This window comes from Acidobacteriota bacterium (assembly GCA_033549365.1).
GTDB lineage: Bacteria > Acidobacteriota > Aminicenantia > Aminicenantales > Saccharicenantaceae > JAWSUF01.
This window is the reverse complement of record JAWSUF010000001.1, coordinates 401,709-622,850: the sequence shown is the minus strand read 5'-3', so window position 1 is coordinate 622,850 and position 221,142 is coordinate 401,709. Positions and strand designations below refer to the sequence as shown.

General features: G+C 59.8%; 185 protein-coding genes, 3 tRNA genes and 1 pseudogene (1 of these 189 cut by a window edge). 84 read left to right on the top strand and 105 right to left on the bottom strand.

What is annotated here, in order from left to right; genetic code table 11:
• Window positions 1-126 precede the first annotated feature (126 nt).
• Window positions 127-1,365, bottom strand: a complete 1,239-nt coding sequence (locus SCM96_02760) for an ATP-binding protein (GenBank protein ID MDW7759541.1) — start codon at window positions 1,363-1,365, stop codon at window positions 127-129.
• 374 nt (window positions 1,366-1,739) lie between these two features.
• Between SCM96_02760 and SCM96_02755 the strand changes: the two genes are divergently transcribed.
• Window positions 1,740-3,404 (top strand): WG repeat-containing protein, encoded by a 1,665-nt coding sequence (locus SCM96_02755; protein MDW7759540.1) that lies wholly within the window; start codon window positions 1,740-1,742, stop codon window positions 3,402-3,404.
• Window positions 3,405-3,449: 45 nt separating this feature from the next.
• Here SCM96_02755 and SCM96_02750 read toward each other — a convergent pair whose 3' ends face one another.
• From SCM96_02750 to SCM96_02730, 5 genes are all read right to left on the bottom strand, one after another.
• Window positions 3,450-3,971, bottom strand: coding sequence for a type VI secretion system tube protein Hcp (locus tag SCM96_02750; protein ID MDW7759539.1), 522 nt, complete (start codon window positions 3,969-3,971; stop codon window positions 3,450-3,452).
• A 93-nt stretch (window positions 3,972-4,064) separates the two neighbouring features.
• Entirely contained in the window at window positions 4,065-5,093 is a 1,029-nt protein-coding gene (locus tag SCM96_02745) for a proline racemase family protein (protein ID MDW7759538.1), read from the bottom strand.
• A gap of 219 nt (window positions 5,094-5,312) precedes the next feature.
• On the bottom strand, window positions 5,313-5,729 hold the full coding sequence (locus SCM96_02740) for a helix-turn-helix domain-containing protein (protein ID MDW7759537.1): 417 nt from the start codon (window positions 5,727-5,729) through the stop codon (window positions 5,313-5,315).
• Entirely contained in the window at window positions 5,726-5,905 is a 180-nt protein-coding gene (locus SCM96_02735) for a type II toxin-antitoxin system HicA family toxin (protein ID MDW7759536.1), read from the bottom strand. The genes SCM96_02740 and SCM96_02735 overlap by 4 nt, the downstream gene beginning before the upstream one ends.
• Window positions 5,906-6,038: 133 nt before the next feature.
• Window positions 6,039-7,859 carry a sodium transporter gene (locus SCM96_02730; GenBank protein MDW7759535.1) on the bottom strand — a complete coding sequence of 607 codons (1,821 nt, stop codon included), beginning with the start codon at window positions 7,857-7,859 and terminating at the stop codon, window positions 6,039-6,041.
• A gap of 191 nt (window positions 7,860-8,050) precedes the next feature.
• Between SCM96_02730 and SCM96_02725 the strand changes: the two genes are divergently transcribed.
• The 3 genes from SCM96_02725 to SCM96_02715 all read left to right on the top strand — a co-directional run bounded on the left by SCM96_02725 (window position 8,051) and on the right by SCM96_02715 (window position 13,372).
• On the top strand, window positions 8,051-10,441 hold the full coding sequence (locus SCM96_02725) for a glycosyltransferase family 39 protein (GenBank protein ID MDW7759534.1): 2,391 nt from the start codon (window positions 8,051-8,053) through the stop codon (window positions 10,439-10,441).
• Window positions 10,442-10,665: 224 nt separating this feature from the next.
• Window positions 10,666-11,238, top strand: a complete 573-nt coding sequence (locus tag SCM96_02720; GenBank protein MDW7759533.1) for a nitroreductase family protein — start codon at window positions 10,666-10,668, stop codon at window positions 11,236-11,238.
• A 91-nt stretch (window positions 11,239-11,329) separates the two neighbouring features.
• Window positions 11,330-13,372 carry an oligopeptide transporter, OPT family gene (locus SCM96_02715; GenBank protein MDW7759532.1) on the top strand — a complete coding sequence of 681 codons (2,043 nt, stop codon included), beginning with the start codon at window positions 11,330-11,332 and terminating at the stop codon, window positions 13,370-13,372.
• Window positions 13,373-13,482: 110 nt separating this feature from the next.
• On the opposite strand, the gene SCM96_02710 is transcribed toward SCM96_02715, so the two are convergent.
• Complete coding sequence (locus SCM96_02710; GenBank protein ID MDW7759531.1) at window positions 13,483-15,777, bottom strand: S41 family peptidase; 2,295 nt, start codon at window positions 15,775-15,777, stop codon at window positions 13,483-13,485.
• Window positions 15,778-15,920: 143 nt separating this feature from the next.
• Between SCM96_02710 and SCM96_02705 the strand changes: the two genes are divergently transcribed.
• Window positions 15,921-16,175, top strand: coding sequence for a hypothetical protein (locus tag SCM96_02705; GenBank protein ID MDW7759530.1), 255 nt, complete (start codon window positions 15,921-15,923; stop codon window positions 16,173-16,175).
• Window positions 16,176-16,213: 38 nt separating this feature from the next.
• Here the strand turns inward: SCM96_02705 and SCM96_02700 are convergent, their stop codons facing one another.
• The gene (locus SCM96_02700) at window positions 16,214-17,848 is read right to left on the bottom strand and encodes a protein-arginine deiminase family protein (GenBank protein MDW7759529.1); all 1,635 of its coding nucleotides are present in this window, start codon (window positions 17,846-17,848) and stop codon (window positions 16,214-16,216) included.
• 125 nt (window positions 17,849-17,973) lie between these two features.
• On the opposite strand from SCM96_02700, the gene SCM96_02695 reads away from it, so the two are divergent.
• The 5 genes from SCM96_02695 (at window position 17,974) to SCM96_02675 (ending at window position 26,069) form a co-directional block, all read left to right on the top strand.
• Window positions 17,974-20,718, top strand: coding sequence for a DEAD/DEAH box helicase (locus SCM96_02695; GenBank protein MDW7759528.1), 2,745 nt, complete (start codon window positions 17,974-17,976; stop codon window positions 20,716-20,718).
• Window positions 20,719-20,721: 3 nt separating this feature from the next.
• Window positions 20,722-21,630, top strand: a complete 909-nt coding sequence (locus tag SCM96_02690) for an SWIM zinc finger family protein (GenBank protein ID MDW7759527.1) — start codon at window positions 20,722-20,724, stop codon at window positions 21,628-21,630.
• Between the two features lie 103 nt (window positions 21,631-21,733).
• Window positions 21,734-23,437, top strand: a complete 1,704-nt coding sequence (locus SCM96_02685) for a serine hydrolase (GenBank protein ID MDW7759526.1) — start codon at window positions 21,734-21,736, stop codon at window positions 23,435-23,437.
• Between the two features lie 224 nt (window positions 23,438-23,661).
• The gene (locus SCM96_02680; GenBank protein MDW7759525.1) at window positions 23,662-24,924 is read left to right on the top strand and encodes an XRE family transcriptional regulator; all 1,263 of its coding nucleotides are present in this window, start codon (window positions 23,662-23,664) and stop codon (window positions 24,922-24,924) included.
• A 101-nt stretch (window positions 24,925-25,025) separates the two neighbouring features.
• Window positions 25,026-26,069, top strand: a complete 1,044-nt coding sequence (locus SCM96_02675) for a DUF6569 family protein (GenBank protein MDW7759524.1) — start codon at window positions 25,026-25,028, stop codon at window positions 26,067-26,069.
• 21 nt (window positions 26,070-26,090) lie between these two features.
• Here the strand turns inward: SCM96_02675 and SCM96_02670 are convergent, their stop codons facing one another.
• Both SCM96_02670 and SCM96_02665 read right to left on the bottom strand, forming a co-directional pair.
• On the bottom strand, window positions 26,091-27,635 hold the full coding sequence (locus tag SCM96_02670; protein MDW7759523.1) for a M20/M25/M40 family metallo-hydrolase: 1,545 nt from the start codon (window positions 27,633-27,635) through the stop codon (window positions 26,091-26,093).
• Between the two features lie 40 nt (window positions 27,636-27,675).
• Window positions 27,676-29,955 carry a protein kinase gene (locus SCM96_02665; GenBank protein MDW7759522.1) on the bottom strand — a complete coding sequence of 760 codons (2,280 nt, stop codon included), beginning with the start codon at window positions 29,953-29,955 and terminating at the stop codon, window positions 27,676-27,678.
• A 262-nt stretch (window positions 29,956-30,217) separates the two neighbouring features.
• On the opposite strand from SCM96_02665, the gene SCM96_02660 reads away from it, so the two are divergent.
• The 5 genes from SCM96_02660 (at window position 30,218) to SCM96_02640 (ending at window position 35,977) form a co-directional block, all read left to right on the top strand.
• The gene (locus tag SCM96_02660; GenBank protein MDW7759521.1) at window positions 30,218-31,573 is read left to right on the top strand and encodes a hypothetical protein; all 1,356 of its coding nucleotides are present in this window, start codon (window positions 30,218-30,220) and stop codon (window positions 31,571-31,573) included.
• Between the two features lie 125 nt (window positions 31,574-31,698).
• Window positions 31,699-32,268, top strand: coding sequence for a hypothetical protein (locus SCM96_02655; GenBank protein MDW7759520.1), 570 nt, complete (start codon window positions 31,699-31,701; stop codon window positions 32,266-32,268).
• Between the two features lie 33 nt (window positions 32,269-32,301).
• Window positions 32,302-32,544 (top strand): hypothetical protein, encoded by a 243-nt coding sequence (locus SCM96_02650; GenBank protein MDW7759519.1) that lies wholly within the window; start codon window positions 32,302-32,304, stop codon window positions 32,542-32,544.
• Window positions 32,516-33,757, top strand: coding sequence for an ArgE/DapE family deacylase (locus SCM96_02645; GenBank protein ID MDW7759518.1), 1,242 nt, complete (start codon window positions 32,516-32,518; stop codon window positions 33,755-33,757). Before SCM96_02650 ends, SCM96_02645 begins: the two co-directional genes overlap by 29 nt.
• Before the next feature lie 96 nt (window positions 33,758-33,853).
• The gene (locus tag SCM96_02640; protein MDW7759517.1) at window positions 33,854-35,977 is read left to right on the top strand and encodes a prolyl oligopeptidase family serine peptidase; all 2,124 of its coding nucleotides are present in this window, start codon (window positions 33,854-33,856) and stop codon (window positions 35,975-35,977) included.
• On the opposite strand, the gene SCM96_02635 is transcribed toward SCM96_02640, so the two are convergent.
• From SCM96_02635 to SCM96_02625, 3 genes are read right to left on the bottom strand one after another with little or no spacing between them, the layout of a single operon-like run.
• Window positions 35,978-36,157 (bottom strand): DUF5989 family protein, encoded by a 180-nt coding sequence (locus SCM96_02635; protein ID MDW7759516.1) that lies wholly within the window; start codon window positions 36,155-36,157, stop codon window positions 35,978-35,980. It lies immediately after the preceding gene.
• 27 nt (window positions 36,158-36,184) lie between these two features.
• Window positions 36,185-37,960: a carbamoyltransferase gene (locus SCM96_02630; protein MDW7759515.1), complete on the bottom strand. Its 1,776-nt coding sequence runs from the start codon at window positions 37,958-37,960 to the stop codon at window positions 36,185-36,187.
• Complete coding sequence (locus tag SCM96_02625; GenBank protein ID MDW7759514.1) at window positions 37,960-38,487, bottom strand: hypothetical protein; 528 nt, start codon at window positions 38,485-38,487, stop codon at window positions 37,960-37,962. Before SCM96_02625 ends, SCM96_02630 begins: the two co-directional genes overlap by 1 nt.
• A gap of 133 nt (window positions 38,488-38,620) precedes the next feature.
• Here SCM96_02625 and SCM96_02620 point away from each other — a divergent pair, with 133 nt between their 5' ends.
• Window positions 38,621-39,772, top strand: a complete 1,152-nt coding sequence (locus tag SCM96_02620; protein ID MDW7759513.1) for a hypothetical protein — start codon at window positions 38,621-38,623, stop codon at window positions 39,770-39,772.
• Between the two features lie 38 nt (window positions 39,773-39,810).
• On the opposite strand, the gene SCM96_02615 is transcribed toward SCM96_02620, so the two are convergent.
• Genes SCM96_02615 through SCM96_02600 form a run of 4 tightly spaced genes read right to left on the bottom strand, consistent with a single transcriptional unit; the run spans window position 39,811 to window position 45,315 of the window.
• Entirely contained in the window at window positions 39,811-41,352 is a 1,542-nt protein-coding gene (locus tag SCM96_02615) for an amidohydrolase (GenBank protein MDW7759512.1), read from the bottom strand.
• A complete protein-coding gene (locus tag SCM96_02610) occupies window positions 41,349-42,644 on the bottom strand; it encodes an amidohydrolase family protein (protein MDW7759511.1) in 1,296 nt (431 codons plus the stop codon). Before SCM96_02610 ends, SCM96_02615 begins: the two co-directional genes overlap by 4 nt.
• Entirely contained in the window at window positions 42,641-43,975 is a 1,335-nt protein-coding gene (locus SCM96_02605) for an amidohydrolase family protein (GenBank protein ID MDW7759510.1), read from the bottom strand. Before SCM96_02605 ends, SCM96_02610 begins: the two co-directional genes overlap by 4 nt.
• Window positions 43,972-45,315 carry an amidohydrolase family protein gene (locus SCM96_02600; protein MDW7759509.1) on the bottom strand — a complete coding sequence of 448 codons (1,344 nt, stop codon included), beginning with the start codon at window positions 45,313-45,315 and terminating at the stop codon, window positions 43,972-43,974. Before SCM96_02600 ends, SCM96_02605 begins: the two co-directional genes overlap by 4 nt.
• Window positions 45,316-45,455: 140 nt before the next feature.
• On the opposite strand from SCM96_02600, the gene SCM96_02595 reads away from it, so the two are divergent.
• The 3 genes from SCM96_02595 to SCM96_02585 all read left to right on the top strand — a co-directional run bounded on the left by SCM96_02595 (window position 45,456) and on the right by SCM96_02585 (window position 49,049).
• The gene (locus SCM96_02595) at window positions 45,456-45,926 is read left to right on the top strand and encodes a hypothetical protein (GenBank protein ID MDW7759508.1); all 471 of its coding nucleotides are present in this window, start codon (window positions 45,456-45,458) and stop codon (window positions 45,924-45,926) included.
• 145 nt (window positions 45,927-46,071) lie between these two features.
• Complete coding sequence (gltX, locus tag SCM96_02590; GenBank protein ID MDW7759507.1) at window positions 46,072-47,352, top strand: glutamate--tRNA ligase; 1,281 nt, start codon at window positions 46,072-46,074, stop codon at window positions 47,350-47,352.
• Complete coding sequence (locus SCM96_02585) at window positions 47,349-49,049, top strand: glutamine--tRNA ligase/YqeY domain fusion protein (protein ID MDW7759506.1); 1,701 nt, start codon at window positions 47,349-47,351, stop codon at window positions 49,047-49,049. The genes gltX and SCM96_02585 overlap by 4 nt, the downstream gene beginning before the upstream one ends.
• 181 nt (window positions 49,050-49,230) lie before the next feature.
• Here the strand turns inward: SCM96_02585 and SCM96_02580 are convergent, their stop codons facing one another.
• Window positions 49,231-50,454 (bottom strand): ATP-binding protein, encoded by a 1,224-nt coding sequence (locus SCM96_02580; GenBank protein MDW7759505.1) that lies wholly within the window; start codon window positions 50,452-50,454, stop codon window positions 49,231-49,233.
• Window positions 50,455-50,508: 54 nt separating this feature from the next.
• Window positions 50,509-50,661: a hypothetical protein gene (locus tag SCM96_02575; GenBank protein ID MDW7759504.1), complete on the bottom strand. Its 153-nt coding sequence runs from the start codon at window positions 50,659-50,661 to the stop codon at window positions 50,509-50,511.
• Window positions 50,662-50,684: 23 nt separating this feature from the next.
• On the opposite strand from SCM96_02575, the gene SCM96_02570 reads away from it, so the two are divergent.
• Complete coding sequence (locus SCM96_02570; protein ID MDW7759503.1) at window positions 50,685-50,912, top strand: type II toxin-antitoxin system PemK/MazF family toxin; 228 nt, start codon at window positions 50,685-50,687, stop codon at window positions 50,910-50,912.
• An 18-nt stretch (window positions 50,913-50,930) separates the two neighbouring features.
• Here the strand turns inward: SCM96_02570 and SCM96_02565 are convergent, their stop codons facing one another.
• The 9 genes from SCM96_02565 to SCM96_02525 form a co-directional block, all read right to left on the bottom strand.
• On the bottom strand, window positions 50,931-51,383 hold the full coding sequence (locus tag SCM96_02565; GenBank protein MDW7759502.1) for a DUF3597 domain-containing protein: 453 nt from the start codon (window positions 51,381-51,383) through the stop codon (window positions 50,931-50,933).
• A gap of 156 nt (window positions 51,384-51,539) precedes the next feature.
• On the bottom strand, window positions 51,540-53,768 hold the full coding sequence (locus SCM96_02560; protein MDW7759501.1) for an NADP-dependent isocitrate dehydrogenase: 2,229 nt from the start codon (window positions 53,766-53,768) through the stop codon (window positions 51,540-51,542).
• A 78-nt stretch (window positions 53,769-53,846) separates the two neighbouring features.
• On the bottom strand, window positions 53,847-54,644 hold the full coding sequence (locus tag SCM96_02555) for a hypothetical protein (protein MDW7759500.1): 798 nt from the start codon (window positions 54,642-54,644) through the stop codon (window positions 53,847-53,849).
• A gap of 3 nt (window positions 54,645-54,647) precedes the next feature.
• The gene (locus tag SCM96_02550; GenBank protein ID MDW7759499.1) at window positions 54,648-55,343 is read right to left on the bottom strand and encodes a DUF5668 domain-containing protein; all 696 of its coding nucleotides are present in this window, start codon (window positions 55,341-55,343) and stop codon (window positions 54,648-54,650) included.
• Between the two features lie 15 nt (window positions 55,344-55,358).
• The gene (locus SCM96_02545; GenBank protein ID MDW7759498.1) at window positions 55,359-56,150 is read right to left on the bottom strand and encodes a 3-ketoacyl-ACP reductase; all 792 of its coding nucleotides are present in this window, start codon (window positions 56,148-56,150) and stop codon (window positions 55,359-55,361) included.
• Window positions 56,151-56,159: 9 nt separating this feature from the next.
• Window positions 56,160-58,178, bottom strand: a complete 2,019-nt coding sequence (locus SCM96_02540; GenBank protein MDW7759497.1) for an FAD-binding protein — start codon at window positions 58,176-58,178, stop codon at window positions 56,160-56,162.
• A 113-nt stretch (window positions 58,179-58,291) separates the two neighbouring features.
• Entirely contained in the window at window positions 58,292-58,768 is a 477-nt protein-coding gene (locus SCM96_02535; protein ID MDW7759496.1) for an arsenate reductase ArsC, read from the bottom strand.
• A gap of 70 nt (window positions 58,769-58,838) precedes the next feature.
• Entirely contained in the window at window positions 58,839-60,143 is a 1,305-nt protein-coding gene (locus tag SCM96_02530) for a hypothetical protein (protein ID MDW7759495.1), read from the bottom strand.
• A gap of 5 nt (window positions 60,144-60,148) precedes the next feature.
• Window positions 60,149-61,135, bottom strand: a complete 987-nt coding sequence (locus tag SCM96_02525; GenBank protein ID MDW7759494.1) for a TIM barrel protein — start codon at window positions 61,133-61,135, stop codon at window positions 60,149-60,151.
• Window positions 61,136-61,258: 123 nt separating this feature from the next.
• Between SCM96_02525 and SCM96_02520 the strand changes: the two genes are divergently transcribed.
• Both SCM96_02520 and SCM96_02515 read left to right on the top strand, forming a co-directional pair.
• Complete coding sequence (locus SCM96_02520; GenBank protein MDW7759493.1) at window positions 61,259-61,888, top strand: corrinoid protein; 630 nt, start codon at window positions 61,259-61,261, stop codon at window positions 61,886-61,888.
• A 101-nt stretch (window positions 61,889-61,989) separates the two neighbouring features.
• The gene (locus SCM96_02515; protein MDW7759492.1) at window positions 61,990-62,829 is read left to right on the top strand and encodes a hypothetical protein; all 840 of its coding nucleotides are present in this window, start codon (window positions 61,990-61,992) and stop codon (window positions 62,827-62,829) included.
• 22 nt (window positions 62,830-62,851) lie between these two features.
• Here the strand turns inward: SCM96_02515 and SCM96_02510 are convergent, their stop codons facing one another.
• Window positions 62,852-63,769, bottom strand: coding sequence for a DMT family transporter (locus tag SCM96_02510; GenBank protein ID MDW7759491.1), 918 nt, complete (start codon window positions 63,767-63,769; stop codon window positions 62,852-62,854).
• 161 nt (window positions 63,770-63,930) lie between these two features.
• Here SCM96_02510 and SCM96_02505 point away from each other — a divergent pair, with 161 nt between their 5' ends.
• Window positions 63,931-66,036: a sodium:solute symporter family protein gene (locus tag SCM96_02505; protein ID MDW7759490.1), complete on the top strand. Its 2,106-nt coding sequence runs from the start codon at window positions 63,931-63,933 to the stop codon at window positions 66,034-66,036.
• Between the two features lie 13 nt (window positions 66,037-66,049).
• The gene (gene rlmN / locus SCM96_02500) at window positions 66,050-67,072 is read left to right on the top strand and encodes a 23S rRNA (adenine(2503)-C(2))-methyltransferase RlmN (protein MDW7759489.1); all 1,023 of its coding nucleotides are present in this window, start codon (window positions 66,050-66,052) and stop codon (window positions 67,070-67,072) included.
• Window positions 67,073-67,164: 92 nt separating this feature from the next.
• Here rlmN and SCM96_02495 read toward each other — a convergent pair whose 3' ends face one another.
• The 9 genes from SCM96_02495 to SCM96_02455 form a co-directional block, all read right to left on the bottom strand.
• Window positions 67,165-68,370 carry a Gfo/Idh/MocA family oxidoreductase gene (locus SCM96_02495; protein MDW7759488.1) on the bottom strand — a complete coding sequence of 402 codons (1,206 nt, stop codon included), beginning with the start codon at window positions 68,368-68,370 and terminating at the stop codon, window positions 67,165-67,167.
• Complete coding sequence (locus SCM96_02490; GenBank protein MDW7759487.1) at window positions 68,367-69,509, bottom strand: uroporphyrinogen decarboxylase family protein; 1,143 nt, start codon at window positions 69,507-69,509, stop codon at window positions 68,367-68,369. The genes SCM96_02495 and SCM96_02490 overlap by 4 nt, the downstream gene beginning before the upstream one ends.
• Window positions 69,510-69,511: 2 nt before the next feature.
• Window positions 69,512-72,016 (bottom strand): glycoside hydrolase family 38 C-terminal domain-containing protein, encoded by a 2,505-nt coding sequence (locus tag SCM96_02485; protein ID MDW7759486.1) that lies wholly within the window; start codon window positions 72,014-72,016, stop codon window positions 69,512-69,514.
• Between the two features lie 16 nt (window positions 72,017-72,032).
• Window positions 72,033-72,236 carry a hypothetical protein gene (locus tag SCM96_02480; GenBank protein ID MDW7759485.1) on the bottom strand — a complete coding sequence of 68 codons (204 nt, stop codon included), beginning with the start codon at window positions 72,234-72,236 and terminating at the stop codon, window positions 72,033-72,035.
• Complete coding sequence (locus tag SCM96_02475; GenBank protein ID MDW7759484.1) at window positions 72,233-73,264, bottom strand: uroporphyrinogen decarboxylase family protein; 1,032 nt, start codon at window positions 73,262-73,264, stop codon at window positions 72,233-72,235. Before SCM96_02475 ends, SCM96_02480 begins: the two co-directional genes overlap by 4 nt.
• 50 nt (window positions 73,265-73,314) lie before the next feature.
• Window positions 73,315-73,935: a LysE family transporter gene (locus SCM96_02470; GenBank protein MDW7759483.1), complete on the bottom strand. Its 621-nt coding sequence runs from the start codon at window positions 73,933-73,935 to the stop codon at window positions 73,315-73,317.
• A gap of 69 nt (window positions 73,936-74,004) precedes the next feature.
• Window positions 74,005-74,250 carry a hypothetical protein gene (locus tag SCM96_02465; protein MDW7759482.1) on the bottom strand — a complete coding sequence of 82 codons (246 nt, stop codon included), beginning with the start codon at window positions 74,248-74,250 and terminating at the stop codon, window positions 74,005-74,007.
• A 47-nt stretch (window positions 74,251-74,297) separates the two neighbouring features.
• Entirely contained in the window at window positions 74,298-75,851 is a 1,554-nt protein-coding gene (locus SCM96_02460; protein MDW7759481.1) for a TonB family protein, read from the bottom strand.
• Between the two features lie 134 nt (window positions 75,852-75,985).
• Complete coding sequence (locus SCM96_02455; GenBank protein MDW7759480.1) at window positions 75,986-77,683, bottom strand: zinc metalloprotease HtpX; 1,698 nt, start codon at window positions 77,681-77,683, stop codon at window positions 75,986-75,988.
• Between the two features lie 160 nt (window positions 77,684-77,843).
• On the opposite strand from SCM96_02455, the gene SCM96_02450 reads away from it, so the two are divergent.
• The 6 genes from SCM96_02450 (at window position 77,844) to SCM96_02425 (ending at window position 86,435) form a co-directional block, all read left to right on the top strand.
• Complete coding sequence (locus SCM96_02450) at window positions 77,844-80,630, top strand: prolyl oligopeptidase family serine peptidase (GenBank protein MDW7759479.1); 2,787 nt, start codon at window positions 77,844-77,846, stop codon at window positions 80,628-80,630.
• On the top strand, window positions 80,627-84,583 hold the full coding sequence (gene hrpA, locus SCM96_02445; GenBank protein ID MDW7759478.1) for an ATP-dependent RNA helicase HrpA: 3,957 nt from the start codon (window positions 80,627-80,629) through the stop codon (window positions 84,581-84,583). Before SCM96_02450 ends, hrpA begins: the two co-directional genes overlap by 4 nt.
• Complete coding sequence (locus tag SCM96_02440) at window positions 84,580-85,086, top strand: hypothetical protein (protein MDW7759477.1); 507 nt, start codon at window positions 84,580-84,582, stop codon at window positions 85,084-85,086. The genes hrpA and SCM96_02440 overlap by 4 nt, the downstream gene beginning before the upstream one ends.
• Window positions 85,083-85,838 (top strand): radical SAM protein, encoded by a 756-nt coding sequence (locus tag SCM96_02435; GenBank protein ID MDW7759476.1) that lies wholly within the window; start codon window positions 85,083-85,085, stop codon window positions 85,836-85,838. Before SCM96_02440 ends, SCM96_02435 begins: the two co-directional genes overlap by 4 nt.
• Before the next feature lie 140 nt (window positions 85,839-85,978).
• Window positions 85,979-86,224, top strand: a complete 246-nt coding sequence (locus SCM96_02430) for a DUF4160 domain-containing protein (GenBank protein ID MDW7759475.1) — start codon at window positions 85,979-85,981, stop codon at window positions 86,222-86,224.
• A gap of 4 nt (window positions 86,225-86,228) precedes the next feature.
• A complete protein-coding gene (locus tag SCM96_02425; protein ID MDW7759474.1) occupies window positions 86,229-86,435 on the top strand; it encodes a DUF2442 domain-containing protein in 207 nt (68 codons plus the stop codon).
• A gap of 1 nt (window position 86,436) precedes the next feature.
• Here the strand turns inward: SCM96_02425 and alr are convergent, their stop codons facing one another.
• A complete protein-coding gene (alr, locus tag SCM96_02420) occupies window positions 86,437-87,681 on the bottom strand; it encodes an alanine racemase (protein MDW7759473.1) in 1,245 nt (414 codons plus the stop codon).
• 284 nt (window positions 87,682-87,965) lie between these two features.
• Here alr and SCM96_02415 point away from each other — a divergent pair.
• The 3 genes and pseudogenes from SCM96_02415 to SCM96_02405 all read left to right on the top strand — a co-directional run bounded on the left by SCM96_02415 (window position 87,966) and on the right by SCM96_02405 (window position 92,541).
• Window positions 87,966-89,097, top strand: a pseudogene (locus tag SCM96_02415) (MgtC/SapB family protein).
• Window positions 89,098-89,146: 49 nt separating this feature from the next.
• Window positions 89,147-89,572, top strand: a complete 426-nt coding sequence (locus tag SCM96_02410) for a hypothetical protein (GenBank protein ID MDW7759472.1) — start codon at window positions 89,147-89,149, stop codon at window positions 89,570-89,572.
• Window positions 89,573-89,655: 83 nt separating this feature from the next.
• Complete coding sequence (locus SCM96_02405; protein ID MDW7759471.1) at window positions 89,656-92,541, top strand: protein kinase; 2,886 nt, start codon at window positions 89,656-89,658, stop codon at window positions 92,539-92,541.
• 213 nt (window positions 92,542-92,754) lie between these two features.
• On the opposite strand, the gene SCM96_02400 is transcribed toward SCM96_02405, so the two are convergent.
• Window positions 92,755-93,942 (bottom strand): sialidase family protein, encoded by a 1,188-nt coding sequence (locus SCM96_02400; GenBank protein ID MDW7759470.1) that lies wholly within the window; start codon window positions 93,940-93,942, stop codon window positions 92,755-92,757.
• Between the two features lie 63 nt (window positions 93,943-94,005).
• Complete coding sequence (locus SCM96_02395; protein ID MDW7759469.1) at window positions 94,006-94,917, bottom strand: creatininase family protein; 912 nt, start codon at window positions 94,915-94,917, stop codon at window positions 94,006-94,008.
• A gap of 166 nt (window positions 94,918-95,083) precedes the next feature.
• On the opposite strand from SCM96_02395, the gene trkA reads away from it, so the two are divergent.
• From trkA to SCM96_02375, 4 genes are all read left to right on the top strand, one after another.
• On the top strand, window positions 95,084-96,439 hold the full coding sequence (gene trkA, locus SCM96_02390; protein MDW7759468.1) for a Trk system potassium transporter TrkA: 1,356 nt from the start codon (window positions 95,084-95,086) through the stop codon (window positions 96,437-96,439).
• 9 nt (window positions 96,440-96,448) lie between these two features.
• The gene (locus tag SCM96_02385; GenBank protein ID MDW7759467.1) at window positions 96,449-97,888 is read left to right on the top strand and encodes a TrkH family potassium uptake protein; all 1,440 of its coding nucleotides are present in this window, start codon (window positions 96,449-96,451) and stop codon (window positions 97,886-97,888) included.
• 2 nt (window positions 97,889-97,890) lie between these two features.
• Window positions 97,891-99,180, top strand: coding sequence for an aldo/keto reductase (locus SCM96_02380; protein MDW7759466.1), 1,290 nt, complete (start codon window positions 97,891-97,893; stop codon window positions 99,178-99,180).
• 284 nt (window positions 99,181-99,464) lie between these two features.
• Entirely contained in the window at window positions 99,465-100,148 is a 684-nt protein-coding gene (locus SCM96_02375; protein MDW7759465.1) for a metal-dependent hydrolase, read from the top strand.
• Between the two features lie 72 nt (window positions 100,149-100,220).
• Here the strand turns inward: SCM96_02375 and SCM96_02370 are convergent, their stop codons facing one another.
• Together SCM96_02370 and SCM96_02365 are read right to left on the bottom strand one after the other, a co-directional pair.
• Window positions 100,221-102,803, bottom strand: coding sequence for a M14 family metallopeptidase (locus SCM96_02370; protein MDW7759464.1), 2,583 nt, complete (start codon window positions 102,801-102,803; stop codon window positions 100,221-100,223).
• A gap of 29 nt (window positions 102,804-102,832) precedes the next feature.
• Entirely contained in the window at window positions 102,833-106,117 is a 3,285-nt protein-coding gene (locus SCM96_02365) for a glycosyl hydrolase (protein MDW7759463.1), read from the bottom strand.
• 439 nt (window positions 106,118-106,556) lie between these two features.
• On the opposite strand from SCM96_02365, the gene SCM96_02360 reads away from it, so the two are divergent.
• Complete coding sequence (locus tag SCM96_02360) at window positions 106,557-106,766, top strand: dodecin family protein (protein MDW7759462.1); 210 nt, start codon at window positions 106,557-106,559, stop codon at window positions 106,764-106,766.
• Window positions 106,767-106,882: 116 nt separating this feature from the next.
• On the opposite strand, the gene SCM96_02355 is transcribed toward SCM96_02360, so the two are convergent.
• The 7 genes from SCM96_02355 to SCM96_02325 all read right to left on the bottom strand — a co-directional run bounded on the left by SCM96_02355 (window position 106,883) and on the right by SCM96_02325 (window position 113,369).
• Complete coding sequence (locus tag SCM96_02355) at window positions 106,883-108,328, bottom strand: NifB/NifX family molybdenum-iron cluster-binding protein (protein ID MDW7759461.1); 1,446 nt, start codon at window positions 108,326-108,328, stop codon at window positions 106,883-106,885.
• Complete coding sequence (locus SCM96_02350) at window positions 108,325-108,711, bottom strand: DUF5320 domain-containing protein (protein MDW7759460.1); 387 nt, start codon at window positions 108,709-108,711, stop codon at window positions 108,325-108,327. Before SCM96_02350 ends, SCM96_02355 begins: the two co-directional genes overlap by 4 nt.
• A 21-nt stretch (window positions 108,712-108,732) precedes the next feature.
• Window positions 108,733-109,179, bottom strand: coding sequence for a Fur family transcriptional regulator (locus tag SCM96_02345; GenBank protein ID MDW7759459.1), 447 nt, complete (start codon window positions 109,177-109,179; stop codon window positions 108,733-108,735).
• A 218-nt stretch (window positions 109,180-109,397) separates the two neighbouring features.
• On the bottom strand, window positions 109,398-111,518 hold the full coding sequence (locus SCM96_02340) for a PAS domain S-box protein (GenBank protein MDW7759458.1): 2,121 nt from the start codon (window positions 111,516-111,518) through the stop codon (window positions 109,398-109,400).
• 306 nt (window positions 111,519-111,824) lie between these two features.
• Window positions 111,825-112,049, bottom strand: coding sequence for a type II toxin-antitoxin system HicA family toxin (locus tag SCM96_02335; protein ID MDW7759457.1), 225 nt, complete (start codon window positions 112,047-112,049; stop codon window positions 111,825-111,827).
• Window positions 112,037-112,366: a type II toxin-antitoxin system HicB family antitoxin gene (locus tag SCM96_02330; GenBank protein ID MDW7759456.1), complete on the bottom strand. Its 330-nt coding sequence runs from the start codon at window positions 112,364-112,366 to the stop codon at window positions 112,037-112,039. Before SCM96_02330 ends, SCM96_02335 begins: the two co-directional genes overlap by 13 nt.
• 40 nt (window positions 112,367-112,406) lie before the next feature.
• On the bottom strand, window positions 112,407-113,369 hold the full coding sequence (locus SCM96_02325) for a hypothetical protein (GenBank protein MDW7759455.1): 963 nt from the start codon (window positions 113,367-113,369) through the stop codon (window positions 112,407-112,409).
• Between the two features lie 253 nt (window positions 113,370-113,622).
• Between SCM96_02325 and SCM96_02320 the strand changes: the two genes are divergently transcribed.
• From SCM96_02320 to SCM96_02275, 10 genes are all read left to right on the top strand, one after another.
• Window positions 113,623-114,975: an AAA family ATPase gene (locus tag SCM96_02320; protein MDW7759454.1), complete on the top strand. Its 1,353-nt coding sequence runs from the start codon at window positions 113,623-113,625 to the stop codon at window positions 114,973-114,975.
• A 387-nt stretch (window positions 114,976-115,362) separates the two neighbouring features.
• Window positions 115,363-115,899, top strand: a complete 537-nt coding sequence (locus SCM96_02315; GenBank protein ID MDW7759453.1) for a hypothetical protein — start codon at window positions 115,363-115,365, stop codon at window positions 115,897-115,899.
• Window positions 115,896-117,380: a hypothetical protein gene (locus SCM96_02310; GenBank protein MDW7759452.1), complete on the top strand. Its 1,485-nt coding sequence runs from the start codon at window positions 115,896-115,898 to the stop codon at window positions 117,378-117,380. The genes SCM96_02315 and SCM96_02310 overlap by 4 nt, the downstream gene beginning before the upstream one ends.
• Before the next feature lie 51 nt (window positions 117,381-117,431).
• A complete protein-coding gene (locus tag SCM96_02305) occupies window positions 117,432-118,082 on the top strand; it encodes a hypothetical protein (protein ID MDW7759451.1) in 651 nt (216 codons plus the stop codon).
• Window positions 118,083-118,093: 11 nt separating this feature from the next.
• A complete protein-coding gene (locus tag SCM96_02300) occupies window positions 118,094-118,492 on the top strand; it encodes a hypothetical protein (protein MDW7759450.1) in 399 nt (132 codons plus the stop codon).
• 16 nt (window positions 118,493-118,508) lie between these two features.
• On the top strand, window positions 118,509-120,974 hold the full coding sequence (locus SCM96_02295) for a phage tail tape measure protein (protein MDW7759449.1): 2,466 nt from the start codon (window positions 118,509-118,511) through the stop codon (window positions 120,972-120,974).
• Complete coding sequence (locus SCM96_02290) at window positions 120,971-121,492, top strand: hypothetical protein (GenBank protein ID MDW7759448.1); 522 nt, start codon at window positions 120,971-120,973, stop codon at window positions 121,490-121,492. Before SCM96_02295 ends, SCM96_02290 begins: the two co-directional genes overlap by 4 nt.
• On the top strand, window positions 121,489-121,959 hold the full coding sequence (locus SCM96_02285; GenBank protein MDW7759447.1) for an HK97 gp10 family phage protein: 471 nt from the start codon (window positions 121,489-121,491) through the stop codon (window positions 121,957-121,959). Before SCM96_02290 ends, SCM96_02285 begins: the two co-directional genes overlap by 4 nt.
• 27 nt (window positions 121,960-121,986) lie before the next feature.
• The gene (locus tag SCM96_02280; protein ID MDW7759446.1) at window positions 121,987-122,226 is read left to right on the top strand and encodes a hypothetical protein; all 240 of its coding nucleotides are present in this window, start codon (window positions 121,987-121,989) and stop codon (window positions 122,224-122,226) included.
• Window positions 122,227-122,230: 4 nt separating this feature from the next.
• Complete coding sequence (locus tag SCM96_02275; protein MDW7759445.1) at window positions 122,231-122,494, top strand: transcriptional coactivator p15/PC4 family protein; 264 nt, start codon at window positions 122,231-122,233, stop codon at window positions 122,492-122,494.
• A 26-nt stretch (window positions 122,495-122,520) separates the two neighbouring features.
• Here SCM96_02275 and SCM96_02270 read toward each other — a convergent pair whose 3' ends face one another.
• The gene (locus SCM96_02270; GenBank protein MDW7759444.1) at window positions 122,521-122,694 is read right to left on the bottom strand and encodes a helix-turn-helix domain-containing protein; all 174 of its coding nucleotides are present in this window, start codon (window positions 122,692-122,694) and stop codon (window positions 122,521-122,523) included.
• A gap of 17 nt (window positions 122,695-122,711) precedes the next feature.
• Between SCM96_02270 and SCM96_02265 the strand changes: the two genes are divergently transcribed.
• The 5 genes from SCM96_02265 (at window position 122,712) to SCM96_02245 (ending at window position 125,353) form a co-directional block, all read left to right on the top strand.
• Entirely contained in the window at window positions 122,712-123,095 is a 384-nt protein-coding gene (locus SCM96_02265) for a hypothetical protein (GenBank protein MDW7759443.1), read from the top strand.
• Window positions 123,096-123,140: 45 nt separating this feature from the next.
• Complete coding sequence (locus SCM96_02260; protein MDW7759442.1) at window positions 123,141-123,308, top strand: helix-turn-helix domain-containing protein; 168 nt, start codon at window positions 123,141-123,143, stop codon at window positions 123,306-123,308.
• A gap of 3 nt (window positions 123,309-123,311) precedes the next feature.
• Window positions 123,312-123,794 carry a hypothetical protein gene (locus SCM96_02255; GenBank protein MDW7759441.1) on the top strand — a complete coding sequence of 161 codons (483 nt, stop codon included), beginning with the start codon at window positions 123,312-123,314 and terminating at the stop codon, window positions 123,792-123,794.
• 321 nt (window positions 123,795-124,115) lie between these two features.
• Entirely contained in the window at window positions 124,116-125,267 is a 1,152-nt protein-coding gene (locus tag SCM96_02250; protein MDW7759440.1) for a tyrosine-type recombinase/integrase, read from the top strand.
• 12 nt (window positions 125,268-125,279) lie between these two features.
• Window positions 125,280-125,353: transfer RNA gene (locus tag SCM96_02245), tRNA-Arg, on the top strand.
• Between the two features lie 42 nt (window positions 125,354-125,395).
• On the opposite strand, the gene SCM96_02240 is transcribed toward SCM96_02245, so the two are convergent.
• Window positions 125,396-126,790, bottom strand: a complete 1,395-nt coding sequence (locus tag SCM96_02240; GenBank protein MDW7759439.1) for a Gfo/Idh/MocA family oxidoreductase — start codon at window positions 126,788-126,790, stop codon at window positions 125,396-125,398.
• A 29-nt stretch (window positions 126,791-126,819) separates the two neighbouring features.
• Entirely contained in the window at window positions 126,820-128,649 is a 1,830-nt protein-coding gene (locus tag SCM96_02235) for a tetratricopeptide repeat protein (protein MDW7759438.1), read from the bottom strand.
• A gap of 119 nt (window positions 128,650-128,768) precedes the next feature.
• Between SCM96_02235 and rfbA the strand changes: the two genes are divergently transcribed.
• The 6 genes from rfbA (at window position 128,769) to SCM96_02205 (ending at window position 136,055) form a co-directional block, all read left to right on the top strand.
• A complete protein-coding gene (gene rfbA / locus SCM96_02230; GenBank protein ID MDW7759437.1) occupies window positions 128,769-129,650 on the top strand; it encodes a glucose-1-phosphate thymidylyltransferase RfbA in 882 nt (293 codons plus the stop codon).
• On the top strand, window positions 129,647-130,201 hold the full coding sequence (gene rfbC / locus SCM96_02225; protein ID MDW7759436.1) for a dTDP-4-dehydrorhamnose 3,5-epimerase: 555 nt from the start codon (window positions 129,647-129,649) through the stop codon (window positions 130,199-130,201). Before rfbA ends, rfbC begins: the two co-directional genes overlap by 4 nt.
• A 132-nt stretch (window positions 130,202-130,333) precedes the next feature.
• Window positions 130,334-131,443, top strand: coding sequence for an NAD/NADP octopine/nopaline dehydrogenase family protein (locus SCM96_02220; protein MDW7759435.1), 1,110 nt, complete (start codon window positions 130,334-130,336; stop codon window positions 131,441-131,443).
• Window positions 131,440-133,083 (top strand): cobalamin-dependent protein, encoded by a 1,644-nt coding sequence (locus SCM96_02215; protein MDW7759434.1) that lies wholly within the window; start codon window positions 131,440-131,442, stop codon window positions 133,081-133,083. Before SCM96_02220 ends, SCM96_02215 begins: the two co-directional genes overlap by 4 nt.
• Window positions 133,084-133,130: 47 nt before the next feature.
• On the top strand, window positions 133,131-134,594 hold the full coding sequence (locus tag SCM96_02210; GenBank protein ID MDW7759433.1) for an asparagine synthase-related protein: 1,464 nt from the start codon (window positions 133,131-133,133) through the stop codon (window positions 134,592-134,594).
• Between the two features lie 63 nt (window positions 134,595-134,657).
• Complete coding sequence (locus SCM96_02205) at window positions 134,658-136,055, top strand: hypothetical protein (GenBank protein MDW7759432.1); 1,398 nt, start codon at window positions 134,658-134,660, stop codon at window positions 136,053-136,055.
• Here SCM96_02205 and SCM96_02200 read toward each other — a convergent pair.
• Entirely contained in the window at window positions 136,033-136,632 is a 600-nt protein-coding gene (locus SCM96_02200) for a DUF2179 domain-containing protein (protein ID MDW7759431.1), read from the bottom strand. The two genes, SCM96_02205 and SCM96_02200, sit on opposite strands and share 23 nt — an antisense overlap.
• Window positions 136,633-136,755: 123 nt before the next feature.
• Here SCM96_02200 and SCM96_02195 point away from each other — a divergent pair, with 123 nt between their 5' ends.
• The gene (locus SCM96_02195; GenBank protein ID MDW7759430.1) at window positions 136,756-139,560 is read left to right on the top strand and encodes a glycosyl hydrolase; all 2,805 of its coding nucleotides are present in this window, start codon (window positions 136,756-136,758) and stop codon (window positions 139,558-139,560) included.
• A 268-nt stretch (window positions 139,561-139,828) separates the two neighbouring features.
• Here SCM96_02195 and SCM96_02190 read toward each other — a convergent pair whose 3' ends face one another.
• Together SCM96_02190 and metG are read right to left on the bottom strand one after the other, a co-directional pair.
• Window positions 139,829-140,611, bottom strand: a complete 783-nt coding sequence (locus SCM96_02190) for a class I SAM-dependent methyltransferase (protein MDW7759429.1) — start codon at window positions 140,609-140,611, stop codon at window positions 139,829-139,831.
• Window positions 140,612-140,625: 14 nt separating this feature from the next.
• Window positions 140,626-142,272: a methionine--tRNA ligase gene (gene metG, locus SCM96_02185; protein ID MDW7759428.1), complete on the bottom strand. Its 1,647-nt coding sequence runs from the start codon at window positions 142,270-142,272 to the stop codon at window positions 140,626-140,628.
• A gap of 138 nt (window positions 142,273-142,410) precedes the next feature.
• Between metG and hemW the strand changes: the two genes are divergently transcribed.
• The 4 genes from hemW (at window position 142,411) to SCM96_02165 (ending at window position 145,878) form a co-directional block, all read left to right on the top strand.
• On the top strand, window positions 142,411-143,541 hold the full coding sequence (gene hemW, locus SCM96_02180; GenBank protein MDW7759427.1) for a radical SAM family heme chaperone HemW: 1,131 nt from the start codon (window positions 142,411-142,413) through the stop codon (window positions 143,539-143,541).
• Between the two features lie 127 nt (window positions 143,542-143,668).
• Entirely contained in the window at window positions 143,669-144,475 is an 807-nt protein-coding gene (locus SCM96_02175; protein ID MDW7759426.1) for a DNA alkylation repair protein, read from the top strand.
• 66 nt (window positions 144,476-144,541) lie between these two features.
• A complete protein-coding gene (locus tag SCM96_02170; protein ID MDW7759425.1) occupies window positions 144,542-144,982 on the top strand; it encodes a thioredoxin family protein in 441 nt (146 codons plus the stop codon).
• Window positions 144,979-145,878, top strand: coding sequence for a class I SAM-dependent methyltransferase (locus tag SCM96_02165; GenBank protein ID MDW7759424.1), 900 nt, complete (start codon window positions 144,979-144,981; stop codon window positions 145,876-145,878). Before SCM96_02170 ends, SCM96_02165 begins: the two co-directional genes overlap by 4 nt.
• Window positions 145,879-145,890: 12 nt before the next feature.
• Here SCM96_02165 and SCM96_02160 read toward each other — a convergent pair whose 3' ends face one another.
• The 6 genes from SCM96_02160 to gap all read right to left on the bottom strand — a co-directional run bounded on the left by SCM96_02160 (window position 145,891) and on the right by gap (window position 150,776).
• Complete coding sequence (locus SCM96_02160) at window positions 145,891-147,084, bottom strand: VWA domain-containing protein (GenBank protein ID MDW7759423.1); 1,194 nt, start codon at window positions 147,082-147,084, stop codon at window positions 145,891-145,893.
• A gap of 215 nt (window positions 147,085-147,299) precedes the next feature.
• A tRNA-Leu gene (locus tag SCM96_02155) sits at window positions 147,300-147,387 on the bottom strand.
• 24 nt (window positions 147,388-147,411) lie between these two features.
• A complete protein-coding gene (secG, locus tag SCM96_02150) occupies window positions 147,412-147,804 on the bottom strand; it encodes a preprotein translocase subunit SecG (GenBank protein ID MDW7759422.1) in 393 nt (130 codons plus the stop codon).
• Window positions 147,801-148,580: a triose-phosphate isomerase gene (gene tpiA, locus SCM96_02145; GenBank protein ID MDW7759421.1), complete on the bottom strand. Its 780-nt coding sequence runs from the start codon at window positions 148,578-148,580 to the stop codon at window positions 147,801-147,803. The genes secG and tpiA overlap by 4 nt, the downstream gene beginning before the upstream one ends.
• On the bottom strand, window positions 148,577-149,767 hold the full coding sequence (locus SCM96_02140) for a phosphoglycerate kinase (GenBank protein MDW7759420.1): 1,191 nt from the start codon (window positions 149,765-149,767) through the stop codon (window positions 148,577-148,579). The genes tpiA and SCM96_02140 overlap by 4 nt, the downstream gene beginning before the upstream one ends.
• Window positions 149,768-149,774: 7 nt before the next feature.
• A complete protein-coding gene (gap, locus tag SCM96_02135; protein ID MDW7759419.1) occupies window positions 149,775-150,776 on the bottom strand; it encodes a type I glyceraldehyde-3-phosphate dehydrogenase in 1,002 nt (333 codons plus the stop codon).
• Window positions 150,777-150,887: 111 nt separating this feature from the next.
• On the opposite strand from gap, the gene SCM96_02130 reads away from it, so the two are divergent.
• Window positions 150,888-152,441 (top strand): NAD(P)H-hydrate dehydratase, encoded by a 1,554-nt coding sequence (locus tag SCM96_02130; GenBank protein ID MDW7759418.1) that lies wholly within the window; start codon window positions 150,888-150,890, stop codon window positions 152,439-152,441.
• Complete coding sequence (tsaE, locus tag SCM96_02125; protein ID MDW7759417.1) at window positions 152,438-152,854, top strand: tRNA (adenosine(37)-N6)-threonylcarbamoyltransferase complex ATPase subunit type 1 TsaE; 417 nt, start codon at window positions 152,438-152,440, stop codon at window positions 152,852-152,854. Before SCM96_02130 ends, tsaE begins: the two co-directional genes overlap by 4 nt.
• Window position 152,855: 1 nt before the next feature.
• On the opposite strand, the gene thiE is transcribed toward tsaE, so the two are convergent.
• Window positions 152,856-153,491, bottom strand: a complete 636-nt coding sequence (gene thiE / locus SCM96_02120; GenBank protein MDW7759416.1) for a thiamine phosphate synthase — start codon at window positions 153,489-153,491, stop codon at window positions 152,856-152,858.
• Window positions 153,492-153,596: 105 nt separating this feature from the next.
• On the opposite strand from thiE, the gene SCM96_02115 reads away from it, so the two are divergent.
• On the top strand, window positions 153,597-154,922 hold the full coding sequence (locus tag SCM96_02115) for an NCS2 family permease (protein MDW7759415.1): 1,326 nt from the start codon (window positions 153,597-153,599) through the stop codon (window positions 154,920-154,922).
• A gap of 164 nt (window positions 154,923-155,086) precedes the next feature.
• Here SCM96_02115 and SCM96_02110 read toward each other — a convergent pair whose 3' ends face one another.
• The 5 genes from SCM96_02110 to SCM96_02090 all read right to left on the bottom strand — a co-directional run bounded on the left by SCM96_02110 (window position 155,087) and on the right by SCM96_02090 (window position 159,602).
• The gene (locus SCM96_02110) at window positions 155,087-156,856 is read right to left on the bottom strand and encodes an SLC13 family permease (protein ID MDW7759414.1); all 1,770 of its coding nucleotides are present in this window, start codon (window positions 156,854-156,856) and stop codon (window positions 155,087-155,089) included.
• Window positions 156,857-156,868: 12 nt separating this feature from the next.
• A tRNA-His gene (locus SCM96_02105) sits at window positions 156,869-156,945 on the bottom strand.
• Between the two features lie 188 nt (window positions 156,946-157,133).
• A complete protein-coding gene (locus SCM96_02100; protein MDW7759413.1) occupies window positions 157,134-157,391 on the bottom strand; it encodes a hypothetical protein in 258 nt (85 codons plus the stop codon).
• Entirely contained in the window at window positions 157,388-158,554 is a 1,167-nt protein-coding gene (locus SCM96_02095) for a TonB-dependent receptor plug domain-containing protein (GenBank protein MDW7759412.1), read from the bottom strand. Before SCM96_02095 ends, SCM96_02100 begins: the two co-directional genes overlap by 4 nt.
• A gap of 136 nt (window positions 158,555-158,690) precedes the next feature.
• On the bottom strand, window positions 158,691-159,602 hold the full coding sequence (locus SCM96_02090; protein ID MDW7759411.1) for a cysteine synthase family protein: 912 nt from the start codon (window positions 159,600-159,602) through the stop codon (window positions 158,691-158,693).
• A gap of 411 nt (window positions 159,603-160,013) precedes the next feature.
• Here SCM96_02090 and asnA point away from each other — a divergent pair, with 411 nt between their 5' ends.
• A complete protein-coding gene (gene asnA, locus SCM96_02085) occupies window positions 160,014-161,051 on the top strand; it encodes an aspartate--ammonia ligase (protein MDW7759410.1) in 1,038 nt (345 codons plus the stop codon).
• A 147-nt stretch (window positions 161,052-161,198) separates the two neighbouring features.
• On the opposite strand, the gene SCM96_02080 is transcribed toward asnA, so the two are convergent.
• The 20 genes from SCM96_02080 to SCM96_01985 form a co-directional block, all read right to left on the bottom strand.
• Window positions 161,199-162,431 carry an AAA family ATPase gene (locus SCM96_02080; GenBank protein ID MDW7759409.1) on the bottom strand — a complete coding sequence of 411 codons (1,233 nt, stop codon included), beginning with the start codon at window positions 162,429-162,431 and terminating at the stop codon, window positions 161,199-161,201.
• Window positions 162,432-162,571: 140 nt separating this feature from the next.
• On the bottom strand, window positions 162,572-163,366 hold the full coding sequence (gene trpA, locus SCM96_02075; protein ID MDW7759408.1) for a tryptophan synthase subunit alpha: 795 nt from the start codon (window positions 163,364-163,366) through the stop codon (window positions 162,572-162,574).
• Window positions 163,356-164,597: a tryptophan synthase subunit beta gene (gene trpB, locus SCM96_02070; protein ID MDW7759407.1), complete on the bottom strand. Its 1,242-nt coding sequence runs from the start codon at window positions 164,595-164,597 to the stop codon at window positions 163,356-163,358. Before trpB ends, trpA begins: the two co-directional genes overlap by 11 nt.
• Window positions 164,598-164,601: 4 nt before the next feature.
• Window positions 164,602-165,300 (bottom strand): phosphoribosylanthranilate isomerase, encoded by a 699-nt coding sequence (locus tag SCM96_02065; protein ID MDW7759406.1) that lies wholly within the window; start codon window positions 165,298-165,300, stop codon window positions 164,602-164,604.
• Window positions 165,293-166,084 (bottom strand): indole-3-glycerol phosphate synthase TrpC, encoded by a 792-nt coding sequence (trpC, locus tag SCM96_02060; GenBank protein MDW7759405.1) that lies wholly within the window; start codon window positions 166,082-166,084, stop codon window positions 165,293-165,295. The genes SCM96_02065 and trpC overlap by 8 nt, the downstream gene beginning before the upstream one ends.
• A complete protein-coding gene (locus SCM96_02055; protein MDW7759404.1) occupies window positions 166,065-167,657 on the bottom strand; it encodes a bifunctional anthranilate synthase component II/anthranilate phosphoribosyltransferase in 1,593 nt (530 codons plus the stop codon). Before SCM96_02055 ends, trpC begins: the two co-directional genes overlap by 20 nt.
• Window position 167,658: 1 nt before the next feature.
• Window positions 167,659-169,122: an anthranilate synthase component I family protein gene (locus tag SCM96_02050; GenBank protein MDW7759403.1), complete on the bottom strand. Its 1,464-nt coding sequence runs from the start codon at window positions 169,120-169,122 to the stop codon at window positions 167,659-167,661.
• Window positions 169,119-170,138: a chorismate synthase gene (locus SCM96_02045; GenBank protein ID MDW7759402.1), complete on the bottom strand. Its 1,020-nt coding sequence runs from the start codon at window positions 170,136-170,138 to the stop codon at window positions 169,119-169,121. The genes SCM96_02050 and SCM96_02045 overlap by 4 nt, the downstream gene beginning before the upstream one ends.
• The gene (aroA, locus tag SCM96_02040; GenBank protein MDW7759401.1) at window positions 170,131-171,582 is read right to left on the bottom strand and encodes a 3-phosphoshikimate 1-carboxyvinyltransferase; all 1,452 of its coding nucleotides are present in this window, start codon (window positions 171,580-171,582) and stop codon (window positions 170,131-170,133) included. Before aroA ends, SCM96_02045 begins: the two co-directional genes overlap by 8 nt.
• Window positions 171,551-172,855, bottom strand: a complete 1,305-nt coding sequence (locus tag SCM96_02035; GenBank protein ID MDW7759400.1) for a shikimate kinase — start codon at window positions 172,853-172,855, stop codon at window positions 171,551-171,553. Before SCM96_02035 ends, aroA begins: the two co-directional genes overlap by 32 nt.
• The gene (locus SCM96_02030; protein MDW7759399.1) at window positions 172,852-173,511 is read right to left on the bottom strand and encodes a type I 3-dehydroquinate dehydratase; all 660 of its coding nucleotides are present in this window, start codon (window positions 173,509-173,511) and stop codon (window positions 172,852-172,854) included. Before SCM96_02030 ends, SCM96_02035 begins: the two co-directional genes overlap by 4 nt.
• Window positions 173,498-174,538 (bottom strand): 3-dehydroquinate synthase, encoded by a 1,041-nt coding sequence (gene aroB, locus SCM96_02025; protein MDW7759398.1) that lies wholly within the window; start codon window positions 174,536-174,538, stop codon window positions 173,498-173,500. Before aroB ends, SCM96_02030 begins: the two co-directional genes overlap by 14 nt.
• Window positions 174,531-175,358: a 3-deoxy-7-phosphoheptulonate synthase gene (aroF, locus tag SCM96_02020; GenBank protein ID MDW7759397.1), complete on the bottom strand. Its 828-nt coding sequence runs from the start codon at window positions 175,356-175,358 to the stop codon at window positions 174,531-174,533. Before aroF ends, aroB begins: the two co-directional genes overlap by 8 nt.
• Window positions 175,359-175,666: 308 nt before the next feature.
• The gene (locus SCM96_02015; GenBank protein MDW7759396.1) at window positions 175,667-176,440 is read right to left on the bottom strand and encodes a hypothetical protein; all 774 of its coding nucleotides are present in this window, start codon (window positions 176,438-176,440) and stop codon (window positions 175,667-175,669) included.
• A gap of 1 nt (window position 176,441) precedes the next feature.
• Window positions 176,442-177,602 (bottom strand): prephenate dehydratase, encoded by a 1,161-nt coding sequence (gene pheA / locus SCM96_02010; GenBank protein ID MDW7759395.1) that lies wholly within the window; start codon window positions 177,600-177,602, stop codon window positions 176,442-176,444.
• A gap of 224 nt (window positions 177,603-177,826) precedes the next feature.
• Window positions 177,827-178,789, bottom strand: coding sequence for a GTPase Era (gene era, locus SCM96_02005; protein MDW7759394.1), 963 nt, complete (start codon window positions 178,787-178,789; stop codon window positions 177,827-177,829).
• The gene (locus SCM96_02000) at window positions 178,786-180,033 is read right to left on the bottom strand and encodes a hemolysin family protein (protein MDW7759393.1); all 1,248 of its coding nucleotides are present in this window, start codon (window positions 180,031-180,033) and stop codon (window positions 178,786-178,788) included. Before SCM96_02000 ends, era begins: the two co-directional genes overlap by 4 nt.
• A complete protein-coding gene (ybeY, locus tag SCM96_01995) occupies window positions 180,030-180,455 on the bottom strand; it encodes an rRNA maturation RNase YbeY (GenBank protein MDW7759392.1) in 426 nt (141 codons plus the stop codon). The genes SCM96_02000 and ybeY overlap by 4 nt, the downstream gene beginning before the upstream one ends.
• On the bottom strand, window positions 180,427-182,751 hold the full coding sequence (locus SCM96_01990) for an HDIG domain-containing protein (GenBank protein MDW7759391.1): 2,325 nt from the start codon (window positions 182,749-182,751) through the stop codon (window positions 180,427-180,429). Before SCM96_01990 ends, ybeY begins: the two co-directional genes overlap by 29 nt.
• A gap of 2 nt (window positions 182,752-182,753) precedes the next feature.
• Window positions 182,754-183,701, bottom strand: coding sequence for a PhoH family protein (locus SCM96_01985; GenBank protein ID MDW7759390.1), 948 nt, complete (start codon window positions 183,699-183,701; stop codon window positions 182,754-182,756).
• Window positions 183,702-183,883: 182 nt separating this feature from the next.
• Here SCM96_01985 and SCM96_01980 point away from each other — a divergent pair, with 182 nt between their 5' ends.
• From SCM96_01980 to SCM96_01960, 5 genes are read left to right on the top strand one after another with little or no spacing between them, the layout of a single operon-like run.
• Complete coding sequence (locus SCM96_01980; protein MDW7759389.1) at window positions 183,884-184,099, top strand: CopG family transcriptional regulator; 216 nt, start codon at window positions 183,884-183,886, stop codon at window positions 184,097-184,099.
• Between the two features lie 40 nt (window positions 184,100-184,139).
• Complete coding sequence (locus tag SCM96_01975; protein ID MDW7759388.1) at window positions 184,140-185,513, top strand: alkaline phosphatase family protein; 1,374 nt, start codon at window positions 184,140-184,142, stop codon at window positions 185,511-185,513.
• 23 nt (window positions 185,514-185,536) lie between these two features.
• Window positions 185,537-186,472 carry an SDR family oxidoreductase gene (locus tag SCM96_01970; protein ID MDW7759387.1) on the top strand — a complete coding sequence of 312 codons (936 nt, stop codon included), beginning with the start codon at window positions 185,537-185,539 and terminating at the stop codon, window positions 186,470-186,472.
• Window positions 186,469-187,788 carry a nucleotide sugar dehydrogenase gene (locus tag SCM96_01965; protein MDW7759386.1) on the top strand — a complete coding sequence of 440 codons (1,320 nt, stop codon included), beginning with the start codon at window positions 186,469-186,471 and terminating at the stop codon, window positions 187,786-187,788. Before SCM96_01970 ends, SCM96_01965 begins: the two co-directional genes overlap by 4 nt.
• Window positions 187,789-187,819: 31 nt before the next feature.
• A complete protein-coding gene (locus SCM96_01960) occupies window positions 187,820-189,124 on the top strand; it encodes a UDP-glucose/GDP-mannose dehydrogenase family protein (protein ID MDW7759385.1) in 1,305 nt (434 codons plus the stop codon).
• Between the two features lie 4 nt (window positions 189,125-189,128).
• Here SCM96_01960 and SCM96_01955 read toward each other — a convergent pair whose 3' ends face one another.
• The 7 genes from SCM96_01955 to SCM96_01925 form a co-directional block, all read right to left on the bottom strand.
• Window positions 189,129-191,165 (bottom strand): hypothetical protein, encoded by a 2,037-nt coding sequence (locus SCM96_01955; GenBank protein MDW7759384.1) that lies wholly within the window; start codon window positions 191,163-191,165, stop codon window positions 189,129-189,131.
• A 164-nt stretch (window positions 191,166-191,329) separates the two neighbouring features.
• Window positions 191,330-194,716, bottom strand: coding sequence for an IscS subfamily cysteine desulfurase (locus tag SCM96_01950; protein MDW7759383.1), 3,387 nt, complete (start codon window positions 194,714-194,716; stop codon window positions 191,330-191,332).
• Between the two features lies 1 nt (window position 194,717).
• A complete protein-coding gene (gene egtD / locus SCM96_01945) occupies window positions 194,718-195,701 on the bottom strand; it encodes an L-histidine N(alpha)-methyltransferase (GenBank protein ID MDW7759382.1) in 984 nt (327 codons plus the stop codon).
• A gap of 121 nt (window positions 195,702-195,822) precedes the next feature.
• Window positions 195,823-197,151, bottom strand: a complete 1,329-nt coding sequence (locus tag SCM96_01940) for a hypothetical protein (protein MDW7759381.1) — start codon at window positions 197,149-197,151, stop codon at window positions 195,823-195,825.
• Between the two features lie 500 nt (window positions 197,152-197,651).
• The gene (gene hypE, locus SCM96_01935; protein MDW7759380.1) at window positions 197,652-198,641 is read right to left on the bottom strand and encodes a hydrogenase expression/formation protein HypE; all 990 of its coding nucleotides are present in this window, start codon (window positions 198,639-198,641) and stop codon (window positions 197,652-197,654) included.
• Entirely contained in the window at window positions 198,634-199,764 is a 1,131-nt protein-coding gene (gene hypD / locus SCM96_01930) for a hydrogenase formation protein HypD (GenBank protein MDW7759379.1), read from the bottom strand. The genes hypE and hypD overlap by 8 nt, the downstream gene beginning before the upstream one ends.
• A 48-nt stretch (window positions 199,765-199,812) precedes the next feature.
• The gene (locus SCM96_01925; protein ID MDW7759378.1) at window positions 199,813-200,040 is read right to left on the bottom strand and encodes a HypC/HybG/HupF family hydrogenase formation chaperone; all 228 of its coding nucleotides are present in this window, start codon (window positions 200,038-200,040) and stop codon (window positions 199,813-199,815) included.
• 121 nt (window positions 200,041-200,161) lie between these two features.
• Between SCM96_01925 and uppS the strand changes: the two genes are divergently transcribed.
• The 5 genes from uppS to ispG are packed head-to-tail and all read left to right on the top strand — an operon-like array spanning window position 200,162 to window position 205,350.
• Window positions 200,162-200,938, top strand: coding sequence for a polyprenyl diphosphate synthase (gene uppS / locus SCM96_01920; protein ID MDW7759377.1), 777 nt, complete (start codon window positions 200,162-200,164; stop codon window positions 200,936-200,938).
• Window positions 200,935-201,741 (top strand): phosphatidate cytidylyltransferase, encoded by an 807-nt coding sequence (locus tag SCM96_01915; protein ID MDW7759376.1) that lies wholly within the window; start codon window positions 200,935-200,937, stop codon window positions 201,739-201,741. Before uppS ends, SCM96_01915 begins: the two co-directional genes overlap by 4 nt.
• Before the next feature lies 1 nt (window position 201,742).
• Window positions 201,743-202,903: a 1-deoxy-D-xylulose-5-phosphate reductoisomerase gene (gene dxr, locus SCM96_01910; protein MDW7759375.1), complete on the top strand. Its 1,161-nt coding sequence runs from the start codon at window positions 201,743-201,745 to the stop codon at window positions 202,901-202,903.
• Window positions 202,903-204,234 carry an RIP metalloprotease RseP gene (gene rseP / locus SCM96_01905; protein ID MDW7759374.1) on the top strand — a complete coding sequence of 444 codons (1,332 nt, stop codon included), beginning with the start codon at window positions 202,903-202,905 and terminating at the stop codon, window positions 204,232-204,234. The genes dxr and rseP overlap by 1 nt, the downstream gene beginning before the upstream one ends.
• A gap of 9 nt (window positions 204,235-204,243) precedes the next feature.
• Entirely contained in the window at window positions 204,244-205,350 is a 1,107-nt protein-coding gene (gene ispG, locus SCM96_01900; GenBank protein MDW7759373.1) for a flavodoxin-dependent (E)-4-hydroxy-3-methylbut-2-enyl-diphosphate synthase, read from the top strand.
• 6 nt (window positions 205,351-205,356) lie between these two features.
• Here the strand turns inward: ispG and SCM96_01895 are convergent, their stop codons facing one another.
• From SCM96_01895 to SCM96_01855, 9 genes are all read right to left on the bottom strand, one after another.
• Window positions 205,357-206,319: a D-glycerate dehydrogenase gene (locus SCM96_01895; protein ID MDW7759372.1), complete on the bottom strand. Its 963-nt coding sequence runs from the start codon at window positions 206,317-206,319 to the stop codon at window positions 205,357-205,359.
• 98 nt (window positions 206,320-206,417) lie between these two features.
• The gene (locus SCM96_01890) at window positions 206,418-206,840 is read right to left on the bottom strand and encodes a biopolymer transporter ExbD (GenBank protein MDW7759371.1); all 423 of its coding nucleotides are present in this window, start codon (window positions 206,838-206,840) and stop codon (window positions 206,418-206,420) included.
• A 36-nt stretch (window positions 206,841-206,876) separates the two neighbouring features.
• Window positions 206,877-207,554 (bottom strand): MotA/TolQ/ExbB proton channel family protein, encoded by a 678-nt coding sequence (locus SCM96_01885; GenBank protein MDW7759370.1) that lies wholly within the window; start codon window positions 207,552-207,554, stop codon window positions 206,877-206,879.
• A 59-nt stretch (window positions 207,555-207,613) separates the two neighbouring features.
• A complete protein-coding gene (locus SCM96_01880) occupies window positions 207,614-208,390 on the bottom strand; it encodes a TonB family protein (protein MDW7759369.1) in 777 nt (258 codons plus the stop codon).
• A 78-nt stretch (window positions 208,391-208,468) separates the two neighbouring features.
• Window positions 208,469-209,626, bottom strand: a complete 1,158-nt coding sequence (secF, locus tag SCM96_01875; protein ID MDW7759368.1) for a protein translocase subunit SecF — start codon at window positions 209,624-209,626, stop codon at window positions 208,469-208,471.
• 2 nt (window positions 209,627-209,628) lie between these two features.
• The gene (gene secD, locus SCM96_01870) at window positions 209,629-211,176 is read right to left on the bottom strand and encodes a protein translocase subunit SecD (GenBank protein MDW7759367.1); all 1,548 of its coding nucleotides are present in this window, start codon (window positions 211,174-211,176) and stop codon (window positions 209,629-209,631) included.
• Window positions 211,177-211,224: 48 nt separating this feature from the next.
• On the bottom strand, window positions 211,225-211,566 hold the full coding sequence (gene yajC, locus SCM96_01865; GenBank protein ID MDW7759366.1) for a preprotein translocase subunit YajC: 342 nt from the start codon (window positions 211,564-211,566) through the stop codon (window positions 211,225-211,227).
• Window positions 211,563-212,693, bottom strand: coding sequence for a tRNA guanosine(34) transglycosylase Tgt (gene tgt, locus SCM96_01860; protein ID MDW7759365.1), 1,131 nt, complete (start codon window positions 212,691-212,693; stop codon window positions 211,563-211,565). The genes yajC and tgt overlap by 4 nt, the downstream gene beginning before the upstream one ends.
• Window positions 212,690-213,763, bottom strand: coding sequence for a DUF933 domain-containing protein (locus SCM96_01855; protein ID MDW7759364.1), 1,074 nt, complete (start codon window positions 213,761-213,763; stop codon window positions 212,690-212,692). The genes tgt and SCM96_01855 overlap by 4 nt, the downstream gene beginning before the upstream one ends.
• Window positions 213,764-213,994: 231 nt before the next feature.
• On the opposite strand from SCM96_01855, the gene lepB reads away from it, so the two are divergent.
• Window positions 213,995-214,696, top strand: coding sequence for a signal peptidase I (lepB, locus tag SCM96_01850; GenBank protein ID MDW7759363.1), 702 nt, complete (start codon window positions 213,995-213,997; stop codon window positions 214,694-214,696).
• Window positions 214,697-214,728: 32 nt separating this feature from the next.
• Here lepB and SCM96_01845 read toward each other — a convergent pair whose 3' ends face one another.
• Window positions 214,729-216,375, bottom strand: a complete 1,647-nt coding sequence (locus tag SCM96_01845) for a hypothetical protein (GenBank protein MDW7759362.1) — start codon at window positions 216,373-216,375, stop codon at window positions 214,729-214,731.
• Window positions 216,376-216,484: 109 nt separating this feature from the next.
• On the opposite strand from SCM96_01845, the gene SCM96_01840 reads away from it, so the two are divergent.
• The 5 genes from SCM96_01840 to SCM96_01820 form a co-directional block, all read left to right on the top strand.
• On the top strand, window positions 216,485-218,779 hold the full coding sequence (locus SCM96_01840; GenBank protein ID MDW7759361.1) for an ATP-dependent RecD-like DNA helicase: 2,295 nt from the start codon (window positions 216,485-216,487) through the stop codon (window positions 218,777-218,779).
• A gap of 97 nt (window positions 218,780-218,876) precedes the next feature.
• Window positions 218,877-219,323, top strand: a complete 447-nt coding sequence (locus tag SCM96_01835) for a ferritin family protein (GenBank protein MDW7759360.1) — start codon at window positions 218,877-218,879, stop codon at window positions 219,321-219,323.
• Between the two features lie 39 nt (window positions 219,324-219,362).
• Window positions 219,363-219,524 carry a rubredoxin gene (locus SCM96_01830; GenBank protein MDW7759359.1) on the top strand — a complete coding sequence of 54 codons (162 nt, stop codon included), beginning with the start codon at window positions 219,363-219,365 and terminating at the stop codon, window positions 219,522-219,524.
• 49 nt (window positions 219,525-219,573) lie between these two features.
• Window positions 219,574-220,776, top strand: coding sequence for an FAD-dependent oxidoreductase (locus SCM96_01825; GenBank protein MDW7759358.1), 1,203 nt, complete (start codon window positions 219,574-219,576; stop codon window positions 220,774-220,776).
• A protein-coding gene (locus SCM96_01820) for a hypothetical protein (protein ID MDW7759357.1) crosses the window boundary here: on the top strand, window positions 220,728-221,142 show its 5' end (the start). It continues 653 nt past the right edge of the window; 415 of the gene's 1,068 nt are visible here — the first part of the coding sequence; its start codon is at window positions 220,728-220,730; the stop codon falls past the right edge of the window. The genes SCM96_01825 and SCM96_01820 overlap by 49 nt, the downstream gene beginning before the upstream one ends.

Sequence of the window (221,142 nt, the reverse complement as noted above, 5' to 3'; positions counted from 1 at the left end):
GTGATCAGCGAAAAAACCCATAGTCAGATTATGCCACAGGGCCGAAACCCCGGGCTTCAGCCCGGGGAGTTTTCATTATCAGCATATTCCAGCAGCCAGAGCAGGATAGCAGTCATGATGAGACGGCTATGGACTTCCGGCGAAAGCGTTGACCTCCACGGATTCCTGTTCCATTAGAAATTCAATGAGATTTTTGTGAATGATCCCTTCGCGGCTGAAATCGAACTTGTCAAGACTCAACACCATTTTGGGAAAATTGTCCTGAATGCCGGCCAGCGCTGAAAATTCCCGTTCGGCAACGGCCGGATCCGTTATCAGGTAGGCAACCTGGATATAAATCTTTTGAGATGTTCTTTCCGCAATGAAGTCGATTTCTCTTCCATTCGATTTCCCGATATGAACGTCGTATCCTCTCCGCCGGAGCTCAAGAAAAACAATGTTTTCAAGGATCTGGTTGATATCTCTTTGGTTGTTTCCATAAACGGCCTCACGGATGCCCGGATCGGCCAAAAAAATCTTTTCCTGGAATTTCAGCAATTTTTTTCCCTGAACGTCTTTGCGCGGAACCAGGTAAAGAAGACATGCCTCCCGGGCATGAGAGATATAGTTATACAAAGTCTCCAGAGACAACGTCCTTTTTTCGTTCTTGAGATATTTCATGACATTGGCGCCGGAAAATGAATTGGCGACATTCGCGAGAGGATAAGAGATGACGCGTTCAAACAGCTCGATATCTCGAATGGAATGTCTGGCGATAATATCTTTCAGCAGGATCGAGTTATAGATGTCCCTCAAATAATCGAGGGCGGCGGTTTGATCGAGATCATTTTCGTAAAGAAAGGGCATGCCGCCGAACCGGAGAAAGATTTGAAATTCTTCTTCCGGAGATAGGGTCGATCGCTTTTCTTTCTTCATTTTCATCATTTCCTTGAAAGAAAAGGGATAGACGGCAATCTCAATATAACGGCCGGCAAGATAAGTGGCCAGCTCTCCGGACAGCAGTTTTGAGTTTGACCCGGTAATGTATAAATCACAATTCAGATCGACTCTCAGAGAGTTCACCATTTTTTCCCAACCGGTCAACTCCTGGATTTCATCGAGAAACACATAGGTTTTTTTATTGTGGCTTTCACTGAAACGTTTCAGTTCCTGATAAATGCTCAGCATGTCCCGGTTTGCATACGCCAGGCTCTCGAAGTTGATCGTACAGATTTGATTTTCCAAAACACCTGCGGCGATCATTTCCTGTTGAACAAGTTTCAGAAGAGTCGACTTGCCTGAACGGCGAATTCCGGTAAAGACCTTCACCAAATCTTTATCGATAAAAGGCCGAATCCTGTCCATGTAGGCTTCTCTTTTAATCATGTCAGCCACCTCGTATGCCAATGATATCAAGCTATAGCGTAAACTGCAACGAATAATATCATTAGTTTACGGTATGACGAATATTATAAAGATGACGAACGATCACAAACGGCTGGAACGGGATAATGTGCTCTGGCTGCTGGATATTACTGATAACAAAAGAATTAGAGCTAAAAAGGCCGTTTTTTCGGCTGAAATAAATATAAGTTGTTTATTATCAGCAAAATCCAGCAGCCAGAGCAGGATAGCAGTCAGCCAGGCTTGACATCTCGCTCTAACGCCGGATAGATTCGGCTTTGTTGTGGAAGAACGAATCCGGTATTACAATGTCCCTAGGCCACCGAGCGGCTGAACCCAACCGTTGGCGAAACAGAATGGGTATCGAAACAAAGTCTTGGGCTGCAGACGAGTTCATTTTCCGGCCACATGGCGCCGGACGATTTGGCAGCGCGGCGTTTCTGTTGCTGTGGTTGTGCGGATGGGCTTTAGGCGAAGCATTTGCGTTGTTCGTCCTCGGTCAGGGGATTTGGGCCTTGCTGACGGGCCGTCCGGTCGCCGGCGCCGATGAACCTCTTCGGATGGCCACGGCGCTGGGCGCCGGAGCATTCCTTCTGGTTTGGCTTGCCGTCTGGACGGTCGGCGGCGTGATGGCGATCCGGGAACTGTTGCGTTTGGTTTGGGCGAAGGACCGACTGGTGCTTGATCGGGATGCGCTGTGGCGCGTGCGCCGGCTCGGTCCGTTTACGTCCACCCGCGCTCTGGCGCGGAACGAGATCCGGCGCGTGTTCGTTCAGCCCGCCGACACGACCTTGATGGTGCAACTGAGCTCGAACCTTCTGGAGCTGTCCGACCTCGGCACGCCCGCGGAACGAGCCGAAGCCGCGCGGCGACTGAGCGCCGCATTGGGGTTGCCGGACGAAGGCACGTCAGTTGAACCGGCGGCGTTGCCCGAGGATTGGCAGGAAGCCGCCGGAGCGCTCGGCGAACGATTGCTCGTACCTAACCTGCAAACCCGCCGCCGGCAAGCCGTCACCGTCGCGATCGTCACCGGCGTCGTCTGGACCGCCCTGGTGCTGCTGGCGCGTGAAAGCCTGAGCGAACCGAATTTGTGGGGGGTGACGCTGATGCTGACCGTGTTGGGCGCCTGGCTCGCCCGGCAAACGCTCTGGATGTTTCGAGACCGGAAAGAATGGCGGATCGAACGCGGCAGGCTGGTTCACCAACGCCGGTTCGCCGGCGCAGTGACGGAACTCCGCCAAGCCGGGGCGCTGGAATTGACGGAGTCTCGCGACAGCGACAACGACGCATGGTTTCATCTCCATGCGATCGAGCTTTCGCCGTCGCTCCACACGCGTGCCGGCAAGACGCCCGAGAAAATCAGGATTACGCACTCGATCCATGACCCGACCGAGTCGCGCTGTTTGGGCCGGTGGCTGTCGCAGCAGGCTGGTATTCCGCTTCACGACCGCGTCCCTACAGACGCCGACAAACAGGCAGAACTCGCCCGGATCAAAGACCAACTCGCCCGCTCCGGCAAATTTGGCCGCTTCGTGTCGCGCCTTATGGACCGCACCCGCCGCACACGCAAGGTCCTCGTTTTGCTGATGGCCGGCGCACTGGCCGGCGGCTGCGCGCGGGATTACATCATGCCGCCGGCCGAGGTGCGGTTGCCGGAATACCAGGCGGAGAGCCTCTTCTCCGAAGGACTCTGCGTCATCTCGGAACGGCGGGAGTTGCGCCGGGGATACATGGACCTTGAAGGCCGCATCGTCATTGCGCCGGAGTTTTTCGCGGCCGGCCCGTTCAACGGCGGTCTCGCGCCGGCCCAGCGCGCGGCATGGGACCGCTACGGCTACATCGACCGGCAAGGGCGCACGGTCATCGAGCCGCGCTTCGATGCGGCGTTGACGTTTGCGGGCGAACCGGCCCCGGTGCGTGTCGGCGGCCGGTGGGGGTTCATTGACCGGCAGGGGCGCGACGTCGTGCCGCCGCGGTTCGATCTCGCGTTCGGCCATGAGCCTGCCCCGTGCCGTCAGTGACCGCGCGGCCCGGCGTGTTTGGGTTTTTGCCGAGAAAATGAAAATTTACCGCCCGTCTCCGGTTCTCCACTGCACCTTGGTCGGTTGCAGGTAGATGATCTCAATGTCCTTGTTCGGGTCTAAGTCCTTCAGCATCCCCGAGCGGTCACCGGAGCCCGGCTTGATGATCTCGCGGTGGACGATCTGGATCTCCTCGAAGTCCAGGGATATGAGCAGCTTCACATCTCCCCACGACTCAAGGCTGCACAGATTAAGCTTCATCGATGGGAAGCCGGTCCTCCCTTGCTTGACTTCGTACATGAGTTGGGGCGTAGATTTATCAATCATCTTTGCCAGAGCCACGCCGGTCCAGTTGCTCCCCATCTCGAAGGGGCGGCTCGCCGCCGGATAGGTGAAGGCGCCTGTGGGCCGGCCGGGCTGGGCGCCGCTGAGCAGCGCCAGGGGCTTGGGCAAGCCTGGGATGTTATGCTCGAATGCGGCGACCTCAATCCACTGGATGTACTCCCCGGCGTAGAACTCCCCCTTGATCCCCGGCAGGCTGAGCAGAATATGCTCCCGTATTGTCATCCTTTCTTAGGGATAAAAAAAGGCATAACGATAGTAAATTCTCCCTCGGGACGATGTCAAGAACGGTCGTGAGTGCTTGAGATGGAAGCAGACTTAGAAATGAGGCCAGGTATCGGCTACCCGGTAGCCCTCCGGCCATGGATCCATCGGATCCAACAGGTGTTGATGGGTGCCTGTGATCCAGGCTTGTCCTGAAATGAGCGGAACAACAGCCTGCTTTTCACCTACCCGGGTCAGCGAGTCGATCCGGCAGTGGAAACGCGAACCGATGATGGACTCACCGATAAAATGGTCTCCGGTCTGCAACAGCCCCTGATCATGCAGGAGGGCCATGCGGGCGGAACAACCGGTTCCCGTAGGGCAGCGATCCAGTTTTCCCGGCTGGATGACGACGGTATTGCGTCCGAGCCAGCTGTCGTTTTCCTTTTTCAGGGGGGCTGCAATCTGACAGAATGAAATGTGTTTCAAGTCGGGATTTTCCGGATGATGGAAGCCAAGCTGTTCATTGGCGGCATGGGTTATTCTCATTCCCGTTTCAACAAGATCCCGCGCTTCATCGGCGACAAGTCTAAAACCCAGTGCGGTTGCATCAACGATGACGAAACTGTCACCGCCATAAGCCGTGTCGACGGTCAGGGTGCCGATTCCTTCGACTTCCAGACCGACATTCGCTTTATCAACAAAGGAAGGAACATTCCGGACCGTGACCCTGGTAACCTTTCCCGACTCGCAGCGGGCGACCACCTCAATCAGGCCTCCCGGCGGCTCAAGAATCATCTTTGTTTCCGGTTCTTTCATTGGGATGATTCCTGTTTCAAGCAGGACTGTTGAAACACAGATGGAATTTGAGCCTGACATCGGAGGCGTGTGTTCGGGTTCCATGATAATCCAACCCATCTGAGCTTTGGGATGCTTGGGAGGAACGAGGAGATTGACATGGCGAAAAACACCCCCGCGCGGTTCATTGAGCAGGAATTTCCGCAATTGCTGATCCCGGGCTATCCAGCGGGATTGTTCCCAGATCGTATCTCCGGGCGGCGGAGCGACTCCGCCGACAATCACGTCTCCGACTTCGCCTTCAGCATGACAGCTGACCACATGAATAACCCGGCTTGCACGCATCAATCTTTCTCCTTTCCACTCGGCACCTTTGAGAGTCCGATATCGAGCATAAATCGCATCCCTGTCGTGCAAATCATCCTAAATCGTCTTTCGTGGGACGTCAAGAACGGTCGAGAGTGCTGACAACAAATCCGAAGACCGGAAAAAAGGGAAAGCAATACGCGATCGAGCCTGACGAGAAGGGTACGAGGTCGTCTGAGCTTTGTCATTGAATGAGAATTAAACCCGGCTTTCCGTGAGCACAAAGTCAACTTCATCCGAAAGGGCGGTCAATAACCGATTAAAGGTTTCGATCGTTGGGATCGCCCGGCCTTGCTCGTAGCGGGCGTATGAATTATAGGACTTAGCACCCAACCGTCGGGCCACTTCTTTTAATGTGAGACCATGAATCATCCTGCGGCGGCGAAGGAGAAACGAAGCAAGAACCGGAAAATCTGAGGACCCGATCTCAAAGTAGTCCCCTCTTCCCTTAAAGACATCGATTTGAAATCCTTCTTCATTCACGAGGGATTCGATAGCATCAGCGATCATCTCGCAAGCATCCTCTTTGGTCCTGCCTTGAGTTGTGACGGCAAGCAGAGGGACTTCGATGATCCAATATTTTCCGTTTTTTAAAATCCTACCTGGCAATCTCATTCCTTTTCTCCGTCAACGAGTTTAAGAATAGCCCTTGCCGTATATTCATGGATCTCTCGATGTCGCGGCACGGCCACATCCAAGGTGCCATTCGACCAAATGTCATGTTTTCTTCCATGTCGAACGAGTGCCCAGCCCATGTTCTTAAGATTTTTTTCCAACTCCTTCCGTTTCATGATATTTTACACTTATAAGTGTAATTATTCAATCATAAAAGTTCCTTTAAAGGATAAGACGTATAAGAAAGGAGATTGATCTCAACAGGTTGGCCGGCGGGCCCGTCTCTTAGGCTGCTTTGGCTGCTGCAAGTTAAAGCAGGCTTTTTGACCGCCACAGGGGGATCAGAGCAAAAGCCGCCGCTATCGAAACCCAGCCAGCAGCCGGGGAGATCCCGGGCACCGGGATGAGCAGCCGCACGAGCCCGGTGAGAGCCAGGAGCAGGGACGCGGCCATGAACAGGGCCGTTTTGGTTCGCTTCCACAGCCCCGCCTCGGGCCGCACGCCCTCGCCGGCGACAGCCTTCCAGGCTCCGGGCGGCCGCACCCGCTCGAAGAACCTTGTCACGGTCCCCCCGTCGGTTCGCGGCCCGAAAAGCGCTGCTGCCACGGCCGCGCCCATCGAGACGAGGACCATAAGCCCCAGCCGCACCCACTCTTCCCCGACGGCGATCAGCAGGATTGGGGCGGCCGTGAGCGAAACCCCGAGGGCCGCCACCTCCGACCAGAGATTGATGCGGTGCCAGAGCCAGCGGAGCATCAGCACCCCGCCGACCCCGGCGCCGAAAAGCAGAGACACGAACCAGGTGGCCTGGATGGAGCCCAGAGCGCCCATGATGACCAGCGCCAGACCCAGGATGACGAAGTTCGAAAGACGTGCGGCCACGACCAGCTCACGGTCCCGGGGCGTACGCTTCAGCCAGGCCCGGCAGACGAGCCGGGCGTAGATGTCGTTGGTCCAGTAGGACGCCCCCCAGTTCAGGTGGGTGTCGATCGTCGAGGCCAGGGCGGCCAGCAGGCCGGCGAGCATGAGGCCCTTGAGGCCGGCGGGCATCAGGTCGTTGATCCCGGTGACGAAGGTCATCTCCCGGGCGGCGGCGAACCCGGCGGCACCGGCCTCGGCCTCGGTGAACGGATAGAGGACAAGCAGGCCCAGCCCGATGACCAGCCAGACCAGGCTCCGGAGAAAGACCTGGACCCAGGTGAAAACGACGCCGGCCGCCCGGGCGTCGCGGTCGCTGCGGCAGGCCATGGCCCTCTGCGCGAGGTAGCCCGTGCCGTCGCTCCCGATCCAGAAGAGGCCCTGGAGCCCGATGACCGCCAGGAACGGGAAAAGAGCCCCATGACGGGACGGCAGGAACCCCAGGAACTCGCGGCCCCGGGTTTCTCCGTAGATCTCGACGATTCGGGCTCCGAGCCCGCCCAGCCCCCCGGCCGCGTCAACGATCAGCACGGCGTAGACCAGCGTGCCGACCATGGCGAAGCCGAACTGCAGGATGTCGGTGACCACGACCCCGCGCAGTCCTCCGAGAGTCGAATAAAGGAGCACGAAGGCCAGGACGAGGACGATGCTGAGGAAGGCCCCGGAGTCGCCCAGGCCCAGGGCCCGCAGAAAGCCGGCCAGACTTTGGTAAAGCGACGGCGGCAGCCAGCGATGCCAGGGGAGGAAGACTTCGGTGATGCGCACGGCCGCCGTCAGGATCATGGCCAGGAAAAAGCTGTTGACCACGGTCCCGAAATAGACGGCCTTCAGGATGCGCAGGGCCAGCACCCCCCGGCCGCTGTAGCGGATCTCGGTCAGCTCGGCGTCGGTGAGAACACCCGCCCGGCGCCACAGCTCTCCGAAGACGAAGGCCAGGAGAAGGAACCCGAATCCATAGATCCAGAAACGCCAGAGAAGAAAGAGTCCCCCGGTGGCCACCAGTCCTGTGGCCAGCAGGGGGGTGTCGGCGGCGTACTGGGTGGCGGCCATGCTCAGCCCCGACTTCCAACCGGCCACGTCCCGTCCGGCCAGGAAATACTCCTCGAGGTTCCTCGAGGCCCGGCGGCGGGCCCGCATTCCGTTCCAGAGGGCCAGGGCGACGAAAGCCGCGACGACGGCCAGGTCGATCATCTCGGGCCTAGAAGACGACATTCCGTCTCTCTTGTCAACCCCGGCCCGCAGTCGACGTTCATCGCGGAGAATCCGCCGCCGGCTTCCCGGTTCTGGACTCTTGCCCGCGGTCTGATTTATAATCCTTAAATAAAAAAAGTAGGGTAATGGGTTCAAAGACGGCAATTTCCGGGCGGGCGCAATCAGGAAATTCACATGAGCAAAACGCTTGCGTGAAAGATTTCCGCAAGCGGAAAGCCCTCGCGATCGCCGCCCTCCTCATTATTATGGCGGCGGCGGTCTTTCTCCGTTTTCACCGGTTGGGGGACCGGGCCCTCTACGGCGACGAGCCCTATTTCACCGTCGTGCCGGCGACCCAGCCGCTGCCGGAGATCCTCGGCGTTAACTACGGCAGCATTCTTTACCCCGCCATCCTTCATTTCCTTCTGCCTCTGGGACAACTTGAATTCATGGCCCGGCTGCCCTCGGCCGTTTTCGGCATTCTCGCCGTTTGGATCCTTTACCGCGTCGGCCGACTGGTTTTCCCGAGGAGAAAGGAAGCCCTCATGGCCGCGGTTTTCGGCGCGACTTCGGGGTGGCTCATCTTTTTCTCCCAGCAGGCGCGTGGCTATTCGGGCATGGTGCTTTTTTCCCTTCTGGCGCTGTATTGCTTTCTTCGAGCCGTCAAGGAGGACCGTGCGATATTTTGGGCGGGTTATGCCCTGTCGCTTTCGATCGGGATCTATATGCATTTGTTCATGCTGATCATCTTGCCCGTTCATGCCGCCTACGTCGGCGTTCTGTCGGCCGTGAGTTGGTGGAAGACGAAGCGCCTGCGATGGGATCACCCGGCCGTGTGTCTCGCCGTGCGGTTTGCGGCGGCCTCGGTTGCGGCCATGATTGCCGTCTATTTCCTCTATCTCCCCACCCGAAGCAACGGAATCGAGCAGGGCGATTTGTTCATCTTTCTCAAGCAGGCCTCCGAGGGTCTGATGAACGGCCGGACCGAACTCGCCCTGCTTCCCTATTCCAAGGAAGTCATCTCCCGTCTGCTGGATCATGCAACCTGGCCCTTGCTTTTTTTCTTCAAGATGTTGCTTGCGGCCCTGGGCTTGGCCGCCTTTATGAAAAATAAAACCCGGGAGTGGATCCTCTGGATCCTGTACCTCACGCTTCCCTTGGTTTTATTTGTTTTCTCGAACCCGGCGGCTCCTTACCAGACCATCCAGACCAACAAGTTCAGTTTCCTGGCGCCCATCTTATATCTGCTGATGGCCGGGGGGTTCGGCGCATGGGATTCCGTTATCGCCGGCCGCCGGCTCGAAATCCGCCGGGGATCTTGGTATCCGGCGGGGCGGACCATCCTGCGGATTGCGTTGGTCGCCGCAATTCTTTCCGGGGAACTCCTGGGCCTCCTGGAGTTCAGGAGCACGATCTGGAAGTCGCGCGCGTTTCCCCGGAACGCGGGCATCGTCGATCACATGAAGGATCGAATCGACAATGAGGAGTTGGTCCTTTCCGACAGCCCTATCAATTCCCTGGCCTTTGTCTTTGCCAAACCGATCGCCATGCCGCGGACAGGCCGCCCGCGCGCTACATTTTTCGAAGCTCCGGATTTCTATTTTCAGTGGAATGCCAACGTCCCCGCGAGACTTTGGATGGTATTGGGCGACGCCCCGTTCCACGACGATGACGCCCGGCGCCTCCGAGACCTGTCCGCGAACATTGAAATTCACAGTTTTTCCCTCTATACGCTCATCTTGTATCCGGACAGGGACCGGACTCTCATGGACAAAGTCAGCCATCTCATGCGGTTCTTCAAAACACTGCCGATAGGGGAGACGAAGCGCCTGGAAACCGATCTTTTTCTTGCTTATACGTTCCTGCTCGCCGGAGCAAATGGGGAAGCTCTGGCGATTCTGGATGCCCTGGGAAAGGACGACCCGGCGGGATGGGCGCCGCAGCCGGGGGATTGGCGGCTCGATATCCCTAACTACGTCTTCGGTTTCCTGAGCGGGCAGATCGACAAGTATCTTCTTCACAATGCCGACGTTGCTGTAGGGATGGACGGTGCGGAGGAAGCCCAGGCACTTCTGCGGAGAATCAGGCCCCTGGACGATCAAACCCCGTCGTTTCGATCCTCGGTGCACACCATACGCGGCGATGTGCTCCGGCTCAAGGGCATGAATGACGCCGCGGAAAAGGAGTACCTGAAGGCGCTGGAATCGCCCGAATCGCCTTTGAAGGAAGCGGACCTGATTCGGAAGATCGGACGTCTCCGCGGCATGCCCTCGGCCTTCATGATAAGCCAGGACGGCCGGACATGCCGCATCCGCTGGTGGAGCGAAGAGAGACGGGAATTTTCCGGCCGAATCGAAATTTCCGAGAAGATAAGCCGGATCCGCGGGTTCCGGTTGACGAAGGCCGATTCCCATCTCAAGGATGGACGGAACATCGGTTTCCGAGGTGTTTCTCAGAAAGGCATGGTCAAGGGCCTGACCATCGAGACGCGCCGTCACGCCCGCATCGAAATGGTGCTCCGGATCGAAGGGATCCGTTCACTCGAGGACCATATGATTGTGTTTCCGGACGGGGACAACCCCCGGGGCTTGGTAATCAGATAGCTTGAGCCATACGCTCACCAAGCCTGTCCAAACAGGTTATGATAAAACGAGTCGTTTCCGTTCGATCATCCGATGTCGTCCAGAAGTCATATGGCTTGCTTGGCTATCACACACGAACGGCGGGACGTTGACAAAACCCGGGCGGAACTTTATTTTATCGGCGGATATTTAAGGAGTTAGGCAACTCATCGGCATTCTTATGAATAGATCAGGATAGAAAGGGGATGACCATGGATGTTCGGGAAGCCATCGACCGCCGCCGCGCCTTCCGATCGCTGAAACCGATTGTCGTCGACGACGATCTTGTGTCCGATCTGGCACGATGTGCCGGGCTCGCTCCCTCCTGCTTTAACAGTCAGCCCTGGCGGTTTGTCTTTGTCGATGACGCGGAGCAGATCGCGCGGATGAGGGACGTCCTCACCGACGGGAATAAGTGGGCTCACCGCGCCTCCCTGATCGTCGCCGTGTTCAGCCGCGAGGAGGACGATTGCGTCATCCACACCCGAAAATACCATCAGTTCGACTGCGGCCTGGCTTCCGGCTTTCTCATCCTGCGGGCCGTCGAGCTGGGGTTTGTCGCCCATCCCATCGCCGGCTTCAGCCCGAAAAAGACGCGGGCCGTCCTAGGCATCCCGGATGAGTTCGAGGTCATCACCCTGATCATGATCGGCGCGAAGGATGACGAATTGAACCCCGTTCTCAACGACAAGCAGATCGCGCTGGAAAAAGCGCGGCCGCCCCGCCTGCCGCTGCCCGAGTTCGCCTACCGCAACCGCTATCCGGCATCGTCGGCATAGAGTCGAAATCGACTTGACTTCAACCCGAATTTTTTAAGAGAATAGGCAAAATCAAGCAAAGAACGGCTTGAGGTTGGGAAAGGAGAGAAAAATGGCGGAAAAGAAAGATTACGTTCCCGTTGTTCCCCCCTCGGACACGAAGATGAGGGAATTCACCCTGCGGGCGTTGCTCATCGGCCTTTTCATGTCGGTGATCCTGGGCGCGGCCAATGCCTATCTCGGGCTCAAGGCCGGGATGACCATCGCCGCGGTCTACCCGGCGGCGGTTGTCGGCATGGCCCTGCTGCGCATCGTCAAAGGCAGCATCCTGGAAGAAAACCTGGCAAGGACTGTGGGGGCGATCGGAGAATCCGTGGCCGCCGGGGCCATCTTCACCCTGCCGGCCTTTTTCATCGCCGGCTTCTGGGATCCTTTCTTCACCGCAGGGAATTACTTGACCTCGACCATCATCATGATCGTCGGCGGCATCCTGGGCATCATGTTCGTGGCCCTGCTGCGGCGGGTCATGGTCCGGGATCCGGAACTGGCGTTCCCCGAAAGCGTGGCCGCGGCCGAAATCCATAAGGCCGGCCGGGCCGAGGGCGGAGGCTCGAAATTCCTCTTCCGGGCCATGGGCGTGGGCGCGGTCATCAAGCTGTTGGCCGAAGTCAAGCTGTTTGCCGTTGCCTGGGAAAAATTCGTCATCTGGGGCAAGCAGACCATCGCCGGAACGAAATTCACCGGTCAGGGCGGCATGTTTCTGGGATCTTTCGGCGTCAAGCCGGCCTACATCGGTGTCGGCTACATCATCGGTCCGATGCTCGGGTCGCTGGCCTTCGCCGGAGGACTGCTGGCCTGGGGTTTGCTGACCCCGATCATCCTTTATTTCATGGGACCCAGCCTGGTCGCTGAAACCGGCGTCAATCCCACCAATGCCGCGGAATGGCTGGCTCTGGCCAAACAGGTCTGGATGAGCGTCGTCCGGCCGATCGCCATCGGCGGCATGCTGGTCGGCGCGACCTACACTTTGTTCAAAATGCGCAAGAGCCTGACCGAGGGCATCGCCCGTTCGGTCGCCGATGTCAAGAAAGCGGCCTCCGGAACCGGTGAAGAAGTGGAACGGACCGAGCAGGATATCCGTTTCCCGCTGGTTCTCGCCGGAATCTTCGGGGTGTCTCTGGCCACCTTCGCCATCATGTTGTTTATCTTCAAGGCGCCCGTTCTGACATCCTTGGTCGCCTCGGCGTTGATGACGATTCTGGCCTTTTTCTTCGCCGCCGTTTCCGGCTACCTGGTCGGCGTCATCGGTTCGTCGAACAACCCGATCAGCGGCCTGACCCTGACGGCCCTTCTGGTCACCGCGCTGGTGCTGGTGATCCTGGGCATCGGCAAGGGCGACGCCGCCATCATGGCCGTTCTGGGGGTGGCCGCCATCGTCTGTGTCTCGGCGGCCGTGGCCGGCGAAATGCTGCAGGACCTCAAGTCCGGGCATATTCTCGGCGGGACGCCCTGGAAGATGGAAGTCGGCAATATCATCGGAGTCATCGCCTCCGGCGCCGTGCTTTTCGGCGTGTTGGCCGTTTTGCATTCGGGAGACGTGGCGCGCGGTGAAGTCGCGGGCTACCAGGGTGGATTCGGCACGGAAGAGCTGCCGGCGCCCCAGGCCAGCCTGATGGCCATCCTCGCGAGGGGGATTGTCGGCGGCGACATGGCCTGGCCTTTGATTATCGTCGGCATCTTCATGGGCATCGGTTTCGTTCTGGCCAACGTCAAGAGCCCGATGCTGGTCAGCGTGGGCATGTATCTGCCGTTCACGACGACGTTTGCCATTTTTATCGGCGGCATGATCAAGGGTTTGCTGGATGTCTTCAGAAAACGCTACAAACACAACGAAGCCCAGAAAGCCCGGTCGGAAAACGTAGGGATTCTGCTGGCCTCAGGATTGATCGCCGGAGAAGCGTTGATGGGCCTGTTGATCGCGTTCCTGGCCATCGGCGGGATCTTCATCTTCAAATACTTTGTTTTCTTCGAGAATCCGTCCTTCCTGATCAGTCTCCCGGTGATCTTCCTTGTGGCCTGGATTCTGATCCGGATTCCGCTGAAAAACGCCGGCAGCCCCGACGAGCCCGCGCCTCCGAGCGCCGCCGGCCACTAAAAACAAACCCTATCGGAACCCGGGGCATGTTCACATGCCCCGGGTTCTTTTTTTGCTTTATCAACTAACCAAGGAAGCCAAGTATAAGTTGTTGAGTTGTGAGTGGCTCGTCAGGTTGTCGGGTTCTTGGCGATCTCCAGCGCTTTTTCCAGGAGTTCGTCACGACCCTGCCGGACGCCGTCCACGGTCCGCTCCATCGGGACATCTGGGAGGATCCCCACACCGTGAAGTTGTGATCCGTCGTGCTTCACGACGCGCATGCCCGTCCAGGTCACCGTGTATCCGCCGGGAAGCTCGAAGGGGTTGATATTGCCGTTGGTTCCGGCCGTGGGTTGTCCCACGATCACGCCCAGGTCGAATCCCTCGATATATCCCATGTAGGATTCCGCGTAGCTGATGGCCCGGCCGTCGGTGATGAAGACGACCTTGGCCGTCAAGGAGGGTTCCTTGGGTTGCATGTTCCAACCCGACCAGTGATAGTCGACCTGTTCGTAGTCCGGGTAAACGATCCGGGGCACTCCCATCCACCGGGAGTTTTCCTTGTCCCGGAGAAGATGCGCGATCAAGCCGTGGTTGCCGTTGGGGTAGCCCCGCATATCGCAGATCATGGCCTTGGCTTTTGCCAGATCCGGCAGGAGCTTTTCGATGTCCTCCATGGAGATCACGCTCAGGTTCAGGTAATGGATGCCGGGTTCCAGCATGCGGGACGCGGACTCGGCGGCTTCAACCCGGGCATTGTATTCCTGTGCGGTGAGGCGGGCGGTCAGTGTTTTCTCGAAAACATCTCCGTCCCGTTCGATCTTCAGGCTGAAGGTCTTGTCCTTTTCTCCGAGCTTGAGTTCGGAAAGCGCCCGGTAGCGCTTCCAGCCCGCCGTGGCCGCGGAGATATATCGCTCTTTGTTTTCCAGAGCCTCCCGGGCTGCGGTCCCGTTGATTTCCGCGACGATATCGCCCGCCCGGACATGAGTCAGGGCCTCGTCAAAGATGCGAGTGATCACCAGCCGGTCCTCGATCCATTCCCAGTCGATGGGCGGATAGTGGTTCGGCGAGGGGACGCCCCTCAATGTGACCCGTCCGTGTCCGTCATTCAGTCCGGCGACCAGGGCTTTCAGGGTGAGAAGAAAATCGTTTTCCGTTTCGTTCCGGTAGCTCGCCTGAAGCGCTTCCCGAAGCTTACCCGGCCAGTCGGTTTTAACGACGTCGAAATAGGGATAGAAGTGCCTAAAGACGTTCCAGGCGATGGCCGTTCCGGCCAGCCGGACGTAACGGTCGATACCGGACAGTGTTTCCGGAACCTCCCGGTCCATGGCCGCAATCAGGTTTTCGAGCTCCGGGCGGGGGGCGGGAGGATAGGTCTGATCTTCAGATCCCATAAGGACGAGGGGCATCGAACAGGAGAGTCCGGACCCCAGGTCCTTGGTGATGGATTCTCCGAAGGCCGGGATATGCTCGAACTTCACACGAGGCGCCGTGACGATGATGGGGCGGCTTTCGATCGAGACGCTCTTGGCGCCGGATGCGGCGGTCGCAGCCGTGACCCGGAACAGGTAGTTACCGCTCATCGCACCCGCGGTGTTCCATTCCTTGGGGGCTCTTCCCTCGTCATCCTCTTCGAACCCCGGATTGCCGATGGGAAGCGGCTCCCAGGCCCCATCTTCCGCGCCTTCCCAGACCGCAAGCTCGAAGTCGTCGGCCCAAATGCGGCCGGAGCCGACCAGGAAGCAGCCGAAAGTCAGTCTCTCCGCGTCATCGTCCACGCGTCCCGTGATTTCGTAATAGCCCCACCGGTCGGACCGGATGGGACGGTCGCCCATGTTGTCGAAGAGACCGGGGATTTGTCCGGCCCGGTCAACCCTGAGCCAAAGCTGAGCCTGGGAGTCCTCCGTCTTGACGGCCGCCTTGAGTCGGATGCGTTTTCCCCGAAGCGGCGTTGCGTCCATGGATCGAAGAAGGTTGCCGAAAGCCGTGGGCGGGGCGTCGAGGACGGTTTTCCGGTTGGAGCGGAGACTCTGGTAAAGGCCGGTCGTTTTGCCGAATCCCGCGCCGTAGTGGAGCCAACTTACGGGTTTCATGCCCTCCGGATCGGGCGGAGTCGCGTCGCCGGCTGGAAACTTCGTTTGCCGCCCTGTCTTGTTGATGATCAGGGCCGGGGCCACGGGCCCGAACAGCTCCTCCAAGGCCGCTTTGAGTTCCGCCGGGCTCCGGGAATTTTCCACACGCATCGCACCCAGGACCGCGAAGCGGTTCCAGTCCAGGGCTGCGGCCTCGTCTCCGGGATAGAAAAACCTGACATACCCGTAAAGCCTTGTGAACGCCTCGAGGTTTTCGATCTCCCTTCCGCCGGTATCGCCATGACACGACGAGGACAGACCGAGTGTTGCGATCAGGACAAGAACCCATATCATGTTTCACCCCTTTGATTCAGATGTCGTATTAACGGGGAATTCTCTTGACTCCCGCCGGTTTTTCGACGTCCAGCTTAATGAACGGCAAGAGCGATGTCAAGGCGGCGGGCGTTATCCATCGAGGCGGTTAACGCCACGAGGCGTTGACGCTTGCTCGGCAGGCTTGCTTTCCGGGTTATTTGGGCAAAGGTGTCGGTCAGCGAATAGCGGGGGTTGGAGACGCGCAGAAGAAGAACGTGGTTTTGACGATGATCGCCGCATTGGTTTGCCTGGCGATGGTTGCGCTGAACGGACTTCTTATCGACGATTTTTCCCGCGACGGCGTGTCTTCGATCGGCACGTTGTCGCCGCCAAAAAGGCGTTTTCCGCCGATGTGGCCGTGGCGAGGATCGAGCTAAATCCCACTTTTTCAAATAGCCTTTGAGGCGGGCGTTTATCAGCGGACAGTCATTCGGGTCCGGAAACCTCCAGCGGGCGGTTCCCGCAGGGTATTCGTGGCGCAGTGAACGTTGCCCCAGCGGTCATGGTAAATCCGGTCGTCGATGAAGACGACGTCCCGGATGCCGGCGGCGCGGAGCTTGGCGGCGATTTCCGATTGAACATCGGCGGGCATAGACGCGTTCCCGATGAGCATGTTTCCGTTGAGAAAGACCGAGTTCACCGGGTTGGACCACCGGCTGTGAGCGCCGGGGCGGGCCGAGGCCTTGTCGACCGAGACGGGAGAAAACAGGACGGGCAGGCGGATGAACCGGCTTTCGTCCATCCCCAAAAGTGCGATGATCCCCGGATAATCCACGTGTTTGCCGGCGATCTCGTAGGCGCCGCCGCGCAGCATCCGGTTCAGGCTGTCCTGAATGCCGCGGTTGAAGTCGTCCAGCGGTCGGCCGGTCAGAGCGGAGGCGGCTTCGGGGCTTCCCATGATCACCATGCCTCGGCCGTCCTTTCCGGGAATCACGTTGAAAATCTCGTCGACGTGCTTGATCCCCAGCCAGGAGGTGTCCACCCAGAAGGGCTTTTGGAGCACCTGGGCCTCGAGAAACGCCACAATCTCGGGATGCAGGCCGATCCCGGATATTGTGTTGATTCCGTAATAGATGCGGCCCATAGGGAACTGATCGGTGGGGTGGCTGACCTCGAGGTTTCCGAACCAGTCCGCCCAGGCGTCGTGGCCTTTGAGATCGCGGACGGAACCCACGGTGATGACGCCGATATCCGGACCGAGCAGGGTGGGGCCGAACGAGTCGGCGCCCCGGATTCCGTTCAGAACGACGTGCATCCGGCCGCCGCCCGGGATTTCTGTATAACCGATCTCCACGGTGTCCTGCACCCACATTTCGCGCCAGTTGGCGACGGGGTGAGGCGGCGGGAACGCGACACCCCAGCGGGGAAGGATGCCGCTCATCTCCCGGATCATGGCGGAGTTGTCGTAATCCCCGGTTGCGATGTAGAGAGTCCGGGTCGGGGCGGAATTGGGAAGCATGAGCCAGGGGGCGACCCGGGCTTCGGCGAAGTCCTCGGCGATCGTCGTATCGCCGGTTCTCACGGATACCCACAATCGCAGCCTGCCGTCCCAGCCGCCGACTCCGGCGAATGTTTTCGCCTCAACGCCGAGAACGAGGGGCGCTGTGCCGGACAGAGACAAGGGGGTGTCCGCGTCGATGAAGATCCAGCCGTCGCCGGATTGCTGAAAAATGTTGAAGCGGCCCGGCCGCAGCCGGCGTTGGCCGGAGGCTTCCACGAAGATTTCGGTTTTTCCGGATATCAGGGAAGGGTCGATCAGGACCCGAAATTTCGCCAGGTCGGCCTCGTCCGCCCGGCCGTTGACGATTTGATCGTGGGCGTCGGGCAACCCGCTGCGGTCGTCGTCGTCGAGATTGGCCATGATGAAGGGCCCGGATTCCCAGGACCAGGCGTGGCGGCCGGTGATGTCGGTGTCGTCCAGTCGGCCGTCCCGGTTGGTGTCGCCGTGGATGACCACGGCCGTCGCGGACGACGGTGCCGTTTGCGGAGCGGCCGCTGCAAGGCCTAAAAGAAGGAGAGCGCCGATAGAGAGAAGGCTTTTGAGCGTCATTTGATTTTCCTCTTAAGCCAATATACCTGCGCCGCCTTTCGAGATCAATGCGCTTTGTGTTTCCAAAGCCAAGCAAGACGGATTGACTTTTTTCCCATGTTGCATAGGATATCCTTTCCGAGACAATGACAGACACATCTCCTGAATATTCTTCCGGCCCGGGGTTTCCCGAGGTCGCACTCTCTCCGGGAGGCTTGCTTTATCTCGAACCGCCCGACATCCCCGGCGCATCGCCTCAGGTTCGGCGCCTTTGCGGCCTTTGGAGACAAGATCACGCCCTCGGCCTTCTGGAACTTGCGGGTGAGAAGTGGGAGGCGCCTCCTTCGGCCCTCCTCGGTTTCTGGAGGAGCTTTGCCCGAAGTTTTTTAACCGCCTTGTGCCAGACTCCGGGAATTGAGACCGATCCCACAACCGTCATCGCTCCCCCCGGCACGGAGTCCTTGAGGGCCGTGACGGATCGCGTGCCCCCGATGAAAGGCCTCGAATATCTCACGCCCAAGGTCCTGAGCCGGATGTGGAAACTGATGGATGCCTATGCCCATCTTCAGGCCGCCGCCCACCCGGAAGGGCCCGCCGGATGGCTGAGGGAACACGATCCCAACTGGCGTCTCGTCGGCCGGGTCACCTTCCATCTCGCCGAGAACAAACGCAATCCCGAATTTCCTTTCGCCTTCATGGCGACCTACACCGGGCGGCTGTCGGATCGGTCCAAGCCGCAATATCTCCCTCTCGACCGGGCGCTCCAGGAATATGCAGGACGAAAAAACCGCAACGCCCTCCTTAAGCTTCTCTCGCCGGTCCAGGCCGCCGCCGAAAAGAGCCCTCTCATCAGGAGCATGGTGGAATCCGGAGAGATCTACAAGCCGCAGACATGGACGCCGCGCGACGCCTACAATTTCCTCAGAGAGATCCCGGTTTTCGAAGAAAGCGGGATCATCGTTCGAGTGCCCGATTGGTGGAACGGCGGCCGCCCGCCCCGGCCCCGGGTCAGCGTGACGATCGGCGAAAAAAGAGGCGTCGTCCTGGGTCTCGACACCCTGCTCGATTTCAACATCGAGGCCTCGCTCGATGGGACGTCCCTGACCGAAGACGAGTGGCGCGCGATTGCCGGCGCTTCTCCCGGGCTGGTCTCGCTCCGGGGACAATGGATTGAAGTCGATCCCGAACGGCTTTCCCAACTCATGGCTCACTGGAAAAACGTCCGAAAGGGCGCCGGAAAGGACGGCCTGAGCTTTCTTCAAGCGATGCGTCTGCTCGCCGGAGTGGAAGGGCCGGAACCGAAAGCCGGCCGCGAGGCCGATACCGCCGAATGGTTCGGAGTTCGCGCCGGAACCGGTCTGGCGGCCTTGCTTGAGGCTTTGCGGAATCCCGAACGCCTGAAAGCGACGGACGCCGATCCCGGCAAGGACTTTCGAGCGGTTCTGCGGCCCTACCAACGCGAAGGCGTCGGCTGGCTTCACTTTCTGTCCAAGCTCGGTCTTGGAGCCTGCCTGGCCGATGACATGGGTCTGGGCAAGACGATCCAGTTTCTGGCCCTCCTCCTTCTTCTGCGGAGGGATGCCCCGGCCGACTCTCCGCCCGCTCTCCTTGTCGTTCCCGCCTCGCTCGTGGCCAACTGGAAGGCGGAGATCGAACGCTTCGCCCCCGGCTTGAAAGTTCTCTATGCTCATCCCTCCGAAACCCCCGTCCCGGAGTGGGCCTCCCGGCTGGAGGGGGAGAGCGGCGTCGACAAGGCCGGCCCGGAACTGGTCATCACGACCTACGGCATTCTTCACAGGACGCCGCTCTTCCGCAAACGATCCTGGAGCCTGATCGGTCTCGATGAGGCCCAGGCCGTGAAAAATCCGGCGACCCGTCAAGCTCGGGCCGTCAAAGAAGTCACGGCCCCGCGGCGGATCGTCCTGACCGGGACCCCGATCGAAAACAGGCTGTCCGACCTGTGGTCGATCTTCGACTTCCTGAATCCCGGGCTTCTCGGTTCCGAACGGACCTTCGGACAATATGCCAAGTCGATCGTCGCCGGCGGTCCGGACGCATACGGGCCGTTACGGGCCCTGGTTCGCCCCTATATCTTGAGGCGTTTGAAGACCGACAAGAGCATCATCGACGATCTTCCCGATAAAACGGAAGTCAAGGCCTTCTGCCACCTCACTCCGGTCCAGGCGGCGCTTTACCGGGATATGGTCAGGGATCTGATGGAACATCTTGAGGAGAGGACGGGGATCGAGCGCCGAGGCGCCGTCCTTGCCGCCATCCTGCGTTTCAAGCAGATCTGCAACCACCCGGCCCACGCCTCCGGCGACGGCGACTACGATCCCGGCCGAAGCGGGAAGTTCGCCCGGTTGCGGGATATTTGCGAGGAACTGGCCGCGCGGCAGGAAAAGGCCCTGGTCTTCACCCAGTTCCGGGAGATCGCCGACCCCCTGGCCGACTTCCTGTCCGGGGTGTTTGGCCGGCCGGGCCTCGTCCTCCACGGCGGGACGCCCATCCGGAAGAGACGAAGTCTGGTCGAGGAATTCCAGCGCGAAGATGGTCCGCCCTTTTTCATCCTGTCGCTCAAAGCCGGGGGAATCGGACTCAACCTGACGGCGGCGGGCCACGTCATTCACTTCGACCGCTGGTGGAACCCGGCCGTGGAAAACCAGGCCACCGACAGGGCTTTCCGGATCGGCCAGTCCAAGAACGTCATGGTTCACAAGTTCGTCTGCAAAGGGACGATCGAGGAGAAGATCGACGCCCTCATCTCCGAAAAGACGGACCTGGCCCGGGGGCTGATCGAGGAAGGGGTTGAGAAGCGACTGACGGAGATGTCCGACCGCGAACTTTTGGAATTTGTGGCCCTTGACATCCACCGGGCCGCGGGAGAGTGAGCCATGAGACGAAGACGGCGCCGGAGTTGGAGCGATGACCGGTTCTGGCCGCGTTATGTGACGGTCGCGGAACGGAAGGCGACGGCGGCGCGGCGAATGGAAAAGCTCATCAAGAAGGGCGAGAAGCTCGATCCCGTCATTCTTGAAGGCCGGACGATCGCCCGGACATTCTGGGGTAAAGGCTGGTGCACCCACCTGGAAAACCACTGCGATTTCTGGAACAGACTGGGGCGGGGACGATCCTACATCCGCAGCGGAGCCGTCTGCGACCTGGCCGTCGAACCGGGCCGTGTGACGGCCAGGGTCCTCGGTACGGACCTCTACCGTGTGGATATTGCTTTCAGAAAACTTCCCGCGTCCCGCTGGAAGTCCATTCGGGAGGCGTCGACGGGGCAAATCTCCTCGGTGGTCGAACTGCTCTGCGGGCGGTTGTCCGATGCCGTGATGAAGGTCATGACCGATCCGGAGAACGGATTGTTTCCGAGGGAGAACGAGATCGAACTGAAGTGTTCCTGTCCCGACTATGCGGTGATGTGCAAACATGTCGCGGCCGTCCTCTACGGCGTGGGCGCACGGCTCGACCGCCGGCCGGAGCTTCTTTTTGTTTTGAGAGGGGTGGACACGGCCGAGCTGTTCGATGAGGCCGTCGAGTCCGGCGTTGTGACGAAGGCGGCTGCGGGGCCGTCCGCTCTCGATGAAAAGGAACTGTCCGAGATCTTCGGCGTTGAGATTGACATTGGGGCGCCGGTCCCAGCGGATGCTCCTCAAGCGAGAAAAAGAAAGACGGAACCGACACGGCCGAAAGGAAAGGCCGTCAAAGCCGGGTCGGAGAAAAAGAGGGGGCGACCGGGTAAGACGCCTGCAGGACGCACGGCGGGTCAGAATAAAAAAAAGAGCCGGACCCGGAAATGATCTTCCGAAGCGGTTACCAAGCAGTGTGGGTGGGCTTAGAAGAGGGAACCTTCGGCCCTTTCGTTGCGTCATACCATATGAATTCCTCATGGAGAAGAATGAAATGACGAAAAAAACCGCGGCGGCCGCATTTGCTTTGCTGTTCACCGGCCTTTCAGCCGGTGCGCTCGATGCGCGTTTAGAAAACCTCGAACGGACGGTCGACGCCCTGGTCGCGGAACAGCATGCCGCCGGACAACCGGGCGGTGCCGTCGCCGTCTTGTCGGGCGACGGGATTCTTTTGAAAAAATGTTACGGACTCATGAACGTCGAGAAAAAAACGGAAATCACCGGAAAGACGATCTTCGACATCGCATCTCTCGCCAAACAATTCACGGCCTTCGCCGTTTTGGTGCTCGAAGAGGACGGTCTTCTGAAATTGGATGACGACATTCGGGTCCGTCTCTCCGGGCTTCCGGACTATGAGCACGCGATCACCGTCCGCCATCTCCTTCAGCACACGAGCGGAATTCCATCAACCGATGTCCTGCGGCTTTTCGGGGGGCTTTCTCTCGACGAACAATGGACTCATCAGGACGAAATCGCGCTCATCAAGCGCTACCCGCACCTGAACTTCGAGCCCAACACGAAGCATGTCTATTCCAATGCGGGGTATTCATTGCTGGCAAGCCTGGTTGAGAATGTCGGCGGGGTCGGTTTTACCGAGTTCATGGATTCCCGTATCTTCAAACCCCTGGGAATGACCTCGTCCTTTTTCATGGATGAGGCGTTCGGGGACTTCGACAAAATCGCCCGGGGTTATGCAAAAAAGGATGATGGTTTCGCGGAGGTCGGAAGTTTCAGCGATTTCAGCCTCGGCGGCGGCAACATGTTCACAAGCCTCGATGATATGATTCTCTGGGCAAAGAACATTCTTTCGCCGGCCGTCGGTCCCCGGGATTACCTCACAAAAATATCCCGCATCGATAACTCCCTTGAAAACGGCAACCCCCTGATTTACACCTACGGCTTCTACGTCCGCGATCACAAGGGGGTCCCCATGGCGGAGCACAGCGGGGGGCTGCCCGGATTCAGAAGCCAAGTCCTGATTTTTCCCGAAGACGAGGTGATCATCATTCTGATGTTCAACAACGAAAGCATCAATACCCGCCGGCTGGCGGCGGGCATCGCCGATGCCGTCTTTGCGGACAAACTGAAGGAAGAGGCGCCCCGAACGCGCGTGGCCGTCGATTTGGATGTCGAGCGCGTCAAAGCGTTCGAAGGCCGCTATCTCCTGCCCGACGGCATGGAAATGGATTTTGTCCTGGAGAAAGACGTCTTTCGGCTGTCTCTTCCCGGCAATCAAAAATTCCAGCTCTTTGCGGAGAGCGAAAACTCCTTCTTTCTCAAGGAATTCGACGCCCAGTGCACATTTGTCGCGGCGGAGGATGGAACGGTGAGCGAAATGATCTGGCATCAACGAGGGGAGGATCATGCGGCCCGCCGGGTTGAAGAGATCCGATCCTTGAGCCCTGAGGAGATTCCCGCGTATGCGGGCCGGTACCATCAACCCGAATTGGAGGTCGAATATCCGATTGTTTTCGAAGACGGCCGGCTTGAACTCCGCCTGCCCGCGACCTTCAAGAAGTACCTGGGATTCGAAAGCGCCGTTCTCGAACATGTCAACGGCGACAAGTTTCATTCCGGCTGGCTGGGAATGCTCGAATTCACGCGCGGCGCGGACGGCCGGATCGACGGATTCATTTTGCTCAACGTGGGCCGACTGCAGAATCTGAGATTTGTGTCCGGCGGACTTTCCCGCTTTTGACGGTCATCGGCTGCCCAAAGAATCTCTCGATGGCTTTCTATGATGCCGGATAGGCATCATCAACAAATGAAAAATGACAAATATAACATTGAATCGTTTTTTTAAATATTTGTACAAAAAATTATAATTACTTTAATAACAATAATATCCAGCAGCCAAAGCAGCAAGAAAAAGGTTGACAAGCGTCAAATATTATATTAATATGTCTACATCCGGAGGGAAGCATGAAGAAGGCGAAGGAAGACACACTGTTCGATGCGGAATTCGGTGTGCGCCTTCGGGCGACCCGAAAAATGGCCGGCATGAGCATGGAAGACCTGGCCTCCAAAATGGGTGGAATGGTCACGAAGCAGGCCATCAGCAAGTACGAAAGAGGGCTGATGATGCCCTCGCCGGAGGTCCTCGAACGCCTGGGACAAGTTCTCGATGAGGCGACTCAAGGCGTATCGCCGCTCGGAGACGCTGTTCTGGGCCTTACGCCCGAGAAAAGCCATGAGCCGTCTGCCGTCTATTGTTACATTTCTGAGGCCGGAAGAGACGAAATTCCGAATCGGATTCGGGACGCGGCGCCCGTTCGGCGTTCCGAGCGTTTTCCTTCGCTCGCGGAAAGGCGGGCCCGCTATCTTGAAGCCTGGGAGGCCGGGGCCGGCGCGGGCCGAATCCGCTTCCGGGAAGGGCAGAAGCTTCCGGCCAGATCGGCCTCCATGCTCAAGCACCGGCTGGCCGATTATCTTCAGAGGTGTCTCGGGCTCGAAGCGCTTCTGGGAACGACCTCCCGATTCGAAAACCCCATCCGGAATCTTCCGGTTGGATCGCCCACAGAGGTCGAAACGGCGGCGGTCGAGGTCCGGCGCCGCTGGGATCTCGGTTCGGGGCCGATCGTCAATCTGCTCGGTCTTCTCGAAGACCGGGGTATCCGGGTTTTCGAGACACGCGGCATCGAGGGCTTCGAGGGATTGTCGGGGACCTTCGGCGCCGATCCGGCCGTGCCCTTCATCGCCGTGAGCCGGGATTTTCCGGACGACCGGGTCAGGTTCACGGCCGCCCATGAGCTGGCCCACATCCTGTGCGGATTTCCGGAGAGCGAGGGCGAGGAGGATTTGTGCCACCGCTTCGCGGGCGCTTTCCTGTTGCCCGAATCGGCGGCCGAAAAGGCTTTCTCCGGCGGGCCGCGGCGGCGCGTCACGCTGGGGGAGCTTGCGGAAATCAAGACGGCCTTCGGAATATCGCTCCAGGCCGTCATGTATCGGGCCCGGGCTTTGGGTCTCATCAGCGGCCGGCGGCTCCGGGCCTTCCGGGAAACCGTGAAAGCGCGCGGCTGGTCGGTCGTCGAACCCGTGGACTTTTCTGGCGCGGAGCGTGCGTCGCGTTTCCGGAACCTGGTGCGGCGTGCGGTGGCCTCGGGTGTCCTGGACGTCGATCGGGCCTCGAAGCTGGCCGGAATTCCGGCGGAGGAAATCCGGGACGAGATCGGAGAGCTGTTTTGAAAAACGGCGTGTCGAATCGATCGGGCTAGCTCGCCGGCCTCCGGGGGGAGGCCGGAAAACGAGCCGGCGATATCATAAAAAATCAAAAAAGGAGAAAAACAATGGGGAGAACTATCGAAAAATTCGTTGGGGAGATGGAGATCGGAGAGGTCCAGGTCTTCGAAAACATGGCCGTCTATCCTCTGCGCCGGGCCGGGAACGGCGGGCCGCGGTATCTGACGCTCGGAGAGGCGATCGAGGCGGGTGTTTTCTCGGTGACCGAGATCAGCGAGGGCGGCTCGGTGCCGGATCTTCAGGTCGAAAACCGGGGCGATGTTGCGGTTCTGCTCCTTGACGGCGAGGAGCTTGCGGGCGCCAAGCAGAACCGGATCATCAATGCGACGATCCTGGTCGCCGCGAAGTCCAACCTCAGGATTCCGGTGAGCTGCACCGAGCAGGGCCGCTGGAGCTATGTGTCGAGGCAGTTTGATGAATCGGGCCATCAGATGGACCGGAAGCTTCGAAGCGTCAACATGAAAGCCGTGCACGACAACCTTTCGGTCCATAAGGAATTCCGGTCGGACCAAAACATGATTTGGGACTGTGTCCGAAGTATAGTCGATGAATCCGATGTCCCGACCTCGACCGGCGCCATGAAGGACGTCTACGACGCCAAGGGGGCGGATCTTGACGCCTACATGAAGCCGTTCACGGCCGGGGACAACCAGCAGGGGATGCTGGTTTTTCTCGAAGGCCGTCCCGTCGGATTCGATTTCCTCTCGAGCCCCGTCGCCTTCAAGCGGCTCTTCGCCAAGCTCATCAAAAGCTATGCCATGGAGGCCATGATGACCGCCGAGATCAAGAAGAAGCGGCGGGGTCGGGGAAAAGCGGCGAAAGCCGGCGGAAGCGCTGATGAGGGCAAGGCCCCCAAGGTCCCGTCGGCCGATGACGCCCGCGCCTTTCTGGCCGCGTCCGGCGCCTGCGATGAACAGCCGGAAAAATCGGTCGGCTTCGGGGCCTATTATCGCTATGCCGGAAAGGGGATGGTCGGGTCGGCTCTGACCGCGGATGAGGCGGTCGTCCACACGGCCTTCTTCAGTCTCGACGAAGCCGAAGCCGCCGGTCCCATGGCCGGAATGAAATCCCGCCGCAACTTCCGGTTATAGTCGCCGGGCGCCCGGGCGGATTTATTTCACCGTCTTGCGCGGAAGCTTCTCGTCCGCCATGGCCGCATGATAGGCGAAGGCGGCCATGATGACGGCGTTCTTCATCAGGTCCTCGGCGGACAGGGTGTCGAAGAAATCGAGGTTCGTGTGTCCGGCCGTTCCGGCGATGCGGTCCTGGATGAACTGAAAACCGGGAAGACCGGCGTCGTCGAACGGCGCATGGTCGGTGCTGCCCACGCTCTGAATGGAAACGGCCGTCATGCCGAAGTCGTGGAACGGTTCCATCCAGGCCGTAAAGATCCGCCGGACATGTTCGTTTCCCTGCAGGTAGATCCCCCGGTATTGCCCGGCGCCGTAATCCTGGTTGAAATAGGCTGAGAGCTTTTTGTAATTCGAAGTCGGCGGGTTGTCCGGATCCTTGGGATTTCCGAAATGCCGTAACACATAGGCCTTCGACCCGAAAATCCCCTGTTCTTCGCCGCTCCAAAGGGCGACGCGGATCGTCCGGCGCGGCACGGCGCCGACGGCTTTCAGGATGCGGGCGGCTTCGAGAACCACGGCGCAGCCCGAAGCGTTGTCGCTGGCGTTGGGGCTGGCGTGCCAGCTGTCGAAATGGGCGCCGATCATCACGATCTCGTCCTTGAGATCGGTCCCCGGAATTTCCCCGATGAGGTTTGCGGCCGGCATGACCTCTTCTCCGTGCCGGTTGCGGATTTCGATCTCGATGTTGACGGGTATGCCGCGCTTCAAAATCCGGACCATCCGATTGTAGTGTTCCGGCGTCACGGCGACGATGGGCAGGGAATCGAGACTCTTTTCGCGCGACCACATGTCGTCCTTGGTGCCGGGCCGGGCGAAGCCGATGACGACACCCGGCCGGCCTCCGTCGCACTGGAAAACGGCGGCGGCGCCCTCGGACTTGAAGAAGGCGATTTTGTCTTCCGGCTTGAGGACGTCGGGATTGGGCGGCGGCGGGGCCGGCCGTGCGGGCGGAGGCACGACGTTCTCTTCGAGTTTTCGGAGATCTTCGTCCGTCAGGCGCCGGACACCCTGGGCGAGTGCCGCCTGACTGATCGGAAGCGGCGGAGAGGCCAGGACCGCTGCACCCCGGAGTTTGCCTTTCAGAGGTTCGAGATCGGCCTGTGTCCGGACATCGGCGACGACCACCGGGCAAACGAGACGTCCCGGAGTGCCCGGGGTATGCGTCAGCGGAAAGCCGGTCATGGGTGTATAGTCGGGTTCGATCATGTGGAGAGAAAAATACTCGTTGTCCCAGGTGACGCCGTAGTCCATGAAGGGCTCGGCAACAACGTTCGCGAGGCCGAGACTCGACATTTTTTCCGCGGCCCAGTCCTGAGCCCGTTTCATGGCCTCGGAGTTCGTGAGGCGGGCGCCGAGAACATCGGTGATATAGCCGGCGATGTCCATGACCTGGGAGCGCTGAAGCCCCTCCTCGCGGATCTTGGCGACGGCGTCCCAGCGGACCGGACTCTGGGCGGTCGAGGACAGGGTTATCAGAACGAGTGCGGCGATGATCGCCGGAACGGCTTTTCGTGATTTTGACATTCGGTCCTCCCTGCAAAAATGAGAGTTGCTTGGCTGAGGTTTAAAAATCCAGTTTCAACCCGGCCAGAAGGGCTTTAAAGCGCGGGTCGACGGTCATCGCGGGAGAGAACCACCCGGTATAAATGTGAATGAAAGGCATTAACGTATCGCGTTCTTCATAAGCCCTGTTCAGAAATTCGAAGGCCAGGTCGAGTTTTCCCAGAGCTCCCGACAGCCAGGCGGTGCTTACGGATGAAAGGTTTTCAATTTTTTTCTTGTTTTCGATCATCCCCTCCAGGATTCGAGCCGCTTTTTCGCGATTCCCTTTCATCACGTGGATCAACCCGAGATTTCCCTCGATCCATCCGGGGAAGATGGCTAGCCTTTTCCCTTTTTCAAAGGTGTCCAGGGCCTCGTCCAGAAGTCCTTTGCGCAGATAAGCCATTCCGGCATGAAAATGGGCCAGGCCGTTGTTCGGCTCGATGTCCAGGGCCCTCGTGAATTCCCGGAGGGCCTCGTCAGGGTTTCCCACGGCCACATGAAGACCTATGGACCAGGCATAAAAGAGGGGCATCAAGGGGTCGATCTCCAGGGCCTTATTGATTTCCCGGATCGCATCGTCGAACCGTCTTCGATTTAAGCCATACCAGCCGTAGGCTCCATGGGACATGGCGTGTCCCGGATTCAGCGAGACGGCTTTATCCAGGCTCCGGCCGGCCGCATCCCAATCCCACTCAAACCAGAGCGACATCATGGCGGCGACGGCGTGGGCTTCGGCCAGGTTTTCATCCAGAGACAGGGCTTTCGCAACCGCGGCTTTGGCTTTCGGCCACATCTCGGCCGGTGAGGCCATGTTCATGTTGCCCCGCCCGCCATGGACCATCGCCACTCCCGTGTAGGCCTGAGCAAAACCGGGGTCTTTATCAATGGCGGCGCGGAAAAGATTCAGAGCCTTTTCAAAGGATTCAGGACTCGGTCTGGAGCAGAAATAGAGCCCCTTCAAGTAGAGGCTGTAGGCCTCCGGGTCTTCCGTTGAACGCTTCCGGAGGGCGGTCTTTTCTCCGATTTTCAAGGTCACTTTCAGACTGTCCACGATGGCCGCCGTGATCTCATCCTGAATGGCGAAGATGTCGGCCATATCCCGGTCGTAGCGCTCCGACCACAGATGAAAGCCGTCCTCGACGTTGATGAGCTGGGCGGTGATGCGCAGGCGGTTTCCGGCTTTCCGGACGCTGCCTTCGAGAACGGCCTTGACGTCGAGCTTCCGGCCGATCTCCCGGATGTCGAGATTCATGCCCTTGAGTATGAAGGCCGAGGTTCGGGCCACGACCCGCAGGTCCTGAATGTGGGCCAGGGCGTTGATCAGCTCGTCGGCGATCCCCTCGGCGAAATAGTCCTGGTCCTTGGCGGGGCTCATGTCGGCGAAGGGCAGGACGGCGATGGACGGAGAAGGTTTTTTGGTAGAGGGCGCGGGCGCATCGGCCATGCCATGAAGGTTGACGTCTTTGAGGTCATGGATCAGGGCCTGGAAACCCGGATAGCGGTTGAGGGCGTTTTTCCGGAGGCATTGCTCCAGGATCCCGGCGAGGCCGGCCGGGATATCCTGCCGCAGAGCCGCAATTGGATCGGGCTCGCCGTGGATAATGGCCTGAAAAACCGCCTGTTCATGGCCGCCCTGGAAGGGGCCGCGACCGGCCAGCATCTCGTACAGCAGGCTGCCGAACGACCAGATATCCGTTCGGTGGTCGACCTTTTGACCGAGGGCCTGCTCGGGAGACATGTAGGCGACCGTGCCCATAACCGCATCCGTCCGCGTCAGGTCTCCGGCGCCCTCCATACGGGCCAGCCCGAAATCCATGATCTTGACCGCGCCTCCGGCGGCGAGCATGATGTTGGCCGGTTTGATGTCCCGGTGAATGACCCCTTTGCGATGAGCTTCCCCCAGGCCTTCTGCGACCTGGAGGGCGATGTCCAAGACTTCTGCGATCTTGAGCGGCTTCCGGTTGATTCTCTCCTTGAGGCTCATCCCATCAATGTAGGCCATGGCGATATACATTTGGCCGTCTTGCTCCTCGACCTCGTAGACTGTACATATGTTGGCATGGTCGAGGGCGGCCGCGGCCTGGGCCTCGCGCATGAACCGCTCCTTGGCCTCGGGAGACTGCGATTGTTCGAGAGGGAGAAGCTTCAGGGCGACGGGGCGCTTGAGCTTCGTGTCCTCGGCTTTAAATACGACGCCCATGCCGCCGCGTCCGATCTCGCTTCCAATTCGATACTTGTTTGCGAAGAGCATCCCTTTTTTAAGCTCGGGAGCGGGCGAGTCGAGGGTTTTTGTGACCATGTCTGAGAGCAGGGATCCGCACTCGCTGCAAAACCGGGATGTCTCGGGATTATCGGAATGACATCGGGAGCATTTCATGACCAATCTCTCAATATTTCTCTGTCTTCCGGCAACAGAGAATCACTATATGTCGCGTCCGGCGGGATGTCAACCTGAGTTGTTTGGCTTTGAGACTCGCTTTCCGGCTCAAAAAGCCAAGAGCGGAAATCCGTGGTTTGCCAAAGCCCGGCAACGGAGTATAATCTCTGCAGGGAGGTGGCAAATGAAAAAAGCCCTGATTTTCATCTTGATCGGAGTTCTGCTGGGTGCCGCCGCGGGTTGGGCCTTTATCCGATACGTCCTCCCGCTCTGGCAGCCCTCTCATGTGGACAACACGTTCTACGAAACGACATCCAAGTTGGACAAGGGCGGCGAAGTCTTCGTCTACCTGCACGCCGAACAAGTCATGCGGGCTGTCGTGGATGCCCTGGACGGGTTCGACAAGGCCCTCGAGCTTATGCCCGAAGAGCATAAGGTCAAGGCCCGTCCGGGCCTTGACATGGCCCGAATCATGTTCGAAAGCTACGGACTGGACGAGATCAGCGGTGTCGGTATCAGTTCCTTCTCCTTCAAGCCGGGTCTCCGTCGCGTACGCCTCGTCCTCCACCACCGTCCAGGAAAAGATCAAGGCCTGATCTGGAATGCCGCAGGCGCGGCCGCGCGGTCTCTTGATGAACTGAACCTGCTGCCGGCCGATACGGCCCTGGCCGTCTCCCAGGATGCCGACATCGCCGGGCTGATCGAATGGGCAAGCCGATTCGGTTCCCGCATCGGCGATGCGGAAGGGAAAAACCAGGCGGGCCCGAGCCCGGATCAAGCCATGGCCTTGATGAAAGGCGCGCTTCAAATGGCGGGCATCGATTTCGACCGGCTCATGGCCTCATACGGCGGCCGCTTTGGCTACCTAATCACGCTGGATACGGAAAAGAGAGTGGCTATTCCGGCGAAAGACAAGCCCGTTTTGATCCCCGAACCCGCCTTTGCCCTGTTCATTCATGTCAAGGACGACTACATCTTCGACACGATCAAGGCCAAGGCGCCCGAATCCGGGAAACCGCCGGCCGGCGCCGACCAGGACGTGCGGAAGATCGTCTTCCCGCCGATTTTGGCGCCCTTTCCTGTCGAGCCCGCGATCGCCCAGAAGGGCGGCTGGCTGGTGGCCGCATCGCGGCCCTCACTCCTGGACGCGGTTCTTTCCGGAATGGGGCCGCGCCTGTCCGCCGACAAGGACTTTAAGGAGATCGCCGCCCGCCTGCCCCGCAAGGGGAATGGTTTCAGTTATGTCAGCCCGCGCCTGATGCGGGCCGCCGCCCAGGCGATGCGTGAGAACCTGACCGGATTCCCGGCCTCGTCCGCGCTGGCCCGGATCGCCGGGATCCTCGATCAATCGAAGGGATTATGCCAGGTCCGGGAAGTCTCCGAACGGGGCATCGTCGCCACGATCCACCATGGTTTTGACGTTGCCTCCCTTCCTGAACTTGTCGACGCTCTGGCCGAGATCGCCCGGAAGTCGGCCCAAGTCCGAAAGACGGCTGCTCCCGCGCCGCCGGACGAAGAGCCGCCGCGGCGCTTCGATTGACATTTCCAAGAGCCGACATTATATTGCCCGTAAGTCGCAGGTGTTCAAGCTTACGGTTTGAATCCGACCGGGGTTATCCGCCGATAAGGAGGAGGATTCCGGCGATCTCTACAAGGAGGAGAATCATGAGAACGCGGTTTGTTTTGGTCGTGGGTTTTCTGCTGGCTCTCGGGCTTGTCTTCGGGGCTTGCAAAGGGCCGATGGGGCCGGCCGGTCCCGCCGGACCCGCAGGCCCGGCCGGTCCCGCGGGTCCCACCGGTCCGACAGGGGCAACCGGCAATGCCAATGTCACACTCTACATCTTCGATGGGCATGATTTTGCCGCAAGCTCAACAACGCAAAGACAAATTACTATTCCCAGAGCAACGGCTGAGAAATGCTTGTGGATGATCTATCTGGTCTGGGGGAGTCCCACGAATCCTCTTTACTACTTTATACCGGGTCCAGGGTATACCAATTACTCCGAATATCGATCTTGGCACCAACTTCTCCCGACCTATGCTCTCTTTCAATTCAGAAAAGTCTCGGGACCGGGTGAAACATATTTCGAAATCAGGATCTTCAGGGTCGATGCGAACAACATCGAAGACAAGAAGACACCGGCCTCGCAGTCTCTTGATTTCAAAGCCCTGATCCCGGAATGGCTCGATATCCGAGACTATCATGCCGTCGCCAGACATTTCGGGTTGGAGTAGATTCTTCGATCATATCTTCGTCTTTAAAAATTCGTGATCTTCGGGCCCGGCGAGATCCGGTCCGCCCACGCTCCGGACGAGTTCGTGCCCATCGCCGAACTGGCGACGGCCGTCCTGCGATTCTGCCGCTCCCGCGCCGCCGGACGAAGAGCCTCCGCGGCGCTTCGATTGAGTTTATTTGCGCGCCTTTTTTCCCAGAGCGGCGATATCGTCGGCCGCGCGATCCCATTTCTCGAGGAGGCGCTGCGTGGAAAAGAAAGTGCTGCAGGAAGTTGACCTCGACGGGCTGGTCGGGACGCTTTGCGATCTGATCGCCTTTGAAAGTCTGGGCAACCGGGAAGTTCCCATTCAGGAACACATGGCCGGGCTTTTCGAAGCGGCCGGCATGGATACGGATCTCTGGGAGATCGATCTGGCGGCCCTCGAGCGCCACCCGTCCTGCCACGCGGAAATCAGGCGGGACCGGGCTCTCGGATTGGCCGGCAAGTGGGGCGCCGGGCGGGGCCCGAGTCTGATCCTCAACGGGCATGTCGACGTCGTGCCGGCCGGCGAACCGGACCGTTGGACCGTGCCGCCGTTTGAAGGCACGGTGCGGGACGGCCGCGTCTACGGCCGCGGCGCGGCGGACACGAAAGGCGGATTGTGCTGCGCCCTTTACGCCGTCAAGGCCCTGCGCCAAGCGGGTGTGGAGATCGACGGCGAGGTCGTTCTCCAGTCCGTGGTCGGCGAGGAAGACGGAGGCATCGGCACCCTGGCTGCGGAGGAACGCGGCTATCGTGCCGACGGCGCCGTCGTTCTGGAACCGACCGGCCTTGCGGTGGCTCCGGCCCAGGCCGGAGCGCTCAGCTTCCGCATCACCATTCCCGGGAAGGCCGCCCATGGAGCGCTTCGTACGGAAGGGGAGGATCCGCTGGAAAGTTTCGCGGGCGTTTTCGGCGCCCTCCGTGAACTGGAGCGCCGGCGCAACGCCCGGCTTTTCCATCCGCTGTTCGCCGACACCGAAATCCCCTTCGCCATCTGCATCGGCAAGGTCCGGGCCGGAGTCTGGGCCTCCACCGTCGCTGAAACCATGGTGCTGGAGGGCCGTTACGGCCTCGGTATCGGCGAGGATGCCGGGGCCGCCCGCAAAGAGCTGGAGGAGGCGGTGTGCGGGGCCGCCTCTTCCGAGGCCCGGCTTCGGAGACGGCCGCCGTTCGTGGAATGGTGGGGTGCCGTCTACATGCCCGCCGAAATCCCTGTGAACCACCGGCTGGTGACGACCCTGACCGGGGCCTTCGAGGCGGTCTCCGGTCACCCGCCCCGGTTGCGCGGCATGCCTTTCGGTGCGGACATGCACCTTCTGGTTCACCAGGGTCGGACACCCGCCGTGATCTTCGGGCCCGGCGACATCCGCTCCGCCCACGCTCCGGACGAGTTCGTGCCCATCGCCGAACTGGAGATGGCCGTCAAGGTTCTGGCGACGGCCATCCTGCGATTCTGCCGCTCCTGAATCTCCGTTCGTTGGAGCCGGAATGGGAAACCCAGCCACGTTGATCGGGCTGTGGGAGTATGATACAAATGACCTATTCCCCTTGAGGAGTTTCTCATGCGCAAAGATCTGATCATCCTTGGGCTTTTTATCCTGGCCGTACTGCTTCCGGCCTGCCGGCCGCCGGCCGCCGAAGCTCCGGCCTACCCGGAGACACGGAAATCCGACGTCGTCGACGATTATTTCGGAACGCTCGTCGCCGATCCCTACCGCTGGCTCGAAGACGACCGGTCGGCCGAAACCGAAGCCTGGGTCGAGGCCCAGAATGCCGTGACCTTCGGCTATCTGGATCAAATCCCCTTCCGGGAACACATCCGGTCCCGGCTTCTCGAAATCTGGAACTATCCCCGCTACGGCTCCCCGTTCCGGGCCGGCGATTATTATTTCTTTTACAAAAACGACGGCCTGCAAAACCAGTCCGTCATTTACATCCAGAAGGGACTCGACGGCGAGCCCGAAGTCTTCATCGATCCCAACGAACTTTCGCCGGACGGCACGATCCGGATCGGCATCACCGGGTTTTCGACCGACAAGAAATATGTCGCGATCTCCCGCGGCGAGGCCGGGTCCGACTGGTCCGAGATCCGGGTCATGGAGATCGCTACAAAAACCGAACTTCCCGACCGCATCCGCTGGGTCAAGTTTTCCGGGGCGGCCTGGCACGGCGACGGATTTTTCTACAGCGGATACGACGCCCCCGAACCGGGCCAGGAGATGACGGCCCGCAACGAATACCAGAAAGTTTTCTTCCACAAGCTGGGTGACCCGCAGGAGAAGGATGTCCTCGTCTATGAGGACAGGGACCATCCGCTGCGTTATGTCAGCGCCGGCATCACCGAAGACGAGCGGTTTCTCATCCTGAATATTTCCGAGGGCACGAGCGGCAACGAACTCCGTTACCGGGATCTCGCCTCCCGCGACCGATCCTTCAAACCCCTGATCCGGGGCTTCGAAAACGACAGTTACGTCGTCGACAGCCGCGGCGGCAAGTTTCTGATCCAGACGAACATCGGCGCCCCGAACTATCGCGTCGTTCTCATCGATCCCAAGGCTCCCACCGCGGAGAACTGGACGACCGTCATTCCGGAGGGCCCCGAGGTTTTGAGCTGGGCGCGCACCGCGGCCGGTCAGATCTTCTGCGGCCGGTTGAAGGACGCTTCGTCCAGGATCACCCAGTACGAACTCGACGGCACACGAGTCCGCGAGATCGAACTTCCGGCTCTGGGCACGGCCGGAGGTTTCGGCGGATGGAAAGACGACACCATCCTCTTCTATACCTTCACGTCCTATACTTATCCGCCCGTGATCTTCAAGTACGATCCGGTCTCCGGCGCCTCGGAAATCTTCCGCGAGGCCGAAGTCCAATTCCGGCCGGAGGACTACGAAACAAAACAGGTTTTCGTCACGAGCAGGGACGGGACGGCGGTTCCGATGTTCATCGTCCACAAAAAAGGCCTGGCCCTCGACGGCAAAGCCCCGACCTATTTGACGGCTTACGGAGGATTCAACATCAGCGTCCTGCCGTCGTTCAACACCTCGATCATCGCCCTTCTCGAAAACGGCGGCGTCTTCGCCCAGCCCAACCTCCGCGGAGGCGGGGAGTACGGAGAGGCCTGGCACAAGGCGGGGATGCTGGAGAACAAGCAGAACGTCTTCGACGACTTCATCGCCGCCGCCGAATACCTGATCCGGGAGAAATACACGTCGCCCGAACGCCTGGCCATCGCCGGAGGCTCGAACGGCGGACTCCTCGTCGGAGCGGCCATGGCCCAGCGTCCCGAGCTGTTCGGCGTCTGCTTCCCGGCCGTCGGCGTCATGGACATGCTCCGTTATCACAAGTTCACCGTCGGCTGGGGCTGGGTCGTGGAGTACGGTTCGAGCGACGACCCCGACGCTTTCAAATACCTTTATGCTTACTCACCGCTCCACAACATCCGGGAGGGCGTCTGTTATCCGGCGACCCTGGTCACGACGGCCGACCACGACGACCGGGTCGTTCCGGCCCACTCCTTCAAGTTCATTGCCGAGCTTCAGGACAAGCAGGCCTGCCCGAATCCCGTCCTCATCCGGATCGAGACGCGCTCCGGCCACGGCGCAAGCAACGTGACCAAGGCCATCGACGAGACGACGGACAGGTGGGCCTTCATGTTCCACGTCATGGGGCTGAAACCGAAATACTGATTAGAAAATTGTATAGATGAACGGCGCGATAACCGAGCTCTGGCTGAAAACCAGGAGAAGGCCGAAAAGCACAAGAATCAAAACCATGGGCATCATCCACCATAGCTTTCGTTTCCACAGGAACACCATGAGCTCGTGAATCACGCCGAACCTCGAGAAAAACCTGCGTACGGAACCCATCAGGCCATCCTTCCGGAGGAATTCGAATTACTTGCCGACAAGAAAATTCTCCATGACGAGATAATCGATGCCGCTCTGGCTGAATGTATTGAAGGCGTTGGCCGGAGTCGTGACGATCGGTTCGCCCCTCAGGTTGAAGGAGGTATTCAAGAGAACGGGGACTCCCGTGGCGGCTCCGAATTTTTCAACGATTTGATAATACCGGGGATTCCATTCCTTACGGACGGACTGAAGCCGTCCCGTTCCCATGTGGTTCACGGCGCTGACGGACTCGGCCTTGTCCTCCTTGAGCGGTAAAACAAGCAGCATGTATCGGGCGGGGTACTGTCCGGCGATGTTTTCGCCCTGGAAATAATCCCCGATGTGATCTTCAAGGATAACGGGGGCGAAGGGCCGGAAAGGCTCCCGGAATTTGATTTTGATATTGACCAGATCCTTCATGTCCTCGCTTCGAGGATCGGCCAGGATGCTTCGGTTGCCGAGAGCCCGCGGTCCCCATTCAAATCTTCCCTGAAACAGCCCAATGACCTTTCCGTTTTGAATGTGCTCGGCGACCCTGTCCGTCAGCTTGTCCTCGTCATCGTAATGCTCATAGGGAATCCCGCGGCCGTCCAGAAAACTCCGGATATCTCCGTTGGAGTAGGCCTTTCCCCAATAAGCATGTTCCAGGATGAAATGTCGAGGTTGCCCCAGGACGCCATGCTGCATATGAAGAGCGGCCCCCAGCGCGGCGCCGCCGTCTCCCGCGGCGGGCTGAATGAAGATCTCTTCAAAGGGGGTCTCACGCAGGATTCGCCCGTTGGCCACGGAATTCAGGGCCACGCCTCCGGCCAGACAGAGCTTTTTCAATCCTGTCTTTTGATGCAGCGAATTTGCCAGCTTCAGGATCACCTCTTCCGTCGCCTTCTGGATGCTGGCGGCGATGTCGGCATAGTGTTCATTTTCCCGGCAGAGTTCCGCGAAATTCGACGGCTTTTCCCCGAAATAGGACGGATACCGGGTCGTGGACGTGAAAAAAAAGCTTTCGGGTTTTCGCGGCGGGCCGAACAACTTTTCGAATTTCGCGGTGAAAGCCCGATGATCCGAATAATGGAAGCAAAAATAATCCATGTTCAACCGGAACGAGCCGTCCGGCGCCACGTGCATCAGATGGTCGAAGATTTTGTCCAAATACCGGGGTTTTCCGTAGGGAGCCATCCCCATGACTTTGTATTCGCCCTCGTTGACCTTGAACCCCAGAAAAGCCGTGAAAGCACTGTACAGGAGGCCCAGGGAATGGGGGAAGCGGATCTCATTCAGGAGCGTGATGGCGTTGCCCTTTCCGGTTCCCATGGAAGCCGTCGTCCATTCCCCGACGCCGTCCACGGTGAGAATCGCGGCCTCTTCGAACGGCGAGGGATAAAACGCGCTTGCGGCATGGGACAGATGGTGTTCGCTGAACAGGATCTTGCCGTCGTCGATTTTTAACTGATCCCGAATGATGTTCTTCAGCCAGAGTTTGTCGCCCAGCCATGTGATCATGGACTCGCGGAAAACCTTCCAGGATTTCGGAAATGTCTGCATGGACGACATGAGAATGCGTTCGAATTTATGAAACGGCTTCTCGTAAAACACGACATAATCCACGTCATGAATCGACAGCCCGGCCTCGTCCAGGCAGAACCGGACGGCTTCTTTGGGAAAATCGAAGTCATGTTTGATCCGTGTGAACCGTTCCTCCTCCGCCGCCGCCACAAGCCGGCCGTCCCGAACAAGCGCAGCGGCCGCATCGTGATAGAAACAGGAGATTCCCAACACCACCATCAGAATTGTCTCCTCATCGATCCCATATCGACACCGGAATCTTCCCGCTTATTCCAGAACGAGGGGCTCGTGCGGGGCTTGAGCTGAAGAGGATCGCCCAGCAGACGGATTCCCACCGCAAAAGGTGCCACGACCAGAAAATAGAGGAAGGACAGGAGCATTCGGCCCTGGAAAGATCCCAGCCGTTTCGAAAACGCCGCCCATCGAGCCATCAACCTTTTCAGGGAAGAAGGATGGAGTTCGTTCCCGCCTTTTATGGGAGGGACCGGCGCTGCATCCGGCCTTCCGGCCCATACCGCCATGATTCCGACCAGGCATGCCGCGGCCATCCAGATCAGAACAATCAGCCAAGGATTCAATTCCAGCAGGTTCCTGGAATAAAGGGCACCGCCCCAAAGAACAAGAACCAGGAATAGATCCAGAAATCTCGGTCTCAGCTCGACGGATTTCCCGGCTTTGCCGACGGCGCCGCCGCTATAGGAAACCAATGTGAGCAGAATCAGAATAAGGGTTGAAAGAAAATCCATTTTGGTCTCAGCTAATTTCGACGCCACATTCTACTGGAAAACCCCCTCTCTGTCAAAAAACATTCGTCAGGGGGAAACGCCGCTGCGCCATGATTCCGGCGGTGAAATGTGTTATAATTCCCGCCCGTCTAACATGAAAAAGTGGCTGGAAAAATCGGCCTTGCTGCTTGTGGGCATCCTTCTGGCTTTAGCCGGGACGGAAATGATCTCCCGTGTTTTCTGGGAACGCATCACCGGGCTGCCGAAGGGGAATCCGATATCTTTCGTGACTTCCGGCGATTACGAGAATATTCCGCCCGGAGCCTTTGTTTGGTCCGGCCCCCTCGGTGCAGTAAAGGAATTCCATAATGTATCCTCGAGAAATCGGCTGGGATTCCACGATTATGACTATGGTGTTCACAAACCTGATGGAACATTCCGGATTGTTGTTGTCGGAGATTCCTTTGTCGAGGCCAAGGAAGTTCCCATTTCTAAGAACTTTGCTAAAATCCTGGAACGAAAGCTCAACGAATTCCATGACTCCCGCGTGGAAGTCCTCGCCTTCGGCAGGTCGGGGAACGGAGCCGTCAAAAACCTGGAGGTCCTCAGGGATATCGGATTATGTTTTCAGCCGGATCTGGTCCTTATGCAGTTCTTGAGCAATGATCCTATCGACGACGATCCTCATGGAGCCGCCGACCAGAAGCGTCAAAATGCGCTTCGGAAAGAACATGTCGAAGATCTGAGCGTCTTGTATCCACGCTATCTGCTGCTCGAAAAATCCCGATTCAACCAAATCCTTGCTTTGAAAACGGCCCGCTGGGTTCAGGGAATTCAAACGCGAAAACACGCTGATCTTGACGAAAACAGGTTTGTTCATGCGAGCATGCTCATCTTCTCTCATCAACATGCCGGACGATGGAAGGATGCCTGGAATAACTCCCAAAAACACATTCTGCAGGCCCGGGATATCTCCCTAGAGGCGGGATCGGAGTTTCTCCTTGTGTCTTTTCCTGAGTTTTGGAGAATGGGGGATGAGAAGAGCCGATGGAGATATGTCAGGACCATAAGCCCGGATTCTCATCAGGACGACTGGGATTTCGACATGACCGATCGAAGGCTCGAAAGATTCTGTCAAAAAGCGGATGTCCCCTTTTTATCCCTGGTCCATGAATTCCGACGTGAATACTCAAAGTCCAAGAAACCTTTTCATTTCACTTACGATATGCATTTGAATGAAAGGGGCCATGAGCTTGCGGCTTCAATTCTTTTCGAATACATCGTTCAATCCCCGCTTCTCCAATGAGGGATTGCTGCGCTTTGACTTAACGCGAATCGTTCGGGCTATTTTTTAACGGCGTGTTTCTCCAGGAGCGGGCGGAACTTGTTCATGAGTTCCTCGTTGATGTCGAGAGGCGGAACGGCGTCGGCCGGGAGAAAGGACTTGTAGGGGTTCTTCGCCGTATAGGCCTCGAATTCCGTCCGTAGCTTTTTCAATTCGGCCGGAGAGGTCAGAAGATCGACGGCCGAGGCGGCCATGGCCTTGGCCCCGGCGTTCAGCCCTTTCCAGGTCGCCGTTCCGTAATTCGAGGCGACCGACGACCAGTGGTGGCCGATCGAGCCCGGGACCTGGCCCGGAAAAACGATGGTCGCCGTTGGGGCGATCAGGGTGACGTCGCCGACGTCGGACGATCCGCCCCCCATGGCGTCCCCGCGCGGTTCCCTGAGTTGACCGACCTCGGAAGGCATCCCGATTTCCGGGGCTCCGAGTTCTTTCTGGAGCGCCTTGGCGAAAGCATGCTCTTCCTCGGACCATTCCGGCATGCCGACGAGTTCGATGTTTTTCTGAAAGAGCTCGGCCGCGGCCTTGTTGGCGTGCCGCTGGTGGACGGCGCTGATGACCCGGACGGATTCGAGCTCCGTGCCTGAGGCCAGGGCGCCGGCTCGGGCGCAGTCCATGACCCGGGTGTACATGTCCCCGAGCCGTTCATCGGTGTTGCGGACGTAATACCAGACCGAGGCCTTGTCCGGCACGACGTTGGGCGCCTCTCCGCCCTGGAGAATCACATAATGCAGGCGCTGGGAGAGATGAAGATGTTCGCGGAGGTAATTGGCGGCCACGTTCATGATCTCGACGGCGTCGAGGGCGCTCCGGCCCGCCCAGGGCGCCCCGGCGCTGTGAGCCGTCTTGCCGCGGAACGTGAACACGGAGGAAAACAGAGCGTTCCCGCCGCGGCCGTAGCCCGTGCCGAAGCCGCTCGAGCTGTGGTTGTCGATCACGGCGTCCACCCCGTCGAACAGGCCGGCCCGGATCATGTAGGGGCGGCTGACGACGATCTCCTCGGCCGGCGAGCCGAAGAACTTGATCGTCCCCTTGATGCCGTGAGCCTCCATGGCCCGCTTCACGGCGATGGCCGCGGCGATTCCCGCCGTGCCCATGGCGTTGTGCCCGCAGCCGTGGCCCGGCGCTCCCGCGACGATGGGATCCTGGTAGGGGACCCCGCCCTTCTGTGAGAGCATGGGCAGGGCGTCATATTCGCCGAGGATGCCGATCACGGGTTTTCCCGAGCCGTAGCTTGCCGTGAAGCAGGTCGGCATGCCGGCCAAACCGCGGTCGACGGTGAAACCCTCGCTTTCGAGGGTGTCGGCCAGCAGCCGGGCCGATTTGAATTCCTGGAGACCGAGCTCGGCATAAGACCAGATGGCGTCCGAAATCCGTCCGAAGCGTTCGACGACTCCGGGATCGCTCAGCCAGTCGAGGACGGCGGCCTTTTCCTTGGAGATTTTGACCTTGGGAGCGGCTTCGATGTCCGTGGACGGAAGCCATCCGATCACAAGAACGGCGGCCAGGACCGCCGAGGCAAAAAATCGAGGCTTTATGTTCATTTGTCCCTCCGGAATTTATCGAGGAGTTCGGTGTAGCGGTTGGACAGGTCGGCCTCTTTTCCGGCGATGAAGACCCGTTCGATCTTCGTTCCGAGTTCGAGGATGTCGCCGTCAGCCAGGACGATATCGGCCCTCTTGCCGGGATCCAGGCTGCCGAGAGAATCGCCCAGGCCCAGAATCTCGGCCGTGTTCAGCGTGACGGCCCGGAGAGCCTCCGTCCGGTCGAGCCCGAAAGCGGCCGCCTTGGCGGCATGATAGGGAAGATCCTTGGCGACGCCGGCGCTCGAGGACGAAAAAGCGATCTTGACCCCGGCTTCGTGAAGAATCGCGGGATTTCTGTAGAGAGAGTCGTAGCCGTCTTCCCAGACCGGGGACATTTCGTAGAGCGATCCGAAAACGACGGGAATGCCCGATTCCTTGACGGCCGCGGCCGCCTTCCAGGCCTGGTGGGCGCCGTAAAAGACGGCCCTGACGTTTTGCTCCTTGACGAACTTGATCGCGGCCAGAATGTCCTTTTCGGCCTGGACGGAGATCATGAGAGGCAGCGCGCCGTCGATGACGGGAAGAAGCGCCTCGGACGTTTCGTCGAACTGCGGATGGGGGAGGGTAAGGTTCGCGGCTGCGGCCTCCCGCATTTTCTTGTAATGGCGGGCTCCGTCGAAAAGTGCCTTGAGCTCCTTGAGGATTTGATCCGCGGTTTCGCGGGGTTGTCCTGCGAACAGGGCCGCGAAACCGCCCCGCCGGGGGATACCCGGAAGCTCGACGTGAAGGAATGCCGGACTCTTGATGGCCATGTCTCGATGAGTCCAGCCGTCGAGTCCGAGCAGGCAGCTCTGACCCGCAATGACGCCGCCCGAAGGGGCGACCAGGGCGGCCGTTATGCCGTTCGACCGGGCGATGGGGATGTGCATGGAGTCGTAGCGGATGGCTTCGAGGGAGCGGGCCTGGGGGTTGATCCGGCCCGTCTCCCGGTTGTCGACGGTCGCGGCCACACCGCTGATCTCGACGAGTCCCAGGGAAGAATAGGCATCGATCATCCCGGGATAAGCCGTAAGGCCCGAGGCGTTGATGATCTCGGCGCCATCGGGGATGGCAATGTCGGCGCCGACGGCTTCGATCCGGCCGTTCCGGACGAGAAGGGTTCCCTTGGCGATCTCCGGCCCCGACACGGTGACGATCCGGGCGCCCGTGACGGCCAGGACCTTGTCTTCGGCCGGCGCGGCGGACAGGCTTGTGAAAGTTGAAACGACCAGACCGGCCAACAAAATCGCCGTGATGCGATGTTTTCTCATCGGGTGCCTCCCGTCACGCTTTCGGCCCCGCCTTTTTCGACCGCGGCCTCCCGGTCCTTGAGATATTGTTCGCGGTCGAAGTAGATTTCGCCTTCGATCACGGTCATGTCGCAGCGGGCGTAGGCGCTCATCGGGTGTTCGTTGAAGACGGCGATGTCGCCGTGCTTGCCGACTTCGAGGCTGCCTGCGATTTTTTCGACGCCCATCTGAATGGCCGGATTGATGGTGATGAGCTTGAGAGCTTCTTCAGGAGACAGGCCGGATTTCACGGCTTTCCCGGCGTCGTTGAACAGGCGCCGGATGCGCTCTCCGCTGTCGGAGTTGATGGAGACGAGAACGCCGCGCTGTGCGCAATAGGCCGCTGTGGGTGCAATGCCCTCGGCCGCTTCCATCTTATAGGCCCAGCTGTCGGCGAAAATGGAGATGCCGATCCCGGCTTCGGCCAGTTCGTCGGCGATCTTGTAGGCCTCCCAGGCGTGTTCGAAGGCGCCGATCTTGAACCCGAATTCCCGGGAGAGTTCCAGAAATTCCAGGGTTTCCGTGGCCTGGTAGGTATGGCAGCGGGCGACAATCTCGCCGCGAAGCATCGCGGCCAGAACCTCCAGGGCCAGGTCTTTTCGGGGCGGGAGCAGGTTTTTCGGCGGATTTTTCGAGGCCTTCAGTCGCTCATACCGCTCCCAGCGGGCCATGTAGTCCCGGGCTTTCTGGAATTCACGCCGGATGATGGCGTTGGCGCCCATCCGTGTCGCGGGGTAGCGGCGCGGGACATTGAAGGCGATTTGCCGGTTGGACTGTTTGACGTTTTCACCGAGGGCGAATTTCAGAGTCGGCGTCGCCTCGCGGACGACGAGCTCTTCAGAGGGGCGCCCCCACTTCGTCTTGAGGGTCACGTTTTGCCCGCCGATCGGATTGGCGCTGCCGTGCATGGTGTGGACCATCGTCACGCCGCCGCTGAGGGCGGTCAGAATGGATACGTCGTCGGCGTGGACGACATCGGCCATGTCGACCTCGGGAACGATGGCTTCGGTTCCCTCGTTCGTTCCGGAGAGCGCGATGTGTGTGTGGGAGTCGATGATCCCCGGCATGACATATTTCCCCGAGGCGTCGACGATGCGGATGCCCGGAGGGGCGGGGATGTTCTCTCCGATCCTGCGGATGATCCCGCCCTGGATCAGAATGTCGCCGCGGGGAATCACGCCTCCGGTGACGGTCAGGAGCGTGCCGTTCTTGATGAGCAGGTCACCTCCGCCGTCCGCGGCCGCCGGGGAGACGAGGGCGGCGAACACCGTCGCCAGGACAAGGGCGCGGAAAGACAGGCGCACGTTTTTCATCGGGATTTCTCCTCGGGTTTTTTTGGCTTTTCCGGGGGTTTGGGCGTGAAGGACAGGCCGTCGACAAAGACCCGCTCGACCAGGGCCTTTTCATCGAAGATGTCCCCCCGGACGAGAATCACATTGGCGATCTTTCCGGTCTCCAGGCTGCCGATCCGGTCGGCGGCGCCGAGGAACCGGGCCGGGACGATGGTCAGGGCCTTGAGGGCCTCATCGGCGGAGAGTCCCGCCTTGATCGCAGTCCGGACGTTCCTGAGCGCCGTGGCTCCGTCCGGGAGTCCCAGGGCGGTCAGGGCGAAGGGGATGCCGGCCTCGGCCAGCTTGGCGGCGTTTGCCGGGTAGATCTCGCTTTGGGCCTTCTTCTGCAGATCCTCGCCCTGATGGGTATAAGCGCTTCGGGGAGGCGGCGCGAAATTCAGGCTGACGAACAGAGGCCGACCGGATTTCTTCAGATCGGCGGCGACGCGCCAAGCCTCGTTGGCCCCTCCGATCATGGCGTTCAGCCGGAATTCGTCGGCCAGACGAAGGGCCCGCTTGATGTCCTCCTGGTCGTTGCACTGGAAGACGACGGGGCGACGGTCTTTGACGAAGGGGATGAGCGCTTCCAGGAGCGGATCGTAGGTCGGCCGCTTCATTCCCCGTCCGGCCTTTTCGTAGCGTGACAGGTGTTCGGCATAATGGAGCGCGTTATGAAAATGCTGGCGCAGGAAGGCCATCGTCCCCATGGGACTCGACGGGTAGGTGCCGCGTTCGACGGCGAAATTGATATGCAGGGCGGCGCCGTTTTTAAGGACCATGGGTTCGGCCTTGTCCCCGTTGAGGTTGAGAAGGACGCTCAGTCCCTGGAAGATTCCCGGTGCCGGTGCGACCAGGATCGTCGTTACGCCGCTCCGGTGCAGGTTCTCCAGAACCTGGGTTTGGGGCTTGATCCGGTCGAAGGCCCAGGTCAGAGGCTGGGATTTCGGCGTCTCTTCCGCTTGCCGCCCGGCTGTCGCCGCAGCGGCGGCGAGAGCGGCCGCCCGGCCTTCGGGCGCCTCCTCGCGGGGCCGTTCGATAAGGAACCCCGTGTGTGCGAGAATGAGGCCGGGATAGGCCGTCAGGCCTTCGGCGGCGACGACCTCGGCGTCGGGCGGGATCTTGATTTTTCCGGATTCGCCGACGGCCTCGATGAGTCCGTCGCGGATGACGACGACGCCTTTCTCCAGGATGGGGCCGGCGGCGGTGACGACACGGCAGCCTTCGAGGGCATAGGCCGGCCGTGTCTCTTCAGCAAAAACGCCGGCCGCCGCAATCAGGGAGACAAGGCACCAGGCGGCGGGAAGGATTCGGGTGGGATGCATGATCCTCCTTTCGGTCATGGCTCGGTCTGCAAGGATTTTTAATGATAAACGAATTCCGGCCGATTGAAAAGTAAAACCGAAAAGGTCCGGGCGGATCGGTCGGAACCGATATGGTATAATGAATCCACAGGGAGGGCGACATGATCAGAAAACCATTTTTGTCTTTGACGGTTTCAGCCGCAGCCGTGATTATCCTGTCCGCCGGCTCGGCCTTCGCCGACCGCGGCGATTTCGGGGTCGGGATTATCCTGGGAGAACCCACGGGCATCACCATCAAGCAATGGACGGGAAGAACAACGGCCATCGATGCCGCGGCCGCCTGGTCCTTGGAAAGGGACGGGGCGTTCCATGTCCACGCGGATTATCTGATCCACAGTTTCCGGGTCTTCAGCCCGCGGAGAGGCTCTCTGCCGGTCTATTATGGAATCGGGGGTCGGATTCTGTCGCAGAAAAAAAACCGGGCCGGCATCCGCTTCCCCGTGGGGTTGGCCTATCTTTTCGACAAAACACCCCTTGAGCTGTTTTTCGAAATCGGTCCGGTTCTCGACCTCATTCCGTCGACGGATATTAGTATTGGAGCCGGTCTCGGAGTGCGGTACTATTTCCGCTGATCCCGGCCTGCATCCGGGAACCGGCAGTTCCCTTTACCCGCCCGGAAGCCCCGACCCCATTTTTCGGGAGCATGTCCACCGACACTGAAGGACGCGTTTGACCCCCCGGACGGTCGTATGATATAAAATCCGGGATAAAAGCGCCATGATAACCGTCAGATTCGCACCCAGTCCCACGGGATGGCTCCACATCGGGAGCGCCCGGACTGCCATCTTCAACTGGCTCTTCGCCCGGCGGCACGGGGGACGGCTTCTGCTCCGGGTCGAGGACACGGATCTCAAGCGCTCCGATCCCAAATTTCTCGAAGAGATCCTGTCCTCTCTGCGATGGTTGGGGATCGACTGGGACGGAGATCCGATTTTCCAGAGCCGCCGTTTTCCTCTTTACCGGGAACGTGCCGAACAGCTCGTCGCCGCGGGCAAGGCCCGCCGGGACGGCGAGGCCATTCTCTTTCCCGTGGAGGCGGGCCGGACGATCGAGGTCCGAGACATGATCCACGGTCCGATCGCCTTCGACGCCGGGACGTTCAAGGAGCAGGTCCTGATCAAGTCCGACGGTTCCCCGGCCTACAATTTCTCCTGTGTCGTCGACGACGCCGACATGGGCGTTACCGACATCCTGCGCGGCGACGACCACATCTCGAACACCCCCAAACAGATCCTCTTTTACGAGGCCCTCGGCCTCGAACCACCCCGCTTCGGTCATATGCCTCTCATCCTCGGACAGGATGGGGCGAAACTGTCCAAGCGCCACGGCGGCACAGCCGTCGGCGAATACCGGAGCGAAGGGTTCCTTCCTGAGGCCCTGGCCAACTATCTCATCCTTCTCGGATGGTATCCGGGCGAGGACCGTGAGATTCTGTCCATGGCCGAGGCGGGCGGCATGTTCTCACTCGAGGCCATGAACGACGTTCAGGCCAAGTTCGATCTGACGAAGCTCAAGTGGCTGAACGGCGAATACATCATGAAGCGGGAAACGGCCGATCTTCTGCCGGATCTCCGCGACCGCCTGGCTGCGGCCGGGTTCGCCCTGCCGGAAGGCCGCGGGGACGATTATCTCGCCTCCATCATCGATCTCTACAAGATCCGCATCAAGACCCTGGGGGAATTCGCCGGCATGACGGATTTCTTCTTTACCGGCGCCTTCGCCATGGAGGACGATGCGGCAGCCCAGCTGGCCAAGCCCGGGGCCAAAGACCGGGTCCGCGAATTGGCCGAAGCCGTCGCCGGAGTTGAACCCTTTACCCATGAAACCATCGAAACCGCCTGCCGAGCCACGGCCGAAGCCGCGGGCGTCAAGGCCGCCGCCGTCATCCATCCGGCCCGGGCCGCCCTGAGCGGCAAGACCAAGGGGGCCGGCCTTTTCGAAATTATGGAAGTCCTCGGGCGAGAGAAAGTCCTCGAACGGCTGCGGAGGGCGTCATGAACGACAAGCCCGCGGCCCCCCGCCATTTCGTCAAGGACATCATCGACGATCACAACGCGACCGGACGATTCCAGGGCCGGGTTCTCACCCGGTTCCCGCCCGAACCCAACGGCTACCTCCATATCGGCCACGCCAAGTCCATCTGCCTGAATTTCGGTCTGGCCGCCGAGTACGGCGGGGTGTGCAACCTGCGGTTCGACGACACCAACCCCGAGACCGAAGAGATCGAATACGTCGAATCCATCAAGACGGATATCCGCTGGCTGGGGTTCGATTGGGAGGACCGCGAATACTACGCCTCGGACTATTTTGAAAAACTCTACGAGTTCGCCGAACGTCTGGTCGAAAAGGGACGGGCCTTTGTCTGTGACTTGAGCGCCGAAGAGGTTTCGGCCCAGCGCGGAACGCTCACCGAGCCCGGCAAGGACAGCCCTTTCCGGACGCGGCCCGCCGAGGAGAATCTCGACCTTCTCCGGCGCATGAAGGCCGGAGAGTTTCCGGACGGATCGCGGACGCTGCGGGCCAAGATCGATATGTCCCATCCCAATCTTTTGATGCGCGATCCGGTTCTCTACCGGATCCGGCGGGCCCACCATTACCGGAGAGGGGACGCCTGGTGCATCTACCCGACTTATGACTGGGCTCATGGCCAGTCGGACTCGATCGAAGGCATCACTCATTCGATCTGCACGCTCGAATTCGAGGTCCACCGGCCTCTCTACGACTGGTGTCTGGACGCGCTGGAGATCCACCACCCGCAGCAGATCGAGTTCGCCCGCCTCAACCTCAGCCACACCGTTCTCAGCAAGCGGCGGCTTCTCGAACTCGTTCGTGAAGGCCGCGTCTCCGGCTGGAATGACCCGCGGATGCCCACGCTCTCCGGAATCCGCCGTCGCGGCTACACGCCCGAGGCTGTCCGCCGCTTCTGCGACATCGTGGGCGTGGCCAAGGCCAATAGCATCATCGACATGCCGCTTCTTGAAAACTGCGTCCGCGAGGACCTGAACCGCCGTGCGCCGCGGACGATGGCCGTCCTCCGCCCACTCAAGGTCGTCATCCTGAATTATCCCGAGGGAAAGACCGAGGATCTTGAGGCAGTCAACAACCCCGAGGATCCGTCGGCCGGAACGCGGATGATTCCCTTTTCCCGCGTCCTCTACATCGAGCGCGAGGACTTCATGGAGGACCCGCCGAAGAAGTTTTTCCGCCTGTCTCCCGGCCGGGAGGTCCGTCTCCGCTATGCCTATTTCATCCGCTGCGAAGAGGTCGTCAAGGATCCGGCGACGGGTGAGGTTGTCGAGGTCCGCTGCACCTACGATCCGGCGACGCGGGGAGGGGACTCGCCCGACGGCCGGAAAGTCAAGGCCACCCTTCACTGGGTTTCGGCCGAACACGCCTTCGAAACCGAGGTCCGGCTTTATGAGACGCTCTTCAGCGTCCGGGATCCCAACGACGTCGGAGAGGGCGAGGATTACAAGATCCATCTCAACCCGAAGTCGCTGGAAATTCTTTCCGGATGCCGCCTCGAACCCGGACTGAAAGATGCGGCGCCGGGCGACTTTTTCCAGTTCGAGCGGATGGGGTATTTCTGCGCCGACAGCGAGGATTCCAAGCCGGGGCGGCCGGTTTTTAACAGGACGGTGACGCTGAGGGATGCTTGGGTTAATATCCTCAAAGGCGGCCGCGAAAACCTCTAGCCGGGACTGTGCGTCATAACGCCGGGTTTTGATTCTTTTTTCTATTTGGCGTTATGACCCTTCGGGCGTGCCGATCTCACCGCATCGATTTCGGTGCGGCCTGCTCGACGTAGCTCAACTACGCCTGCGCAGTCTGCTTCTCATCGCTGCGGCAACCTCGACCCGCGCACAGCCCCGGCCGTCAAATCGCCGAAACCGGAATGGCCTGCACGCCGGCCGCCAGGGGAATATGGTCGTGAACCAGGCAGACCACGCCGCCGGGGCCGACGCGAAGACCCGCGTTCTTGAGAGCCGCGAAATGACCGGCCGTGTCCCGCCCGGGAGAGGCCGTTTTTTTGACTTCCAGAGGGAAATGCGTGCCGTCCTGCTCGATCAGAAGATCGATCTCTTTCTGATCCTTGTCGCGGTAATAGTGAAATGGGGCTCTCCGGCCGGAGTGATGGTAGCTCTTGAGCAGCTCCGCAACAACCCAGGTCTCCAGGATAGCGCCGGACATGGCGCCGGCCTCAAGAGTTTGGGGGCTGGACCACTCCGTGAGGTAGGCGCACAATCCCGTATCGAGAAAATAGAGCTTGGGCGTTTTCACCAGGCGTTTAGTGATGTTGGTGAAATACGGCTCGAGAAGATAAACAATCCCCGAGGCCTGAAGGATGGAAAGCCAGCTTTTTACGGTGTTCACGACGACATCCGAGTCCCGCGCAAGATCGGTCATGTTGAGCATGCGGCCGGTCCGGGCCGCGGCGGCCCGCAGAAAACGGACAAAGGCGGTTTCGCTCCCGACACGGGCCAGGTCGCGAACATCCCGCTGCAGGTAAGTCTGCAAATACGAAGAGAAAAAAAGCTCCCTGTCCACGTCATCATGGGCGGCGAGGGCCGGATAGGAGCCGCGCCAGATCAGGCGATAGAGCGAATCAAGATCCAGGACGCCGCCGGTCCGCAGCCGGAGCTCGATGTCATCCGCCGTCGGGAGGAAAGGTTCCGATTCACGGCCGGCACCCAACAACTCCCGGCGCGACAACCCCAGAAGGGAAACAACAGCCACCCGTCCGGCCAGGGATTCAGATACGCCTTTCATCAGGTGAAAAGGTTGAGAGCCGGTCAGCCAGAAGCCGCCTTTGCCGGGATTCCTGTCCACCGCCATCTTGATGTGGGGCAAGAGTTCAGGGGCATACTGAATTTCGTCGATCAAGACGGGAGGTCGATACTTCTGGAGAAAAAGCGCCGGATCTTCGCGGGCCAGGGTCAAGATCAAGGGATCGTCAAGAGTTACAAAGGTCCGATCGGATCGGCTTAAACGATTAAGAAGCGTGGTTTTTCCGACTTGTCGGGCTCCCGTAACAAGAAGCACGGGGAACTGGCGGTCGGCTTCGATCACGAATTTTTCCATGGTCCGATGAATGTACATATCCTTTCCCCCCGTATAGTCCATAATGCAGTGCTAATGCATAATGGACGATCGCTATTGTTTTGTCAAGTACTTGGTTCGCAACATCGGAAGAACGCTGAAAAACATTTGGTTTTCGTCCCGCGATTCCTTTCCGATGGAAAACAGGTCTTGAAAGACGACTCTGCCTGCGGGAACGGCCGATTGTCCCCGCGTCTTGTTTTTCACGACGATATGGTCGTTTTCCTTAAATCTACAATCGACGGACGGGACTGGCCGTATTTTGCCCGGTCACATCCCAAGTCATGGGCTACCCCTTCGAGGTGTTGATCCCGCCCGGGCTTCCTGTTTCAGGGGCCGTCCTCTCCGACCAGGTCAAAAACCTGGATTGGCGGGCCCGCCGGGTCGAGCCGATCTGCGCCTTGCCCCCGGGCACGGTCGATGAAATTCTGGGTAAGCTCGGAACGCTTCTTTTCTGAGTGTCCGACGGTTTCTGGTCAGCCCAGAAGCTCCTTGGGAATGTTGCCGCCGTTTTCCGCGATTTTCTGAAGGACGGTCTTGTGAAGCCACATGTTCATCTGGGCGGAATCCTGCATCTTTTCCGGCGGGCACTGGAGTTCGGTTGCGAGCTCCTTGCGGGCGGCGAAGCTGCTGTCGATATTCAAGAGCTTCAGCAGGTCGACGATGGACGTCTTCCAGTTGAGCTTCTGGGGATTGGCCTTGGCGAGTTCTTCGAGCTTGGCCATGACATCCACGACGGGGACGGCCTTCGGAGCCGCAGCCGGCATCGGAGTCGGAAACGGGAACCATCCTTTGGCGGCGGAAGGCGGTTGGGAAGATGCGCCTGCGGGAGGCGGAGGGGGAACCGGAGCGCCCGCTTTGGGCGGAGCAGGGGGCGGCTGTAAAGGCGTCCCTGCCCGCGGCGGCGCCGGAGGGGGCTGGAAAGACACGCCTGCCGGAGGGGGAGGAGGAACCGGTGTGCTTGCCCGGGGTGGGGCGGGAGGCGGCTGGAGTGTTTGGGCTCCGGCCGGCTTTGAAGGCTCGGTTTGTTTGACGCCCAGCTTTTCAAGAATTTTTCCGAACATACTCATGGGACCTCCTTCTTCTTAAAGCGCGTCGATAATCGCGTTCAGGATCGGATTCGGCCTCATGGCCGCATCGACCTTTTTCTTGTCCGGGTGATAGTAGCCGCCCATATCCACCGGAACGCCCTGGACCGCGATCAATTCGGCGTCGATCTTGTCTGCGTTTTCTCCAAGCGCCTTGGCCACCGCTGTAAAGCGGGCCTTGAGTTCCAGATCCTTGTCCTGGGCGGCGAGGAATTCGGCCCAGTAAAGCGCCAGGTAGAAATGGCTGCCCCGGATATCGATCTGTCCGACCTTGCGGGCCGGCGATTTTTCGTTGTCCAGGAACTTGCCGATGGCCGCATCGAGGGTTTCGGCCAAAATCTTGGCCTTATCGTTGTTGAACGCGGCGCTCAAATGCTCCAGCGAGGCGGCGAAGGCCGAGAACTCGCCGAGGGAATCCCAGCGGAGATAGTTGACCTTCTCGAACTGCTGGACATGCTTGGGGGCCGATCCGCCGGCGCCCGTCTCGAACAATCCGCCTCCGGCGAGAAGTGGGACTATGGACAGCATGTAGGCGCTCGTGCCGATTTCGAGAATCGGGAAAAGGTCCGTCAGATAGTCACGAAGGACGTTTCCGGTCACTGATATCGTATCCAGGCCCTTGCGGGTTCGCTCCAGGGAATAATTTACGGCGTCGACGGGAGGCATGATCTTGATGGTCAGCCCGTTCGTGTCGTGGTCCTTGAGATAGCGTTCGATCTTGGCGATGAGCTGGGCGTCGTGGGCCCGGTTCTTGTCGAGCCAGAACACGGCGTGGGAGCCCGTCGCCCGGGCTCTCTTGACGGCCAGCTTGACCCAGTCCCGGATCGGGATGTCCTTGACCCGCGACAACCGCCAGACGTCCCCGATCTCGACCTTGTGCTCCATGAGGGTTTGCCCGTCGGCCGCGACGACCCGAATCGTCCCGTCGGCCGGGATCTCGTATGTCGTCGGGTGGGATCCGTATTCCTCGGCCTGCTGGGCCATCAGCCCGACATTGGGCACGCTGCCCATGGTCGCCCGGTCGTATGCGCCGTGCTTTTTGCAGTCCTCGATCATGGCCTTGTAAACCCTTGAGTAGCAGCGGTCGGGGATCATGGCCTTGGTTTCATGGAGGTTGCCGTCCGGGCCCCACATCTGCCCCGACTCGCGGACGACGACGGGCATGGAGGCGTCGACGATGATGTCGCTCGGAACGTGAAGATTGGTGATGCCTTCGTCGGAGTTGACCATGGCCAGGGCCGGCCTTTCAGCGTATACGGCCTGGATGTCGGCCTCGATCTCCGCCCGCTTGGCTTCGGGGAGGCCCTTTATCTTGGCATAGAGGTCACCGATGCCGTTGTTGGGATTGAACCCGACTTCCTTGAGAACGGCGGCATGCTTGGTCAGGGCTTTTTCATAGAAGACGGAAACGGCGTGCCCGAAGAGGATCGGGTCGGAAACCTTCATCATGGTCGCCTTGAGGTGAAGAGAAAGAAGCAAGCCCTGGGCTTTGGCGTCCTCGATCTGCTCGGCGTAGAAAGCCCTCAGGGCCTTGCGGCTCATGAAGGTCCCGGATACAACCTCTCCGGGAAGCACGGGCAGCTTGTCCTTGAGGACTTTGACCGCGCCGCCCGCTCCCTGGAACTCGATCCGGACATCCCCGCCTTTGTCCACGGTCACGGACTTCTCGTTTCCATAAAAGTCGCCTTCGGTCATGTGGGCGACATGGGTCTTGGAGTCGGGGGACCAAGGTTTAAGGGGCAATTTTTTGGGATGCTTCTGGGCGTATTTTTTCACCGAGACCGGCGCCCGGCGGTCGGAGTTTCCCTGACGGAGAACCGGGTTGACGGCGCTGCCCAGGACCTTGGCGTAGCGGGTCTGGATCTCTTTTTCCGCGTCTGTTTTTGGGTTTTCGGGGTAGTCGGGAAACTTGTAGCCTTGGGACTGAAGCTCTGCGATGGCTTCCTGAAGCTGGGGGATCGAGGCGCTGATGTTCGGCAGCTTGATGATGTTGGCCTCGGGCGTCAGGGCCAGCTCGCCGAGCATGGCCAGGTTGTCGGGGATGCGCTGGGCTTCGGTCAGAAAGTCGGGAAAGTTGGCAAGGATGCGGCCGGCCAGGGAGATATCGCTCAGGACGACATCGACGCCGGTGCCTTTGGTGAAACCCTTGATGATCGGGTAAAAGGAAAACGTGGCCAGATAGGGGGCCTCGTCGGTCTCTGTCCAGTAGATTTTGCGGTCGGTCATGACTTCTCCTCCGTTTTGGTGGGATCGGGCCGCTTCTTTAAGAAGGGACGGTCATCATATCGAAAACGCCGGATGGTGTCAATCGAGATGGGAGTAATCGAGTTCGGATCCGAGCAGGCTGTGGGGGATCAGATAGACCAGCAGCGTAACGACCGATGCCGCCAGCACCCAGGGTCTTGCAGGCCGGTTTTTTCGTCCCGCAATCAGGGCTGCGATCCAGGCGACGAGAGCCAGCGCCGTCTTGTTGTCTGTCAGGTCGGTGCCGAAGGGAAAGCCGCTCCAGTATACGCCGAAGGCGTATTTCTGGACGAGCGGGCCGAAAATGAAACCTCCTACGATGATCAGGGCCGCGGCCCATATCGCGAACCGCCTCGGATTGGAACGTTTGTCCAGGGCCGCAATCCCGGCCCGGGTGGAGACCAGCATGGCCAGAAACATGATGATGATGTGGGGGATCAGCGCGGCGTTCGGCACGGGATTCTTGAAGCGGAAGATGAGGGGGTCTTGACCGGTCAGGATGTGGTCCGCCCCGTCCACGTTGACAATCACCTTGTAGGCCAGTTTTCCGGCCGCCGGCTGCCGAGGAAGATAAGCGAAAAGCCTTTCACCTTCCCTGGTCATGGGGACCGATGTCCAGGGGTCCTCCGTTGGATATCTCTTATAAAGAAGACGGCCCTCCACCCCGGGATCGGAAACGCGAATGCCCACGCGGCAGTCCTCCGTTGTCTCCGCGCTTCGTAAGAGGCGATAGGCGACTTCGACGCCTGATATCTCGGCTTGTCCACGGAGAGGATGCGTCGGGCCCGTCATTCTCTGGTAGACGGCCGAAACCAGGGTGATGACGAGAGCCAGGATCCATAAAAGGACGTTTCTCATGTTTCAGTCCTTGATTTCGATGCCGCCCAGAACGGCTGTCGCTTTGATATAAAGCGTGCCTTTCTTGTCCTGTTCGGACACGGCCCGGGTTTTATCTTCGATGCCTCCGAGAATCGGAGTGCCTTCGAGAACGATCTGCCAGTCTCGGGGCACCCGGATTTCGATGCCGCCCAGGATGGCCGTCAAGGCGAGTGTCGCTTTCCCTTCGGCGAGCGAGGCGCCGGAAAAATCGATCTCGACACCGCCCAGCACGGCTTCCGCCGTTCCTCCCTTGAAATTGAGGGATTCGACGCGCCTCTTCATTCCGGCCAGAACGGCCGAGATTTTGAGGTCGTCGGCGGTGATTTTGGGAAACCCGCTGTTTCTGCCTGAAAAGACAGGTCTCAGGAGAATCCACAGTCCCGCGGCGATAATGGCCAGGGGCCAGATGTAATGCCACAGGGAGCGGTCGAGAATTCTCATCCGCATGAGAAGCAACAGGCCGCCGATCACGATGAAGATATATCCGTCGGCGGCATTCCTGAATTCCTTATTGATCAGGATGGACAGACCGATGACGATGAATACGGCCGGCCAGTACTGCCTGAAAAGACCCCAGATATCCAGGCGGTTCATTCTGTCCAGCAGGAACAGGAATCCGATCAGGATGAGAAAAAGACCCCAGAAAATGCGTCCTTGCGAACCCGATTTCGATGACATGGTGTCCTCCTTGAGTTAGAGTCGCCGGATGTTCAGACCGCCGCTGACCTCGATCACGGCGCCCGTCGAAAACGCGAACGCCCCGCCGGCCAGCGCGGCCACGGCCCGCCCGATGTCGCCGGGTTCGCCCCAACGCCCCTGAGGGACGAGTCCGTCCGCGATCCTCCGGTCGTAGGCGTCTTTGACCGGCGCGGTCATGTCGGTGCGAATGATGCCCGGCCGGATCTCGTAAACCGGAATGCCGCATCCGGCCAGGGCGTCGGCGAACAGGGTGGCCGTCATGCTGAGGGCCGCCTTGGAAATGCAGTACTCCGGCCTCGAGGTCGAAGACATTGCGGCCGAAACCGAGGTGATGAAGACGATACAGCGGAATGGCTCGGGATGGGACTCCGCCTGACGGATCATCTCCCGGGCGAATCGCTGGGTCAGGAAAAACGCCCCTCGGGCATTGATCGCCATCAGACGATCATAGCTCTCCGGCCCGGTCTCGAGAATGCCCTTGCGCTCGAGCGGCGCCACTCCGGCGTTATTGACCAGGACATCGACACGGCCGAACTTCCGGAGAACGGCCTGGAGCACGTCCTCGTGCCCGTCAAGGGCGGCAACATCCCCCTCAAGGGCGAGGAAATCCCGTCCGAGGGCGAGAATGCGTTCCCGGACCTCGAACAGACCCGAATCCGTGCGGTTCGGATCGAAGTCGTTGTCGATGCCGCAGATGTCGAACCCCGCCGCCGCAAGCTCCAGAGTGATGCCGCGCCCGATGCCTCGCCCTGCGCCCGTGACGACCGCCGTTGGAGTCATGGTCATGGCCTCTCCTTATTCTTCCTCGCGGATGATGCCGTCTTTCATGAAATCGTTCCAGACGTTTTCGAACCATTTGTCCTCGCGGGGGACGGGCCGGACGGGAACCCAGCGCTTGCGGACCGTCCCGTCGTCATCGATGAAAACCTCGAGGATCTTCCGGTTGACGAAGGCATCGGCCGGGGTGTCGGCGAATTTCCAAGCGGCTTCGAGCCCGGGGCAGGGAAGATGCCCGTCCCGGTCCAGAACGAGATAGGACCCCCGGCTTTTCCCGCCGCGGGCATGGTATTCCTCCATGGCTTCCAGGTAAATGGCATGGGACAGGCAGAGATCCTGGACACGGAAGGCTTCGGGCAGAAGCCGGGCCGAGGGAACGCGAAGCTGGGTTTCGGCCTTGCGACGAAGGCTCCAGGCCGCCCGGACCTGTCGCGGGATGTCTTCGACCCTGCGGATATGGGCGCCGTGGGAGGACATGCGATCCTTCAATTCGCCGTCGATCTGCCGGAGAAGCCCGGTCTCGCGGGATGCGGGATCGATCATGCGCAGAGCCTGTTCGTAATGGGCCTGAACCTGGCTTCTTGCCGCGGCCTGAAAAGCACGGTCGGCCCGCGGCGCCTTTCTGGATTTTCTGGCGATGAAGAGCGCGGCCCGAAGTCCGCCGACCTGGCCGGAATTCAGGGCCGAACCGCCCGGACGATAAATGCCGTGCGTGCCGTTCGCTTCACCCACGGGAAAGAGCCGGTGAATGTTGGATTCCCACCAGATATTCCCCCGGAAGCCGCCGTTGTTGTGCTGGGCGCAGACGGCGATTTCGAGCGGCTGTCGACCCAGGTCGATGCCGTGGCTCTTGTAGATCTCGAAGGCGGGGTGATTCATGTGTTTGAGGCGAAGGATGGGCGTGGCCAGGAGCGCGTCGGATTTTTCCAGGTAGGCCCGGGCTTCTTCGGACAGCAGGCGGAAGGAAAAGTCCTCCAGGCGCCCTCCTCCCGAAAGATTCCGCCGAAAATCCAGAAAAACCCGACGTCCCCGTTCGACGGTCTCACGGTAGACAAGGAGGTCGATCAGTGAGGACCCGTAATTCGAAATCTTCCGGGGATCAAAGGGCCACTGGTATCCCTTCAGAAAAATCGCCGTGGCCAGCCGACCCATGTCCGGGAAGACCTCGGTCAGAAACTCTTTTTCGTCACCGCCCTCCCGATCCGTCGAGAAATACCGCGGCAAAACCTGCTGATAGGTGCCCGAGAGATTCCAGCGGAATTTCAGAGAGGCCAGCCCGAACTGGGACTCGGTCAGGTTTTGAGCCACGGCCCCGGCGGCGAAGGCCAGGCCGTGAGATCCGGTCTGGCTTTCGGGATAGACGGAATACCGGTACAGGCCTCCAGGGCCCCCTGTCCCCAGAACGACATTGACGGCGTTGAACAGGACGAAGCCCAGTTCCGGCGGGCGGAGCCGTTTTTTATCCAGGGCGACGGCGCCGATCACGGCTTTTCCCGCGCCTTTGCCCTCGGTCAGCAGGGCGATCGCGTTGTGGCGGTCGAAAACCTTGATGCGCCGCCTCCGGACTTCCCGGGCCAGGGCTTCGAACATCAGCCGGGAGGTCAGCGGTCCGGCCGATGTCGCTCTCTGGCGCGGATCGTGGTCGGTCTTGTAGCCGACGTAGGCTCCATATTCGTCAAAAGGGAAGGGCACTCCCAGACCGACGAGATCGAAAAACGCCCGCGGCGAGTTCTGGGCCTCACAGAGAGCGATGTCGCCGTGCATACAGCCTCCGGCAAAGAGGTCCTCGGCCATCTTCAAAGGGGAGTCGGGCTCGGATCCGGCCAGGGACAGCTTGTAATAAGTCTGTTTGTCGGATCCGGAATTGAATGATGTCCCTCCGTCCCAGGCGTCCGTGATAATGGCGATGTCGGTCTGCCCGTAATCGTGAAGCCGGACGGCGGCGTTGAGCGCGGCGGCTCCGCTTCCAATGATGAGGGTGTTTACGGCGTGGACGGGAAAATCGACACGTCCGATGCGCAACGTCCCCTTCCTCATGGCGCAGGCTCTCCTTCCGGTTGGTTTCCTGGCGGGATTATATCAGAGTTCCGGACGGTGTTGAAGCTTTCGGCTTCCGGAAAAATCGGGGTATCCGGCGTCCCGGCGCGGTCTCAGTCTTTTTTTTGATCGAGGGAAAAGTCGAGAAGCTCGCGATCCTTTGGGCCGTGTTCGAGGATGAATTCCTCCACCCGGGACCGGATGGCGTCCCGGACGCGGCGCGTTTTCTCCAGACGCTCCTCCCAGGTTCCCTCAAAAGAGGACGGGTCCTCGAAGCTCCAGTTCAGGGTTGTCGTGATTCCGGGGAAAATGGGGCATTTTTCGGCCGCCTCGGCGTCGCAGACAGTGATGACAAAGGAAAAAAGCTCACCCCGGCGGAAAATATCGAAGACGCTTTTAGTCGGGTTCTTGGAGATGTCGAATCCGGCCTCGGCCATGGCCTGAACGGCCAGCGGGTTGAGCTGCCCGGGCTCCAGACCGGCGCTCTTGGCTTCAAAATGATCCCGTCCCAGGGCATTGAGAAAGGTCTCGGCCATTTGGCTTCTGGCGCTGTTGTGGACACAAACGAAAAGGACGCGTTTTTTATTCATGGCGGCAGCCTCCTCACGGCTTTTCTTTCTCACCATAATACAGGATTGTTAAGTTTTGATGAATCTCGACTCAAATTGAATAAAAGGGGCCGTCCCGAACGACGCATCCCGAGGGCCGCCCTTCTCTCAGGAGTTTGGAGCAAAGCGAACAGGTCGTGCAGGTTTTTGCCGGATCCATCTTGCCTGTTTCGAATAAATCCCGGGCGAAATCCGGATAGGCCAGGGCGCCGCGTCCCTGGCCGATGAACGTCGATTGTCGCGACTCGATCATGGCCGCTCCGACGTTGGGGAAAAAACGGCGCAGCCACGTGAGGCCGGCGGCGACAACGGCGATGTCGGGAAATGCTTGCCGGACCCGCGCGGCCGCCCTCAAGTGGCGGGCGACACCTTCAAGAGGATGTTCGGAGGGCGTTGAGCCGCCGGGAATGGGCGTGTCGAAGGGCCGCCCGTATTGGGGGTTCAGAAAAGGAATCCCCAGGGACAGGCCGAGAAGGGAAACGCCCCGGCGTCTCAGTTCCGCGGTCAGGGCCAGGACTTCTTCGGCGTTCTCGATGCCTGGATTGTTCACATCGACCCCGAAGCCGTGGGGATAGGGAACGGCGTCATAGGCGTTCAGGCGGCAAGCGACGAGAAGTCCGGGCGCGGCCGTTCGGATTTTTTCGATGGTTTGGAGAAGAAACCGGGAGCGATCGGCCAAGGATCCTCCGTAGCGGCTGTTGAGTCGCAGCCTCGCGGTCAGAAGTTCGGCTACGAGGTATCCGTGGCAGGCCTTGACGTCGACGCCGTCGAATCCGGCCTCAGCGGCCAGGACGCCGGCCTCCGCGAATCTCTCCTGAAGCCGGTCGAGTTCCGAGTCGGTGATCAGCGGATGGTCGTTCGGAAGCCCCTGAAGATGATCGAGATGGGGGTTTTTTACAGCGATCGTCGGTCGAAGTTTCCCTTCCGGCTTGGAAAAGCGTCCGGAATGGGTCAGTTGGAGAATGACGGCGATCGCATTCCGGCCGGCCGCTTTGCGAACGGCCTCGACAAGCCTTGCAAAGCCGTCCCGCGTTGCGGCGTTCAGCATGAGCTGGCGGGGATTGGATCGACCCTCCGGGACGACGGCCGTGGCTTCGAACCAGATGAGAGAGCTTCCGCCGCCGGCGAATCTTTGATATCTGCGGAATGTCGTTTCCGAAGGCGAACCGTCGGGCTTGCTGTCCGCCCCCTCCATGGGAAGAACGGCCAACCTGTTGGACAGAACCTTCCCGTACAGGACCTCCGGTTGAAGAAGGGCGCCGATGTCGTCGATCCAGGGGAGGGGGTGTCCGAGGGTGCGGGCTTTTTCGAGGAGCGTCTCCTTGCTCTGGAAATTGAAATGTTCGTGGACGGCCATGGGGGCTATCCGTTCGCGATGCGCCGGATGTTGCGTAAACCCCGTTTGAGGCGGGCTTCGCCCACCCGGGGCCAGAGTTTCCTGTCGAGAACACCGATTTGGCCGGTCCGAACGGCTTCGGCGCTCAGGAGGGCGAGCTTCAAGAGGGATGTCAATTCACCGGCCGTCAGGTTGGGAAATCCGGACAGGAAAACGGGATCGAAGATCGGAATCGGGAAATCCCCGCCGTGGTCTTCGAGAGAAAGGTTGATTCGTCGTGGCTGTGCGGCCAGGAGATCGAAAATTGCGGCGAAATCGATGATGCCTTCTCCGGCCTCGGCCGGAAAAGAAACGAGGCCCTCGTCCCGAAGAAGGATGCCGCCGTCCTTGATATGCGTCGCGACGACCCAGGGCAGGACGCGGCGCGTCGCCGGGACGGGGTCTTCGAGCATGGTCAGAAGATTCATGGTGTCCAGGCAAATGCCCAGCCCCTCTCCGGGGGCGACATCGCACATGTCGAATAACCTGAGAATCTCGAACGTCGTGAACTCGAAATGAGTTTCGAGGGCCAGTGTGACGCCATGGTCGCGGAGCATGGAAAGCTGGGCCTTGAGGCTTTCGGCGCTCAACCGGAGATAGGTCTCGGTCGGCAAGGCGTCCGGGGTCCAGCGCATGAGCCCGCCCGAGCAGGAGCGGATCACGGAAACGCCAAGGATGCGGGCCTCCTCGGCCGCCTTTCTGTTGACGGCCCGGATATCGAGGGGTTTTCCGGAAGCGAGATCGAGGGGAATGTGCTGGCCGCCGCCCCATTCGAGATACAGATTGTTTTCGGCGGCGTAGGCGCCCAATTCTTCGAGAAAGGGCTTATCCACCTCGAGACCCAGGGCCGGATCGATGCCGGAGAACTGGACGCCGTCGGCGTCGTTCATAAGCGCCCAGTCCAGGAGTTCAAAGGGCGTCAACCGGCGGAATTCGAGACCGTAGCTGTCGATTCCGACATTGAAGCGTTTCATGTCCGGATGCTGTGCCGTCCGCGGTCATGGTAGCAAAAAGGGACGGTCTTGAAAAGCGATGTATCGGGCGATCCATCTTGACATGATATCGGCATCTTGGGATATTAGGGGGCACACAAGGAGATGGACATGTTCAAAGACATCCAGGAAGCCCTGCTGGCCGGAAACAAAGACAAGGTCACGGAACTCGTCGAACAAGCGCTGGCGTCGGGTCAACCCGCAGCCCGAATTCTGAATGAAGGCCTGATCCCCGGCATGGAGCGTCTGGGCGTCATGTTCAAGAACAATGAGGTTTTCATCCCGGAAGTGCTGGTGGCCGCCCGGGCGATGAACGCCGGGTTGGCCCGGCTTGAGCCCCATCTCGTCCGGGACAAGGTCGCGCCCCGGGGGATTGTCGTCATTGGGACCGTTAAAGGAGATCTCCACGATATCGGGAAAAATCTTGTGGCCATGATGCTCCGCGGGTCGGGATACAAGATCGTCGATCTCGGAATCGACGTCGCTCCCGAGGCCTTCGTCGAGGCGGCCCGGACGAACGGCGCCGGCGTCATCGCCCTGTCGGCGCTTCTGACGACGACCATGGTCAACATGAAAAACGTCGTGGATTCCCTGCGCTCCGCCGGCCTGTCCGTCCCCGTTATCATCGGCGGGGCGCCCGTCACCCGCGCCTATGCCGACCAGATCCGGGCCGAGGGCTATGCCCCGGATGCGGCCAGCGCCGTCGAGGAAATCGGGCGGTTGCTTTCAGCCTGAGACCGGACCCGGACGAAGTTTGAATCCGTCGTGGAATCCATTATAATAGTGATGTCACTTTATTTGATTGAGGGTCGCACATCAGGCCCGAGGAGGTTGGAATGAAACGAATGAGATTAATGGGAGTTGCGGCGTTCGTTATTGCCGGAATGATCAGCGGCGGCGCGATGGCGGCTGACGATACCGTTCTCAGCGGTTGGGCCTCTGCGCCGGTGAGGATCGACGGGGCCGTCGAAGACTGGGCCGATGCGGATTTTTACACTGAGGAAAAATACGGTGTCGATTACGCGTTCAAGAACGACGATAAAAACCTGTATATCTTTTTCATCTTCCGGGATCCCCAGTTTCTGTCGTCGATCGATATGACCGGCATGAAGGTCTTTTACAACCTGGACGGTAAAAAGAGAAAAAACATCGGTCTGCATTTCAGCCGCAAGCAGGTGCCGGCCGAGGAGATCGTTGCCCGGATGGAAAAGGAAGGCGATGTCCTGACCGAACAGCAGAAAGCCGAAATGATGGCGAAAAAGATGTTCATGCTTTATGACGCCGAGGTCATCAGCGCCAAGAGACAGGTTGCGACCGGCGGGCAGGACGATTCCCAGCCGCCGAATTTCCGCTATGCCCGTGGCCAGGACAAGAGCGTTGCCTACGAGTTCCGCATTCCCCTGAGCCAGGCGGAGCATGCGGGAGGCCTCGGTGTTCAGCCCGGACAGGCCCTGACCCTGGGCTTCGAATGGGGCGGCACGACGCCGGAGATCCAGAAGGCCATGATGGCCCGAAGGGCCGAAGCCAGCTCCCGAGCCTCTGGCGCCGCGACTTCCATGGAAGGGACTATGCGTGACGGCGAAGCCCGCGCCGGTGACTCCAGCGCCGGCGGTTTCCAGGCGGGACCCAAGCGCTACAACTTCTTCGTCGATATCAAGCTCGCCGCAAAACAATAACCAATTTTCTGAATGGATCAGGTCAAAAGGGGTGGGAGGCTAGGTAGGCGCCGATGAAGGCGCCGGCGATGGCCGCCACCCTGAGAGCGGTCACCTTTTCCTTGAGGAAAATTGCCGCCAGGATGACGATGAAGATGGTGTTGAGCTGGTTGAGGGCGGCTGCAACGGAGGCAAAGGCGAGTTTCATCCCCCCCATCCAGAAAATCAGGGAAAGATAGCCCCCGAAAAACGAAGCGGGAATGAGAGCCTTCCAGTTGGCGATTTGAACCAGAGGCGCCAGAATGGTGCGGCGGCGGGGGTGAAAAAACATGAAAATTCCCAGCGATCCGGCTCCGCCCAGAAGGCGGAAAAGAACCGCCCAGAGGAAGGGCACCCGGGCCAGGGCCGGCTTGACCATCACGATCCCGGCCGCAACGGTCAACATGGCCAGGGCCCCCAGAAAGACGCCGAAAACGAGATTCCGCCGCGATTGGGGTTCGTCGCCGCCGTTCCGGGTTACGGTCAGGACCGCGGAAATGATGAGCACGACGCCGAATATCTGCGAGGCCGTCATGCTTTCCGCCAGGAACAGGAAGGACAGCCCGATGACAAACGGGCTGTACAGGCAGTCGACGATGGCCGTACGGCTTGCCCCCAGGATGTTGAGGCTCTTTAAAAACAACGTATCGGAAATTCCGATTCCGATAATCCCGCTCAACAGGAAGAGCCCGTAATCCGCCGGGACGAGTTTCGGAAGGAGGGGCAAACCCCATGCCGTCATCGTCAGGATAACAAGCGCTCCGGCGAAGATGTTCTTGAAGAGATTGAGCGCCAGGGGATGAACCGTGCGCCCGATGACCCGGAACAGGATCACGGAGACGGCCCAGACCAGGCCGGATGTGAGAGCCAGAATCTCTCCCATGCGGGGGGCGGCTTCGATCTGAGCGAAAAGCGCGGACATGTTGGGTTTCCTCCTGATTCCCGCCTCCGGCGTCCGGAACGGGAATCCGGGCCGCGGGCGAGTCCTCACTTGTAACAGAATTCCTCCGGTTGCGTCAATGACCACGCGCCGCCGGTTTCGCTGCCTTGCAGGAGCGGGCGGGGCATGATATAAACCTTCCGATGACGTTTCTGGGGTTGCACTGGCTCGACGTCCTGGTCGTCCTGACCTTTCTCGGCATTGTCCTCTGGCTGGGCGTCCGCGCTTCCCGCGTGACGAAAACCACGGAGGATTTTTATGTGGCCGGGCGCCGTTTGGGAAAGACCGTCCAGTTTTTTCTCAATTTCGGAACCTCCACAAATGCCGATCAGGCCATCGTCATCTCCCGCGAGGTCTACCGCCAGGGAATCGGCGGGATGTGGATCCAGTATCTTGTTCTCTTCCTGACTCCGTTTTACTGGTTTACGGTCGGGTTTTTCCGGCGCGTCCGCCTGGTAACGATCGGCGATTTCTTTGCCGAGCGCTACCGGAGCCGGTTCCTGGCCGCGGCCTTTGCCGTCTTCACGCTGTTCATGGCCTTTCTTGGAAACGGCGTGGCCTTCATGATCGCCGCGAAAACCGTCATGGCGCTGACCCCCAAGCCCGTAGAAAAATACACGGTGGAGGAAACCCGGAGCGTTGATCTGTTTCAAGAATACCGGCGTCTCCAGGAACGGATCCCTGAAGGCCTGACGGACGAAGAATCGGCCCGCTACGACGAACTCGGCGAACGCCATAAAAAAGGCGAGTTGAAGTCCTTCATCTCCTATACGCGGCCCATCGAGCTCTATGCTCTCTATGTCGTCATCGTCGGGTTTTACACCATCATGGGGGGCTTTCTGGCCGCGGCCATTACGGACGTCATCCAGGGAGTCTTGATCACTATCTTTTCCATCATGCTTGTGCCTCTGGGTATGGCCAAAGTCGGCGGTTTCGCCGGCCTCCACGCCTCCGTGCCGGATTTCATGTTCCGGCTTTTCGGTTCAGCGGCGACGAGCGAATACGCCTGGTACACGATCATGGCCATGGCGTTGGCCAACCTGGTGTCCATCATCGCCGTCGCCACGGGGATGCAGACGGCCGGTTCGGCGAAAAACGAAACGACGGCTCGAATCGGCATGATCGGCGGCATGTTTTTCAAACGGTTCATCATGATCTTCTGGGCCCTGACGGGTCTGCTGGCCCTGGCCCTTTACAGGGGCCAGCTCCACGATCCCGACCTCATCTGGGGGCGGATGACCCTCGATCTTCTGTTTCCGGGAGCCGTCGGTCTGATGGTCGCCGGCATCCTGTCGGCCGAAATGTCCACGCTTTCGGCTTCGAGCGTTTCCCACTCCGCGCTGTTTATCCGCAATATCTACCAGCCGTTTTTCAAACCGAAATCCGAGGCCCAGCTTGTCGCCATCGGCCGCGTCGCCGTCGCCGTCACACTTCTAGGCGGAGTGGGAGCGGCCCTGTACATCGGCAACCTCCTCGACCTTTTCAAATATTTCATATCCCTGCCGGCCGTATTCGGCGCCTCGATCTGGCTGGGGTTTGTCTGGCGGCGTGTCACGCGTCCGGCCGTCATCGTCCAGGTCGTTCTCTGTTTCACGATCTATGCCGTCGTACCGAACCTTTTTCAGACCCTGGATTGGGCCCGGACGCGGGAAGGATTTCTCCGGGAAACGGCTCCCCGGGTGATGACCATCGCCACCAAATCCGTCCTGGAAGATGTCGCGGCCGGGCGCGCCTCTCACACCGGCGAGGCCATTCTGAAAACTCACCTGCGCGAGCCGGCCGGCATCTTTTTCGAAAAGGTCGCCCTTCAGGACCCGTCCGATCCCGAGTCGCCTAAGATCGGCATCGGACGTTTCCATGCCGAGATCTGGGTTCTGAGCTGGTTCGGCATCGATTTCACGCATTGGTCCAAAGCCCGGTTGACGGCGGCCCGATTCGGATTCGACGCGCTGTTCCCGTTCGTTCTGTTGTTTCTCTTGAGTTTTGTGACCCGACCGGTATCCAGGACGGACCTCGACCGTTTTTTCGCCAAACTTCACACGCCCGTCCAACCCACGCCCGAAGAGGATGCCCGGGCCGTGGCCGAAGCCGCCGCCGATCCGGAAAAGGTTTTCAAGCAGAAAATCCGCCCGGGCTCGAATTGGGAGTTGCTCAAACCGACCAAGGCCGACCTGATCGGTTTTGGGGGGAGCTGGCTTCTGGTCGGCGTGATTCTTCTGCTGCTCTGGCTGGTTGTGACCGTCAAGTGATGTGGGAGTCGGGATGGGCAAACCTGATCTTCGCGACCTGACGCCGGCCGAACTCCGGACGGAGATGCGTGCGCTCGATGAACCCGTTTTTCGTACCGGACAGGTTTTTTTCTGGCTCTACCGGAAGGCCGCCTCGTCGTTCGAGTCGATGACGAATGTGCCCGAAACCCTCAAGATCCGGCTTAGGGAGAGGTTCGAACTCAAAAATCTCGAACCGGTCGAAACCCGCCGATCGTCCGACGGAACGGAAAAGCATCTTTTTGTTTTCTTTGACGGCCGGGCCGTCGAAGCCGTCCGCATTCCATCCGGGCGAAGATCCACGATCTGTCTTTCCACCCAGGCCGGGTGCCGATTCGGCTGTGCGTTCTGCGCCAGCGGGCGCCACGGCTTCCAGAGAAATTTGTCCCCCTCGGAAATCCTCGGCCAAGCCCTGTTTTTTGCCCGCGGTCCCGGCCCGGCCCCGACGAATTATGTTTTCATGGGCATGGGTGAGCCGCTCGACAATTTCAAGAGCCTGGAAAAGGTCCTCCGGATCATGAATTCTCCCGAAGGCATGGGGATTGCTGCAAGAAGGATGACAATCTCGACGGCGGGGCTTGTTCCAGGAATTCAAAAGCTGGCCGGACTCAACCTCCAAGTCAATCTTTCCGTCTCGATCCATGCCGCAAACGACGCCCTGCGGAGCCGTCTCATGCCCATCAACCGGAAATATCCTCTCGAGGACCTGGTCGCCGCCTGCGAGGACTATATCCGGGAGGGCGGACGGATGCTGACCCTTGAATATGTCTTGCTCCGGGGCGTCAATGATGCCCAGTCCGACGTCGAAGGCCTGGCCGGGATCGCCCGGACTCTCAAGGCGAAAGTCAACCTCATCGCCTTCAGCCCCGTTCCGGGATTGGACTTTGAAAGGCCGACGGACGGAGAGATCGTTCGGTTCCGCCGCCGTCTCGAGGAGCGCAAAGTGTCCGTGACGCTCCGCCTCTCCAAGGGCGGAGATATCCAGGCCGCCTGCGGCCAGCTCGCCGGCTGCCTATAGCCCTGGCTTTGCCCCTTCATTTCTCCTGCACTGAGGCTTCCGCTTTACGGGCTCGGGGGAATCCCTTCACAAGACGCCCAAATCTTTGGGTTTTAGGCTGGGAAAGAGGGATAGAAGGTGTAGGTGTCGAGGGGGATTTTGCGGCCTTTGCGGGCCCAGGGCGCGCCGAGTTCGGAAGGCAGGAGAAAGCGTTCGAAACAGGCCTTGAAGGCCTCATCGAGTCCTTCTGCAACAAGCCTGTACCCGAAACCGTCCTCGACCCGGCGGATGTCCGTCTTGGGGAAGTCAATGATCCAAGGCATGGACTCCTGGGCGCCGTTGAGGCACAGGACCTGGCTTGACGCGGCCTGCAATCCGCAGACCGGGCGTCCGCCGTTCCGCAAGGCCTCGAGGCTTTGCCAAAGCTTGGCCATGGGCTCGACGTCCGGGTCGCCGTAGTCCCGGCGCGAGCCGTCGGGGAGATCGGCCCGCACGCCGGCCCCCCGGCCGTCACAGGCGACGACGGCCTTTTCGAACTCATAGCGGAAAATCGGCCCCCGGTCCTCAAGAGACGCGTGGGAGACCAGGAACAGGATTTCGACGCCGTCCGTCGTCAGGCATCGCATTGCGGCCGTGTCGAAATTTTCGATGGGATAGATCCGAAAAAGCTCGGCCTCGACTTGGGCGAGGGAAGCGCTTGCCTCGATGTTTTGTCCCAGAAGATAAAACATATTGTGCAGGTCGTGGGCCATGGCGTTTTGGGCCGGGCTGTCGAGAATCCAGTTTCCCCGGCCGTCATGTTGTTTCCCCGCCCAATCGCTTCTCCGGAAGTAGGCGTCATCGCGGGGCCAGAGATAGAGGCATTTCAGCCGGCGGGGGCGTCCGAAATCGCCGGACAGGATGTCTTTCTTCAGCGCCTGAATCGCCGGACTGAACGACCACTGGAATCCGACGGCCGTCCAGTTCTCCGTTTCGGCTTCGGCGGCCTGCATGGCCCGGACATCCTGAATGGTTGCGGCGGCGGGCTTTTCGCAGAGAACGAAACTGCCCCGGGACAGGGCCAGCCGGGTCTGGGCGGCGTGGAAGTGAATGGGCGAGGAGACGACGGCCAGGTCGGCCCGACGATCCAGATAAAGCGCCTCGAGCGAAGGATAGAGGGGGATGCCCCGCGCTCTGAGCTCGTTAAGCCGCGGACAGCGTTCGGGTTGGGGATCAACCGCCCCGACAAGCCGGGCCTCGTGCTCATCTCCGGCGTCGAGCAAAGCCGAAACATAGACCGCCCCCATGCCGCCGATTCCGGAAAGCAAAACGTCGATCATGCGTAATCCCGCCTTTTCCGATGCTCGTCGAGAAGAGCCAGGAAATTTTCGTATCGTGTTCCGACGGCGATGCTGTGGCTCGATCCCAGAATGAAGCGGCCGCCGGGTTTGGCGCAGGCTATGGATCGGCGGATGTCGGATCGGACGTCTTCGGGGCTTCCGCTGACGAGGTTCTCGACGGCCACGCCGCCCCACAGCGTGATTCTGTCTCCGTGTGTTTTTTTCAGACGGCAGATGTCCATCCCGGCCGTCGGCTGGATGGCCTGGTAGGCGTCGCAGCCGATGGCGATAAAGTCGTCCACCAGCGCTTCGACATTGCCGCAGCAGTGATTCAGGATCTTTTTGCCGTATCCGTCGCGGATGTTTTTTGCCCGGGCCGCGTTGGCTTCGAGAAAGAACGACCGGAACATCTCCGGACGGATGAGCGGTCCGGACCTGTAGCCGAGATCGTCGGCCCAGAGAACGGCGTCCGCATCGGGATGAATCATCACGGCATCGGCCAGATTCTGCCGGCGGAGGGTGTCAGCCGTCGCCGCCCGAACGACGTCGGGGTTGTCGATGAGCTCCATCAATCCGCGCTCCATGCCGCCGAGCAGGAGGATGCCGATGGAGCCGCCCGACGGCCCGCAGATGAATTTTTCGTCCTTGAGTTCCTGAATGACGGTGTCGAGGATCTTCCAGGACCTCTCGTCCCGAACGGGGGGATCGGGATCGCGAAGAAATTCCTCGACGGTGTACCGCCGGGCGTCTCTCACGGGATCCCGGACACAGGTGATGTCATGGGTGATATCGGACATCCGGAAGACGCGGCCGTGTTTGTCTTCCCAGGTCGCCTCGTCGATGCGCCGGGGCGGCGGGTCGTCGCTTTCGGGAGGGATCTCCCAAGTGGCCATGGGGAATGTGACGATGTCCAGTTCGATCCTGCGGTGGAGTTCGATGTGATCCTTGACCCAGCTTTCGGCAACCTCGGCGTGACGACCCTCCCAGAAGGCGATCTGGGAGCGGGCCTTGGCCCGGAGATAGGTTTCCCGCCCGAGGATTTTTTCGACCGTGTCGAAGTCCACGGCGAATTCGGCGTAGGGGACCCGGTCCGGAATGAGCCCTTCGAGAACGGCCCGGACTCGCTCTTTGGAGGTCACGCTTACGGGGCGTCTCCAAGAGGATTTTCCAGGAGATCGGCCTCCCGGAATGTTTTCGATTTCATATCGAAAAGCAGGGTTTTAATTTCGAACCCGCCGAGCCGCAGACGCGTTTTTACCCCCGAAAAAGGCAGCGAGAGCGTCGTTTTCCTGGGCCGGCCGGTCGGTTCGAAAAGCCGGATGACCAAAAAGCGGCCGTTATCCGCTTTTTTCAAGGCCGCGATTTGGACGACGTCGTCGCTCAGGACCGGTCCGGAGAGGGACCGGCGTCCTGTTCCCGGCGGAAAACAAGACAAGACAAAAGGCTTTTCGTTTCGGACCAGGGCTTCGCGGTCGACGGCGTCCAGCCGCTCCCGCAGCGGACCGGCATTCAGCCAGAACCGGAAGGTTCTCATGCCCTGGTCCTGCCGGGGTGAATGGCGGTCGTCGGCCGGTGGATTTTTTCCGGGCATGGGATCGGCGGCGTAGGCCGGGGACCGGAGCAGAGAAACCCGAAGCTCGCCGTTGTGGAAGTCGCCGCCGTAAATGCCGTCGTTGATGACGGTCGCCGCCCAATCGTCATTTTCCGAAAGGACGGCCGCCCATTTCTGGAAAACCGCCTCGTCACCGTCCGAAGGCAGGCGATCCCATCCGTAGGCGACCTGTCCGGCGAAAAAACTTCGACTCGGAACGAACGGCAGGCTCAGCTTGAGCATCCGGTCTTTTTCGGCCCAGAAAACCCGGATTTCGGCTTCGAACTCCGTTCCTTCCCTTGGGATTTTGTAGCGGACAGCCAGGCGCGAACACCCCCGGCCGAAAAGGGCTTCGACGACCGTCCTGACGGGGCCGTCTTCGATCACCCGGACGGGGAGAAACGGCGCTTTTCCGGAGACGCCGGCGAAGGCGCGGGCCTCCTTTTCCGAAAGGAGTTTGAAACGTCCCTCGACATCCCGGAACCGGCGGACTTTCATCCCCCAGGAATCCAGGTTGTCGCTTATGACGAGCGGTTGAAACGCTTTTCCGGCGATCAGGTTTCGGCCGCGGACGGTCCATGTTTCGATGAGGCCGCTTCGGGCACTGACGGCGAGCGACCTCTCCGCGTTTTGAAAAGAGAAAAGACCATTCCGGGCTTTCACCCGGGACTTCGGCCGTTCCGGCAGGCGTTCGAGACGGCAGGAGAAGCGGTTCAGCCGGGCCGGCTCGAGGACGGCCGTAAAAACCGCCTTTTTTCGCCATTCGACGGACAGGTTGCTCTCCTCCCTTTCGGGTTGAGATGGGATCCGACCGGCTCGCCCGGAGACCACGGGAGCCAGATAGCCGGATTGGAAATCCGGCTCGTGGGGTTCGAATTCACATTCGACGACGGTCCGGATGCGAAAGGGATGTGGATTGAGGATGAAGATGGGGATTTCGTTGCGGCGGGCCGGCTTCTGTCCGGAACACAGGGCGAAAAAGGCCCGGGCTCGGACCCGGGACAAGATCTCCAGGCCGTGATCCATGATCCGGAGACACCCCTCCTCGCCGGCCGGGATGGAGGAACCCGGCAGTAGATCGTGGAACTGGGCGAAGGCCAGGTCTTCGGAGGCCGCCTTGAGCTCGGTCTCCGGATAAGGGATCAGTCCCTGCGCCCAGGCCGGGGAGACAATCTTTTCGGTCGCGAAGAGTTCGCTTTCGAGAAGACGGTGTTTTCTTTTGACCGCGGCCATCGAGGTGTAACACCCCACGGCCCAGGGATTGAGGTCTTTTTCGAGGCGGGGCAGGGCCGTCCTTTCCTTTTCGACTTCGCGGAAATAGGACTGGGGAGTCGAATGACGGATGGTCCATCCGGTCTTGCGTTTGATGAGCTTATTGATTTCCGAGAGATCCCGCCGGGATGCTCCGCCGCCGTGATTTCCGACGCCCCAGAGAAGTAAGCTCAGTTTCCGGTCCGGATGGGCGGCCGTCCAGGCCTCGATCTTGGCGGCCGCGCGCCCCCGTTCCGAATTGTAGTGGGCCGAGGCTCTTTCGGCCAGAACTTCCGATCCGTCGTAGCCGACCCAGACGAAGGTGTCCGATTCCAGCGGAAGTTCGTCTTTTCCCGGCCGGCAGAACAGATAGGCTCGGAAGCCGCTCTTGGCCAGGATCTGGACGAGACCGCGGGTGTGGCCGAACGGGTCGAGGTTGCAGGCCGTGTCGACATCGACGCCGAAACGTTCCGCGAAGTAGGTTTTGCCGAGAAGAATCTGCCGGACGAAGGACTCGCCGCTCGGAAGGTTGCAGTCGGGTTGGAGATACCAGCCGCCCATGATGTGCCAGCGGCCCCTGCGGACCAATCGGCGGATGCGCGCGAACAGGGCCGGTTCATACTCCTCGACCCATCGGTAGAGGACGGCCTCGTTGTGACAGAAGACGTACCTCTTTTCCGTCTCGCAGAAACCGGCCGCCGTTCGGAAGGTCGAGAGGGCTTCGCCGGCGCCCTCTTCCCATTCCCAGAGCCAGACGGGGTCGAGGTGGGCGTTGCAGACGAGGTGAAGACGGCGGTGTTTCATGTCAAGGGCCGCCGATTCAGGGCATTTGGGACGGACCCCGGAGCAGCCGGGCGGGCAGGGTGATCAGGGCTTTGAACAGATCGAGAACAGCGCTCACCGTGATGCCGATCAATCGGAACGGAAGCAGCAAAATCCAGACGATGGGATAGAGAATCAGGCCGAGAAGCGCCAGGGGCCAGCAGAGGATAAAGAGAATCAGCCAGAGAAGAAATTTGGTCATGTCATAACTCCTTGCTCGAGGATGTCCCGGATGGCCAGGACATGATCCGGTTCGCAGTCGTAGGCGACGACGCCGCATCCCAAAAGGAATCCCGGCTGAGTGCCTGCCGTCCGCAGGACCTCCGTCGTTTGACGCCGGATGGCTTCGATGGGACCCTGGTGGACGAGGCGAGCGTCGACGTTGGCCCGGAAGGCGAGGCCGGATTTGCGGCAGGCCGCGGCGAAGGCCGGGATGTTCGTTCCGGCGTCGCAGAGCAGTTGTGTGGCGCCTGTGGCCGGAAGATCGCTCATGATGGAGGTCGTGTCGCCGCCGATGATCAGGGCGATATTCCGTGCCCCCGCCGATCGAAGGCCCGGCATCACCAGGTCCCGATAGACGGGGAGAACGAAGTCGTGGAAAATACGGGGAGAAGAAGCTCCGGGGCAGGCCTTGGAGTCGAAAATGACCACACCGGCGCCCCGGTCCAGGAACGCGCTTCCAAAAGCGACGCAGACGCGGCCGCAGAATTCGAGAAGACTGCGGGTAAAAGCCGGTTCTTCGAGGCAGGCCACCAACAGGGTTTCGTGGCCGGTCAGGGCGGAGGCCATGGAGAAGGGGCCGGACAGTGCGCCCCGAATGATCATCTCATGTCCCATGTCGGCATGCAGGCGGGAAGCCGTATCCACCATCATCGGCATTCGCCCCGAGGATGAGGGGTCGGGAATTCCGATTTTATCCAGATCGGACGGTGCCCGAAGAATGGGTTCGACAATTGCCGGAAGCCCGCAGGGATCGCTTCCGGTCCGGACGGTACAGCCGAGAGCCTCGGCCTCGACGTTGTAGACATCGACGCCCACGGCCAGCATATCCGGGTCGTAGATTTCTAATTCCCGGCGGAGTGCCGATTCGAGCAGTTCGGGACTGCGGCAGACTTCCGCCGGGCTTTTTCCGATCAGCCGGGCTTTGTGTTCATAGACGGCCGGGACAAAGGGGGGGCGGTCGGCTTTTTCGAGCCGCCAGGTCTTCTCGACGCGTTCGCGTTTGGTCATCCCGGTCGTCCGCTATTCTATCGGCTCGGCCGGGGATTGGCAAGTTGCGGTTAGAAAAACAGGGTCCCGATTGTGAACAGGGCGAAACCGGCCAGGAATAGGGCCAAAACGACGAAGAGTTTCCGGATCGTGTCCTGCTTGATCTTGTGCTTGTGATTGGAAATATACTTGACGATCATAAGATACCAGAGGGTTGACCCGATGCCGCAGGCGAGGGAAAACAGCGCCGCCCAACCCAGACCCTGGCGAACCAGACCATGGGCGGTCATGGTCCCGGCCACGGCGAACCAGAAGAAATACAGAGAGGGGTTAGAAACATAGAGCAGCAGCGCTCCGACAGCCGGTCGCGCTGTGGCCGCCCACGGTTTCTGGGGGCCGGTTGACAGCGTAAACGTCCGGGATTGGATGAACAGCCTGAGTCCGATGGCGAAAAGAAGGCCGGCGGCGACGACTTTCAGATAGGGGAGGGCGGGCGAAAGATTGAACTTGATATGGAAAAACCCGGCCAGAATGGCCAGGCAATAGACGAAATCGAGGACGGCGGCCGTCATCCCGGCCAGCAATCCGTGAGAGGAACCGCGTTTGAGGGTTTGGGAAAGAACGAAGGCGTTGATCGGCCCCAGGGGAATGGCGGCGACGAAGCCGACCAACAGTCCGATGAGAATGAACATGAAGGATCCGCTCTGCCCGAAAAAAGATCTTTAGGCCAACCTGAAAAGGCGCCCGGTCGTCAATGGAGTTTAGACTTTAGACATGCGGGACGTATTGGTTTCCGCCTTGTCTTCGTTCTCTCTCTCGATTTCTATGCCCAGAATTTTGGCTGTTCCTTCATAAACCATCCGGAGATTTTTTTTCTCTTCCTGAAGTTCCGCCAGCTTTTCCCGGACTTTCTGGAGTTCCGCCTCGACCTGCTCGTCGATGGAGTCCATCTGCTTTTTGACATCTTCCATGGTTTTTCTAAAAAGCCCTTCGCTGTCTTTGTTCATGCGACTGCTCCTTTCAAGTCTGATCTATCATAAAGCAAAGAGATATTCTAGCTGGGTGTAAACTTGAAACTTTCGACCTTCCAGACTTTGACGGCAACGCCGTCCTTTGTCGCGGGGCGGAATCTCCATTTCCGGACGGCGCTCTCGGCGACTTTTTCAAACGCGGGATATCCCTTGATGCCGCGAACGGTCCGGGCATCGATGACCTCGCCCGTTTCCGAGATGAGCATGTTGACGACCACCGTGCCTTCGATGCGGAACCGCCGGGCGGATTCAGGGTAGACGGGCTGGACGGATTTGAGAAGCTGAGGTTCGACATCGACGTTTTGCAGCGGCACGATGTCGCCGGCCTTGACGGAAGGTTCCTCCGCTTGAGATTTAACCGGAGGGGCTTTCGCCTCCGGTTTGGATGGGGCGGGTTTATCCACGGCCAGGGAGGCTTCGGGCAAGGCGAGAATGGCCGCCGGTTCCGGGGTGGGAGCCGGTTTTCTCTCGGGCTCGGCTTTTGCCGGGGCGGGTTCGGATTTCGCCGGGGTCGGCGCAGGTTTTTCCACCGGCGGAGGCGCTTCCTGTTCCGGGACGGATTCTTCGATTTCGGCTTCGGCCGGCACTTCGGACTCGGCGACCCTTTCGGCCTGTTGGGCGATGGCTTGCGCCGCGAGAGAGGCAGCGGAGGATGTGTTTGACGTGGTTTTTTCTCCGGGTTTCAATACGAAGAAAAACAGGGCCGCGGCAACGACGATGACGCCCCCGGCGATGGGAACAATGGGAAAGCCCTTCTTATCGGAAGATTCTTTGTAGGTGTCGAAAATATCGGCCTTTTCGATGGGAATCGAACCGGTAGTTTTCCTGACCCGATCTTCTGTTTGGATTCGCGGTTGAGTTTCGACGCTTCTCGTGGTGGGTCTTCCGGTCGCCCGGGCCGCGGCGGGTGGCGGAACAGGCGACGGCGGAGGAGTCGGGATTTTGGGTAGTGCCGTCTTTGTCGTCTTTTCTGTCCTCTTGAAACCGATTTCATCCAGGGTGCCTTTCAGGAGGGCATCGATATCCGTGATATCGGTTGTGCGTCTCTTGGGTTTCGGTTTTTCCATGGTTGGGGCAGAGATCTGAGTTTCGGCGGGCGGGTCCGGCGGCTCGACCGGCGTGGTCTCTTTGGCGGGAGGCTCGGCCTCGGGCTGGGGCGGGGCGGGTTTTGCGGTTTCAGCCGCGGGCTCCGCGGTTTCCCCCGGCATTTCGAGGACTCTCCGGATCACGGATAATACGGCGGAGATGTTGACGGGTTTGTCGAAATAGTCCACCGCGCCGAACGTCTCCATGGCTTCTTTCCGGTAACTTTCGTCTTTTTGGACACCGGTGATGAAAATGACCGGGGTTTTCTTTTCCGTGTCGGCATGAATCCGGGAGCAGAGTTCAAATCCATGGAGTTTGGGAAGGAGAATTTCGCTCAGCACCAAATCAGGCGCCTCGGCCTTATACTTCCAGAAACCCGAAAAACCGTCGGTGGCCGTCAGGACCTGAAATCCCTGCTTGGCCAGATTCTCGGTCATGAATTGGAGAAAAGATTGATCGAAATCAATGACAAGAATTTTCTTTCCGTTCATGGCTCACACCCGCCTTCCCAGGATCCGCCCCCTTCGGCAAAACCCCCTTTCCCATCGCGGGAAAAGGGCAGAACCCGGCTTGATTTTAGCGTCGGTCTCTTTATGTCATCGGCGCCCGGTCCGGTCAATCACCTCTAGAGGTGATTCGTGGGATGATATTCACGGGATGTCCGGTCTTCAATCAAGATTTGAAGGATTTCAAGTTCATCGGCATCGAACCAGATTCTGTGGCAGGACAGACATTTGTCGACGGGGAGAATGTCCTGGTAACTGTAAGGGCGGGAGAGCATGATATGCCCGCACCCCGGGCATTCCAGACCTTCCTCGACGCGGTTTTTCCGCCGCAGACGGGGATTGTTGACGACCTCGCGTTCAAACACGGCGGCCTTGATTTTCTGGTCCTCTGTAAAAGCCGCTTCCCGGCGGGCGATCAGGCGGTCCATGGCCGATATGGGAACGAGGCGGCCCCGGCAGTCCCGGCAGGCCTGAATCCGTACCCCTTCATAGAAAATTTCATGGAGAAGCGTTCGGCATCGAGGGCATAAACCTTTGGGCCGGGTTGATCGGCCTCGTTTTTTGGATTTCAGCCGTTGAGCGATCCGGATCTGGGGGAATTCCCGGGCCTTGGCCTCCAGACCTTCCCGGATGTTTTTCAGGTGGGAAAAAAACGAGAAATCCGGCCGAGTCAACAGATCCGCGATCTCGAACGGACCTTCCCAGACACCCGAATCGTTTTGGATCATCCATTCTCCCTGTTCCGCAGGCGGTTCCGGCAGAGTGGCGGAGATGACGTTTCGTGCCGACTCGCGTTGGGAGTGAATCTCCCGGATTTCCTTGAAAATGTCGTCCGGGGTCTTGCGGGCCATGGCCGCCAACGGTTGGATTCTGGCCATCAGGGGCGGGTGGGAGTTGAAAGCCCGGCTGAGTCGACTCAGCCGGATTTCCCGGGAATCGGGCGGGACGATGAACAGGGGCGTGTAGGAGAGGCTGAAATTCCCGACAAAGGAATTTTTGACGTGGGCCCGGGCGATGGCCCGGGCCAGCGCGGCGGGATTGCGGCAGAGTTCAACGGCATCGGCGTCGGCCAGGAGTTCCCGCTCCCGGCTGACGAGGGTGCTCAGGAGATGCATGATCAGGGCCGACAGCGAAACGGCCAGGTAGGCGAGAACCGGCCCGGCCCTGCCCGGAGATCCCCCCCGTCCTTTATGTCCGGGTTCATGTTTTTCGGGTTCGAGCGCGCCGCGGAGCTTTTCGAAGGCGTTGGCCAGCGAGCAGACAAGTGTCAGATAAAAGGTATCGCCGCGGGCGACATGGGCCAGTTCGTGGGCGGCGACGGCCTGGAGTTCATCCCGGGTGCAGTCGGCCAGAAGGCCTTCCGTCACGGCCACGCAAGGGACACCGTCCGATCCGACCAGAGCCATGGAATTGATGGCGAAGCAGGGGATGACGTAGGGAATGACCCGGGGAAGACCGGCGGCGATCCGGATCTCTTCGACGGAGTTGGCAAACCTCCGGTGGTAAATGTCGGAAAGTTCGGCCGGTGAAGCCTGAAGACGCTTGAAAATGAAGGCGGCTCCGTTTTTCCGGGCGTCATGGAAGTGGATCCAGGCGATGACAACGGCGGTCGTGAGGACGGCGGCGGGGAAAAGCGTCGGGAATCGGCCGGTCATCCAGGGATCGGAAACCAGAAACAGGCCGAGGCCCCAAATGAAGGCCAGAGCGATGAACCCCACGGCGAAACTGTAGAAAACGACCAGAACCAGAAAAACGAGCAGACTTCGGCCTTTTTGCCTGCGCTGGATCTCGTAGAAGTCGGCCGGGCGGACGGGCATTTTCAGTTTCTCCACAATCCTTGCAGAAGTCAGTATACCCCATCTACTAAAAAAAAATCCCATTAAATTTTGCCTTACGCTTCTCGAAACAGGTGGCGCCGGCGTTGTCTTACAGCAACAATGTGATATCATGAATCGGACTTTTTCAGGAGGTGACGGCATGAGGAATCTTTGTGGAAACAGGCGCATCGCTGTCACGGCGATCTGTCTCTTGTTATGTGTCGGTTGGGCCGCTGCGGCAACCGAAAAAAAGCCTCTCACATTCGAGGATATGATGCGGTTCCGCAGCATTGTTCGTCCGGCGATCTCCGAAGACGGGGCCTGGGTCGCCTACGCCGCCCAACCCGACAGAGGAGACGGCGAAGCCGTCGTCCGGAATACACGAAATGAAAAAACATTCGTCATTCCCCGGGGAACGAACCCCGTCCTGTCGAAGAACGGCCTTTGGGCGGCCGCGGTCGTCAGTCCGCCCGCAGTCGAAATAGAAAAAGCCGCAAAAGACAGGCCGAAGCCGGGCTTGGCCCTCATCAACCTCACGACCGGCGAAATGTCCGCCTGGGAGAGAGTTGAAGATTTTTCTTTTTCCGACGATTCCCGCTGGATCGGTTTTCGGATTTTTCCGGAAGAGCGGAAAGACAAGCCCGAAGCTTCGGCTCCGGCTGAAAAAGATTCCAAACGCGATTCCGGACGGACACTTGTGCTCCGCCGGCTGGCGGACGGAGAGGAAATCCGCATCGACGACGTCGCGTCGTATTCCTTCGCCCCGGACTCGGGTCGACTGGTTTATGCCGTGGCCAAAACCGGAGGCAAGGACAACGGCCTGATCGCCAGAGACCTGGCCGCCGCGGCCAGCTCGGAAACGAGGCTTCATGCGTCCGACGGGACCGTTTATCGCAACCTGTCCTGGACGCGTGACGGTGCCCGGTTGGCTTTTCTGGCCGGCGCCCAGGATGACGGCGGCCGGATCGAAGCCTGCAATCTATATATCTGGGCGACCGGTGGAGCGTCATCCCCCGAACCTGCGGTGAAGGCCGGACTTCCCAAGGACTGGATTTTCCCCGCCGTGAACGAGATCTCCTGGACGCGGGACGGGAAGCGTCTTTTTGTCGGGCTCAGGCCCGGCGGGAAACCGGAGGACCCGGAAAGACCGGAAGGTGGAAAAAAGGAGGACGGAGAAGCCCTTCTCTTCGATAAGGCGACCATTCTCGAAAAACGGGAGGTCGACGTCTGGCACTGGAACGATCCTCTGATCGTCACCCATCAGAAAAAAATCTGGCCGCGGCTCAAGGATCGGACCTTCCGGGCGGTCTGGCATCTGGAGACACGGCGCCTGGTTCCGCTGGCCGGCGAAGACATGCCGGAGGTTCTGACATCGGAAAACCCGCGCGTTGCACTCGGCCTGTCTCCCGTGCCTTACCTCAAGGAGGTCACATGGGACGGCAACTACCAGGATGTTTATGTCTTGGATTTGTCCGACGGCCGCCGAACGAAAATCGTCGAGAGGCTTGAATCGCGGCCGTCACTGTCTCCCGGCGGACGTTACGCCGTCTATTACGCAAAGGGACAGTGGCATCTCCATGATGTCCGATCAGGCCGCACCCGGGACCTGACCTCCGCATTGGATGTCCCCTTCGCCAATGAGGATCACGATACCCCGGCCGAACCGCGCGGATACGGAACGGCCGGCTGGGCGGCCGACGACTCGGCCGTTCTGATCTACGACAAATTCGACATCTGGCGTTTCGCGACCGCCGACGGGCGGGCCGTGAACCTGACCGAGGGCGCGGGCCGAAGAGATCGGACGGTCTTCCGGGTTTTGCGTCTCGATTCGGAATCCCCCGGATTCGCCAAAGGCGAAAGGCTTCTTCTGTCCACCTATCATGATCACGAAAAGCACTATGGATTTGCCTCCCTGCGCGCCGATTCTCCCGGATTTGAAGTCCTTCTTGAAGAAAAAAAGAAATTCCAGTTCCTGCTGAAAGCGAAAAACGCCGAACGCATTCTCTACACCCGCGAAGACTACGGCGAGTTCCCCGACCTCTGGACGGCTGGAACGGACCTCTCCGATCCGCGCCGACTTTCCGACATCAATCCCCAAATCGTCGAGTTCGCCTGGGGGTCGGCCGAACTCGTGGAGTGGGCGAGCCTTGACGGCCGGCCGCTCCAGGGCGTGCTGATCAAACCCGAAAACGGGGAGCCGGGCCGCCGCCTGCCTGTCATTGTCTATTACTACGAACTGTTCTCTCAGCGCCTTCACGAATTCAATCCCGTGGTCGTCAACCACCGGCCCAACTTCCCCTTCTATGCGAGTAACGGCTATGCCATCTTCCTGCCCGACGTGCGGTACGATCGCGGTCTGCCCGGAATGTCGGCCGTGAAATGCGTCGTCCCCGGAGTCCAGAAAATCATCGACATGGGTGTCGCCGACCCCGCCGCGATCGCCCTCCACGGCCATTCCTGGAGCGGTTATCAAACCGCTTTTGTCGTGACCCAGACCGATATTTTCGCTTGCGCCGTCGCCGGCGCTCCCGTCTCCAACATGACCAGCGCCTACAGCGGAATCCGCTGGGAATCAGGTTTGGCACGCCAGTTCCAGTACGAAAAAGCCCAGAGCCGGATCGGGGCCACGCTCTGGGAGGCGCCTCTTCTGTATATCGAAAATTCGCCGGTGTTCTATGCCGACCGCATCCGGACGCCCCTTCTCCTGATGTTCGGCGATGTCGACGGAGCCGTGCCCTGGGAGCAGGGGATCGAAATGTACATGGCCATGCGCCGGCTGGGGAAAGACTGCATCTTCCTTCAATACAGGGGCGAACCTCACCACCCGCAGAAATACGCCAACAAACTCGACTATTCGATCAAAATGAAGGAGTACTTCGACTACTACCTCAAGGGCAAGCCCGCCGCGGATTGGATCGTCAAGGGGGTCCCCTACACCGGGAAATGAACCGGACGCCCCCCGATACCGCCGAAGCCCTGAAACGCGTCCGGGCCCTTCTCGACGGGGCCATGGACATCGACCGGGCCCGCGTTCTTCTCCGGCTTCAGGCGGTCCGCGACCGGAGCGGGGGACGCCCCGCTCCGGCGGCCTTCCTACGCGAGCTCGCCGCCGCGGAAAAACGTCTCCAGGCCTCCGTCCGTGAACGGAAGGACCGGACAGCCCGCCGGCCGCGCATCGTCTATCCTCCCCGGCTTCCCATTTTGGAGAAAAAGGGGCCCATCCTGCGTGCGCTCCGCGACCACCGCGTGGTCATTGTGGCCGGAGAAACCGGATGCGGCAAGAGCACCCAGATCCCCAAGATGTGTCTCGAAGCCGGCCGCGGCCTTGGCGGCAAAATCGCCTGCACCCAGCCTCGTCGCATCGCCGCCGTAACGATCGCCCACCGAATCGCGGAAGAACTGGGTGAAGCCCTGGGCGTTTCCGTGGGTTACAAGATTCGTTTTCAGGATCGGACGCCCAGGAGCGCTTACATCAAGGTTCTGACAGACGGCATGCTGCTGGCCGAAACCCAGGGGGATCCCGGACTCCATGCCTATGACACGCTGATCATCGATGAAGCCCACGAGCGGAGCCTGAACATCGATTTTCTTCTCGGGATCACCCGGAAGCTTCTCGACGAGAGGTCCGATCTCGCCGTCGTCATTTCGTCGGCCACACTGGACATCGAAAAGTTCAGCCGGGCTTTCGGCGACGCTCCCGTCGTCGAGGTCGGCGGAAGAATGTACCCGGTCGAAGTCGAATACAGTGCCCCGGATCCAGGGGATGACGAGGCCGACTCCTTGGATGCGGCGGTGCAGGCCGTCGACGACATCGTCAGCCGCCGACCGCCGGGCGACGTTTTGGTCTTCATGCCGACCGAACAGGACATTTTGGAAACCTGCCGCCGGCTGGAGGGCCGAAAATACGCCGCGACCGAGATCCTTCCTCTTTTCTCCCGGCTTCCTGCGTCCGCCCAACGCCGGATCTACACGGTTTCAGGACCGAAAATCGTTGTGGCCACGAATGTCGCCGAGACCTCGCTCACAATTCCCGGGATCCGCTATGTCGTCGACACGGGAACGGCCCGGATCGCCCAATACCAGCCGGGGACGCGGATCAACAGCCTGCCCGTAAGCCCCATCTCCCGGGCGAGTGCCGACCAGCGCAAGGGACGCTGCGGGCGCGTCCGGGAAGGAGTGTGCCTCCGTCTGTATTCCGAAGAGGATTACGAGGACCGGCCGGAATTCACGCCGCCCGAAATCCTTCGCTCGGATCTTGCGGGTGTCGTCCTGCGGATGCTCGATCTCCGGCTCGGGCATCCCTCAAATTTCCCTTTCATCGACCGTCCGTCGGTCCGGGCTGTCCGGGACGGCTTCGAGACGCTCGCCGAACTCGGCGCCGTGTGCAGGGAGGGGAGCGATTTTGTTCTCACCGACCGGGGCCGGACCATGGCCCGCATTCCCCTCGATCCCCGGATCTCGCGTATGCTTCTCGAAGCGGCGGGAGGGGAGGGCCTGCGCGAGGTCGCTGTCATCGCCGCCGCCATGAGCATCCGCGATCCGCGGGAACGGCCGCCGGGAAAAGAGGAGGATTCGACCCGGGCCCAGGCCCCCTACCGCCACCCGGACTCCGATTTCCTGTCGCTCCTTAATATCTGGGAAGCCTTTCAGGAGGGATCGGGAGGAACCGCATCCCAAGGGTGGAAGAGGCGGTTCTGCCGGGACACGTTCCTGTCTTTCACCCGCATGCGGGAATGGGAACGGCTTCACGCCGAGATTCTCTCCGTTCTCGAGGAACAGGGACTGCGGCTTGGCCGGCCTCACAAAAAAGAGATCACACCCGCGCTCTACGCCGATATCCATAAGGCCGTTCTGTCCGGATTCCTGTCACACATCGCCGTCCGCAAGGAGAAAAACATCTTTACGGCCGCAAGGGGCCGCGACGTCATGGTCTTTCCGGGATCGACGCTCTTCAACGCTTCGGCCCCCTGGATCGTGGCCGCGGAGATGGTCATGACCTCCCGCCTGTTCGCTCGGACGGCCGCGAAGATCGACCCCGGCTGGCTCGAGGCCCTGGGCGGCGACCTGTGCCGGCGGCACTACGATGAACCGGCCTGGAACAGAACGCGCGGCGAGGTGACGGCGAAGGAGAGAGTGACGCTCTACGGTTTGGAAATCGTCAGGGACAGAATGGTTTCCTATGGGAGGATCGATCCCGAGGCGGCTCGCGATATCTTCATCCGCGAGGCCCTCGTCGAAGGCGATATGGACGATCCGCCGGATTTTCTCGCTCACAATCTCGCCCTCCGCAAAAAGGTCGAAACGCTCGAGGAGAAGTTCCGGCGGCGGGATTTCCTGGCCTCCGACGATGCTCAGGCCGCCTTCTATGCCGGGCGCCTGCCTCCCGATGTCCGTGACGTCCGATCCCTGGCCAAAACCGTCAAGGACAGGAGAGGGGACGGATTTCTGAGGATGGCCGAAGCGGATCTTCTGCTCCGGCGGCCCGAAGACGGGGATCTGGCCGCATTCCCCGACGCCGTGACGGACGCCGGGCGCCGGTTTCCGTTGATCTACAGGTTCGCGCCGGGCGAGGACGACGACGGCGTCACCCTGGCCCTTCCGATCCACGATCTCGACATCGTCGCCGCCGGGAAAGCCGAAGGCAGCGTCCCCGGACTTTTTCCTCAGAAGATCGCCGCCCTCGTCAAGGGGCTTCCCAAGAGATATCGAAAGCTCCTCATGCCCGCCGCGGAAGCGGCCGAAGCCATCGCCGCGGATATGGCCGGATGGCCGGCGGACGCCTCGTTCTTCAAGAATCTGGCGGCCGTCGCCAAGCGCCGATTCCGGGCCGACATTCCCGAGGCCGTCTGGGCCGCGGTCGAAGTTCCCCGGCATCTCAAGGTGAGACTGGAGATCCGGGGGCCGGACGGCGGCGTCGTCGCCACCGGACGAAATTACGGGGCGCTTCTCAAGGCCGCCGAGGAAGCCGGGCGCCGTCCCGTTCCGTCGGATTCGCCGGAGTGGCGCGCGGCCCGGGCCCGATGGGAAAGAATCGGAGCGACGGCCTGGACGTTCGGCGATTTGCCGGATACCGTCGAGGTGGGAGGCGGCGCGGTCGGTTATCCCGGACTTGCGCCGGGCGAGTCCGGTGTCGATTCCAAACTCTTTTCGTCGCGGCGGGAGATGGAGGCCTCACATGTGAATGGGGTCGGCGAGCTTTACGGCCGCGCGTTCGCCAAGGACTTGGCCTTCGTCCGGAAGTATCTCGCCCTGCCCGCGGAATATGAGCGGCCGGCGCTTTTCTTTGGGGGCAAGACGGCCGTTGAGGAGGGGATGGCCCGCAACCTGGCCCGGCTCGTTTTCGAAAAAAACATCCGGACGGAAGCCGAATATGCCGACTACGCCAAGTCCGTTGTCCGCGCCCTCTTCGACCGCGGCCACGCCTTGAGGGAGGCGGTCATTCGGGTGCTCGACGCCGACCGGGGCTTCCGCAAAGCGGCGGCCGATGCGGAGGCATCGCCGAAAACGAACAAGGTTCTGGCCGGGATCATCGAACGGGTCCGCGAGGGCGTCGAGCGCATCGTGCCCAAGACTTTCGCGGAGATCCATCCGCCGGAGAGAATGTCCCGGCTGCCGGATTACATCGCCGCCGCGCGGATCCGGATCGAGCGGGCCCGGTTGGGGCCGGAAAAAGACAAGGCCAAGGACAGCCAGGTCCGGGTCTTCGAAGAGGCCTTGCGGCGGCTGGAGGCCGGAGCCGATCCGAAGCTCCATCCGGAAAAAGTGACGGCCGTCGAAGAGTTCCGTTGGCTTGTCGAGGAGTTTCGGATCGCGGTTTTCGCCCCCGAACTGAAACCGGCCGTTCCGGTTTCGGTGAAGAAGCTTGCGTTACGCCTGCGCGAAATCGAGGCTATGCGGTGAAGGCGTTGTTTTTCAAGGTTGTGGCCGGTTTGATGCTGGTTCTTGTCCTTTTTTCAGCCTCGACCTTTTCGTCCCAAGATGCCTTGCCTGAGTTGAAAGTGAAGGCCGCCACCCGCGAAACCCTGGCCGCGGTTTATGATGAAGTGAAGGACATGCCGGCCTATCCGGACGAGCCCTTCATCCGCATGGACGTCTTCATCGGCGAGGACGACGACGACACCAACAAGGACATCCACGCCGTTCTTCTGGTTGCGAAGGAACACGGTCACCCGGCGCTCCGGGTCCAGATCGTCTTCATGGAAAGGCGGCGGGGATTTCCTGTGATCCGGATTGCCCGGGAAACGAAGAGTTTCCTCTGTGTTTTTGAAAACGGCGGATTGGACGTCCGCTCGACGACATTTACAGCTGCGGATATCGACGGGCTGGCGCCGGGCCTGCTGAAGGCCGTCCGCGACAAGAAACGCATCCTCGGCAAAGCGTCTTCAGGACGGTCGGCTGAATGAAAGTTGTCCGAGAGATCCAGGCCAAGTCCATTCTCAATGCCTCGAAGATCCACGACTACTGCATCAATCCTTACACCGGTTGCGAGGTCGGATGTGCCTACTGCTATGCCGCGCTGTTCATGCGCCGTTACAGCGGCCACAGCGAGCCGTGGGGGGAGTTCGTCGACGTCAAGGTCAACGCGCCCGAGCTTCTGGCCCGGCAGATCGTCCGGGCGCGGCGGGGAACGATCTGGATCGCCTCGGTCTGCGATCCCTACCAACCGATCGAGGAACGTTACGGACTGACCCGGCGCCTGCTCGAGGTTCTGGTGGGATGTGATTTCCCGGTCGAGATCCAGACGAAGTCGGCCCGCATCCGCCGCGACCTCGATGTGATCCGCCGTATCCCCGATGCCCGGGTCGGGTTCTCCGTCGCTACGGACGACGAAGCTGTGGCCGGACTATTCGAGAAGCGTGCCTCGCCGATCGGAGAGCGAATCGAAGTCCTGCGGGAATTCAAGACGGCGGGAGTTCCAACTTTTGCCTTTGCCGGGCCGCTTCTTCCGGGAAATCCCGAGCGGCTGGCTGCGCATCTGGCCGGCGCCGCCGATCGTGTCCTCATCGACCGGATGAATTACGTCCCGGCGGTGAGGGCGATCTATGCACGCCACGGCTTGCTCGATGCGCTGAAAGACTCGTTCTTCATAAACCAGGCGGCGAGATTGACACGTGCCTTGCGCGCCCGCGGCGTCGCCGTCGAAACCGTGTTTTAACATCGTCTTTCCTTTCGGCCGGATTCAATAAGGCCGGCCGATTTCCCTCGCCCTAACCGAAACAGAGTGAGTCGCGAGAATTTTTCTATTTTTGTGGCGTCTTTAAAAAAGAAGCAAAAAGTATAAACAGTGGTATAATTATGCCGACAATCCTGAGAGAAGGGCGATACCGTTTCTTCTTCTTCAGCAATGAAGGTTTTGAGCCGCGGCATGTTCATGTGGAAATCGGAGACGGATATGCGAAATTTTGGCTTGAACCTATCGAATTGGCATTATCGGTGGGATGTAACGCCGGGGAGCTTCACGAAATCCGGCGGATTGTCATAACAAATGCGAAGTTTTTTAAGGAAAAATGGGATGCGTATTTCGGCATCAAAAACGACTGAAATTATGGCGGTCGATGTCCGTTTCGAAGAGCGGATGATGCATGTTCGGATTCTTGACGGGCGGATCATCAGCGTTCCCCTGGAATGGTTTCCCCGCCTGAGAGACGCCCGGCCGGAACAGAGAGAAAACTGGCGACTCATAGGGAAAGGCGTCGGAATTCACTGGCCGGACCTCGACGAGGACATTTCCGTCAAGGCCTTGATGAAATAAATCAGCGGAGATAGGTTCGTGGGAGAGCCGGCCTCAAACCGATGAGGAACTTGTAATCCGAGCCGCCGGAAATCTCGGCCAGGGCGTCGGCGGCCGCGGGGGAGTCGCGGCGGTTGTCGATGAGCACAACCTCATCACCGACGCCGATGGTTCGGTCGTCCCCCAGATCGATCATGATGTGATTCGACGTCACGGCCGGAAGAACCGGAAAGCTCTTTCCCCCGATAAGGACGACGCCCGGACCGCCCAGCAGATGGGGATAGCCGTCGGCATATCCGACACCGACCGTCGCGATGCGCTTCGGACGGTCGATCCGGACGGACTTCAGGTAGGACAGGCTTTCTCCAGGCCTGACATCACGGACGAAAGTCACAGTCGCCATGAACCGGAGAGCCGGTTCGAGGCCGAGACTGTCTTCGCGGCGCGTCCGGGCGTTGGGGTAATAGCCGTAGAGTGCGATTCCGGGACGGACCATGTCGAGGAAGACGTCGTCGTCGCCGAAAAGCGCCCCGCTGCTTGCGGCATGGCGAAGGCCGCAGTCGATGCCCTTGGCTTTGGCCTCCGCGCAGATCGCCGTGAAGACACGGAGCTGCTCCCGGTCGAACTCCGGGTCCTCGGTCAGGGCGGTCGAAATGCCCTCGATTTGGAGGCGGGGATGCGCCGCCGCGCGTTCGATGAGAGCCGCGGCCTCTTCAGCCGGAACTCCGGCCCGGTTCATGCCGGTATCGACATGGATGTCAATTTCGGCCGTTGTTTCGGCTTTAGTTGCGGCGGCGTCCAGAACGGCCAGGTCATCGAGGGACGAAACGGACTGACGGATTTGGCGGCGGAGGATGTCTTCGGCGTCCGGCGGTCCGAAGGGTCCGAAATTGACGACGGCACACCGGATGCCCGCGGCCCGCAGCCGGGCGGCTTCGGAGAGCTTCCCGGTCATGAGGGCGGCGATGCCGGCCGATTCGAGATGGCGGGCGACCGCGACGAGCCCGTGCCCGTAGGCGTCGGCCTTGACGACGCCCATGACGGGGACCCGGGTCCGTTCGCGGATCCGGTCGAGGTTCCGTCCAACGGCGCCCAGGTCCACTTCGATCCGGGGATCTCGGGAACCTGATAACGGCGCTTCGGCCGCCGGCCTTGCCGGTTCCGGTGTTTCGGCCTCCCGGCGGCAACCCGCCGCGCCTCCGGCGGAAAGAAGGGCCGCGGCCGCGCCGCCCGTTTTCAAGCGCTGGATGAATTCCCTTCGGTTCATGCGATCCTCCTCGTCCCGAATCGTTTCGAGAATAGGCCGGGGCGCAAGACTTTGTCAAGATCACCAAACTGAAATCCTGCTTGCCCGATTCGGCAATTGATGGTGATGACGCTTGATGTCGACAAAAAATTATTGCAGAGGCGATTTCGAACAAAAGTGTCTTGGAATATGTTTTTTTGAGTAAAAAATGACACTCTAAGCTTCTCGCTTCAGCTTGAAAATTTTTTAAATGATTGAATATCAGTCAGATGCCAAAGCCAAGCAACCTTTGATATAATAACAACATGGACCAATATTCGCTCTTTTATCGATTCGGCGCGGCGCTGTTTATCGGCATGCTGATCGGCCTCCAGCGCGAACACAGCTACGAAGATTCCGAAAAAGCCGATCAGAAAACCTCAGCCGGCGTCCGGACGTTCTCCCTGCTCGGCCTGGCCGGCTGCGGAGGCGCCTTCGTTTCCGACCTTCTTCAATCCCCCTGGCCGTTTGTCGGCCTGTTCGTCATCATCGGGATTTTCACGACCGCCGCTTATTTTTTTACGGCCCAAAAGGGCGATCCCGGCCTGACGACCGAGGTGGCGATTGTCATCACGGTTCTGGCCGGCGCCTTGTGCTACTGGAACGAGCTTGCTTTGGCGGTGGCTTTGGGAGTTGCGACGGCCGCGCTCCTGTCCTTCAAGATCGAACTCCACGGGTTTGTCGAACGCCTCAAGCGCGAAGATATTGTTGCCGCACTGAAATTCGCTTTGATCACCGCCATCGTCCTGCCCGTGTTGCCGAACCGGGGATTCTGGGGACCTCCGTTTGATGTCATCAATCCTTACAAGATCTGGCTGATGGTCGTGCTGATTTCCGGCATCGGCTTTTCAGGGTATGTCCTCTACAAGCTGGTGGGTTCGCGCCGCGGCATCATCCTGACCGGACTTCTGGGCGGCCGTCGTTTATCCCCCTCTTCTCCGGCAACTCTGGCCGGCGCTCTCCGCCGGCGCCCTGGCCGGGCTGGCTTACGGATATTACCTTCACCTGGCGCCCCGCGGAGAAAGCGAAGGTGATATGGAAGTCAAAAACCCCTTTGAGCTCAAGCCGGCGATCACTTTCGGATTGCTGTACGGGGTTATCCTCCTTGTTGCGCGCGCGGCCCAACTCTATTTCGGCGACATGGGGGTTTACATCTCGAGCCTGGCTTCGGGGCTGGCCGATGTCGATGCCATCACGCTTTCGATGACGGAATTGAGCCGCTCCGGCAACGTGGGTCTCGAGGTCGCGGAACGGGCGATTGTGCTGGCGGCCGTATCCAATACGGTGGTCAAAGGCGCCATCGTCTTCACGGGCGGCTCCAAGGCGCTGCGCCGGGCGGTTTTGCCCGGTTTGGTTTTGATCCTGGTTGCGGCCGTCGCCGTCGCCTTTCTCTTCTGAGCCGGAACCCTGACTTGCCTTTAGTCCTATTATTTAGTACCATTAAGCCATGCGGATCGACACGACCAAACTCCGAAAGCTGGCCGGCCGACGCGGTCTGACCCTCGGCGCCCTCCTTTCAAAGGCCGGGGTCAGCAAGACGGCCTTCTACCACCTGGTCCATAAAAACTCCGTCCTCCCCGCCTCTCTCCGGTCGCTTGCCGACACCCTGGCCGTGCAGCCCGGCGCCTTTCTCACCGAAACGGACCCGGATGTCGCGAAGATCGAGCGGATCCGGGCCCTCACCGACCGCATCATCACCGGCAACCCGAAGCTCGATCGGGACAACGTTCGCCTGACGCTGCTTCTTCTCGAAGAGGAACCGATCCGGCGCCTGCAAAGGAGCTTGACCCGTGGCAGAAAACTTGAAAAGGACGCCTTGGCCACGATCAAGAAGAAGCGTTCACAAGGCCGGAAAGGCCGGGGTCGGACCTAAGAACCCAATGACGCTGCACGGAAACATTTGACTTGACGACAGCGGATTGATATCCTTGGGCCGCTGAGGGGAGGAAACCGCTCATGGCTGTCAAGTGCCCGACCTGCCATTCCGACAACACCGATACGGCCCGGTTCTGCAGCAGCTGCGCGACGGCGCTCGTTACTGCCGCCGCGACTCCGACCCCTCCTCCGCCCCCGCCCCTGCACCCACGCCCCTTCACCCAAACCCTCGAGACGCCTGCGCCCGCTCCGGCCCAGGCCGTGGCCCCCGGAACCGTTCTTGCCGTCCGCTACGAGATCCTGGGCAAAATCGGCGAAGGAGGCATGGGCGAGGTCCATCGGGCCCTCGACCGCAATCTCGGCCGCCATGTCGCCATCAAGATCCTGCCCGCCGCCTTCGCCGCTGATGCGGAGAGGCTGGCCCGCTTCGAGCGCGAGGCCCGGCTCCTGGCCGTCCTCAACCATCCCCACATCGCCACGATCCACGGGCTCGAGGAGTTCGAAGGGCGCCGGTTCATCGTCATGGAGCTCGTGGAAGGCGAGGCCCTCAGGGCGAGGCTCGACGGCGGGCCGCTCGAGACCGGGGAAGCCCTGGAGCTCTGCCGGCAGATCGCCGAGGGGCTCGAGGCCGCCCACGAGAAAGGGATCGTCCACCGCGACCTGAAGCCCGGCAACATCATGATCACGGCCGAGGGCGCGGCCAAGATCCTCGACTTCGGCCTGGCCAAAGCCTACGCGGGAGAGACAACAGGCGTCGACATCGCCAATTCCCCGACGATCACCGCCCGGATGACCGAGCCCGGCGTCATCCTGGGGACCGCGGCCTACATGAGCCCCGAGCAAGCCCGAGGCCGGTCCGTCGACAAGCGGTCCGACATCTGGGCTTTCGGATGCATCCTCTACGAATGCCTGACCGGGAAACAGGCTTTCCATGGCGAGACGGTATCCGATACCCTGGCGCAGATCCTGAAGGGCGAGCCGGATTGGACAGCGCTCCCGCCGAACACGCCGCCGAACATCGCAACCCTCCTCCGCCGCTGCCTGCATAAAAGCCCGAAGAACCGCCTGCGCGACATCGGCGACGCCCGGATCGAGATCGAGGCGCCGGCCGCCCCCGCCGAAACGGCGCCGCTCCTCCGGCGGCTGCCGCTTCCCTGGCTGGCGGCAGGGGCGGTTGTCATATTTCTCGTGGGTGCCCTCATCGACCGACTTTTCTTCGGGTTCTCCCAATCCACGCCTTCCGCCCCGACCATCACGTCGACCATCAAGGTCGAGCCGGGCCACTGGCTGGACGGCATGCGCCGGACCCAGGAAAGGGAATGGCCGAGCCGCAGAGCCATGGCCATCGCGCCTGACGGCAGCTTCCTCGTCTACAGCGCGATCGAAGAGAACCCCGGCCCGCAAGCGAGATCCCGGCTGTATCTCCGAAGAATGAACCAGAGCACGGCCTCGCCCATCGCCGGAACGGAAGGCGGCATCAACCCCTTCCTCTCGCCCGACGGCCGCTGGGTGGGATTCTGGGCCGACGGCAAGCTCAAGAAGGTCCTCGTCGAAGGCGGAGTGGCCGCGACGCTGTGCGATCTGCGCCTGTGCTACGGGGCGAGCTGGGGGCCGGATGACCGCATCGCCTTCTCGGGTGGAGACGACCTTTTGGTCATCTCGGCCGCGGGAGGGGAGGCTGAGCGTCTGACCTTGGCCGGCCCCGACCGGGAAGACCTTGACCACATCTTGCCCTTCTGGCTCCCCAACGGAAAGGCCGTGCTGTTCTCCACCCGGAAATACCCTTGGGATTCCCGACCGAACCTCGCGCTCCTCGATCTCGGCACCCGCGAGTGGAGGACCCTGATCCCCGATGCCGCTGACGCAAGATATCTCCCGGGGGGATATCTCCTCTTCCTGAGACAGGGCACGCTCATGGCCGTGCGGTTCGACCAGGGAAAGACGCGGATCGCCGGCCAGCCGTTCCCCGTCGTGGACGACGTTATGCAGGCCATCATCCCCTGGGGGGCCAATAATACGTCGGCCGGCCAGTTCGACGTCTCCGGATCGGGCTCGCTCATCTACGCGGCGGGCGGAGTGCTTCCCGACCTGCGGAATTCCCTTGTCTGGGTCGACCACATGGGGGCCGAGGAGCCTGTCGCGCCCCTGCGATCGGCCTTTCAGGCCCCGCGTCTATCGCCGGACGGCCGGCGGATCGTCTATGTCACTCAGGGACGGGATTGGCAGGTTTTCGTGTACGATCTGGAGACCGGGACGAACAGCCGGCTGACGCACGAAGGGATGTCCAGCCGGGCGATCTGGGCCCCGGACGGCCGCAACGTCGTCTTCGAGTGGTTCGTCGGACCGGGCATGAACCTGTTCTCTCAGCCCTACGACGGGAGCTCGCCGATGGAGCGGCTGACGACGGGCGACCTGAGGCAATGCCCCTCTTCGTGGACCCCGGAAGGCCGGACGCTTGCCCTGACCGAAGGGGGCGACATCCTACTCCTGGATACCGATTCGGGGCGCGTGCGGCCTTTTCTGAATTCCCCGTTCGTTGAAGGATTCCCCGAATTCTCGCCCGACGGGCGCTGGATCGCGTATGTATCCGACGAGTCCGGGCGGGAGGAGATCTATGTCAGGCCCTTCCCAGATCCCGGGGCCAAGCATCAGGTCTCGAGCCTGGGAGGGAGCCAGCCGCTTTGGGCGCGGGACGGGAAGCGGCTCTATTTCCGGTGGGACGACCAAGTTTGGGTGGCGGATGTCCGGGTGGACAACGGTTTTTCGACCGGCAAGCCGCGACTGCTGTTCGAAAAGGCGGGGTATGCGCCAGGAAGCCCGACCCGCAACTACGATCTGTCCCTCGACGGCCGGCGGTTCCTCATGGTCAGGCAGGAGGAGAGAACACCCGCCCCCGTCACCGAGATGATCCTCGTCCAGAACTGGTTCGAAGAGCTCAAGCGACTGCTCCCGCCCGGTAAGAAATAGCCCTTCATATAACCGGATTTCTCTTCGGCTCGGGCTCAATTCAGACGGACGATCTTTCCTGGCTGTCTCGTCGAGCCAGTCGATATCGACGGCCTGGCAAGTTTTCTCGAATTCCCGGTCGCCGGTCACGAGAGGGCACGTTCCCGGACAGATGTCCTGAGCCACGAGCACGGCATCAAGAGGATCTGCATGCGGGCGCCGGTCGACTCGATCTTATTGTTTGATGCGGTCGATTTCGGCGAGCCGGAGGCGGACGCTCACAATATAAGGCGGCTCACCCTCCGTCCAGTGGCCGTAAGTCGTCAGGACGAACGTGCCGTCGGGAAGAACCTCGACGCCGGGATAGGCGCAGTCGGCGTCTTTGGTGTTGTCCATGATCCGGATCCGGGCTTGGCCCTCGTTCCCGCGGGCGATGTCGTCGAACGTCCCGACCCAGGCGACCCAGTCACCGCGCGTCGGGCTGTCGTGGGCCATGTCCCGGAAGGAGACGAGCAACCGTCCGTCGGGGCCGTATTTGCCGGTGTGGCGGTCGCCCGTAAGCGATCCCGGAAGCTCCCGCGGCGCGCTCCACGTCCGGCCTTCGTCCTCCGAAAAGATGACGAAGGAATTGCGGGTCCGGCTGTTCTCGCGGAGAAGGGCGGCCAGCGTTCGGCCGTCCGGCGAACAGACCACGCCGGGCTCGCAGAGATGGATTTCGCTGGAGCGATAAACGGGCTCGGGGAAAGTCCAGGTCAGCCCGCCGTTCTCTGAAAATGTTGTATAGAGGGTGAAAACCCGGGGCGTCTCTTCCCGGGATTCCTCGGTGAAGAAACGGCCGTCGTCGTGAAACATGGCCAGATAGCGGCCGGGGCCGCCGCGAAGCTCGACGACGCTCGACATGACGACGATCCCGCCCCAGTCGCCGACCGCCTCGAGCGGTGTCCAGGTCGCGCCGTCGTCCTCAGAGACCGACATCCGGGCCGGATAGAGTCCCGAAAACAGAATAAGTCGCCGCAGCCCGTCGGGTCCGATGACCCGGTGAAGGGTCGGCGTTTCGAGGGAGGTCGCCCAATTGTCCGGAACGGGCAGGCGTTCGCTCCAGGTCAATCCGCCGTCCGAACTCCGCTTCATGACGATGGCGCCGCGTCCGTGGCCCTTGGGATAGACGGCGATCATTGTGCTTCCGTCCTCGAGAAGAACGGTCGTCGGGTGTCCAAGATATTGACCGGGTTCACGGTCGACGACGATCTGCCGATCGGTTTCGGCGGAGAGATCGACAAGAGGGATCGAAAAGCCGCGCGGGACAGGGCCCGGCTCAGGCGCCGTCCGGCCGCAGGTGGCAAAAAAATAGGCTGCCAGGGCGATCGCCGCGGCGATTCCCGTCGTCACGGAACGGCTGTTTTCCCGCCTCAAGCTTTTCATTGGCATCCACCTCTTGAAAAAAGGGAATCTATGGAAGTCGGCAAAGTTCCCCAATGCGGGATATCAGCGGCCTTCGATTTTTCTCCAGGCTTCGATGAAGCGGACGACCTGGTCGACCATGGTTTCGGCCATCTTCCGGCCGAGTTCGACATTCGCCTCGCGGGGATCGCGGAAGGACCAGATCCCGTTCGAGGACAGCTCATGGCTGGCCCCGCCTTTTTTCGTCTCGACGGGGACTCCCAGCAGGGTGTCGAGAATGTTGTTCAACCTCGGATTGTCGGCGGCCGCGGCCCGCAGCTTTTCCGACCGTTCCGTATATCGCATGACCGGTTTTTCCGCCCGGTCCATGCGGACAAGTTCCGGGTGGAGATAGAGCATGAGGGAGGTTTCGTTGACGCCGCCGTGCATGTCGCCCGGCACGCCGCCCGATTCCTTCATGATCGAGCTGCCGTGTCCCACGGCGACGGCGACGGCCTCGGTCTCGTGATTGATCCGGTGGATGACCCTCTGCTGGACGATGTTATTGCCGCCGTGATAGTTGAAGAAGAGGATGCGGCGAAAGCCGTATTGGATGAGGATTTCGGCCGTCTCGAAGAGGACCTGGGTCATGGTTTCGGGCTTGAGGCTCAGGCTGCCCGGAAAACCCGAATGATAGACGCTGTATCCGGACATGACGACCGGGGCGACCAGAAGGCCCGTGCGCTCCGAGATCATCCGCGCCGCGCCCATGGCCTCGTAGAAGTCCGTCCCGAGGGGAAGATGCGGACCATGCTGTTCGGTGCTCCCCATAGGAATGAGAACCATGTCGCTTGTTGTGAGATAGTCGCGGACATCCACCCAGCTCATCTCCTGAAGGACCTTGGCTTGGGCCGCTGCCGGCGCGCCGACGGCCGGTTCGGGAAAACCGGCTGCCATGAGAAGAATCGCGATGCAGCAGAAAGCATAAGTGCCGCCGGATCTTTGATGATTGTTCATGGGGGACCTCCTTTGATTCGATGGGTCTTGATGCGTAGGCTATTCTATCATGAATTGCCGCTGCACGAGTTTTCGTTTTTGACTTCCTTTTGACCTTGTGTTATAGGTTAGGATTCATCAAATGACAAGATTATAAAGTCGAAATCGGTATCCACGTGAAATTCCCATGAGCCTCAATATCGTTCTCATCGGCCTGGGTCAGGTCGGCATGCATCTGGCCAAGGTTCTGTCCCTGGAAAACCATGACATCGTCGGGGTCGAGATCAATCCTCCCCAATGCCGAAACGCGGACGACTGTCTGGACATCAAAGTTCTCCAGGGTTGCGGAACGGATCATGCCGCTCTCGAGGCCGCCGGAATCGCCGATGCCGACATGTTGATCGCCGTCACGGGAAACGACGAACAGAATGTTCTGGCCTGCAGCATGGCGGCGCGCTACGGCGTCAAGCAGAAAATCGCCCGAATCCGCAACGTGTCGTTCTTTGACAATCCGCCGCTTTTCCGGCTTTCCGACTGGGGCGTCGATGTCGCTATTCAACCCGAGGTCGAAACGGCCAAGGAAATCGTTCTGCTCATCAAGCGGGGAGCCGCATCGGACGTTCTGGAATTCGCCGACAAGAGGATTCAGGTCCTCGGCATCCGGATCGATGCCACATGTCCGATCAAGCACCAGACACTTGAAAAAGTCAGCCGCGATTTTCCGGACAAGGTCTTCCGGACGGTGGCCATCCTGCGCAACAACAAGACCATCATACCGGGCGGAAGCGACCTCTATCTGCCCCGGGATCAGGTTTTCATCATTGCCGCCGCGGAGGACATCCCCGAAGTCATCGAACTCATGGGGAAGTCCGACGAAAAACTGAACAAAATCATGATCCTGGGCGGAGGCCGCGTGGGCCGGAAGACGGCCCGTCTTCTCGAGCAGGAGGGCGACGTCAGCATCAAGCTCATCGAATCCGATCCCGACCAGGCCCAAACTCTGGCCGACGAATTGAAACGCACGCTGGTCATTCAGGGCGACGGCCGGGATTTCAACCTCCTGGCGACGGAGGATATCCTGGAGATGGACGCCCTGATCAGCGCCACGAACGACGAGGAAACCAACATCCTGACCAGCCTCCTGGCCAAGCATCTGGGCGTGACCAAGACCATCGCCCTGGTGAACCGCCGGGAATACCTGCCCCTCATGGCGCCGATCGGCGTGAACGCCGCGGTCAATACAAACCTCATCACTTCAAACACCATCCTTCGCCTGATCCGGAGAGGCGATGTCGTGTCCCTGGCCAACCTGTCGGGAGTCGATGCCCAGGTCGTGGAGTACCTGGCTCATGAAGAATCACGCATCGTGCGCAAACCCCTCAGCAAGATCAGCTTTCCGGACGGCGCAATCGTGGGCGCCGTCACCCGGGACGACAGCGTCTTTATTCCCTTTGGGGACACGCGGATCGAGCCGGGCGACCACGTCGTGATCTTTTCGCTGCCGCAATCCCTCCAAGATGTCGACAAACTCTTTTCGAGTTAGCGTGATATCGTGAACATCCGGGCCGTCGGTCACGTCCTCGGGCTTTTAGTCCTTTGCATTGGGTTGCTCATGGCTGTTCCGGCGCTGTTTGCCTGGTATTACGGGGGAAACGATCTTTCGGCCATCCTGATTTCGGCGGGAATTACCATTTCGGCGGGAGCATTCTTTGCCCTGGCCTTCCGTTTCCGCGGTGAAATGATGCTTCGGGACAGTTTCGCCGTTGTCACCCTGGGTTGGGTCCTGGCTTCGGCCTTCGGTGCCCTGCCGTTTTATTTGTCGGGAGAAATCTCCCTGTATTCGGATGCCTTTTTCGAAAGCATGTCCGGCTTTACAACGACGGGAGCGACGATTCTGGTCCGTGTCGAGGACCTGTCCCACGGCCTGCTCTTCTGGCGGAGCCTGACCCACTGGATCGGCGGCATGGGCATCATCGTTCTGTCCCTGGCCATTCTGCCCATGTTGGGAGTCGGCGGCATGCAGCTCTACAAGGCCGAAATCCCGGGACCCACGCCGGACAAGATCACTCCGCGCATCCGCCAGACGGCCATGACGTTATGGAAAGTCTATCTTATTCTGAGCGGGATCGAAGCCCTGCTTCTTCTTGTTGGGGGACTGAATCTTCATGAAGCCTTGTGCCAGACCTTTGGGACCATGGCGACCGGGGGATTTTCGACACGCACGGCCTCCATCGGCGGATTCAACAGCGTCTTCATCGAGGCCGTCATCATTGTCTTCATGCTGATTGCCGGAACCAATTTTTCCCTTCACTACCATGCGCTGAGGGGGAAACCGTCGACCTATTGGAAAAGCGAGGAGTTCCGTTTCTATCTCGGAATCGTCGCTGTCTTCGGCGTTCTTCTGACGGCCGACAACCTCATCACGGGAGCTCTGTCCACCGGCCATGCCGTGCGCCATTCGCTTTTCCAGACCGTCTCCATCACGACGACGACGGGATTCACAACGGCGGACTTCGGGGGGTGGTCCACGTCGGCCCAGCTCATCCTGCTGTTCCTGATGTTTATCGGGGGGTGTGCCGGGTCGACGGGGGGAAGCATCAAGGTTCTCCGGGTCATGATCCTTTTCAAACAGGGCTTGATTGAGTTGAAGCGGATGCTTCACCCGAGAGCGGTTATGCCCGTGCGCGTCGACGATAAAACCGTTTCTCAAGGCCTCATCATCAATATTCTCGGCTTCATGTTTCTTTACATCGGGATTTTGCTTGTCTCGACATTCGCCATGACTCTCATGGGTTTGGATCTGGTCAGCGCCTTCGCCTCGGTTACGGCCTCGATCGGGAACATCGGCCCCGGACTGGGATCCGTGGGGCCGGCTGAGAATTACCAGCATATCCCGCTGGCCGGCAAATGGCTGCTCAGTTTCTGCATGCTGGCCGGCCGGCTCGAAATCTATACCATTCTTGTTCTATTTACGAAAGACTTTTGGAGATGATCATGAAACGCAGACAATTCCTCACATCCGCCGCGGCGGGCGCCCTGGGCGCCGGATTGCCTCTGAGCGCCGGAACCGCCCGCCCGAAAAGCGTAATTCCGGACGACGTACCCCGAATCCGGGAATACCGGACACTCGGCCGGACGGGATTCCGTATTTCCGACCTGTGCGCCGGATCGATCATGGACGAGGGTGTCCTCGGCCGCGCGCTTGATTCCGGCATGAACTATATCGACTCGGCCGAGGAATACCCCGGACACCACCGGGTTGTCGCCCGAACCCTCAAGGGCCGGGACCGGACAAAGATTTTCGTCACGACCAAGCTTGAAGTCCAGGCGGACAAATCCAAGGAAGGGTTCCTGAAGCGGGCCCGCAAGTGTCTCGAAGAGCTGGAAACGGAATACGTGGACTGCCTCCTCATGCATATGCCCGAACGTCCGGAAACACTCGACACGCCGGGCTTTCACGACGCCATGCGCGAACTGAAGGCCGAGGGCCGCGTGAAATGCGTCGGCGCCTCTCACCACGGCTCCTTCTGGCTTCGCGCCCCGGAGATGGGAATGGACAGCGTCCTTCTTGCGGCCGCCGAGGACGGACGGTTCGACCTGTTTCTCCTGGCCTACAATTTTCTCCAGATGGACCGTGGCGACCGCGTCCTGGCCGCCTGCCGGGAAAAAAACATAGGGGCCGTCCTCATGAAAACCAAGCCGGTGGGGATCTACTACAGCCTCAAATCGCGCGTCGAGAACCTGGAGTCCGAGAAAAAAGATGTCAACCCTCTCATCCGGGAGGGCTTGGAGCGCTACAAGGAGATGATCGAGAAGGCCGAGAGTTTCATCCACGACAACAATCTCGGCAGTCCCGAAGAGATTCAGGCTGCGGCGGTCCGCTTCTGCCTGGACAATCCCGACGTGAGCTCGATCTGTTGCCGCGCCGCGAACTATGACGAACTCGAAAGCTATCTCCGGCTGTCGGGAACCCGAACGAACGGCGCGGATAAGGCCGTCCTGGCCTCCTACAAGGACGGTTGCGGAGCGCTTTACTGCCGCCATGCCTGCGGGGTGTGCGAACCTGCGTGTCCCCACGGCGTTCCCGTGAACACCATCCTCCGCTACAACCATTACTTTGCGGCCCAGGGCCGGGAGAGAGAAGCCATGGAGTTCTACGCTGCGATCCCCGGCGTCCGGGCCGACGCCTGTGCCGCCTGCCCGGGCTATTGCGAGTCCGCCTGTCCCTACGGCGTGCCCGCCAAGGGGATGCTTCTTCTCGCCCACTCCCAACTCACCCTTTGAGATTGGGTGTGCGTCATTACGCCGAGTTTCATCTCTTTTTCTATCCGGCGTAATGACCCTTCGGGCAAGCCGATCTCACCGCATCGATTTCGTCGCGGCCTGCTCGACGTAGCTCAACTACGCCTGCGCAGTCCGCTCCTCATCGCTACGGCAATCTCGGCTTGCGCACACACCAATCTCTGACTGAAGGTGTGCGGGAAAACGCCCGGGTCGTGCCGGTTTTCTTTGACGCCCGAAGTTCAATCGATTATCATATTGATAATGATAGTGATAAGGAGGCAACGATGACAAAACTGACCTGGCATGGCCACGCGACACTCAGCCTGGAGACCGGCGGCCATAAAATCCTGATCGATCCCTTTTTCACGGGCAATCCTTCGGCAAATGCCGGCCCGAACGATGTCGAAGCCGATTTCATTCTGGTCAGTCACGGCCACGGCGACCACGTCGGCGATGCCGTGGCCATCGCCAAGCGAACGGGAGCCCGGATCATCAGCAATTTCGAAATATCGAACTGGCTCGGAAGCCAGGGCGTTGCGTCGACCCATCCCCAGCACATCGGAGGCGGATTCAAGCACCCGTTCGGCTATCTCAAGCTGACTGACGCCATTCACGGCAGCGCGCTTCCGGACGGTTCTTACGGCGGCAATCCCGCCGGGTTTCTCCTGACGGCGAACGACGGCAAGAAAATGTATTTCGCCTGCGATACGGGTCTTTTCGGCGATATGAAATTGATCGGAGACGAAGGTCTTGATCTGGCCGTCATTCCCATCGGCGACAATTTCACGATGGGCCCCGATGACGCGCTCCGGGCCGTGAAACTCCTGCGGCCGAAGCAGGTCATTCCCATCCACTTCGGGACATGGGACCTGATCGCCCAGGACCCGGCCGCATGGGCTCAGCGCGTTGAGAAGGAAACGGACGCCAAGGTTGTCCTCCTGAAGCCGGGCGAAAGCGTCACGTTCTGATTGGATCGCACACACACTCTCGCAATCCGGATCCGGGTGTTTTCACGCCCAGCCCGGCGCACATCTTTTCGCTCAACGCATCAAGGCATTGAAAAACAGCTTGAATGTTCCGTGAGTTTGGCTCCGGTGTTGGGCCGGGAACCCGATGAGAACCACACGCCCTCGTCCGGATTCCGCCTCGATCATGGCCGGTTTGTTGGCCAGGTGCTCCTCGCCGATGAGCCAGCCGCTCCGGAGAAGATTTTTCTCGCTGTAACGAACAACGGTCCGGTACCGGTCGTTCGCCGGTCCCGGAAGGATTTCGAAAGCCGGTCCGTTCCAGGAAAGAATCAGGCCTTCCTCGGGCATGCCCCAGGCCAGGGGATGCCCCGTATCGAAGGCGGCGTGGACCGTGGAGCCGGGACAGAAAAAGTCTTTGGCGGCGAGCCCGTCGACGGTATTCCGGACGCTCAATCCCAGCGTCTCGACGGCAAAATTGCAGGCCTCCCGGAGGGCGACGAGGGTTCCTCCGTTTTGGACGAAGGATTGAAGCGCCGCCCGTCCCTCCTTTCCGAGCCCGCTCCTGAACTCGGGCGGATAAGATGCCGTCATCCAGCGCCGAAAGGATTCGGGAATTTCGCCCATGATCAAGGCCGTCTGATCGCTGGGGAGGACGATGATGTCGAATCGGGCGTTAAGGCCCGGTTTCCGGATATCCGCGTCCATTAAGGATGTATAGGGAAATTCGAAGTTCTCGAGCAGGAGGCGGGTCCAGCCTTCATCCATATTGCCGCCCCACGTGCGTTGGTACATGCCGATTCGAGGAGCTTTGACCGGGCGCGTTCCTTCGGTAGGGAGACTCTCCAGGATATGAAAATCAACTCCCGTCCTCTCCGCCGTATCCCGAAGGAGATCATCCCGGCCGCCGGACACGATAAAATCCCCGGGCCGGAAGCCCGTCAGGTCGGTCTCCACCCGCCGGACGGCAACGCCCTTTGCGAGGAGGAGATTCGCCGCCTTGAAGGAATCGTTCAATCGGGTGTCCAGGCGGTAGGCCGGTTTTCCGGGCGTGAATCCGCCCTTGACGACCACCCCTTCTTCGAGGACCTGGAAGTCGCCCCGGACGGCGTCGTCGATCGGATCGACACGGACGCCCATGAACTCGTTCATCGTGTGTGTCGCCGAGTCGTAAGGCCGCAGGGGATTCCCGTCTTTGTCCCGTGTCCAGGCGTTGTCCGGATAGAGGGTCCTGCCGATCAGGTTCCGGATGAGCCCCATTTTGGGTTGGGCCGGAGAGATCAGGAAGGATCCCTCGGGATAGACGACGCTGCCGGCGGTGAAGGCCGCGCGGGCCCTCTGGATCTCAATGCCCGATTGCAGGAGCGTGTTGATCATCTTTAAGGCCGTCAGCGGATCGTGCTGAGACTTGGGGACGACATAGATCTTCGGCTTGCCTTGCGCGCCCCTTTCCGTCTGGCGCTTGGCCTTGAGGACGGCGTTTCGCAGTACGGTTTCCCGGTTCCGGGCGGCGAGATCCAGAAGAGCCCAGGCGGAAATTTTTTTCTGCTCGACGATATCCCGTAATGTCCACCAGCCGCCGGGCCAGGGATTCGGGAATGTCGACTGGGCTTCGTAGTCCGGGAACTGCCTGGCCCCGGCCTGGAGTTGCTCGGGATGGATATAAAGCGGAAAAGCGCCCTTTGCACCGGCCGATTCGGTCAGCATTCCTGCGATGTTGTGAAAAGGGGTGATCCAGTGCCATCCGAAATGGCCCCAACCTGGAAATTGGGCGGCGTTGAGAATCCCCGCTTTGCCGTTTTCCTCCAGTTTGTAGGCGATGTGGGCGCCGTACCAGCTGATCTCCCGCCAGACGAGGGGGTCGGCATGCGGCCGGATCGGTTCTCCATACGGCGGGACGTAGAAACGGGCGCCGTAACTTCCCATGTGATGGTGATCGATATAGGCCTGGGGCGGCCAGTCCCGGTACATGATGCGAGCGGCATAAACGGACTCCACGAGATTGAGGAAATCTCCGTCGCGGTTGTTGTCGTGGCCGGCGTACTTGTGATAGAGCCAGGGCGGACTGCCGCCTTCGTACTCCGTCCCCAACATTTGATTATGCCAGTCCGTAACCATAATCTGGCCGTCGGGATTGAAGCAGGGAATCATGAAAAAGAGCACGTTGTCGAGAATCCGCCGCGTCTCCTCGTCGTTCCGGGCGGCCAGGTCGTAGGCCAGCTCCGGCGCCATTTGGGTGCCGCCGATCTCCGTGGCATGGAGGCTCATGGACTGACAGATGACGGCTTTTCCGTCCCGGATCAGGTTTTCGATCTCGGATTCGGGAACCTTCCGAGGGTCGCTGATTCCGGCGTTGATTTTTTGGAGGCGATCGAGATCGGCCAGGTTTTCCGGAGAGGAAACGATGACCAGGAGAAAAGGATGACCCATGGTGGACGGCCCCATGTCGATGACCTTGATCCGCGGGCTTTCCTTTTCCAGGATCCTGAAATAATCGACGATCTTGTCCCAGCGGGCGATGTTCCGGTCGGATCCGAGCCGGAAGCCGAAATAGTCCTCGGGGGGTGTGATTTGTGTTTGAGCGATGGCCCCTGCGGCGATTCCCGCAAGCATGATGAATATCAAAGCCGGATGGGATAGGATTTTTCTGTTTTTCATGTGGATCTCCTTCCGTCGGATTTAAGGATTCACTTCTTTTTCCAGGCGGGGACGCCGCGGCCCGGGGTCCACGGCGCGCCGGCCGCTTCCAGATCGTCCGCCAGTTTTTTGAATTCGACGTCGATCAACCGGCGCAGGTCCTCCTGCAGGCCTGCGAAGGCCGCGGCCGCCGCCTCGAAATTCCTGCGGTTCTGTTCCGTAATCGGCGCCGTCGCTCGAAGCTGGGCGTCGACCATCCAGACGAGAGGGGTCTTGGCCGGCTCGGAATAGCGGCGGACCGTCCGGTCGCCGTAGAGTGCCTCCGTCACCTCACGGAAACGGTTTTCAAACTCCGCGACACGCAGGAACAACTCCCGCCCGGCGCCCGGAGTGTCCATCAGCGCTTTCTTCATGAACGGAATCTGTCGGGACACCTCCTGCGCCGCGGCCGTGGCACCCATCATGGCTCTCTGGAGCGCGCCGACTTCTTTCTGGAAAGCGAGGAGGGCTTTGCGGTCCTCCGCCTGAAGAGGTGACAGCACGAGGGATTCGACGACCAGCGGCTGATCGTCGCCGAGGGGGATGAATTCTCCGTTAACGCGTTTGGCCAGCGAGACCGTGAACGTCCCCGGGGCGACGAAGGGACCCACTGCGGATTCGGACCAGGGCGCCATTTCCCGTTCGACGAGTTCGACGGGATTGACGGGGGGATATCGCAGGTCCCAGCTCACACGGTGGATTCCCAGTGTCGCCGGGCCTTCGATCCTCCGCACAACGCGGCCTTCTTCATCCCTTACGATCAGGACGACGGCCGGCCGCTCCTCCTGATCCTCCTCACGGAGACGTTCCCAGCCGGGGAAAGGGATATCCTTGCCGGCCGCGGCGGCGGCTTTCTCCTTTTCCAGGCGCTCCTCGCGCAGAGTCTTCAGGGAATCCCGGAGATAATATGTCATGACGGCCCCGAAAGGCGGGTTGGGCGCCAGGTAATAGTTGTCGCCCAGAAAAGCCTTGCCGCGAAGCGACAACGGCCTTTGCGGCTGGTACAGCCTGGCGTCCTTGATCGGGAAGAGGCGCCCTTCCGAAGACAACGCCTGGGCGTCGATATGGCGAAGCGGCGAGTAGTCATCCAGGACGTAAAAGCCGCGGCCGAAGGAGGCGCCGACGAGATCGACTTCGCGGTCCTGGACGGCGATGTCGCGGAAGGAAATCGTCGGCAGCCCGCCCTGGAGCCGGATCCAGCGGCCGCCGTCGTCGGGCGAGACATAGATGCCGAATTCCGTGCCGATAAAAAGGAGGCCTTTCTTGACGGCGTCTTCGATGATGGACCAGACGATGGTCTTCTCGGGGAGTCCGCGGACAATGGATGTCCAGGTCCGTCCGCGGTCCGTGCTCTTGATCAGATAGGGCTTGAAGTTGCCGGATTTGTGGTCGTCGAGCGCGGCGTAGACGGTGTCGGGGTCATGGCGCGAGGTCCGGATGCGGTTGACGAAGGCCCGTTCGGGAACGCCTTGGGCGCGTCCCGCCCGGCGCCAGGTCCGGCCGCCGTCCTCGGTCACCTGGATCAACCCGTCGTCCGTTCCGGCATAGATCAGGCCTTCAACGAGCGGGGATTCGGAGATCGATGAAATCGTGCCGTAAAGCGACATTGCGCCGTGATGCCAGAGGGCGTCGACGGACCAGGTCCGCCCCATGATCGGCTGATCGAGCCGGAAGATATTCCGCGTCAAATCGGGGCTGATCCGCGTCCAGGAATCGCCGCGGTCGTTGCTGCGGAACACGTATTGGGCGGCGAAGTAAAGGCGGGTGGGGGAGTGGGGACTGATGATGATCGGGGCATCCCAGTTGAAGCGGAAGGGCTCGTCCTCCGGTTCCGGAGACGGCCGGATGGAGACCTGCTCGCCCGTCCGCCTGTCGAAGCGGTGGAGGGCTCCGTTCTGCATCTCGGCGTAAACGATGTTCGGGTCGGTCGGATCGAAGGCGCAGTCGTGGCCGTCGGCGCCGGTCGTGATGGACCAGTCGCTGTTCCGGATGCCGTTTTCGCTCAGAGTGCGCGACGGGCCGATCTGGCTGGAGTTGTCCTGAGTCCCGCCGTGGACATTGTAGAAAGGTTCGGCGTTGTCCAGGGCCAGCTTGTAAAACTGGGTGACCGGCAGGTTGGCCATGAAGGACCAGGTTTGCCCCAGGTCCCGGGACTCATAGAGACCGCCGTCCGTCCCGGAGATGAGATGGTCGGGATCAGAGGTGAAAGCCAGGGCGTGGTTGTCGGAGTGTTTATGGGTCTCGTTCGGCCGTGACCATGTTTTGCCTCCGTCGGCCGTGACCTGGGTCCAGACGTCCATTTGGTAGACGCGGTCGAAGCGGTGGGGATCGGCGAAAATCTTCTGGTAATAGTGTGGGCCGGTTCCGCCGCTGATATAGGAACTGCGTTTTTCCCAGCTTTCCCCCCTGTCGCTCGACCGATAAAAGCCTTTTTCCGCATCACCGGCCTCGATCGTGGCATAAACGAAGCGCGGGTCTATCGGGGATACGGCGATGTCGATCCGCCCCATGTCACCCCGAGGCAGGCCGACGGAGAGTTTCTTCCAGGTCTTGCCGCCGTCGGTGGATTTATAGATCCCGGATTCGGGTCCGCCGCCCATGAAGGCGGCCGCGCTGCGCCGGCGCTGGTAGGCTGCGGCGTAGATCGTGTCGGGTTCCGAGGGGTGAAAATCCAAGCCTGAGACGCCGGTATCGGGGCTGATCTTCAAGGACTGGGTCCAGGTTTCCCCGCCGTCATCGGACTTATAAAGGCCCCGGTCTCCGCCGGATGACCAGAGCGGGCCTTCCGATGCGACATAGACGACTTGGGAGTCGCGGGGATCGACCATGATCTTGGAAATATGTTCGGAACGGCCGAGTCCCATGTTTTTCCAGGTCCGCCCCGCATCGAGGCTCTTGTAGACGCCGTCGCCCCAGCCGGCGTGGCGACCGCTGACTTTCTCCCCCGTTCCGACCCAGACGATCTCCGGATGGTTGGGGTCAATGGTCACACAGCCGATGGAGTAGGAAGCCTGCTTGTCGAAGACGGGCGCCCAGGTCGTTCCGGCGTTTTCCGTTTTCCAGACGCCGCCCGAACCTACGGCCACATACCAGGTGCTTTCGCGTTCCGGGTGAACGGCGATATAACTGATGCGACCGGACATGAGCGCCGGACCGATGCCCCGGAACCGGAGCCCGGAGAGGAGGGCGGAATCCAGGGATTGGCCGGAGGATGCCGCTCCGGCGGCTCCCGCCATCCCGACCGAGATGACGGCGAGAAGTGCAATGGTTCCGATGACAAAACGAAAGTTTTTCATAATGTACCTCCTGGAATTCCCGACGTATCCGTAATCGCCGCTCGTCGATGGGTCAGGGATGATAACGGCGGCTGAAGAGTGATGATCCATACATCCTATTGTGCCTGATTTCGGCGTGGGGGGAAAGCCATTTCGATTTTGTTTTCACTCTCGGCGCGGATCCGCGTTCAACTTCATCTCCCGCTCACTGGTGCCTGCTCTGAAGGACAAAAATCCTATCTGAGAGGACTGGGAGACGGGCCGGAACACCGGCAGAGAGAATTTCTGCATGATTTCCCGGCCAATCGGTCCTCGGGGATTGGCATATTTCTTGCAAGTTTATTCGATCGTGCCGATTCATGTTTCAAGGCGGCTGCGGGGCTCGTCCGGTCTGATGCTCAAAGGCAATGACATCCGGCCGGAAGAACCTGCAAAATAACAAACAATAAAAGGAGAAAACATGAACACTATCAAGGTAATCGAGTTAATCGGGACTTCGAAGGAAAGCTGGGAAGACGCGGCTAACAATGCCGTCAAAGAAGCCCATGAGACGGTCAGCGGCATTACCGGCGTGGAGGTCGTTGCCCAGACCGCCCGGGTTGAAAATGGGACTATCGCGGAATACCGTGCTAACCTGAAGCTTGCCTTCAAGGTCAAGGACGACCGCTGAGGACAGAAGCAGAAGGCGGCGCTTGTCCGCCTTAGGATCTTTTCCAGGCTCCAGGCCGGGCTGAAATCCCGGGCCCTCAGCACGCTTCGGGTCGCCTCGACCGGCAAGTTGCCATTTCACTCGCTGCGCAGAGCCTCGATCGGGTTGAGCCGCGAGGCCTTGCGGGCCGGGGCGACGCCGAAAAAGAGGCCGACCGCGAGGGAAAAGGAAAAGGCGATGACGATGGAGGACAGGGAGATCGCGGCCGTCCAGTGTGTCGCGGCGTTGATCAGGACGGCTGCGGCGATCCCGACGGCGATCCCGGCCGCCCCGCCGCCCAGGCCGAGGGCCGCCGCTTCGAACAGGAACTGGACCAGGATGTCCTTCCGCGAAGCGCCGACCGCCATGCGCAGGCCGATCTCGTTGGTCCTTTCGCGCACGGACATCAGCATGACGGCCAGGATGCCGATCCCGCCGACAAGCAGGGAAACGGCGGCGATGCTTCCGGTGAGAAGCGTGAATGTTTCGCTTGTCTCCCTTTCCGCTTCAAGGAGATCGCTCTGGTTTTGAATGGTGAAATCGTCGGCCTTGTCGAGCTTGACGAGACGGTGTCGTTCGCGCAGGAGCGCACGGACTTCGGCCTCGGCCGAGGCCATCCTCTCCCGGTCCTTGACTTCAATATGGACGGCGGCGATGTGGCTCACGTTGAAGACTCGGCGGAGGGCCGTGCGGACGGGGACGAAGATCTGGTCGTCCTGGTCTACGGTATTGAGGTCGACGCCCTTGGGGCTCATGATGCCGATGACTTCGAAGGCGACCCGTCCGACCCGGATCGTCTCGCCGATCGGGTCATGGTCCTCGAAAAGGTTTCGGACGACCGTTTGCCCGAGCACGGCGACCCGGCGGCCGGCCCGGTTTTCCTCCTCCGTGAAGAACAGGACGCGTTTGACCCGAACGCCGCGAATCGACGGGTAATCGGGCGTTGTTCCCAGGATGGTCGTGTTTGTGTTCAGGTTGCCGAACTTGACCTGCATTTTCCGGGATTGAACGGGGGCCGCCGCCCGGACTGAGGGACATTCGAGGAGAATGGCTTCGGCGTCCTGAAGGGTCAGTGTTGTCGCTGCGCCCCGGATTTCCCTTCGCCCGGCCGTTCTCTGCACCTGGCCGGCATTCGGACCGACCTGTCCCGTGAGGAGTGCGGCCGGTCGTTTTTCGGCGATGAATTGGGCGGCCTGGATTCCGGCGCCGTGGGCGGCCTCCGCAAAGGGGTTTTCGAAAGCCTCGAAGGCCCATGTCTCCGGGTCGACAAAGACAAAATACGCGGCCCGGCCGAAACGGGGATCGACATCCGCGTCGAGGTCTTGACCTCGGGCGGTCACACAGGGGCCCATGCCTCCCGCAATGATGATCTCGACGCCTTTTTCGGCCAGAAAGCGGGGGAGGAATCCCGGTTGGTGCCCGGGATTGGCGATTTCCTCTTTCTTGACGATTTTTCCGTCTGTCACCTCAAAGACTGTGTACGAAGGACAGCGTCCGAAATGGGCGGAGACCGCACCGCCCTCAGTGGAAACAGCGATCTTCATTCGGATTCCTCTTCTTTTTCGCGGGCCTTTTCCAGCTCTCCGAGACGTTCCCGAATCCGTCCGAGTTCACCCTCAAGGAAAGCGGCTTCATCGGCGAGAATCTGTTCCTCGCTTTGGGGCGGATAACCAGAGGGAACGGCCGGCGGGACGGGATAACCCCGGAATCCCCAGATCCCGGGATTCCGGAACCAGCGGCCCCGACCCATGCCCATGCCGCGCCCATAACCCCGGCCGAGCCCGAAGCCGCGGCCGAATCCTCTCCCGAGACCCAACCCGGGTCCGGGATTCATATAACCGGGCGCGGCATATCCCGAGCAATAACCGAATCCGCGCCCCGTGCGGGGTCCCATGCCCCAAGGTCCTGTGCGATCTCCAGCCGGCATTATTTATCCTCCTTTAATGTTTTATCTGCAATCCTTGCAGAGTCCTAAAAATTCGATATTGTGATCCCGGATCTTGAAATCGTATCTCTTCGAAAGAGCCCGCTCCGTCTTGTTGACAAGCTCCAGCTCTTCCTTGACGAAATCGCGATAATCGACGATCTTGCCGCATTGTGTGCAGATGAGATGGTGGTGATGGTCGCCGGGCCGCTCGCTCCGGATCTGGTAGCGGTTCTGGCCGTCTCCCGCGGAAACTCTCTGGACAATGCCCAGACTGTGGAGGAGTTCCAAGGTCCGGTAAACGGTGGTCAATCCGAGTCCGGGATAAGTGCGATAGAGCGATCCGTAGATTTCCTTGGCGCTAAGGTGGCCCTGCGTTCGGCTCAAAAGATCGAGAACCGACTCTCTGGGCGCCGTCCAGCGGCAGACATTTTCCTGGAATCTCCGCCGCCAGTGATGGGGTCCGGGCATGATCTCACTTCCAATCGCTAATGATAATCATTATCAATAATAGAATACGCCCGGCGACGAAGTTTGTCAAGGGCCGATTGAAAAAAGATTCAAAAGCTTAAGCGATGTTTCTCCAGGCCGGAGAGCCGTCAGATTTCCGGACGAGCCTGTAGAAAATACAGGAATTCATGAGTTTTCGCAAAAAAGGGCAATGCCGGCGTAAAAAACGGTGGAGCGGGCTAAAAACAGATCTTGAAGACGGTTCCTTTGCGGCGATCGACCTCGATCGTTCCGTCAAGCTGGCCGACGAGGTCGCTGACGATCTGGAGACCCAGCGTGGACGGGTTGCGGATGTCCACATTCTCCGGAATTCCGATGCCGTCGTCGCGGATCACCAGCTTGAGACGGGACGGCTCTTCCTTCTTCATTTCCACACGGAGGGTTCCCGACCGTCCGTCCGGAAAGGCGTGTTTGAGAGCGTTGGATACGATTTCGTTGACGATCAAGCCGCAGGGGATGGCTTGGTTGATGTCGAGTTCCACATCATCGGCATCGATTTCGAAATCGATCGATGCCGCGGTGCCTTCGGCCATGATCATCAAGCGGTTGACCAGATCATGGATATATTCGCCGAAATTGATGCGGGACAGGTTTTCGGATTTATAGAGTTTTTCATGAATGAGGGCCATGGAACGGATGCGTTCCTGGCTGGCGTTCAAGGCGTTCTGAAGGGCGGGATCCGGGATGACCCGGGCCTGCAGCCGGAGGAGGCTCGAGATGACCTGCATGTTGTTTTTGACGCGGTGGTGGATTTCCCTCAACATCACGTCTTTTTCCTGGAGCGCGTCCCGGAGCTTCTGCTCGTCTCTTTTGCGTTCGGTGATATCCCGCATGATGCCCAGAACGACGACGTGGCTTTGGTTTCCGAGCGAGACCGTGGAGAGCTCGAGTTCCTTGATCCTCCCGTCCTTCGACTGGATTTGGAACTGGTATTGATCGGGGATGGTCTCCCCGCGGAGACGGGCCTGGTATCGTTCTTCGAAAATCCCGCGGCTTTGAGGAGTGACGAGAATCCCCATATCGAAATTCTCGGAGGAGACGTCCTCCAGGCCATATCCCGTGATTTCCGTAAAGCGCGGATTCACATAAACGAACCGTCTATCCCGAATAAGATAGATGCCGTCGAAGGCCTTGTCGATCAGACTGCGGTGCAATTCCTCGCTTTCGCGAAGCGCCGCCTCGGACCGCTTGCGGTCCGAGATGTCGACGTTGAATTCCGCGACCAACCATTGACCCGAGCTGTCAAGAAAAGGGATGGTGTGAACCTCGACGATGCGGTTGTTCTCCTTGACCAGGGTTTCTTCGGTGATCTGAACCTGTTGTGTTTCCAAAGCCTTGGGGATTCCGCAGCCCGGGCAGGGCTCGCTGCGACCCATGAAGTATTCATAGCACTTGCGCCCCTGCGGATCGCCGTAGATCTTCTGCCAGTTCGGATCGACGTAAATGAGGTTGAAATCCGGGTCGATGACATCGACGCCCGTTCGGGTGATGCCCAGGATGGTTTCCAGGCGTTGCTTGGTGTCTTCCAGGGCGTTTTCGGCTCGCATGCGTTCCGTGACGTCGCGGAAGGACCAGATGCGGCCCAGAATGCCGGTCTCGGTCTCATAAGGTTGGGTGTATCTTTCAAAAATGCGGCCGTCCTTGAAGGTCAGAGTGTCGAGACGAGTATTCCGGGAGGCATAAATACTTTGGACGTCCGCGATGAACGCGTCCGGGTCGGCGAGTTGGTCTTTCACGTATTCAAGCAGGCGGTCGTCCAGACCTCCGTCTTGAATATCATCGGGAATGCCCCACATTTCGTTGAACTTCCGGTTGCGCCGGCGGACGCGGCCCTGGAGGTCGACGACGAGGAGACCGTCGGCCGTCGCTTCGAAAACGGCTTGGAGGTGTGTCTGGCTTTCCTGGATTTTTTTTGAGGCCTCGAAAAGCTTGAAAGCCGTATCCAGGGATGTTTGATAAATGAACTCTTCCGCATCTTTCGGGATGCAGCCGTAATGCGCGATGGAACCGATGCTTTTGATGTCTTTCGGTCCGCACGCCGCAGTCAGGAAAACGACGGGAACTGATTGAATATCGAGGAGTGCCGAGGCCGTGTCCGCGGCATAGCGGCCTTCTCCGGGACCGAAACCGATCATGATGAGATCGACCGCCTGAGTTTTTCCGATCCGTTTGAGTGCTTCTTCCCGGCTGAAAACCGTGGAAACCCCAAACCCGAATTTTTTGAGCAATCCGGCGGATGACTTGGCTGATGCTTTGTCACTTTCGACGAGGAGGATTTTTTTTGCGGAGGTCTTGCCCATGGCGGGTTGCTTTCGAAAGCAAGAGATTATCACAGGACCTTGAGTTATTGCAACCGACCGAAGGCTTCCGTCAGACTGAGAAATCCGGCGTCTTGCATTTTTGGATGCCAGGATCTATCATGGCCGGGCGCGCCCGTAGCTCAGCTGGATAGAGCGCTGGACTTCGAATCCCCTTTAACCGGTAGCCGCTATCTTGCTGATTATGCTTGAAAAACAGCCCAAGGGCTTCAATCCAAAGACTTTAGGGAGTGCCCGCCCGTCCCAGGTTTTCCCGGGCTTTTCCGTCAGGGGACGTCAATAATCCCGTCAGTGCAATAACCGGAAATACTCAGATCTGCTCATCCCTGCCGATCGAAGCAGTCCTCGAATAATGCTAACCTCCACCTCATCATAGGCGGGGATCACCAAGGGTCGGGGTATATTTTTTTTGGTCATCAGAATGTGGCTGGATGTTTGCCGATCTATAGAAAAACCCACCTGGCGGAAGACTTTAATCAGGGCTTTATAGTGAACGGGCGTTAGCCGTGGCATTTTGCCAGTTGCTCATCTATCATAAAAGGCAGGGGGATCGATATTTCCGGATCATCGGCCTTTTTTGCTGATGCGTATTTACGGCTTCCTCTGGGAATATGAACAAATCCGCAATCTTTAAGAACCCTATCCAGGGTTCCCCTTTCAAGGCAACTGGCTAAAAACAGGTGCAGGGCTTCTTTTAAATTTTTAATAGCTTCTTCAGGAGTTTTCCCCTGGGAAGACACGTCAAGGGGATAACACCAGGAAATATAGTGGCTTCTTTCTTTGCGAATCTTAAAAGGCAGAGATACTGTCCATGTGGTCTTGATTGACATAGTGTCGCCTCCCGAGCACTAATCTACCTATATCTTGTTTTTATCGGCAAGTCAAATTATTTTCACTAAGCCGAGCGCGAGATACCCAGGTCGCGCCGCCAATAAATTTCTCCTGTTTTATGGATCCAGCTTTCTCCCAGCGCTCCAACAGGAGCCCTACTTGCTTTTTGTCTCCCGAGAATTCTCTGAGAAGATCGCGTTTTTTCACCCGGCCCTCTTTTATCCTCCGGGCGAGCCTGATGGCAACCCCAATTTTTTTACTCTCCACTTTTGATATTTGTGGAGCCAGAAGCTTCTGAATAGCGGCCCCGGTTTGAAAGGGAAGGGCGCCCAGGGTGACTTCCGCGACGGATTCCTTGAAGGCGCTCTTCTTCGAGTGCCGTTTGAGAAATTGTGAATCAGGCAGATCGGGAAAATCATCTGAAACCCTTTCCAGAATTGATGTTATCTGCCACAAAAGATCGTCGTTTCCAGAAATACTGGAAAATGCGCTCCAGCTGCCCCCGCCGTTTCTCTCCCAGGGCCGCTTTAAACAAAGGGCCAAGTAAAGGACAAAGGCGTTGAACCTATCGATCTTATTTCTTCTCGGCTTGATGTGGGAGAAAAGCCAGAACGCTGGCCCCTCATCATTGGCAAGCCCCACCCAGGCGCGGGCTGCTTTTTCATAAAAACCCTTCTCGCCTTGTTTTGGATAGACCCTCAACAACTCATTCTCTGGCATCTCTATTCCGGCCACACAGACGGTCGCAAGTTGCTGACTGCCCTCAAGTTGTTTGGCAAAAAGTTTCCCGCTATTCCGACTCACAATCAAAGCCCGCCCTGCTGTAACATTCTGTATCAGATGATAATACGTGGGCAGCGACAATTTGTCAATAATTTGCGGATTGCCCGGGCCATCAAGGGGCTGACGCAGGCGCGCCTCTCGTTGCTGACAGGGATTTGCAGGCCGACGATTTCCTTCATCGAAAACAATCGGCGGCGGGCAACGGCTGAGCAGCGCCATCTCATAGCTGGAATCCTTGGGGTAGACGAGCTCGAGCTCTTCCCGGAGGCCAACCCATGACGTCGGCGCGGCGGTGGGTGTCCGTGCGAGATGCCGCCGCATATTTCGGCATGAACGGCAAGACCCTATATTCCCTTGCCGCCCGCGGGCTGCTGCCGCCCGGTGCTGTCCTGCGCATTGGCAGGCAGGTTCGATTCAACATTGAGGCAATCGAGACCGGGACCGGGCCCCGGCGTGAATCACGGGGGGCGTCGTGAGCGACCAATTATTTCAAGCCGTTCTCGGAGCCCTAATCCTCCGTCCGGAGCTCCTCGAGGCCTCAGATCTTACGGAGGGCGATTTCCCGGCTGGGCGAACGCGCCAGACGTTTCAAGAAATATCGAGGACCTGGGCGGAGCGTCAGCCCCGAGAGATTGATCCTGTTCTTCTTTCCGGGTCCATCGGCGGGAATGGCGCGGCGGCGTTTGTTGGAAGTTTAGTCGATGGCCAAATCCGGCTTGAGCCCGACGCATTTCGGGGGCGTGTTCTTGAGCTCCGCCGTCGGGCTATCACGCGCCGGATCCGGGCCCGCCTTCGCGATCAGGACACCCTTCCCGAGATTGACCTCACCGAGATCCGCTCCGACCTCGAGGCCCTGGACCGGCTCGCCCCGAGCTCATTCAACCCCGCCGATGTTCTGGTTTCCGGGCAAGACCTTCAGAGCCGCGAAGTCGTCGTGAACTATGCGGTGGAATTGGCGGTTCCGGCGCGCTCTATCAATATGCTTGCAGCTCCCGGTGGCGTGGGCAAGACCTTTTTCTCGTTCGGCATGGGAAACGCCGTTTCCCGCGGAGAGCCCTTTCTCGGGCTGGCGACAAAAAAGCGCCCGGTCTATTACGTCGATTACGAGAATCCATTGAGCTTGATTTGCGAAAGGGCCAGGAAGCTCAACATCCAGGCCCCCATGTTTTGGCACCTCTCCGCCTCTACCCCCCCGCCGAAATTGGACAGCCCGGCCTATAAACTATTTTTCGAACTCCCGCCCGGTCTGCTAATCATCGACACATTGCGTGCCGCTCACGATGGCGACGAGAACAGCAGCCAGGACATGAGCTTGGTTATGTCGCGGCTCAAAGAGCTGCGCGAGGCGGGTTTTGATATTTTCGTGATCCACCACTCCCCGAAAATGAATTCGCAAACCTATAAGGGTTCAAGCGCCATTTCGGATCTGGCAGATCACGTTATTCGGCTTTACCGAACCCGCCGGAGCGGCTTTGATGAAATTCAAGATGATGATGAGCCGGGCCCGGATGCAAGGTTTGTTCTCGCCACCGGAAAGACCCGCTATCAACCCTTCCGCCTCTTCCTTCAGTTCAACCCCGATGCCGATGGCTTCAGTTTGGCCGAGGACCCCAACGCGGACGCCCTGGAGTCCCTTTCCTTGTTTATTCGCGGCGCCGGCCGAGGCAGCAACCAAACCGAAATTATCCGATGGGCGACGGATACCCTTGGCGTCCGTCGAAGAGAGCGGGTTATCGCTTTATTAAAAAATGGCGAGCGCGAAGGGCGATGGTGTTCTTCCAGAGGATTCAGAGGAGCAAAAACTTATGAGCCGATTGGACCGTGAACTTGTCCTGTCCCCCCTCTTAAAAGAGTGGGGGACGGACAGGTCACTTCGCCACCTATCCCGGGGCCTCGGGAACAAGTCGGAACAGGTGGGACACGTGAGGGGTTTCCGCCATAAGAAGCTATTCCAGGCAACGGGAACAGGTGGGGCGAAAATAAGCCGCCCTGAGGGGGTCAGAAAAAACGAGCTGTTCCCGAGCTTTTGGACAGGTCAAAACCCCGCCTTGAAAGCCCGCCCCCAGGGGCTCTTTGTGCCCTTGAGAAGCGCTGGGGACCTCCGGAGTAAAGGTCCATGTTTTTCCCCTGTAGGCGTGACTATTGACGGGAATTTTGACGAGATGAGAAATCACCCAAAAATCCAAGTGAAAGAAAACAAAAGGGATACGAAATGACGAAGAAAAAGCCGCGGAAGATCGGCCGGCCCCTTAAACACGGCGGCTACTCTCTCGCCGTCCGGAGTGGGACCCTCCCCGAGGACATGAACCGAGTCCGGAGATATCTCGAGGACATTCGCCAGGGCCTGATTCACGATCACGGGGGAGACGAAGACGCTATCCCCGCGGGCCGGCGGATCCTGATTGATCGCGTGATTTCGAAGCTGGGTGTTCTTAGGGTCATCGAGGAGCACCTCGGGGAGAGCGGCATTCTTGTCGGGGATACACTGGCTCCAATCCTTCGACAGAACTACTTGGCGTGGGCCAACAGCATCCGCCTGGACCTGGTGGCGCTGGGGCTGGATCCTGACCACCCGGGCGGGAAGCCCCTGACTCCGGCAGAGCTCCTTGACCTTGCCGCGGAAGAGGGCAGAGAGGCGCAGGATTCCGCGGAGCCGGGCCACGGGGCGGTCCAGGAGAAGCGATCTCCCAAGGATGAGGGTCAGGGGGGCCAGGGTCAGAAGGAAAACGAGGAGAAAGGCGCGTCATGAGCGATATTCTCCGGGCTCTCCGGTCCCCCCGGATCTTTGCCGGCGCATTCGATGATGTTGAGACGTGGCGCGCCTGGATGGTCTTTCTGGCCGCGGCCTTTGGGCTTCCGATAGTCGATGGCCGGGACCTTGAGATCTACCGCAAATGCACCGGCCGCCAATTTCTTCCCACCGGGCCGTTCCGGGAAGTCTTCTGTGTGTCCGGGCGGAGGAGCGGGAAATCTCGGCTGGCCGCTCTAATCGCCGTCTTCCTGGCGACGTTCCGGGACTGGCGGAATGTGTTATCTCCCGGTGAGCGGGGGAAGGCCATTATCATCGCAACGGATAGGGCGCAAGCGAAGGTCATTCACGGTTACATCTCGGGGTTGCTGAATTCAAACCCGAGCCTCGGGCGTCTAATTATCGCAGAGGGCAAAGAGTCGATCGAGCTTTCCACCGGGGTTGATATCGAGATAGCCACGGCTAATTACAGGAGCATCCGCGGGCGCACGGTGATTTTCGCGTGTATGGAAGAGCTCGCGTTTTGGCGGTCCTCGGAGATCTACGCGAATCCGGCGACGGAGATCCTCCGGGCGTTGAAGCCATCTCTCGCGACGGCACCGGGGTCACTGTTGCTGGGGATATCCTCGGCGTATGCAAGGCAGGGCCTACTTTGGGAGATGGTCTCAAAGCATCACGGGAAGGATTCTGATGTTCTGACGTGGGTTTCAGATTCACTCACGATGAACCCGACGCTTGACAGAGCTATGATCGAGAGGGAGCTCGAGGCAGATCCGTCGGCCGCCCGGGCTGAGTGGCTTTCGGTTTTCAGGGATGACGTTGAGTCATTCCTGGGGTTGGATCTTCTTGAGAGCGCGGTTGTGCCTGGCCGGATCGCGGATCTGCAGCTTGAGAAGGGGGCGCAGGCTCGGGGATTCATTGATCCGTCTGGGGGGCGTCAGGATTCCTATACGGCGGCGGTGGCATCGCGGAACCCGGTCACGGGGCGGATTGTTGTGAATGCGGTCAGGGAGAAGAGGCCGCCTTTCTCGCCGGAGGCCGTGACGGCTGATTTTGCCGAATTCTTCAGGGGCTATCGGGTCTCCACCGTCACCTGTGACCATTGGGGCGGTGAGTGGGTTTGTGAGATTTGGCGGAAGAATGGTTTTCGTGTTGAGGCATCGAAGCTTTCGGCATCGGAGATCTATGTGGCATTTCTGGCGCTCGTCGCTTCCGGGAAGGTTGAGCTTCCGGATAATGTAAGGCTCAAGACACAGCTTCTGCAGCTCGAGCGTCGTGTTCGGCCTGGGGGGAAAGATCAGGTGACACACCCGGCGGGGCTTCATGATGATTTGGCGAATGCGGCCGCCGGCGCCGCGGTTCTGGCATCGAGGCAGGCGATGGCGCCCAGGATCCGGCGGCTGTTTGATGATTCGTTCGGGGGAGAGACCCCGAAACCGATCCGACGCCCAAGTTTCCCGCTGTGGGATGGGTGGAAATGAAAGCCAGGGGGGACCCTGGTCTGTGAATAAAAATATCGGAGGTGAAAGACGATGGAAAAAGCGATTGAGAAACTGAAGAAGCTCACGGCCGCATTGGCCGAGAATGCCGCTGCGCTCGAGGGGTGTCGGGTCGAGGCGGCGCCTATCGAAAAGAGGCTGAGCGAACTCCACGGTGAGCTTGTCAAGGCGCGGGTGTTGAAGACCCCGAATCTCAAGGAGCTGGAGGCGGAGCGCGTCGGGCTACTTGAGCGAAAGGCGACGATCGAGAAAGAACTGCCGGAGCGCAAAGAGGCCGCGACGGTTCTTGAAGAAGCCGTGACGGAAACGAGGATCGAGGCAAAACGCGAGCTTCTGGAGGGGGCCTGGCCGGCCTTTGTGAAGGCAGTCAAGGCGTTTGTTGTGAAGCTCCGGGAAGCCGAGGCGGCCGAGAAGGCCATCCTCAAGCTGAAAGCCGAGACGAATGAGGTTTTTCGCGAGGCCGGCGGGGTTATTTATGCCGGGGTTCTGCCGCCGCTTTCGAACCTCCTTGCGGGTTCCCACGTCGTGGCCGTCGGCCGCGATGGCCCGACCACGGCGACAACGGTGGATCTCTTCACGCGCGAGTGCGCGGAATTCGGGATCAGCCTGGGGGATCTTGGCTTCAACGCCGTCGGGGGGCCCGCGCGATTGTGCCGGGGGTTCCAGCCGCCCGGGGCGAAGTGAGGGGGGCTGCCGTGGCGCCGCTGGGCGAGTTCGTCATCATGCTGGACCGGCCTCGGCGGTTGATTTTCGACATGAAGGCTGTTCAATGGTTCCGTGAAAAATATCCCGGAGCCCTCACGGATTCTGGGATTGATCCGGACAAGTTTGCCTTTAACCTTGGTGATCTTCCGCCGCTTCTGAAAATGGGGCTGGCGTGGGAGGATCCGGGAATGACGGAAGAAAGCGCGGCCAATCTCTTGAATGCTTCTGTCAGCAAAGGGCAGATCACAATGATTGAGGCCTGGAGAACGACAATCGCGGCTCTTTTTCTTCCGTTTATGACGCGCTATCTGACGGGGACCCTGGAGCTGGAAGAGGCGCCCGGGCCGGATCGCCGCGGGCCTCGCGAGGGGCCTGGACTTGTGAATTGAAGATGGGGGGTGGATTGTGACTCTAAAACAACTGCTTATTAAGATCGGCGCCAACGTTGCCGAGTTTGAATCGAAGATCTCCGGTGCCGAGAAAAAATTTGATGCCGTCGGCAAAAAGATGACCTCGATTGGAAAGACGATGACGGCGGCTGTCACGCTCCCGATCATGGCCGTCGGCGCGGCCGCGTTGAAAGCCGGCATCGACGTTGACAAGGGCATGGACGCGATCCGCATCGGAACCGGCCTGACCGGAGATGCGCTGAAGAGCGTTCAGCAATCCGCCCGGGAAGTTGCGAAGACCGTCCCGCAGAGCATCCTTGAAGTCTCTCGGGCGGTCGCGGATCTCAACACGCGGACGGGCGCGACGGGTCCGGTTCTCGAAGATCTGGCGAAACGGACGTTGGACGCGGCCCGGATGATGGGCGTGGATTCGTCGGCGCTCATTGCCTCTTTTACGCGGACTCTCGGCGATTGGGGGATTGAATTAGAAGACGCTCCGGATGCTCTTGATAAACTCTTTACGGCCAGTCAGGTGACGGGGATCGGCCTCGATCGGCTCAACGCGCAGATCGTCCAATATGGCGCGCCTCTCCGCCAGATGGGGTTCTCTTTCGAGGAAGCGGCGGCGATGGTCGGTAAGTTCGAGAAAGAGGGCGTCAACGCCGAGTTGGTCATGGGATCATTGAGGAAGGCGCTCGGAAAGATGGCGAGAGACGGCGAGCCGGTCATAGAGACGTTCCAGCGGACGGTCGATGCGATTAAAAACGCCGGCGACACTTCGGAGGCGAACCGCCTGGCGCTTGAGCTGTTCGGCGCGGTGGCGGGTCCGGACATGGCCGCGGCGATCCGCGAAGGCCGCCTTGAGGTCGGGGACCTGGTCAAAACAATCGAGGGTTCAAGCGGTGCCGTCAAGAGCGCGACGGATGACACGCGAGGCTTTTCCGAGATGTGGGGTGAGACGAAAAACCGCCTCATGCTGGCCCTGGAGCCGATTGGGACAAAACTCTTGACCCTAGCCGAGAATTATCTTCCGAAACTGATCGGGATGGTTGAGAAAGTCTTTGGATGGTTCGAGCGTCTTCCCTCGCCGGTTCAAGACGTGATCATGGTCGTCGGGGGCCTCGCGGCCGCGGCCGGGCCTGTTCTTATTGTCCTGGGGAAAGTCGTTGCGCTGTTCCCGACGATTGTCGCCGGACTCGGGGCCGTAAAGACGGCGCTTCTCGGTACTCTCGGCCCGTGGGCTCTTGTCGCGGGCGCGGCCGTGGCGGCGGGCATCGCATTTGGCAAAGCCCGGAAAGAATATCAGGACATGAATGAACTCTATCAACGCGAGATAGAGGAAACGGGTCGCAAGACGTCGAAGTTCGAGCGGATCTTGGGAAGCGCAGATGCGGCGATCCGGAGGTTCACGGGCGGAGTCTCCGACGCAGCGCTGGCGAAAGAACTCATGGCGCGGAAACAGGCCGAGGCGACGCAATCGACGGAAGAACTCAACGCGAAGGTCGAAGAATCCGAACCGATCCTGGCGGCCATGAAAGACGCCGTGGCGGCCGTCGGTCTCAAGTGGGAAGACGTGACCGCAGAGTCGGGCGATGCGATGGCGCAATATCAAGAACTACTCGCCGGCATGACCGAGGCCCAGAGACAGGCTACCTCGGAGTTCAACGCCCTGATGACCTCTGAGGTCGAAATGACCCGCGTGTCGATCGGCGAGAAAGTCGAGGCCAGAGAAGGCGGGGCCAAGAAAGAGATCGAGATTGAAGAAGGAAAAACGGCCGTTCTCGCCAGCCTGCATCAGAACGCCGTGGCGGCCGCCTATCAGACCGCGCTTCACGGCTACGAGATCCAGACCCAAGCCTACGAGGAATTCAATGATGCGCGTTATGCGGCGGCGGAAGAAACGGCCCAACGGCTGACAGGCCTGGAGGATTTGGCTTACAAAGAGATAATGAAGATCCACGAAAACTTCATGGGAGACTCAATGTCGGCGTTCGTGGATTGGTGCACGGGCAAAGAGTCGCTTCTGGATGGCGTCGCCGGGGCCTTCATGGGTATGGCAAACGATGCGATCGGGTCGCTGAAAAAGCTTATGGCACAAGAGGCGATCAGTAAAATGGCAACCTTCGCGTCCAGCAAGGCGAAGGCGATTTCCGGCGTCATCAGCTCGGTTATGACGTCGCTTCCGTTCCCGCTCAACGTCGCGGCCGTCGGCGGCGCAATCGCTCTCGTCTCGCGTCTTTTCTCCGCGATCAAACTTGGAGAAGGCGGCATCGTCACGCGGCCGACTTTTGCGATGGTCGGAGAAAAAGGCCCGGAGGCGGTGATCCCGCTCGATAAGGCGGGGGCCCTGGCCGGCGTCGGCGGGGGGGTCAACGTCAAGGCGTATTTTTACGGCGACATCCACAACGCCGGGGATCTGGATGAGATCTCGAAGCGATTGGCGCAGCGCGTCACCCGAGCCGTCCAGGGCGGGAGGGCATGATGCCGGTCGGGCAAGCCGAGAAGAGCGGGGCCTTCTTCTACCGAATGATAGAAGACAACCTTGTGGACTTTGGTCGGCACTGGGAGGCGGCCCGGGGCGTTGAATTGAGCCGGCAGCTTCTGCCAGACCTCCCGCGCGACATCCAGATTCAGTGGATCCGCGAAGCAACCAAGGCAGAGGCAGAAGTGGACCGGCTTTTTGTTCAGACGCTCACAGCCCTTCGAAGCCTCTCCGGCCGAGGGGGAGATTTGCCGGAGCTGCGATATCACAAGGATGAGTCCGGCTTTTGGGGCCAGGTGGGAACGAAATCATTTCTCAAAGGGAAAATCCTTCTCTTGTCTTCCATGCCCTTCAAGGAAATCATTCCGACGGTTGCGCATGAATGCAGGCACCTGGCCGACTACGAGTTATTCCGCCCTCCCTATACGGTCGAAGAAAAGAACGCATGGGAGAAGCGGGCTGTTGAATTCAGTCGCGAAGTGACCGCCCGGGCAAGGGCGGGGGAGCGGGCATCGTGAAGGTCACTGTCACCATCAAGGGCGAGGATGAGATCCGGAAGGCCCTGAAGAAGATGTCAAAAGAGGTCCGAAAACAAGTTGCGGGTGAAATCGCGGCCACCGCTCTTGACATTCAGGCGGAGGCAAAGCGCAATCTCGATGAAGTCAAGGCCATCGATACGGGGGAGCTGAGAAAGAAGACCATTGTAGAATTTTCAACCGATAAAATGGAAGCCGAGGTCGGCACGACGGCGCCTCATGGGAAGTGGGTTGAGTTTGGTACGAAACACACGACAAAGATGCCGCCGCCGGACGCCCTGGAGCACTGGGCGCGGTGGCACGGCATGGAGGGGGCGGAATTCGCGATCGCAAAGAACATCCTGAAACGCGGCGGGCTTCCGGCTCGGCCGTGGCTGTTTCCGGCCTTCGAGAAACATGCGGGGCCGTTCTTTGAGCGAATCAAGAAGATACTCAAGGACATCATTTAACCGAAGATGACTACGGAGGCGAGAAGAATGAAAATTAAGGAAACCTGGCGGGAGGAGCTGGACGCCACCTTCGAACGCCTGGAGCGCATCGATAAGGAGAAGCGGCTCGAAGGTGAGCTGAAGGAGATTGAGCGCGGAATCGTGAGCCTGCTTTTCACCGTGCGGAACACCGTGACGCGAAAAGACGCGGCCGGCCTACTCGATGATGTTATCGAACGCCTGGATCGGCTGCAGCAGAAAGCCCGGCTGGGGCGAGAGGAGACCTAAGATCATGGACGCTCGTGACTTGATCGGTTCCGTTGAAAAGAATTCCGCGGAGATTGTCAGGGTCGGAATCTCGCGGTTCAAAGGAAACACCTATGTCGACATCAGGCTCTGGCTTCTCAATGAAGGAGGGAAAGATCCGGTGCCGACAAAGAAGGGTCTTTGCCTGAGGCCCGAAATTATCGAGGAGCTCCTCCCGATGCTGGAGAAGGCCGTTGTCAAGGCCCAGAGAATTGAACCGTCGGCTCACGAAGAACGCTCAATGCTCTAAACCAAAATGAGAGCCAGCGGGGGCGGCTACCGGGAAATGATTTTCGATTCCAGCCAGGCATCCACGTCGGCCTTACGGAATAGGACGCGCCGGCTGAGTTTAATGTGGGGAAGGCCCTCTTTCATGAGGCGCTCAAGGGTCGCCAGGCTGATCTTTAAATACTCGGCGATCTCCCGCTTTGTAAAATATCCCGTATCCATCTGGCGGGGATAATACCATGAAGCCGGAAAAAATTATAGCCGGGGTCTTGACAATGTCGTTTTATGTTGTATTATGTAGTATAGTGATGCATAAAAAAGACAATAACGAACGCCCGCGGAGCCGTATGATCAAGTCCGTTCGGGCGTGGTTAGACTCACCGCTGGGGATGTATCGGATCATTGAGCTCAATGACCCGACATGTCCGTTTCACCTGGAGAGAATCCGCAACTCCCAAAACAAGGGCGACGAGGTGTTGATGATCCGGGTGGTCGAGGGCCCCATCGCGGATCGGGATCGCCAACTATGCCATAATTACCGGTTGCCTGGCCGCATCTTCACGAAGGGCATAGTGAGCCGAACGCCGGGCGAGAAGAAATTCGATTTTGTGGAGATTTCCTGAAATGCCGTTTTTCTTAAATGAATCGTCAGCCGGGAGGGAATTGTTATGGACACATATTTGAAAATCAAAGACGTCTGCAGTCTGCTCAAGGTTGACCGGAGCACGGTGATTCGTTGGATCGACTCCGGGAAGCTCCGGGCCCACAAGCTCGGGGGGGGCAGACTTTGGAGGATCCGCGAGCGGGATCTTCGAAAATTCATTAACAAGGGGTGATTCATGAACGCTTCAAAGAATGGATTCGAGGTATTCCTCGAATTTGCCAAGGCCGAAGCCGCCAGGTATGGGGTCGATGAAATCAGCACCCGGGATCCGCGTGTCGCAACCACGCATCCCGACTGGCAGGAAGAGGAATCTTGGAAAGACGGCGCCTATGCACGGGTGAGCCAACCGCTCGGGGCTATCAGACCGCGGCTTCACTTCAACCCCAATGTTGACACGGCAGCTGCCGCCGAATATCTCACCAAGAGGCTGGGGTGTCGCATTTTTCCGGATGAGGTTTATTACTTCGCGCTTTTCCACGAGATCGGGCACATGGAGGTTCGCGGCACCCCGGTTGCCCTGCTGTTGCTGTCTCTCGATGGAAAGGATCTGCAGGCACCGATCAGGGAGTCAGAGAAAAACGCCGACGTCTGGGCGCTTCAAGAGCTGTTCAGCTGGCGACGGGAGAACTCGAGAGCTCAGGCGGCAGGCCGGCAATGACCCTTCTGACAAAAAAAGAACTCGCGGATCTTCTCCGGGTGTCCACGAAGTGCATCGACAAGTGGTGCGCCCAGCGGAAGATCCCGTTTATCCAGCTCCCTGGGTGTCGGCGGTTTGAAGTTCAGAAAATCAAGGGCTTTCTCCGGGCCCGGGAATTTGGGGGCGTGGCGGGCTCCAGAAATGCCAATGTTCCGCGCGAAGTTCATGCAGGAACAGGGGGGGTAAATTGAAAAATGCTGCCTCCGGTATGGATTGGGCCGGAATCGCGGCCCCAATGCGATCGCGTGCATTCCCGACGCATTGTGAGGCCCGGAGGTCGAGTTGAGAAAAAAGGGGGACGCCATGAAGCCGGAAAAGAACCTTATCTTCGTTCCCGGGATACAGGGGAAGCCGAGCCACTATCTCTCGGACATCACCCTGAATTATCGCCGGGTCCGGCGCTACGCCGGCCGGACGAAAGAAGAGGCGCGCGCCTTCCTGGCCAAGCTCCGGATTGCAGCCAGGGGCGGGAAGCTCGGCGAATTGATAGATCCGAAGCCGACCGGAGACGCGTTCGGAGCCTACGCTCGAGCTCTTCTCGATTCGGCAGAGTGGAAAGAGAAGAGATCCGCCCCGCGGAATGAAATTTCACTGAAGCATCTCAACCGTGCCTTTAAGAACTTTGCCCTGGGCGACATCACGCCCGGCGCCGTGCGGAAATACATCACGTCGCGGAGAGAGGCGGGCCTCAGCCCGGCCAGCATCAACCGAGAGATTTCGCTTTTGAAATCGGTCCTCTATGCCGCGGAGTATGACGGACTTATTGCCTCGAACCCGATCCGCGGCCGGCGGGTTAAAAAGCTCGAGGAAAACAACAGTCGCGAGAAGCTCATTCTCAAACTGAATCTCTCGGACCAAGACTTGATCCGGCTGTTGGACGCAGCTGCGCCGCACCTCAGGCCGATTTTGATGTTGGCGATCACCACCGGGATGAGAAAATCGGAAATTCTCAAGATGAGGTGGGAGGACATGAATCTCCGTTTGGGCACGATCCGGGTCCCGGCCGAGAACTCCAAGACAAAGCGTGAGCGCGTTATTCCCATCGACGGCCGGCTGATTGCGGAGCTTGACTCTTTAGAAAGAAAAAGTGATTATGTCTTCATGAATTTCGAGACCGGGAAGAACATCACGGAGATCAAGCGATCCTTTTCGACGGCGCTCCGGGCTGCGGGAATCGCGGGGCTCCGTTTCCATGACCTCCGGCACTTGGCCGCCTATCGTTTGGTGAAGGTGACGGACCTCGTGACGACCTCAAAGATCTTGGGGCACGCCTCGGTTCAAATGACCATGCGTTATGTTCATCCGACGGACACCGACAAACGGACGGCGATCGAGCGGGTGACGGAAAACCTGTTTCAATGTCGTCAAAATGTCGCCAGTGGTGAAAAAACAGGCTTTTTTGATGAGCCCGAAAAGGCCACTCAAACTCATTAGAATCAACAGCGTGCGCCCGTAGCTCAGCTGGATAGAGCGCTGGACTTCGAATCCAACGGTCGCAGGTTCGAATCCTGCCGGGCGCGCTTCTTTTTTCCCGTTTTTCAGAACGACTCGGAAGGGCGGCCTCAGGCTTCCCCGCCGATGATCGGAAGGGGTTGACGGGTTTTCCAGCGGCCACGCGTGAAATCGGGACACTTGACGGGCATGCTGCCGGAAGCGATGGATTGTTCACTGAGTTCGATCACGGCGCTGACGGTCACGCCGTCGTAGACGTCCATGTCGGTCGGACGGCCTTCCCGAAGGCACTGGACGAGCCGGTAATCCTCGATGAAATCCATGCCGCCGTGGCCGGCGCCCTTGGCCTGTTCGCTGAGCGATTTGATGAGAGGGTGTTCGTACTCATCACGGTAATTCGCGAGGTCCTCCCACCGGTGAGAGGGGCTTTTTCCTTCCAGGTAAAGTTTTTCCTCAGGGTATTTTCGGGCCAAGCCCTGGGTGCCCTGGATCAGGATTTTTCGACTGTAGGGGCGGGGAGCATTGGTGTCATGGGTGACCAGGATGGTCTGGCCTTTGCGGGTTTTGATCATGGTGTTGACGATGTCGCCGAGAGCATAGTCCGTTTTGGCCAGAGGGTGGTCCGGGCCGTGGCGTTTGACGGCTTCCAGGTGAAGACAGCGGGCGGGGCTGCTGAAGGACACCAGAAAATCGAAGGCATTGCCCCGGGTGATGTCCATCCACTGGGCGACCGGTCCCAGGCCGTGGGTGGGATAGAGATCCGCATTGCGCTTGATGGAATGCTGCAACCGCCAATCATGGGGATAATAGGCGGTTCCGAATTTGTAGCCGCGCAGATCATGGAGATAGCCGCATTCGGCGTGCAGGAGTTCGCCGAAGAGGCCCTGCCGGACCATGTTGAAAAGCATCAATTCGGTCCTGTCGTAATTGCAGTTTTCCATGATCACGCAGTGTTTTTTCTGTTTTTCCGCCGTTTCGACAAGCTTCCAGCAATCGTCCAGGGTCAGGACGCCGGGAATTTCGGTCGCGGCGTGTGAACCGGTTTCCATGGCCTTGATGCACACAGGCGTATGCCATTCCCAGGGCGTGGCATTGTAGACGAGGTCGAGTTCCTCCGTATCGCACATGCGTTTGAAGTCTTCCGGACCGTCGGCATAACCGACGGGAATGGGCCGGCCGGCTTTTTCAGCCTGGCTTTTCGCCCAGTCCACCCGCTCTTGGCGCATGTCGCAAACGGCCTTGATCTCGACGCCTTCGATACGCAGGAAATTCCGGAAATGCCCCGATCCCTGCATTCCGACGCCGACAAAGCCGACGCGGACCGTGGGAATCGGAGGAACGGCGAAATGATCGACAGGGGCGATGCCGCCGATTTGCGGCGGATGGGCCGCCGCATGGCGAAAGGCCAAATGGCCCAGGGCCGCACCCAATCCGGCGGCTCCGCCGGCCTTGAGGAAATCTCTCCGGTTAAAGGACTTGGGACGGGAGGCCGGATTGTCGCTCATGTCTCTGCCTTTCGGTCGGGCGGATGCGGTCAGCGCACGACTTTACGCAGTCTTTCGGCAAAGCCGCGATCAAGCTTTTCGAGAACCTTCAGGACTTCGCGCGCGCTGAAATGATCGTTGAGGTTGACGTAGCAAACGGCCAAGTTGAATTGGGCCGCGGCATTTTGGGGCTGAAGCGCGACGGTTCTGCGAAGAGGATCCAGCGCGTCCTCGAATTTTTTCATTTGCATGTATCCGACACCCATGGCCATCCAGCCGTTGGGGTCGTCGGGGGACAGATCGACATATTTCTTGTAGGCCTCCACGGATTCCGCCCAGTTCTTGAGCTGCATGTGGCAGGATCCGATATTGAACCAGGCGGCGCTGAAATCGGGATTGACTTCCAGGCTGCTCCGGAAGGCGTCGATGGCTTCCTTGTAACGATTGACTCTCTGAAGCATGAGGCCCAGGTTGTAACCTGCGTACTCATTTTGGGGATCCAGCTCAAAAATCTTCCTTGCGGCTTCGATGGCTTTTTCGGGCATGTCGGCCTCGTCGTACATCTTCAGAATCTGGCCGTAATAGGATTTGGCCTCATCGGGATTATTTTCCGCCAGCTTGGCGAATGTCTCCTCGGCCTTGTCCAAATTGCCGGTCTTCTGATAAGCCTCGGCCAGGCTGAAGGCGATCTTCGGGTCGTCCGGGTTGTGAAGCGCTGCGGCGGCAAAGGCTTCGACGGCCCGGTCATATTGCTCGAGTTTCATCCGGGTGTTGCCGAGTCGTTGATAGGCGGGCCAGACCTGTTCCGGGTTGAGATTGAGATAGGCATGAAAGATGTCGGCGGCCTTGGCAAAATCCCGGGTTTCCTCGTAGGCTCCCCCGAGATCGAAGAGGATCTGCAAGTTTCGGGGTTCGAGAGCCCGGGCCTTTTCCAGAACTTCGATCGCGTCGGCGTACCGCTGCATTCTCATGAAAACGGATCCCAACCGGGTGAGGGCATCCGCGCGCTTGGGATCGAGTTCAAGGACCTTCTGATAGGACGCGATCGACGCCGTGTAATCCCGCTGGTCCATGTAAATATCGGCCAGGGCCGAATGAACTTCAATCTGTTTCGGGTCCAGGCGTGCGGCTTTTTCCATATGGATGCGGGCGGCCATGAATTCGTTCATTCGTAAGGCCGCCTGGCCGGCGAATAAGGTGCCTTCTAGGGTTTCGAAGTAATCTTCGGTCTGACGGCTCTTGAAGGCCGTGGCGGCTGCGGTCCGCGACATTCCCTGAACGAAGGAGGCGGGAATGCCGATCCTGACGCCCCTCTCCAAAGAGACCATCATGGCCACGACCATGCCGTTCTCCGCAAGAATGACTCCGCCGCTGAAGGATTCGGGGGTCGAGGCCCCGATTTCGTAAAAGCGCCGAACGGAGTCGAACTGATGGGTGTTCCGAACAACCCCTTCCATGTGGGTCAATTCTCCCGACTCGTTGGCCCCGACGATCAGAACGCGGGTGCCTTTCTCGGGGTTCCACTCCGTATCCAAAGCAAGAGGAGCGGTTTTACCGCGGACTTTGATCAGGGCGGTGTTCATCTCCTTGTTGAAAGCGACGATCCCGTCCACCCGCACTTTTCGACCCTTGATGTTCAGAGCGTCGACGGAGTCGGCCCGGCTGATGACGTGGTAGGCTGTGGCGACCAATTCCTCAGTGACATGATAACCTGTCCCGCGTCCGACGGTCTCATTGTTGGCTCCGGTCGCGACAAGGGAAATCATGCCCGGGCCGGCTTTGTCGAAAAGCTTGGCATCGTCGTCCTGCAAGCATAAGAGGGGAGACGCGATCAGGGCGGCGATGATGGGGAACATAATGGCGTTGCGGAAAGGTTTCATGACACCTCCTATCAAAACTCATTGTAGTGAATTCATTCAAAACCCGTCAAGCTTTTTGACGATTTGCCGGATTTTGAGATAAAATGCCCTCAATCGGATATTGATCCTGCGGAGGCTCCATGGAACGACGAGGCATCATCCTGGCCGGCGGCAGCGGAAGCCGCCTCTATCCCGTGACCCGTAGCGTCAGCAAGCAACTGCTTCCCGTCTATGACAAGCCCATGGTCTATTATCCCTTGACGATTCTGATGCTGGCCGGCATTCGGGACATCCTGATCATTTCGACGCCTCAGGATCTTCCGCTCTACCGCCATCTTTTGGAAGACGGCGGCCGGTGGGGTCTCCGTCTCCGGTATGCCGAGCAGCCGCGTCCGGAAGGGCTGGCCCAAGCCTTTATCATCGGACGGGATTTCCTTCAGGGCGGTCCGGCCTGCCTCGTCCTCGGTGACAATATTTTCTATGGTCACGGGCTTCCGGAAGCCTTGAACCGGGCGGCCGAGCGTCGCGAGGGTGCCGTGATTTTCGGCTATTATGTCCGCGATCCCGAGCGATACGGCGTCATTGAATTCGACGGCGCGGGCCGTGTCCTGGGCATCGAGGAAAAGCCGGCCCGTCCGAAGTCGAACTATGCCGCCGTCGGTCTCTACTTCTACGACGAGAGGATCACAGACATTGCCTCCAAGATCCGCCCCTCGGCCCGCGGCGAATTGGAAATCACCGATGTGAACAACGCCTATCTCAAAGACGGAAGTCTCCATGTCCAGTTGCTGGGACGCGGCATCGCCTGGCTGGATACGGGAACTCCGGAAGCCATGCTTCAGGCCGGTGTTTTCGTTCAGACCGTTCAACAGCGCCAGGGCCTGATGATTTCATGCCCGGAGGAGATTGCATTTCGAAAGGGCTGGATCGACAGGGAGCAGCTCATGCAGTTGGCCGATCCCCTGGAGAAAAATCACTACGGCCAGTATCTGTTGCAGCTGGCCCGGGAGCACGAGGGATGAAAATCGTCGAGACCGATCTTCCCGGAGTCGTTCTTGTCGAACTGAAATCCTTCGCCGATTCCCGAGGCTATTTCATGGAGACGTGGAGCCGGGATCGCTATGCCGAGTTCGGTTTATCCGAGCCTTTTGTCCAGGACAATGTGTCTTTTTCCGCCAAAGGCGTGCTGCGGGGGCTTCATTTTCAGCATCCCCGCGGCCAGGGCAAGCTCGTCCAGGTTTTGTCGGGCGAGGTTTATGACGTCGCCGTCGATATCCGTCCGGATTCTCCATCCTTTGGGCGCTGGACCGGGCAAACCCTTTCCGATCAAAACCGCCTGCAGGTCTATGTTCCGGCCGGGTTCGCCCACGGTTTCTGTGTGCTCAGCGACTCGGCCCTCTTTGTCTACAAGTGCACGGAATTCTACGATCCAAAGACCGAGGGCGGGGTGCTGTGGAACGATCCTGATCTCGGCATCCGATGGCCGGTCGAACATCCCCTTGTTTCGGACAAGGACTCCCGTTTCCCCCGCCTCAAGGATATTCCTTTTGATTCTCTCCCCAAACGGGGCTAGTCCGCTCTTTTCTTGACAGACGGGATTCCGTCCCTTATCATCGAAGCACACGGATCATCCCGCTGAAGTTTGACGGTTCTCCATTTTTCGGAGAAGGAAAGCCTTTGAAAGGGTTTGAGAATGAGCATTTTGATGTCTTGTCTTGAAGGAAAAAAACCGAATTTCTGTGTGTTGGGCGCCGGGCACGGCGGCATGGCTATGGCCGGTCATCTGGCTCTCCTGGGTTTTACGGTGAACCTTTTCAACCGCACCGAGGCCAGGATCGTGCCCGTTCAAGAACGGGAAGGCATTTCACTGAGCGGCGAAGTCGAGGGATTCGGACGGGTGCGAAAAGCCACGTCCGAAATCGCCGAAGCTCTTGAAGACTCAGATATTCTCATGGTCGTGGTCCCCGCCTCGGGACATCGCTTCATGGCCGAAGTCTGTGCGCCCCATCTCCGGGACGGCCACGTCGTCGTGCTCAATCCCGGCCGGACTTTCGGCGCCCTCGAATTCAAACAGGTCCTTAAGCAGGAGGGCTGCACGGCGGACGTCATTGTCGGAGAAACCCAGAGCCTTCTCTATGCGTCCCGGGCCCTGGGACCCGGAGAAGCGAAAATCTTTCGCATCAAGAACTCCGTCCCCCTGGCCGCCATCCCCGCCTACAGGATTCCCGAAGTTCTCAAGATCGTCCGGCTGGCGTTCCCCCAGTTCGTTCCGGGAACCAACATCTTCAAGACGAGTTTCGATAATATCGGTGCCGTCTTCCATCCGGCCATCACCATTCTCAATGCTTCGTGGATCGAAGAACGGGTGGATTTTGAGTTTTACATGCAGGGGATCAGCGCTTCAGTCTGCACGATCATGGAGAGGATGGACGAGGAGCGTGTCGCCGTGGCTGCGGCCGTGGGGATCAACGCCATGACGGCAAGGGAGTGGCTCTACAGGGCCTATCATGCGACCGGAAAAAACCTCTACGACGCCATGATGGACAATCCCGGCTATCGCGATATCCAGGCACCCAAGACGCTGAGAGTCCGCTACATCACGGAAGACATTCCCATGAGCCTTGTTCCGATGGCTTCGCTGGGACGAATGCTGGAGATCCCCACACCGACGATGGATGCATTCATCCACCTGGCTTCGGTCATCCATAGTTGTGACTATATGACCGAGGGGCGGACGGTCGAGCGGCTGGGCATTGACGGCCTTTCCGTCCGGGAGCTTCGCATTCTGGCTCTCGGCGAGGAGGCGGGAGCGTGAAAACCGCAAAGGTTCTGGGCGCGTCCCTGGGCGCCTGCGTCCATGTCGCGGGCATCCAGGGATTTCTGAGGATGTGCGAGGACGAGGGGCATGAAACCGTCTTTTTGGGTCCGGCCGTGCCGCCCCGGGATCTTGCCCAAGCCGTGGAAAAGCACAATCCCGACATCGTTGCTGTGAGCTACCGCCTTACGCCGGAAGCCGCCGCGCCGCTTTTTCAGGAATTGAAGGGTCTCCTCGAAGATAAGATCCGGGGGGGATTGCGCTGCGTTTTCGGCGGCACGCCGCCGGCGGCCGCCGTCGCCGAACAATCGGGCCTTTTCGAACGCGTCTTCACCGGAACCGAGTCCCTGGACGAGATCCGGTCCTATATCCGTGGAGAAAAACATCAGACGGGTCCCGGAGACTATCCGGCGGATCTGGTCGGCCGGATCCGGAGTTTCCATCCCTATCCGCTGATCCGTCATCATTTCGGGCGGCCGACGCTGGAAGAAACCGTGGCCGGAGTGGAGAAGATTGCCGAAGCCGGAGTGCTGGACGTCCTGTCCATTGGTCCCGACCAGAACGCCCAGGCGAGTTTTTTCCGGCCGGCCGATAGGGATCCGGCCCAGGACGGGGCGGGCGGTGTGCCCCTGCGCCGGGCCGAGGACCTGGAGGCGATTTATGCCGCAACGCGCCGAGGCAATTTCCCGCTTGTCCGTTGTTACAGCGGGACGCGCGATCTCGACAAGTGGGCGGAGATGAGCCTGCGGACAATCCATATCGCCTGGGCGGCCATTCCCCTGTGCTGGTACAGCGATCTCGACGGCCGGTCGACCCGCCCCCTCAGGGAGGCCATGGCCGAAAACCTCCGGGTCATCCGCTGGTATGCTGAAAAGGGGACTCCGGTCGAGGTCAATGAATCGCATCAATGGAGCCTGCGGAACGCCCATGATGCCCTGGCCGTGACCATGGCTTTTCTGGCCGCCTACAATGCCAAGGCGGCGGGCGTTCGAAACTACGTGTCGCAATACATGTTCAATACACCGGCCGGGACTTCTCCGGCCATGGACCTGGCCAAGATGCTGGCCAAGATCGAACTGATCGAGGGTCTGGCCGACGAGAACTTCACCGTCTTCCGGGAAGTCCGGGCCGGGCTTTCGAGCATGCCGGCCGATTTTTCAGCCGCCAAGGGGCACCTGGCCGCATCCGGGGCCGTCAGCATGTCCCTCGCACCTCATATTTTCCATGTGGTCGGATTCAGCGAGGGGGATCACGCCGTGACGGCCGACGAACTCATCGAAAGCTGCAAAATTGCCCGCGGCGCTTTGGAACTCTGCCTGCTCGGTCTTCCCGACCCGGCCTGCGATCCCCGGGTTCAGGAAAGAAAGGCCGAATTGATCGCCGAAGCCGGGATTCTTCTCGAAGACTTGAAGGATCTTGGGCGTTCAGGCGCAGGAGATCCGTGGACGGATCCCGAAGTGATCGCCGGTGCGGTTGAAAAAGGGATTCTGGACACGCCTCACTTCAAAGGCCACCGTTACGCCCGAGGCCGTGTCGTCACCCGCATTGTCGACGGCGCCTGCCGGGCCGTCGATCCCCAAACGGGTGAATCGATGGCCGAGAGAGAACGGTTGGCCGCCTTGCAAAAGGAGAAATCATGAAACATAACGAAATCGAAAAAAATACCGAAAGGCCGCGGTTCTGAACCATGGCCGGAATCGCAGGAGTTGACAGGAAGGACGCGGGAACGCTCGTCCTCGCCATGCTGGACACCATGACCCACCGCGGTCCCGACGGTTGCCGAGTGCTGGCTGAAGACGACTTTGCCTTCGGCATGATCGCGCTATCCGCCGGGCCGAATGCCGCGGTTGAACCTTTGAGCCGAAATGGAAAGTCCGTTGTCTGGGACGGGGAACTCTATAATTTTGAGGCGCTTCGGTCTGAAGCGAATGTCGAGGCCGTTTCGGATGAAGACCTCCTTTTGAAACTTTACGAAAACGAAGGCCCGGGTTTTGTCGGACGCCTGAACGGACCGTTTGCCCTGGTTATCCGTGACGGTGACCGAATCCTTCTGGCCCGCGACGCCATGGGCCAGGCGCCCCTCTACTATGGTTACCGGGAAGGCCGGCTGTGTTTTGCCTCAGAGATGAAAGCGCTGCAAAAAGCGACCGGGGAAATCCAGGCCCTTCCTCCCGGCCATATTTTCGACGGCGAGCTTCAAGCTTTTGAGGTCAAGCCCCTGGATTCCGCAGTTCCGGAAGATGCCGGTTCCATTGCCTCGGCCCTCCTCCAGCGTTTGGAACGGGCTGTGGAAATTCGAGCGGCCGGCGATCAACCTCTCGGAAGCTGGCTGAGCGGAGGCCTCGATTCGGCGACCATGGCCGCTCTCGCCTCCCGCTATCGTTCGCCTCTTCTAACATTTTCCGCCGGAATGGTTGGCGCTCCCGACCTCGCTTTCGCCCGGAAGACGGCGGAATACCTGGGCACGCGGCACTTTGAGGTTCTCTACGGCGTCGACGATCTGCTGAAAATTCTGCCCCGCGTCATTTATCATCTCGAATCTTTCGATGCACCGCTTGTCCGGAGTTCTCTGGCCAATTTCCTTGTGGCCGAACTGGCCTCCCGGCATGTCAAGGCTGTTCTTTCCGGCGAGGGCGGCGACGAACTTTTCGCGGGTTACAGCTATCTCAAAGCCCTCTCGGGAGACGAGATCCCGGCCGCTTTGGCTCAGGCACAGGCGGCGCTTTCGAACACGGCGCTTCAGCGCGTCGACCGGATGGCCTCCGCCCATGGCACAAGGGCACGGACCTGTTTTCTCGATCCGGATGTCACGGCTTACGCCAACGCCATTCCGATGAAATGGAAGATCCATGAAAGCGGCAGCACCGAAAAATGGATCCTCCGGAAGGCTTTGGAAGGCCGCCTCCCCGAGGAGATTCGGATGCGGCCGAAGGAGAAATTCTGGTCGGGTTCGGGTATCGGCGACAAATTGGCCGAAGTCGCCGAAACGCGGATCAGCGATGAAGCGTTTGCCGCGGAAAAGGAGATCGCCCCCGGGCTTGTTCTTCCGTCCAAGGAGGATCTCTTCTATTACCGGATTTTCCGGGAATCTTTCCCCTCTCCGAAGGCGGTCGAAGCCCTGGGCATGACGATCCACAGACAGGGAAACTGATCCCGCCGTTTTATTGGGACGCCTTTTGGCCGGGGTTGCGCCATCGTGTATCATGGGTCTTCCATGAAAAACGGAGAGCGCAACATAAAAACAGCCGGTCGCCCGGCCGCCGCCATGACCGTAATTCTATGTCTTGCCGCTGCGGTGACCCTGGCTCATCCCGTTCCGGTCACCGGATCCGAAGAGACGTCCGCCGTGCCCCGCATCCGTTCCGAAGTCGAGATCGGTGCCGATCGTTTTGCCCGTCGATTTTTCCGGCCCACCGTTGAATTGACCTTTCCCGCCGGATCGTCCTTTTGGCATCTGGACATCCGCTTCGACCAGAAAACGAACAGCCGCCTCCAGGGAGAGATCGATTTCCGGATCAAAACCGGCTGGAGTTCTCCGGTCGGCCGGGGCTTTTTTCTCGAGGGCGATCTCATTCATTTTTGCCGCCATGTTACCTCGCGTCCCAATCCCGTCATCTTCGACATCAACGAACTGATAGCCCGCATCCGCTTCGCGTCCGATCATGTCACGGCCGGCCTGGGGCTGGGAACCTATCTCGGCAAAACCGGAGGATATCGCAGCCTGGCTCATATCCACGGCGCTTGGCCGAGGATTTTGGGTTCGGAATTTTCTCTCTCCGGGGAAGCCCGGCTTGTCAATTTTCAAACCCTTCTCCACGAAGCGGAACTCTCAGCCGCTCTCAACGACAACGTCGACCTCTTCGTCCGCAATGCCAGGACCTACAAAGACCGCAACATGACCTATGCCGGCCTTCGTTTCAAATCGGACGGTCTTGAAGACGCTCTATTCGAGCATCAGCATCTCCGGCTTCAGGCCTTTCCCGGGGACGGGATTCACAAAGTCAAGGCCGTCCCCGCTGTTGGATTGATCCTGTTCAACCGGCCCGACCGGCGTTTTCTTCTCCAGATCGAAACTCGGATTCCCGTACTCAAGGGCAACTCGTTCCTCGGCCGTTTCCGGCCCGATTCCATGCGTTATCCGCTGTCCCTTGTTTATGAGAGGCGGGCTGTTCCCGGTCTCTATGGTTTCGGATACGGGCGTCTCGATGTGGAGATGCCCCTCGATACCTCCACGGAAGGGGCCGTGGACCTGGGGTTTGGCCTTGGACTGAGGAATCAGTCGCATTTTAATCGGCTCGGCCGCCCTCTGCGGTTCGAAGTCCGGGGCGGATGGAATGTCCACAGGGATTTTGAAGCCGCTCTCCACCTGGGCCTGAACACAGTCGAAAAGCCGGTCGATTTCGGAGTCGATGTTTCAGGAGAATACGATTCAACGAAACGGGAAACGAGAATCCGGGTCTTCGGTGAAGTCGGTGGACCTGTGAAAATCCGGCCCTACGCCGGGATCGAAAGGCGCTGGTTTCGGAATGATTCCGGACAGAGTCGCGTCCGGTTCGTGATCGGAGTCGAGGTCATTCGCTGGGCTTCGTCTACTTTCCTTTGCGCACCATAAGCAAGCGATTCAGAATGCCCGTGCGGCCGCTCGGCGGCGCCGTGGGAAAAACGCCCTCGCGGGCTCTTCGGACATCCTCGACGGTGTAGAATGCCTTGGGGTTGACGCTGTGGATGATTTCGATGAGCTCGGGCAGATCCTTCCTTTTGATGATGGTGAACAGCACCGTGACGGGCCCCACCGCGCCTTCTCCTTCGAGAATGGTCAATCCGTACCCTCTGGATTTCAACTTGGCGATCATGTCCTCGGCGCCGGATTTGGCGATGACGCGGACGACCTGGGTGCCGATGGCCAGTCTGTTCTCGATGGCCATCCCGATGAAATTGCCTCCGGCGAATCCGGCCGCATAGGCGATATAGCACAGGGGATTGGTGAGATTCTTGAAAATCTGGCTGATGGCCAGGAGCCAGATCAGGACTTCAAAGAATCCCATGAGGGGCGCAAGGAACCGCTTGTCCCGGGAAATGAAGATGATCCGCAGCGTGCCCAGGGAAACGTCGATGATGCGGGCGCAGAAAATCAAAAGGGGCAGGATGATCCATTGGAAAACCGGGGAATTGAAGGCGTGTTCAAACATGTTGTTCCTTTACCCTTTAAGAATGCCTCAGCGGCGAAAAAAACGCAAATATCGACCCTCCAGGTTGCCGGTTTTCGATGACAAATCCGTGCGGGCCGGTTATAATTTCCCTGGAGGTGCCATATGAAAAAAGCCGTCATTCAAGTCCTGGTTCTCGTTTTTGCCTTGTCCCTTTTCGCCGCGACCACGCCGGAGGAAAGATTCCAGTCCTTCTCCCGGCATACGGCCATGCAGGCCGAGAGTCCGTTCCGGGCGCTCGAATGGCGGAGCGTCGGCCCCTATTTCATGGGCGGCCGCATCTGTGACATCGCAGGCTGGGCTTCCGATCCCCATCGGATCCTTGTCGCCGCAGCGTCCGGTGGGCTTTGGCTCACGGAAAACAGGGGAACCACCTGGACGCCGCTTTTCGAAAACCAGCCGGCCGTTGGGTTCGGTGATATCGCCGTTTCGGAAAAGGATAAAAATCTGATCTGGGCCGGAACGGGCGAGGAAAACTCTTCAAGAAGCTCCTATGCCGGAACCGGCGTCTATAAGAGCACGGACGGCGGCAAATCCTGGACTCATATGGGGCTGGCCGACACTCAGCACATCGGTGAAGTCCTCATCCATCCCGAAGATACCGAAATCGTTTATGTCGCCGCGATCGGCCGTCTCTATACGGAAAACGAGGAGCGGGGTGTCTTCAAGACGACGGACGGCGGAAAAACCTGGGAGAAAATCCTCTATGTTTCGCCGCGGACGGGCGTCATCGATCTGGCCATGCACCCGAAGAACCCCGAAATCCTGTTGGCCGCCGCCTGGGAAAGAGACCGGAAGGCCTGGCATTTCACCGGAAGCGGGGAGGAGAGCGCGATCTACAAGACGACGGACGGCGGGAAAACCTGGCGCAAAGTCGTCGAGGGGTTTCCCCAGGGCGAACATGTCGGCCGGATCGGCCTGAGATTCAGCCGGTCGAATCCCGATATCGTTTACGCCTTTCATGATAACCAGGCTCCTCGGCCCGTGGCCCGGCGGCCGGGAGAAGGGCGGACGGCCGATCTTACGGCGGAAAGCCTGAAAACGATGGATGTTGAGGCATTCCTGAAGATCGAGGACGCCCGCCTGGAGTCCCTTCTCCGATCCTCGGGCGCCCCACGTGTCTTCACCGCCAAGGCCGTCAAGGAAGCCGTTCGGAACGGTGAGATCACGCTTCCGGACCTGGCCGATATCCTGATCGGCGGGGCCAACGCCGCCCTCTTCGCCGCCCAGGTCAAGGGAGCCGAGGTTTACAGAAGCGATGACGGCGGCGAGAGCTGGAAACGGACCCATGAGGAGGACCTCCCGGCCGGAATCGTCCATACCTACGGCTATTATTTCGGCAAAATGGCCGTCGATCCCAAAGACGAGAACACCGTCTATATTCTGGGTGTCCCGGCCATGAAATCGACCGACGGAGGCCGGACCTTCAAGGAAATCCCCGAAGCCGGCGGAAGCTACGGCACCGGCCTGTTCGATGTCCATCCCGACCACCACGCCCTGTGGATCGACCCCAACGACCCGGATGTCCTCTGGTTGGGGAACGACGGCGGTTTGAACGTCTCCTACGATGCCGGACGAACCTTTCAGAAAATCAACAACATCCCTCTGGCCCAATGCTACACCGTCGCTTTCGACATGCAGACTCCTTACAATATTTACACCGGCCTTCAGGACAACGGTGTCAATATGGGTCCCAGCGATTTCGTCTTCGGACGGAGGGACAAACAGTGGCGGATGATCCTGGGCGGTGACGGCGCCTTCGTTCAGCCCGATCTTCAGGATCCCGACACGGTTTATGCGGCCTTTCAGTTCGGCAGTATCTTCCGCCTCAACCTGGCCGAGGAAAGCCGGGGTCAAAGCATTCGTCCCGATTTGAAGACCGTCCAGCCTCCCTACAGGTTCAACTGGCTCACGCCGTTCATGATTTCACGGCACAATCCTTATACCCTCATTCTGGGGGCGAACAAGATTCTGAAGAGTGTCGACCGGGGAGACAACTGGATCGAGATCTCTCCCGACCTGACCGATCGGAAGAACATTGACGGGAATGTGCCTTTCGCCACCATCACGGCCCTCGACGAGTCGCCCCTGACCCCCGAGGTCATCTATGCCGGAACGGACGACGGAAACGTCTGGGTGACGAAAAACATGGGCAAATCCTGGGACAGCATCATCGAAGGCCTGCCGAAGAAATGGGTTACCCGGATCGAAGCCTCCCGTTTCGCTCCCGGACGCGTCTACCTGACCATGATCGGGTACCGCGAGGACGATTTCCGAACCTACGTCTTTTCATCGGAAGATTACGGTGCAACCTGGACCTCGATCGAGGGCAATCTCCCCGAGGAGGGCGTAAATGTCATCCGGGAGGATCTCGAAAACGAAAACGTGCTCTACCTGGGGACGGACCTGACCGCTTATGTCAGTCTCGACAGGGGACGGACATGGCATTCCCTGAGATGCAACCTGCCCGTCCAGGCCGTCTATGACATGCGCATCCATCCCAGGGAAAAAGACCTGATCATCGGGACGCACGGCCGCGGCGTCTTCGTCATGCCCGTCGAAAAAATCCAGAAGTTGACGCCCGAAGTGCTGAAGAAAGAGGCTCATCTCTACCCGATCCCGGAAACCCGGATTGTGCCGCAGTATTTCGGCGCTCCGGGAAGAGCCCGGATCGAATTCTGGGCCTCCGCCGCGGGACCGGCGACGATCATGGTCAAGGATCAGGCCGGAGCCTTGGTCAAGAGCCTGAACGTTCAAGCCGTTATGGGCATGAACATCGTGGAATGGGACCTCATCCCGGAAGGAAGCAAGGCGCCGGTCAAGCCGGGCGAATACTCGGTCGAACTCCGGGTCGGCAAAATGGTGGAGAGGGGAGCCCTCAAAGTCGAAGCCTTTCAATTTATGCGATAGTCGGGACTGTGCGTTAATAGAGCCGGATTTTTATTCTTTCCTAATTCCGGCTCTATGAACCCTTCGGGCGAGCCGATCTCGCCATTCCGACTGCGTTGCAGCCTGCTCGACGTAGCTCAACTACGCCTTCGCAAGCTGCTTCCTTGTCGGAACGGCAATCTCGACCCGCGCACACCCCCTTTGCCGGGGCTGGCGTTTTCACCTTAATATCCCTTACAACGAGGCTTCCGCAGGGCGCCCCGAGCCCATAAAGCGGAAGCAGGATGGATCAGGATTTTGACCGGTTGGACGGCGCCCAGGCAAATGCCACCATTTGCTGGTCGTCCCGCTCCAGAGGCTCGCGCTCGAATCCGCCGAGGATCTCCCAGCGGGCGAATCCGGCGCAGCGGAAGAGCAGTTCGAATTCGTGGAAGTAGACCCATCGTTGGCGGGTCTGGAGTTTGCGGGATTCGATGAGGTTCCCGCCGGGCCCGACGATCTGATATTCGGCGATGGAATCCTGGATCTGATGGACCCGGTCTTTTTGCCGGGTGTCGAAAAGGCGGATGGTGTTTTTTGTCCCGGGAATGGAGGCTTCAATTTCGAGTTCGGGGCGGCCGTCCTCGCCGGTCCAATAGGCCTGTCCGGGATAGGACATGTGGATGACGACCGCGCCGCCGGGTGCCAGGCTGCGCCGGCAGCAGCGGAGGACGGCCAGTTGGTCGTCCTGGGTTTCCGCGTGGGCGAATCCGTTGAAGGGGATGAAAATTCTCCGATAGCGTCGCTTCATGCGGAACCGCCGCATGTCCTTAAGGTGAAGAACAGGAGTGAGGTCCCGGGCCGCAGCCTTGGCTTTTAGGCGATGGAGCATGGGGTGGCTTTCGTCCAGGCCTTCAGCATCGAGCCCCGCCTCAAGGAGAGGCAGAAGCACCCGCCCTGTTCCGCAGCCGATCTCCAGAACCGGACCGCCGCCGTCCCATCCCTCGGCGATCCAGAAGGGAATGTCGAAGTCGATGTCGTCGAAGGCCAGGTCGTAGAAATCGGGGGCTTCATAGGGAGACGGAAGTCTCATGCGTCTTTCCGCGGTCAGCTTTTCTCTGCCTTGACGGTTTCGAAAAGGCGGCCGACGGCGGCCGGATCGATACGCTCGGCCAGCCGTTCATAAGGCTTGACGGTTTTCGGGGCCGGGACGGCCGCGATGTCGGACCAGGTTAAGGGCGGGAGATTGAGGAAACTTTCGATTCCGGCGGCGATCCGCGGCAGGACGGGTTTCAAAAGGCCGCCCAGCATGGCCAGTGCCGAAAGCGCCGCCGTGCAGGTTTGCCGGGCTTTTTCCGGATCGGTTTTGACCGATTCCCAGGGGGCGGCGTCATTGATGTGCTTGTTGACCTGGTCAGCCAGGTTCATGATTTCGCGCATGGCCTTGCCGAATTCGAGAGCCTCATAATAATCGGCCAGGCTGTTTGCGGATTTTCGGATGTTTTCCAGGAGCGCGGCGCCGGATGTGTCGGGGGTGGACAGGCGTCCGTCCAGGCCTGACGCGGCGATGCGGCCGACGCGGCTGGCGATATTGACGACTTTGCCGACGATGTCCGCGTTGACTTTGAGGACGAAATCGTCGAGGTTGAGATCGACGTCCTCGGGCGCCGGCCCGAGTTTCGAGGCGTAATAATAACGCAGAAACTCCGGATTGAGGTGTTTCAGAAAGTCGGCGGCCCGGATGAACGTCCCGCGGCTTTTGGACATTTTTTCTCCGTTGACGGTCAGGAAGCCGTGAACGTGGACCCGGGTCGGCGTCGTGAAACCGGCCGTCATGAGCATGGCCGGCCAGAAAAGCGTGTGGAAATAGAGAATGTCCTTGCCGATGAAGTGATGGATTTCGTATTCCCCCCGTCTCCAGATGGCCTCGAAATCGGCGCCCGTCCGGTCGCACCAGTTTTTCGTCGCGGCGATGTAGCCGATGGGGGCGTCCATCCAAACGTAGAAATATTTGTCCTCGGTTCCGGGGATCTTGAAACCGAAATAGGGGGCGTCGCGGGAGATGTCCCAGTCGCGGATGCCCTGGCCGAACCATTCGTCGAGCTTGCGGACGAGTTCGGGACGAAGGTGTCCTCCCCGGACCCATCGGCTGAGCTCATCCGTCATGGCCGAGAGACGGAAGTAGTGATGGATGGATTTTCTGAAAACCGGCCGGCCGCCGCAGATCGCGCAGGTCGGTCCGGCAAGACGGGTCGGGTCATAAGTTGCCGAACAGGACTCGCAGGCGTCGCCGTATTGGTCCTCCGTCCCGCAGACCGGGCAGGCGCCCTTGATCATCCGGTCGGGCAGAAACAGGCCGTCCTTTTCGCAGAAGTACTGCTCGATCTCCTTCTCGTAAATCAGTCCCTTCTTCTTGGCTTCGGAATAGATGAACTCGGCCAGAATGCGGTTTTCCTCGGAGTTCGTCGTGTAATAATTGTCGAAGGCGACATGAAAAGCGGCGAAATCCTCGGTGTGTTCCCTGTGCATGCGGTCGATGAGCTCTTCGGGCGTGATGCCGAGGGATCGGGCGCTGATCATGACGGGGGTTCCGTGGGTGTCGTCGGCGCACATGTAAAGACATTCATGCCCGCGCATTTTCTGAAAGCGGACCCAGATGTCCGTCTGAATGTATTCCACAAGGTGCCCCAGGTGAATGCTGCCGTTGGCATAGGGGAGGGCGCTCGTGACGAGGATGCGGCGTCGGTCCTTCATCAGCATTCCTTTCTTCAACTTGCGATGTGACCCGGTGAGGTATCGGCTCCTAGTTTATCAGAACGGCTTCCGGATTGTAAGCGGGAGGCGATCGAAAGGCATTGACAGGCGTTTCCCGTCCGCATAGTCTGGAAGGCGATGCCGACCGGAAATCTCGGACTTTATGTCCACGTCCCATTTTGTTCCGCCAAGTGCCGGTATTGCCATTTTTTCAGTGTCCCTTGGGATCCGGCGGCGGTCGAAACATGGAAAAAAGGAATCGCCCTAGAAGCGGAAGCGGCGGCCGTGGATGGATGCGTTTTCGATTCGCTTTATATTGGCGGGGGAACGCCGTCCCTCCTCTCCCCGGATGATCTGATCCATATGACCGACTCTCTCCGAAAGCGGTTGAATCTGCGGCTCGAGGAATTCACCCTCGAAGTCAATCCCGGCGCATTCGAATCCGGTCTGTTCCGAGGTTGGCGGAAGGCCGGGGTCACGCGTCTCAGCGTCGGCGTTCAATCTTTCGAGGACGGAATTCTCCGCCGGCTCGGCCGGACCGGATACCGTGCGGATGAGGCCGTTGTCTTTCTGGATGCGGCCCGCCGGGAAGGTTTCGCGGATATCGCCGTCGATCTGATCGCCGGGATTCCGGGAGAAACCCGGCTTACGGTCGAGCGGAATCTGGCGGCTTTGGACCGCTTGGGAATCGACCACGTCTCGGTCTATTTCCTGGAGGAACTCGAAGGACGGGATGCGGCGGCGGATCTCGTCCTGAGTCCGGACGAAGAGGACGGCGCCGTGCGAAGATTCGAGTCTCTTGCGGCCGGCCTGGAATCCCTGGGGATTGTCCGCTATGAAATCTCGAATTTCGCCCGTCCCGGCCGGGCCTGCCGCCACAATCTCAAGTACTGGCGTTATGAGCCCTTTCTGGGTCTTGGGCCGTCGGCCGCATCGCACGTCGGAAACGTGCGCTGGACGAATGTGTCATCGATCGAAAAGTGGAGCCGGGCTCTTGAAAAGGGTCAGGATCCGCGGGACGAGGTTCTGGAACTTTCCGGGGTGGAAAGCTTCCGGGAGGCTCTGGCCTTCGGCCTGCGGCTGGACGAGGGCCTGGACCCTGAAAAGCTCGGCCGGCGATTCGGAATTGCTGTCCAAGATACGATGACGGACACTGTGGAATCTCTCAGGAAGGAGGGGTCCCTGATTGTCGAAAACGGCCGATGGCGTATCCCCCGGGAGAGGATGCTCATCTCCAACACCATCCTCTCCTCCCTGATCTATTCATAAAAATGCCGATAGGTTTTCAATTTCCAGAGCCGTCCGATCAATCTTTCGGGTATCCGTTTTCTTTGGGTTTGCCGGGCGTGAATAGACCAGGGCTCCCTGATCTATTCATAAAAAGAAGGAGGACGACATGAGGCATAAGATGATGTCCAAGAGCATGACACCCCGGCAGGCGGCAAAGGCGGCGCTGACCGCTCTTCAAGCCGAGGCCGATCCCGTCAAGGCTGCCGGCGCATCCAGGTACTTCAAGGAGAAAGCGTCTTTTTACGGCGTTCCGTCACCCCGTGTCCGAGCCATTGCGGCGGATCTTTACCGAGATCTCAGGGGCCGTTGGACTTTCCCGGACGCCGTCGAACTCTGCGAAATCCTGTTCCCCAAGCCCGAGCTCGAGGCCAAGGGCGTGGCCGCCCTCGTTCTGTCCCGCTTCCGGAAAGAATTTCCGGAAAGCCTGTTCGACAGGATCAAGAGGTGGCTGGAAAAGAATTATCTGGACAATTGGGCCTCCGTCGATGTCTTTTGCACGGACGTTCTCGGTTTTCTCGTGGAGACCTACCCCGAATTGGAAAAGAAGATCCGGGCTTGGACGTCCCATCCGAATATATGGGTCAGGCGGGCCGCCGTCGTCGCCTTCATCAAACCGGCCAAGAAATCCCATTATGGAGACACGATCTACGGCATCGTCTCCGACCTTTTCGCCGATCGTGAGGATCTTATTCACAAAGCCTGCGGCTGGCTCCTCCGAGAAGCGGGAAAGTGCGATCAACACCGTCTGAAGACGTTTCTACTCCTCCACGGACCGGCCGTTCCCCGGACGACGCTGCGATATGCCATCGAAAGATTTCCCGAGCCTGAAAGGCGGCGGATTCTGGAAACCACGCGTTCCCGGCCGCTTTCGGTGAAAAGACACCCGGTTCGGTCGGGCCGCGACAAAGCCTGAATCTTTCCGGCGGTTTGCCCGCACCTGCCCCTTGTGTTAAGATGAAACGGCTCAGGGAGGAAGACCATGACAGCCGATAAAACCAAGGTCAGTTGTCCCGTATGCGGCACGACGAATTATTACCCGGCTGATGCCGGAGCCAAAAAAGTCGCCTGCGGCCGCTGCCGAAGTCCGCTTTCTCCTCCCGGCACGGTGCTCGAGCCGTCAGCCGACGGTGTCCTTGCGCTGATCGAGCGGTCCGGGCTTCCGGTTCTTCTGGATTTTCATTCGCCCTCCTGCGGACCCTGCCACATGATGAATCCGATTGTCGAGCGCCTGGCCCGGAGACGGGCCGGTGATATCGCCGTGGCCAAAGTCGATGTGGAGTCCCATTCGGAATTGGCCGGGCGATTCGGCGTTCAGGCCGTGCCCACCTTTTGCGTCTTTTTCAAGGGGATGGAACGGGGCCGGCACCAGGGCGCGGCCCGGGAAGAGGACTTTTCCCTATGGGTGGCCAAGCTGTCATGACGGACGGCAGAAAGACCCGTCGGTTCATCGAATTTGCGGCGGCCGTCCTTCTCTTGGCGCTGGGCGCATTTTTTATTCTTAAACCCGGCCGGAGCGTGGACCCCGTTGCTGCGGCCCGAGAAACCGCTCCCGCGGCCGAAAGCTATCCGGGCGTCGATCACGCCGAAGTCACGTTGCGCAATGCCATGGATGAGGACGTCAGTTACACGATCACGGAATACAAATCCGACGAAATTCCCCAAACGCTTCGTCTGGCCCCCGGGGAGGTGCGCCGCCATCCCGCTCCGGACCTTATGGTTGTCAAGTTTTTCCGGGACGGCGTTGAAGTCTGGCGCCTTCTGAGCCCGGGGCGTCCCTACTCCTTCCGATACAATGAAAAGGACCGGATCGATGTCTGGCTGGGCGCTCATGGGCAGACGGATGCCGTGGACCTGGCGCCTTTCGTGACCACACCCCGGGCCGTCGTCGAAAGAATGCTGGCGCTTGCCGACATTACGGAAGAAGATATCCTTTATGACCTGGGAAGCGGCGATGGGCGGATCGTCATTGCCGCGGCCGGAACCTACGGAGCCAGAGCCGTCGGCATCGACATCGATCCCGAGCGCATTCGTGAATCCGAGGAAAACGCCCGGGCCGCGGGCGTCGAAAAGCGGACCCAATTCATTCACGGCGATGCCCTGGCTCTCGATCTGTCCGAAGCCACGGTGGTGACGATGTATCTTCTTCCGGAATCGAACGCGCTCCTCCGCCCCAAACTCGAAAAGGAATTATCCCCGGGAGCCCGTGTCGTATCCCACAATTACCGGATGCCCGGCTGGGAGGACAACAAAATCGCCGAGGAAACGATCGCCGACAGCACGGGCAAGGAGCACAAAATCTTCGTCTACCGGCGTTAACGCCGCGCCGTTCTAATTTCTCAAGTATCCTTTACGGTGATGGATGGTGAAGTCCCGTCCCGGAACCCTGGCTTCGATCGTCCGAAACGATCCTGCGGGCGCCGGATCCGACGGCCTGTAATAGAGAAGATAGTAGTCTTCAAACGCCTGTGACGTGCTTTTAAAGGAGACCGCCGGGTTCTGGGACATGTCGGACAGGCCGCCCGTCGTCCGGGCGATGTCGCTGAAGATCGAAAAAATGTCTTCGGACTGTTCTCTCATCGTGGCCCCGAAAATGTACTGGGCTTCCTTGTTCATGAAAATGAAATTCAGGCTCAGCCCGGCATCGGAAAAGGCCTGAGACACGCGCCGGCTGTTAAAAGGGGCTTCCCGGCGATAATAGCTGAAGAGATCCTGCAGGTCGCTGAGAATGTTCGGCTGGTCCTGGTACATGCTCATCATCTGGTTCATGGCCTGGGGGCTGATTTCCGGCCGGAATTCCCGCTGATAAAAGAAAAAGACGATCTTTTGTCCCGGAAGAGTCCGGAGCGAAGAGGCGAAGCCGAGCATTTTGTTCTCATCCACCAGACGGATGTTTTCCAGTTTCATGAGATTCTGCTTGTAGCGGTCGATCTGCATCTCGAGTCCGAAAGCGCCGCCCGCGAAGGCGTCGCCCTCCATGTCGGGATTGGGCACGCCCGAATCCCCGCCGATCGAGCGGACCAGCCGCCTCAAGTCCTTAAGAATGTCTCGGTAGTCGCCGCCGCCTCTCTGGATGTCCTTGCGAAGAATTTGTTGCATCTCCTTGGACAGGCTTTCGGCGGGTTTCTTGACCAGAGCCTCCTCGTTCAGGGAGTAGACCTTCATGGGGGTCATGAGAGTCATGGTGTCTCCGGGACGGAGGATGTTCTTGAAAAGATGATCCACGGCTTCGGCGAATTTCGAATCGTAGTCCACGCTCTGGAAAAGCAGATAGAAATGACGGCCGACGGCGGGCTCGAACGGTTGAATTTCCCAGCGTTTGATGATGTTCTGCCCCCGCACAAGGTAGAGGGCTTCAATCTTTTGGGGCTTTCCCTCTTCAAGGATCTCGAAATCCTCAAGCGTCAAGGTGTCGACGAATCGGTCGCCGTCATGAACCCTGACGGCGATGTCCACGGCGGACGTTTCCTGGGCGAAAACGTTTCCCGAAAAAACAAGAAGAAGACAGCAAAGGATGATTTTCATCTCGTGACCTCCCAAAATAATCCCTTTCTCGATTTCTCTTTTATGCATGAATTGTGCCATATCCTCCCATCCTTTTTCCTGAGGAAGGGATGTCCATTTCCAATGACATGTAAAAATCCATTACAAACACCATATTCTTATACGTCGAAAAGCAGGATTTCGTTACCGGATTGCCTGGTAGGATTCCAGAGTCATCAAAAACAGGTGAGAAGGAATGCCGAAGAGGGGACTCGAACCCCTACGAGCGGTTAAATGCTCACTAGCCCCTCAAGCTAGCGTGTCTGCCAATTCCACCACTTCGGCATGGGCAAGCCTGGGACGCCGTCCCTATTCGATATCGCCGTTTCCGGTCGTCTCCGAATCCTCTTTTTTCTCCGGGGGGACCGTTCCCGGTTTTTCCGCTTCATCCGCCTCGCCGGCCGGTTTTTCGGTTTCGACGGCGGCGGGCGTTTCCTTGGGGGCGGGTTCGCCGCTGATAACGGACCGAGTTCCCGCGGCCGATATGATCCACAAACCCAAAGATGTCATCATGAAAAGCACGGCGCAGGCGGTTGTGATCCTGCTTAGGAGAGAAGCTGCGCCTCTCGGTCCGAAGGCCGCCTGACTTCCGCCTCCGCCGAACGCGCCCGCCAAGTCGGCGGATTTTCCGGACTGAAGAAGAACAGAGAGAATCAGGATCAGCGAAACAATGACATGGATGGTAATGACGATGGTGCTCACTTTTTGTCCTTACCGGTTCGGATGGCTTCCGATGCGATCCCGATGAAGGATTCCGCCTCCAGGGAAGCCCCTCCGACCAAAAATCCGTCGATATTCGACTCCATAAACAACGACGCTGCGTTGGACGGTTTCACAGAACCGCCGTAGAGAATTATAGCACAATCGGCCGCCGCGGCGCCATATTTTTCTTCGATCCACTCCCGTATCCGGGCATGGACTTTTTCCGCCTGATCCGGTTCGGCCGTCAGGCCGGTCCCGATGGCCCAAATCGGTTCGTAGGCGATAATCACTGAAACCATGTCCGCGGCGTCGATTTCATGAAGACCGGCCTCCAACTGCGATTCCACACGGGAAAGAGATTCGCCCCGCTCCCACTCCTTGAGGGATTCTCCGACACAGACAATGGGGGACAGACCGTGGCGGAGAGCGGCCCGGATCTTTCTATTGACGTCGGCATCTGTTTCTCGGGCATATTGACGCCTCTCGGAATGGCCGATGATGACATGGCTGCATCCCAGGTCGCGAACCATGGCCGCGGAAATCTCGCCGGTGAAGGCCCCGGCGTCCTCCCAGAAGATATCCTGGGCGCCGACCATGACCCGGGTGTCGGCGACGGCTTTTTTGACCTGGTCCAACGCGGTAAAGGGCGGGAAGACCGCCAGCGCCGCCTCCTCGACATCGCCGCTCATCTGGGCGATCTGGGAGGCCAGGCGGCGGGCGCCGCTGACCAGGTTGTTCATCTTCCAGTTTCCGGCAATAAAGGGTTTCCTTTTCATGGGCGGTCCTCCTTTTCCAGGGCCTCGATGCCCGGGAGGGTCTCGTAGGCCAGAAATTCGAGCGAGGCTCCTCCGCCGGTGGAGATGTGGGAAATGCGGCCGGCGACCCCGGCCTTGTGAACGGCGGCCACGGAATCTCCGCCGCCGACGATGGAGAGGGCCGGGGATGCGGCCACAGCTTCGGCCACGGCTGTTGTGCCGCGGGAAAATGCTTCCGTTTCGAAAACACCCATGGGCCCGTTCCAGAAGATGGTTTTGGCTCCGGCCAGAGCCTCGGCATAGGCGGCTGATGTTCGGGGTCCGATGTCGACGCCCATCATATCGCCCGGGAAGGGGAAGCCTTCCGCGATCCGGGTTTCTCCGCTGCCGTCGATGGAGGTCGAAAGGACGTGGTCTTCAGGGAGGCGGAAGTCGGCACGGTGGTTTTCGGCTTTGCGCAGGATATCCAAGGCGATGTCTTTCTGTGCGTCCTCGGCTAGAGAGCGTCCGACGTCCCGTCCCAGAGCCTTGAAGAAGGTGTAGGCCATGGCCCCGCCGACGAGGATGCGGTCGGCCCGGGTGACGATTTTTTCGAGAACCGGAATTTTATCCGAGACCTTGGCGCCGCCCAGGACGGCGACATAAGGTTTCTCGGGAGATAAGGCGACTTTACGGAGATATTCAACCTCCTTGTGAAGCAGGAATCCGGCCGCCTTGTCCGAAACGAATTCCGCCAAAGCTTTGACCGAAGCGTGAGCGCGGTGGCAGGCGCCGAATGCGTCATTGACGTAAATGTCGATATCCTCGGCCAGACGACGGGCGAAATCCGGATCGTCGGCCGTCTCTTCCTTGTGGAATCTCAGATTTTCGAGGACCAGGACTTCTCCGTCGCCGAGGTTCTTTTTCCCGCGGGCGGCATCCTCGCCGATGACGTCGGCGGCTTGAACAACCTTGTTGGGGATGAGTTCGGCCAGTCGCGCCGAGGCTGGTTTGAGACTCATCTTCGGATTGACGATTCCCTTGGGCCGTCCCAAATGGGAGGCGACGACGAGCTTGGCGCCCTTGTCCAGGAGGAACGTGATCGTCGGCAATGACGCCCGAATCCGGGTGTCGTCCCGGACGACGCCGTTGTCATCCAGAGGGACATTGAAATCCACGCGGAGAAAAACGCGCCGCCCCTTGACGTCCAGGTTCTCCAGGGATTTCACGGCCGGTTCACCGGGACACGAATTTGGCCAGATCGACCAGGCGGCAGGAATAGCCCCACTCGTTGTCGTACCAGGCCAGGACCTTGACCAGATTGCCGGAGATGACCTTGGTCGACAGGCCGTCGACGATTCCGGACCGAGGGTCGGACATGAAGTCGACGGAGACAAGGGGCTCATCCGTGAATCCGAGGATGCCTTTGAGATCGCCCTCGGCGGCCTTCCGGAAAGCGGCATTGATCGCTTCGGCTTCGGCGGGTTTTCCGAGAACGGCCACCAGGTCGACGAGGGAGACATTGGGGGTCGGGACGCGGATGGCCATGCCGTCGATTTTCCCCTTGAGGTCGGGAAGAACCAGTCCCACGGCCTTGGCGGCGCCCGTCGTCGTCGGGATCTGGGAGACGGCGGCGGCGCGGGCCCGGCGGAGGTCCTTGTGCGGAGCGTCGAGAATCTTCTGATCGTTGGTGTAGGCGTGGATCGTCGTCATGAAGCCCTTCTCGATGCCGAAATTTTCGTGAAGAACCTTGGCCACCGGGGCCAGGCAGTTCGTCGTGCAGGAGGCGTTGGAAATGACATGATGTTGGGCGGGATCGTAGGCGGCGTCATTGACGCCCAGAACCAGGGTGATATCGGGCTCGGTGGCCGGGGCCGAGATCAGAACCTTCTTGGCTCCGCCGATCTCGATGTGCTTGACGGCGTCGGGACGCTTGGTGAAAAGGCCGGTGGATTCGACGACCACGGTGACGCCGAATTCTTTCCACGGAAGTCCCGAGACATCTCTTTGGGCCAGAACCTTGATTTTTTTTCCGTTGACGATGATCGTGTCGCCTTCGGCGGCGACTTCACCCTTGAAGGTTCCGAGGACGGAGTCGTATTTCAGAAGGTGGGCCAGAGTCTTGGCGTCCGTGATGTCGTTGACGGCCGCGTACTCGACGGCGGGGTCATCGATGGATGCCCGCAGCATATTCCGGCCGATGCGGCCGAACCCGTTGATGCCGATTCGAATGCTCATGAAAAAAACCTCCTCAAATCTTATGTTTTTAGAGATGAATGCGTGTAAGTTCTTTGTATCACAATTGCCCGCGGCATTCAAGGCGTGCTAGAATTCGGGCGAGGTGAATCCATGAAAATCCTGACGTCCGCCGAAATGCGGGAGGTCGATCGAAAGGCCATCGAAGAGATCGGCATCCCCGGGGTTGTCCTCATGGAAAACGCCGGAATCCGGACCGCAGCCGCCATCGCCGACGCCTATCCCGAATGCGACGGCGGCGAGGTCCTGATTGCCGCGGGAAAGGGCAACAACGGCGGCGACGGCTTTGTCATCGCCCGCCAATTGGCCATCGAGGGTTGGCGGCCCCGGATCCTGCTCTTTGCCGGAAAAGACGAAATTCGGGGAGATGCGGCCGTGAATTTGGCCGTTTCCGTGCGCATGGGACTTCCAATCGAAGAGATCCGAACAGTCGCCGATATCAAGCGGGCGGCAAGGCGCCTTCAGGAAGCGCCGCTCATTGTGGACGCTCTTTTCGGGACCGGGCTCACAAAGCCTCTTGAAGGCTTCTACGCCGAGGCCGTCGCTGCCATCAATCGTTCTCCGGCCCCTGTCGTCGCCGTCGATATCCCTTCCGGGCTATCCTCGGACACCTTCGAAATCATCGGTCCATGTGTCGAGGCCGACCTCACGGTTTGCCTGGCCGCCCCCAAGATCGCCCACGTCTTTCCACCCGCAGAAGATTGTGTCGGGAAGCTCCGCATCGTGGATATCGGCATGCCTCCGGCGCTTCTGGACGACCCGGCGCACCGGCTGGGACTTGTCGAAATCGAAGGCCTCCTGCCCTTTTTTGACAGGCGGAAGCCGGACACCCACAAGGGCACCTACGGCCACCTTTTGATTGTGGCCGGCTCGCGCGGAAAAACCGGCGCCGCCGTCCTGGCCGGCAAGGCCGCTCTGAAGTCGGGCGCCGGTCTTGTGACCGTGGCTGTGCCTGAGAGTTGTCTGCCGATCGTTGCCCGAGCCTCGAGCGAACTCATGACGGAGGCTCTTCCGGAAACGCCCAAGGGCACGATCGCCCGGGAGGCCCTGCCTGTCGTCCGCAATCTTCTTAAGGGGAAGAACGCGCTTCTTCTCGGACCCGGGCTTTCGACCGACCCGTCGACTGTGGAATTTGTCAGGTATCTTCTCCCCGAGATCAAGATCCCGATCGTTGTCGATGCCGACGGGCTGAATATCATCGCCTCGCACAGAGAAGTCCTCGATGTTCTGAAGGCGCCCTGCGTTCTGACGCCGCATCCGGGGGAGTTCTCCCGGCTGACCGGCCTTTCGATTCCCGACGTTCTATCCCGCCGCCTGGAGCTCGCTCCCGGCTTCTCGCGGACACATGGTCTTCACCTTGTCCTCAAGGGATACCGGACGCTTGTCGCCGACCCCGAAGGCCGGATATTCGTCAATCCGTCGGGGAACCCGGGTATGGCCACGGGCGGAACGGGGGATGTCCTGGCCGCGATGATCGCCGCCTTTTTGATGCCGAAAGCCGCCCTCACACCCGCCGTTACGGCCGCCGTCTTCGCTCACGGCATGAGCGGCGACCTGGCTGCGGAGTCCGTATCCCAGAGGGCTCTGACGGCGGGCGACATCATCCGGTTTCTGCCCCGGACTCTAAGAGAACTGGAGGGCGATTGATTCCTTCCGGAATCTTCACCACCCGTTCGGAAGAGGAGACGTTCCAACTGGGCCGGGATCTGGCCCGGGGTTTCCAGGGTGCAGAGACCGTTCTTCTTGTCGGGGATCTCGGAGCCGGCAAGACGGTTTTCGCCAAGGGCATCGCTGCAGGTCTCGAGATCGATGAGGAATCGGGAGTCTGCAGTCCGACCTACACGCTCACCAATATCCATCAGGGCCGTTATCCCCTCTATCACATCGACCTCTACCGGCTGGAAGCGGCGGAGGAAATCGCCGACCTCGGCTGGGAGGATTTTATCGGAAGGGCCGTCGTCGTCATTGAGTGGGCGGAAAAACTGTCTTTCCCGATCGAAGGAATCCGGGTCACGATCGAAGTGGAGGAGAACGACACCCGGCGCATCTCCATAGCCTGACTTACGGCTGGGATGTCCGTATGGCGGCCAGAAACTCCTGCGCCGCGGTGCGGACATCGGGGGCTCCCCAGACGGCTGAAATGACGGCTGCGCCGTCGGCGCCGGCCTGCATGATTGCGGCGACGTTCGCGGCATTCAATCCGCCGATGGCGATGACGGGGATGCCGACCGCGGCCTTGACGCGGGCCACACCCTCGGGTCCGAGAACGGGAAGAGGGGTGTCCTTGGTCGTTGTGGCGAAGACGGGACCGAGGCCGACATAGTCCGCGCCGAGCCTTTCGGCCTCCCGAGCCTCATCAATCGTATTGACGGACAGGCCGATCACGGCGTCCGGTCCCAGGATTTTGCGGGCCGCTTCAATGGGGAGGTCATCGCGTCCGAGATGGACGCCCGCAGCGCTGCAGGCTCGGGCCACATCTGCGCGGTCGTTGATAATGAGGGGGATGCCGTGCGGTTCCAGCAGGGATGCGGCCGTCGATGCCAGGGTGAACAGATCTCCGCCCTCGATGTTTTTTCCCCGGATCTGGATCGCGGTCACGCCGCCTTCAACGGCGTCCTCGATGGCTTGGAGAAAATCCCGGCCGCGCCGGAAAGCCGTGTCGGCGACAAGATAGAATGTCCAATCGATCCTTTTCATGGCAGCTCCCGCCGATTATAACAACCTCACCCTTCACGGGCAATCCCGATTCCGGTTGACAGGCGGACAACGTTTGTCTTTTAATGGCCCGGAGGGGAGGAGACAATGAAAATCTGGCTCGAAAAAACCTTCCAACTGAAAGCCAACGGAACGTCGCTGCGGACCGAATTCATCGGCGGGACAACCACCTTCATGACCATGTCCTACATCATCTTCGTCCAGCCGGCCATCCTGTCACTGGCCGGAATGGACAAGGGGGCGGTCATGACGGCGACCTGTCTTTCGAGCGCTCTGGCCACGCTTCTGGTCGGTCTTCTGGCCAAATACCCCATCGCCCAAGCCCCGGCCATGGGCCACAACATTTTTTTTGCCGTGATCGTCTGCGGGTCGATGGGTTACACCTGGCAGGTGGCCCTGGGCGCGAATTTCCTCTCCGGAGTCCTTTTTCTTGTCCTGGCCCTCTTCGGGGTATGGGGCCGCGCCGTCGACGCCGTGCCCGGAGCCCTCAAATACGGAATCGCCGTCGGGATCGGCCTTTTGATCGCCCTTGTCGGCCTTCAGTACGGAGGCGTCGTCGTCGATGCGGAAGGCGTGCTGGTCGGGCTCGGCGATCTCACCAGCCGCCCCGTTCTGCTGGTTCTCTTCGGACTTGCGTTCACGTCGGTGCTCATGGTGCTTCGGATACCGGGGGCCATCCTGCTGGGCATTCTCGCCACGGCCCTGGCCGGTGTGCCTCTTGGCATCGTCAAGTATCACGGCCTTGTCGCACCGGTGCCGAGTCTTGCGCCGACGTTCCTCAAGCTGGATATCGCCGGAGCTTTTCAATCGGGACTATTTGCCGTGATTTTCGTCTTCTTTTTCCTCGACGTCTTCGATACGATGGGCACGCTGATCGGTGTCGGCGGTTCGGGCGGATTTCTGAAAAACGGGAAGATGCCCCGGGCGAACACCATCATGACGGCCGACGCCGTGGGGACGGTCTCCGGCGTCATGCTGGGCACCTCCACGATCACGTCCTATATCGAAAGCGTCACGGGCGTCGCCCAGGGGGCGAGAACAGGATTGGCCAATGTCTTTACGGCATTGTTTTTCCTGGTTGCGCTTTTCTTCAGCCCTCTGGCCGAGATGATCAGCGGTTCCTACATCTGGAACGGGTCGACTCTCCATCCGGTCATCGCGCCGCCGCTCATCCTTGTCGGCTGCATGATGATGCGATGCGTGACCCGCATCGACTGGGAGGACCTGACAGAGGCCATTCCGGCCTTTCTGGCGATCGTGATCATGCCGCTCACGGTCAGCATCACGGAGGGCATCGCCTTCGGATTCATCTCCTATTCACTTTTGAAGCTTGCAGCGGGAAAGGGGCGGCAGGTTCACTGGATCATCCACCTGTTTTCGGCGCTGTTCATTCTGAGATATATTCTGGCTTGAACCGTCGCGAAAAATCGGCCGCCGTAACCGAACCCTTCACTGCGGACGAAGGATTGGATATGTCGGGTGGCGGCGATCAGTCGATATGCCGGTGGAAAATCTTGCCGACGATCTTCCAGCCTTCCTCAAACTTGTAAAAGGACAGGTAGTCGGTTTCCGGCCGGTTACAGCGGCCAGAAATGGAGAATCAAGGGGACGCCGATGAGCACAATGAGAATTTCGAGCGGCAATCCCATCCTCCAGTAATCGCTGAATTTGTATCCGCCGGGCCCCATCACGAGGGTATTCGACTGGTGTCCGATCGGTGTCAGAAAGGCACAGGACCCGCCCACGGCGACCGCCATAAGAAAAGGGTCGATGGAGACATCGAGACTCCGGGCGATACTGATGCTGATCGGAGCCATGAGGACAACCGTGGCCGCATTGTTGATCACATCGGAGAGAAACATCGTGGCGATGAGCACGAAGGCCAGCACGGCCCATACGGGAAAACGGCTTCCGGCCGCCAGGACCTGATCGGCGAGGAGCCGGGCGCCTCCGGTCGTCTCCAGAGCCTCTCCCACCGGAATCATGGCTCCGAGGAGGACGATGACCGGCCAGTCGATGCTCGTGTAGACGTCCCGGAGCGGCAGGACGCCGGAAATCATGAAACACACGGCTGCGAGAGGGAAGGCGATCGAGACCGGAAACACGCTTGCCACGACGGAAGCAATGGCCGATCCGAAAATCCCGAGACCAAGAAGGATCTTGCGTGGTTGCCCGATTTTGAGACCGCGTTCGGCCAGGGGCAGGCAGCCCATCGCCGTGATGGCATCATTCAGGTTCGCGGTTCTTCCCTGCAGAAGGAGAACGTCTCCCGCTTTGAATATGACGTTGTCGATGCGTTGCCGCATTTTTTTTTCCTGGCGGGCGATGGCCAGGAGATTCAATCCGTAACGGGAGCGCATGGACAATCCGGCCGCACTATATCCGACAAGCGGCGAATTGGGCCGGATGACCGATTCGGCGACGGCGATATCCTTTGAGCCGACGGCATCCTTGCGGAATTGCTTTCCGCCGACAAGTTTCACCCCGCTTTTATTCACGAAAGTTTTCAGGTCCTCGGAGTCGGTTTCGAGTATCAGGATGTCGTGCGTTTTCAGGATTTCTTCCGGATCAGGGGCATGGACCCTCCTCCGCTGCCGGATCAGCCCGAGAATCTTGATGTCGGCGTCCGTCAGTTTCTGGATCTCTTTGACCGCCTGCCCTTTGAGTTTGGAATCTTTGGTGACCCGCACCTCGGTGATATAGTCCTCGATTTTGAATAACTCTTCCGGCGACGTTTCCCCACGCCTTTTGGGAAGTAAACGCCATCCGACAAGGGCAATGAAGACGATGCCGGCTGCGGCGACGCCGGCGCCGACCGGGCTGAAATCGAACATGCCGAAAGCGGAGCCGGTTTCTTCTCCCCGGAACGTGGCGATGATGATATTGGGAGGGGTTCCGATCAGTGTCGTCATTCCTCCCAGGAGCGAACCGAATGCGATGGGCATGAGAATGAAAGACGGGGGATTGCCGCTTTTTCGGGCGAGAAAGAGGGCCACGGGCATCAGGATCGCAAGAGCGCCGACATTGTTCATGAAGGCCGAGGCGACGGCGACGACGACGGTGAGCACGAAAATCTGCATGATGAGGTTTTTCCCGGCCTTCAACATCCATGATGCAAGGACGTCGATCAGGCCGGAATTGGTCAGGGCCCGGCTGATAACAAGCACGGCTGCGACGGTCACGACGGCCGGATGGGCGAAGCCCATGAAGGCCTGACCTTTGGGAATGATGCCGGCAAGGATCAAAATGAACAGGGCGATCAGAGCCGTAACGTCATGCCGGGTTTTTCCCGAGGCAAAAAGCAGGAGGGCGAGGCCGAGGGTCAGGAAGACGACGATTTGATCCATATTTATTTAGAGTGGGGTGAGTGAGGGGTCTCGAACCCCCAACCTCCGGATCCACAGTCCGGTGCTCTAACCGGTTGAGCTACACCCACCGCCGTATGGGAGCCTCATTCTCGCATCCTTGCCCCGGGTTGTCAATACGAGCGGGTCCTGGTGTGATAACCAAGCAATAATGTCCCCTCAGGGAAAGAGGCGGACATGAAGGAGATTATGAGGTTCTCGAGCAGGTTTTGCGGAGAATGTTGTTGCTGAAGGAAGTGACGCCGATGTTGAAGGTCTGTTACCGCAGGGCAATCGATTGTTGAGAAACTTCCGGAGAGATGGGCCGAAAAGACCGGCTCATCGGCGAAAGGACCGGGCGATCGGACTTCGAAGTCGAAGACGGCCGGGCGAGATCGACGGTCAAACCTCCGACAATCCATCGTCTCGGCATGGGGATGTTTCCGAAATCCCGGTATTCGGCATTCAGGAGGTTCGTGGCTCCGATATAGAACTCGAAGCCGTTTCCTCGCCAGGAGAGACGCCCATCGACGATCACATGTCCCGGGTATCCCCGTCTCTCCTCGTAGCGGACTTTCCAACTCTGCCGGATTCCGTAAGCCGCCTGAAAATCAAGAGCCAGAATGAATTGATGCTTGAGGTGGTCGAGCGCGTACTTCGATTCATAAGGCCCGTCATATCCCGAAGCGTCGAGACGGCGATTCCTTCTTTCCCGATCTCCCCTCCGATCGCCGTCCGGCCGAGTTTCGAATCGAAGCTCACCTGAATTTCCATTCCGCCGGTATGCGTTGTATGGGTGTTTCTGTACCATGCCGGGTTGTTTCGGTCGAGGACGAACTCGTCCGCGTTCCATCTTGCATAGACCTTCGGAACGACGGTCAGGCCGCTTCTCCCGAATTCGCCCGAGGACTGGAGAAAAGTCGTTCGGGTTCGCTCCCACTGCATCGGAAACCGGTCGGAATAGAACCCGTTGGCGCCGAAGGCCTTGTCCGTATGACCGCCGAAGACGGAAATTTCGCCGCCGGCTGCGGGCAGGGATGCGCGATACGACAGGGTGGTGATATCGAAATCCGTGTTTTCGCGGTAGCCGTCCGACCGCTTCCGGCTGAAGGACAGACCATGGCCGGAAGCGCCCAGCGGGACGGCAAGGGAAACGTCTCCGCCGATAAAACCGTTCTGGCCGAATGCGGCCCCGACCCGGCTTCTCGTCTCCCGGTCCTTGCGGGTGATGATATTGACAGCGCCGCCGAAGGCGTTCGGGCCGAAGAGGCGCGATCCGGAGCCCTTGAGGATTTCGACCCGCTCGACATCGTCCAGCGTCAGGGGAAGGATGGCGCTGTGATGCCCCGTCTGGGGATCGCCGATCTTGACGCCGTCGACGAGAACGAGAGTCTGTTCGAACGTCCCGCCGCGCAGGCTCAGGTCGGCCTGGACGCCGAAAGGCCCGCGTTGCCTGACGTCAACGCCGAGCGCATATTCGAGAAGTTCGGGAACGCTGCGAACCGGAGCGGTCTCGATCACCGCGCGATCGATGACGATGACCGAACGGGCGGCTTCGGAGAAAACGGATGGGGTCCGCGCCGCCGTTACGACGATCTCCTCGTGGATTTCGCTCTCCTGGCCGGCGCCGGGCGGGGGAAACCCGGAGAGAAGCCAGAGCAGGGCCAATGCGCGACGCATGGCTCTCAATCTCACGAACATCCAACCTCCTGATTAAAAAGCGGTTTCGACCCGATTTTCGGGTTGCGCGGCTGAGCCTGAGCGAAACCGCGAAGTTTCCGAAAATGCGTATGATAGAGATTTTCTCCGCCCGGGGCAAGAACCGGTTTTTCGTGTCTCACGGCGGGCATTTCCCGCAGATCGATCGGAAGAGCGTCGTGCTGAGATAGCGGTCGCCGCGGTCGGGGAGGATGACGGCGATGGTTCCGGAGCGCATGTCCCGGGCGAGTTCGAGGGCGGCGGACAGGGCGGCCCCGCTCGACATGCCGGCGAAAATTCCCTCCCGCAGTACGAGCGACCGGGCGGTGCCGTAGGCGTCCTCGTCGTTGACCGTCAGGCGAAGGTCGAGCAGACTTTCGTTGAAGATCGCCGGGACCTCGGCCTCCTCCATGTTCTTCAATCCCTGGATCGCGTGCCCCTTTTCCGGCTCGACGCCGATGATGCGGGTTCCGGACTTGTTATCCTTGAAAAACTCGGCCAGTCCCATGATCGTTCCCGTCGTTCCCAACCCGGCGACGACCGCGTCGATCTCTCCACCGCTTTGCGAGAGAAGCTCCGGCCCCGTCGTTTCGCGGTGGGCGCGGACGTTTTCGCCGTTGGCGAACTGGTTCAGCAGGCAATATTCCGCCGGACGGCGTTCCATGAGCTCCCGGGCCCGGCGGATGGCTCCGTCCGTCCCGGATTCCGCGGGAGTCAACTCGACTTCGGCGCCGAAGGCCTCGAGAATGCGGATCCGTTCCAGGCTGGCGCAGGCCGGAATGACGAGCTTGACCCGGTAGCCCCGGGCCGCCCCGATCATGGCCAGGGCGATTCCGGTGTTGCCCGACGTCGCTTCCAGGAGGGTCTGCGATCCGGCCGGCCGTCCCGCTTTTTCGGCGGCGCGGATCATGTAGAGGGCGGCGCGGTCCTTGATCGAGCCGCCGGGATTGTGCCCTTCCAGCTTGGCCATAATGCGGACCCGGTTCTTCCGGGGGTTGAGATGTCGCAACTCCACGAGAGGGGTGTTGCCGATGGTTTCCAAGATGTGCATGGTTTTTGTCTCCCTGAATTTTTTTCAATACAAATCCCTTGGAGAAAACGAGAGTGGAGAAAGCGGCGGGTGTCAGGCGGAGCGGTCCGCCCGACAGCAGGACAGATAACGGTTGTTCTGAAGCAGGAGATACCATCTTCTCTTCGGGCCGTTCATGATTTCTTCATAGCAGAAGGCGGGGGTTCCGTCAAGAGCCAAACCGAGCGGCACCCTAACCATGGTTGACTTCGACTCAGGAATGACTATACTGGGGCCATGAGTTGGAGAGAGATGGTCCCGCCGGATGAGCGGTCGCGGTCTGTCTTCAACGCCAACCGGAACATGAATCGGGCGGTCCGCCCCGCCCGATAAGTCCTTTCCCGCTCTTCCCCCATTTTCCAGCCGACGAATCTATTCTGAAGGAGAAAACTCATGGTCCGGAATCTCATCATTCCCCGCGGCTACCGATCGCATCTCGATCCCCTCGAGACCGAGGTCGCCATTAAAAGCATCAAGGATGTCTTCCAAACCGAATTGGCCCGCGCTCTGAACTTGAGACGTATCACGGCCCCTCTGCTGGTCAAGTCGGGGCGGGGCGTTAACGACGACCTCAACGGAACGGCGGGACCCGTGTCCTTTCCGGTCAAGGACCTGAACGGCGCCGGCGTCGAAATCGTACAGTCCCTGGCCAAGTGGAAGAGGATGGCCCTGGCCCAGCTGGGCCTTCGGCCGGGCGAAGGCCTTTACACCGATATGAACGCCGTCCGGCCCGGCGAAACCCTCGACAACCTGCACTCCCTGTACGTCGACCAATGGGACTGGGAACGGATCATCTCCCGCGACGAAAGAAACCTGGAATTCCTCGCCGGCATTGTGAAAAGAATCCATGCCGTTTTGAGAAAAATGGAGGTTTTCGTCCACAGCCTTTACCCCGGCCTCGAACCCTGTCTTCCCCCCGAAATCCGGTTCGTCCACTCCGCGGAGTTGGAAGCGGAATACCCGGACCTCACGCCCCGGGAAAGGGAGAATGCGGTCTGCCGGGAGGCCGGCGCGGTCTTTATCCTCGGCATCGGCGCGCCTTTGAGACAAGGGCAGCCCCACGACGGACGGGCGCCCGATTACGATGACTGGACGACGCCCACGGAGAGAGGGCCGGGCTTGAACGGGGATATTCTCTTCTGGTATCCATTGTTGGAGACCGCCATGGAAATCTCTTCCATGGGCATCCGTGTGGACGGGGAGGCGCTCGACATCCAGCTTGAAATGACCGGAACCGCCTCGAGGAAGAGTCTTCTTTTCCACAGGCTCCTCCTGGACGGAAAGCTGCCTCTTTCCGTGGGCGGCGGCATCGGGCAGTCGCGGCTCTGCATGTTTTTCTTGAAAAAAGCGCACATCGGAGAGGTTCAGGCCGGCCTCTGGCCGGACGACATGGCCGAGGCGTGCCGGAAAAACAACATGTTTCTCTTTTAATTGAAAATGTGAGCCCATCGTCTTCTTCCGATCCTGCTCAAGTTCCGGAGTTCTTGAGGGAGGGGAGGACGCCGGAACGCATCGGATGCCCGCCGGAGCGAGGCCCGGGACAAGTCCGCAAGCAAGATAGGCTCTTCAGGTCGCTCTTTATTGCCCGCGCTTGAAGAGGACATCGACGATCTCGCCGTCCTTGAACAGCCGGGTGTCTCCGAAGTGGCTCGGCCGCGGGTTTTTCAGAAGGTACAGGCTTCTTTCGATGATGTATTCGAAGTTCTGCTCGATGGTGATGTTCCGGGTCTGGGTATAGATCTGTTTCAAGATGTCCAATTGCCGTTGCAGTTTCATGCCGGAATCGGATTTTTTATAGGGTTCCGACAGGGCGGGGGCGTCCTTGTCTTCGTTTTCCAGATCCTCCGTGACCTGTTCGAATGTCGTCGCGGCGGTTTTGTCTTTCTTGCCGCCCAGGACATCGTCGTACAACAGGACCGGGACATTATTGCAGCCGGCCAGGTGCATCTTTTCTGAATTCAGCAGGCAGCCGAGATTGACGATGCGGATCCCGGAGGAAACGTATTGCACGATGTTTTCCACGAAAGGCTTGACGGCCTTTTGATAGGATTCCTTGGTCTCGTTGAACATGTTCAGAACGAAAAAGGCCCGAAAATACTTGACGGTGTTGGCGATGACCTGAACCACCCGGGGGTTGTTCAGCTCCGCGGCCAGCCAGACCAGGAAGTCGTCCAGGTTGTTGAAATCGAGGTCGTAGACGTCCTCGACCTTGTCGATGAGGGTGTTGATCCGGTAATAGAAATCGGAGCCCGTGCCGATCTCATCGAAAATCGGAGAATGGAAGGAAAAGATGTGTCTCAGTTTTTTGAAAAGAACGGCCTTGACGAGATCGGAGGCCGTCATGGTGGCGGCGGTCAGGTGGGGTGTGAAGATCAGGATTCCCGTGTTGGAAAAAGGGAGAAAGTCGACGACGTTTTCATCCAGTCCGGCTTTCAGATCCAGGACCACATATTTGGCCGAGAGGCCGTTGATGGCGTCGATCAGGTGATGCCGGCGGCTTTTGTCGAGGTTGGCGATTTCCTCGATCATCCGCCGGGGACCGGCGACAAAACCGAAGTTGGGAAACCGGCCTTTGGGATCCATTCTCTGATCCAGGGGGGTCACGCAGTCATCGAGACGATGGCCTTTGCGGAAGAAATGATACAAATCCCGTTGAATCGGAATGTCCAGAGAGTTGCGGATGCTGGATGTTCCGGTATCCAGATCCACAAGGATCGTTTTTCCATACCGGGAGAGGCTCAGAGCGTAATTGATGGCGAAGGTGGTTTTGCCCACGCCGCCTTTGCCCGATGATATGGTGATGATGCGCATGGTCGTTTCAACCCTCTGTCTTTAAGCCCACATTTTATCCCTGTTTAGGAAATTGTCAAACTTGCAACCACACCGGAATTGATGAAATGTCTTTTCGCGGAATCCTGCGGTGGGGCCTCCGCCGTTTCCGAGTTCCGAAATCAGCCGGAGGCCGAGGATGACTCCGGCTCCCGGCGGCAGAGGCGGAGGAATGCACCGACTTTTTTCGCCCCTCCCGCATTGTAAAGCTCGAGGAGGCGGCTTCCGATGACGACGGCGTCGGCCTTGTTGCGGAGGGCCCGGACATGCTCCGGCCGGGAAATTCCGAACCCGGCCGCAACGGGCGGGCCGGAGACTTCCCGGACGCGGCCGAGGAAATCCAGACCCGCTTTCCCGATCCGGAGCCGGGCTCCCGTCGTTCCCGTGCGGAGCGTGACGTAGGCGAAGCCCGATGTGCCGGCGAGAATCCGCCGCATCCGTTCTTCCTGCATGCCCGGCGAAAGCACCGGGATCCAGGCCGTTCCGTATCGGCGGAAGAGTCCGGGCCAATCCCCGCCGGCCTCGTCGAAAGCCAGGTCCGGGATGATCACTCCGGCCGCGCCCGCCTCCGCACACGCGGACGCGAATCTTTCGAAACCCATCCGGTGGGGGATATTGGCATAGGTCATCACGAGGAGAGGCGCCGCCGTGTTTTGTGTCAATCGCCGCACCATGGCAAAGACGTCCTTCGGCCGGACGCCGCGCGCCAGCGCGGCCCGATTGGCGGCCGTGATGACCGGTCCGTCGGCGAGCGGATCGGTGAACGGGATTTGGATTTCGACAAGATCCGCGCCGTTTTCGACCATCGTCTCGACGGTCTTCCGGCTCTCGTCGAGGTCCGGATAACCGGCCACGACATGGGTCATCAAGAGGGGTTTCGGCCGGCGGAGGAAGGTCCCGGCGATGTCATTCGGCACGGTCCGCCTCGTCTTTCAGAAATGCGAGCCAATTTCCGCGGTCCAGGGCGCGGGCGGCGATGAACAGGTCCTTGTCGCCCCGGCCCGAAATGTTGATGACCATGACCCGCGACCGCGGCAGATCCGCGGCCGCCTTGACGCCGTAGGCGACGGCATGGGCGGATTCGAGGGCGGGAATGATCCCCTCCTCGGCGGCGAGCAGGCGGTATCCTTCGAGCGCCTCCCGGTCCGTGACGGCGACGAATTCGACCCGTTTCCGGTCGTGAAGATCGGCCAGCTCCGGGGAGATCCCCGCGTAGTCCAGGCCGGCGCTTACGGAGTGGGTGGGGAGGATCTGGCCGTCCCGGTCCTGGAGAAAATAGGACAGGTAACCTTGGACGATGCCGGGACGTCCGTGAGCGCCGAAGCGCACGGCATGATCCCCCGGACGGCTTCCGCGCCCCCCGGCCTCGACTCCGACGCACCGGACTTTCCCGTTCCTGAGGAAAGGATGAAAAAGCCCGAGGGAATTGGATCCCCCGCCCACGCAGGCGACGAGGATGTCGGGCCGGGAGATCCGCAGGGCCGCAAGCTGCCGCTTGACCTCGCGTCCGATAACGGACTGGAATTCCCGGACCATCCGGGGATAGGGATGGGGGCCGAGGGCCGAGCCGAGAAGATAGTGCGTCGTGTCCAGATGCTCGATCCAATCCTTCAAGGCGGCGGTGACGGCGTCCTTGAGCGTCCGCGAACCGTCGCGGACGGGGACGATCTCGGCGCCCATGATTTCCATGGCGAAGACGTTCGGGCGCTGGCGGCGCATGTCGATCTCTCCCATGAAGACCGTGCACCGAAGGCCGAAGCGGGCCGCGCCCGCCGCGACGGCCAAGCCGTGCTGGCCGGCCCCGGTTTCGGCGATGATTCGCGTCTTTCCCATCCGGCGGGCCAGGAGGATTTGCCCCAGGACATTGTTGATTTTGTGCGCACCTGTATGGGCCAAGCATTCCATTTTCAAGTAAATCCGACAACCCCCGGCCTTGCGGGTGAGATTTTCGGCGAAGGCGAGCGGCGTGGGGCGCCCGGCGAAATCCCTCCGGATGCGCGCGAGTTCGCGCTTGAATCCGGGATTGTTCCGCAGGCTGAGGTAGGCTTCCTCCAACTCTTCGAGTGCGGGAACGAGCATTTCGGGGACGAACCGTCCTCCGTACCTGCCGAAGAAGCGGCTCCGGGCCCGGGGTCTTGTGATTCGCATGATCTTATCCTGTTTCTTGTTCATTTTTCGGGAAGGCCGGCGTCCCGAAGAGGCGCTTCGGATCCGGCCCGCCGGACCGGGCGTTCTCTTCTTGAATCGAGCGCCAAACCTCGAAAAACCGCTGCATTTTTTCGCGGCTTTTCCGGCCGGGGCTTTTTTCGAGCGAACTGTTGATATCCACCCCGAAAGGCCGCAGGGATACGGCCGCCGCGACGTTCGCCTTGGAGACGCCGCCGGCTACGAAAATCTTCGCGCCCGTTTCGATCGCCCGGCGGACGAGAACCGGGTCGAACGGCCGCCCCGTCCCGCCCGCCCGCCCCGCGACATAGGAGTCGAGGACGATGACGGTGTCCCGGAATCGGGCGGCCTCGTGGAGCACGGACTCGTCCCGTGTTCGCAGGGCTTTCCAGGCCGGAAGTCCGAGCGCCCGGATGTATTCCGGCGTTTCCCGGCCGTGGAGCTGGACGACGTCCAGCCGCGATGCCTCGAAAATCCTCCGGACTTCGGCGATCGGAGCGTCGACGAAGACTCCGACCTTCCGGGGTGCGGCGCGCCCCGGCGTTCCCATGTCCCTGACCCGGTGCGGATCGGCGCATCGCGGCGATCCGGGGTGGAAGATGAAACCGAGAAAATCGGCGCCGAGATCCGCAGCGAGCCGCGCGTCTTCCGGTTGCGTCAGCCCGCAGATTTTCAGCTTAACCATGGAGAAGCTCCCGGAGGGCTTGGCCGGGATTTTTCTGCCTCAGGAGGTGTTCGCCGACGAGAACGCCGGCGAAACCGCGGTCCCGGAGGGTTCGGACTTGGTCCGGCGAACGGATTCCGGACTCGGCGATCACGGGGATTCCCGGCGGGACGCCCTTCCGGAGACGGAGCGCATGCGTCCAATCGACCGAGAAGTCCCGCAGGTCCCGGTTGTTGATGCCGATGAGCCTGGCGCCGGCGCCCAAGGCCCGTTCGAGATCTTCCGCGCCATGAACCTCGACGAGAGCTTCCATGCCCAGCCCGCGGCAGATTTCGAGGAGAGAGGCGATATCGTTTTTATGCAGGATCGAGGCGATGAGGAGAATGAAGTCCGCGCCGAGGTCGAAGGATTCATGGACCTGGGCGGGGTGGAAGATGAAGTCCTTGCGCAGGATCGGAAGAGAGACGGCGTCCCGGACCCGACCCAGGTCGGCCTTGTCCCCGAGGAAGAAATTCTTCTCGGTGACGACCGAAACTGCCGCAGCCCCGCCCGCCTCGTAATCCCGGGCGAGAGCCGCCGGGTCGGCGATGTCGCGGATCCGGCCTCTTGACGGCGAGCCCTTCTTGATTTCGGCGATGACCGCGAATCCCCCGCCGAGAGTGGTGAGGATGTCTCGGGGGCGCGTCCTCTCCGCGGGCCGGAAGATGTCGGTCGTGGTATTCTCGAAGAGCCCGAGTTCATCCTCCCGGATTCTCCGGATGATCCTCGCCAGAATGTCCGGGGTTTCAGCGGTTTGTGACGGCAACGAGGGCCTCCAGTTTCTTCATGGCCGATCCGTCGTCGATGGCGGCTTCGGCGCGGCGCGCCCCTTCGCGCAGATCCGGTGCGAGACCGGCCAGCATGATCGCGGCCGCCGTGTTCAGGACGACGACGTCCCGGGCCGGCCCCGGAGCGCCGCCCAGGACGCCGAGGACGATGTCGCAGTTCGTTCTCAGGTCCCCTCCCGGCACGTCCTCCGGCCGGCAGGGCGCAAGACCGGCGTCTTCCGGCCGGATCGTGGTGTCGCGGATCCAGCCGTCGCGGACTTCGGAGACGCGGGTTGCGCCGCAGAGGGTGATTTCGTCCGTTCCATCCTCGCCGTGGACGACCATGGCCCGGCGGACGCCCAGCCGGACCAAGCTTTCGGCCATCTTGCGGCGGAGCCGGTCCTGGAAGACGCCGAGAATCTGGATGTCGGCGCCGGCCGGATTCGCCAGGGGGCCGAGGATGTTGAAAATCGTGCGGATGCCGATTTCCGCCCGGACGGGGACGGCGAATTTCATCGAGGGGTGAAGCCGCGGGGCGAAAAGAAAGGCCATTCCGGCCTCCTCAAGGGACCGGCCCATGACCTCGGGCGGAACCGTGACGTTGACGCCCAGGGCCTCGAGAAGATCGGCGCTTCCGCAGCGGGAGGTGACCGAGCGGTTGCCGTGCTTGGCCACCGTGACTCCGGCTCCGGCCGCGACCAGGGCGGCGCACGTCGAGATGTTGAACGTCGCCCGGCCGTCGCCTCCGGTGCCGCAGGTGTCGAGAAGCGGCCCGTCGCCGCCGGACCGCGGAATGGGCACGGCCTTTCTCCTCAGGACGCGGGCGAACCCCGTGATCTCGGAGACGCTTTCTCCTTTCCAGGATAAGGCCGTCAGCAGACAGGCGACTTGGGTCTGAGTCGCCCGGCCCGAGGAAATGTCCTCCATGACAATCTCGGCCTCTCCGGCATCGAGGTCCTTCCCGTCCATGACCGTGCGGATCGCGGTCTGCAGGGGGGACGGTTTGGAGGGAGGAGCGAGGAAATTCGACAGGATTTGCAATCCCGATTCCGTGCCGATCGACTCGGGATGGAACTGGACGCCATCGATGCTGTAGAGGGTGTGCCGGAGACCCATGATTTCGCCCTCATCCGTCCATGCGGAAATTTCCAGATCGGGGGGAAGGGCGGGCCGGCTGACGGCCAGGGAGTGGTAGCGGACGGCGCGGAAGGGGTTTCCGATCCCGGAGAAAATGCCTTTTCCGTCGTGATGGATCTCCGAGTCCCGGCCGTGGACGAGCTCGGCCGCCGGGACGATCTCGCCGCCGAAGGCGGCGGCGATGCTCTGGTGCCCGAGGCAGACGCCGAGAATCGGGACCCGGCCCTGCAGGGCCCGGATGAGAGGAACGGAGATTCCCGCGGTTTCGGGCGTCCCCGGCCCGGGCGATATGACGACGGCGTCGGGCGACAGGGCCGCGGCCTCCTCGACCGTCAGGGCGTCGTTGCGTCTCACGGCGACTTCCCGGCCGAGCTTGCGGAAGGCCTGGAAGAGATTGTGGGTGAAGGAATCGTAGTTGTCGATGAGAAGGATCATGTCAGTCTCCCCGCGCGGCCCGCTCGACGGCTTCGAACAGGGCCCGTGCCTTGTCGACGGTTTCTTCGTACTCGGCGGCCGGGCGGGAATCGGCGACGATTCCCGCCCCGGCCTGGAGCGTTACCCCGCGGCCCTCGACGAGAAGGGTCCGGATGGTGATGCAGGAGTCGAGGTTGCCGTTGAAGCCGAGGTAAAGGACCATGCCTCCGTATGGGCCGCGGCGTCTTTTTTCGACGGCGGAGATGATCTCCATGGCCCGGATCTTGGGGGCGCCGGTCAGCGTCCCGGCCGGGAAGGTCGCGCGGACGACGTCGAAAACGTCCCGGCCGGAGTCGAGCTCGGCTTTGACCGTTGATACGAGATGCATGACGTGGGAGTATTTCTCCACGCTCATGAAGTCCGTCACCTCGACCGTGCCCGGGGCGGCGACGCGCCCCAGGTCGTTCCGGGCCAGGTCGACGAGCATGAGGTGTTCGGCCCGCTCCTTGGGATCGGCCCGAAGCTCCCGACTCAAGCGGGTGTCTTCGGTGAGCGATGTTCCCCGCGGCCGAGTCCCGGCGATGGGCTTGGTCAGAAGCTCGCCGTTTTGAACCTTGACCATGACTTCCGGGGAAGAACCGATGAGTTGAAAGCTTTCGAAGTCAAGGTAAAACAGGTACGGCGAGGGATTGATCCGGCGCAGAGCCTGGTAGATCGCGAAGGGAGGAAGATCCGATTCCGCAGTGAAGCGCTGCGAGACGACCGCCTGGATGATGTCGCCGCACCGGATGTGCCGTTTCACCGTTTCGACGCCCTCGAGGAACGCCGCCTTGGAGATGTCCGGTTGCAAGACGGGCGCCGGGCCGGCGGGGCGGGCCTGCGGCGCAGGGAGAGGCTTCTCCAGGAGACGGCCTGTTTCCCGGATGATCTCCAGGGCCCGGCCGTAGGCTGCGGCGGGGTCGTCTCCGGGAAAGGTCACGGCGATGACGAAGGTCGAGCGTTTGACCGAATCGAAGACGAGCACCATTTCGGGAATGACAAGGATCCCGTCCGGAACGCCGGACCGGTCTTCGACGACGGGAATGTTCTCGAAATATCGGGCGGTCTCGTAGCCGAGATAGCCGACGGCGCCGCCGGAGAAGGGCGGGAGGCCGGCACGGTCCGGCGCGCGCAACCCTCCCAGGAATCGGCCGGCCTCTTCGAGCGGGTTGTCGAGAGCGGTGTGCAGCACGGGTTCCGCCTTCCCGGTTTCCTCGATCGCGATCTCCCGGCCGCGGAACGTGATGCGGAATTTTGTGCCCCGCGTGATGAACGAGTAGCGGCCGACGTTTTCTCCGCGTTCGATGGATTCCAGAAGGAACATGCCGCGGGCCTTGAGAAAGAGCGAGAGCGGCGTTTCGAAGTCGGAACGGATCTCCTCGAAGACGGGGACGACGGAATGGGACGCGGCGTCGCGAAGATAGGTTTTTTCATCGGGATGAATCATGGCTGCCTCCTTGGAGGGGCGGGGGAGTCGGCTCGGCCGTTCCGGGCCGCGTTCAAAAGAAGAAGATCGGCCAGAACGATGGCCGTCGCGGCCTCGATGACGGCGGGAACCCGGAGCGCGAAACAGGCATCGTGGCGGCCCGTGACACGTAGGACACAGGGCTTGCCGGTCCGGATGTTCCAGGCTTTTTGCGGTCGTCCGATGCTGGCCGCCGGACGGATAGCGGCCCGGAATTCGAGGAGGTTGCCGGTCGTGATCCCTCCGGCAACGCCGCCCGCATGGTTCGTTGCCGTTGCGCCCCGGGCGTCGATCGGCGTGTCGTTGAAGGCGCTGCCCCGCATCCGGGCGGCGGCGAATCCCGCGCCGAATTCCAGGCCCTTGACGCCCGGGATGGAAAAGATCATATGACCGAGAAGGGATTCCAGGGAGTCGAAGAACGGCTCTCCGAGGCCGGCCGGGACGCCCTCGGCGCGGCATTCGACGATCCCTCCGCAGGAGTCGTTTTCGGCGGCCGCCCGGGCCGCCTCCGCCTCGACATCCCTCCGCCCCCCGGCCTCGGAGAGCCGGGCCGCAACGGAAAGCGGCGCGATGATTTTTTTCGCAAGAACCCCGGCGACGACGAGGCCCGCCGTCAGGCGTCCCGAAAACATGCCGCCTCCGCGCGGGTCGTTGAATCCGCGGGATTTCACCCGGGCGGCGAAATCGGCGTGTCCCGGGCGCGGAATGTCGCGGAGATCGTCGTAATCCGCGCTCCGGACATTCGCGTTTTCGATCCGGACGGCAATGGGGGTGCCGGTCGTCCGGCCCTGGAAGATGCCGCTTTGAATTTCCGGAATATCCGGCTCACGCCGGGCCGTCGTCCCCGGCCGGCCCGGCGCCCGCCTTCCGAGGTCAACCCGGCAGTCCGCCGGGGCGAAAGCCAGTCCGGGAGGGCAGCCGTCGATGACGACGCCCACGGCGTGTCCGTGGGATTCGCCGTAGATGTGGATGCGGAACATGCGGCCGAAGCTATTCATGGATGTTCGCTCCTATCCGGGAGAGATCCCGGAAGAATTCGGGATAAGATTTGGACACGCATTCGGCGCCGTCGACGGCGATGCCGCTCCCGCCGCCGAGCCCGGCCACGGCGAGGGCCATGGCGATCCTGTGGTCCCCTCGAGCCCGGGCGGCGCCGCCCGCCGGCGGCCGGCCCCGGATGACCAACATGTCCCCCTCCAGGCCGACATCCGCGCCTGCGGCGGAGAATTCCCCGGCCAGGGCGGCGGCCCGATCGCTTTCCTTGGCCCGAAGCCGATGGACGCCGCGGATCCGGGTTGTCCCTTCGCAGTAACAGGCCAGGGCCGCAAGCGGCGGGAAAAGATCGGGGCAGTCGACGGCGTCGAAATGAAACGCCCTCATCGCCGTCCGTTCGACGACGACATCGCCTCCGGCATGGCCGATCCGGGCGCCACAGTCTTCGAGTGCGTCCAGGATGTGCCGGTCGGCCTGGGAGGATTCTAGGTCCAGACCGGAGATGCGGACGCGTCCCGCGACGGCGCCCGCTACGAGGAGAAAGGCCGCCCCGCTCCAATCCCCCTCGATTTGGAATTCGCGGGGGCGGAAATTCTGCGGGGCATCGATGAAGAATTCACGGTTCCCGTCCGCCTCGATCACGACACCGAAGTCCTTCAACACGCGGCGGGTCATTTCGACATAGGGTTTGCTGTTCAGTGCGGACACGCGCACGATCGACGGCTTTTCGGCAAGCGGGAGCGCAAAGAGCAACCCGCTCAGAAACTGGGAGCTGAGGGCGGCGTCGACGCGGCAGTCCCCGCCCCGAAGCGGGCCCCGGACGCGGACGGGGGGGAATCCTTTGCGCGTGAGGCATTCCGCCCCGAGACTCCGAAGCGGATCTTCGACGGGGCCGACCGGCCGGGCGGCCAGGGATTCGCGCCCGTGGAGAGACCGCCCGGCCGCGTTCATGGCGGCGATGGGCGTGAACAGGCGCAGGCAGAAACCGGACTCGCCGCAGAAAAGATCGCCGCCGCCGTGAAGATTCCCGCCCGTGATGGCCAGGACGGCCGAATCACGAGCGTCGTCCGGAAGACGGTTCCGGAGAATCACGGCCGGCGGATCAATCCCGCGGCTTGCCGCGGGGAGCCGGCTGTTGGGTGAACCAAGAGGGCATTCTCCCTTGGCGGCGGCGCGGGATTCATGCCCCGCGCGGGAAAGGGAGGCAGGGAGAGAAGCGACCGTTGGCAGGGGGAAATGCGAAGCGGATTCACTCTCCAGATGAACTTCCGCTCCCAGCGTTTGGACGATTCCCAAGGCGGCCCGGGCGTCGTCGCAAAACGATGGATTCAGAATCAGGCTTCGGCCCGGGGCAAGCCCGGCGGCCGCGACGGCTCTCGCCATCATGCTCTTCGACGGGGGCGCCTCGACCCGGCCGTCAATCTTGGAGGGTTTGATGAATGTCTTCATGAATGTGCCTCGCAATATGTTCCGGAGATTTTTCCCCGGAGATCATGAGATCGGCCGCATCCGCATAAAACCGCATGCGCCGGGCGCAGAGATTCCGGAAAGCTTCCCGGCCCGGCAGGTTCTCCAGCAGGGGACGGCCGGCGCCGGAAACCCGTTTCCATGCGGCGTCCGGCGCGGCGTGGATCCAGACGACAAGAGAATTCCGGCGTAGGGCCGCGCGATTTTCCGGGCGGAGGACCGCTCCGCCCCCCAAAGCCAGAACCGCGGGGGGCGTCTGGAGGACTGTTTGAAGAATCTCGGTTTCAACCGCACGGAAAACGTTCTCGCCCCGCCGCCGGAAGATCTCGGAAATGGACATTCTCTCTCGCTCGGCGATCAGGGCGTCCATGTCGATGAAGGGCCGGCCCAGACTGCCGGCGAGAAGGCGGCCGACGGTGCTTTTCCCCGCCCCCATGATGCCGGCGAGCGCGACTCGGCGGATTTTTCGTGCCGGGTAGAGCGGTTTGAAGAGACGGGCCGGCGGTTCGCCGCAGCCGGCCGGTTCGAGGCATCCGGAGCGGATTTTCCTCCATAAACGGCAGGAGGCCAGGGCCTGACCGAACAGCCACGCCTCGCCGGGGATGTAGACGCACCCCCGGCGCGCGGCGACCGGCGCGAAAGGCCGCTTGGCATAGAGAGCGTCGAGGACGATGAGGTTCGACGGCGGTGTTGCGTTTTCGGCGGAAACCGGGACGGTGTTGACGAGAAGATCGAATGCGTCGAGACGACGAACCCACCCGGAAAACGGCGTCCATCCGCAGCGGAAGGCCGCGGCGCAGGATTTCGCGACGTCATCCGTCCGGTTGGCGACCGTGACCCGGCCGCCGTTTCGGACGAGCGATGCGGCCGCCGCCCGGCCCGCCCCTCCGGCACCGAGAACGAGGATGCGGAGTCCGGCCGGCCGGATCCCCTTCTGTTTGAGGGCGAAGAGCACGCCGTCCGGGTCCGTGTTGAACCCGGTCAAGTGCCCGCTGGAGTTGACGACGGTGTTCACGGCCCCGACGGCGGATGCGGACGCGTCGAGACCGTCGAGGAGTGGCATAATGCTGCGTTTGAACGGCGCCGTCACGTTCAGCCCCAGAATGCCCGCGCTTCGAACAAGGCCCGCCAACTCCTCCGCCGTGTCCGCGCCGATGCGGATGGAGCGGCATCCGGCGCGTCCGAAGATGTGGGCGTGAACAAGCGGACTTTTGCTGTGCAGGACGGGACGGCCGCCGACTCCGTAGAGGTTCACGGCGCCTCCTCGGAAAAGAGACGGAGTATTCTCTCCATCTCCCCGTAGGCGATCTGACCTTCGGCCGTCTTTTCCAGGCCGTCGGGATGAGCGAACGTGAACGGGGCTCCGAGCAGGGGCGCGGCGATCCGTGTCCAGGTCGCCCGAGCGCCGAGGCCGAAAGCCAGGATTTTTCCGGCGCGGCCGCCCGGCTCGCGGTAGAGAGAGACAATCCGGAGGGCTTCCCCGGCGCTCCGGGCGCGGCAGGCGATCTTGACGATATCAGCATCGTTCTTCAGGCCGCGTACGGCGATCCGTTCCAGAACGGCGGCGGACGGAGTCCGCCGATGATTGTGATACGAGAGAATGACCCGCCGTCCGCGACGCCGGGCGTGGGAAACGAGGTTTCTCCGGAAAGACGGGGCTGCGTCGCATTCGACATCGACATAGGCCGCCCCGGCCTCAAGGGCCGCCGCAAGGATGCCGAACCGCACGGCATCCGATACGCCGCGGCCGGGACGGCAGGTCGCGATCAACCGGTTGGGAAGGGCGAAGACGCCGCGGATGTCTTCCTCCGTCCAGTCGGCGAGGTCGAGCCGGATCTCGGCGAAGGGAATCGTCCGCAGAAGCTTCCGGCACCGTCCGGGGCTCAGACGTCCGAGGCTAGCGCAGATCACGGAGAATCTCCTCGAGTTCGCTCGTCCGGATGGGTTCGACGACGGCCCGGCCGATGCTCCGAAGCAACACGAAGTCGATGGCGTCGCCCGTTTTTTTCTTGTCGTGGAAAACGGCGTCGAGAACCTTCGCCGCCTTCATCCGCCGCCCGGGCCGCGCGGGAAGCCCGAAGGCCGCAAGGAGACGTTCGAGCCGCCGCGCCTCCTCTTCGGCGAGCATGCCGCGCCGTACGGAAATTTCGGCGGCGAGGGACATTCCGGCGGCGACGGCGAGGCCGTGGGGAATCCGTTGGGTTTTTTCCAGGGCGTGGCCGATCGTGTGCCCGAAATTCAGAATTTTGCGTTCGCCGCGGTCCTCCTCGTCGCGGCCGACGACGGCCGCCTTGACCCGCACCGAGCCCGCCACGGCCCGGGCCGCGGAAACCGGTTCGAGACGGAGAAGCGCCCCGACGTTTCTTTCCAGGAACTTGAAAAGCCCGGAGTCGGCGACGGCGGCCGCCTTGACGATTTCGGCGAAGCCGTTGCGGAGTTCGGCCGGGGGAAGCGTCGCCAGAATGGAGAGGTCGCAGAGGACGAACCGGGGCTGGTGGACGGTTCCGGCCATATTTTTATAGTTCCGGATGTTCACGCCGTTTTTCCCTCCGATCGCGGCATCGGCCTGCGCCAGGAGCGTCGTCGGCGCAAAGGCGAACGGCACGCCGCGCAGGATCGTCGAGGCCACGAACCCCGCGAGGTCGCAGACGACGCCGCCGCCGACGCCGACGATCCACGTCGAGCGGTCCACGCCGGCGGCGAGCAGGCGGACGTAGAGACGGGCTACGGTTCGCAGGGACTTGCGCCTCTCACCCTGTTCCGCGAGAAGGACCGGGACGTTTGCGGGAAAACGGCGGCCGTGGAGCCTGCGGACCGTCCGGTCGGTGACGACGACGGCGGGCGAGCCTGCGAGGCGGTCGGTCAGGGCTTCGAGCGGTGTGCCGATCAGGATCTGTGACCGGCCGCTTGCGGCGGCGATTTCGACGGTCTCAAGCATGTTCCGCGCCTTCCCCGGCGAGATGCCCGCAAAGGCGGAGAACACGGCCGGCCATCCGGGCGAATTCTTCGGGCGACAGGGTCTGGTCCTTGTCGCTGAGGGCTTCGGCGGGGTTGTGGTGGACCTCGACGATCAACCCGTCGGCGCCCGCGGCCGCCGCGGCCAAGCCCATCGGCTCCACGAGGCTCGCCCGCCCGGTTCCATGTGAAGGATCGACGATGACCGGCAGATGGCACAGTTCCCGGACGGCGGGCACGATGCTGAGGTCAAGTGTGTTGCGAGTGTAGGTTTCGAAAGTCCGGATGCCCCGTTCGCAGAGGATGACCCGGGGATTGCCTTCGGCCAGGATGTACTCGGCGCAGTTGAGCCACTCGTCGAGCGTCGAATTCATGCCGCGCTTGAGGAGCACGGGTTTCCCCGCCTTTCCCGCTTCGCGGAGGAGGGAGAAATTCTGCATATTTCGGGCGCCGATCTGAAGAACGTCGGCGTATTCGCCGACCCACCCGGCATCGCGGGGGTCGATGACCTCGGTCACGACGGGAAGCCCGAAGATTTCCCGTGCCTTAGCCAGGATCTTCAATCCCTTGATTCCGAGGCCTTGGAAAGAGTAGGGCGATGTCCTCGGTTTGAACGCGCCGCCCCGCAGAAGATGGGCGCCGGCTTCCCGGACTTTCTGTGCGGTGAGGAGCATCTGCGCCTCGCTTTCGACGCTGCAGGGACCCGCGATCAGGACGAAACCGCGGCCGATCTCGACGCCGTCCACCCACACCGTCGAACGCCGCTCGCGCGACGATTCCAGCGAATAGAGTTTGGGCGTCATCACCGGGCCTCACGGGCCGGCCGGGCGGTTGAGGATCCGGACCTCGCGAACGATGCCGGCTTCCGCTGTGACGGAGGATTGGAAATGATTGCAAACACTAGGGGTTTCTCCTTGGACAGGGGATGTCAAGACACAATGATCCCTCTTCAGGGAAAAAGGGGAGCGGGGGTGATATTACAGGGCGGGGGAGACCGCCCAGTAATAAAAACCGTAAACGAAGCAGGATACGCCCCGGGCGTCGGCCACGGCGGATCCTTGCGTTGTCATGAGGAGTCTTTTAGCTCAATTCCCGGATCTTGTCAAGCGGCTCAACCGATTTTTTTTCTCAGCCTGTCGAGAAGCCCGAAGGCTTCGTCATAATCCCTGGCCCGGATAACGTGCTTGAGGAATTCGAGGCTGCGCGTCATGTCGTCGATCCTCCGGAGCGAATGGGGGTTGAAGAGGATTTCGGCCAGAAGGCGGTCGTCCTCCCGGAACATCCGCCGGGTTATTTCCCGGAAAGCTGAAAATGATGAGCCGGGCAACGGGTCGGGGGACAGCGCGGCGGCGAAGGCAATCGCGGAGGCCACGGGGAGCGACAAGGACGTTCCCATGACGGCCTCGTGTTCGGCCAGGGAACATTCGACGACACGACAGCGGAGGGCGTCGAAGACGCGCCGGAACAGGATCTTGGCCGGTTCGGCGGATTCGCGGAGCACGAGGACGACCCCGCCGGAGATGCGGTCGAGGTCCGCGAAGTTCGGGCCGAAAAGAGGGTGAATCGAGGCATGCGGGAACGGGCATCCGCTGTAGTATTCGAAGACGGGGCTTTTGATCGTCGCGATGTCCGTCAAGATGCAGCCCGGGGGGAGGAAGGGCTCAACGGCCCGGAAAGCGGAAACGGTGTCCCCGATGCCGACGGCGTTGACGAGGAGATCGGGACGGAAGCCGGCCAACTCGGCCGGGTGCTCCAGCCTGGCTGCGCCGGGGACGGAGGCCATGCGGCCGGTGTCGCTGTCATGAACGCCGACTTCGGCGTCGCGTGCCAACCCCGAAGCCAGCCAACGTCCCATGTGTCCGATTCCCATAACGGCGATTCTCATATCACACCTCCTCATAACCGCCGAAAAATTTCCAAAACGTCGCGCGTTCCCGAGCCGCGGCCAAGGCCTCCGCGACGCCGGCGTCGCGCGGCGACCCGGCGAAATCCACGAAAAAAACGTATGTGCCGGGATCGGTCTTGACGGGGCGGGATTCGATCCTCAGCAGGTTGATCCGCCTCTCACGGAAAACGTCGAGAACGGCGCACAGGGCGCCAGCTTCGTGTCGCGTGGAGAAGGCGAGGGAGCCCTTTGCGGCCGCGCCCGTATGTTGGGCCCGGGACAGGACGAGAAAGCGCGTCCTGTTGCTCGGCTCGTCCTCGATGTTTTCGGCCGCGATTTCCAGGCCGTAGAGGTCGGCGCAAAGATGCGAGGCGATGACCGCTGTTCCGGCGCCCGGGTTGTCGCTCAAGCGCCGCGCCGCCCCGGCCGTATCGTAGACGGGCTGAGCGTCCAGGCCGTTGTCCCTCAGAAAACGACGGCATTGGGCGAGGGCCTGGGGGTGCGACATGACCGTCTTCAAACCGCCCGGGTCGATTCCGGGAGGAACAAGGAGCTTATGGCGGATGGGGAAGCGGATCTCCCGGATGATGAAGAGATCGTATTCAAGAAGAAGGTCGTTGACCTCGGCGACGGCGCCTTCGGTCGAGTTTTCGACGGGAACGATGCCGAGGTCGAGCCTTCCCCCGCCGACGCCATCGAAGATGTCTCGGAATCCGCGGAAGGGAATGGGAACGGACTCCGGGCAGGCCGTCCGGGCGGCCTCCTCGCTGTATGCCCCGTGCTCGCCCTGAAATCCGACAAGGGATGGATGCGCCTCCTCGGCCGTTCGACATTCCGAGATGATCCTTTGAAACAGGTCGAGCAGGAACTCTTCGGACAAAGGACCCGGCCGACTCCTGAGGATGTTGTTGAGGACGGCTTCTTCCCGGCCGGGATCCTGAACCCGGGCCTTGGTTTTTCCGGCCCGGAGCGCAAGTTCCATGCGTTCGGTTAAAAGCCGGACGAGGCGGGCATCGACGGCGTCGATCCGGCGGCGGATGTCGCCCAGTTCGACCTGAGCCTCCCGGCGCGACGGAGGTTCGGGGATGCCGAGAGCCGACGGCCGAACCGTTTCGGGCGAGATCACGGCAGGACTCCGTTCTTTCTGTCTTTCGGCGGGCATAGGGGTTTCCTTTTCGCTTTTCGCGGGGGGGAGTGTTAAGGAAACCTTAGCGCCCTACCGCCCGGTAGGTAAAGCCGTAATAGAAAGAGGGGCGGCAGGATGGAGGGTGTGATAGCGCTAAGGCGATGTCCATGTTTCGACCGAAAAGCATTCTATATCAAAATGAATTTTTGTCAAGTGCAAATGATGTAGCGAATTGTCGGGTCTTATGAGCGAACCGCAATCTAATCCCGCTGGCCCTCGATCAGGTCAAGGACGTCCCGAGAATCCCGCCACCGCGGTTTCACCCGCACCTGGAGTTCCAGGTAGACCTTCGCCTCGAGGATCTTCTCCATCTCGCGGCGGGACTCGATGCCGACTTCCTTGATGAGATCTCCGCCGCGGCCGATGACGATTTTCCGGTGGTTGTCCTTTTCGACGAAGACCGAGGCCCGAACATGGGCGACGGGTCTCGGCTGTCCCTTCTTGTCGCGTCCTTCTTTCATCTCGACGCCCTCGATCAGAACGGCCGTCGTGAACGGCAGCTCCTGCGTGACGCGGGCCAGAATCTTTTCCCGGACGATCTCGGACAGAAAGAACCGCTCGGACTGATCGCTGACAGATCCCTCGGGATAAAGCTTTTCGCCTTCGGGAAGAAGGGACGTCAGAATGTTCTCCAGAACCTCAAGGTTGTCGCCCTTCAGGGCGGAGATGGGGACGATCTCCCGGAAATTCATCAGGTCCTTGTAACGGTCGATGAGCGGAAGGACCTTGTCCTTGCGTACGGCATCGACCTTGTTGATGAGCAGAATGACGGGCGTTTTCACCTTGCCCAAAATCTCGATGACGAAAGCGTCGCCGTGTCCGAAGGCCTGGGCTGCGTCGATCAGGAGGCAGACGACATCGGCCGTCTCCAGCGAGGAACGGACGAAATTCATCATCCGTTTGTTCAAGGCATGGAGGGGTTTGTGAATTCCCGGCGTGTCGATGAAGACGATTTGATGCCGGTCGGTGGTTTTAATACCCAGAAGGTTCATCCGCGTCGTCTGGGGCTTGTCGGAGATGATGGCGACTTTTTCCCCCATGAGCGCATTGAGGAGGGTCGATTTCCCGGCGTTGGGGCGGCCCACAAGGGCGACCGTTCCGGCCCGGTAAGCGGGTGTGCCCGCCGGTTTTCTTTTGCCTTTCGGCTTCGTTTTTTCCGTCATGATTCACGTCTTTCAGGCGCGGCGGCCCTGCGGATTCTCAGCTTGCGGACCTTGCGGTCGTCGACATCCAGAACTTCGACGGCGAGGCCCTTGATGCGGAGGATCTCGCCTTTTTTCGGAAACCGGCCCAGGGCGTGGACGACGAGCCCTCCTACGGAAATGAAGTCGTCCTCGGCCAGGTCTTCATCGAACAGTTCCTCGAGTTCCTCGACCTCCACCTCTCCCGTCACCGTGAAATCCAACGGGCCGTTTTCCCGGATCTGGGCTTCCTCCACGTCATACTCGTCCTGGATTTCACCGATGATTTCTTCGACCACGTCCTCCATGGTGACCAGACCGCTGACGCCGCCGTGTTCGTCCACGACCATGGCCATGTACTGTTTGGATTTCTGGAATTCCTCGAGAAGATCGGCGACATCCATGGACTCGGTGACAAAGCTGACCGGACGGATCAGCGGCTTGATGGATTGGGTCTTGTGTTTTTCGTCGAGGTATCCCAGCAGGTCCTTGGCGATGACAATGCCTTCGATGTTGTCCAGCCGGTCCCTGAAGACGGGAATTCGGGAATATTTTTCCCGAATGATGATGTCCTTGAGATTGTCGATGGTCGCGTCGACACGGATGCAGACCATGTCCAGCCGGGGGGTCATGATCTCGCGGACAATGGTGTCGCCGAACTCGACGACATTTCTCAGCAGGCCGTCCTCGTCCTGTTCGATGATCCCCTGTTCCCGGGCTTCGTCGATGAAGGTCTGGATTTCGCCGTCCGTGGTTTCCCGTTCCTCATCCCGTTCGTTCCGGTCGTCCCATGCCGCCGCCGGCCGGATCAGGGCCAGAACCGGAGCGCCCATCATCCGAACAAGCCCGAAGGCCGGCAGAAACATTTTCAGAAGGGCGTGTTTCCCCAGGGACGCGATCGCCCGGGGAAGGACGTCGAAAAACACCGCGTAGATTCCCAGAGAAAGCATAAACAGCCACAAGGGCCGGAAACGGAACTGCGGGAACATCGCGAAGAGATAGACAAGGAAGGCGATGATGACAATCGTTCTCAGCCATTCGACGGCGATCCGGGTTTCCTCGAAACGATCGATGACCATCTGACGGAATCCCTTGTCTTTCTCCTCAAGGAACCGGCTCAGGGAAATTTTGGAATAGGATCCGAGGGTGAAGTGAAAAAGCGAGAAAAAGAAAACCGCCAGGACGGTCAGAGCCATGCCGGCGAAGAAAACGGCGGGATCGCTCATGTCTCTTCCTCAAGAAAAAGGCGGAGGGCCTCGGTCTCCTCATGGCGGTCGCCCGGGCGTTTTTCGTGATCGAACCCGACAAGATGCAGAAAGCCGTGAATGACCAGAGTGCGGAGTTCGCGATCCAGGCTGTGGCCGCGGATCCGGGCTTGGCGGAAAGCCGTGGGGACGGCGATGATGAGATCGCCCAGATAATGGCGCCCTTCGGCGCTCTTCTCCTTGATCGGAAAGCTCAGAACATCGGTGGTCCGGTCCAGCCTCCGGTATTGCCGATTGAGAGTCCGTACGGCCCGGTCTCCGGCCAGGACAAGTGTGACGTCGGATTCCTCATGCCCGTAATGGCGGCATAACCGTTCCAGGAGGCGGCCAAGGACGGCCGGCTTCGGTTTATGCTTACGCTGACGGTTGACGACGGTGATCATTTTTCTTTTCGAAGTCGAACCCGGGATAGCTCACCCGGGGGTGGTAAACCGCGAACAGGATGGATTGAAGGGAGGAGGCGACGGTCCTCAGCTCCCGCAGCGAAAAGTCACAATCGTCGAGCTGTCCGTCCTGAAGATAGGCGTTGATGATGTCCGTGATGACGTTCTTCAGAGTTTCCCTCTTGGGAAGCTTCAGGCTTCGCGCCGCGGCTTCCACGGAATCGGCGATCATGACCAAAGCCGCTTCCTTGCTTCGCGGCGGCCGTCCCGGATAGCGGAAGCTTTCTTCGTTGATCTTGTGATCGCCGGGGTTGTACTGTTCCTTGGCTTTCTGGAAGAAATAGCGGACCAGGGAATTCCCGTGATGCTGTTCGATGATTTCCCGGACCTTCCAGGGAAGTTTGAGCCGGCGGCCCATCTCCGCGCCTTCCTTGACATGGTTGACGATGACCAACGTGCTCATGGCCGGCGTCAAGTCCCTGTGAGCGTCGGAATCCAGGGTCTTGTTCTCGATGAAGTACTCGGGCATTTTGAGCTTTCCGATGTCGTGATAGAGCGCTCCGGCCTTGACCAGCATCGGATCGAGCCGGATTTCCTCAGCGGCTTTTTCGGCGATCGTGGCCACGATCAGGGAGTGATGATAGGTGCCCGGGGCGGCGATGGCCATGCGGCGGAAAATGGGAAGATCCGAGTTGGTGAGATCGAGAAGCCGTGTGGACGTGACGATGCTGAAGAGACTCTCCAGGATGGGAAGAAGCACGAAGGCCAGACCGGCGCTGAACAACCCGCCCAGAAGTCCGAAAAAGAGATCGGAGGCGAGAAAGGAAGACACCCCGCTCGGCCTCTGGATGAGATGAATGGTCAGGATGACGAAGGTGTTGATCGGTCCGATGAGAAACAATCCGGTCCGAAGAACCGACGTGCGGTGTTTGCGCTGGTAATACTTCACGCCGTAAATCGCCGCCAGGCCTCCGATGAAACAGAACAGCATCGGGTAGAACTCGGCGCCCAGCAGAGTGCCCGTCATCAGGCTGTTCAAAATGGTATAGACAAGGGCGACTTGACTCGATGTCAGAAAAGCGAAGATCAGCGTGCCGAATTGGAGGGGAAAGGCGAAGCGATAGGTTCTCGCGTCGGCAAGAAAGGCGATTCCGGCCCGTTCGCTGAAGGAACCGGCCAGAAACAGGGACATTTTCGAGACAAGGAGACTGAGAATAAGCAGAAGACCCATCATCAGGAAGTTCCGGAAAGCCTCCCGGCGCCGGCCCAGGGATTTCAGGTAATACCAAAGAGCGACGAACAGGAGCGCGGTGAGAAGAAATGTCCCTGAAAAATTCGCCAGCCAGCTCGGCGCACCGGCGATCTGTCTGTTGATGAGAACGATCTGTTTGATGGCGTCGGGCGTGGCCTCGTCGCCTTTGCGGATGATGACCTTGCCTCTTTTGATGGTGTAGAAAACGGTTTCGACGGCGTCCCTGGCCCGTTTCCTCCGGGCTTCGGTCTCCAGGCGGTTGTAGGTGATGTTCGCCGAGAGGAAAACTCCGGTCAGCGTTTTCAGGAGAGTGCGGGATCTTTCGGGAAGTTCCAGATCGTCGATTTCAGCGGCCAGGATTTCCCGGCTTTCTTTCATGTCCAGGATGTCCGGAACGCGAATCGTGGTTTCGCTCCGGGGAGGTCGGAGGATCGTGAAGCCCCGTTCGGACTCATCCTGGATGAAAAGGGTTTTCGACAGGATGATTCCGCGGGACAGGACTTTGCCGAGGAGATTGACCAGGCTGTCCTCGATCTCGGCGGGAAACCCGAGTCTCAGCAGGAGTTCGATGTCCCGGCGGGGAATTTCGAGGCCGGTTTTATTCTGAATCTCGGATTGCAGGTTGCCCGGACTCCTTTCCTTCTCCGGCTTTTCCAGCTCGTCCCGGCCCGTGGAAAAAAACAGCCGTACGGCGTTTTCGATGTTGAGAAAGACATTGGGATCCTGAATGTAAACGGGCAGGACGGATTGCTCGGCTTCCAAACGGCGTTTCTCGGTTGTTTCCTGGTCATCGAGGGTCAGATTGGCCGGTGCGACGATGTCGGTGTCGGCGATTTCTCCGGGTTCCAGGACCTTGAGAGCCCGGGAGGGCACGTAGGCAAGAAGGAGTGCTACGGTGAGCACGAAAAAGAACATGGCAAAAAAGGGGCTTTTGACGATTCGAAGCCAGAAATTTGCGCGCGGCGGCGCCGTTCCGTTGGGCTTCCGGGGTTGGATATCCGACCCCTTGAAAAGCTTGAGATTGTCGAAAGAGAGGGGCTGCATCGTCAACCGTCCCGGGATTCCCATTTCTGGTAGGCCGCGATGATTTTGCGGACCAGGGGATGGCGGACAACATCCCTGTCGTCGAAACGAACGAAAGCGACGTCCTTGAGGGATGAGAGAACGGATACGGCGTGAAGAACTCCGGATTTTCCGGGATCGGGCAGATCGATCTGGGTCACGTCGGCCGTGACGACGAGTTTGGATTCCAGGCCGGTTCGGGTCAGGATCATTTTCATCTGTTCCCGAGTGGTATTCTGGGCCTCGTCCAGAATAATGAAAGCGGAATTCAGCGTCCGGCCGCGCATGTAGGCCAGCGGAGCGATCTCGATCACGCCTTTTTCGATCAGACGATTGGCCTGTTCCTGCCGGGACAGATCGAAGAGGGCGTCATAGAGCGGCCGGAGATAGGGATTGATCTTCTGATACATGTCTCCGGGCAGAAATCCCAAGCGCTCTCCGGCTTCCACGGCCGGCCGGGTCAGGACGATCCGTTCGACTTTTTTCTCCTGGAGAAACGACAAAGCCATGGCCATGGCCAGATAGGTTTTTCCCGTCCCGGCCGGGCCGATTCCGAACACCAGGTCATGAGTGCGGATGGCCTCCAGATAGGTTTTCTGATTGAGGCTTTTGGGATTGACGGATTTCCGGGACAGGCTCAGGGGCTGGGAGGGAACAAACGTGTCCCAGGTCGGAGCCGGTCCGGCCTCGAGGATGTCCAGCACGATGTGGAGGTCTTCCTCCTTCAGGGTGTGCCCCTTGTTTTCGAGTTCCTGGATCTTGTCGAAAAATGTTCGGGCGAAGGCCGTCTTATCGGGATCGCCGTCGATCACGAGGAGATCGCCCCGGATGGACAGACTGACGCCCAGGCGCTTTTCCATTTTTTTCAGATTGCGGTCCAGAACCCCGGAAAAAACGGTCTTCTGGATACAGGGGTGGATGATTTTTTCCATCTCAGAAAGCGGAGGGGAGAGGATCGTCTTTCATGCGCAAGAGGAATTTAATCACTATCGAAAAGGCGTTGTCAAGTTGCGCCGCAGCCTGAAGGCCTCCCGCAAATCCCGGAGACCTTGAAAAAATGCGCCGGCTGGGGTATAAAAACCCTTAATTCCCACGAATCCGACAAGGAGCAAGAATGGACAAGGAATTCACCTCCGTCATGATCCCCACGGCTCTTTACAAAAAGATCGAGGAGGCCATCCGGGGAACGGAGATCGCCTCCGTATCGAGCTATATCGCCAACGTTCTCAGCGAAAGCCTGACTCGCCGGGAATCTTCGGAAGAGGTCTTCAGCAAGGAAGATGAAGACAAGGTCAAGGACCGTCTGAAAGCCCTCGGCTATATCGACTGAACCGCAGCCGTAATCCGCGCGCCGCAAAAAGGGAAGAGACATGAAGGGAAGAAAAGTCGTCGTCGTCGGGCTGGACTCCGCACCGGCGGGCATCGTCTTTGACAGGGCCGAAGAATTTCCTGTTCTGAAGGCGCTCATGGACAAAGGCGTCCATGGCCTTCTTCGGAGTTCCGATCCCCCGATCACGATTCCGGCCTGGATGGTCATGGCCACCGGACGGGATCCCGGACAACTCGGCCTTTACGGATTCCGCCACCGCCGGGGGTACGCCTATGACAAGATGTGGATCGCCAATTCCACGGCGGTCCGGGCTCCGAAGATCTGGGACATCATCGGCCGGGCCGGGGGACACAGTTGCCTGGTCAGTGTCCCGCCCAGCTATCCGCCCTATCCGGTTGCCGGTAACCTGATCTCCTGCTTCATCACGCCCGGCAAGGAGCGCGAATACACTTATCCGGCCGGTTTGAGAGACGAGATTGAACAGAGGTTCGGTCCCTACATATTCGATGTCGTTTTCCGGACGGACGACCGAGATCAGATTCTGGCCGAAATCTACCGCATGACCGAACAACGATTCCAGATCATGACCTGGCTCATGGAAAACAAACCCTGGGACCTGTTCATGTTCGTCGAAATCGGCGTGGACCGCATCCAGCATGCCTTCTGGAAATACACCGATCCGGAACACCACCTCTTCGAGCCGGGAAACCGTTACCAAAACGTCATCTTGGATTATTACAGGTTTATCGACGGAAAAATCGGCGGTCTTCTCGCCCAGGCCGGGGATGACGCCGTCGTCCTTGTCGTTTCCGATCATGGCGCCAAACGCATGAAAGGCGCGTTCTGTGTCAACGAGTGGCTGATCGACGCCGGAGAGCTGGCCGTCCGGAATCGGCCGGCCGTCCCGACGAGCGTCGACGACCTCGACATCGACTGGACGCGGACCAAGGCTTGGGCCTGGGGAGGTTATTACGCCCGCATCTTTCTCAACGTTGAGGGACGCGAACCCCGAGGCATCATCAAGCCTGAAGACTACGAGATGGAACGGGATCGTCTGGAAAAACGGCTGCTCGCGCTTCGCGGTCCGAACGGCGAGGAATGGAAAACCCGGGTGATCCGGCCCCAGAGCCACTATAGAGAGGTGAACGGCGAGTATCCGGATCTCATGGTCTATTTCGACGACCTCTATTGGAGATCGGCGGGAACTCTCGGTCACGGAACGATGTTTCTGCCGGAAAACGATACGGGGCCGGATGATGCCGTGCATGCCCAGGAGGGCATCTACATTCTCCGTGACCCGATGAGGAGGCCGGGAGGCCGGCGGGATGCCGACATTCTGGACATCGCGCCGACCGTTCTCGATCGAATGGGCCTGTCCGTGCCCGAAGAGATGTCGGGCAAAATTCTGGGTTGATTCTGATGATGGGAGAAGCAACAATGTATCTTGTCACCGGAGGCGCGGGTTTCATCGGATCGCATCTTGCGGCCGCCTTGCTGTCGCGAGGGCAGTCCGTGCGCGTCATGGACAATTTCCTGACCGGGAAAAGAGAAAATCTGGCTCCGTTTCTGAAAGACATCGATCTGTTTGAAGGGGATATCCGGGATCCCGAGGCCTGTCGCAAGGCCGTCCGGGGAGTCCGTCATGTCCATCACCAGGCCGCCCTGCCTTCCGTGCCGCGATCGGTCGAGGATCCCCGAACGACCAACGACATCAATGTCACCGGAACGCTCAACATGCTTCTGGCCGCCCGCGATGCCGGCGTTGAAAGCTTCGTCTTCGCCTCCTCATCTTCCGTCTACGGCGATGATCCCGGACTGCCCAAAAAAGAAGGCCGGGAGGGCGCGCCGCTTTCGCCTTATGCCGCAAGCAAGCTGGCCGGTGAAGTCTACGGCCGCATTTTTCACGACCTCTACGGTTTCCGGGCCGTTTCCCTGAGGTATTTCAATGTTTTCGGGCCGCGGCAGGATCCGTTTTCTCAATATGCCGCCGTCATTCCGCTGTTCATCACTCGGATGCTCGAGGGCCGGGCCCCGATCATCTACGGCGACGGCGAACAATCCCGGGATTTCACCTATGTCGCCGACATCGTCGAAGCGAATATCCTGGCCGCCTCCGCCGAGCCGGCCGGCGGCGCGGTCATGAATGTGGCCTGCGGGCGGAGAACGACGGTCAATCATCTTGCGGAAATTCTGGCCCGCGAACTGGGAGCCGAAGTCCGGGCCGTCCATGCCGATCCCCGTCCGGGCGACATTCTCCACTCTTACGCCGATATCGAGAGAGCCGGCCGTTTGATCGGATTCAAGCCGAGTGTCCCGCTCGAAGACGGTCTGGCCGCAACCGCGGCCTGGTTTCGAAAGGACAAGAACCCATGAGCGCTCAAACCAAGGCCCTTCTGAAAAAAATCCGGGATCGGGAAGCCCGGATCGGCGTCATCGGTCTTGGATATGTCGGGTTGCCCCTGGTCAAGGCTTTTCTGAAGAAAGACTTTTCCGTCACCGGGTTCGACGTCGACCTCAAAAAGGTCGAGATGCTGAACCGGGGCCGGAGCTATATCCGCCACGTCACCGCCTCCGATCTCAAAATCTTTCTGAAATCAAAAAAATTCCGGGCCACGGACGATTTCGACCGGCTCCGCGAAGTCGATGCGATCGTCATCTGTGTGCCGACACCGCTCGACGGACATCGCAATCCCGATCTCAGCTATATCCTGACAACGACGATCAGCATTGCCGAACGCCTCCGCAAGGGACAGATCGTCATCCTGGAAAGCACGACCTATCCCGGAACGACGGAGGAGGAAATGCTCCCGATTCTGGAGGCTTCGGGTCTTCGGGCGGGCCGGGATTTTTATCTGGCCTTTTCCCCGGAAAGAGAAAACCCGGGGGATCCGCATTTCACGGCGGAAAACACCCCCAAGGTTGTCGGCGGACACAGCCGCGACTGCCTGCGGATCGCCTGCGCCCTGTATGACGCCGTCGTCGGCAGCACCGTCGCCGTCTCCTCGACACGCGTTGCCGAATCATCCAAGCTTTTGGAAAACATCTTCCGTTCCGTAAACATCGCTCTGGTCAACGAGTTGAAGATGATTTTCGACCGCATGGGCATCGATGTCTGGGAGGTCATCCGGGCCGCCTCGTCGAAACCGTTCGGTTTTATGCCCTTCCATCCGGGACCCGGGCTCGGCGGCCACTGCATTCCCATCGATCCCTTCTATCTGACCTGGAAAGCCAAGGAAGTGGATTTCGCGACCCGGTTCATCGAACTCGCCGGCGAGATCAACACGTCGATGCCGTATTATGTTCTGGATAAAACCGTCGCCGCCTTGAACGCCGGGAAGAAACCTCTTAAGGGGGCCCGGATTCTGATTTTAGGGCTGGCCTATAAAAAAGACATCGACGATCCCAGGGAATCGCCCTCGCTGAAGCTCATCAGCCTGTTCAAGGAAAGAGGCGCATCGGTGGCTTACAACGATCCCTACATTCCGCGTTCGGCCGGACACCGCGAATATCCGGACATGGACATGGCCTCGGTCCCCCTCACCGCCGCGCGGCTCAAACGCTCCGACGCCGTCATCATCGCCACGGATCATACCTGCTACGACATCGATTGGATCGTACGCACGGCACCCCTCGTTGTCGATACCAGGAACGCAGTCAGGAAAAAGCGCGCCAACGTCATCAAAGCTTGAGCGCACAAAGAGAAAGGCAGGGAGAACGGTTATGAGAATTACGGTTCTGGGAACGGGATATGTGGGGTTGGTCACGGCGGCCGGGTTGGCCGAGTTCGGCCATCCCGTCGTCGGCGCGGACAAGGATGCGGCGAAAATCGAAAAGATCCGAAGCGGCGTATCGCCGATCTACGAACCCGGACTGGAAGATCTTCTGAAGCGCAACATGGCGTCGGGCCGTCTGTCCTTCGCCTCCGATGTCGGGCGGGCCATCCGGGAAGCCGATGTGATCTTTGTCTGCGTTGGAACGCCTCAGGACGAAGAAGGCCGGGCGGACATGTCTCAGATCGAAGAGGTTTCCCGCATGATCGCGGAAAATCTGAACGGCTACAAGCTTGTCGTCGAAAAAAGCACGGTCCCGGTCCGCACGTCGGCCTGGATCAAGCGGGTCATCACGCTTTACCGGAAAGGCGATCAGACCTTCGACATCGCCTCGAATCCCGAATTTCTGAGGGAGGGCGCGGCGGTGGGCGATTTTCTCAACCCCGACCGCATCATCATCGGCGTCGAAACCGACAAAGCCCGGGCCCTGCTGGGCGGCATCTACGACCGCTTCCGGGATCGCCTGCTCTTCACCAACATCGACACCGCCGAACTCATCAAGCATGCCTCGAACTCCTTCCTGGCCACGAAGATTTCCTTCATCAACATGATCGCCGACCTGTGCGAGAAAACCGACGCCGACGTCGAGCAGGTGGCTCTCGGTATGGGGCTCGATCCGCGGATCGGCTGCCAGTTTCTCAAGGCCGGGCTCGGCTACGGCGGGTCGTGTTTTCCCAAGGACGTCAAGGCGCTGGCCAAGATCGGCGAGGATCTGGGTGTGAATATGGATCTTCTCAAGGAGACCGAGAAGATCAACCGCGAGCGCATCGACCGCTTCTGCGAGAAAATCCGGCGCGCGCTGTGGATCTTGAAGGACAAGACCATCGCCGTTCTGGGGCTGGCTTTCAAGCCGGAGACCGACGATATCCGTGAGGCCTCGGCCATCAAAATCATCCACGAGCTTCTTCGGGAAGGCGCCCGGGTCCGGCTTTATGATCCCCAGGCCGCGGACAACATGAAAGAGATCTTTCCCGATGAGCCTCCCCGTGTCGTCTTCTGCGGGAACCCGTATGAGGCGGCCGAAGGAGCGAATGCCCTGCTGCTGATTACGGAATGGGAGGAATTCCGGAGCCTTGACCTGGAGAAAATCAAGACTCTCATGACCAACGCCATCATCATCGACGGCCGGAATGTTTTCGATCCGGCGGACGTCCGGGCCCGGGGTTTCGAATACGCCTCGATCGGCCGCAAATAAAGCATCACTTTGTGTCGGGGAGGCGGAGACGGAGGCTGTGCCGGCCCGGGGGAACATCGAGAAGGATGAGGGTGTCTCCGCCGTTTCGCGCGACTTCAATATGAACCGGTTTTCCGTCGAGCTCGGCGGCGGGGCGGAGAATGGTCCCAGGGTCCGTGTCCGCGTCTTCATAAGGACTCAGAATTTCGAGCCGAATGGGTCCGGGATGATCGGTGTTCCAGTGGATCATCAGCGTCCGCGTTGAGGCCGAAAAGGCAAAATCGTAGGCTGCGAAGACGTCCAGCGCGGGGATGTAGGCGTGAATACGGCCGTTGTCCGTTCCCAGCCTCGGCGCCAGGACGAGATCGCCGCGATGGACCTCGACGCCGAAGTATCCCTCGAAGAGCGCCTGGGCGACGCTTCCGGCTCCTCCGGCGAAATAATCGCTGCCCCGGCCCGATCCCTCCGGCGTATCCCACTCGAAGAAGCCTCCGTTGGCCAGGTTCTTGCGGCAGATTTCGAGGAGTTTGTCCCTGGCCTCGCGGCTGAACCCGTTCTTGAACATGGCATAGACGAGCCGCGCTCCGAACCAGTCCCACTGGCCGCCGTTCTGGTATTCGTAGGGATCATCCATCATCGGATGCTTGAAAAAGCCCTGCGGGTAGGGGGGAAGCAGGGTTCCGCTGATGGTCGAAATTCCGAAGCGCATTTGGCGTTCCATGGCTTCGGCGATGATCCGCCGGCTACGGTCCGGACCGGCCAGATTTGAAAGAACGGCCAGAGCGTTGCCGCCCATGGCGAACATGTCGTCCTCGTCGAAATCGTGGACGAATTCCTTGTCCAGGTGGATGTGAACCCGGTAGAATCCGCGTTTGTCCTGCCAGAGACGGCGGTTTGTGTTCTCCTTGACCGCCGCCGCTTTCCTTCTCCAGGCGTCCGCCCGGTTTCGCCGTCCTCGGGCCTCGAGCAGATCGGCCAGGTTGAGACAGGCCAGATAATACATGGATTGATCGTAGATGTCGGCCGTCCAGCGGGTTTGGTCGCCGATGTAGATCGCCGTCTGACCGGAGGCCGTCATTCCGACATCCCCCCAATCCGCAGTATGGGCGCCTGTGACCAGGCCGAGTGCGGCGTCGAATCGCTCGGACGGAACGAAAGCCAGGGCTTTCTCCAGCCTGTCCAGGATCGTCATTCCCCGGATGTCGCGGTCGAGCCAGTCCGGCCCGAGAATGCGCACGATATGCCAGGCGGCCTGCACGACGCTCGCCTCCTGGTCCGTCTCGGTGGTGTTTTTGTCCCGGACGCCTCGGGCATCGATCCAGTCGGGCAGGGATCCGGAATCCTCCTGGACCGACAAAAATTCCTCGATCCATGAGGAAAGGTGAGGGGCATCATAGTAATGACGCGAGGCGGGAAGAATGGTCGCCGCATCGCGTGTCCAGATCTGGGGATAGCCTGATCCGGGGAAGAACCCGCTTACGGTTCCGGTCCGGCCCGGGAAGGACACGGCCGTATGTTCGAGCGTCAGGCGGATCAGACGTCCGGCCCGGACGAACTCTTCGATAGGAGACGCGATGCGTGTCAAACCCTTCTTGTTTAAATCGATGGGAAGACCGTCCTCGGGCCATTTCCGGGAAAGAACCGTAAGGGGAAGAATGCGGGCTTTTGAACCGAAGTCTTTAAACCAGGCAATGCCCTCCCGCACCATGTCGAACTCCAGGCGGAATTCTCCGGGATCGAGCGGTGCCTTGACCGCGGCCGTCAATTCGGACGTTTCGCCGGGTTCGATTGTCCCCTGGAGATATGTCCGCGGGTTGTCGAATCGGATCATGACGCCTCGGGAGTCGAGGAGGTGATAGGATAAAACGATCGGATTCGGCCCCAACGATTCCCAGGCGGCCTGTCCGGTGTTCTTGATTCGGAGAGGCACTTCGATGGTCTCGCCTTCGCGGGCCTCGAGCCCGGATATATCGATTTCGATCGACGACCGGTAGTCCGGGACGGTCGTGTCGCGTCCGGAACACGCCACGAATGCGGCGAGCAGAACGGCCGAAACGATCACCGTGCACAGGAACTTTGCGCACGAATTTGAGTCCGCGGGTTTGAATGACATCTCAGCGACAACTATAAATTTCGATCCGTATCCTGTCAAGGAAGAGTGACGAGTTGATTCGCGGACTCCGGACATCCGATGAGGTGTTCAGAGGCACATCAAGGATCAATACGTCAGCGGCAGGGGACGAATCGGACGGTGTTTCGGGATTCGCGGACGACCTGATCAAAACATGCGATCGCCCCATCCACATCCTCTTCCGTTGTGTGGATACCCAGGGAAAAGCGGACGGAACAATGGGCCTCCTCCTCACTGAGCCCCATAGCCAGAAGGGCATGAGAAGGATCCGGAGAACCCGCCCGGCAGGCCGAACCTGGGGAGAGGGCGACGCCTTTCTGATCCATGGCCAAAACAACGGATTCGCCCCTCAAACCGGGCAGGGTCATGTTCAAGGTGGCGGGGATCCGCTTTTCACGATGCCCGTTCAGGCGGGCCTCGGGGAAGACCCGCTTGATGCCTGCTTCAAGCCGGTCGCGAAGCCGACCGATCTCGGCCATTTCCGGAAGCCGCTTGACGGCCAAGTCCGCCGCCCGGCCCATCCCGATTACAGCCGTCACATTTTCCGTTCCGGCTCTCAACCCGGATTCCTGTTTTCCGCCGCTGACCAGGGGACGAATGTCAACGCCGGCGCGGACATAGAGCACGCCGATTCCCTTGGGGCCATGGAACTTGTGGGCCGAGAGGGTCAGAAGGTCCACACCCAGCGTCCTGACATCGACGGGGATTTTTCCCGCCGCCTGAACCGCATCGCAATGGAACAGGGCTCCGGCCGCGTGGGTGATCTTGACCAGTTCGGCAATGGGTTGAATCACCCCCGTTTCGTTATTGGCCATCATGATGCTGACGAGTCGGGTCTTCGGATTCAGGGCGTCTCGAAGGTCTCCGACCCGGACCCGTCCGGAAGAGTCCACGGGGAGAATGACAAGATCAAAGCCTTCTTTTTCCAGATCGCGGCAGGCTCCCAACACGGCGGGATGTTCGATGGCGCTGGTGATGATTCGGTTTCTTTCTCCCCCGCCGGTCCGGGCGGCGCCCTTAACAGCCAGGTTGTCGGACTCGGATCCTCCTCCCGTAAAGACGATGCGTTTGGCCGTGCTGTTGATCAGGCGGGCGACTTGCCGCCGGGCTGAATCCAAGGCGCTTTTAGCGGTCTTTCCCTCGGCATAGATGCTGGACGGATTTCCCGGAGTTCGCTCCATATGCCGGACCATTTCCGCCAGGACTTCCGGATCGAGAGGCGTCGTGGCGTTGTGGTCCAGATAAATCCGCCGGACGGGCTTATTATCGGGTTTCGTGATCCACAGAGCGGCGCCGTCTTCACCGGAATCCGTTACGGCCTCACGCGTTCCCTCGGCTTCCTTGTGGATTTGACAGAGCAGGGACTTGTAAACCGGAAAACCGGAGATCGGATCATAGTTCTGCAGATCCGTCAGTTCATTGATGTTGGTGTTTCTCCAAGCTTCGGGTCCCACGGGCCCGCCCCCGCCCATATCGGCATCCACGGCGCCTTTCATGATGTCATCGGTGACGAAGGCGCGCATGACGAGGCTGCCGCGGGCGGTTGAGATTTTCACCATGTCCCCGGATTGGATGTTCCGTTCCGCGGCATCGGCTGTGTGGATTTGAACCAGGGGTTCGGGTCGCTTCTTGACGAGGGCTTCAATTCCGTGGTGTTGGGACCTGAAGTCCGTGGTCACCCGGGAGCCGGAATTGAAAACCAAGGGAAACGTTTCGACCCATTCCGGCCGGCTCCTCGGCCCTTCAGCCGGTTCCGTATAGACGGGCAGGGGATCGTAGCCGTGCTCTTCGAGGATGGTCGAGGCGAATTCGAACTTTCCGCTGGGCGTTTCGAATCCCGGTTTCCCGTCCGTTCTCAATGTTCCTTTTTCCCATTTTTTATATTGTTGCATGGGGGATTCGATCCGGACGGTGCCCCCGGCCTTTCGGACATCCTGGAGTGTGAATCCGGAGTTCTTCAGCACCCGCTGCAGGAGTTCGTCTTCATTCTGGGGGTAGAGATGGCCGTAGCCCAGGCGGCGGGCCAGCTCGGCCAGGATGAAAAAATCGTTGCGGGCTTCGCCCGGAGGTTCGATCACCTTTTCCCTGATTCTGAAGATCGGTCCGTATGTCATGTAGGATTGGATTTCGTACATCGTTGTGGCCGGAAGAACGATGTCGGCATAGGCGGCGTCGGCGGTCGCTTGTCTGTCGATGGAGACCAGAAAATCCAGGTTTTTCAGAGTTTTCTTCCAAATTTTCGGTTCGGGCCAGGCTGTGATGATGGATCCTCCAAGGATCATCAGGGCGCGGATCCTGTAAGGATCCCCTTTCAGGACGGAGTCAGGGAGAGCGATGGCGTGGGATTCGCCCCGATAGGCGCTGTAAACGGGAAAACGGTCCCGCCCCAGAGACTTGGTTTCATCGGGATTGGCCACCAAGCCGGATTTGTTAAGAGGGAACATGCTTCCGGGCATGGCGAAACACCGGCTGCCGGGGACATCCAACTGTCCGGCCAGAGCCCAGACGGCGAATGTGGCCCGGATGGCCTGGACGCCGCTGTTGCTGTACTCCAGCCCGCTGTACATGACCGGGGCGGCCCCGTCGGCCTCGGCGATCCAGCGGGCCAGAGAGATGACGGTTTCCTCCGGAACTCCCGTGATGTCCTCGACGACATCCGGACGAAAATGCCGGACATAGCGGGCGAAGTCGTCGAATCCCCGGGTCCACGTTTTCACGAAATGCTCGTCGTAAAGCTCCTCTTCGATCAGAACCCGGCACAGGCCGAGCGCCAGAGCGCCGTCCGTGCCCGGCCGGATCGGGATCCATTGTGCGCCGGTGACCTTGACTGTCCGGGTTCTGCGGGGATCGATCACGATGACGTGGGCCCCCCGGGCGGCCGCTTTCTGAATGCGGTGAAAATCCAAAGGTGGGGAATCGGTCGCGGGATTGGCGCCCCAGACGACGACCAGTTCGGCGTTCTCGATGTCGGAAAACATATTGATCAGCATGCCGCCCATGGTGACATGGGGAGCGATCATGGCGAAGGAGACGTAACAGAGGGCCCCCACGCCCAGAGTATTGGGCGAGCCGAAAGGAAAAAGCACGCTGGATGCCGAGGAGACGGCAACGCCTGCGGGCTGATAGATGTCGCACATGGCCAACTCGAAGCTGCCGCGTCCGGTATAAATGGCCGTCGCTTCGGGTCCGGATTCGGCCTTGATCTTTTGCAGGCGTCCGACAATGATTTCGTAAGCGTTATCCCAGGAAATGCGTTCAAAATCATAGGTTCCCTTGGCTCCTTTCCTCCGCAGGGGATGAAGAAGCCGGTCTTTGGAATAGACGATGTCCGCGGAGTGTTCGCCCAGCCGGCAAATGATACCCAGGTCGGAGGTTTCATCCGCTCGGGCGCTTTTCAGTCGGCCCCTGTCATCGATGTCGACGATGACCCAGCATCCGGCCGGGCAGATCCCGCAAATCGCGCGTTTTTCCGTCGATTTCAATTCAATCCTTCAGGAAAAAGAGGTTCACGGAGAACCATCGGTTGTGATCGAACCATTGCCGTTCAAGGCGGAGGTTCGTCCTGTCGGCCAGGATCTTGATCTCTTCCAGGCTGTATTTATGGGATTCTTCCGTATCGATCCGTTCGCCGTCCGTCAAGCGGATTTCCAGGTCCAGCGAGGATATGACAACGTTCTGTTCGCGCCGGCTTTCCAGAAAAAGCTCGACGCATCCCTTATCTTCATTGAAGACGGCGCGATGACGGAAGTTTTCGATTTGAAAATGTCCTCCCAGTTCCCGATTGATTCGGTGGAGAAGATTCAGGTTGAACTGCGCCGTAATCCCCCGGGAATCATTATAGGCCGGCTCCAAGATGTTTCTGTTCTTGAGCAGATCGATCCCGATCAGCAGACGGTCTTGGGCGGGCAGCCGTTCGCACAAGTGGCGGATGAAACGGACCGCCTCCTCTTTGCCGTAATTGCCGATGCTGGATCCCAGCCAAAGGATGAGCTTGGGGTTGTGTTGACGGTGTTCGATAAGATCGATGCCGTCCTTGTACCGGACGGCCAGGGGATTGACTTCAAGTCCGGGAAACGCTCGGTCGAGCTTCTCCGCGCTCTCTTCGAGAATATCGCTCGAGACATCAATGGGGATATATTCCAGTTCTCCGTTTTGGGACAGCAAAGCTTGAATCAGATGCCGGGTTTTAACCGAACTGCCGCTGCCCAGTTCAATCAAGAGGGTGTTCGTGGGCAACAAGCCGGCGATGTCGTCGGCGTTGTTTTTCAGAATTTCCGTCTCCGAACGGGTCAGGTAATATTCCGGCAGCCGGGTGATGTCTTCAAACAGTTCCGATCCCCGGGAGTCGTAGAAATAGATGCAGGGAATGGACTTTCGGGCGGCGGTCAACCCCTTCCGGACATCATCGGCGAAGGTCCCGTCGGCGCGTGTTTCCAGATTTTGATGGGTTTTTGGGAAATCGGGCATTTGAAAAATTTTAACAAATAACGCCGGCGATGCAAAGACGTTTTCGAAACATGTGAATCGATGTGGTCTTTCAAGGGGGGCTTGGGGTTAAAATCCCGCGACACGCAAGAAACGACGGGCGTCAGTTCCGAATGACATCCGACAGCGAGCGATCCCAGACGGCGGGGATGAAGCCCGGATAGCGCCGGGCGTAGGGGGCGGCGTACCAATCCTCGGCGGCCAGGGCCTTGTTGGCGGCGCCGAAAATTTCGTGCCAAACCTGGATGAAAACTTCGTTGAACGGCACGTCGAAGCGCAGAGGCGTGATGTCGCCCAGGCTCTCCCGCAGCGTCTCGTAATTTTCCTCAAGCCAGGTTTCGAGGATGCCCGCCGTGAGGTCGCGGATTTTCCGGAGAGGGACGGCATCTTCGGCCGCAAGAACCGGGATGACCGCCCGGACGGCGGTCGAGCTCTTATCGGTCTCGATATAGTCCAGCCGTTCAAGAAGATCGAGGATCCGGCCGAGCCTGTTCATTTCGATTCCCGTCCCGGAGCTCAACTCCCGAGCCTTCAGGTCTCGGGACCGAAGACCGAGCATGATCGCTCCGACATCATCAGCCAGGCGGTCGAGTTTGTCTGTGGCCAGATCGGCCAAAAGCGGCTGAATCGAAGGATCCGTTTCGACCCGGCGGACCGCCGACCGCAAGCGGCGCAGAAGATCGGGAAAGGCGGTTCGGGGGAGGGCGTGATGGTCGCCGAAGCTCGAGAGAACGCGGCCTTCTCTGTAATCGTTGTGGCTGCCCCAGTACATGCCTTTCAAGTCGAGACTCGGCCTCTCGACCGCCCAGAGAGAGTAGCGGCTGCCGTTGCCGTGGGTGCGTGCGGAGTCCGCATAGCCGCGGTCCTTTGCGAAAAAGCCGCCATACCAGTCCAGCATGAAACAGCCCATGACGATGAAGGCCGTGGCCTCGGCCGCAACACCGGGCGGTGACATCTCCAGCAGAAGGGGATCGAGCTCTTCCCGGCGCTCCAGGACCGCCGCAGCCAGTCCGGCGCCGTAACGTGCGGCCTCCGCGGAAACTTGCTTCACGTCGTCCGCAGTCAACAGGCAGAAATCCAGAAAATAAAGACCGGCCTCTTCTCTCACGACGCCCGCCGCTTCCAGGTCCTGCACGGTCAGGCCGGTTCCGTCCAATCGGTCTTCCAAATAGGATTCCGATCGGGAGGAATCGGCGAGTTCAAAAACGAGCTTCTGAATTTCCGGACGCTCGAGAAGCCGGAAAGGGTGCCGGGCGTCAGGTACATTATCGCCGATTGTCCCGGTGATGCCGAATCGAAGATCCGGTCCAGTGTCTTTTTGGATCTCGGGAGAAGGATCGGCACATCCGGCCATGAGAAGGATAGTCAACGCCGGCGGCATGATGAACTTGAACCGAAGCCAAGTCGCTGGAATAAACCGCGGGAATGTCATCGGGGCCTCCTTATCCGGCATGAAACCGGTCATCAAAAATTATGACACGGAAATAAACGTCAGGGTTGCCTCATGGATTCATCAAAATGCTACTGCGAACCCTTCGCAACGCCGCAGATGCGGCCGGATCGGCTCGCCCGGAGGGTCAAAATGCCGGACTAATCTTGGCTGACGTATGGGATGTTTTAACCGGAGGCTTGGAGATCTAAGTTGGAGAGCCAAGGAAAAAATCAAATCGGCATTTTGATGAATAGGCCAAGCAGGCCTCATCGATGCACAAGTCGAGGCGGCTGCAGATGCAAGGCGCGGAGGGTGAAGCTGTACTCTCGGTACTGCGAACCCTTCGCAACGCCGCAGATGCGGCCGGATCGGCTCGCCCGGAGGGTCAAAATGCCGGACTAATCTTGGCTGACGTATGGGATGTTTTAACCGGAGGCTTGGAGATCTAAGTTGGAGAGCCAAGGAAAAAATCAAATCGGCATTTTGATGAATCGATGAGGCTAGCAGATTCGGGGGAGAAGTTCGGAGGTCAGCGGTTCCAGCAACCGCAGCCCGCCCGTTGACGTCTCCAGCAGCAGTTCTCCGGGCCGGCCCTCGGCCGGGTGTCCGATTTCGCCGATGATCGCCGCTTTTTTCCCCAGGGGATGACGCCGGATCTGTTCGAGCATCCCTTCGGCTTTTTTCTCGGGCGCGACAACGACGGCCCGGCCTTCGCAGGCCATAAAGAGCGGATCGATGCCCAGGAGCTCGGAAGCCCCCCGCACGGCGCGCGAAAGCGGGATCCGGTCCTCACGGATGAGGACGGGATAGGGCAGGGTGCCGGCCAGTTCGGACAGAATTGTGGCCAACCCTCCGCGTGTGACGTCGCGCATCCAGAGGACGCCTTTTTTCCAGAATGGCAGGAGAAAAACCAGCGGCGCGCAATCGCTCCGCACGCGGGCCGAAAGCCCGAACTCGCCCCGTGCGGTCATAACGGCCAGGCTGTGTTCACCCAGAGTCCCGGTGAGAATGATCTTGTCGCCCTTCCGGATCCGCGACGGGGCAGGCCGGGCGATGGAGGTCCCGATGCCGGATGTGACAATAAAGATTTTATCCCCCTGCCCCTTGCGGACGACCTTGGTGTCTCCGGTGACAACCGTGACTCCGGCCTTGCGGGACGCTTGGCCGATCGATTTCAGAATACGATGGAGGTCTTCGACGGCCAACCCTTCCTCCAGGATCAGAGACAACGAGAGAAAGCGGGGAGAGGCGCCGGAGACCACAAGATCGTTGACGGTGCCGTTGACGCACAGCGTGCCGATGTCGCCGCCGGGAAAAAACGGCGGGTCGACGACGTATCCGTCCGTGGTGAAGATGATGCCGCCCGGAAGGCGTCCGGCATCGGGAAGATCTTCAAGATAGCGATTGCCCAGTAGAGGCAGAATCGTATCCGCCAGGAAATCCCGCATCATGCGTCCGCCGCTTCCGAGTTCGAGCGTGATTTTAGACATGAGGCGTTCCTTTCCGCCGGGCGAACTTGAAGTGGACGAGACAGGCGCCTTCGTAGGAGACCATGCACGGGCCTTTCGGAGAATCGGGGGAACAGGACACGCCGAACAGGGGACACTGGGGCGGACTCAGGAGTCCGCGCAGGACGTCCCCGCAACGGCATCCGGCGACATCGTCGGCGGAACTGCGGACATCCAGGCGGAATTTGCGCTCGGCATCGTAGGCGATCCAGGCTTTCCTGAAACGAAGCCCGCTTCCGGGGATTTCTCCAAGCCCCCGCCATAAGGCATCGCAGGGTTCGAAAATGCGGTCCATGATTTCGAGAGCCCGGGGGTTTCCCTCGTCCCGGACGACGCGGCCATAGGCGTTGGCCACGACCGGGCGGCCGGATGCGGCCTGGTCGAGGACGGAGAGAATGCCCAACACGATGTCTCCCGGCTCGAAACCGGCGACGGCTCCCGGGAGTCCGTAAGTCTTCGGGATGAAATCGTAGGCTCTTGTTCCGATGACGGCGCTGACGTGCCCGGGATAGAGAAAACCCTGGACGGCCGTCTTGCCGCTTTCGAGGAGGGCTCGGAGGGGAGGCGGAATGAGCCACAGGGCCCCGAGCACGGAAAAATTGGCCGTCTTCGTTTCTCCGGCCGCTTCGACGGTCCGGGCGATGGCGGGAATGGTGGTTTCGAAACCCGCACCGTAGAAGACGACTTCTTTTTCCGGATGACCGCGGGCCTCTTCCAGGGCTTCGGCCGGAGAATAGACGATTCGGAGCTGCGATCCCCGGGCCGGTACGGCATTGCGGATCGGGCCGACCCGCGTGGGCACGCGCGTCATATCTCCGAACGAGGCCAGGACGAGGTTTTCGGTCTCCGTGAGAAGCTTGACCGCCGCCTCATGATATCCGTCCGGAGTGATGCAGACGGGGCAGCCCGGACCGGAAATCATGTCCAACCCGGTTTCCGCCAGTTGACGGGCCAGACCGTATTTATGAAGCGCCATGGTGTGTGTGCCGCAGACCTCCATGATTCGGAAAGGGGAGGGGAGACGGGAAGCCCGGCGGGCGATTTCCCTCAAGACGGGTTCGATGGAGGCCCTGTCCCGAAACGCTTTGATATCCGGGGTCTTCATCGGAAATGATGCGCGGTGAAGCGGCGTCGACCGGATGGGACCGCCGGGCTATTGACCTCCGGCCCGGGCGATGTCTCTGAACAGTTTCAGGGTTTCCCGGGCCTCGTCCGGGTCAAGGCGTGAGATGGCGAATCCGGCGTGGACGATGACCCAGTCCCCTTTCTTCGAATCCGGAAGCAGACTGAAATCGACGGCCACTTCGACTCCCATGTGGTCGACCGCCCCGCGGCTCGAGGCATCGATCGTCTTGATTCTGGCGGGCACGGCGAGGCACATGGTTGTTCGTCTTTCGGCTATTCACCATAGCAGAAAATTCACGGGAAGTCCACCGCGGGCCCGGATTTCGGCATGGTTTCCTTTTTTGACACGCCGGAGGGGAGCCCGTATAATACCGGACATGCTGAAAAGCCTTGAAGGCTATATCGAACCCGGAAGCGAGGCGGATCGTCTTGTCCGGGACATCGATTTCCGCCGTCTTCCCCGGCATATTGCGGTCATCATGGACGGCAACGGCCGATGGGCCGGCCGGCACGGCAAAACACGGATCGAAGGCCATCAGGCCGGGTCGCATTCCGTCAGGGAGACCGTCGAATGCTGCGCCCGCCTGGGGATCAAGGTTTTAAGCCTGTTTGCCTTTTCGACCGAAAACTGGAAGAGGCCGTCCCGGGAGGTTCAGCGCCTCTGGAAGCTTCTTCGGGATTATCTCCGGAAAGAGGACAAGGTCCTTGTGGACAACGATTTGAAGCTGGTTGTCATCGGCCGGCGGGACGGCATCCCGGGGCTGGCCCTCCATGAGCTCGAACGCGTGGAAAACCTGACCCGGAACAACGAGCGCATGACCGTCGCCCTGGCTCTGAACTATGGGGCGCGTACGGAAATCATCGATGCCGTCCGGCGCATCCTGGCCGAGGCTCCGGATGCCGCGGATCTCGACGAAGACATGTTTTCCCGTTATTTGTATACGGGCGGACTGCCCGATCCCGACCTGCTCATCCGAACGAGCGGGGAGTGCCGGGTTTCGAACTTTCTGCTCTGGCAGATCGCCTATGCCGAGATGTGGATCACGCCGGTCCTCTGGCCGGATTTTCGGAAACATCATCTGATCCAGGCCGTTCTCGATTATCAGAAACGGGAAAGGAGATTCGGAGATATCAAAGCGGCGGGATCCCCATGAGCATGCGCCAGCGTGTTCCGACGGCGATCGTCCTTCTGGGTATTCTTTTTGTCCTCGTGCAGTATGCGCCGCGGCCCGTCTTTTTCGTGTTTTGTCAGATTTTCGTTCTGGGCGCCCTCATCGAATTTTACAACCTGGTCGCCCGGAAAAACCTTCAGCCGCAGCGTCCTTTGGGAATCGCCTGCACGCTTCTCATCGGCTTGTCGTTTTATTTTAACGAATTCACCTTCGATCAGGCCCTGATTCTGTGTTTTCTGGCCACGGCGGCCTATTTTGTCTTCGCTTTCGACACCCTGGAAAAACTTCCCGCTTTTCCATCCGCCGCCGGACTGACCCTCTTCGGCGCCCTTTATCTGGGATTCATGCTGAATCATCTGTTCCTGCTCCGCGATGTCCGGGGTCCGCTGGCGCTCTATTTTCTGTTCGCCGTCATTTTTCTCGGCGACACGGGCGCCTATCTGATCGGCAAACTCATCGGCCGGCATAAGATGACGCCCATTGCAAGCCCCCACAAAACGTGGGAGGGGAGCGCCGGGGGAATTCTCTTCGCGGCCGGCGGCGCCCTGGCTGTACGTTTTCTGGTTCTGCCGGATCTTCCGATTCCTTCGGCCGTCGCCGTCGGCGTTCTCGTTCACGCCGCCGCCCAGATCAGCGATCCCATGGAGTCCCTGTTCAAGCGGGCCGCGGGCATCAAGGATTCCTCCAAGGTGTTTCCCGGACACGGGGGATTTCTGGACCGGATCGACAGCTTGATTCTGGCCGGACCGGTCTTTTATTACCTGACACAATGGTTCGGCTGGTGAGATGAAATCCGTTGCCGTCCTCGGCTCCACGGGATCCATCGGGACAGCCACCCTGGACGTCGTCGGCGGCCATGGGGACGATTTCAGGATCTCGGCGCTGGCCGCCGGCGGAAACGTCCGACTTCTCAAGGAACAGGTCCTTCGATTCCATCCGAAAATCGTCTCGCTCCGCACGAAGAAGGATGCCGAAGCGTTCCGGCGCATCTGCCGGAAGCCGGGCCTTCGGGTGACATTCGGCCCGGAAGGCGCCGAAGAGGTGGCCCGCCGTCCGGAATCGGACGTTGTCGTCGCCGCCATCAGCGGATTCGACGGGCTGCGATCCACGCTGGCCGCCGTCGAAGAAGGGAAGACGGTGGCGTTGGCCAACAAGGAATCCATGGTTGTGGCCGGTCCGATCCTTCTCCGCAAGGCGGCCCGGACGAAAGCCCGGATTCTCCCCGTTGACAGCGAGCACAGCGGTGTTTTCCAGTGCCTGGCCGGTGTCCGGAAATCCCAGGTCCGGAAAATCATTTTGACGGCGTCCGGCGGCCCCTTTTTCAAGACGCCTCTTCGGGAACTCAAATCGCGGACTCCGGCCGAGGCGCTCAAACATCCGCGCTGGACCATGGGCCGCAAGGTGACCATCGACTCGGCGACGCTGATGAACAAAGGGCTTGAACTTCACGAAGCCCGCTGGCTGTTTTCCGTGGAGCCGGCTCGTCTGGATGTTCTCATTCATCCCCAAAGCGCCGTCCATGCCCTGGTCGAGCTTGCGGACGGTTCGATCCTGGCCCAACTGGCCCCGGCGGACATGCGTATCCCCATCCAGTTGGCTCTGACCCACCCCCGCCGCTTGGAAACCGCCGTTTCCCGTCTCGATCTGGCGGATGTCCGGTCTCTGGAGTTTTTCCCCGTCGAGGAAAAGCGCTATCCCTTATTCGGCCTGGCCCGCCGGGCCCTGGAAGAAGGCAAAAGTTTTCCCGTCGTGTTGAATGCGGCCAATGAAATCGCCGTGGATGCGTTTCTTTCCGGAAAAATCGGTTTTCTTGAAATCGCCTCGGTCGTCGCCGCGGTCATGGACGGACATGTCTCCCGCCCGGTCCCCGATCTCGAAACCGTCAGGGAGGCCGACGCCGAAGCGCGGCGGCGGGCGGGACGCGAAATAGGAAAGAGGTCAATTTAATGGGTAATTTTCTCGGCTCATTGCTTTCGTTTCTGTTTGTCGTGGGGATTCTCGTTTTCATCCACGAATTCGGGCATTTTTTCATGGCCAAGCTGGCCGGTGTCCGCGTCGAGGTTTTTTCCTTCGGATTCGGAAAACGCCTGTTCGGTTTCCGCAAAGGTCACACCGACTATCGGATCAGCCTGATTCCCATGGGCGGATACGTCAAGATGCTGGGCGAAGGCCTGTTCGAGCCGGACAAGGAACTGGCTCCCGACGACCTGATGGCCAAAACCCGTTTTCAGAGGTTTCTGATCATGGTCATGGGTTCGGTGATGAACATTCTTTTGGCGATCGCCCTCGTGGCCGTGATCAGCGGAATCGGCGTTTCCGTCCCCGAATATCATGATAAAAAACCGGCGATCGGATGGATCGACCCCGGATCGCCGGCGGAGCAGGCCGGACTTCTCGTCGGGGACGAAATCCTCAGAATCAACGGCCGGGCGGTTCCGACCTGGAACGATGTGGAAATCGCCGTCGGAACGAAGCCCGAAAGAATGATCCGTTTGGATATCCGGCGGGACGGCCGGGACATGACCGTGGATCTCATGACGGAGAAGGTGACCCGATTCGAGATGGGTTATGCCGGATTCCGGGCCGAAATTCTCACCCAGGTCCAGATGGTCAATCCCGGATCCCCGGCCGAGGCGGCCGGACTCCGGCCCGGCGATGTCATCCGGACGATCGACGGCGAACCGGTCTTTTTCTACCGGTTTGTCGAGGTCATCGAGAGCAACCCCGAAACGCCTTTGCGATTTGCCGTGGAAAGGGAGGGGGAACCCGTTGAGATCGTCGTCACACCCCGCCGTGAGGGCCAGGTGGGCCGGATCGGCGTTATGCAGGGCCCGGCCTCCGTCGTCAAAAAATACGGATTTTTTGCCGCGATCGGTCAAAGCCTGAGGGAAAATCTGAGAAATGTCTTTCTCATCGTCCGCTTCCTCAAGGATCTGTTTACAGGCGAAGCCTCGACGCGCCAGCTCGGCGGACCCCTGGAAATCGCCAATTTTTCCTATGCCGCCGTGCGCATGGGATGGCTGGCGCTCATGAGCTGGATCGCCGTCATCAGCCTTCAATTGGGGATCATCAACCTTCTGCCCATTCCGGTCTTCGACGGCGGCCAGATCTTCGTCCTGATGGTGGAAGGGATTCTCCGCCGGGATTTGTCGCCGCGGCTGAGGCAGATCTGGATGCAGATCGGTTTTGTAATTTTTGTGGCTCTGATCGGATTCGTCATCCTGAATGATGTCGTCAAACGTCTTCCGGAAGGATGGAAAAGCCTTCTCCCGTTTTAGCCGTCAGCCATGAGTCACAAGACTGCGTCTCCGTTTCCCCGGCGCCGGACGCGGAGAATCATGATCGGCCGGATCGCCGTCGGAGACGGCGCGGCGATCTCCGTCCAGTCGATGACCAAAACCGACACCCGGGATGCGGCGGCGACGGCCGCCCAGATCCGGCGCCTTGAACGGGCGGGCTGCGAAGTCATCCGGCTGGCCGTTCCCGACATCCGGGCCGCCGAAGCCCTCCGGGGGCTTCGCGCCGGAACGAAAACCGCCCTGGTGGCCGATATTCACTTTGACCACAAACTGGCTCTGGCCGCGCTCGAGGCCGGTGTCGACGGCCTGCGTCTCAATCCCGGAAACATCGGTTCGCGGAAAAAGATCGAAGAGGTCGTTAAAGCGGCCCGGGAGCGGTCCGTTCCCATCCGCATCGGCGTCAATTCCGGATCCCTGGAGAAAGACCTCCTCGAAAAATACGGCCGGGCCGTTCCCGAAGCTCTGGCTGAAAGCGCGCTCCGGCATGTCCGAATCCTTGAAGATCTGGATTTCCATCTGATCAAAATATCGCTCAAGGCCTCCGATATCCCGAGGACGCTTGAAGCCTACAGGCTTGTCGCCGGCCGGGTCGACTATCCTTTTCATGCCGGGATCACCGAGGCCGGCCTTCTTCTTCCCGGCACGGTGAAGTCGAGCGCCGGGCTGGCTCTTCTTCTGAACGAGGGTCTGGCCGACACCATCCGCGTATCCCTGACCGCGCCGCCCGAAAACGAAGTTGACGTGGGATGGACGATTCTTCGATCGATGGGAATCCGCCGCCGCGGTGTCGAGCTGGTCTCCTGCCCGTCCTGCGGACGCTGCGAAGTGGACCTTCCCGGAATCGCCTCGGCCGTGGCCGAGCGCCTGTCCGGATTGCCTCACGACCTGACGATTGCGGTCATGGGTTGCATGGTCAACGGACCCGGGGAAGCCAAGGAAGCCGATATCGGGCTGGCCTGCGGCCGGGGGGCCGGCGTTGTCTTTAAAAAAGGCAGGATCCACCGCCGTCTACCCGAAAAGAACCTTGTCGATGGATTCGTCGAGGATGTCCTGGAATTGGCCGGTCAAAGCCCGGAACGTGGTCCGGGGATTTGAAGCCGATCAGGGTTCGACGAGATTGTCGGGCCGTTCCCCGCGGAGTCCCTGAACGAGATTGCGCGCCGCCGTGAGAGACATGTTAAGACGGGTCTCATAGGTGGCGCTTCCGATGTGGGGGAGAAGAACGACATTGTCCAAGGCGAAGAGCCCGGGGTTGATTTCCGGCTCGCGTTCATAGACATCCAGACCGGCCGCTCCGAGATGCCCCGTCTTCAGAGCATCGACCAGGGCCGCCTCATCGACCGTCTCGCCCCGTGAGGTGTTGATCAGAATGGCTCCGCGTTTCATCAACCCGATCTTTTCCCGGGAGAGAAGTCGCCGGGTCTCCGGATTCAGGGAAACATGAAGGGACACGACATCGGAGCTTTGGAGCAGATCTTCGAGATTCCGGTGAGAAGCTCCCGAGGCGGTTTCCTCGTCTGCGGAAAGGGGATGCGGATCGGTGTAAACGACGTCCATTTCGAAGGCCGACGCCCTGAGGGCGACGGCCCTCCCGATCCGGCCCATGCCGATAAGGCCCAGGCGTTTGCCGGCCAAGCCTTTTCCCAGAAAAAGATCGATGGCCCACCCTTTGAAAGACCCGTCCCGGATGAACCGGTCGGCCTGGGGAATGCGGCGGGCCGCGGCCAGGATCAAAGCCCAGGTCAGCTCGGCGGTGGCTTCGGTGAGGACGCCCGGGGTATTGGTGACGAGAATGCCTCGGGAGCGGGTGTAAGGGACATCGATATTGTTGTATCCGACGGCGCAATTGGCGATGATTTTCAGATGGGGCGCGGAGTCGATGACGTCACGGTCGATGATGTCGACAAGCAACGGCAATAGGCCGTCCTTATCTGCGAGACGGCGAATCAGGTCGGATTTGGGCAGGAGTTCGGCATCCGTTCCGATCTCGACGTCGGCATGGCGGTCCAGATAGTCGAGCGCTTCAGGAAGAATCTTGTGGACGACGAGAACTCGGGGCTTCATTGAAGGCCTCCTGATCCGGGAGTGTCAAAAAAAAGGGAGGAAGCCTTTCGGCTTCCTCCCCGCAATGGCAAGACGTTCGTCAAGCGAAAGAGGCAGGACTAATCCACGCTCCCCGCTTTCTTTTCCGTGATGATGCCCATGATTTCGATCCCCGACTCGCGGATGATGTCGATGACATCGACGAGCTTTCCGAATTCCAGTTCTTCATCAGCCCTGAGGAAGAGTTTCTTTTCGGTGACCATCAGGAATGCCTCTTCAAGCATATTCTGGAGGGTTTCGAGTGTTGCGATGTCCTGATTGACGTACATGGTGCTGTCGCGCCGGATGGTCAGGACGACTTCCGGACTGTCCGGCATATCGGTGGTGTTTAATGCATTGGGAAGGCTGACTTCGACCCCCTTCTGGACGAGGGGGGTTACGACCATGAAGATGATCAGAAGAACCAGAAGGACATCACACAGGGGAACGACGTTCGGTTCGGCGTTGTATTTTTGCCCTTTTGTGGAAACTGAAAATCCCATTTGTGTGTCCTTTCTTCTAAGAGTGAGCCTTTCGGATCACTTGGCTTCGGTTTTCTTGATGAAGAAATCGACGATCTGGGACGATGTGTTGTTCATCTCGGCGTCGAGAATCTCAACACGGTTGTTCAGCATGTTGTAAACCCAGAGAGCGATGATGGCCACGCCGATGCCCAGAGCCGTCATGACCAGAGCTTCGGCGATGCCCGCCGCCACCGCGCCGATTCCGCCCGAACCCGTCAGCGCCATGCCGCGAAACGCGGTGATGATGCCGAAAATGGTTCCGAAGAGACCGATGAAGGGAGCGGACGTGGCGATCGTGGCCAGGATGCTGAACCCGCGGCTCATCTCATGCTTGTAAAGGGTCGCCGCACGGTCGGCGCCTCGTTCCGCCGAGGCGATCTGATCGCTCACGGCAAGACCCGAATCGCGGCCGTCGATGAATTCCTGCACGCCGGACGCCGTCACGCGGGCCAGGTGGCTGGACTTGTTTTCTTTCTTCGAAGCCAAGGCCAGTGCTTCCTTGTAGCTGCCGTTTTTCAGAAAATCAGCCAACTTGGGCGCGACGGCCATGGACCTTTTCTTGGCCTTGGCGAAAATGATGTTCCGCTCGAAAAACATGTACAGCGTGAAGATGTTCAAAATAATCAGGATGACGCCGACTGCCTTCGGGATCGGGCCCATGACATGCCACATCTCGAGAAGATCGAATTGCATATTGCCTACCTCCTTTTAAATATCGAAAGCATGAATAGCTTTGCGAACGAACCTAATGCCTATTTGAGTTGGAATCGGACGGTGACGGTGAAAACGACCGGGCGGGGCCGCCCGTTGATGATCATCGGTTCATAGACCCACTGCCGAACGGCGTCGATGGCCGACTGGTCGAGCAGAGGGATGGAACGCAGAACCTTGATGTTCTGAACGCGTCCGTAGATGTCCGTCGTGGCTTCAAGGATGACAATGCCGTCGACGCGGGCCTGACGGGCGATTTCGGGATAAATCGGCTCGACCTGGCGGACCAGCCTCGGCGGTTTGATCTCTCCGATGGCCCTGACGGGAGCTTCCACTTCTCCGACAACGCCGCCCAGGACGCCGCCGACGACGCCGCCCAGGACGCCGCCGATCACGCCGCCTTCGACGCCGCCTTCGACGCCGCCCTCGATTCCGATGTCCGAAATGACCTCATCGGCGATGACATCGGGAATTTCGACCGGCGCCACCAGTCGGCCGGGCTCAACGGACGTTGCGGCCTGAACCGGCCTGATCCGTGTGCGGGTCGTCGAGCTGGAGGCTCTCTTGGCGGGAGGCGGGGGCGGGGGCGGAGGCGGGGGCGGGGGAGCCAGGAAGGCGCTGTAAACCTCAACCGTCGGAAGATCGCCTGTTGACATAAGGGGGATGACGACGGCGGCGCCGATCAAGACGACGTGGGCGATGATGGCGACGGGAAGAGCGAAAGCCTTGCGGCCGCCTCCTCCACCACCTTTGACAAACGAATCCTTGAAGATTTCGGGAACCGATTGTTTGACTTGGGTTTTTTTTGCATCCGCCATTTTATTACCTCGTCTTAAAAGGATTCAAGCATACCACGGAAAATTATAAAGTAAAAGACCTTTTTTCGCAAGCCATATTTATTTTCTGAACCCCTGCCGGGTTTTGAAAATCTTGTGCCAGAAATAGACGATGGGACAGGATTGGTAGATCGTGGAATAGGTTCCGGAGATGACGCCGATGATCATGACGAAGGCGAAGTCGTTAATGACCTCTCCGCCGAAGAGATAGAGGGCGACGACGGTCAGAAGGACCGTGCCCGAAGTGATGATGGATCGACTCAAAGTCTGATTGATGCTGGAGTTGAGAATGGATTCGAGGGGCGTTCTGCGCATGAGCTTGATGTTGTCCCGGACCCGGTCGAAGATGACGATGGTATCGTTCAGCGAGTAGCCGACGATGGTCAGCAGGGCGGCGATCACGGGAAGATTGATTTCCCGGCTGGTGAAGGAAAAGATGCTCAGGGTGATCAGAACGTCGTGGCCCAGGGTCATAACGGAGGCGACGCCGTAGGCCAGCTTGAAGCGGACGGCAATGTAGGCGAGCATGCCGACCAGAGCCCATAAGGTGGCCTGAAGGGCTTTCCGTCTGAGATCCGCCCCGACTTGGGGGCCGACGGTTTCCTTGCTCAGGACCGCGAGGGAGCCGAGATAGGTTGTGTTGCGAAGGATGTCGACGGCTTCGGGATCGGTCCCGGCGGCGGTCAATTCGCCGTAGTCGCCGATGATATGGTTCTTGACACGATAGGCGATGATTCCCCGAGCCAGGCGGCCCGCGTCTTCAGGGAACCCGGATTCGAGAAGAAGAACCAGTGATTTTTCGTCGATTTCGTTCAGGTCGCGAAGCCCCCGGGCTCGATTTTCCGCTTCTTCGGGAGAGCGAAGGGTTTCGATGATCCGGATCCCCATGAGCTCGTGAGCCTCAAGTTCCGCATCCTCGTTTTCGAGGTCGCTCTGAAGCTGGGTCCTGATGATGTATTCCTTTCCGGAGCGATCCACTTCCTGGATGGTGCTGCCGCCGAGATCAATATCCCTCAAAGACGCTCGGATCTGATCGACGGGAATCGTGTCGCGGAACATGAGATGGATCAGCGCTCCGCCGGAAAAATCAACTCCGAAATTCAACCCCTTGCCGATGATGATGTTCGCCAGGCCGGCCAGGATGAGGATTCCGGACAGAGCGAAGGCCGGAATCTTGTAACGAAGAAAATCGATATTGGGTGTTTTGAAAAACTGCATGGTCAGATGCTCATCTTTTTGATGTTTTTCTTGGATGTGACCGTCAGATCGAAAATGAGGTGGGAGACGAAGACGGCCGTGAACATGCTGGCCGTAATGCCGATGATCAGGGTGACGGCGTAGCCTTTGATCGGCCCGGTTCCGAATTGGAACAGGAAGACGGCTGCGATGATGGTCGTGACGTTGGCGTCGAGAATGGCCGAGAAGGCCCGGGAGAAGCCCAGGGAGATTGCGGCGGGCACACTCTTTCCGGAAGTCAATTCCTCCCGGATTCTCTCGAAGATGAGAACGTTGGCGTCGACGGCCATGCCGATGACCAGGATGATGCCGGCGATTCCGGGCAGAGTCAGGGTGGCCTTGAAATAAGCGAGGGCGCCGGCCAGCAGAATGATGTTCAGGACGAGGGCGACAACGGCGTTGATCCCGGACTGCCGGTAATAGACCACCATGAAGATGATGACCATGAGAAGAGCGACGAGAGACGCCATCAGCCCCCTGCGCACGGAATCCGCGCCGAGGGACGGCCCGATGGTCCGGTTTTCCGCGATGTTGATCGAGGCGGGCAGAGCACCGGCCCGGAGAACCAGCGATAGATCTTCAGCTTCCTCGATGGTGAATGTCCCCTGAATGATGCCTTCTCCGGAGATGCGGGCGTTGATGACGGGAGCGGATTGGACCTTTCCGTCCAGAACGATGGCCAGTTGCTTGCCGATGTTTTCTCCCGTCGTGCGTTCGAAACGGCGCGCCCCGTCGGCGTTCAGGGAGAAGGATACAGCAGGGTTGTTCCATTCGTCGACGGACCGGCGGGCATTTCTCAGGTCTTTTCCGGTGACGGTCGATACCCGGCTGAGGAGGTAATATCCCTCGGCCCGGCGCCGGGGATCGCCCCGGATGACGACGGCGTCGTCGGGAACGACCCCGCCGTATTCCCTGAGAAGACTTTCTTCGTCGGCGGCCGGTCCGGCCAGCACCAGTTTCCATTCGAGAAGCGCGGTCGTCTTGATGAGGTCGAGGACTCGCTCGGGGTTGTCGACGCCGGGAAGCTCGACGATGATTCCTTCGCCGCCCAGGCCCTGCCGCTGAATGGTCGGCTCGGCGACGCCGAACTGGTCGACCCGGTTCCGGATGGTCTCCAGAGCCTGACTGACGGACATATCGCGCAATTGAACTTTGACCTGAGGCTTCAGGGACACCGTCAAGGTGCGTCCGACGACGCTGTAATCCCAATTCCGGAAGTCGTCGTCGAGAAGGTCACGAATTTGTCCCAGCCGGTCGGTGTCGATGTCCTGAACCTTTAATTCGCCGGGCTGGGTCCGTGTGATCATCCCGAAGGGCAGTTCTTTTTTTGTCAAAAGGTCCTGGAACCGGGCGATCTCCTGATCGGTCTCGATATTCAGGGCATCGTCGGTGACGACCTGGAGGACGAGATGGAGGCCTCCCCGAAGGTCAAGACCCAGACGGATCTTTTCCTTGGGCGGAGTGGCTAGAAAGACGGCCAGAGCGATGACTCCGACGGTCAGAATGACTTTCCATTTCAAACCTTTTTTCATGTTTCCCCGCGCTTACCTGTCGAGAATGGCTTGGAGTGTCCGCCGGGACTATTCCTTGCTCGGTTTGTCTGTGGGGCCGATAATGGCGCCCACGGCGCTCTTGGTGATGTCGATCTTGACATTGGTCGCGATCTTGAGTTCGATCCGGTCCTGTTGGACTCCCATGACCGTTCCGAAGATCCCCCCGGATGTGACGACGCGGTCGCCCGGTTTCAGGTTTTCCACCATTTCCTGGTGCTTTTTCTGTTTTTTCCGGGAGGGGAGGATGATCAGAAGATAAAAAATGGCGAAGACCAGAATGAACGGAAGCAGGGCTCCGAACATGCTGCCCTGGGGGGCTCCGGCCGAGCCGGCGCCGGGAGCGGCCATAAGAGGCGTTGAGAACATCATTGCTTTTCTTCCTTCACGGTGCAATTTTCCATCAGGCTTTCGAGCAGCGACGGAAACGAACTCGATAAAATAGATTGCCGGATTTTGCTGAAGATGTCAAGATAATAATGAAGGTTGTGGATGGTGTTCAGCACGGCGGAGGACATCTCCTGCCGGACGAGAAGATGGCGCAGATAGGCCCGGGAAAAGTTGCGGCATGTGTAACAGCCGCAGTTTTCGTCGATGGGCCGGGCGTCATCCGCGTACTTGATGTTCTTGATGGCCATCCGTCCGCGGCTGATAAATAACGTTCCGTTGCGGGCGTTCCGGGTGGGCAGAACGCAGTCAAAGATATCCACACCCCGGGCCACCGCCTGAACGACGTCCTCGATGTAACCCATCCCCATGAGGTAGCGCGGTTTGTCCCGGGGCAAAAGAGTATCGCCCTGTTCGAGGATTTCGAAAAGCTGCGACTTGGGCTCCCCGATGCCCAGGCCGCCGTAGGCATATCCCGGGAAACCGAGAGCCAGCAGTTCCTCGATCGAACGGCGCCGGAGGTCGGCGAAAACGCCGCCCTGACTGATGGCCCACAATTGTCCGGGTTCGCCGAGGGTTTCCCAGTGTTTTCTTGATCGGCCGGCCCACAGCGTTGTCAAGGCCACGGATTTTTCCATGGCCTCCCGGGAATAGGGGTAGGCGGGGAAATGATCCAGGCACATCATGATATCGGTTCCGAGGCCGGCCTGGATATCCACGATCTCCTCGGGAGTCAGGAAAAACTTGGTCCCGTCGATGTGAGAGGCGAATCGGACGCCGTTTTCCGTGATTTTGGCGAGCGGCGAGAGGCTGTAGATCTGGAAACCGCCGCTGTCCGAGAGGATTGGTTTCGGCCAGGACATAAAGGCGTGGATTCCTCCCAGGTCCCTGACAACATCCACACCCGGTCTCAGGAAAAGATGGTAGCCGTTGACGAGCAGGATCTCTGCGCCGAGTTCCTCGAGCTGGGCCCGGGTCAGGGATTTGACAGAGCCCTGACTGGCCACCGGCATGAAAGCCGGGGTCTCGACATCTCCATGAGCGGTCCGGAGAAGGCCCGCCCGAGCCCGCGAATCGGAGTCTTCGGCGAGGATGCGGAAAGTGCCGTTCATGAGGTGAACCGGATTTGCAGGATGTCGCCGTCCCGGACGATGTAGTCTTTTCCCTCGAGCCGGAGGCTGCCGGCTTCCCGGACGCCGGCCATGGAACCGCGGGCCAGAAGATCTCCGCAGGGGACGACTTCCGCGCGGATGAATCCCTTTTCCATATCCGTGTGGACAACGCCCGCGGCTTGTCGGGCCGATTTTCCTTGGGAGATCATCCAGGCCCGGACTTCATCTTTTCCGATTGTGAAAAACGTCACCACATCCAGAAGATCGGGGATGCGCCGGAGAAAAGCTTCGGCGCCGGGAACGTCGATGCCGAAACTTTCCCGGAAAAGGGCCTTTTCCTGATCGTCAAGGCTCATGATTTCCTCTTCGATGCGGCCGCAGAAAGCCGAAAGCGATCCGGGATATTCCGAAAAGGCCGGAAGGTCCTTCGGCCGGTTCAGGTATGGCAGGTCTTTCTCGTCGAGATTGATCATGGGCATGATGTTTTTCCGGCTCAGAAAAGCGAATCCCCGCAGGGCTTTCTCTTCATGGGGCGCGAGTTCCGCCCCTCTAACGCCCCGGCCGCTTTCGAGAAGGGGACGGAGACGCTCCAGGATCTCCTTCTCCTTTTCCTCGTCGGGCGATTTCCTTTTCTTGAGGTCGGCCTCCAGTCTCGCGACGCGATTCTCCGTCATGAGCAGGTCGCTCAGAATGAGCTCCTCCTCCATCGTCTTCAGATCGGCCGCGGGATCGATCTTTCCGGACGGCGAAGGAACCCTGGGGTCGCGGAAGGCTCGAACGACATGGACCAATCCGTCGGCCTTGCGGAGATGGTCGAGATAAAGACTGGTCTTGACCTCTCCGAGCGAGATTCCCGCCAGATCGACGATTCCAACAGCCGCCGGAATCGTCTTTTTGTCCGGATGGAGTGCGGCGATTCCATCCAGGCGGTCATCCGGCAGACGGAGGATCCGGATATGGACGTCTTTCCGGCTTTCGGCGGTCGAGGGCTCCGCGTCCTGAGGCCCCCCGAGAAGCCGGAAAAGGGTGGATTTTCCGGTTTGGGGATAGCCGAAGAGCGTGATGTTCACGCTGTCTTTTATCCGTCATCCCACCCCCCCTGTCAACCCCCCGGGATTGTGCGTTAAAAAGCCGGGGTTTAATTTTCTTTTTCCAATCCCCGGCTTTTTAACCCTTCGGGCGAGCCGATCTCACCGCATCGATTTCGTCACACCTTTGGATTTCCGCGAGGAGTCTTGTGAAACGGTATTGATGTGCCGTGTGTTTTTGGCTATAGTATCTCCTTTTAGTTGAGGATTCGCATGAAGAAAGAAAAAAAGCCCCGCGAGAAAGGCGTTTTTCGCGAATATTTCGAACTCATCGCCGAAACGGCCGTTTTCGTTTTTTTTGTCATGACCTTCGTCGTCCAGGCTTTCCAAATTCCCACGGGATCCATGGAGCCGACTCTTCTGATCGGGGATTTTCTGCTTGTCAACAAATTGGCTTATGCGGAACCGCGGTCCGCGCTGGAGGCGGCCGTCCTGCCGCGCCGCCCCGTCGGCCGGGGCGATATCGTCGTTTTTAAATACCCGAGAGAATTGACCAAGGACTTCGTCAAACGCGTGGTCGCCCTCGAGGGGGAAAAAGTCGAAATCGCCGATAAGGCGGTGCTGATCAACGATGTTCCGCTGGATGAAGCTTACAAAGTTCACAACGACTCCCAGGTCATCACCCGCAACAGCTATTTTCATTACGACGACGCCATCCGGGACAATTTCGGTCCCGTCGTCGTTCCTCCCGGCCATTGTTTTGTGATGGGCGACAATCGCGACAACAGTGCCGACAGCCGCTATTGGGGATTTCTACCTCTCGACTATATCAAAGGAAAGCCCTGGATCATTTATTTTTCCTATCGAGCCGAGCAGGATGCCTGGCAGAAGACCGGATTCCGCGACAGGATGCGGAAGTTTCTCAGCTTCCTGCCCCAGGCGCGATGGAACAGGATGCTTCGAACCATCCACTGATGATCCGGTCCGGCTTCAGGGCCGGGATGGGCTCAACGGGCCGGGCTGACGGCGATTTCCTCATAAGACGATATGTAGAACACGGGGTTTTCCGCCGTGTAATCGCGTAAAAAAATCTCGCTGATCACGATGCCGTCCATGTCTTTTCCGACGGGCAGGCCGAAGCAATACAGCAGAGTCGGGGCGATATCGACGATATTCATGCCCTCCACCGTCCGGCCCTTGCGGATGCCTTTCCCATAGAAAAAGACCACACCCTCCGGCGCATCCTCATGGTGGGCCGAGATTTCGGAGTTGCCTTGAAGTCCCTCCACGAATCTTTTCCAGAGGGGAAGGGGTTCGACTCCGAAAGGGGAATAAACCACGAGAATTTCCTCGTCCTTGAGCGAAGCCAAGTATTTCCCCACGATTTGATCGCAAAAGGCATAGTATCTTTCGATCATGCTCCCGTGCCGGTTGATGTCCTCTTGAGGGATATTGCCGAAAAGATCGGGAAAACTGTATTTATAAAAAATGGATTGGACGGTGTTGAGACCGCCGAGGAGGATGTGGGACAGCGTCGGTTGGATCTGGGCTCTGTCCGCGAAGGCTTTCTCCTCATAATCCCAATCACAAAAAAAAGCCTTCCGGGCTTGGTCGTGAAAATAGCTGCCTGCGGCCGACTCGTCCTGGAGAAAGTGGTCGAAGCCTTTTTCGGCCCTTTCGGTCGGCGCCGGGCATTCACCGGCCTGCCGGTCTCTCCGGAGATAAGCCGATCCGTTGTCCTCGAGAATCCGCCAGATGTCGGTGACGACGGGTGCGGGCTCGCGGCGCGCTGTTTGGAGATAGCCGATTCGGGACAACTGGCGGATGAACATGAAGCGGGGAACGACATCAAATTTCAGGGGGCTCCAGGTCAGGGTGTAATCGAAGAGGGAGAGCTGGCGGTGTTTGGACGGCAACTTACCCGTATTGAAGGAGGTGTTGAGAACGAACGATTCATTGGGAGAAAAACCCTCGAGTTTTCCCCAGGCGCCGTTCTCCGCCAGCCAGGAAAAATTGGGCAGTTTTCCCTCCGACATGAGCGGAATCAAAAAGTCGAAGCTCATGCCTTCGAAGCCGAGGACATGAATATTTTTTTCGATCTTTCTCGCCGGAATGGAGGCCGACGTGGTGGATTCCATGATTTCCGGGAAGCTCATCCGGGCTTTGGCGACTCCAAAGACGACGCCTGCGAACAGAATAAAAGCGGCGATGAAAACCAGGGATTTTTTCCCGGTTCGATGGAAGAGGAAAAAGGCCGCCGGCGCCAGGACGGCCCAGACAAGAAGCAGAACAGCCTGGAAAACGATGAGAGGAAGCGTCCTTCCGTCGAAAAACGCATCGAAGTACTTGATGTTCTGTCGGAAAACGAAGAGAAACAGGAACGTGATGACGGAAAAACTGACGGCCAGGAATGACGGAGAGACAAAACGGATCCGGAAATGTCTTCCGGAAAAAAACTGGAGGGAAAAAAAGGCGATGGCACAAACAATGAGGATCGGAGGCCCGTAGACGACGGCCAAAGACATCACCAGAAGGATCAGTTCGGAAAGGTCGGCCCGGGCATTGATATTGACCGTCAGGACCAACAGGGCCAGAAGCCAGGCCAGGTAGACCGCGCTCAGCAGGGAATTGGAAAGGACCTTGAGGAATTTCACGGTTATTAGCACCTCAATCTACCATGATTATCCCAACCCGTCAATCGAGGTCCGGGGACAGGGCCGTGGCGATCGTTCCGGATTGACCCTCGGCGGTCAAACGGATAAGATGAACACAACGTCCATGAAGCGCCCCGCCAGAAAACATCCACAACCCGGCGCCTTGCCCGGTTTTCCGTCCCGGGACCCGTCTCCACAGGAACCGGCATTGAGGCCGGAATCCTGTGAATCTCTGGAAGGGGCGATCGAGAAAATCGTTTTCTACAATCCCGAGAACGGGTATTCCGTCTGCCGCTTCAAAACCGAAGACGGCGCCGCCGTCACGCTTGTCGGCTTTCTGCCGCCGTTTTCTCCGGGTGAAAGCCTTCGAGTCAGCGGCCGATGGGAAACCAACTCCCGTTTCGGACGGCAGTTCCGGGTGGATCGGTTTGTGATGGCTCTGCCGGCCTCGGCGGCGGGAATGGAGCGATTTCTTTCCTCGGGGCTGGTGAAGGGAGTCGGTCCGGTCCTGGCCCGCAAGATCGTCGAGACATTCGGAGATCGCACCATGGACGTTCTCAATGCCGAACCTCAAAGGCTGAGAGAGGTGGAGGGAATCGGACCGGCCAAGCTTCGTGAAATCCTGAAATCCTGGGAAGGCCACAGCGAGATCCGGGACCTGATTCTTTTTCTCCAGGATCATGCCGTCTCGACGGGCCTGGCCGTGAAGATCCATCGCCATTACGGAGACAAGGCGTTTCACGTGCTCAAAAACAATCCCTACCGGATGTCCCAGGACATCTGGGGCATCGGCTTCAAGACGGCCGATGCCATCGCTCTCAAGCTTGGGATCGATCCGTCATCCCCGGAACGCGTCAAGGCCTACATTCTCCATATCCTGGAAAAATGCGCCGAGGAGGGCCATGTGTTTTTCCCGGCGTCTTCGGTCGCTGAAGCGGTCTCGGGCGATCTCGGCCTGGGCCGGGAGATTTTTGCGAGAGCTCTGGAAGCCTTGATTTTGGAGAACAAGGTGGTCCGGGAGAAAACGGAAAGCGATGAGGCGCTTTACCTTCCCCAACTTCACCTGGCTGAAAATGAGGTCGCCCGCCGCCTGAAAGTTTTGAGCCGGAGTCTGTGCGTCGCGCCGGATTTCGATGTGTCCGCCGCCCTTGATGAAGCCGAGGGGCGTCTCGGCCTCAAACTGTCGGCACTTCAGAAATCGGCGATTCGATCCGCCGTCGAAAAAAAAGTCCTGATTATCACCGGCGGTCCCGGCACGGGAAAAACGACCATTATCCGGGCTGTGGCGGAGATCTTCCAAAAATGGGGCAAAACGGTGCTCATGGCGGCCCCCACGGGCCGAGCCGCCCGCAGGCTGGCTGAGACTTCCGGGAAAGATGCGAAAACCCTTCACCGGACACTGGAATTCCGGCCCAAGGAAGGTGTTTTCAAACGGAACGACCGCCATCCTCTCGAGGCCGATGTTCTCATCGTGGACGAATTTTCCATGGTGGATCTTCTCATGATGCACCACCTTCTGAAGGCCGTGCCTCCGGCCATGCGTCTGGTCTTCGTCGGAGACAAAGACCAGATTCCCTCCGTCGGTCCCGGCCGCGTTTTCGGGGATGTCATCGACTCCGGAATCGCCGACGTCGTGAGGCTGGACCAGATCTTCCGCCAGGACAGGGAAAGCTACCTTGTGTTGAACGCTCATCGCGTCAACCAGGGCCGGCCTCTCATCTATCCGCCGCGGGAGGATCGGGAATCCGATTTTTATTTCATCCGAAGAGAGGAGGAGGACAAGGCCTTCCAGACCATCATGACGATGTGCCGGTTCAGCATCCCGCGCCGTCTCAACCTGCCTCCGCTGTCGACCGGAATTCAGGTCATCAGCCCGATGTATAAAGGTCGGGTGGGCGTGGACAATCTCAACAGGGAACTCCAGGCGAGTCTCAATCCCGGACCGGTGGGCCTGCGTTTGGGGGGGCGGGAGTTCCGCGTCCGGGACAAAGTCATGCAGATTCGCAACGATTACGAAAAGGACATCTATAACGGAGACATCGGGACCATTGTTCATATCGACGGCGCCAAGGCGAGGATCTGTGTTCTTTTTGACGGCCGCACGGTGGTTTATGAAAAAGACGAGGCCGATGATCTGGTTCTGGCCTATGCGATTTCCGTTCACAAGGCCCAGGGCAGCGAATATCAGGCTGTCGTGCTTCCTCTTTTGACCCAGCACTTCATCATGCTCCAGCGCAACTTGTTCTACACGGCTTTGACCCGGGCCAAATCCTTGAGCGTCGTCGTCGGGTCCGCGAAAGCCCTTCACATCGCCATCAAGAATGATAAACCCGTCAACAGAAACGCGCGGCTCAAAGAAAAACTGACGGCGATGAAAGGGGGAAAACCGGCCCATTCGGATTGACAGGGGACGAGGATGCTTTATAATGAACGCGCTCCGACGGCCGCCTTCGGCGCCGGCAAATCCTTTCGACCGGAAATGGTCCAAATGGGAGAAGAGAATGAATGATCGCGAGAGTATTCTGGCCCTGGCTGTTGAAAGAGAAGAAGAAGCGGCCCGTGTTTACGGCCTGATGAAGGACCAGGCCGCCTCGCCGTCGCTGAAAAGTCTTCTTGAGGAATTGGTCAAGCAGGAACTTCACCACAAGGAGAAGCTTCTCAGCCTTTCCGCCGAGGATATTTTCCCTTCTGCAAATCCTATCCCTGAGGCTGTGGGCATGACCGATGTACTGGATGAAGAACCTTTTCGTCCCGATATGACCCTCCAGGAGCTTATGATCTTTGCCGCCCGGAAAGAACGTCAGGCCGCGGATTTTTATGAGGCCATGGCCGCCGGAGCCCGGAACCCCGAAATCCGCAGCATCTTCACGTTTTTAAGAGACCAGGAGTTGCAGCATAAGAAAATCCTGGAAGACGAATACGACAAGCATTTTCTGGCCGAAAACTGATTCGCGCCTCAAAATCCATTTCCGGTGAAGGAGGTTATCGTGGAAAAATGGGAATGCACGGCTTGCGGTTATATTTATGATCCCGAAGTCGGAGACCCGGAAAATGATGTGCCGGCCGGTACGGCCTTTGCCGATCTGCCGGAAGATTGGGTCTGCCCCCAGTGCGGAGTCGGCAAGGACCTGTTCCAGCAGATCGACTGATCCGATTCAACGGATCGGAGATGACGATCTCTAAGGCGGGCGTGCCGCGATGAGGGCTGTCGTTGTCGGAAACGGCCTGGCCGGGACGATCGCCGCGAAAACCATTCGGGAACTTGACGCCGAGTCCGAAATCATTGTCTTTGCCGAGGAAAAACACCCGTATTATCCCCGCCCGAACCTGGTCGAATTTCTTGCCGGGCGTTTGCCCTTTGAAAAGCTTTTTGCTTTTCCTGCGGATTGGGCGGAACGCATGACGATCGATATGCGACTCGGGGTTTCCCTGAAGGCCGTTCATCCCGGGGGTCCGGCCGTGGAAACCGACGGAGGGGAAATCGTCCCATGCGATGTGCTCCTTCTGGCCAATGGGGCGCGGGCCGCGATCCCTCCGATCAAAGGCGCGGATGGACCGGATGTGTATGTCCTCAGGACCCTGGATGACGCTCTGGAGATCCAAAAACGGCTTGAGGGCGGCGGCCGGGTCGCGGTCATCGGCGGCGGATTGCTCGGATTGGAAATCGCCCGGGCTCTCGGTGAGAGCGGAGCGTCCGTCCGGGTGATCGAATTTTTCGAACGCCTGTTGCCGCGCCAGCTCGACGATCGAGGCTCCCGCATTCTTTCGGATCGCATCGCCAAAATGGGCATCGATGTTCATCTCGGGGCCGTCACGGAAGAGATTCGCGCCGATGCAACCGAATTGCGGCTGAAGCTGAAGGACGGACGGGAGTACGCCTCCGACATCGTGATCGCGGCTTCGGGCGTCTGTCCCCGCATCGAACCGGCAGCGGCGGCGGGCCTCAAAACCCGCAAGGGCGTGGTTGTCGACGACACGCTGATGACCGGCGCCCCCGGTGTCTACGCCGCGGGCGATGTGGCCGAACATTCCGGTCGGAGCTACGGCATCATCCCGGCGGCCTTCGAACAGGCCCGGGTCGCCGCTCACAACATGCTCGGCATCGAAAAAAAGTATGAAGGAACCGTTCCGTTCACAACCCTCAAAGTCGTCGGCCTGGCGGTGACATCCGTCGGCGCCGTCGAACCCGAATCGGATCGGGATGAGGTTTTCTTCCGTGAACGGCCGGAGGAGGGGATCTACAAGAAGATCCTGATCCGGGACGACACCGTGGCCGGAGCGGTCTGGATGGGGACGCGGAAAGGGGCGGCTGAAATCGCCAAATTGGCCGCCCGGAAAGCTTCTGTGAAAAAATGGAAAAACGAATTGCTCGACGACGCCTTCGACTTCTCTGTGGTCTGACGCTCTGGGGATTCTGCGCGGCCGGACTATCCGGCCAGCCTGCCCCGGCCTCCGAGACGCCGGAGATCGACTTCGGCGGATACCTGGCTTATGAGTATCTCCAGCCGGCGGGGACCCGTTTTCCGGAAGGCGGTCGTTTTCATGGGCTTCAGGGAGGCTTCCGGATCGCCGGTCCGTCCTCCTCCCGGGCGGGATTTCTTGTTGAAGTCCATGGGAGAGACGAAGGCCGTTTCGAATGGAAACAAGCCTATGTGCGGATGGATTTTTCGGCCGCACTGCGCCTGAAGCTCGGACTCCACCTTGTCCCTTTCGGCCGGTTCAATGAAAGGTCGCGGCCTCACGAGAATCCGTTTGTCGGGATTCCCC

Coding starts and splice junctions, on each gene's coding strand:
- SCM96_02760 (MDW7759541.1), bottom strand. CDS start 1,365: ATGATTAAAAGAGAAGCCTACATGGACAGGATTCGGCCTTTTATCGAT.
- SCM96_02755 (MDW7759540.1), top strand. CDS start 1,740: ATGGGTATCGAAACAAAGTCTTGGGCTGCAGACGAGTTCATTTTCCGG.
- SCM96_02750 (MDW7759539.1), bottom strand. CDS start 3,971: ATGACAATACGGGAGCATATTCTGCTCAGCCTGCCGGGGATCAAGGGG.
- SCM96_02745 (MDW7759538.1), bottom strand. CDS start 5,093: ATGCGTGCAAGCCGGGTTATTCATGTGGTCAGCTGTCATGCTGAAGGC.
- SCM96_02740 (MDW7759537.1), bottom strand. CDS start 5,729: ATGAGATTGCCAGGTAGGATTTTAAAAAACGGAAAATATTGGATCATC.
- SCM96_02735 (MDW7759536.1), bottom strand. CDS start 5,905: ATGAAACGGAAGGAGTTGGAAAAAAATCTTAAGAACATGGGCTGGGCA.
- SCM96_02730 (MDW7759535.1), bottom strand. CDS start 7,859: ATGTCGTCTTCTAGGCCCGAGATGATCGACCTGGCCGTCGTCGCGGCT.
- SCM96_02720 (MDW7759533.1), top strand. CDS start 10,666: ATGACCATGGATGTTCGGGAAGCCATCGACCGCCGCCGCGCCTTCCGA.
- SCM96_02715 (MDW7759532.1), top strand. CDS start 11,330: ATGGCGGAAAAGAAAGATTACGTTCCCGTTGTTCCCCCCTCGGACACG.
- SCM96_02710 (MDW7759531.1), bottom strand. CDS start 15,777: ATGATATGGGTTCTTGTCCTGATCGCAACACTCGGTCTGTCCTCGTCG.
- SCM96_02700 (MDW7759529.1), bottom strand. CDS start 17,848: ATGACGCTCAAAAGCCTTCTCTCTATCGGCGCTCTCCTTCTTTTAGGC.
- SCM96_02695 (MDW7759528.1), top strand. CDS start 17,974: ATGACAGACACATCTCCTGAATATTCTTCCGGCCCGGGGTTTCCCGAG.
- SCM96_02690 (MDW7759527.1), top strand. CDS start 20,722: ATGAGACGAAGACGGCGCCGGAGTTGGAGCGATGACCGGTTCTGGCCG.
- SCM96_02685 (MDW7759526.1), top strand. CDS start 21,734: ATGACGAAAAAAACCGCGGCGGCCGCATTTGCTTTGCTGTTCACCGGC.
- SCM96_02680 (MDW7759525.1), top strand. CDS start 23,662: ATGAAGAAGGCGAAGGAAGACACACTGTTCGATGCGGAATTCGGTGTG.
- SCM96_02675 (MDW7759524.1), top strand. CDS start 25,026: ATGGGGAGAACTATCGAAAAATTCGTTGGGGAGATGGAGATCGGAGAG.
- SCM96_02670 (MDW7759523.1), bottom strand. CDS start 27,635: ATGTCAAAATCACGAAAAGCCGTTCCGGCGATCATCGCCGCACTCGTT.
- SCM96_02665 (MDW7759522.1), bottom strand. CDS start 29,955: ATGGTCACAAAAACCCTCGACTCGCCCGCTCCCGAGCTTAAAAAAGGG.
- SCM96_02660 (MDW7759521.1), top strand. CDS start 30,218: ATGAAAAAAGCCCTGATTTTCATCTTGATCGGAGTTCTGCTGGGTGCC.
- SCM96_02655 (MDW7759520.1), top strand. CDS start 31,699: ATGAGAACGCGGTTTGTTTTGGTCGTGGGTTTTCTGCTGGCTCTCGGG.
- SCM96_02640 (MDW7759517.1), top strand. CDS start 33,854: ATGCGCAAAGATCTGATCATCCTTGGGCTTTTTATCCTGGCCGTACTG.
- SCM96_02635 (MDW7759516.1), bottom strand. CDS start 36,157: ATGGGTTCCGTACGCAGGTTTTTCTCGAGGTTCGGCGTGATTCACGAG.
- SCM96_02630 (MDW7759515.1), bottom strand. CDS start 37,960: ATGGTGGTGTTGGGAATCTCCTGTTTCTATCACGATGCGGCCGCTGCG.
- SCM96_02625 (MDW7759514.1), bottom strand. CDS start 38,487: ATGGATTTTCTTTCAACCCTTATTCTGATTCTGCTCACATTGGTTTCC.
- SCM96_02620 (MDW7759513.1), top strand. CDS start 38,621: ATGAAAAAGTGGCTGGAAAAATCGGCCTTGCTGCTTGTGGGCATCCTT.
- SCM96_02615 (MDW7759512.1), bottom strand. CDS start 41,352: ATGAACATAAAGCCTCGATTTTTTGCCTCGGCGGTCCTGGCCGCCGTT.
- SCM96_02610 (MDW7759511.1), bottom strand. CDS start 42,644: ATGAGAAAACATCGCATCACGGCGATTTTGTTGGCCGGTCTGGTCGTT.
- SCM96_02605 (MDW7759510.1), bottom strand. CDS start 43,975: ATGAAAAACGTGCGCCTGTCTTTCCGCGCCCTTGTCCTGGCGACGGTG.
- SCM96_02600 (MDW7759509.1), bottom strand. CDS start 45,315: ATGCATCCCACCCGAATCCTTCCCGCCGCCTGGTGCCTTGTCTCCCTG.
- SCM96_02595 (MDW7759508.1), top strand. CDS start 45,456: ATGATCAGAAAACCATTTTTGTCTTTGACGGTTTCAGCCGCAGCCGTG.
- gltX (MDW7759507.1), top strand. CDS start 46,072: ATGATAACCGTCAGATTCGCACCCAGTCCCACGGGATGGCTCCACATC.
- SCM96_02585 (MDW7759506.1), top strand. CDS start 47,349: ATGAACGACAAGCCCGCGGCCCCCCGCCATTTCGTCAAGGACATCATC.
- SCM96_02580 (MDW7759505.1), bottom strand. CDS start 50,454: ATGTACATTCATCGGACCATGGAAAAATTCGTGATCGAAGCCGACCGC.
- SCM96_02560 (MDW7759501.1), bottom strand. CDS start 53,768: ATGACCGACCGCAAAATCTACTGGACAGAGACCGACGAGGCCCCCTAT.
- SCM96_02555 (MDW7759500.1), bottom strand. CDS start 54,644: ATGAGAAACGTCCTTTTATGGATCCTGGCTCTCGTCATCACCCTGGTT.
- SCM96_02550 (MDW7759499.1), bottom strand. CDS start 55,343: ATGTCATCGAAATCGGGTTCGCAAGGACGCATTTTCTGGGGTCTTTTT.
- SCM96_02545 (MDW7759498.1), bottom strand. CDS start 56,150: ATGACCATGACTCCAACGGCGGTCGTCACGGGCGCAGGGCGAGGCATC.
- SCM96_02540 (MDW7759497.1), bottom strand. CDS start 58,178: ATGAGGAAGGGGACGTTGCGCATCGGACGTGTCGATTTTCCCGTCCAC.
- SCM96_02535 (MDW7759496.1), bottom strand. CDS start 58,768: ATGAATAAAAAACGCGTCCTTTTCGTTTGTGTCCACAACAGCGCCAGA.
- SCM96_02530 (MDW7759495.1), bottom strand. CDS start 60,143: ATGGCCGTCCACGAACATTTCAATTTCCAGAGCAAGGAGACGCTCCTC.
- SCM96_02525 (MDW7759494.1), bottom strand. CDS start 61,135: ATGAAACGCTTCAATGTCGGAATCGACAGCTACGGTCTCGAATTCCGC.
- SCM96_02520 (MDW7759493.1), top strand. CDS start 61,259: ATGGACATGTTCAAAGACATCCAGGAAGCCCTGCTGGCCGGAAACAAA.
- SCM96_02515 (MDW7759492.1), top strand. CDS start 61,990: ATGAAACGAATGAGATTAATGGGAGTTGCGGCGTTCGTTATTGCCGGA.
- SCM96_02510 (MDW7759491.1), bottom strand. CDS start 63,769: ATGTCCGCGCTTTTCGCTCAGATCGAAGCCGCCCCCCGCATGGGAGAG.
- SCM96_02505 (MDW7759490.1), top strand. CDS start 63,931: ATGACGTTTCTGGGGTTGCACTGGCTCGACGTCCTGGTCGTCCTGACC.
- rlmN (MDW7759489.1), top strand. CDS start 66,050: ATGGGCAAACCTGATCTTCGCGACCTGACGCCGGCCGAACTCCGGACG.
- SCM96_02495 (MDW7759488.1), bottom strand. CDS start 68,370: ATGATCGACGTTTTGCTTTCCGGAATCGGCGGCATGGGGGCGGTCTAT.
- SCM96_02485 (MDW7759486.1), bottom strand. CDS start 72,016: ATGAAACACCGCCGTCTTCACCTCGTCTGCAACGCCCACCTCGACCCC.
- SCM96_02480 (MDW7759485.1), bottom strand. CDS start 72,236: ATGACCAAATTTCTTCTCTGGCTGATTCTCTTTATCCTCTGCTGGCCC.
- SCM96_02475 (MDW7759484.1), bottom strand. CDS start 73,264: ATGACCAAACGCGAACGCGTCGAGAAGACCTGGCGGCTCGAAAAAGCC.
- SCM96_02470 (MDW7759483.1), bottom strand. CDS start 73,935: ATGTTCATTCTCATCGGACTGTTGGTCGGCTTCGTCGCCGCCATTCCC.
- SCM96_02465 (MDW7759482.1), bottom strand. CDS start 74,250: ATGAACAAAGACAGCGAAGGGCTTTTTAGAAAAACCATGGAAGATGTC.
- SCM96_02460 (MDW7759481.1), bottom strand. CDS start 75,851: ATGAACGGAAAGAAAATTCTTGTCATTGATTTCGATCAATCTTTTCTC.
- SCM96_02455 (MDW7759480.1), bottom strand. CDS start 77,683: ATGCCCGTCCGCCCGGCCGACTTCTACGAGATCCAGCGCAGGCAAAAA.
- SCM96_02450 (MDW7759479.1), top strand. CDS start 77,844: ATGAGGAATCTTTGTGGAAACAGGCGCATCGCTGTCACGGCGATCTGT.
- hrpA (MDW7759478.1), top strand. CDS start 80,627: ATGAACCGGACGCCCCCCGATACCGCCGAAGCCCTGAAACGCGTCCGG.
- SCM96_02435 (MDW7759476.1), top strand. CDS start 85,083: ATGAAAGTTGTCCGAGAGATCCAGGCCAAGTCCATTCTCAATGCCTCG.
- SCM96_02430 (MDW7759475.1), top strand. CDS start 85,979: ATGCCGACAATCCTGAGAGAAGGGCGATACCGTTTCTTCTTCTTCAGC.
- SCM96_02425 (MDW7759474.1), top strand. CDS start 86,229: ATGGCGGTCGATGTCCGTTTCGAAGAGCGGATGATGCATGTTCGGATT.
- alr (MDW7759473.1), bottom strand. CDS start 87,681: ATGAACCGAAGGGAATTCATCCAGCGCTTGAAAACGGGCGGCGCGGCC.
- SCM96_02410 (MDW7759472.1), top strand. CDS start 89,147: ATGCGGATCGACACGACCAAACTCCGAAAGCTGGCCGGCCGACGCGGT.
- SCM96_02405 (MDW7759471.1), top strand. CDS start 89,656: ATGGCTGTCAAGTGCCCGACCTGCCATTCCGACAACACCGATACGGCC.
- SCM96_02400 (MDW7759470.1), bottom strand. CDS start 93,942: ATGAAAAGCTTGAGGCGGGAAAACAGCCGTTCCGTGACGACGGGAATC.
- SCM96_02395 (MDW7759469.1), bottom strand. CDS start 94,917: ATGAACAATCATCAAAGATCCGGCGGCACTTATGCTTTCTGCTGCATC.
- trkA (MDW7759468.1), top strand. CDS start 95,084: ATGAGCCTCAATATCGTTCTCATCGGCCTGGGTCAGGTCGGCATGCAT.
- SCM96_02380 (MDW7759466.1), top strand. CDS start 97,891: ATGAAACGCAGACAATTCCTCACATCCGCCGCGGCGGGCGCCCTGGGC.
- SCM96_02375 (MDW7759465.1), top strand. CDS start 99,465: ATGACAAAACTGACCTGGCATGGCCACGCGACACTCAGCCTGGAGACC.
- SCM96_02370 (MDW7759464.1), bottom strand. CDS start 102,803: ATGAAAAACAGAAAAATCCTATCCCATCCGGCTTTGATATTCATCATG.
- SCM96_02365 (MDW7759463.1), bottom strand. CDS start 106,117: ATGAAAAACTTTCGTTTTGTCATCGGAACCATTGCACTTCTCGCCGTC.
- SCM96_02360 (MDW7759462.1), top strand. CDS start 106,557: ATGAACACTATCAAGGTAATCGAGTTAATCGGGACTTCGAAGGAAAGC.
- SCM96_02355 (MDW7759461.1), bottom strand. CDS start 108,328: ATGAAGATCGCTGTTTCCACTGAGGGCGGTGCGGTCTCCGCCCATTTC.
- SCM96_02350 (MDW7759460.1), bottom strand. CDS start 108,711: ATGCCGGCTGGAGATCGCACAGGACCTTGGGGCATGGGACCCCGCACG.
- SCM96_02345 (MDW7759459.1), bottom strand. CDS start 109,179: ATGCCCGGACCCCATCACTGGCGGCGGAGATTCCAGGAAAATGTCTGC.
- SCM96_02340 (MDW7759458.1), bottom strand. CDS start 111,518: ATGGGCAAGACCTCCGCAAAAAAAATCCTCCTCGTCGAAAGTGACAAA.
- SCM96_02335 (MDW7759457.1), bottom strand. CDS start 112,049: ATGCCACGGCTAACGCCCGTTCACTATAAAGCCCTGATTAAAGTCTTC.
- SCM96_02330 (MDW7759456.1), bottom strand. CDS start 112,366: ATGTCAATCAAGACCACATGGACAGTATCTCTGCCTTTTAAGATTCGC.
- SCM96_02325 (MDW7759455.1), bottom strand. CDS start 113,369: ATGGCGCTGCTCAGCCGTTGCCCGCCGCCGATTGTTTTCGATGAAGGA.
- SCM96_02315 (MDW7759453.1), top strand. CDS start 115,363: ATGACGAAGAAAAAGCCGCGGAAGATCGGCCGGCCCCTTAAACACGGC.
- SCM96_02310 (MDW7759452.1), top strand. CDS start 115,896: ATGAGCGATATTCTCCGGGCTCTCCGGTCCCCCCGGATCTTTGCCGGC.
- SCM96_02305 (MDW7759451.1), top strand. CDS start 117,432: ATGGAAAAAGCGATTGAGAAACTGAAGAAGCTCACGGCCGCATTGGCC.
- SCM96_02290 (MDW7759448.1), top strand. CDS start 120,971: ATGATGCCGGTCGGGCAAGCCGAGAAGAGCGGGGCCTTCTTCTACCGA.
- SCM96_02280 (MDW7759446.1), top strand. CDS start 121,987: ATGAAAATTAAGGAAACCTGGCGGGAGGAGCTGGACGCCACCTTCGAA.
- SCM96_02275 (MDW7759445.1), top strand. CDS start 122,231: ATGGACGCTCGTGACTTGATCGGTTCCGTTGAAAAGAATTCCGCGGAG.
- SCM96_02270 (MDW7759444.1), bottom strand. CDS start 122,694: ATGGATACGGGATATTTTACAAAGCGGGAGATCGCCGAGTATTTAAAG.
- SCM96_02265 (MDW7759443.1), top strand. CDS start 122,712: ATGAAGCCGGAAAAAATTATAGCCGGGGTCTTGACAATGTCGTTTTAT.
- SCM96_02260 (MDW7759442.1), top strand. CDS start 123,141: ATGGACACATATTTGAAAATCAAAGACGTCTGCAGTCTGCTCAAGGTT.
- SCM96_02255 (MDW7759441.1), top strand. CDS start 123,312: ATGAACGCTTCAAAGAATGGATTCGAGGTATTCCTCGAATTTGCCAAG.
- SCM96_02240 (MDW7759439.1), bottom strand. CDS start 126,790: ATGAGCGACAATCCGGCCTCCCGTCCCAAGTCCTTTAACCGGAGAGAT.
- SCM96_02235 (MDW7759438.1), bottom strand. CDS start 128,649: ATGAAACCTTTCCGCAACGCCATTATGTTCCCCATCATCGCCGCCCTG.
- rfbA (MDW7759437.1), top strand. CDS start 128,769: ATGGAACGACGAGGCATCATCCTGGCCGGCGGCAGCGGAAGCCGCCTC.
- rfbC (MDW7759436.1), top strand. CDS start 129,647: ATGAAAATCGTCGAGACCGATCTTCCCGGAGTCGTTCTTGTCGAACTG.
- SCM96_02220 (MDW7759435.1), top strand. CDS start 130,334: ATGTCTTGTCTTGAAGGAAAAAAACCGAATTTCTGTGTGTTGGGCGCC.
- SCM96_02210 (MDW7759433.1), top strand. CDS start 133,131: ATGGCCGGAATCGCAGGAGTTGACAGGAAGGACGCGGGAACGCTCGTC.
- SCM96_02205 (MDW7759432.1), top strand. CDS start 134,658: ATGAAAAACGGAGAGCGCAACATAAAAACAGCCGGTCGCCCGGCCGCC.
- SCM96_02200 (MDW7759431.1), bottom strand. CDS start 136,632: ATGTTTGAACACGCCTTCAATTCCCCGGTTTTCCAATGGATCATCCTG.
- SCM96_02195 (MDW7759430.1), top strand. CDS start 136,756: ATGAAAAAAGCCGTCATTCAAGTCCTGGTTCTCGTTTTTGCCTTGTCC.
- SCM96_02190 (MDW7759429.1), bottom strand. CDS start 140,611: ATGAGACTTCCGTCTCCCTATGAAGCCCCCGATTTCTACGACCTGGCC.
- metG (MDW7759428.1), bottom strand. CDS start 142,272: ATGAAGGACCGACGCCGCATCCTCGTCACGAGCGCCCTCCCCTATGCC.
- hemW (MDW7759427.1), top strand. CDS start 142,411: ATGCCGACCGGAAATCTCGGACTTTATGTCCACGTCCCATTTTGTTCC.
- SCM96_02175 (MDW7759426.1), top strand. CDS start 143,669: ATGAGGCATAAGATGATGTCCAAGAGCATGACACCCCGGCAGGCGGCA.
- SCM96_02170 (MDW7759425.1), top strand. CDS start 144,542: ATGACAGCCGATAAAACCAAGGTCAGTTGTCCCGTATGCGGCACGACG.
- SCM96_02165 (MDW7759424.1), top strand. CDS start 144,979: ATGACGGACGGCAGAAAGACCCGTCGGTTCATCGAATTTGCGGCGGCC.
- SCM96_02160 (MDW7759423.1), bottom strand. CDS start 147,084: ATGAAAATCATCCTTTGCTGTCTTCTTCTTGTTTTTTCGGGAAACGTT.
- tpiA (MDW7759421.1), bottom strand. CDS start 148,580: ATGAAAAGGAAACCCTTTATTGCCGGAAACTGGAAGATGAACAACCTG.
- gap (MDW7759419.1), bottom strand. CDS start 150,776: ATGAGCATTCGAATCGGCATCAACGGGTTCGGCCGCATCGGCCGGAAT.
- SCM96_02130 (MDW7759418.1), top strand. CDS start 150,888: ATGAAAATCCTGACGTCCGCCGAAATGCGGGAGGTCGATCGAAAGGCC.
- thiE (MDW7759416.1), bottom strand. CDS start 153,491: ATGAAAAGGATCGATTGGACATTCTATCTTGTCGCCGACACGGCTTTC.
- SCM96_02115 (MDW7759415.1), top strand. CDS start 153,597: ATGAAAATCTGGCTCGAAAAAACCTTCCAACTGAAAGCCAACGGAACG.
- SCM96_02110 (MDW7759414.1), bottom strand. CDS start 156,856: ATGGATCAAATCGTCGTCTTCCTGACCCTCGGCCTCGCCCTCCTGCTT.
- SCM96_02095 (MDW7759412.1), bottom strand. CDS start 158,554: ATGTTCGTGAGATTGAGAGCCATGCGTCGCGCATTGGCCCTGCTCTGG.
- SCM96_02090 (MDW7759411.1), bottom strand. CDS start 159,602: ATGCACATCTTGGAAACCATCGGCAACACCCCTCTCGTGGAGTTGCGA.
- asnA (MDW7759410.1), top strand. CDS start 160,014: ATGGTCCGGAATCTCATCATTCCCCGCGGCTACCGATCGCATCTCGAT.
- SCM96_02080 (MDW7759409.1), bottom strand. CDS start 162,431: ATGCGCATCATCACCATATCATCGGGCAAAGGCGGCGTGGGCAAAACC.
- trpB (MDW7759407.1), bottom strand. CDS start 164,597: ATGCGAATCACAAGACCCCGGGCCCGGAGCCGCTTCTTCGGCAGGTAC.
- SCM96_02065 (MDW7759406.1), bottom strand. CDS start 165,300: ATGGTTAAGCTGAAAATCTGCGGGCTGACGCAACCGGAAGACGCGCGG.
- SCM96_02055 (MDW7759404.1), bottom strand. CDS start 167,657: ATGATCCTTCTCATCGACAACTACGATTCCTTCACCCACAATCTCTTC.
- SCM96_02050 (MDW7759403.1), bottom strand. CDS start 169,122: ATGATTCATCCCGATGAAAAAACCTATCTTCGCGACGCCGCGTCCCAT.
- SCM96_02045 (MDW7759402.1), bottom strand. CDS start 170,138: ATGAATAGCTTCGGCCGCATGTTCCGCATCCACATCTACGGCGAATCC.
- aroA (MDW7759401.1), bottom strand. CDS start 171,582: ATGAAGACATTCATCAAACCCTCCAAGATTGACGGCCGGGTCGAGGCG.
- aroB (MDW7759398.1), bottom strand. CDS start 174,538: ATGCTTGAGACCGTCGAAATCGCCGCCGCAAGCGGCCGGTCACAGATC.
- aroF (MDW7759397.1), bottom strand. CDS start 175,358: ATGACGCCCAAACTCTATTCGCTGGAATCGTCGCGCGAGCGGCGTTCG.
- SCM96_02015 (MDW7759396.1), bottom strand. CDS start 176,440: ATGAGAATCGCCGTTATGGGAATCGGACACATGGGACGTTGGCTGGCT.
- pheA (MDW7759395.1), bottom strand. CDS start 177,602: ATGCCCGCCGAAAGACAGAAAGAACGGAGTCCTGCCGTGATCTCGCCC.
- era (MDW7759394.1), bottom strand. CDS start 178,789: ATGACGGAAAAAACGAAGCCGAAAGGCAAAAGAAAACCGGCGGGCACA.
- SCM96_02000 (MDW7759393.1), bottom strand. CDS start 180,033: ATGAGCGATCCCGCCGTTTTCTTCGCCGGCATGGCTCTGACCGTCCTG.
- ybeY (MDW7759392.1), bottom strand. CDS start 180,455: ATGATCACCGTCGTCAACCGTCAGCGTAAGCATAAACCGAAGCCGGCC.
- SCM96_01990 (MDW7759391.1), bottom strand. CDS start 182,751: ATGCAGCCCCTCTCTTTCGACAATCTCAAGCTTTTCAAGGGGTCGGAT.
- SCM96_01985 (MDW7759390.1), bottom strand. CDS start 183,701: ATGGAAAAAATCATCCACCCCTGTATCCAGAAGACCGTTTTTTCCGGG.
- SCM96_01980 (MDW7759389.1), top strand. CDS start 183,884: ATGGACAAGGAATTCACCTCCGTCATGATCCCCACGGCTCTTTACAAA.
- SCM96_01975 (MDW7759388.1), top strand. CDS start 184,140: ATGAAGGGAAGAAAAGTCGTCGTCGTCGGGCTGGACTCCGCACCGGCG.
- SCM96_01970 (MDW7759387.1), top strand. CDS start 185,537: ATGTATCTTGTCACCGGAGGCGCGGGTTTCATCGGATCGCATCTTGCG.
- SCM96_01965 (MDW7759386.1), top strand. CDS start 186,469: ATGAGCGCTCAAACCAAGGCCCTTCTGAAAAAAATCCGGGATCGGGAA.
- SCM96_01960 (MDW7759385.1), top strand. CDS start 187,820: ATGAGAATTACGGTTCTGGGAACGGGATATGTGGGGTTGGTCACGGCG.
- egtD (MDW7759382.1), bottom strand. CDS start 195,701: ATGCCCGATTTCCCAAAAACCCATCAAAATCTGGAAACACGCGCCGAC.
- SCM96_01940 (MDW7759381.1), bottom strand. CDS start 197,151: ATGACATTCCCGCGGTTTATTCCAGCGACTTGGCTTCGGTTCAAGTTC.
- hypE (MDW7759380.1), bottom strand. CDS start 198,641: ATGTCTAAAATCACGCTCGAACTCGGAAGCGGCGGACGCATGATGCGG.
- hypD (MDW7759379.1), bottom strand. CDS start 199,764: ATGAAGACCCCGGATATCAAAGCGTTTCGGGACAGGGCCTCCATCGAA.
- SCM96_01925 (MDW7759378.1), bottom strand. CDS start 200,040: ATGTGCCTCGCCGTGCCCGCCAGAATCAAGACGATCGATGCCTCGAGC.
- uppS (MDW7759377.1), top strand. CDS start 200,162: ATGCTGAAAAGCCTTGAAGGCTATATCGAACCCGGAAGCGAGGCGGAT.
- SCM96_01915 (MDW7759376.1), top strand. CDS start 200,935: ATGAGCATGCGCCAGCGTGTTCCGACGGCGATCGTCCTTCTGGGTATT.
- dxr (MDW7759375.1), top strand. CDS start 201,743: ATGAAATCCGTTGCCGTCCTCGGCTCCACGGGATCCATCGGGACAGCC.
- rseP (MDW7759374.1), top strand. CDS start 202,903: ATGGGTAATTTTCTCGGCTCATTGCTTTCGTTTCTGTTTGTCGTGGGG.
- ispG (MDW7759373.1), top strand. CDS start 204,244: ATGAGTCACAAGACTGCGTCTCCGTTTCCCCGGCGCCGGACGCGGAGA.
- SCM96_01895 (MDW7759372.1), bottom strand. CDS start 206,319: ATGAAGCCCCGAGTTCTCGTCGTCCACAAGATTCTTCCTGAAGCGCTC.
- SCM96_01890 (MDW7759371.1), bottom strand. CDS start 206,840: ATGGGATTTTCAGTTTCCACAAAAGGGCAAAAATACAACGCCGAACCG.
- SCM96_01885 (MDW7759370.1), bottom strand. CDS start 207,554: ATGCAATTCGATCTTCTCGAGATGTGGCATGTCATGGGCCCGATCCCG.
- SCM96_01880 (MDW7759369.1), bottom strand. CDS start 208,390: ATGGCGGATGCAAAAAAAACCCAAGTCAAACAATCGGTTCCCGAAATC.
- secF (MDW7759368.1), bottom strand. CDS start 209,626: ATGCAGTTTTTCAAAACACCCAATATCGATTTTCTTCGTTACAAGATT.
- secD (MDW7759367.1), bottom strand. CDS start 211,176: ATGAAAAAAGGTTTGAAATGGAAAGTCATTCTGACCGTCGGAGTCATC.
- yajC (MDW7759366.1), bottom strand. CDS start 211,566: ATGATGTTCTCAACGCCTCTTATGGCCGCTCCCGGCGCCGGCTCGGCC.
- tgt (MDW7759365.1), bottom strand. CDS start 212,693: ATGAACGGCACTTTCCGCATCCTCGCCGAAGACTCCGATTCGCGGGCT.
- lepB (MDW7759363.1), top strand. CDS start 213,995: ATGAAGAAAGAAAAAAAGCCCCGCGAGAAAGGCGTTTTTCGCGAATAT.
- SCM96_01840 (MDW7759361.1), top strand. CDS start 216,485: ATGAACACAACGTCCATGAAGCGCCCCGCCAGAAAACATCCACAACCC.
- SCM96_01835 (MDW7759360.1), top strand. CDS start 218,877: ATGAATGATCGCGAGAGTATTCTGGCCCTGGCTGTTGAAAGAGAAGAA.
- SCM96_01825 (MDW7759358.1), top strand. CDS start 219,574: ATGAGGGCTGTCGTTGTCGGAAACGGCCTGGCCGGGACGATCGCCGCG.